Here is a 208,621-nt window from a genome sequence, read left to right on the forward strand (position 1 = left end):
GAGCCCGGTTTTCCCCACGTAGTGCGCATCAGAACGGACATTTTCCTTCGTCGTGGAAAATGTCCGGGATGCCGCGTGCGGTGGGGAGAAACCGGGCGAAGCACCTTCCGCCAAACCAACCTTCTCTTGGCCCGGGCGGCGCGGGGACCGGGAAGTTTTGCGCGGGGTGGCCGCGTCCCTGTCCGCCGCCGCACGCGGCGTTTCGGACACGCTGCCCTCGCACCGTGCAGCGTGTTCGCTCCGAGGTGCACTACGCGGCGGCAATGCCGCGGCTGGCTCGGCCTGCATCGTGCAACGGGCCGGGTAGAACAGGGGAGCGCGCCGCCTTGCCGCACTGGGCTGAGGCGGAGCCCGGTTTTCCCCACGTAGTGCGCATCAGAACGGACATTTTCCTTCGTCGTGGAAAATGTCCGAGATGCCGCGTGCGGTGGGGAGAAACCGGGCGAAGCACCTTCCGCCAAACCAACCTTCTCTTGGCCCGGGCGGCGCGGGGACCGGGAAGTTTTGCGCGGGGTGGTCGCGTCCCTGTCCGCCGCCGCACGCGGTGTTTCGGACACTTTGCCCTCAAGCCGGGCAAAGTGTTCGCTCCGAGGCGCACTACGCGGCGGCAGTGCCGCGTCGGGCCCGGCCGGCATCGGGCGGCATGCCAAGCAAAACAGGGCGAAAGCGCCGCCCTGCCTTGCCGCGCCGCCCTCCCCGCCCCGTTTTTTCGCCCGCATTTCCCCGGCCTGCCCCGGCCCCGCCCTGCTGCCCCCTGAGGCCCCCTTTGCACGCCGTGAGCAAAAAATAGGTAAAATCCGCCGTTTTTGTGATATTTCCGCCTTTGCCAATCGTATTTGTTTTTGATAAGATAAAGACAACACCGGTGCCCCGTTTTTTTCGGGGGTGGCGGCCTTTGGCCGCCGGAAAGGAGTCTTTATGTTCGAACCCATCCTCGTGCCCGAAGCCGCGGCCATCGCCGGCTGGCTCATCGCCCTGGCGCTGTTCGTCATTGTGGAGGCCGCCACCGTCAATCTGGTGAGCATCTGGTTCGCCGTGGGCGCGTTGGCCGGGCTCATCACAAGCCTGTTCACGGAGGATCTGCTCTATCAGCTGCTGGCCTTCGCGCTGGTCAGCGCCGCGGCGCTGGCCGTCACAAAGCCGCTGGTGGCCCGCATGCGCAGCCGCAAGCCCGCCGCCGCCCTGGGCCTTGAGCGCAACATCGGCCGCCGCGCGGTGGTGGTGCAGCCCGTGCGCCCCGGCGTGCCCGGCCGTGTGCGGCTGGACGGCGTGGACTGGACCGCCGTCTGCGACACCGCCCTGGACGAGGGCGGCGAGTGCGTCGTCACCGCCGTGGAGAGCACGACCCTGCGGGTGGAGCCCGCAAACCAGCCGGCCGCCGCCGGCGTGTGAACCCTGTCCCCCCTGTACATCTTACAAAAGGAGGAATCGTTTATGCCATTCATGCTGTTCATCATCATCCCGCTGGTGCTGCTGGCCGTCATCCTGCTCATCAGCTGCATCAGCCTCGTGCCTCAGGCCACCGCCTATGTGGTGGAGTGGCTGGGCGTCTACAACGCCACCTGGGAGGCCGGCCTTCACTTCAAGGTGCCCTTCCTGATGCGGGTGGCCAAGAAGGTCAGCCTCAAGGAGCAGGTGGTGGACTTCAAGCCCCAGCCCGTTATCACCCGCGACAACGTCACCATGCAGATCGACACGGTGGTCTTTTTCCAGGTCACCGACGCGAAACTTTTCACCTACGGTGTGGAGCGGCCCATGGCCGCCATCGAGAACCTCACCGCCACCACCCTGCGCAACATCATCGGTGAGATGGAGCTGGACCACACCCTCACCAGCCGCGACGTCATCAATACAAAAATCACCGCCATCCTGGACCAGGCCACCGACAAGTGGGGCATCAAGGTCAACCGGGTGGAGGTGAAGAACATCATCCCGCCCGCCGAGATCCAGGACGCCATGGAAAAGCAGATGAAAGCCGAGCGCCAGCGCCGCGAGGCCATCCTGCGGGCCGAGGGCGAAAAGCGCAGCGCCATCCTGGTGGCCGAGGGCGAAAAGGAGAGCGCCATCCTGCGGGCGGACGCGGTGCGCGAGCAGCGCATCCGCGAGGCCCAGGGCGAAGCCCAGGCCATCATGGAGGTGCAGAAGGCCCTGGCCGACTCCCTCAAGCTGCTGAACGAAGCCGCCCCCAGCGACCGGGTGCTGGCCCTGAAAGGGCTGGAAGCCCTGGAAAAGGTGGCCGACGGCAAAGCCACCAAGCTCATCATCCCCAGCGACATGCAGAACCTCGCCGGTCTCGTGACCTCGGTGAAGGAGATGCTCACCGACGTTCCCGCGGAAAAGAAATAAAAAATAAGGAGAGACCCCATGAACAACACCGAACTCAAAGGCCGCCTGATGCTCAAAGTGGTGGGCATCCTCTACATCATCTTCGCAGCCCTCAGCATCCTCACCGGCCTCATGGCCGTGGTGGGCGGCGCCGCGCTGGGCATCGCCGGCGGCGAGAGCCTGGCCCTGGGCCTGGGCGCCATCGCCATGGTGCTGGGCGTCGTCGCCATCCTCAGCAGCACGTTCAGTCTGGTGGTGGGCATCCTGGGCGTGAAGTGGTGCAACCGTCCCGACAAGGCCGGCGTCCTCTTTGTGCTGGGCATTGTGCTCATCGTGCTGGCGGCGCTGAGCCTGCTGTCCAGCTTCAGCAGCGACAGCAGCACCTCCGTGGTCAGCAGCGTGCTCGGTCTGGTGCTGCCGGTGCTCTACACCCTGGGCGCGTGGCAGAACAAGCAGAGCCTGCAGTGATGCCGCAAGCGGGCCGGGGCGCGGCCCCGGCCCGCTTTTTTCAAAAACTTATGATTTGAGGAGAAAACGCCATGAATGACACACAGCTTGCGGGCAGAACGATGCTCAAAGTGACCGGCATCGTCCTCATCATCCTATCGGCTCTGGGCCTGCTGGGCGGCCTGGCGCTCATCGGCGCGGGTTTAGCCATGGGCACCGACGACGGCCTGGGCTGGGGCCTGGCCACGGCGGTCATCGTCCTGGGGGTGCTGGCCATCCCCACCAGCATTTACAGTCTGGTGACGGCCATCCTGGGCGTCAAGTGGTGTGCCCGCCCCGACAAGGCCCGGGTGCTCTTTGTTCTGGGCGTGGTGTTCATCGTGCTGGCGGCGCTGAACCTGCTCGCCTCCTTCGGCGACGGCAACATCAGCGCCACGGCAGGCGCCGCCGTCCGGCTGGCGCTGGCGGCGTTCTACACCCTGGGCGCCTGGCGCAACAGGCAGGCCCCGCAATGATCGACCGGCGTCGGGCCGGGGCGGCGCGCCCCGGCCCGTTCTGCTGTGTGCTTTTTGTGCAAGTTTCGGGCACGTCCGGGGCAGAGTATCGTTAAAAACATAACGGTAAACGCCTTGCGAAATGCGCGCCGATTGATTATAATAAGGGCAGGTATGCAAATGCCCATGAGAACTTCAAAATCGAGAGGAGAAACAGACGATGGGTTTGGGTAAAAAGACCGTGGAAGAGATGGACGTGCGCGGCAAGCGGGTGCTTGTGCGCTGCGATTTCAACGTGCCGATGAAGGACGGCAAGATCACCAACGACAACCGCATCGTGGCCGCGCTGCCCACGATCAAGAAGCTGATCGAGAACGGCGGCAAGGTCATCCTGTGCAGCCACCTGGGCAAGCCCAAGAACGGCCCCGAGGAGAAGTTCAGCCTGGCCCCTGTGGCGGTGCGTCTCTCCGAGCTGCTGGGCAAGGAAGTCGTGTTCGCCAATGACGACACCGTCGTGGGCGAGAACGCCAAGGCCGCTGTTGCCGCCATGAAGGACGGCGACGTGGTGCTGCTGCAGAACACCCGCTTCCGCAAGGAGGAGACCAAGAACCTGCCTGAGTTCAGCCAGGATCTGGCCAGCATCGCCGACTGCTATGTGAACGACGCTTTCGGCAGCGCTCACCGCGCTCACTGCTCCACCGCCGGCGTGACCGACTACGTCAAGGACACCGCCGTGGGCTACCTGATGGAGAAAGAGATCCGCTACCTGGGCAGCGCCGTGAACGATCCCGTGCGTCCCTTCACCGCCATCCTGGGCGGCGCCAAGGTCGCCGACAAGCTGAACGTCATTGCGAACCTGCTGGAGAAGGTGGACACCCTGATCATCGGCGGCGGCATGGCCTACACCTTCCTGGTCGCCAAGGGCTACGGCGTGGGCACCAGCCTGGTGGACGAGGAGAAGGTGGAGTACTGCAAGGAGATGATGGCCAAGGCCGAGGCCAAGGGCGTCAAGCTGCTGCTGCCTGTGGACACCGTTATCACCGCTTCCTTCCCCGACCCCATCGACGGGCCTGTGGACGTGAAGGTCGTGCCTTCCGATTCCATCCCCGCCGACATGATGGGCCTGGACATCGGCCCCAAGACCCGCGAGCTGTTCGCCGAGGCCGTGAAGGCCAGCAAGACCGTCGTGTGGAACGGCCCCATGGGCGTGTTCGAGAACCCGACCCTGGCCGCCGGCACCCTGGCTGTTGCCAAGGCCATGGCCGAGGCTGACGCCACCACCGTTATCGGCGGCGGCGACTCCGCTGCTGCCGTGATGCAGCTGGGCTACGCCGACAAGATGACCCACATCTCCACCGGCGGCGGCGCTTCCCTGGAGTACCTGGAGGGCAAGGAGCTGCCCGGCATCGCCTGCATCCAGAACGCCTGATTTGTGAGCCCATGCGCCTCAGCCGCCAGCGGCGGCTGAGGCCTTTTGCGGCCCGCCGACAAACGAAAAAAGTGAGGTAACACACCATGGATAAAGCCAACCGCAAAGCCGTCATCGCCGGCAACTGGAAAATGAACAAGACCGCCACCGAGGCCGCCGCTCTCATCGACGAGCTCATCCCCGCCGTGAAGGACGCCGGCTGCGAAGTGGTCATCTGCACCCCCTTCACCAGCCTCGTCACCGCCGTGGAGAAGACCCGCGGAACCAACATCCATGTGGGCGCCGAGAACGTCCACTTTGAGAAGAGCGGCGCCTTCACCGGCGAGATCAGCGCCGACATGCTGGTGGACCTGGGCGTGGAGTACGTCATCACCGGCCACTCCGAGCGCCGCCAGTATTTCGCCGAGACCGACGAGACTGTGAACAAGCGCACCCTGGCGGGTCTGGCCGCCGGCCTGAAGGTCATCGTCTGCGTGGGCGAGAACCTGACCCAGCGGGAGCAGGGCGTCACCGAGGAACTGGTGCGCATGCAGACCAAGATCGCCCTGCAGGGCGTTGACGCCGAGGCCATGAAGAACATCATCATCGCCTACGAACCCGTGTGGGCCATCGGCACCGGCAAGACCGCCACCAGCGACCAGGCCCAGGAGGTCTGCGCCGCCATCCGCAAGGTCCTGGCCGAGCTCTACGGCGAGGCCGTGGCCAAGGCCACCACCATCCAGTACGGCGGCAGCATGAACGCCGGCAACGCCGACGAGCTGCTCTCCAAGCCCGACGTGGACGGCGGCCTGATCGGCGGCGCTTCCCTGAAGGCGGACGCTTTCGCGGCCATCGTCGCCGCCGCCGGCAAGTAAACACCACCGCGGCGCGCCGGCAGCCCCGGCGCGCCCTTTTGCCAAGAAGGAGAAATTTTTTATGTCGAAAAAACCCCTGCTGCTCTGCATCCTGGACGGCTTCGGCTGGGTGCCCGAGCAGAAAGACGGCAACGCCATCGTTGCCGCCAACACCCCGAATCTCGATAAGCTGTTCGCCACCTGCCCCTACACCACCATCGGCGCCTCCGGCATGGACGTGGGCCTGCCCGACGGCCAGATGGGCAACAGCGAAGTGGGCCACACCAACATCGGCGCGGGCCGCATCGTCTACCAGGAGCTCACCCGCATCACCAAGGCCATCCAGGACGGCTCCATCCGTGACAACGCCGCCATCCGCGGCTGCATGGAGGCCGCTGTGAAGAACGGCAAGGCCCTGCACCTGATGGGCCTGCTCTCCGCCGGCGGCGTCCACAGCCACATCCAGCACCTCTTCGGCCTGCTGGACATGGCCAAGGACCTGGGCGTGAAGGAGCTGTACGTCCACGCCATCATGGACGGCCGCGACGTGCCGCCCGACTCCGGCAAGGGCTACATCGCCCAGCTGCAGGACAAGCTGAACGAACTGGGCATCGGCAAGATCGCCACCGTCACCGGCCGCTACTACGCCATGGACCGCGACAACCGCTGGGACCGCGTGGAGAAGGCTTACGCCGCCTTCGTCTACGGCGAGGGCGTGAAGGGCGAGCCGCTCCAGGTGATGGAGAACAGCTACGCCGAGGGCGTGACCGACGAGTTCGTGGTGCCCGCCGTGACCTGCGAGGGCGGCCGCGTGTCCGAGGGCGACAGCGTCATCTTCTTCAACTTCCGCCCCGACCGCGCCCGTGAGATCACCCGCACCTTCGTGGACGACGCCTTCACCGGCTTCGAGCGCCGCAACGGCCGCTTCCCGGTGAACTATGTCTGCTTCACCCAGTACGACGCCACCATGCCCAACGTGGAGGTGGCCTTCAAGCCCCAGAGCCTGGAGAATGTGATGGGCGCCTACCTTGCCGCCTGCGGCAAGACCCAGCTGCGCATCGCCGAGACCGAGAAGTACGCCCATGTGACCTTCTTCTTCAACGGCGGCGTGGAGGCTCCCTTTGAGGGCGAGGACCGGGCTCTCATCCCCAGCCCCAAGGTGGCTACCTATGACCTGAAGCCCGAGATGAGCGCCTACGAAGTGGCCGACGAGTGCGTCAAGCGCATCGAGAGCGGCAAGTACGACGTTATCATCCTGAACTTCGCCAACTGCGACATGGTGGGCCACACCGGCGTGTTTGAGGCCGCCGTGAAGGCCGTGGAGGCCGTGGACGCCTGCGCCGGCAAGGTGATCGACGCCGCCCTGGCCGCCGGCGGCCAGGTGCTGCTCACCGCCGACCACGGCAACGCTGACCGCATGTACGATGTGGACGGCTCTCCCTTCACCGCCCACACCACCAACCCGGTGCCCTTCCTGGTGGCCGGTGCGGGGGATGTGAAGCTGCGGGAGGGCGGCGTCCTGGCGGACATCGCCCCCACCATGCTGAAGCTCCTGGGCCTTGACCAGCCCGCCGAGATGACCGGCAAGAGCATCATCGAGTAAGCCTTAAAAAACAGCAGCGGCCCCCTCCCGGAACCCGGGAGGGGGCCGCTACTGTTTTGTTCCTGTTCAGGCCTGCCGGCGCAGCAGCAGAAGGCGTTGGTCGGTGCCCTCCTCAAAACGGCTCTCGCCGGTGGGGCTGAACCCGTGGGCGGCGTAAAACCGCCGCGCGCCTGCGTTTGCTTCCAGCGCCCAGAGGCGGTCTGCCCCAAAGCGGGCCACGGCGAACTCCAGCAGTGCCGCACCCACGCCCCGGCCCTGAAAACAGGGGTCCACAAAGAGCTTCTCCACCTCCTGGCCGTGAACGCGCACAAAGCCCCGCAGCACCCCGTCGTCCCAGACGAAGGTGCGGGATAGGGCGTCCTGGTCCTCCGCGAGCCGCTGCGCCAGCGGCACCACCTGCATCTCACAGAAAGAATACGGTTCGTCTTTAAAGATGGGGAAGAAGTTCAGCCGGTTGTTGAATACCAATATTTCCGCGATGCGCCCGGCATCCTGGGCCGCCGCGGGACGGATGAAGGACGCGGATGCGCTGTGCTCCATGGAAGCCTCCATTTCAATAGAAAAGCCGGATGGGAAAAGCCTCGTCCGGCGGTATGATCGTGTCAGAATTTCGCCAGCAGCTGCGCGTTGTCCTCGCGGTCGAAGACCATGGCGCTGATGTGGTCCAGATAGATGAGGGCCAGGCGCTTGCCGGTATCCTCGCTGAAGCTCTCCTTCAGGTCCGGCATTTCCGCGAAGGCGGCGGCGTAGGCCTCGGCGCTGGTGTCGAAGTTCACCGTGCCGCGGATGCGCACCCACTCGTCCGACCCAAGGGCGGCGGTCAGCTCCAGGTTGGTGTTGTCCAGCAGCTGCTTGTAGGCCTCCTTGTGCTTGCCCATGGCGATGTAGAAGCGGTCGTTCCAGACCATGTAGTGGTTGATGGGCCGCACACGGGGCAGATAGCCCTCCACGGTGGCCAGATATAAGACCGGACGGCCTTCCAGTACCTTTTTCAGTTCTTCCATGTTCCCTCGCTCCTTACCCACTCAAATGTTCGCTGTGCCGGTGAAGGCGGTGCGGGCGGGGCCGGTCATCAGCACCCGCCAGTCGCTGCCCACCCGGATGGTGAGCGTGCCGCCCAACAGTTCCACCTGCACGTCCTCGCCGGGGCGGCACAAGCCCCCGGCCACGCAGGCCGCCACGCTGGCGCTGGCCCCGGTGCCGCAGGCCAGCGTCTCGCCGCTGCCCCGCTCCCACACCCGCATCTTCAGGCGGTTTGGGCCCAGCACCTGGATGAACTCGGTGTTCACCCCTTCGGGGAATGCCATGTGGTGTTCAAACCCCGGGCCGATCTTTCGCAGGTCCACCCCGGCCACGTCCGGCACCAGCGTCACGCAGTGGGGGTTGCCCACCGACACGCAGGTCACCGGCCAGGCCCGGCCGCCCACCATCAGCTCCTTGCCGATGGCCGGCCCGTCGCCAAAGCCCAGCGCGGGCAGGTCGGCGGGGGCAAAGCTGGCCTTGCCCATCTCCACCTGCCACATGCCATCGCCGCAGCGCTGAAGCGTCTTGATGCCCGCGCGGGTCTCCACCCGGGCCTCGTCCTTCACGAGGCCGTGCTCGAACAGCCACTGGGCCACGCATCGCACGCCGTTGCCGCACATGGAGCCCTCGCTGCCGTCGGCGTTGAACATGCGCATCTTCGCGTCGGCCACGTCGCTGTGGCAGATGCAGATGAGGCCGTCCGCCCCCACGGCAAAATGCCGGGGGCTCAGGGCCACCGCCGCGGCCGCGGGGTCAAAGGAGAGGCCGGCAAGGCAGTCCACATAGATGTAGTCGTTGCCGCAGCCCTCCATTTTGGTGAAATTCAAAACCACCGAGATCTCCCCCCTCCGGGGCGGAAAAGGGCGCATTTCGCCCGCCGCCCGCGCTTTGATTTTATTATAGCGTCAAACCCCGGCCAGCACAAGGAAAACCGCCAAAAAACTTGCTCCAGGCCCTTGACAACCCCTCATAGATAGGCTATAAAATGATATAGTATAAACACACCGCACCTGCGGAGCAACGAAAAGGGAGTTTTAACGATTATGGATACTTTCGAACGCATCCGTGAGCTCTTGGCCGAACAGCTGGACATCGACGAGGACAAGATCACCATGGACAGCGATATTCTTGAGGACTTCGAGGCCGACAGCCTGGACGTGGTGGACATGGTCATGACCCTGGAAGACGAGTTCGGCGTGGAAGTGCCCGACGAGCAGATCGAGAATTTCCACACCGTTGGGGACGTCGTGCGCTACGTCGAGGAGAACAGCTGAAAACACACATGCTGTGATCACGCCCCTGCCGCTGCGGGGGCGTGTTTTTTAATCAAACCGAACAGGAAGGAACGGCGCAAATGAGCGAACAGAAGAAGAAACTGGTGGAGGCCATCACCCCCATCAACGAGGATTTTGCCCAGTGGTACACCGACGTGTGCCTGAAGGCGGAGCTGGTGGACTACTCCAGCGTGAAGGGCTGCATGATCCTTCGCCCCTACGGCTACGCCATCTGGGAGAACATCACCCACATCCTGGACGGCATGTTCAAGGCCACCGGCCATGAGAACGTGGCCATGCCCATCTTCATCCCCGAGAGCCTGCTCCAGAAGGAGAAGGACCACGTGGAGGGCTTTGCCCCCGAGGTGGCCTGGGTCACCCACGGCGGCCTGGACCAGCTGGAAGAGCGCCTGTGCGTGCGCCCCACCAGTGAGACCCTGTTCTGCGACCACTTCGCCCATGTGCTGCACTCCTGGCGCGACCTGCCCATGAAGTATAACCAGTGGTGCAGTGTGGTGCGCTGGGAAAAGACCACCCGCCCCTTCCTGCGCAGCCGCGAGTTCTGGTGGCAGGAGGGCCACACCATCCACGAGACCGCCCAGGAGGCCATCGAGGAGACCGAGCAGCAGCTGAACACCTACGCCGAGCTGTGCGAGAAGTACCTGATGATCCCGGTGGTGAAGGGCAAGAAGACCGACAAGGAGAAGTTCGCCGGCGCGGAGGCCACCTACACCATCGAGGCCATGATGCACGACGGCAAGGCCCTGCAGAGCGGCACCAGCCACTACTTCGGCGACGGCTTCTCCCGCGCTTTTGACGTGCAGTTCACCGGCCGCGACAACCAGCTGCAGTATCCCCATCAGACCAGCTGGGGCGTGTCCACCCGTCTGGTGGGCGCCATCATCATGACCCACGGCGACGACGAGGGCCTCATCCTGCCCCCGGCCATCGCTCCCTTCCAGGTGGTCATCGTGCCGGTGGCCGCCCACAAGCCCGGCGTCACCGAGAAGGCCGAGGAGCTGGCGGAGCGCCTCTCCAAGTTCTGCCGCGTCAAGCTGGACAACTCCGACAACAGCCCCGGCTGGAAGTTCAGCCAGTGGGAGATGAAGGGCGTGCCCCTGCGCCTGGAGATCGGCCCCAAGGACATCGAGAAGAACCAGTGCGTGCTGGTGCGCCGCGACAACCGGGAAAAGACCTTCGTCTCCCTGGACGAGCTGGAGACCGCCATCCCCGCCCAGCTGGACGCTCTGGCCCAGAGCCTCTACGCCCGCGCGCTGGAGAACCGGGAGATGCGCACCTGGACCGCCACCACCATGGACGAGGTGAAGGCCCTGGCGGAAGCGAACAACGGCTACATCAAGACCATGTGGTGCGGCGACGTTGCCTGCGAGGAGAAGATGAAGGAGGAGGCTGGCCTGTCCAGCCGGTGCATGCCCTTTGAGCAGGAGCACCTCTCCGACGTCTGCCCCATCTGCGGCCGTCCCGCCAAGGTGATGGTCTACTGGGGCAAGGCCTACTGAGCAAGTGCCCCCCGGAACAAAACCGCAGCCCGGCCCCTCCGAGGGGTCGGGCTTTTTTGCGCCTGCCGTGCAAAAGGCCGCCGGGAAACTCGTGTTTCCCGGCGGCCTGTGGGTCTGGCTTTCTGCCGTGTCAGTCCAGCGGCACCACCTTCAAAAACACCGCCTGCACCTTGGGGCTGTAGTTCAGGTCTTTGTGATAGCGGCCGAACAGCCACTTTTTGTAGCGGGTGGTCTTCATGATCTGGTCGAAGAAGTTGTGCAGCCAGTTGGGCTGGCCCCGCATCAGCTGGGTGAACTCCAGGATCTGCAGCGGCGCGTCGTGGGTGAGGATGTAGTCCACTTCGCTGCCCGCGGCCTTCAGGTTCTCGGCGCAGTATTCCAGCTCGTCGCTGGTGGGCAGTTCCGCCCGCCACCAGTTGAGACCCTCCTCCCGGTCCTCTTTGTCCCAGCTCTCGGCGCCGCCGAAGCACAGCAGCTTTTTGCCCTCGATCTCCAGAATGCTGCCCCGCTGGATGTAATAGAGGTTGCCGCCGATGTGCCGCGCCCGGCCGCCCATGAAGTCCTCCACGGGGTAGTCCCGCAAAAGGTCAAAGTTCTCGTGGCAGCCGTCGATGAACAGGATGCGATAGCGGCGCTTGGTCAGCCACTTGAGATGCTTTTGCTCCGCCTTGTCGCCGGACCAGAGGAAGCCGAAATCCCCCAGCACGATGAGCGTGTCGCCTTTTTTCAGCTTTTTGATGGCTTTGTCGGCAAAACGCTCGATGTCGCCATGGAGATCGCCGGTCACATAAATCACGGGGGAACACACCTCTTTCACACAAAAAGCCTTTATAAGCGGCCTCAAAACTGCTATAATATATGAGATACCATCCGGGAGGGCCCGGCTCTCTGCCGCCCGCCCCGGCGGGGTCATCTGTGTTTTATTGTAACGCCTTTAAAGGGAAAAGTCTATATGAAAAAAACCATCGCCTTTCTGCTGACCCTTGCGGTCATGGCCGGGCTGCTGGCCCTGCCCGCCTCCGCCGCGGGCTTCACTCCGCCCTTTGATGTGGCGGCTCCCGGAGCCTATGTGGTCAACCTGGACACCAACATCATCGTTTACGAAAAGAACAGCGAGCAGGTGCTGCCCACCGCCAGCACCGCCAAGGTGATGACCGCCATCCTGCTGCTGGAGCAGTATCAGGACCAGCTGGACGCGGTCTCTGTCGCCATGCCCCGTTACATCCAGGACGAACTCTATGGCTCGGGCATGCAGGTGGCGGACATCCGCCCCGGCGAGACCCACACCCTGCGCAACCTGCTGAACGCCATGCTGGTGTACAGCGGCGCCGACGCGGCCATGATCATCGCCGACTATGTGGGCGGCGGCAGCCAGGAGAACTTCGTCTACATGATGAACGCTAAGGCGAAGGAGATCGGCTGCACCGACACCAACTTTGTGGACGCGGTGGGCATGAGCATCGAGAACGTCACCACCGCCCGGGACCTCTACCTGATGTTCCGCTACGCCCTCAGCTTCGACACCTTCAAGGAAGTCATCGCCACCCAGAAGTACGACATGGGCGAGATGCTGCCCCGCTACACGGCGGGCACCTACAACCTGTTCAACACCAACGTGATGATCCGCGAGGGCGCGGGCGCCGAGTTCTACCGCAGCTACTGCATGGGCGGCAAGACCGGCACCCTGGAGGACTGGTCCAATCTGGTGGCCTGGCACAACCAGGATGGCAAGAGCTACATCTCGGTGGTGCTCAACAGCCCCAACTCCTGCGACCAGATCGGCGTCAATTACCTGGACGCCAACGGCAACCCCAAGTATAACCCCGCCGCCTATGAGACGGGCCTGCTGATGGACTGGGTGTTCGAGAGCTTCGACATCCTGCCCGCGCTGGACAAAAACGAGCCCATCGAGCAGGTGCCGGTGAAATACTGCGCTGAGACCGACCGGCTGATGGTCTACCCGGCGGACGACCTGCTCACCATCCTGCCCGTGGGCGCGGACGAGAGCATCACCCAAAAGACCTTCCACCTGCCCGAGAGCGTGTCCGCCCCGGTGAAGCAGGGGGATGTGATCGGCACGGTGGACATCTCCCTCTCCGGCGAGGTCATCGGCACGGTGGAACTGCTGGCCGAGCGCGACCTGGACCGCAACATGGTGCTCTACACCCTGAGCAAGGTGGGCGAGTTCTTCTCCGGCCTCTACTTCAAGGTGCTGATGGTGCTCACCGGGGCCGCGGTGGCGGTGTATCTGGTGCTCTATTTCATCTCGCTGGCAAAGGGGCGCGGCTCCAAAAAGATCCGCCGCCGCTATTGATAAAAGGGAAATCGAGGGGGCTAAGGCTTATGCTGGATGTGAAACGCAATCTCACCACCATCATGGACTTCTATGAACTGACCATGGCGGCGGGCTATCTGGAAGAGGGCTTTGAGGACAAGATAAGCGTCTTCGACATGTTCTTCCGCAAGATCCCCGACGGCGGCGGCTACGCCATCATGGCCGGGCTGGACACCTTCATCGAGGCGGTGGAGAACCTCAAGTTCACCGACCAGGACATCGAGTATCTGGCCGCCACCGGCGTGTTCAACGAAAAGTTTTTGAACTATCTGCGCAACTTCACCCTGCACTGCAACATCTGGGCCATCCCCGAGGGCACGCCCATCTTCCCCCAGGAGCCCATCGTCACGGTGGAGGGCCCCTCCATCGAGTGCCAGCTGCTGGAAACGCTGCTGCTGGTCACCTTCAACCACCAGTGTCTGGTGGCCACCAAGTCCAACCGCATCGTGCGCAGCGCGCAGGGCCGCCCTGTGATGGAGTTCGGCGCCCGCCGCGCCCAGGGGTATGACGCCGCGGTCTACGGCGCCCGCGCCGCCTACATCGGCGGCTGTGCCTCCACCAGCTGCGTCATGGCCGCCCGGGACTTCGGCATCCCCGCCAGCGGCACCATGGCCCACAGCTGGGTGCAGATGTTTGACAGCGAGTACGAGGCCTTTGCCACCTACGCCCGGCTTTATCCCGACGGCTGCGTGCTGCTGGTGGATACTTACAACGTGACCAAGAGCGGCGTGCCCAACGCCATCAAGGTGTTCGACGAAGTCTTGAAGCCCCTGGGCAAGCGGCCCAAGGGAATCCGCATCGACTCCGGCGACATCGCTTATCTTTCCAAGAAGGCCCGCAAGATGCTGGACGAGGCCGGCTATGAGGACTGCCCCATCTGCGCTTCCAACAGCCTGGACGAGTACATCGTGCGGGACCTCATCCTGCAGGAGGCGAAGATCGACAGCTTCGGCATCGGCGAGAACCTCATCACCGCCAAGAGCGACCCGGTGTTCGGCGGGGTCTACAAGCTGGCCGCCGTGAAGGAAGGGGACAGCTATATCCCCAAGATCAAGGTCAGCGAGAGCGTGGAGAAGATCACCCTGCCCTGCCTCAAGAAGGTCTGGCGCATCTACGACAACTACACCCGCAAGGCCATGGCGGACTATGTGGCGGTGTACGACGAAGAGGTGGGCGAGCACGAGGAGCTCACCCTCTTCGACCCCAACCAGACCTGGAAGCAGCGCACCTACAAAAACTGCACGGTGAAGTGCCTTACCACTCCCATTTACAAGGAGGGCAAGCTGGTGTATGACCGGCCCACCGTGACCGAGATCCGCACCGCCTGCGCCGAGCAGGTGGAGAACCTGTGGGAGGAGATGCGCCGCTTCGAGTACCCCCACCGGTATTATGTGGACTATTCCCGCAAATTGTGGGAGTGCCGCCAGGAACTTCTCACCCAGATCTCCCGTATGGGCCAGTAAACTCACATAAAAACGCATCACCCGGGGAACACTGTTCCCCGGGTGATTTTATATGATAGAGAAAAGCGCGCTGTTTTGTCTGGGGGCGCTGGGCTACGGCTGCATCGAGCTGGCCTGGCGCGGGCGCACCCACTGGACCATGCTGCTGGCGGGAGGGCTTTGCATGCTGGCCCTCTGGGCGCTGAACGAGCGCCTGGGCCGCTGGCCGCTGCTGGCCCGCTGCGCCGCCGGCGCGCTGGTCATCACCGGCGTGGAGCTGGCCTTCGGCGTGGTCTGCAACCTGGCTTTGGGCTGGCGCGTGTGGGACTACTCCCTGCTCTGGGGCAATCTCTGGGGCCAGATATGCCCCCTCTACTCCAGCCTGTGGTTTTTGCTGTGCATCCCCATCTTCGGCAGCCTGAGCCTCTGCCGCGCCCGCCTGGACGCCCCTGCGGCCCCCGGCGGCGGTCAGAAAGGGTAAAGGCCTGCCCGTCCGCTTCGCCGCGCAGAGCGGCGCCAGGGCAGCGCTCCGGCCCGTCTCTCCCGGTCTGCGGTCCGCTGAAAGTCGAGAAAGCCGCGGCACTACGCGGCGGCGGGCAGGGACGCGGCCACCCCGCATCAAAACTACCCGGACCCCAGCGCCGCCCGAACAAAGAGGCGGCCAGCTTTCATCCAAGTGCTTCGCCCGGCCCATCCCCACCGCACGCGGCGTCCCGGACACTTTTCAGGACAAAGAAAAGTGTCCGTTCCGATGCGCACTACGTGGGGAGGACCGGGTTTCGCCTCGGCTCGGCGCGGCGGCGGGCAGGGACGCGGCCACCCCGCATCAAAACTACCCGGACCCCAGCGCCGCCCGGACAAAGAGACGGCCAGCTTTCATCCAAGCGCTTCGCCCGGTCCATCCCCACCGCACGCTGCGTCCCGGACACTTTTCAGGACAAAGAAAAGTGTCCGTTCCGATGCGCACTACGTGGGGAGGACCGGGTTCTGCCTCGGCTCGCTGCGGCGGCGGGCAGGGACGCGCGGCCACCCCGCACGAAACTGCCCGTGTCCCTTCGCCGCCCGGGCAATGGCAACAGCCCGCCGTCAGAAAAAACTTCGCCCGGCCCTTCCCCGGCGCACACTGCGCGGGGGAGGACCGGGCTTTGTTTCTGCGTTTCAGTTCTCTTATGCCAGCTCCACCACGGCCGCCTGCCAGGGGGCCAGGGTCAGGATGCCGCCCGCCAGACCGGGCGCGCCGTCCGAGCACAGCAGCACTTCCTTTGCCGCGCCGGGCAGTTCCACCTGCTGGGCTTCGCCGCTCAGGTTGGAGGCGATGAGCAGCCTGCGCCCGCCGCCGGCGCGCACGAAGGCCGCAAGGCCCGCCTGCTCCTGATGCACCGGCTCAAATCCCCCCCACACCAGTGCTTCTTTATACTTATCGTTTTTGCGAAGGCGAATCAACGATTTGTAAAACTCCAGCACCGAGCCTTCCACGCCCTGCTGGGCCGCCGCGTTCACCCGGGCATAGTTCGGGTTCACCGGCAGCCAGGGCGTTCCGGCGGTGAAGCCGGCGGCGTGTTCCGCCGACCACTGCACCGGGGTGCGGGCGTTGTCCCGGCTCCAGCGGGCGACCCGGGCCAGCGCCTCACCGGGGGCGAGGCCCGCCGCCAGCGCGGCGTCGTATTCGCCGTGGGTGTTCACGTCGTCCACCGCGTCGATGGAAGAGAACACCGTGTTGGTCATGCCGATCTCCTGCCCCTGATAGAGGAAGGGCAGGCCCGGCAGCAGCATCTGCACCGCTGCCAGCGCCTTCTGGGCCCTGGGGTCGTTTGCGGCCTCCTCGGGCAGGTAGCGGCTGGCGCCCCGGGGCTCGTCGTGGTTCTCGATGATGTTGCTCAAAAAGCCCACGCCCGCGGCCCGCAGGGCGCTGTCGAAACAGCAGTCCCGGTAGTTGTCCGGGCCGGGCTTTTTCGCGTCGTACCAGCCCTTGGGGCTGCCGCCCCAGCAGGCGGCGGCAAAGTCGAACATGCTGGAGAAAAAGCCTCCCTGCCCGATGAACAGGGCCAGTTCGGCGGGGTCGGTGTCGAACACCTCGCCCACGGTGAAGGCGTTGTGGGGGGCAAAGGCCTCGTCCCGCAGCTGGCCGAGATAGGCGTGCAGCCGCTGCCGGGAGACCGGGTCCGCCAGCATCTTGCGGCAGTCCGCCAGGCCGTCCGGCCGGTCGGGGGCGAAGTCCTCGAACCGCTCCGGCTTGCCGATGTTCACGATGGCGTCCACCCGGAAGCCCGCCACGCCCTTGTCCAGCCACCAGTTCACCATCTCCACCACCTCGCGGCGCACCACGGGGTTCTCCCAGTCCAGGTCGGGCTGCTTTTTGCAGAACAGGTGCAGGTAGTAAAGGTCCTCCCGGCCGGGCACCGGGCTCCACACACTGCCGCCGAAGTAGCCGCGCCAGTTGGTGGGCGGCGCGCCGTTTTTGCCCTTGCGGAAGTAGAAATACTTCCCGTAGGGGCCTTCCGGGTCGGCCAGCGCCTTTTGGAACCAGGGGTGCTCGTCGGAGCAGTGGTTCACCACCAGGTCCATCACCACATACATGCCCCGGCGCCTGGTCTCCGCCAGCAGGCGCTCCATGTCCTCCATGGTGCCGAAGCGGGGGTCGATGCCCCGGTAGTCGGCGATGTCGTAGCCCTCGTCCGCCAGCGGGTTTTTGTACACCGGCGAGAGCCAGAGGATGTCCGCCCCCAGCTCCTTGAGATAGTCCAGCCGGTCGATGATGCCGGGGATGTCTCCCACACCGTCGCCGTTTGAATCCTTGAAGCTTTTGGGCCAGATCTGATAGCAGACCTTGTCCTGCCACCACTGCCGTTCCATGGCTGTTCCTCCCTTGCGGATGATTTTTCCCGCCTCATTATAGCATTTCTGCGCCCGCTTTCAAGGGAATCGGGCGTTTCCGGGAAAAGGAGACAGAGGCCCTCCGGGCCGGTCCGGCGTTTTGCATACGGAACGCTGCCGGTTTTTCCTTGTCCGGGCGGCGCGGGGCGGGCGGTTTTGCGCAGGGCGGACCGCCTCCCGCCGCCGCACGCGGCGCATCGAACGTTGGCCCCAAGCCGGGCGGAGATTCGCCAGCGGGGCGGCAGTGCCGGGGATTGCCCGGTTTTCCGCAGGCAGACAGGCCGGGCAAAAAGCCATGCGCCCCGCCTCGCGCACAAAAAAAGCCGCCGCACCCGGGTGGGTGCGGCGGTTTTGCAGATGCTCAAAGTAAGGAAAGAACTTACTTCAGTTCCACCTTGGCGCCAGCCTCTTCCAGCTTCTTCTTCATCTCGTCGGCGTCGGCCTTGGAAGCAGCCTCCTTCAGGGTCTTGGGAGCGTTGTCGACCAGGTCCTTCGCTTCCTTCAGGCCCAGACCGGTGATCTCCTTCACGGTCTTGATAACGGCCATCTTGTTGGCGCCGACCTCAGCCAGCACAACGTCGAACTCGGTCTTCTCCTCAGCAGCGGGAGCAGCAGCAGCGGCAGCGGGAGCGGCAGCGGCCACGGCGGAAACGCCGAACTCCTCGCAGTAGGTGTCGATGAGCTCTTTCAGCTCCAGAACGCTCAGCTCTTTGACAGCGTCAATGATCTTGGTGATTTTCTCAGAAGCCATTGTATTTACCTCCAATGTAGTTTTATTTTTGTTGCGGGCTGCGCCTTATGCGCAGGCCCCGTAGGGTGCCGCGAAACGATCAGGCGGCGGGTTCTTCGCTCTTGTCCACATAAGCCTGCATGGCCACGGCCAGACCGCTGAGGGTGCTGGTGAGGGCGCCGGCGAACATGGAGAGCATGCCTTCCAGGCCGGGGAGCTTTGCGATCTCCTCCACGGAGGCCTTCTCCATCAGCTTGCCGTCCATATAACCGGCCTTGACGGAGAACTTGTCCTTGGAAGCGTCAGCAAACTTGCACAGGATGCGGGCGGCGGCGATGCGGTCCTCCTTGGCGATGGCCAGGGCGGTGGTGCCTTCCAGCACGTCGTTCATGCCTTCCAGCTCGGTGCCGCTGATGGCGAGACGCAGCATGGTGTTCTTCACAACGAAGTACTCCACGCCAGCCTCACGCAGCTCCTTGCGCAGCTTGGTGTCGTCGGCCACGTTGATGCCTTTGTAGTCCACGACCACGCCGGCAACGGAATTGGCGATCTTCTCTTTCAGCTCGGCAACATAGGCCTGCTTGGCAGTCAAAATCTTCTCACTGGGCATTTCGGTTTCACCTCGTTTCAAGCGATAACATTCTTTCGTTCGCGATAAAAAAGCCCTTTTCCCGCCATGGCGAGAAAAGGGCATAAACATGCACAGTTACAGTGTTATGCGCGTTTCTCGGCAGGCGGGCGAAAGCCCTTTACGCTATGCATTGAGCACCTGCTGTCTTAAAAACAGCATTATTATTATACCATGAGGCGGGGCGTTGTCAAGCTTATTTTTCAAAAAAGCCCAAAACGCCCGAAAAAGGCCGGGGCGAAAACGCCCCGGCACTTTGCAGCGGGTTTTAAGTTCAGCCGCCGAACTTGGCGCCGTTCAGCTTGATGCCGGGGCCCATGGTGGTGGCCACGGTGGCGCTCTTGATATACTGGCCCTTGGCAGCGGCGGGCTTGGCCTTCACGATGGCGTCCATCACAACGCGCAGGTTGTCGCCCAGCTTCTCGGGGCCAAAGCTGGCCTTGCCCACGGGAACATGGATGATGTTCTGCTTGTCCAGACGGTACTCGATCTTACCGGCCTTGGCTTCGGTAACAGCCTTGCCGATGTCGGGGGTCACGGTGCCGGCCTTGGGGTTGGGCATCAGGCCGCGGGGGCCCAGGATCTTACCCAGACGGCCGACCTGGCCCATCATGTCCGGGGTGGTGACCAGAACGTCGAAGTCGACAAAGCCTTCGTTCTGGATCTTGGCGATCAGGTCGGCGTCGCCCACCATCATCGCGCCCGCTTCCTCAGCGGCCTTGGCGGCGTCGCCCTTGCAGATGGCGATGACGCGCACGTTCTTGCCGGTGCCGTGAGGCAGCACAACGGCGCCGCGGACCTGCTGGTCGGCGTGGCGGCTGTCAACGCCCAGGCGCACATGCAGCTCAACGGTCTCGTCGAACTTGGCCTTGGCGGTCTGGCAGCAGAGGTTCAGGGCCTCGTCGGCCTCGTAGAGCTTGGTGCGGTCGATCAGCTTGGCGCTGTCGACGTAGTGTTTACCGTGTTTCATAACTTTATCCTCCTGTGTGGTCTATCGGATCAATTTCCTCCCACGAATTCAGCCGGGGCAGATCACTCGGTGACGGTGACGCCCATGCTGCGGCAGGTGCCGGCGATCATGCTGATCGCGCTCTCCAGGTTGGCGGCGTTCAGGTCGGGCATCTTGGTCTTGGCGATCTCTTCCAGCTGAGCCTTGGTGATGGTGGCCACCTTGGTCTTGTTGGGAACGCCGGAACCGCTCTCGATGCCGCAGGCCTTCTTGATCAGGACCGGAGCCGGAGGGGTCTTGGTGATAAAGCTGAAGGAACGGTCGGCATACACGGTGATGACCACCGGGATGATGTAGCCCATGTCCTTCTGGGTGCGCTCATTGAATTCCTTGGTGAACGCCATGATGTTCACGCCGTGCTGGCCAAGCGCGGGGCCGACAGGGGGGGCCGGAGTCGCTTTGCCGGCCGGGATCTGCAACTTGATGTAACCAGTTACTTTTTGCGCCATTTTAATGCACCTCCAAAATTTGTGGTAAGATAGCGGGCCGAAAACCTCGGCCCTCCCACGGGCGCGGAGAATGCCGCACCCTATAAAAACCGCACTTGGCGGCTCTTACCGATGTTTTGCCCGCCGCGCGGGCACGTTCGTTCTTACAGGGGTTTCGCCTGGCCCAGTTCCAGTTCGGCGGGAGTTTCGCGCCCGAACATGGAGACCTTGACCTTCACCTTCTGGGCCTGCAGGTCGATCTCGTCCACCACGCCCACGAAGCCCTCCAGAGGGCCCCCGGTGATCTGGACGTTGTCGCCCACCGCATAGTCCAGCGTGAGCTCGGCCTTGGTGTTCATGCCCAGCTTCTCCGCTTCCTCGTCGCTCAGGGGTTCAGGCTTGGACGAGGGGCCGACGAATCCGGTCACGCCGCGGCAGTTGCGCACGATGTACCAGCTCTCGTCGGTCATGACCATCTTCACCAGCACATAGCCGGGGAACAGTTTGCGCTCCACCAGCCGTTCCTTGCCGTCCTTCAGTTCGGGAACCATCTCCACCGGCACTTTGACCTCCTGGATGAGGTCCTGCAGGCGGCGGTTTTCCACGATGGTCTCAAGGTTGGTGGCCACTTTGTTTTCGTAGCCGGAATAGGTGTGCACCACATACCACAGTGCCTGTTCTGCCATTCGTGTTCGCTCCCCTCGTTTTGTGCTTGCGTGTTACAGGCCCCGGGCCAGCGCCAGCAGGGCGTCGCGGCCAAAGCCGAAGAGCAGGTCCAGAGCAAGCACCACGACGGCGGCGATGATGACCACCACGATGACCACGATGGTGTTGTTGATGATCTGCTTCTTGCCGGGCCACACGACCTTCTTCATCTCGCTCGCGGTGTCGCGGAAGAATTTGCCGATGCCCTTGAACCAGTTCTTGACCTTCGAGAAGAAGCCGGGTTTCTTGCTGCTAGTCTCAGCCATGATGCTCCGCCTTTCTTACTTGGTCTCGCGATGGACAGTATGCTTTCTGCAGAAACGGCAATACTTCTTCATCTCGAGGCGGTCGGGGCTGTTCTTCTTGTTCTTCTTGGTGTTGTAGTTGCGCTGTTTGCACTCCGTGCAGGCAAGGGTGATTTTCACTCGCATTTGTCTTCGGCACCTCCAATTAACGGTTTGTTTAGCCTCCCTGACAGTTGCAGGCCGCACCCGAAAAATGGGCACAAAAAAATAAACCTGCAAAAGAGGTGATACCATCATATCACACCGGGGCCTGCCCGTCAAGAGAAAAATCCCTTTAAAATGCGAAAAAAAGCGGCGGCGGGGCGGGTGCGGGCAGTAGCGCGCCGGGCATTTTTATGGTATTATTAGAATACTTATGGGCATATGCCCCAAAGGGGCCCATTTTGCCCGAAGAGAGAAGGATAAAAACGATGAAAAAACTGACTGTCGCGCTGCTGTTCGGCGGCGTTTCCAGCGAGCATGACGTGAGCTGCATGTCGGCAAAGACCTTTGCCGACGGCCTGGACGAGGCCCGCTACGATGTGTACAAGATCGGCATCACCAAGGACGGCCGCTGGTTTTACTATCCCGGCCCCTCCGACAAGATGCCCGAGGACCAGTGGCTGAACTGCCCGGGAAATATCCCCTGCCTCATCAGCCCGGACCGGGCCTGCCACGGCATGCTGCTCTTTGAGGAGGGCGGCGTGCGCACGGTGCGGCTGGACGCGGCCATCCCGGTGCTCCACGGCAAAAACGGCGAGGACGGCACCATCCAGGGCCTGTTCGAGCTGGCGGGCATCCCCTACGTGGGCTGCGGCGTGCTGGCCAGCGCCGCCTGCATGGACAAGGCGGTGGCCAACATCCTGTTCGACGCGGCGGGCGTGCCCCACTGCCGCTGGGACTGGAGCGACCGCGCCGGCTGCGACGACTTCGACGCGCTGGCCGACCGGCTGGAAAAGAAGCTGGGCTGGCCCATCTTCGTGAAACCCGCCAACGCGGGCAGCAGCGTGGGCATCAGCAAGGCGGAGGACCGGGCGGCTCTGAAAGCCGCTGTGGCCACCGCCCTGGCCGAGGACGACAAGGTGGTCTTTGAGCGCTTTGTGAAAGGCCAGGAGGTGGAGTGCGCGGTGATCGGCAACCGCTGCGCCGTGAGCACCCGCCCCGGCGAGATCCTGGCCAGCGAGGAGTTTTATACTTACGACGACAAGTACGTGCTGGGCACCAGCCGCACCCTCATCCCCGCCCGCCTGCCGGAGGAAAAGCTGGACGAGGTGCGCTCTCTGGCGGAAAAGGCCTACGCCGCTTTGGGCTGCGAGGGCCTGGCCCGGTGCGACTTCTTTGTGGAACAGGACGGCAACGTGCTCATCAACGAGATCAACACCATGCCCGGCTTCACCATCATCAGCATGTATCCCAAGCTGATGGAGGCGGCGGGCAAGCCCCTGGGCGCGCTGCTGGACGAACTGGTGGAGCTGGCGCTGGCGCGCGCGGAGGGCAAGTGAGCCATGGATGAGCGTGCCATCGGCGTGTTCGACTCCGGCGCGGGCGGCCTCACCGCGGTGCGGCAGCTGCGGCAGCTTCTGCCCGGCGAGAAGATCGTCTACTTCGGCGACACCGGCCGCGTGCCCTACGGCACCCGCAGCCCGTCGGCCATCTTTCAGTACGCGAAGCAGGACATCGCGTTCCTGCTCTCGAAAAACGTCAAGTTCCTGCTGGCGGCCTGCGGCACGGTGAGCAGCATCCTGCCCGCCGACTACACCGCCGCTCTGCCCGTGCCCTTTGCCGGCGTGGTGGACGCGGCCAGCGCCGCGGCGGCCGCCGCCACCAAAAACGGGCGCATCGGCGTCATCGGCACCAGCGCCACCATCCGCAGCGGCAGCTACGAGAAGCGGCTGCACAACGCCGACGGGGGCTTTCAGGTGTTTGCCAAGGCCTGCCCCATGTTCGTGCCGCTGGTGGAGAACGGCTATGTGGCCCCGGACGACCCCGTCACCGCCGCCATCGCGCGGCAGTATCTGGAACCGCTGCGCGGGGAAGGGGTGGACACCCTCATCCTGGGCTGCACCCACTACCCCCTCATCGCCCCGGCCATCGCCAAGGTGATGGGCCCGGAGGTGACCCTCATCGACGCGGGGCGGGAGGGCGCGCTGCTGGCCCGCCGCCGCCTTTCCGAGCTGGACCTGCTGGCCCCCGAGGGCAGCGAGGGGGGCGCGGAGTATTTCGTGAGCGACGAGCCCGCGGGCTTTGAGCCCTTCATCCGGCTGTTCGTGGGCGCAAACGACGGCCCCGTGACCCGGGTGGCCATCGACAACTACTGACCGGGGCCGCGGGCCCCGCATCCAAAGGAGGAGAAGCCCATGAACGAGGACTTCCTGATCCGCATCGACGGGCGCATGGAACAGGGCGACGAGTCGGACTCGGTGCAGCTGATGACCCGTGGCAGCTTTGTGCGCCGGGGCGGCAGCTTTTTCATCAGCTACAAGGAGTCGGAGACCACCGGCTACGAGGGCTGCACCACCACCGTGAAGGTGGCGAAGGACGAGAGCAAGGTCTCCATGACCCGCTTCGGCCCGGCGGCGGGGCAGCTGGTGGTGGAAAAAGGCATCCGCCACCTGTGCCACTACGACACCGGCTACGGCGCCATGACCCTGGGCGTGGCGGCGGACGAGATCCACAGCCGCCTCACCGACGAGGGGGGCGAGGTGGAGTTCAGCTACACCCTGGACGCCGACCAGAACACCATCCTCAGCCGCAATCTGGTGAAGATCAGCGTCAAGCGCACCGGGCCGCTGACCTGACCGCCTTATATATTGTAATTATAAAGGGCCCTGCCGGCGGCAGGGCCCCCTTTTTTGCCAAATTTTGCCGAAAGGGGTGTGCAAAGGCCGTTCCGTCTGATATAGTTAAGGTGTGAAGTATCCGACACGCCGAAAGAAACGGAGGACGGAACCATGAAAGCGCTGAAAGGTCTTGTGCCCTATTTCCTCATCGCCGCCCTGATGTGGGTGATGTGGCTGTGCAATATCAACGCCAACCGCCTGATCTTCATCAGCGACGGGCTCTATCTGGCCGCGTTTTACCTTGTCCCCCTGCTGCCGCTGCTCATGGGGGTCATCGCGGGGCGGTGTATGCGTCTGCCGGATCTCTACCCCGCGTGGCGCGCGGTGCTGGACGGGGCGCTGGCCCTCGTGATGTTCCTGCTGGGACACAGCGGGCTGACCGTCTACCTCTTCGGCCTGCCCAGCAAGCTGGGGATGATGGCGGCCTCTGTTGCCGACGGCGGCCTGCGGGTGCCGCTGATGCTGTTCAGCGGCCTTCTGCTGGGGCGGCTCACCCTGCTGCCCCGCCGCCGTGCGAAAGACACCGCGCCGGAATAACAGAAAAAGCGCCGCCTGCTCATCCAAGGGCAGGCGGCGCTTTATACACTCCAACATTTACATCATAGCACAAATTTCCGGCCCTTTCAAGGCAACAATCGAACAAATTTTGCACCATAAGTCTATGCACCATGTCAATATACAAACGATTTGGGGTATGATATAGTATAGACACACCAAGGAGAGAACACCAAGGTCTAGAAACCGGCGGGTAGGAAACGAAGAAACGTGGCCCCCGGGAAGGAAAGGAGCGCAGGACCATCATGGTAAAAGAAGAACCCAAGCAGTTTGGGCAGGGTGGGTCCTGCCGCTGACGATCCAGATCGCTCACAACACCAAAAGATGCTTTCTTTTCAAGAGGACCAGAGACAAGAGCGGTTTATCTGGCACACGATCGTTCAAATAGCGTACAGAGCCCACGACCTGCCGGCATGAATTTTTAGATAGATGAAGTAGTGAACAACGAATCGACGCGCTTAGAAAAGCGCAAAAAACATTCGAACTTCCAAAGCTTCCATCCGTTTAAAAACTCATTACCCGCGGGCGTTTTTTCTATATGAAAAGCGGCCTGCACGTCCAATTATAGACAGCCTTGAAACGTCCGCCGTGAAAGTGCGGATGTCTCATACACACACCGGTGTGAGAAGGGTCTGTAAAAAGACGCCAATTCAAAAACACGGAGGTTTCAACTCCAATGTACTAGCCATGAAAGGGAACGTCCCCTTTTGAAACGCACGAAGAACGAAAGCGGATACAACAGCGCGCGAAATGGCAAGATCGAGCCGCGAGCGTCCAGGTAAGGCAAAGCAGGAAGGTTTTCAATGGGGCCGATGGGCCGCGTGAGAACATGCTTTGAGGAATGGAACAGCAAGCGGCGGGAAACCAAGTTCCGAGTTTTGTTTTCAAACACCAAAAGATCGAAAGGCGCGGTTGACAGCAAGTTTTGATCCAATGGCATCCGAACAGGACCCCGATTTTATCCACAAGGCAAACTGATAAAACGCCTTTCGAAACAACGTTGCATCAAAACCCAAGAGAGGGATACCCCAATGTGGTAACATCGTTTGCTCCAAGCTGATGTGCAGGCGATGTGAAGCTACAAAGCCTGCATAAAAGAATTTCCAGATAGAAAGCGCGATGAACATGAAAAAGTTTCTGTTTGAACGTTTGAAATCCAGGAAATGAGAGGGCAGACCAATGTACTGAATCGTTTCCCGGGGCGCCGTGTCCGGCGCCCCGGTTTTTTTGTGCCCTTTTGAAGCGAGCCCCCTCAGTGCTCGTCCCCGTCCAGGAAAGGCTTCACCAGCCGCTCAAAAATGACGCTCTCCCGCATCAGCGCCAGCCCCTGCGTTTCATCCCCCAGCACCAGCAGCCGGTCGCCGGGGTCGATGCCGAAAATTTTGCGGGCCGCGGCGGGCAGAACGATCTGCCCTTTCTCCCCCACGGTGACCACCCCGAAGATATGCTTGCCCCGGGGCGGCGGGCTCAGGCCCTCCACCGTGCTCTCGTAATTCACCAGATCGTCCAGCGTCACCCCGAACACCTCCGCCAGGGCGGCGGCCCGCTCCAGGTCCGGCGCGGACTCGCCGGTTTCCCCAACTTAAAGAGATAAATGGTTAATTTGCGTTTTTACTCCACTTTGCCGATAAAACGGTAGTAGATTTCGATCTCCTGGGTGCGGGTGTTGCTTTCGTCTTTCACAGCTTCATGGACGACGATCTTCTCGATCAAGGCATTCAGCAGTTCGGCAGTCAGTTCCGTGGGATTTACGTACTGCTTGATCAGGTTCACCCATTTTTCGGCATCCACGGCGCTCTGCTGTTCTGCGGCAAGGTCAGCGTTCAGCCTTTCAATCTTTTCCGCCAGCTCCTGCTGCTCGGTCTGATACCGCTGGGACAGCATATTGAAGTTGTACTCGGTGATGCGCCCAGCGGCCCAATCTTCGTACATCTTGGCAAACAGGCGGTCCAGTTCGGCTTTGCGCTTCTCGGCCCTGTTCAGCTCCGCCGCCTGCTTTTTCTGGCTGGCCGTGCGTTCCCGGTCACCGGCTTTCAGCAGCTTTTGCAGCAGGCGTCCCTCATCCATCTGTGCCTGGTAAGACCAATATTGAATCCGTGCCAGAACGTAGGTGTAAAGGACATCGTAGCGGATATAGTGCATGGTGCAGTGACCGGTGCCCTGGCCGTAGTTGCTGCAATGGTAGTGTCCATAGGGCTTTTTGTTCTGCTTGTTCATGCCAAACGCCAGCGACCAGCCGCAGTCTGCACACTTCACCAGCCCGGAAAAGATTTGTGTCGTACCGTCTTTCTGCTTGCGGCGGCGCGTCTCAATCAGCTCCTGCACCCGGTCAAAGACGTCCTTACTGACAAGGGCTTCATGGGTATTTTCCACACGAACCCATTCCTCTTTCGGCTTGCGGACCTTTTTCTTGTTCTTATAGGAGATATTGGTCTGCTTGTTGTGGATGCTGTTGCCAATATAGGTTTCATCTTTCAGAATGCTTTTGACCTGCGCAATCGTCCAGGCATAGGCCTTTTCCTCCGGCGCACCCGCGTAAATGTTGGCGAAGGTGCCGTACCTCTTGTAGTTCAGCCAACCGGCGGTGGGCACTTTTTCCGCGATCAAAATGCGGGTGATCTTGGCTGCGCCAGCGCCATGAACGGCCAAATCGAAGATTTTCTCTACGATCCAGCGGGTTTCTTCGTCCGGTGTCAGCGTGTTCTTGATCTCCGGGTGGCGCTTGTAACCCAGCGGCGCATAGGCAAAAATGCGTTCTCCCTTTTCAAATTTCGCATGGAGTGCGCTCTTTACCTTGCGGCTGGTGTCCTTGGCAAACCACTCGTTGAACAGATTCTTGAACGGCACGAACTCAGACAGGCCCTTTTCGGTGTCCTCATTCTCGGCAATGGCGATATAGCGGACCTGTTTCTCCGGGAACACAAACTCCAGATAATAATCCATCATCACGTGTTCACGTCCAAACCGACTGAGGTCTTTGGTTACGATGCAGTTGACTTTTCCCGCTTCCACATCGCTCATCATCCGCTGGAAGCTGGGGCGGTCAAAATTGGTGCCGCTCCATCCGTCGTCCACGTACTCGCCATAGACGCGCAAGCCGTTCTCGGCGGCAAACTTTTGCAGGATGGTGCGTTGGGTCTCAATGCTGACGCTGTCGCCGAAATTTTCATCATCGCGGCTCAGGCGCATATACAAAGCGGTGCTGTAGATTTTGGTTTTCGTATTGTTCGGTTGTTTCACTGTAATATCCTCCTTTGCGTCGAAACAACCCACGCTTACAATACTTCTACGTCTATTATACTGTAAGCGCGGGCGCGATTCAACGATCAATCATTGCTCTTTGTCTGCTTAAACAGCATTCAAAAAGGCCGGGGCGCTGCTGTCCCGGCCCGCATGGTGGCGAACGGCGTCTTCCACCAGCTCGTCCATCTGCTTGCCTCCATCCGCAAAATGCTCAGAGATTTTGATGCAGAGATTCCCGCAGTAGAAATATTCCGTGCCATCCGGCCCCACGACATAAAACGATGTGTTTTCCAAGGTCGGTTTCGGCCCCTCATACTGCTTGCTCCATTCTTCCAGGAGTTCTGCCGGCGGCTCGAAAACTGGGTCAAAGCAGGATTCAATGTCGATATAGCCATAGTCGGGTTCATTCATAAAATCTTCGTGTTTTCTCATGCGGTTTCCTCCATCAATTAAAGTTCCATATCCTGCCCGCGGCGGCGGGAAGGCTGCTCATGCTGTCTTGTTTGCGGGGTGTGGGTCAAAATGGCCACAAGAAAAGCCCGCACCCTCTCCGGCGCGAGCTTCACGGCGTCCAGATAGGGCTGGACGCTCTTTTTTAGTTCCTGATATTTTTCGCTCAGCGATTCATACCGCTTTTTCCAAATTGCGGCGCTTTTTTGGGCGGAAGCCAGCCGCTCCTGCAACCTGCCGTTGTCCGCCTTGACGGTAATGCTATTGACAGCGTAGGATTTTAATGTGTCGCACTCCTGCGGCGTCAGCGAAATGTTTCCGGTAATGGGATTTTTCTTGCCCATTGTCTGAATTTCCTCTGTGGTCAGGGCGACCGTGCGCTGCTCTTTGGTCTGGCTTTGAAGGGATTTCAGCTCCTTCGCCTTTTTCTGCGCGGCCACCTCAGTGGCGCTCAGCGTTTGCTCCGCCTGGGCCACCTGGGCGGTCACAGCCTCCAACCGCTGCTGCTCCGCCTGTACCTTGAACTGGGTCACGGTCAGATGCTCTTCGGTGCTGCCACGCTCGCCGCGCTCCACATCAGTATACCCGGCGGCGCGCATGCAATGGAAGAAATCGTCTTGCAGCACACTGTAGGACTTTTTCAAGACGGGCTTTCCGTTTTTCTGCAAGACCGGGTTTCCATCGGCGTCGAGGGCGGGCTTGGACATCCATTTCTTGCTCCGGCTGACCTGCATGACGGTCTCCTTCACCGTGCCGACCAGAGACTTGTCCTTGCAGCGTTTGCTCCAGAGGATCTGTTTCTCCACCACCGGCACATAGACCACATGGAGGTGGTAGTGGTACACCTCCTGGCCCAGCGCCTCCGACATGGCCCGGTTGATCTCGTCGGCGTGCATCACAGCGGAGAGAATATACTGCTCCCCGCCCACGATCTTTACGGCGGCCTTGTAGGCATCGGCGTAAAACTGCCTGGCAAATTCATAGCCGCCGTGGTTGTGGAAGTAGGCGGAGTTCACATCAAAAATCAGCTCGCCAAAGTGGATGGCGTCTGGTTTCAGACCGCGGGTGGAGATGATTTTGTCCTGTTCCATCTGCCGGAACATCTCCGTGTAGCTGGCGGTGGGGGCTTTGAAGTGGATATTGAGCGGGGTGCGTTCCGGGAGAATATCGGGGTTGCGGTAGCTGTCTTTTTCCCGTTCGTTGTGTTTTTGGGTGTTGCCGATGTCCTTGTCCGGGACATCCACATTTCTGGCGCTGGTACGGTCGATTCCGTCGTTTCTTGCCATAAAATCAACTCCTTTCGTTGGGGCGTGGACGGTCGCGGGACGGGGGATGCACTTCCTGCGGGAAGTGTAATAACCCACTATAACACTTTCATCCCGGAGGGCTGCAAAGTGCCGTGGGCTCTCCGAGGGGGAGTTGCGTCCACTGCGGTGGCCGCCGCTGGATATGAAAAATCCACCCCCGCTGCTTTTACATATTCAGCACAAAGGGCTGCTCTCCTGTGCCGGAGCGCAGCCCTTTGGTGTCAGCGATCACGCGGAGGCCTTCGCTGACGGCCCATCACAAGCAGCGCGCTGCTTGCGATGGGGACGAGAGTCACGGTTTGGCGCGGCGCTGCCATACAATGTCGTACCCCAGGGCATCGGCCAGCTGCACAGTTCGGTGTAATTGGATACTGCAAGAGAATGGGGCGAACCGCTGCGTACGTACGTACAGCGGCTCAGCCCTGCAATCCTTCCGGCTTGTCCTTCGGTACGTACGTACGCAGCGAATCACCGGAAAACACCGACATATTCGGATGCACCAGCGCCTCGATCCCGAAAAATCCCCGCACCCGGCGACCGGCGGCGTTGGTCACATTGTTGCAGTATTCGAGATTGTACTTGCCTTGGCTGGCGATCACGGCATCGCTGAAGCTGCGGGGCTTTAGCGCAGTTAAGCCGTTTTCAGCGCAGAAAATTTGGTACACTTCATACAGTTCCTTGGAGCTGATGGTTGCATCCGCTTTCAGCCGGATATAGCCCTCGGATTCCAGAAAATCGAACACATTGTTGTTGTCCCGCTTGACGGATTCCCGGTTTTCTCTGGTGCGCTGGCTCTCGGTGAACTTGAAGTTGTTTGCCACCAGCCGCTGCAATCCGGCAAAGGCCCAGAGAAAGATGCCCTCGATCTCTGTTTTCATCTTCTCGGCAATGTCGGGGTCGTCCACACGATTTACCGGCTTCTCCTTCGTGGTTAGAACGAGCTGCCGCCGGTAAAAGCCGTCGCTGTGGTCAAAGAGGGCCTGCAAGTCGCCGTTGCTGAACGCCAGCAAGCGGGAAGACATCCACCCCTGGTAGCTCTGTTTGCCTTTGCGCTCCAAATCCATCTTGCCCTGTGCGGTGACGATGGATTTGACATAGTTTGTCTGGCGCAGCGCCTCCATTCGCATATCGTCATCGACACACAGCAGAATGTGTTCCAGGTCAGCGCGGGCGAAACGGTTTTCGGAGATTTTGCCGATGCTGCCGTCCTTCATGTTGCTGCCGAACAGGGCCGACAGCACCGCGCCGATCTGGCTCTTTCCTTCGCCGCCGCTGCCTTTGATGACCATCATCCGCTGACCTTTGTTGCTGGGGATCAGGCAGTAGCCGATATATTCCTGCAAAGTGGGAATGTCCTCCGGGTAAAGAAGTCCATCCAAAAAAGCCAGCCAGCGGGTCGGTGTGGTGGCTTCGGGATTGTAGGCTACTGGCAGGCGGTTGCGAACGATCTCCGGCTTGCCCTCTATGAAGTTGCCGTCAATGAACAGTGTCCCGTTCGCCAGATGGATGCGGTCTGTCTCCGGCGGAAAATCCTCCACCAGCGCCGCCAGCTTCATCAGCTCCACAATGTTGCTGATCTTACGCGGAATATTGCTCACCGCGCAGCAACGCAGTTCGTCAAAGATTTCGCTGCGCAGCGGCAAGTCGTTGGTCACTCGACCGTCAGGTGTGAAAAAAGCCCCGTTTGTGTAGATGATTTTGTGTCTGCTGAGGAAATCATCACAAAACAGGGCTTCGTTGATATGCTTGCCGTCAAACCAGATGGGCTGGTTGACCTCACGCGATTGCTCGTTCTTCATCACGGTGGCATACCTCCTTTTCCAGACATTTGAGCCGCTGTTCCAGCACGGTGATGTCGCCATCCTCCAGCAGCGTGTCCACCGCCTTCACACGTTGTTCTAATTCTGCATACATGAGAACGTCCAACAAGTGATTTACATACTCGATCATCTGACACGCCTCCACAAAGCGGTTGTCCAGGTCGTCCTCCGGTGATTGCGGGGCGTATTCGACCTTCCAGCGTTCCAACAGGCGCAGATAATCACACAGCACCCGCTGGCAGTACATTTCGTCATCCCGGAAGGCCCGCGCCAGCGGATAGGGCTTTTTCAGCGCCATCGCTGCCGGGGGCTTGTCCGGGTCGATGCCGAAGTCATAGGCCAACTTCTTTGCGGCCTCGTAGCTGCTCAGGCCAAACAGCCGCGCCACAAAGTCTATCACATCGCCGGTGGCCCCGCAGCCGAAGCAATAGAAGTAATCTCTGTTCAGCTTCATGCTGGGATGTCGGTCATCGTGGAAGGGGCAGCAGATCATATCGCCCCGGTTGACCTTGCAGCCGTAGTGTTTGGCGGCTTGCTTTATTGTAACGGATGCTTTTACAAGTTCAAACAGATCCATCTTGTTCTCCTCCTTATCGATTGTCCGGCCAATATGCCGCGTCAAAAAAGATGCCCTTCGTTTCTGCCATTGAACCTCTCTTTCTTGCGCCTTCGGCACAGACGTTGTATAATGTGAACAGTTCCGTTTTGTGTAACTGCTAGAGCGCACAGCTACTTGCGGTGAATTATCATGGCGCGGTTCCTCCTTTCTCTTGCCTGTCAGCAATTTTGTAACCCGTTTATTTATTGCTTGGGTTACTTCCTCTACTAATAGGAGAAAAAGTGGGTGCAAAGCGGAACCGTTTTCGCAGAAGAACAAAATTGTTTTTTGAGGGAGGCGAGGTCATGGCGCTGATACTGGACGATGACAGCCTGCTGGATGCGGCGGATGGCTTCGCCGGGTGGGACGATGCGCTGGCAGACGATACACTGGCGCAGGAGCTGGAACAGGAACGCGCCGTAGAGCTGGAAAGCGAACTGGAGCAAGACGAACACCACATCGACTACGACGCTGAACTGGAAAACGCGGAGGAAGAAGCCGCGCGCACCAGCGCAAAGCGGCTGAAACGGGAGCTGCGGGCCGAGGCGCTGCGCCGTTTGGAGGATGCCGCCCGGACAGCAGAAGACTTCGCCGTTGTGGTGGAGGAATGGAACAAGCTCGACCGCAACCGGGAGCGCCGGGAACGGGATCACGAAAACCTGCGCGGTGATGTGCCGCTGGAGTATCAAGCGGTGTCGGAGCCGAAGATCATACCGCGCTGGCTGAACAATCCGGCGGTACGGCAGCTGTCCAGCGGCAACTTTCTGGACATTCTCTTTGACTGCCCGTATGAGATGCACCAGCTGACCGCCAATGCGTTTCTGTCCCAGATGATCGAGGAACTGAGCGAGGATCACAAGGAGATTCTCTATTTTCTCTCGATTCGGTTGTACAGCACCGCCCAGCTGGCGCAGATGCGCGGCCAGTCTGACCGCAACATCCGCAAGGTGCGCAACACCATCCGAAAAAAACTGCAAAAGAAGCTGCATGCCCATCTATGCCAGATGCAGGACAAGGGCAAAAGCCTGACGCTGCGGGAGCGGCAGTTTCTGGAGGAATATGCCGCGCTGCTGGGTGCAAAAGGCAAAGACGCCGTGATACGCCGGGAAAACAAGACCAAACGGCGCAAGAAAAAAGCCGCCCTTGACGGCGGCAAAGACGGCTGATAGAATGGTAATATGGTTAATACAGATACGGGTTACATTGTATAGGGGTGAGGCCATGAAAAATCTGTTTGAGCAGTCGCACTCCCATTGGGTGCGATATGACCGCTATGAGCTGAAAACTGCCGCCGATGGGAAGCGGTACATCACACCGGCCAAAGGTGCGAAGCCCGATGTGTATAATCCCATGAACGAGATGCCCGGCATGGTGCTGGACGCCCTCAATGTCGGTATGTTGATGATGGGCCGCAGGACGGACGTTGACGTGGAAACGGAAATTTTGAATTTTGTCACAAAGTATGGCCTGCTGGGGTTGATGACGGCGCTGCCCACCACGCCGTCCTTCATGGACTATGAAGCGGTCTATCTGCCGAAGAACCACTTCATCAAGGCGGAGACGATGGAAACGGAGGATTACCTGGCGTTGTTCTATCCCTTTGACAAGCTGGATGTGGTGAAAAAGGGTGTGAAATCCGACTGGACGGTTTCCGGCGACCGCGCGATGATCGCGCTGACCATGACCTTTGCCGACGAGCCGATGGCGAAAACTATGAGCTTCCAGCGGGAGTACGCGGAACCCTATGACTGGGTGGCACAACAGTTCAAGGACTGGGCCTTCACGTTGACGACCTCCATTTTGTACTACCACGACTACGATTCCATCGACGAGGGAACCCGGAACCTGTACCGCAAGGCGATGGCGGTCTTTGGCGGGATCGCGCCCAGCTACCACATCGAGCTGCTGGAAAAGCCGACGATCTACTGGGACTTCCACTCACTTTTGCTGGGCATCCAGATGATGTTCAGCTTCATGTTGGTGGACGATGCAAGGCCGCTGCGGCTGTGCAAGCACTGTCAGAAAGTGTTTATGAGCAATCGAACGAACGCCGCGTTTTGCAGCGCACGGTGCAAGAACCAGTATAATGTCTATAAGAGCCGGGGAAAACATAAAGAACAGGACGGTGACGAAAATGCCTGAGAGCCAGAACACGGAATGGAAAAGCAGATGGAAAGACGAATATCTTGAATGGATTTGCGGCTACGCCAATGCGCAGGGCGGGAAAATTTATATCGGCTGCGATGACGAGGGAAACGTCGTTGGCTTGCCCAATGCCCGCAAGCTGCTGGAGGATATTCCCAATAAAATCCGGGACGCGATGGGTATTATTGTCGGCGTCAACCTGTTGGACAAGGATGGTAAGGAATATATCGAGATTGACGTACCGCCGTATCCTATCGGTATCTCCTGCAAAGGCGTCTACTACTACCGCAGCGGCAGCACCAGGCAGATTTTGACCGGCCCGGCGCTGGAAGCCTTTCTCATGCGCAAGCGGGGCGCGACCTGGGACAATTTACCGCTCCCGGCTTTTTCGATGAATGATGTGGACGATGAAGTTGTTGCCCACTTCAAGCAATGGGCCGCCAAAAAAGGACGCATTGACCAAAGCGTGTTGGATGAACCCAAAGATGCGCTGATGGAAAAGCTGCACCTGATGAACGGCCCGTACCTGACCAATGCGGCCATGCTGCTGTTCAGCAAAGACCCGGAGAAATGGCAACTGGGCGCATATGTGAAAATCGGCTACTTTGAAACGGACGCCGACTTGCTGTATCAGGATGAGATACACGGCTCTATTCTGGAACAGATCGACAAGATCGTAGAGCTGGTGTACCTCAAGTACATGAAGGGCAAAATCACGTATGAGGGGATGCAGCGGATCGAGCGCTACTTTGTGCCGGAGGAAGCCCTGCGGGAAGCCTTGCTGAACGCCCTGTGCCACAAGCAGTATCAATCCGGCGTGCCTATCCAGATCAGCGTGTATGAAGATAAGCTGTATATTGCAAACTGCGGATGCCTGCCGGAAAACTGGACGCTCGAAAACCTGATGAGCAAGCACGCTTCCAGCCCCTACAACCCCAACATTGCCCATGTGTTCTATCTGGCAGGCTTTATTGAGAGCTGGGGACGTGGCATTGAAAAAATCTGCTCTGCCTGTGAAAAGGACGGCGTGCCGCAGCCGGAATATACCATCAATCCCGGCGACATTATGATCAAATTCACCGCGCCGGAAGATCGGGTCATCCGTTCTGTTACCGGTAGGGTGACAGAAAAGGTAACAGATAAAGTGACAGATACCTTGGACGAAACATCGCTCAAAATCTTGAATCTTCTTGCAGTTGACCCGGCTTACACAACGACTTTTCTTTCTGAAAACCTGTCCTTGAGCCGGAAAACCGTATCGCTAAGATTGAAAATGCTCAAAGAGAACGGCTTAATCGAGCGTGTTGGTTCCGACCGCAAAGGATACTGGAAATTACTCAAATAAAACAAAGTGCCCTCGCGGCAGGCTGATAAGGCTTGCTGCGAGGGCATCGCTGATAATTCAATGGATATTTTTGCCGATTATTTGATTGTGTATGCCGTTGTGTGGTATACCTGTTTCGCTGGATCAGTAAGCGCTGGGCAATCTTTAGCTGAAACCGACCAGTTTTTTATGCGAAAGGCAATGATTCTTATTCGATGACTCCGTCCGTATCGAAGATGTGATCCAGCTCATCAGTATTGATCGCATGAGACACCTTGTCGCGGATCGCTGTCCGGTACATATCCAATCGTTTGAACTGGTTTCTTCCGGCTGAATCCTTGCTCATGCGGATAAGCTGGATTCTGCCGACACCCGGATTCTGTCTTGCGTATTCAGCAAAGCCCTTTGCTTTTCCGAGGTTATCCTTAAAGTCTGCGCTGTGTGGCTCAAGAATATCAATCACATAACCGAGGCGTTCGTCCTGACGAACTACGATAAAATCAGGATACGTCGGTTTGATTTCTCCATCAATTTCATATGGGATGCAAAGCGCCCACGACGCTCTGGAAGGATTACGAATCCAGCAGACAAAATCCGGTCGCTTTTCTTCCTCGGCAATCAGATCGGCCTCCCAGCCGTTTAGCTTCAGCTTTGCTGTTCCAGTGGTTTCGTTGACGAACAAATGGTCTCTGTATTCTTTGCCGCCAGCTTCATGTGGCACCTGAATTGTCTCAGGAAGGCGAAAATTGTGCTTACTTACCACATCGCCGTCGGACACAATGCTGTCGTAGTCACGGCGAATTTTTTCTGAGTCAATGGTGGCAATGTACCTGCGATAATCATCATTTAGTCCATGGAAACGTTTCTCCGCATAGGCATGAAGCCTATCCATACAATCTTCGTCAGCGACAAAAAGAATGACATCTACCTTAAAGGCTGTTGGGTCACTTAAGTCGCCATATTTATTGCCATACACCATGCCGATGCCTTCGCGCCCCAGTTTCACATCGGCAATCTGGAACTGACGCTCAATATCTGTATCGGTCGTCGTAAACATATCATGAACAGAATAGTTGTCCACGGTCTCACCGAAGACATCAAAAATTTGCGTGGACAGCTTGAACTGTTTTACCTGCTGCACAAGGTCATCGTACTTGTCCTTAGCTTTCAGATCTTCCACATAATCATGAATCATCTGGACAATCTCATTCTGTACCTCTCTGATTGCCTCACGGCGCAGCTTGGACATACTAAGCAGGTGTGCCATCCGATATAGCGATTTAAGATAATCGTTAATCCGGAGCGCTCTGACATTATAAGAAAGCAGACCGGCATCATTGATGAACTTCATAACTGCTTCACGGTCAAATAAATCCTCTGCTTTTTCTTGCTGACTATCCGGAATCGCAGTTTCAGATGCAACAGTTGCACTCGGCTGAGCATCTGCTGTCGGTGTAACATCTGGCTGAACGGTCTGTGCGCTCTCGGCGCTCATCCGTTGGAGTGTCGCAGCAGGCTGTGCTGATGTCGCTTCGGCTGCATCCGGAATTTGTGTTTGCTGCTGTAACGGAGCAGACTCACCCTGCGTATCTGTTATGGATGCCAAAGTCTGTGCCGCGTTATTTTGATTGGCAAACACATCCAAAGTCATCTGTCCCGGAATTGGCGTTTGCGTTTTCTTCTTCGGTTTGACAGTTAAGGTCTCGAAGCGCTTTTCAGATAATGACTCACCAAAAACGTCTGTCGGAATATCTCCACCCTCAGTGCTCTGCAATACCTCTACAACGTCTTTGACAGTTTCCTCGTTAAAGTACGGTAAATAGAGGTGCACATCATTCAGGACATCATCGACCTGAATATGCATCTGCATCGGGGTTCTGACCATGCGTCCGAGAAGTTGTGCGATATACGTGGCGTCATTTGCGCGTTTGAAGGACATCATGGTCTCTGCCCTTGGGCAATCCCAGCCTGTGGACAGATTTTCTTTAAAAAACACAATACGGATATTGCGATCATCTGCGATGCGGGAAGGCTCCTCATAGCGTACTTCAAGTCCATTTACCGTAAGAGAGGCAGTTGTTCCTCCGAAAGTGTGAACTACCTGACCGCTTTCCAGCTTGAAACCTGTCCGCTCTTCGATTTTTGCGATGCAATCATCCAAATTGCTATCGGTCAGTTTACCGCCGGTTCCATTCAAAACCTGAATGATTAAAATTGGATTCACATAGGCATAATGCTGCTCAAAACAATACTGCGTCCAGTGTTCCCACTTTTCCTTCCAATCGTCTGCTGCCGCCTGCAGGATAGCCATATCGTTGTTGACTGCGCTGGCCTCCGGGTAAGTGATAACAATGCGGTCTTTTAAAAGTCCGGACGCCCGCACCTCGTCCGCAGTGACAATGGCCTTATGTATAGTTGAAGATGTGCCCTCGACCAGAGCATTGAACCGTTGAGTCGTTGCGGACATACCGATCACCACAGGCATCGGCGGGATATGATCCTCGTCACTACCCTTGATGAACTTCTGCATGATTGTCGTGGCTTTGCTGGCTTCACGACCCTGCATACCACGATGTGCCTCATCGATAATGAAGTATAGGCGGTCACTCTTATCTCTGACGGTATTGGCCAGCGTTTCCCAAATGGTATAGGAACGGTTATCACCATTTTTGGTGAGCCTTGATGTAACAGATAGCTTCTGCGTATTTAAGAAATAGATATGCCCGTCCTCGAAAGTCTCCTTGTCAAAAGAGTCCTCCGTTACTGTCACACACTGCGAAAGGCGGATTTTATCGGCCTTAGAATCGATCTTCAGCTTGGACTGCTCGTTCAGCTGCGGAGAATCCGAAAGCCAGACAATGATTGCATTCGGTTGCTCTGCGTAGGAGTCATCGCCATATAGGATGCTTTCAATCAGCGCAGACATGATGATGGTCTTTCCAGCTCCGGTCGGAGCAGTAAAGGAAACCACCTGTGGCGCATGCGTTCTATGATAACTGCCCAATGCCTCCGCAGTCTTCATTCGGATGTCGCTGAGGGCTCTTTTCTGAAAAGGGAATAATTCTGTTGCGCGACACATAAAATCCAAGTTTGTCGTTAGTCTAATGAATTGGATTGAAGCCCCTGTAAACCCGCATTATAAGCCACTTTTTCACGAGTTCAAGCCATAAAATAGCGACACGCAAAATCAAAGTTTGTCGTTAGTCAGTAAACGACTAACGACAATACTCATTTTATTTGAAAAGCCTACAAAACGTGATTAATACACGGTTTGTAGGCTTTTTTAATAGTTGCTATTGATTATGCTACTAACGAAGGACTTACGACATTTTTGTAGCAAGGCATCTTATCACTATTCAGTTCCATGTGTATGGATTATTGTCGCAAGAGTTGTAGTGGCTTTCTGACAGCAGGCGCATGTTACAGAACTATATCTTTGTCCACCCCATACTGTTTTAAATAGACATTGTTCATAATCCGTATTTGCTGCTCAATAGCGGAAATTCGCTTTTCTGCCATATTCTTATACCTCAGAAAATGCCCGTAATCTTTTTTCCCATAATTTGAAATCGTAGAAGACTGAAACGCTAATTTCTCCATTTCGTCAACTACACTACACACAGTAGCCAAAAACTTGCTTTTGTTTTCCGGATCCACTTTGCTACAGGCCAACATACCAACGAGATAGTTAAGCGCAAGTACAGTATATTTAAGTTCATCCCCACTTCTTTCTTTCAGTAAAGAATCAATAATAACGCGAAGTTCTCCATACTTTGCTACGAATAATTCGTCCTCGTTGATTGATCCATCAACTATAGGGATGTTGGATTCAGGGAGCAGTGTTCCTACTCCATCGGACAACCATGATTCATCAACATTAAACCTATAGCACACCAGTTTTTGTAACAAAGCCGATGGTTTTTCTTTATCATTTTCAATACTTGATATATGGTTTTGTGATATTCCCAGTTCACTTGCAAAATCACGCTGGTTGTACCCTCTGGTTATTCGAACTTCCTTAAACCGCTCGCCTAAAGTAGACATAGTATCCTCCTAATTTATCTGTAAAAGATAAAAAACGAGTTGACTTTATCTGTCACAGATATTATACTTGAGTTGTACTCATAGTTAGTATAGCACACAGCACTCATTTTTCAACAAGGAGGTTTCTATATGACAAGCCGCTCAAAAGAAATATTCAAAAGCTTTCCCCTGCATGGAAAAACAATGATTCTGTTGCTCAGTTCACTGGGAAAGGATCAGACATGGCTTGCGGAACAGTGCGACGTTACCCCTTCTATGGTCAATCATGTGATTTCTGGCCGAGCAATCCCTTCCCTACCTGTAGCCCTGAGAATTAGCAAAGCGCTCGGAATTTCTGTTGATCTGCTCTTTAAAGAACTGGGCTAATCTTATAATCACAGAATGCCGGGAAGGGGGTGAAGACCTTTTGTCATTGCTAACCACACAAAAAGCCGCTGAACTATTAAATACAACATCGAGAACAATAGAGCGTCGTGCAGCACGTGGTCTATATAAATATGTATTTATAGAAGGCCTCGGGCGCGGCGGGCGTCAACTGCGTATTGTTTTAGAAAGTCTCCCACAAGCGGCGCAAGACCGCTACCACGGCATTGAAAAAGAGCGCCAGGAAGAAGAGCTGGCACAGTTTACGAACGCCCAGCTGCATGCAGCCAATGAGAAGATGGGCTGTGTGCTGGAATACAGGCGCAGCGGCTTATCTCCTGCCGAGTTTGTAGCCTGGCGTAATGCCCTCGGCTATTATGAGCCGATCACAGAGAACCAGCTATACGCATGGCAACGGATCATCAAGGACGGCGGCGATCTGCCGGAGCTGGTTGACAAACGCGGCGGCTTTTCGCGAAAAGGGACAAGCACCATCCCGCCCGACGCATGGGAATATTTCTATTCCCTCTATATGACACAGCAAAAGCGCACGGTGCAATGGTGCCACAAGCAGACAAAAAAGGTTTATCCCGATATCCCCTCGGTAAGAACCTTCCAGCGGCGCGTGAAAGAAATCCCGTTCTACGCGATCAAGCAATTCCGTGAAGGAGATACCGCATTCCGGGACGCGCTGCCATCCATGCAGCGTAGCCGCCAGGATATCGCATCCAATGATATTTGGTTCTCCGACCACCATCTGTTCGACGTCTTTGTTCGGAATAAGAAAGGAAAGGCCGTCCGGCCTTGGCTCACAGTATTCTTTGACGCCAGGTCTAACAAGGTCATGGGCGCTCTGATCCGCGACGCAGACCCGAATACAACAGCCATCAAACAATGTTTCCGGCTGGGCGTGGAGAAATACGGGTTGCCAAACGAGGTCTATTTTGACAACGGCAAGGACTATCGGTCTAAAGACTTCAACCGCGACTACCCCCACTCCCTGGTCAATCGGCTGGGTATCAATACCGTGTATGCTACACCATTCCACGGCCAGGCAAAAACGGTGGAACGCTTCTTCGGCACAATGGAAATTCAGTTTGGGCGGATGTGGCCTACCTACTGCGGGAAAGACGCGAAGCAGCGCCCGGAATGTATGCGTATACCCAATTCAAAAATCGCAGAGATCGCGCCTACGATAGAGGAATTTAATTCCGCTTTTCACGCATGGCTGGACGAGTACCACGATACCGCCAGCAGGGGCCAAGATATGAACGGGCAATCGCCAAACCAGGTATACATGGAGAATCTGGAACTGCGCCGGGTGGTAAGCGATCACGATGCTCTACGGCTCCTGTGCGGGAACACGGTGGAGCGAACCGTTCAGAAAAACGGTATCTGTATGTTCAACAACTTCTATTACAACGATATGCTTCTGCGGTATGTTGGGCAAAAGGTCATCGCCCTGTATGATCCGGCGAACATTGACGAGGTGGCTATATTCGACCAGGACAACAACGCCTTGTGTATGGCCTCCGCAAAACTGGTCTCCGGGTTCCGGCATACCACCGAAGAAGCCTACATTGAAGCTGCCAAGCAGAAACGCGCCGCTCGCAAGATCGTACAGGACTACGGCCCGACCCGGGAAATGAGCGTCCAGGAGATAATTGCCCGCAATCAGCTCCTGGAACGGTACGAGGAACAACGCGACGTCCCGGAAGTGGAGCAGCTGACCGCGCAGGCCAGCAAAAATGCATCCACTCTTAAGAGCAGCCGTCCCATCGCGCGGGAAGAAGAGAGCTTGACCGACGCCCTGACGGCTTACTATATGCAACAGGAGGTCACCCATGCATAACGTTGATACGGCTAGACAGGATTTGCTTCAGTTCATCCAGGACAGCGGCAAATCGCAGCAGCAGATTTCCAAGGAGACCGGCATTTCCGCAACCCGCATTTCCCAGTTTCTCAGCGGTACTTATCTGGGAGATTCTGACAAGACAGCGCAGGAAATACAGCAGTATCTTACCATGGCAAAAGCCCGTTTAAACACCGTTCAAACGAGCAGCTTCTATCCTGATCTGCGGAATACAAAAGACGTGCTTTTCGCCTGTGTGTATGCACATAAGCACAATGACGTCGCTCTGGTATGCGGTGACGCCGGAGCAGGTAAGACTACCGCGCTCAATTACTACGCTGCGAACAACGCCGGTGTCATTATGGTAACAGCCAACGCCTGCACACCCTCGGCCACCGCAATTTTGAAGATGATCTGTGCGGAACTTGGCAAGCCCGCCCCCGGACGCCGGGATGCATTGATGAAGCTTCTTGTGGAGCAGCTGCGAGGCACAAGCCGCTTGATCATCGTGGACGAAGCCGACCATCTTTCCTTCTCGGCATTGCAAGCCGTCCGTAATCTGAACGATTTGGCGGGCGTCGGAATCGTGTTTTCCGGGAATGACAAGATCTACCTGCAAATGACATCTCCGCGCAAAGGGTACGAGTTCGACCAGATCAGAACGCGCATCATTGTGCGAAAAAAGGTTCACAACGAGTACACCGTGGACGAGATCAAGGGCGTGTTCGGGTGCTCTGGAGAAGCAGAGCAAGCGTTTCTGCTGAAACTGGCAAGCGTTGAGAGCCTGCGTACTGCAAAGAAGATCTTCCAGCTCGCCGGGGAAGCGGCCACCGCTGCGCACACGCCGTTCAATGTTGGTCTGCTCCGTCGAACGCAACGCGAATTCCTCGGCATTGAAATATAAGGAGGGAGTGCTATGAGCAACGGAACGGAACCCGCTACCATCCAGCGATGGATCATGGAGCAGTGCCAGGCAATACAGGAAGAACTCCACGATCTTTTGCCGGAAACGGAGCCGCTGGACATTGAACCACAAATCACGGCAGCACTTGCGCTGCTCCGGCTGGATGCCCGAAAGCATTGCTTACAGCAAAGCGACCTGCTGCGATTGCTCTTTCTGTGGGGAATGACATACGGCATCAAAACAGGGACAGAACTTGCAGCCGACCAGCTGCGAAAGATACACAAATGAGGCGGCTGCTACCGCGAATAGCAGCCGCCCCGCAAAGCGACTTCTTCAACAACTCTCCGAAGTCACTTTTATCTTACCACACGCAAAGAAAAAGCACAACGCGCAGCGCCGCCACAAATGGCCCTGTTTTGCGTTTTTCGTTTCGGAATGTCAGCTTACTATAAATTCGCCCCGGACGTTTTTAAAGGGGTTTCCGGCGAAATTAAAGGGGTGTAAGCGCAGCAAGGAGGCAATTGGCCATGACAGATACAAAAATCACTGTTCGCGGGAACCATTTCGATGATGTAGACCACGACACCAAAAAGCTTGAATGGATAGGCGGCGCGGGGAAGCTGCAAGCTGCTCGTTCCCTCATGGATCAGCTCGAACCTTGCTTGCCCACGTGCCCGTTCTGTGGAGCGCCCACAGTTCTGGAAAGCCGTTGGGCTTACAGCAATCCCGCCGTCCAGGCGCTTTGTACAAAATGCCGCAGTTCATCACAGCTCCAGGTTGCGGGAATGAATCCATTTACCAGGAAGGAGGTGAGCCTTTCAGCCTGTATCATACGCGCGGCCAACCTCTGGAGGCGGCGGGCATCATAAAAGAAGGGGGGTGGTACAATGAATGATCTTCTGGAAAACGTGGAGCTGGATAACCTCACGGGAGAAACCCGCGAACTGGCCGAAACGATCGGCATTGATGCATTCCGGCGGCTGGTGGTTGCATACGGGGGAACAGGAAGGCTTTATATTCCCGTTCTCCACAACGTGGTTACACCTGTAAGGAATCGTCTGATCTACCAGGATTATACCGAGCACGGCATGACTGTTTCACAGCTCGCGGTCAAATACAGGCTTTCGGATGGAGCCATTCGCAAAATCATCAAAAACCAATCTGTAACCGGCAAGTAGGCGTAACAGCCTATTTGGAATAAAAAGAGCAGCGCCTTACCGGCGCAAAAAGAAAGGAAGGTGCCTATATGGCAGAACAGCCCACTATCGCATACGCTGAAAAATATTCGGAGATCATCGACGAACGCTTTCAGCAAGTATCCCTGACTGACGCTGCGGCGAACAACGAATACGATTTCGACGGCGTCAACAGTATCAGCATTCGCAGCATCGCAACCGTTCCCCTCAACGACTACGACATGGACGCCGCCTCCAATCGGTACGGTACTCCCCAGGAGATCGGCAGCTCTTTGCAGAACATGAAGCTTACCCAGGATAAAAGCTTCACCTTCACCATTGACCGGCGCAACAACACCGATACCATGATGACCCACAGTGCGGGAGCCGCGATGGATCGGGAGATCAAAGAAGTGATCGTTCCGTATGTTGACCGTTACCGCATCGCGGTTCTCGCAAAGAACGCCGCGACTATCCGGGTGGAAGATATCACCCCGGAGAACGCTTACACCTCTTTCCTCACGGCATCGCGAGAACTGTTTAACAAGAAGGTTCCTACCGAGGGCCGTATCGCTTTTGTCAGCCCTGATTACTATATGTGTATCAAGCTGGACAAGAACTTTACCAAGAATGGGGACAAAGGCCTGGATATCGCGATCAACGGCGCAGTGGGGAAGGTGGACAATACCGCTATTGTTGTGGTTCCCACGGAATATCTCCCGCTGGGAGTGAACTTCCTGATTACCCACCCTTGCGCCATGGTTGCCCCGAAAAAGATTGCTGACTACAAGCAACATGAGAACCCCCAGGGGATCAACGGTTGGCTGGTGGAAGGACGTATCTACTTCGACGCCTTTGTGCTGAAGAACAAGCGTTGGGCGATCTACCTTTCGAAGGCCAATACCTACGCCGCTACATTCACTGTGACCACCGGCGAAAGCACCCCCGTACAGGGAGTCGAGGTTTACGCGGGCGGGCGCTTTGCATCTACTGATGAAAGCGGACAGGCGATCATCCAGCTTGCCAACGGCAGCCACCACTATAACGTGCTGGCCGAAGGCTATGAGCCGGTGACCGGCGAACTTACCATCAGCGGTAAGGCGGCGTCGCAGGCAGTGAATTTGACCGAGAGCGAAGGAGGCGCTGGTTATGAAGCGTGAAGAACTGATCGAGATGGGCGTTCCCGAGGAATGCCTTGACGCTGTTCTGGGGATGCATGAGGCTGAGCTGAAAGCCGCCACGGACGAGGTGCACAGACAGCATGACGAAAACTTCTTCAATCACCTTCTTTCCGAAGAAATGACGCGAGCGAAGGCCTTTAACGAAAAAGCCGTAAGGGCATTGCTCGATGTTGAGGCGCTGAAAGGCAGTGAAGACCGACAGGGTGCGATCCGGCAGGCCATTGATGATCTGGTAAAAAAAGAGGGGTGGCTTTTCAAAAAGGAAGACCCCATCCCGCCGCCGTTTGCTACAGGGGACGGCTCCATGCCTATCATGTTTATTGATGAGAAGGAGGCCGCGTTCCGCGACGGGATCGGCGTTCAAAAAGGGGGCTACGATGGATGAATGAACGAGAGGCTGCCACAGCGGCGGCAGGCGCGGGATTTGCCGATTTGAATGGTCAGATTCTTCGGATGTGCAATCTTTTAACCCCTTCGCAACGCACTTTAAACGCCATTTGCGGCCTGTTTAAAAACAACTCCAGCTTTGCCTTTACGGAACAGCAGCTGCACCAAAGTATCACCTATTTGTGTGACAGCGGTTACCTCGCAATCGACCATCCTGATGGGCTGCGCTGCCTTGACAGCATGGGCGCAGGCAGTTTCGGGAACGTGAGGCTCCACATTCCGTCAAAGGGAACGCAGCTGCTCATGGGGGCCATTCAAGACCCCTGTGTGGAGAATTGATGATGTTCGGGCCGGTCACCCGCCGCAGGCGGAATGGTAAGATTGCTCGACTGCCCATGGCGCTGCGCGACAGTGTGGATAAAATGCTGCTCGCTGGCGCACCTTATCGCGAGATCGTGCAATTCCTTCGGGAAAACGATGTGGAACTGTCCCGCCAGGCCGTTTGCAATTACGCAAGGCAATTCCTCTGTACCACGCAGCAGCTTCGTATGGCGCAGGAAAATTACAAGCTGCTGCTGGATGAGATGGAGCGAACGCCAGAGATGGATACCTCCGAAGCAATCATCCGGGTAGTGAGTAACGCAATGCTCAACACCCTGGCAAGCGCCACCCCGGAAGAGTGGAAAGATATCAAGATGGCGACGCTGCTGCGGGAAGCAAATTCCCTTATCAAAGTCACAGCCCACAAGCAGCGCACGGACGCGCTCAATCGCACGGCAGAGGAAAGGGCGCTGGAGGGCGTGAGGGCCAGGATATTCTCCATGCTGCGCGACAAAGACCCGGAACTGTACAAGCAGCTTTCGGACGCGCTCAACGAGATCAAGCCCGATCTCCAGGATACCCAGTAACAAAAAACACCAGTCAGGCAAGCCGCCCGGCTGGTGTTTTTCATTTCAAGATTTGTATTTTTGTTTCAAGCCTTGTCTTTCGGCATCAAGGCGAAATCAGCCCTTTTCAGCGTTTGTCAAGGTTTGTCACTTTTATTTTATGTGTCGCTACTTAGATATTACGTGTCGCCTCACAAATTCTACTTTCATAGTTACCTCCCTGTGTTGATACGGAAATTGTCCAGATAATCCCGGTAAAGCTGATAGCAGGTTTTGCCATCATAGGCGCGGATCATTGACCGGTAAGCTATCTCTGAATCTGTCACGATAAAGACTGTCTGAATTTCTGGATGCTGGCTTAATTCCGCATCAAACTCGGAATAATATATTTCGTTTATCAGAACTGCCATTTTGTTCTGTGGCAGAATGAGCATCTCCGGAAGCTCGTCACTTTCGAGCGCCGGACATTTTCCAATGGCTCCGCCCTTCATCCAGAGCACCGGGAGCAGTTCTTTGAATTGCCGGCCAAGCGCCACGGATGTCTTGTCAAGAAAGCTCAGTTTGAAGAACACAGCATTGGTTTTGAATCCATCAGACATCTTCAAATCCGCTAATTCAGGATAAGTCGGTTCTTTTTCTTTTTTATATACTTTCCCTCGAATTTTTTTTCCAGTTTCGGGATTAACAATTTCCCCTTCAATCTCGGTATATTGTTCCACATTACATCCATAATTTCCATCGAGAGGTTTTCCATCAATATTGCATCCCTTAATGGAACAAACCGTTCGAGGCCATGTGACATACCTAGCAATACCGAGTCTGTCCCACTCCTTATCTCCTGGCCTATATCCTTTTTCATCTAATGCTTTTGCTTCATCCGCTGAAACTTCATTGTTGGTTACCATAATACACCGGCGATGACCATTGTCTATTGAATTTAACAGATTGACAGCGTGCATGGTTGTACCAGATCCAGCAAAAAAATCAATAACAAGAGCATTTTTCTTATTTGCAATGAAATACTTAAGTGTATCCATTACAGCATACACCGATTTGGGAAAAGTGAATTTACCGCTTCCGATTATTTCGCCAAGTACAGATGTTCCGTATTGTCCCGCATCATAACTTTTGTTTTGCCATACAGTTGTCGTTCTTGTAACCTTACCTTCTGTTTCGACAACTATTTTGGTTCCATCCTCGCGTAGACCTCGTACAGCCCATCGACCACTTTTAATTTTATCAACATAATTAGCACTTAAATATCTAAACACGTATGGTTGGTTTTTGCTTCCTGGAGAAACTCTTACAACACCTTCTTTACAAAGTTGCTGTAAAGAGTCGCCTGTTATTCCCCAGTTCATTTCAACTCCATCGTCTCTAACAGGGAATACAGGAGTAGCACCTTCAATAGCCGGGACATCAAATCTTGATTGCTCTGGTTTCAATGCCTCTCCTATAGCAACGATCTTCATTGTCTTATCATCGACATATATTGGATAAAATTGGGCCACCCCTCCTTTAACAGTCCCTCTTCTAGAGGCATAATCCGTTCTGCGTAAATACCACCATCTTACTTCTCGTTCATCGCCATTCCCTTTCGGGTGTACCACTTGTGCGTTACCAAAGAGAATAATATACGCATATTCATCAGAGCGCGAAAATAGATTATCTCGCTTTGCTCCAGAGGGATTAATGGTTATGCTAACCATTTGCATCGTCTCCCCAGAAAAAATCTCCTCAAGAAGGCAGCCAAGATGAAGATATTCTTTTTCATCAATGGTTACAATTAAAACCGAGTCTTCCGGATTTAATAATTTCTTCGCCAGCTTCAAACGCTTTTCCATCATGGACAACCATTTGCTATGGCGATAGGCATCCGTACTATCAACATAATCGTTATTATATTTCCAATCTTTAGCCCCCGTGTTATATGGGGGGTCAATATAGATGCAATCCGCCTTTTCTGCATATAGATATTCTAAAAGTTGGAGTGCGTGATAGTTATCTGCTTCAATCAATGTATGCCAAAGATCACTATCAGGCGCATTCTCTACATAATCCAAAGGTCTGAGCGTCGGATAAATTAGCTCTCCAAATTCTGCGATTGCCACAATTTCATCCATTTGGAAGGTAACCTGTTCATGGGTTTCCCGGCGATCACATAGAACAGCACTACCTTCTATTTTCAGAACAGTATAAATATCACTGACATATCCGATTTTTCGTGCAACTTTAGAGCCAACACGAACTGGCACGTCATAGAGCGGTGTGCATTCCGGCAGATGTTCCTCAAATACGAGCCCAAACTTTTTTTGCTTTATCAATTTATTGGTTTCCTGCAAAATCCTGTCCCGAAGTGTGGGATCGTCGATCTGCTGGATCAGATCTTGTAATAGTGCCACCGTTTCCACCTCATTCTTCTGTGATCGTCTTTTCTTTGATATGGTAATCAATGCCGTGCTCCTGGCAGAAAGTAATTACTTCTGTCGCGCATACATTGTAAAAGTGTTTATGTCTCCTGTAGGCGTTTGCCATCTTGCTGTAATTCGTTCTACCAAAAATGATACGGTCGGTAAACGCTACCGCCTCTAAGATTTTATTCAAATCCTGCTCAATCATGTTCGGCGTGGGATAAGGCTCGATGCTTACCCAAGTCCGGCAGCCTGCATCATGGAGCGCTCGCAAAGCAGCCAACCGCTCCGTATAAGAAGCTGCACCCGGCTCCATTTTTTCTCGGTATGTCTCATCCAAGGAAATGAGCGTGATACCGTACTCATTTTCCGGAGACAGCTGCGCCAGTTCTATAGGCAGCAGGCCTTTGGTAAGCGTTGTACATTTTATACCTGCCTCATTCAGCTTTCGCATAGCTGCTATGCTCATAGCTGATATTTCCGGATATCCTTGCATAAATGGGTCTGTCGTAAAACAAAGCTGAACAGATTGTATTTTGTCTCTGAGCCTTGGTATCTCCTTATCCAGCAGTTCAAGGGTATTAGACACCAGATATGGTTCCAGCCAACTATCGTAGTCTTTAATTTGCCCGAACCGTTTCTTCAACAGGAATGCGTAGCATGGATATTTGCATCCATGTGCACATCCCTGCACGTGATTCATCGTATAGTCACCATACTCAACACCCGTTTGGTAAAGCATGGATTTTCGCGTTATGGTTTTCAAGTTAACTCCATCCTCCGCCTACTTATTCTTTAATATGTGATCTGCTATCCGCAGAGCGAGTCGCTGCGCTTTCGGACTCTCACTCGAAATAGCAAAGCAGAATAAGAACATCGGCGAGTTCCGGCTGTTTCTGAAAATCCGTGGGTGCTTAGACACGCATGGGAATATCGTCCCTAGCCGAGAGATGATATAATCCTTAATATGATCTGTATTGGAATCTTTGACCTTTCTTGTGCCGTTGTTAGATGTCTCAGAGTCAGGGAGCAGGTCAAACAGTGACATTTGGGGGTCTTCCTTATAGAACTCGGTTTGCCAGCCATCATCTCCCAGCAACCTGTCTATGCAGTTTTCCCATGTTTCATACTTACCGTTTTTAGGCAGCATCCTATTCAGTGCCGAGAACGGGAACAGATACCAAACATCAATAGATTTTGTCCTTGCCACGGTCTCAAGCGTTGTCCAATTCACCTGTGTCGCGTAAGGATCTAAAAATAAGAGTCCTCGATTATACCGCCAATCTACATCACGAATAATCTGTGCGAGTTTGTCGTTTGCATCTCCACAGTATACAGTGACGATCCTCGACAAGTACGGAAACTCTGTGTTTACCACCTCCCGGAGCTCCGCTGCCTTTTTCTCGTCTCCTTCGATGAAGTAGTAACGGTCAAATTTTCTATCTGCGGCCAGTGCCCTTTTGGCAGAGCCTACAAGGTACTGCTCACCGTCGCTGGTCTCGATTTCTCCTGTCCCGGCGAAAGCGTCGATATATATCTTCTTGAACTTCTGGTTTTGCAACGCAATTAGGTATGCTTCCAGATAACTCGTGAAGATATTGAGCTTTTCCTCCGTCCATTTGCCGCCAAATTTTTGTGATGTTACCATTGTTATTTTTATCCTCGTCCACACTCTTTCTCACGAAGAGAATGAAATGACATATTCTTTCTTGTTTGTTTCGACTCGGACAATCTGTTCGATTTTTGCTCCGTAGTCGCTGATCAGCTCTTTCTTGATCTCGTTCCGATATCCTTCTGACGGAAAGATTGGATGGTCATCCAGCAAATCCCACAATTCTGTAAGTGGTACTAGATTGCGTCCTTTAAAATTATCCTGCAAATACTTTGCAATATCTCTTACATGGAAGCAGGAAGTATCCGTATCCAATGTGACAACCCCATCAAAGTCAAATCGCAGCTGCCCACTTTCTGTGGAGTGTTTGGTAGAAGACTGTGCTCCGAAAACTTTCCATGCACTTTTCTTATACAGCTTGAATCCTTCCTTATGGCTTGTACAATGTATCAGGTTATACATGTGCGAGTTGTTTGTGTTGTAGAAAGGAAACGCTGCAACGTAGTATCTGCGCGGTCCGTGCAAGAAAGAGATGATTTCCTCCACTCTTGCCTCATAGGCAGCCTTGTCACTTCCGAAGGGCACCAGCTTTTCAAAGTCTTCAAGGTAAGTATTCGCATACTTTTCCTTTGTCGTTTTCCGCTTGGCACGGGTTATCGCTCTGACCGGATCGGAGACCATGTGATTTATCATGACCTCGCCCCAATTGCGGAAGAACGGCAATAGTGCTTCCCAGTCAATCGAAGCATCATACGGATCATAAAGCAGGAAGTAATGCAAATGTCCTGTCTGGCATAACTGCGGCCCGATAGTCTTAAGAAGCTCATGTGCATCCAGCCTTGACGTCACAATCTGAAAATTGCGCTCATTCTGCGGCAAATGCTTCTCCAGTTCATCTACCCGCTTGGCGTCTTTGTCATTCAGATAGATATACACGGTTTTATCGGTATATGTTCTTGCAACCTCAAGCAATGCCTCCGATACCCTCACAGCCGTACCTTTTACAATTTCTCCAGCGTCATCTGTATAAATCCCGCTATTGCACATGCAATCTATAAAGATCAGGCCATTGCATGAGTTATTCAACATCAACTTCTGTGCCCAGGATTTGATGTATTCCTCTATCAGTTCAAATTTCTTGATTGTGTGAGAGCTGGCCTTGCTAATTACGCTTTTCTTTCTCGCTGGCATATCGTCACCCTTCACTTAATAACGTCTTTTTCGGTAGGAATCAACTCTACGATGTCTCCAATATCGCAATTCAACGTTTTGCATACCTTCATTAGCACTTCCATACTGACAGTTTCACCTTTAGACAGCTTGGTAACGGATGCCCAGCTGATACCGGCCTTCGCCTGCAAATCCTTTTTCTTCATATCTCTATCTATCAGGATTTTCCATAGTTTTTTGTAACTAACTTCCATAGCAGTCCCCTTGTCTTAGTTATCAAGCGCTTGAAGTGATACTTACATCAATAACAGGATACCACAAGCCCTCTCAAAGCACAAGATTGCTCTTCATGTTTACACGAATTTTCTTCTATTAATCTAGAAAAATCTAAGCAAGTATGGAGAAGCCAGAACAATCTCAAGCATACAACTGTTGTCTAACGAGAAAAGGGAGCCAATGACTACAGCCACCTATGCAAGAGCGAATCTCGGACTAGTGCAATGCCATTAACAAAACAAAGAAAACGTTCGGTTTCCCAGCCGACCGCCTGGTCCGGATGCAAGAAACCTTTGAGGATTTCAAAAATTTCAAAAAGGAAGCCCTAAGGTGGAAAAATCTTGGTTAAAAGTAAAAATCCAGCCCTGATGAGTTTCGGGGCTGGATCTTGAAAAAAGTATGATCTTTCGTCTCAGCGTAAGCGTATGATTATGAGTACAAAAGAAATATGTAAGCGTGGATTGTCCATGACAATCTCTTTAACTTTGGGAAACACCGCTCTCCCACTTGGAGAGGGTCTGGCGGGAGACGTTCACCTTTTCCGCCAGTTCCTCCTGCGAGAGACCGTTCAGTTTGCGCAGCTGGCAGAGGTTATCCCGAAACATGGCGTTTCTCCTTTCGCTTGCCCAAAACGCACCAGCGCAGCACCGGCGTTTTGGAGATGAGGGCGCTCAAACCATACCCGCCGCCGAAGGCAGCCGCTGCCGCCAGCAGATAGCAGACCCCGGCGGGCAGATGCAAAAAACGGTCCATGGCCCAGGCCGCGGCGGCCAGGGGCAGATAGTGAATCACATACAGCCCGAAACTGCGCTGCCCCAGCCAGGCGGCCAGAGGGCCCGTTCTGTCGCCCCAGCGCTTCATGGCGGCGAAGGCCGCCAGCACCGCCGCCCAGGCAAAGGCGATGGCCAGCGGGCAGTTCACCGCCGGCGGCGCGGCGTAGTTCTGCCCGAACCAGCGCAGGGCGTAGGCCGTGCCCAGCGCCAGCGCCGCGGCACAGAAGGGCAGGGGATGGGCGGCAAGACGCTCCATCACCTCTTCCTGGGCAAAGACAAAATAGCCCAGCAAAAAGGCAAACGCGTAGATGCCGAAGCGGTAGACCGCGATGTAAGGGGCGTTCAGCACCTGCGCCGCGGCCCAGAGGGGCAGGCCCAGCGCCGCCAGGGCGAGGGGGCCAAGCCGCCCGCAGACGCGATAGAGGCGGCCCTTTTCAAACCGGCGCAGCAGGACCAGCGCCATGGAAAAAAGCCAGAGCATCTGGGCAAACCACAAAACGCCGCAGCCGGACGCCGCCATGATGAGCCAGAGCACCGGAGCGGGCAGGGGCGGCAGGGTGTCGAAGGCCCCGGCCAGCGCCATATTGAAGCCGCCCAGCACCCACTGAAAGACCAGAAGTCCCAGGGTGGAGGGCACCAGCAGCTTTTCGGTGCGGCGGGCGGCAAAGGCTTTTGGCGGCTGCCGCTCCAGCGCAAGACGGGCGCTCGCGCCGGACACCACGAACAGCAGCACCATGAACCAGGGGTAGAGCAGGTACTGCACCGCATCCTGGGGCTGCACCGGGGCAAAAGGCCCCACCACTCCGGCGGTGATGACGCCGTTGTACATATAGATGACGTGATAGAAAACCACCAGCAGAACGGTGGCCCAGCGAAGATTGTCCAGATAGTGCCGGCGCATATATTTCCCGCCTTTGCAAAAGATTTTAACACATTCTATCACGGCCTTCCAGCCGCTTCCACCAACCAAACGCGGCACAAAAGCGGCCGCCGTGTTAAAAATCGTGGCGCACGGGCGGGCTTCGCGGTCCTGCCGGGTTTTGCTTGACTTTGACACCCCCGCCTTTATAATTAAAGGTGTGTACGCCCCGCCCGCTTTGCGGCGCGGGCGGCTGTTTTTGCGCGCCGCGCATGTCAAGCAACATCACCGCCCGCCGGGCGAAGAAGCATCAGAGAGGCAACGCCATGAACAAGACATCCGCCGCGCCCCACCCCGTGCTGGGGGTGCTGGGCGGCATCGGGCCGATGAGCACCGTCTATTTTTATGAGATGATCACCGCCCACACCAAGGCCGAAAAGGACCAGGACCACCTGGACATCGTCATCAGCAGCCGGGCCACCACCCCGGACCGCAGCGCCTACATCCTGGGCGAGAGCAACGACGACCCCTTCTCGGTGATGGAGCGGGACGCCGAAATGCTGGTGCGCTACGGCGCCACCGTGCTGGCCATCCCCTGCAACACCGCCCACTATTTCTATGACCGGCTGCAGCGCAGCCTGCCGGTGCCGGTGCTGAACATGATCCAGCTCACCGTGCGCACCGCCAAGGCGGGCGGCTGCCAAAAGCTGGGCATCCTTGCCACCAGCGGCACGGTGGCCAGCTGCTCCTACCAGCGCATGTGCGCGGCGGAGGGCATCGGCTGCGCCGTGCCAAGCGAGGCCGATCAGGCCGCGCTGATGAACACCATCATCTACGGCCAGATCAAGAGCGGCAAGCCGGTGGATTTGGAGCTGTTCGGCCGCATCGCCGACGGCCTCAAGGCCCAAGGCTGCCAGAAGGCGGTGCTGGGCTGCACCGAGCTCAGCCTCATCAAGCGGGACTACGGCCTGGACGATTTCTTCATCGACAGCACCGAGGTGCTGGCCAAAGCCACCATCGAGGCCTGCGGCAAGATTCCTGTGGGCTTTGATTTCTGAACCGGAGGGGAGGCACTCTCTGTGACCGAGCTGGAAAAGAACATGCAGCTGCTGCACACGGGCGATCTGTACGTCTGCAACTCGCCGGAGATGTTCCGGCTGCAGATGGAGTACCGCTCGCTCATCCAGCAGTACAACCAGATGGACCCCCGGGATATGGACGGCCACGCCGCCCTGCTGCCCTGCATCTTTGCCGAGGTGGGGGAGGGCTGCTTCATCGAGCCGCCCTTCAACGCCAACTGGGGGTGCTTTACCCACCTGGGCAGAAATGTCTACGCCAACTTCAACCTCACCCTCACCGACGACACCCACATCCACATCGGCGACGATGTGATGATCGGCCCCAACGTGACCATCACCGCGGCCACCCACCCGCTGCACCCGGCGCTGCGGCGCAAGGGCCTGCAATACAATAAGCCCGTCACCATCGGCGCGGGCGCGTGGATCGGCGCGGGCAGCATCATCCTGCCGGGGGTGACCATCGGGGAGAACGCCGTCATCGGCGCGGGCAGCATCGTCACCAAAGACGTCCCGGCGGGCGTGCTCGCCGTGGGCAGCCCCTGCCGCGTGGTGCGCCCCATCGGCGAGGAGGACCGCCTGGCCTACGACCACGGCCGGCCCGTCCCGCCCGAATTCTTGTGATTCCGCGGCCGTTTCATTCGCGGCCGCGTTATGAAAGGAAGTAAGACCCATGAACCAGAAAGACACCTTCTACATCACGACCCCCATCTACTACCCCAGCGACAAGCTGCACATCGGCCACAGCTATACCACCGTGGCCTGCGACGCGCTGGCCCGCTTCAAGCGGATGCAGGGCAAAAAGGTGATGTTCCTCACCGGCACCGACGAGCACGGCCAGAAGATCCAGGACAAGGCCGCCGCCGCGGGCGTGACCCCCAAGCAGTATGTGGACAACATCGTGGAGGGCGCGGGCGGCGTGAAGGACCTGTGGAAGCTGATGAACATCAGCTACGACCGGTTCATCCGCACCACCGACGACTACCACATCGCCAGCTGCCAGAAGATTTTCCAAAAGCTGTATGACCAGGGCGACATCTACAAGAGCGTCTACAAGGGCCATTACTGCAAGCCCTGCGAGAGCTTCTGGACCGACAGCCAGCTGAAGGACGGCAAGTGCCCCGACTGCGGCGGCGACGTCTACGAGGCCGAGGAGGAGGCTTACTTCTTCAAGACCAGCAAATACGCCGACCGGCTGCTGAAGTACTATGAGGACCACCCCGCCTTCATCCAGCCCGAGACCCGCAAGAACGAGATGATCGCCTTCATCAACCAGGGCCTGCAGGACACCTGCGTCTCCCGCACCTCGGTCTCCTGGGGCATCCCCGTTCCCTTCGACCCGAGGCACACCATGTACGTTTGGGTGGACGCGCTGAGCAACTACATCTCCGCGCTGGGCTACGGCAACGACAAGTACGGCGACTACGACGCCTTCTGGCCCGCCGACCTGCACATGGTGGGCAAGGAGATTTTGCGCTTCCACACCATCCTCTGGCCCGCCATGCTGATGGCGCTGGACCTGCCCCTGCCCGAGCGGGTGTTCGGCCACGGCTGGCTGCTGCTGGACGGCGGCAAGATGAGCAAGTCCAAGGGCAACGTGGTGGACCCGGCGGTGCTCTGCGAGCGTTACAGCGTGGACGCCATCCGCTACTTCCTGCTGCGGGAGATCCCCTTCGGCAACGACGGCGTGTTCTCCAACGAGGCCCTCATCGCCCGCATCAACTCTGACCTTGCCAACGACCTGGGCAACCTGCTCAGCCGCACGGTGGCCATGGCCGAGAAGTACTTCGGCGGCACCCTGCCCGCCGAGCGTGCTGCCGGCGAGTTCGACGACGACCTCGTCAAGACGGTGAGCGAGATGCCCGCCAAGGTGGCCGCCTGCATGGACGACCTGCTCATCCCCCAGGCCCTGCAGGAGGTGTTCAAGGCCATCCAGCGTGCCAACAAGTACATCGACGAGACCGCGCCCTGGGCCCTGGCCAAGGACGAGGCCAACCGTGACCGTCTGGCCATGGTGCTGTATAACCTGTGCGAGGTGCTGCGCTTTGCCACCGTGCTGCTGGCGCCCTTCCTGCCCGACACCGCCGACAAGATGGCCGTGCAGCTGGGCCTCTCCGACGCCGACCGCGCCTGGGGTGACCTGCGCTTTGGCGGCAAGGCGGACTACACCGTGCACAAGGGCGACGCCCTCTTCCCCCGCATCGACGCGGCGAAGGAGCTGGCGGAGCTGGCCGCGGCCCACGAGGCCAAGGCCGCCCAGGAGAAGGCTGCCGCCGCCGAGAAGGCCGCCGCGCCCGCCCCTGCCGCTGCCGAAGGCATCGAGCATCAGCCGGAAGTCTCCTTCGACGACTTCTGCAAGGTGGAGCTGCGGGTGGCCCAGGTGCTCACCTGCGAGAACCTGCCCGAGAGCAAGAAGCTGCTGAAGATGACCCTGTTCGACGGCGAGCGTGAGCGCACCATCCTCTCCGGCATCGCCAAGTGGTACAAGCCCGAGGACCTCATCGGCCGCAAGGTGGGCATCGTGGCCAACCTCGCCCCCCGCCCGATGATGAAGGGCAAGTATGTGAGCGAGGGCATGGTGATGGCCGCCGACATGCCGGACGGCGGCGCTTCGGTGGTCTTCTTCCCCGACGACGTGCTGCCCGGCAGCGCCATCCACTGATGGCCGGCCCCATCTTCGACAGCCACGCCCACTACCAGAGTCATCAGTTCGACGGCGACCGCGAGGCCCTTTTGCAGAGCCTGCCCGCCGCCGGGGTGGCGGGGGTGGTGGAGTGCGCCACCGATCTTGCCACCAGCAAGGGCGCGCTGGAACTGGCCGCCGCGTGGCCCTTCGTGTGGGCCGCGCTGGGCATCCACCCGGAGAGCCTCATCGAGGAGGACGCCTCCACCAACACCCGGTTTTCCGGCGACTGGAAGGCGGAACTGGCCGCCATCGCCCCGCTGCTGGCGGAAAAGAAAGCGGTGGCGGTGGGGGAGATAGGCCTGGACTATCACTGGCCCATCCCCAAGGACGCCCAGCTGGAACTGTTCGAGGCCCAGATACGCCTGGCGCTGGAGCTGGACAAGCCCGTCATCGTCCATGACCGGGAGGCCCACGCCGACACCTACGCGCTTTTAAAAAAATACCGCCCCAAAGGGGTGCTCCACTGCTTTTCCGGCTCGGCGGAGGACGCCGCTTGGCTCACCGCTCAGGGGCTGTACATCGGCTTTGGCGGCGCGGCCACCTTCAAGGGGGCCAAGCGGGCGGTGAAGGCCGCCGCCATCGTCCCCCCGGACAAGCTGCTGGTGGAGACCGACTGCCCCTACATGGCCCCCGAGCCCTGCCGGGGCCGCCGGTGCGACTCCTCCCTCATCGCTCACACCGCCGCCTTTTTGGCCGAAGTGCGGGGGGAGACGCCGGAGGAGCTGCTGGAAACTGCCTGCCAGAACGCCCGGGCCCTCTTCGGCCTCGGCTGAACCAAAACAAATTTTAAGGAGAGAATCACCCATGAAAGCACGTCTTCCCAAACGCCACGAGTATGTCATCAGCTTCCCCGAGGGCAGCGACGAGGCCCGCAACAACGAGGCCTGGGACAAGCTGAACCAGCTTCTGGAGGACTACAAGAAGGCCCACAACGGCAACAGCGTCTATGAGCCCACCTTCATCCAGGACACCGAGGAGCAGGTGAAGGCCCTGCAGGCGGAGTACGGCTTCGAGTACACCATCGAGGAAAAGTAAGTTCTGCAGCAAAAGCGCCCCTTTCCATTGCGGAAAGGGGCGCTTTTTTATGTAGGTTTTCAGTCGAACACGTCCGCCATCACATGGCCCTTCAAAAACGCGGCAAAGCGGCCGTATTCTTCTTCGGTGAGGGGGGCGGGGCTGCTCATGACCACCAGGTCGTGGCCCGCCGCGCCCCGGCGGTAGGGTGGATGCACATGGGCAAAGGGGTTGGCGGCAAAGCCGCAGCGCTCGTAAAAGCCCTTTCTGCGGCGGGAGACTTCGTCCCGGGGCGGGTCGATTTCCAGAATGACCGGCTTGCCCTTGGCCTGTAAAAGTTCCAGCGCACGGCTGCCGAAGCCCATGCCCCGCAGCTGGGGCAGAACGCAGAAGTGCTCCACATAGAAATAGTCCGGCTGCTCCCAGTAAAGGATGAGGCCCGCGAAGGCGCCCTCCGCCCACAGCAGGTCGAAGTGATAGGCTTCGTCGCCCAGGATGCGCCGCTGGGAGGCGTCCAGCCGCTGTTCGTGCACCGGGAAGCTGATGCCGTACAGCTCCATGGCGGGAGCGAACAGCGGGCTTGCGGGGTCGGTGAGGCGTTTCAGTTCCATGACCGGCACCTCACAGCAGCGTCTGGCCGTTCACTTCCAGCCGGAAGGAGAGCTGGAAATACTCCGCCGCCTTGCGGCACAAAAGCATCCGTTCCAGAAAGATCTCGAAATAATCCATCACCGGGCAGACGGTGGTGTCCAGCTGGATGCGCAGGGTCAGGGTCTTCTGCTCCTTGTCCAGGTCCAGGTCCGAGCGCTCCACCGCCCAGTTCACCCGGTCGTGGATGTCGAAGCGGATGGTGTCGCGGCCCCGCACCCGGCTGCGGCGCACGTCGGTCTTGTCCGCCAGGATGAGTGCCGCCGCCACCCCGTTCACCGGGAAGGCGGTGCCCTCGTCGTGGTTGCCGATGGCCGTCACCACCAGCGCCGTGTCGGCGGGGGGCATGCCCATCTTGTCCAGGATGCGGAAGGCCATCACCGCGCCGCTCTGGGCGTGGTCCACCCGGTTCACCAGATTGCCGATGTCGTGCATGTAGCCGGCGATGCGGGCCAGCTCCACCGTGCGCTCGTCCGCTCCCAGCTCTTCCAGCAGATGGCTGGCCACCGCCGCGCAGCGGGTCACGTGGGCAAAGGAGTGCTCGGTGAAGCCCAGGGCGATGAGCGAGGCGTCCGCCTGCTGGATGTAGGTGTTGATCTCGGCGCTGTGGCGCACCATTTCATAGGTCACGGGCAGACTGGACATGGGTCCCTCCGTTCATTGTTTGTTCTTACAGCGTGGGCTTGAAGGTGACGAACTGCCGCAGCGGGCTGCCGATCAGCGGGCGGCACCACTCCACAAAGGCGTCGGTGACGTCGCAGCCGTCGGCGCTGATGTATTCGTCGGGCATCTTGCGCTCGTAGAGCATCACCTGCTCCACGGGGATGAGGAAGGTCTCCACCTGATAGACGGGGCCGGGCACCCGGCGCAGGCCCACCATCACGCCGTTCTCGCCGGCCAGGGCTGCGCGGGCGGCCTCGCCGCCCACCAGCACCGCCTCGTCCCGGTCGGTCTCGGACTGGAAGGCGATGGAGGCGCGGTTGCTGATGCCGGGCTTTTCGCTGCGGGCCTTGATGCCCAGCTTTTTGATGACCAGATTGGCCAGATGGGCGCTCACGTCGCCGTAGTAGGTGGCGCGGCCCACCTGGAAGATGGGCTCCACGATGGGCTTGCCGTCCAGGCCGGTGAGGCCCTCGCTGGCCACCACGACCACGCCGCCCTTCTTGCGGTAGAGGTCGCCCACCTTCTCCAGAAACTCCTCTTCGTTGAAGGGGCGCTCAGGCAGGTAGATGAGGTCGGGGCCGTCGCCGTTTCCGGTGCGGGCCAGGGCGCTGGCGGCGGTGACCCAGCCGGCGTTGCGGCCCATGGCCTCGATGACCGACACATGGATGGGCAGGCTGCGCACGTCCTGGCTGATCTCGCTGGTGATGCCGGCGATGAACCGGGCGGCAGAGCCGAAGCCGGGGGCGTGGTCGGTCACGGCGATGTCGTTGTCCACCGTCTTGGGGATGCCCACCACCCGCACGTCCACGCCGGCGGCCACGCAGGCTTTGAACAGCTTGCCGCAGGCGTCCATGCTGCCGTTGCCGCCGTTGAACAGCACCCAGCGGATGTTGTGCTTGCGGCAGATCTCGGCCATGGCGGCGTAGTGCTCGGGCTCCAGCGCGTCGCGGCTGGTGCCGATGGCGGAGGCGGGGGTCTGCAGCAGCAGCTTCAGGCGCTCCTCCGGCACGGCGGACAGATCGCAGAAGTTCTCCTTCAGCATGCCGCCGGTGCCGCCCACCGCGCCCAGCACCTTTTCCACTTCCGGGTGCTTTTTGGCCTCGGTCACCGCGCCGTACAGCGAGGAGTTGATAACGGCGGTGGGCGCGCCGCCGTGAACGATCAGAAGGTTGCCTTGTTTCATGGTGGTCTTTCCTTTCTGTGTACCTTTTTATTATAGGCCCCGGCGAAGGGGATGTAAAACAAGAAGTTTGTAAAATCCGCGGCGAGCGTTGCGCATCCTGCCGGCGGCTGGTATAATATCTTTTACGCGGGCGACGCCCGCCAGAGCAACTTAGGATTTTAGGCTCGCCGCCCTTTTTGAAAAGGGGCGGTCACACCGCCGGGAACTGGCAGGGCCGGGCGGTCAAAATCTAACTGCCGGAGTGTGTAATCATGTCAACGCGAAAACTCGTCCGCTGCGGCCTCGTGGCCGCCCTCTACGTGGTGCTGTGCATGGCGCTGCAGCCCCTCTCCTTCGGCGCGGTGCAGATCCGCTTTGCCGAGGCGCTGGTGCTGCTGCCGGTGTTCGGCGCGGAGTACATCGCCGCCGCCGTGCTGGGGTGCTTTCTGTCAAACCTTTTGGGTTCGGTGCTGCCGGACGTCATCTTCGGCACCCTGGCCACCCTGCTGGCCTGCCTTGTGACTTATAAGCTGCGCAATTTCCGGGTGCGGGGCCTGGCCCTGCCCGCGGCGGTGCCGCCGGTTTTGTTCAACGCCCTCATCGTTGGGCCGGAAATTGCCATCTTCTTTTCCGACACGCCCGCCACTCTGCCGCTGATGGTCTGGAACGGGGTCACCGTGGCCCTGGGCGAAGTGGTGGCCTGCGGCGTGCTGGGCGTGGCGCTGGTGAAGCTCATCGAGTCGAACCCTGCCCTGCGCAAACTGTTCACCGAGTAAACACCCTTGCATCAAAGGAGGCCCGCTATGAAACCCCGCTGCGTCATCTGGGACTGGAACGGCACCCTGCTGGACGACCTTCAGCTGTGCCTTCGCTTGCTGAACGAGATGCTGGAGGAGGACGGCTGCCCCAACCGCTATGACCTTGCCGCCTACCGGGAGATCTTCGGGTTCCCGGTGGTGGATTACTACCGGCGGGCGGGCCTCGACTTTAAAAAGCGCAGCTTTGAAGAGATGGCGGCGGACTATGTGGCCCGCTACGACCCCGCGAGTTTTTCCTGCTCTTTGTGCCCCGGCGCGGCCGATGCTCTGGCCGCACTGAAATCCGCCGGGGTGCGGCAGGTCATCCTCTCGGCCAGCGAGCTGACGCTGCTGAAAGCCCAGACCGAGCATCTGGGCGTGGCAGGATACTTTGACGAGCTGCTGGGCCAGACTGACTACTACGCCCACGGCAAACTGGCGGTGGGCAAAGCGTGGATGGCCCGCCAGAACTTTGACCCGGCCCAGGCGGTGCTGGTGGGGGACACCCTCCACGACGCGGAGGTGGCGGCGGGTCTCGGCACAAAATGCGTGCTCTGCGCCGCCGGGCACCAGAGCCGGGCGCGGCTTTTGACGGCGGGCGTGCCGGTCATCGGCACGCTGGAGGAACTTCTGGCGCTGCTTGGCCTCTGAAAGCCCATTCTTATGATACCAGCCTTCAGGCAAGAAAAAAAGGTGGAAATTTCCTCATACGGAAATTCCACCTTTTTTGTTTGAACAAATTCAAAGCTCGATGCGGTACCGGCGGGTGACGCGGGGTCTGCCGTCGATGACGTCGTCCAGCTTGTCCAGCAGAACGCCGCCGTTCTTCTCTATGACCCGGGCGGAGCCGGTGTTGCCGTCGGCGCAGGTCAGCAGCACCCAGGAGAGGCCCAGCGTGCCGCGGGCGTAGTCCAGCGCGCCCGCCAGCAGCTTCGTGCCCAGCCCCTGCCCCCAGCGGCCTGCCCGCACGGCGTAGCCGATGTGGCCGCCAAAGCGCTCCAGCGCGGGGGTCAGCCGGTGGCGGATGGAAACTTCCGCCAGAAATTCGTCCCCGTCCACCAGCCACAGGCTGGTGCAGGGCACATAGCCCGCCGGCAGGTTTTGCCCGGCGCGGTAGTCCGCAAAGCGGGCGAACAGCCCGTCGGGGCAGCGCTCCGCGCCGCCGAAAAAGCAGGTGGGGGAAAGCCCCGCGCGGGCGTATTCCTCAATGGCCTGCCGGTAGGATGCCTCGCAGGCGGGGCCGGGAAGGATGAGTTCCATCGCGCATCACCTCACAGAACAGCCGTCTTTTAGGCCATTCTATCACCCGCGCCCCGCGCCCGCAAGCCCTTTCAGGCCACGAAGAAGAACACCGCGGCGAAGTGGCAGGCGCTGCCCGCCAGAATGAACAGATGGAACAGTTCGTGGAAGCCCCACCGCTCGCTCAGGTTGGGCCACTTGAGCATGTAGAGCACCGCCCCCAGCGAGTAGCACACGCCGCCGGCGGCCACAAGGCCCAGGCACCCCGCGGGCATGGCCGCGAAGGCGGGCAGGTCCACCACGATGGCCCAGCCCAGGGCCAGATAGAGCAGGGTGCCCAGCCAGCGGGGCGCGTCCAGCCACAAAAGTTTCAGCAGGATGCCCGCCGCCGCCATCGTCCACATGGCCCCCAAAAACACCGGCAGCTTGGCCGGGTCCATGAATTTGATGCACAGCGGGGTGTAGCTACCGGCGATGAGCACATAGATCATGGCGTGGTCCAGCTTGCGCAGCCGCCGCACCTTGGCCGCCGCCCCCAGGGCGTAGTGGTAGATGCTGCTGGCGGAATAGAGCGCCACCAGCGACAGGCCGAACAGCACCACCCCCGCCAGCACCGCGCCGCCCGCGCCGGTGTGCAGGCTGCGCGCCGCCAGCGCCAGCGTGCCGAAGGCGCTGGCCAGCGCCCCCCAGAAATGGGTGTAGCTGCTCACGGGCTCCCGCCCTTTTTCAAAATACCGGCTCATAACGCCACCTCCAAAACCATAACATATGGTTTTTGATATTACATGATATTATCATTATAGCCATATTGTTCCCCAAGAACAAGCCTTTGATGAAAATTCACAAAAAAGTTTCATTTGGCCTCCCCGCGCACCAAAGGGGCGGCCCGACGGGCGGTGAAATGCCGCCCGTTCGGCTCCACCAGCGGGTTTTCGACCCCTGGCGGCGTTGACAGGCCCCGGCTTTGTGATGTACTATATAAAATAGCGCACTGTGGGTTTTCGTGTGCAGATTACCGGGCAAAGGGCCGCTTTTGCGCCCGCCCGTTCAGATCGTGAGTGATACTATGTCTTTGATCGACAAACTGTTCGGCTCCTTCTCCGACAAGGAGCTCAAGCGCATCCGCCCCATCGCCGACGCCGTGGTGGCCATGGAGCCCGAGATGGCCGCAAAGACCGACGCCGAGCTGCAGGCCATGACCCCCGCTTTGAAGGAGCGGCTGGCCAAGGGCGAAAGCCTGGATGACATCCTGCCCACCGCCTTTGCCGTCTGCCGGGAGGCCAGCTGGCGCGTGCTGGGCATGAAACACTTCCCGGTGCAGATCATGGGCGGCATCGTGCTGCACCGCGCCTGCATCGCGGAGATGAGCACCGGCGAGGGCAAGACCCTGGTGGCCACCCTGCCGGTCTATCTGAACGCCCTCACCGGCAAGGGCGTGCACGTGGTCACCGTGAACGACTACCTGGCCCGCCGTGACTCCGAGTGGATGGGCAAGCTGTACCGCTGGCTGGGCCTGTCGGTAGGCCTCATCGTGCAGGGCATCACCAACGAGCAGCGCCACGCCGCCTACAACGCCGACATCACCTACGGCACCAACAACGAGTTCGGCTTCGACTACCTGCGGGACAACATGGTGGTCTACAAGGAGAACATGGTGCAGCGCGGGCATTACTATGCCATCGTGGACGAGGTGGACTCCATCCTCATCGACGAGGCCCGCACCCCCCTCATCATCAGCGGCAGGGGCGACGATTCCTCCAGCCTCTACCAGCAGGCGGACGCCTTCGCCCGCACCCTGAAGATGAGCAAGGTGGTGGAGCTGGACGAGAAAGAGGACCAGGACGCCCAGGTGGACGGCGACTATGTGGTGGACGAAAAGCACAAGACCGCCACCCTCACCGAGAGCGGCATCAAGAAGGCGGAGGCCTACTTCCATGTGGAGAACCTGGCCGACGGCGCCAACATGACCCTGGCCCACCACATCAACCAGGCCATCAAGGCCCGGGGCGTGATGAAGCGGGACATCGACTATGTGGTGCGTGACGGCGAGGTCATCATCGTGGACGAGTTCACCGGCCGCCTGATGATCGGCCGCCGCTACAACGAGGGCCTGCACCAGGCCATCGAGGCCAAAGAGGGCGTGCAGGTGGCCGCCGAGAGCAAGACCCTGGCCACCATCACCTTCCAGAACTACTTCCGCATGTACGAAAAGCTCTCCGGCATGACCGGTACCGCCAGCACCGAGGCGGACGAGTTCAGCGAAATTTACGGTCTGAACATCGTCACCGTGCCCACCAACAAGCCCTGCCAGCGGCAGGACCTGGCGGACAGCGTCTACAAGACCGTGGCCGGCAAGTACGACGCGGTGGTGCAGCAGGTGGTGGAATGCCACGCCAAGGGCCAGCCCGTGCTGGTGGGCACCGTGAGCATCGAAAAGAGCGAGACCCTGAGCAAGCTGCTCAGCCGCAAGGGCATCAAGCACAACGTGCTGAACGCCAAGAACCACGAGAAGGAAGCCGAGATCGTGGCCCAGGCCGGCAAGAAGAACGCCGTCACCATCGCCACCAACATGGCGGGCCGCGGCACCGACATCATGCTGGGCGGCAACGCCGACTTCATGGCCAAGGCCGACCTGCGCAAGGAGGGCTTTGCCGAGGAGCTCATCGCCGAGGCGGACGGCCACGCCGACACCGACAACGAGGAGATCTTGGCCATCCGCGCCCGCTACGAGGAGCTGCTGAAAAAGCACAAGGCGGAGATCAGCGCCGAGGCCGAGGAAGTGCGCGCCGCCGGCGGCCTGTTCATCATCGGCACCGAGCGCCACGAGAGCCGCCGTATCGACAACCAGCTGCGCGGCCGTGCCGGCCGTCAGGGCGACCCCGGCGCGTCCCGGTTCTTCCTCAGCCTGGAGGACGACCTGATGCGCCTGTTCGGCGGCGAGCGGGTGCAGAACCTGATGAACACCCTGGGCCTCGAGGACGACATGCCCATCGAGAACCGCATGCTCACCGGCACCATCGAGAGCGCCCAGAAGAAGCTGGAAGCCCAGAACTTCGGCATCCGCAAAAACGTGCTGCAGTTCGACGACGTGATGAACAAGCAGCGCGAGATCATCTACGGCCAGCGCCGCAAGGTGCTCAACGGCGAGGACCTGTCCGCCACCGTGCGCACCATGATGGACGAGAACATCAAGGCCAGCGTGGAGAGCTTCTGCGCCGGCGAGAATCCCGCCGACTGGGACTTCGCCGCCCTGCGCCGCCACTACCAGGGCTGGCTGACCCGCCCCACCGACTTCGTCTACCCCGAAGAGGAGCTGAAGGGCATCACCCGCGACAAGGTGGCCCAGGTGCTGCAGGAGCGGGGCGCTGCCATCCTGGACGCGAAGGAAAAGCAGTACGGCTCGCCGGTGATGCGCGAGCTGGAGCGTGTGTGCCTGCTGCGCAACGTGGACACCAAGTGGATGGAGCACATCGACAACATGGACCAGCTGCGCCAGGGCATCTACCTGCGCAGCTACGGCCAGCGGGACCCGGTGGTGGAATACCGCATCGAGGGCTTCGAGATGTTCGACGCCATGGTGGACAGCATCCGCGAGGACACCGTGCGCATGCTGCTGACGGTGCAGATCCGCACCGAGCAGCCGGTGCAGCGCACCCAGGTGGCCAAACCCACCGGCGACGCCGCCACCCCCGGCAAGGGCACCGTGAGCACCGGCAAGAACGGCCCGGTCAAGGCCGTGCGCATCGGCCGCAACGACCCCTGCCCCTGCGGCAGCGGCCTCAAGTGGAAAAAGTGCACCTGCAAAGAGTATCACCCCGACCTGTAACGCAACACGATAAAGGGCGGGCGCCGGCCATTGCCGGCGCCCGCCCTTTTGCTGTGTGTACATAAATCCCCCCGCGGCGGGAGAAACTGCAAACAGAATGTTTTTCGCGCAGCGGGAGGAGGACTCTGCTTTGAAGATAACGGTGGAACAATACGGCCGGCTGGTGGCGGGGGCCAGCCCCCACTCCAAATTGCTCAAGGACTGCCTGTGGGCCTTTTTCGTGGGCGGCGGCATCTGCCTTGCGGGCGAGGCGCTGCGCAAGGCGTATATGGCGGCGGGCTTTGTGCGCAGCGACGCGGGCTGCATGACCAGCATCACCCTCATCGTGATCTCCGCCGTCACCACCGCCCTGGGCTGGTATCACAAGCTGGCCACAAAGGCCGGGGCGGGCACGCTGGTGCCCATCACCGGCTTTGCCAACGCGGTGGTCAGCCAGGCCATCGAGGCCCGGTGCGAGGGCTACGTCACCGGCGTGGGGGCCAAGATGTTCCAGATCGCCGGCCCGGTCATCGTCTACGGCGTGCTGGCCAGCACCGCCTGGGGGGCGCTGTACTACTTCCTGCGCCCCTTCATCTAAAGGGGGCGGGCTGATGCGCAAAGGCGACACCATCCTCTTCGACGCGCCGCCGGTCATTCTGGCCCAGGGGGCCGTGGGCGGCAAAAAGGAGGGGGAGGGCCCGATGGCGGCCCAGTTTGACCTGCTCTTTCCCGAGAACAGCCTGGGCGAGCCCACCTGGGAGCAGGCGGAAAGCCGCCTGCAGCAGCACTGCCTGGAGCTGACACTGCAAAAGGCACGGCTGCCCTTGGGGCGGCTGAGCCTTGTGCTGGGGGGCGATCTGCAGAACCAGTGCACCGCCACCGCCTACCACATGAGCCGCACCGACGTGCCCTTTGCCGGGCTGTACGGGGCGTGCAGCACCATGGCCGAGGCGCTGGGGCTGGCGGCCTGCCTCGCGGCGGGGGGATGCGTGGAGGTGGCGGCGGCGCTGGCCAGCAGCCACTTCTGCGCGGCGGAGCGGCAGTTCCGCACCCCTCTGAGCTACGGCGGCAAGCGCACCCCCACCGCCCAGTGGACGGCCACCGCCGCGGGCTGCTGCCTTGTGGCGGCGCGGGGGGCGGGGCCCCGGGTGGCCTCGGTCACCTTCGGCCGGGTGCGGGACTATGCCGTCACCGACCTGACCAACATGGGCGGCGCCATGGCCCCCGCCGCCGCCGAGACCATCCTGCGCCACTGCGCGGATACCGGCCGCACCCCCGCCGACTTCGACGCGGTCTACACCGGCGACCTGGGTCTGGTGGGCAGCCGCCTGCTGGCCCAGCTGCTGGAGGCGGAGGGGCTGGAAATGAAAAATCACACCGACTGCGGCCTCGAAATTTACGACATCCACAAACAGGAGGTGCAGGCCGGGGGCAGCGGGGCGGGCTGTTCGGCGGCGGTGCTCTGCGCCCGGGTGCTGCCCGCTCTGCGCAAGGGCAAAATGCGCCGGGTGCTGTTCCTCTCCACCGGGGCGCTGATGAGCCAGATCACCAGCCAGCAGGGCATGAGCATCCCCGGCGTGGCCCATCTGGTGGAACTTGTGAGCGAGGAGGCGGAAACATGACCTATCTTTGGGCTTTCGTGGTGGGCGGCCTCATCTGCGTGGCGGGGCAGCTGCTCATCGACCTGACCAGCATCACCCCCGCCCGGGTGCTGGTGACCTATGTGGTGGCGGGTGTTGTGCTCAGCGCCCTGGGCCTCTACGACCCGCTGGCGGAGTTTGCCGGGGCGGGGGCCAGCGTGCCCCTGCTGGGCTTTGGGCACCTGCTGGCCCAGGGCGTGGTGGACGCGGTGGAAAAAAGCGGCCTTTTGGGCGCGCTCTGCGGCGGCTTTTCCGCCGCGGCCGCGGGGGTCACCGCCAGCCTTGTGTGCGGCGTGCTGGCCGCGGCCTTCAGCCACTCGAAAGACCAGAACTGAAAAAAGGCCAGCCGGGCAAACGGCTGACCGCGAAAACACAAGGTGCCGCACCACGAAAAAGAGGCTCCCCGCGCGGGGAGCCTCTTTCGTTATGCCTTGTTTCAGAACAGCCCGGTGATGCGGCCGTTCTCGTCCACGTCGATGTTCTCGGCGGCGGGCTTTTTGGGCAGGCCGGGCATGGTCATGATGCTGCCCATGATGACCACCACGAACCCCGCGCCGGCGCTAAGACGCACGTCCCGCACGGTCATGGTGAAGCCTTCCGGCGCGGCCAGCAGAGTCGCGTCGTCGCTGAAGGAGTACTGGGTCTTGGCGATGCACACCGGCAGCTTGCCGTAGCCCATGGCCTCGATCTCCGCCAGCGCCTTCTTGGCGGGGGCGCTCCAGCTCACCGCCGCGGCGCGGTAGATCTTCTTCGCCACCGCGTCCACCTTCTCGGCCAGCGGGGCCTCGTCGGGGTAGGTGAAGTTGAGGGTGGTCTCGGGCTGCAGGATGCTCAGCACCGCTTTGCCCAGTTCAAGGCCGCCCTTGCCGCCGTCGGCAAAGACGGTGGCCAGCTCGCAGGGCACGCCCAGGTCGGCGCAGATGTCCCGCAGGCACTCGTGCTCCTCGGCGCTGTCAGTGGGGAAGGCGTTGATGGCAACGCACACCGGCACGCCGAAGCCGCGCATGTTCTCCACGTGGCGGGCAAGGTTCGCCGCGCCCGCCTTCAGGTAGTCCACATTGGGCACGCCCAGCTGGTCCTTGGGGCAGCCGCCGTGATGCTTCAGCGCCCGCACGGTGGCCACCAGCACCACCGCGTTCGGGGCAAGGCCGGTCATGCGGCACTTGATGTCCAGAAATTTCTCCGCGCCCAGGTCCGCGCCGAAGCCCGCCTCGGTGACCACATAGTCCGCCAGAGAAAGGCTCAGCCGGGTGGCCATCACGCTGTTGCAGCCGTGGGCGATGTTGGCGAAGGGGCCGCCGTGGATGATGGCGGGGTTGTTCTCCAGCGTCTGGACGAGGTTTGGGTCAAAGGCGTCCTTCAGCAGGGCGGTCATCGCGCCCGCCGCGCCGATCTGGCCGGCGGTCACAGGCTGGCCCTCGTAGGTGTAGGCCACCACGATGCGAGACAGCCGCTCCTTCAAGTCTTTCAGGTCGGTGGCAAGGCAGAAGATGGCCATCACTTCGCTGGCCACCGTGATGTCAAAGCCGTCCTCCCGGGGGGTGCCGTTCACCTTGCCGCCCAACCCGTCGGTGACAAAGCGCAGCTGCCGGTCGTTCATGTCCACGCAGCGCTTCCAGGTCACCCGGCGGGGGTCGATGTGGTGGGGGTTGCCCTGGTAGATGCTGTTGTCCACCATGGCCGCCAGCAGGTTGTTGGCCGCGCCGATGGCGTGCAGGTCGCCGGTGAAGTGGAGGTTGATGTCCTCCATGGGCACCACCTGGGCGTAGCCGCCACCGGCCGCGCCGCCCTTGATGCCGAACACGGGCCCGAGGCTGGGCTCACGCAGGCAGAGCATGGTCTTTTTGCCCAGGGCGTTCAGCGCGTCCGCAAGGCCGCAGCTGATGGTGGTCTTGCCCTCGCCCGCCGGGGTGGGGCTGATGGCCGTGACCAAAATCAGCTTGCCCTGTTTCTGGGCCTTTTTGGCCAGCCGGTGGTCGATCTTCGCCTTGTATTTGCCGTAAAGGCTGATGTCATCCTCGCCAAGGCCCAGCCCCGCCGCGATCTCGGTGATGGGCTTCAAGGTCGCCTCCTGGGCGATCTGAATATCCGTTTTCATGCGCGCCACCCTTTCTGTTCTCATCCCGGGGGCCCTTCGCCCCCTGTTTCTTACAGTATCCATGGTAGCAGAACCGGCCGCCGGTTACAAGGCCCGCCGCAAAAGTAACACTTTCCGGCCCCGCCGCGGCCTTGTGCCCCCGGGCACAGTCGTGCTATAATATATTCTGTATCTTTATGACCCGCCGCCGGGCAGATGCAGAACACAACGGATAAAAACGGCGGACTATACTTATTGTAAAGGTCGGGAAGCTGCGATGATCGACAACGAAGCCCTGCACTATCTGGACAACGCCGCCACCACCCGGGTGGCCCCTGAGGTGGCCGACGCCATTTACAAGACCATGACGAACCACTGGGGCAACCCCTCCAGCCTCTACACCCCCGGTGTGGAGTCCAAGGAGCTGCTGGACAAGGCCCGGAACATCGTGGGCCGCACCCTGGGGGCCGAGCCGGGGCAGGTGTTCTTCACCGGCTGCGGCAGCGAGAGCAACAACATCGCCCTGCTGGGCGCGGCGCTGGCCCGGCGCAGCTGGGGCAAGAAGATCGTGGCCAGCGGCTTCGAACATCCCAGCGCGGCGCTGCCCCTGGCCCGCCTTGCCGAAGAGGGCTTCGAGGTGGACTTCGTCGCCCCCGGCGCGGACGGCCGTCTCGACGTGGACGCCCTGGCCGACCGGGTGGACAAGGGCACCATTCTCGTCACCTGCATGCAGGTGAACAACGAGACGGGTGCAAGGCAGGACGTGAAGAAGCTGGCTGCCCGGGTGAAGGCAGCCAACAGCCGCACCGCCGTGCATGTGGACGGCGTGCAGGCCTGGATGCGGGTGCCGGTGAGCCTGGAAAACATCGACAGCTACACCGTCAGCGGCCACAAAATTCACGCCCCCAAGGGCGTGGGCGCGCTTTATCTGCGCCGGGGCTACAACATCCAGCCGCCGTATCTGGGCGGCGGGCAGGAGAAGGGCCACGGCGGCGGCCAGGAGCAGGGCGTGCGCCCCGGCACCGAGAACCTGCCCTACGCGGTGGGGCTTGCCACCGCCGCCCGGCGGATGGAAAAGACCTTCGCGGCCCGCTCGGCCCGCGCGGCGGCGCTGAACGCCCGGCTGCGGGCGGGCCTTGCCACCCTGGACGTGGTGCTCAACAGCCCGGAGGACGCGGTGAGCGAGGTGCTGAACTTCAGCACCATGCGGGTGAAGAGCGAGACCATGCTCCATTATCTGGAGCAGACGAAGGTGTATGTGTCCAGCGGGTCGGCCTGCTCCCGGGGCGCCGCCAGCCACACGCTGGGGGCCATGGGTCTGGAGCCGCGGCGCATCGACACCGCCCTGCGGGTGAGCTTCTGCGCCGAGAACACCGAGGCGGACGTGGACGCTCTGCTGAATGGCCTGGAACAGGGCCTCAAAACGCTGGCGCAGCTGCGCTGAGCGCGACGTAAGGAGAAACGACGATGAAGGAAGTTATTCTTTGCTACCAGGGCGAGATGGCCCTGAAAGGCCTGAACAAGGCCACCTTTGAGGCGGCGCTGGCCAAGGCCCTGCGCTTCCGCGTGCGGGAGCTGGGCAAGTTCCAGGTCTACAAGGCCCAGAGCACCATGTACGTGGAGCCCCGGGACGAGGAGGCCGCCGCCAACTTCGACGAGGCCTTCAAGCGGGTGGGCCAGGTGTTCGGTCTGGCGGCCCTCAGCCGCGCGGCGGTGTGCGAAAAGGACTTTGAGGCCATCAAGGCCACCGCCGAAAGCTATCTGGGCGAGACCCTGCGGGGCCTGCGCACCTTCAAGGTGGAGGCCAAGCGCTCGGACAAGTCCTTCCCCATGAAGAGCCCGGAGATCAGCCGGGAGCTGGGCGGCTTTCTGCTCTCCAAGCACCCCCACCTGAAGGTGGACGTGCATCACCCGGACATCGTGGTCATGGTGGAGGTGCGGGACTACGGCGCCTACATCCACGGCCCCAAGGTGCCCGGCCCCGGCGGCCTGCCGGTGGGCACCAGCGGCCGCGCGGTGAACATGCTCTCCGGCGGCATCGACAGCCCGGTGGCCGCGTGGTACATGGCCCGCCGCGGCCTTGCGCTGCATCACATCCACTTCGCCAGCCCGCCCTACACCAGCGAGGCGGCCAAGCGCAAGGTGCAGACCCTGGCCCAGACCATCAGCGGCTACACCGGCAGCTGCGTTCTGTATGTGGTGCCTTACACCACCCCCCAGGAGTACATCCGGGACCACGCGCCCGACGTGCTGTTCACCGTGCTCATGCGCCGCAGCATGATGCGCATCGCCAACCGCATCGCCAAGGAGATCGACGCAAAGGCCCTGGTCACCGGCGAGAGCCTGGCCCAGGTGGCCAGCCAGACCTTGATGGCCCTGGCCTGCACCGACGCGGCCCAGGACCTGCCCATCCTGCGGCCCCTCATCGGCATGGACAAGACCGAGATCGTGGAGACGGCCCGCCGCATCGGCACCTTTGAAACCAGCATCCTGCCCTACGAGGACTGCTGCACCATCTTCACCCCGCCCCACCCCAAGACCAAACCCACCCTGGCCGAGGTGGAGGCCGCCGAGGCGGAGATGCCCGGTCTGGCGGCGCTGGAAGAGCGGGCGGCCAAGGATGTGGAGCGCATCCGCATCGACATGCGCAAGGCCGCCGGGGACGAGGACGACCTGCTGCTGTGAAATGGCACAAAGGGGGAGAGAAACTTGACCGCTGAGATCATCTGTGTGGGCACCGAGCTGCTGCTGGGTGACATTCTGAACACCAACGCCCGCTTTTTGTCCCGGGAGCTGGCGGCGCTGGGCATTGACGTGCTGCACCAGCAGGTGGTGGGCGACAACGCCGCCCGCCTGGAGGAAACGGTGCGCGCCGCCCTTGGCCGCAGCGACCTGCTGGTGTTCTCCGGGGGCCTTGGCCCCACGGCGGACGATCTGACCAAGGAGACGGTGGCCCGGTGCTTTGGCGACGAGATGCGCTTTGAGCCGAAAGTGCTGGAGGAGATCCGCGCCTTCTTCACCTCCACCGGCCGCACCACCCCCGCCAACAACGAAAAACAGGCCATGGTGCCCACCAGGGGCGGCTGGTTCGAAAACCCCAACGGCACCGCCCCGGCGGTGTGGTTCGAGGCAGACGGCAAACGGGCGGTGCTGCTGCCCGGCCCGCCCTCGGAGCTGGAGCCTCTGTGGAAAAACGCCGTGCGTCTCTTCCTGCAAAAGGGGCAGCAGCGCGTGCTGGAAAGCCTCGTGCTGCGCCTCACCGGCATCGGCGAGAGCCACGCCGAGGAGCTGCTGGGCCATCTCTTCAAAAACGAGAACCCCACCGCCGCGGTCTACGCCAAGACCTCGGAGCTGCTCATCCGCATCACCGCCGCCGCCCCCGATGAAGAAACGGCCCGGGCCATGTGCCGGGACTACGCCCGGAACTTCTACCGGCTGGCGGGGGAGTACATCTACGCCGAGGGCGAGGAGGGGCTGGAATACGCCCTGGTGAGCGCTCTGCGCCAGAAGGGCCTCACCCTCGCCACCGCCGAAAGCTGCACCGGCGGCCTTGTGAGCCAGCTGGTCACGAACGTGCCCGGCGCAAGCGAAGCGTTCGGCTTCGGCTTTGTGACCTACGCAAATGAAGCAAAACAGAAACTGCTGGGGGTCAGCGAAGAGGCGCTGGCAAAGCACGGCGCGGTGAGCCCCCAGGTGGCCGCCGCCATGGCGGCGGGCGCGGCAAAGGCTGCCGGCGCGGACGTGGCCGTCTCCCTCACCGGCATCGCCGGCCCCGGGGGCGGCACCCCCGAAAAGCCGGTGGGCCTTGTATACATGGGCGCGGCCCGGGGCGCGGATGTGTTCGTCAAGCGCCTGGACCTGGGCAGCCGGGACCGGGCCACCATCCGCCTGGCCGCCGCCAAAAACGCCCTGGACGCCGCCCGCCGGCTGGCCCTGGGGCTGCCCATCCCCGGCGCGGTGAACGCCCGGGACATCCCGGATTGAGAGGTGAACACCATGGAACAAAACTCCTGCTCACTGGTGCTGCGGCTGTTTGGCCCGCAGCTGGACCAGGTGACCCAGGTGCTGCGCACCGCCGCGGGCCAGGGCTGCCCGGGCCTGAACCTTCTGATGAAAAACGGCGAGTACGCCGTCTGCGTCACCGCCCGGGGCGGGGATGCCGCCTCGGTCTGCCGCCGCTGGCAGGACTACTTTGAGAGCCGCTTCGGCGACGCGGTGTTCTGCGTGGGCGAAGAGAGCCTCGCCAATGTGGCGGTGGACGCGCTGGCAAAGTCCGGCCGCCTGTTCGTTGCGGCGGACGCGGCCACCGGCAAGCTGCTGGACGCCGCCCTCGCCGGGTGCGACAAGGCGGGCAGCGTCTATGACTTCGGTGCCCAGAGCTACGCCCACCCCAAGCGGGGCGCGCGGGTGGCGCCCAACAAGCACCTTTTAAAGAAATATCCCCACTGCCCGGTGCAGCCCGCCGCCACCCGCGCCCACGCGGCGCTGCGGGTCTCCGGGGCGGACTGGGCCGCGGCCTACTGCCCTTCGGACGGGCAGCACCCGGCCTTCGTGCTCACCTGCAACGACAAATACGCCTGGGTGCGGCCCCTGCCCGCGGACGGCGACGAGCAGGCTCTGGCCGCCGGCTGGCTGCTGGACATGCTGCGCCGCATGGCCCAGGGCAAGGACATGGACTCCTTTGTGGAGCGGTTTAAGCTGGGCGGCCCCGCCCCGAAACTGGAACTGCCCGGTCAGGCGCTGGCGGGCCTCGCTTCCGCCCCCGCGCCGAAAGCGGCGGCCCCGGCGGCCCCCGCTCCGCAGGCGGTCTCTGCCCCCGCGGCGGCAAAAGCGGCCCCCGCCCCTGCGGCGGCCCCCAAGGCGGAGGCGGCCCAGCCCCCGCAGGCCCCGGCCCGGCCGGCCCCGAAAGCCGCCCCGGCCCAAAGCGCCCCTGCGCCCGCGGCCCCGGCCTTCACCGGCAAGGCGCCCCGGCCCGACGGCGCGCCCGCCGACCTTCTCAAGCCGGACGAGCAGCTCACCAGCGCGGCGCAGCTGCTGTTCAGCGACGAAGCCCCCGAACCCGCCCATGAAGGGCAGGAGCAAAAGCCCTCCGGCCCCCACTGGGGGCGGCTGATCGGCTGCGTCCTGCTGGTGGCGGCCATCGCCGGCGGCGTGGCGCTGTGGCTGTGGCAGGGAGGCAAGCTGCCCGGCGGCGGCAGCGTGCTGGGCGACGTGGGCTACGGCACCGCCGACTACGACGACGCGGCCCGGGACTATCTGCTGGCCCAGCAGGCCAAGGACGCGGGCGTGGCGGCCTATCTGGCCCTGCCCGAACTGGACGGCTCGCTGGTCTGGTCCGCCGACGCGGCGGCCCCCGGCGGCCGGCAGGGCGGCGTGGTGAACGCCGCCGAGGACACCTTGCCCCGGTTCACCGGCTCGGAGACCCTGGGCCAGAGCCAGAGCAACGTGCTCGTGCGCTGCCCCACCGCCTCCATGGAACAGCTCAGCGAGCTGGTGCAGGAGGAAGTGCTGAAGGAGAACAGCGGCTTCACCCTCTACACCGCCGACGGCGACTACCGCTACAAGGTGCTGGCGGTCTACGAGTGGGACCCCGCCGAGACGGGCGAGTCCGCCTTTGACCTCTACGGCCTGCAGGACCTGTCCAACTACGAGGACTACCTCACCTTTGTGCTGGGGGCCAAGGCCCGCAGCCTTTACGAGATGCCCGCCGACGTGCGGGACGGCGACGCCTTCGTCACCCTGGTGGCGGACAGCCCCTCCGCCAGCGGGCGGATGCTGGTCATCACCGGCCGCCAGCTGCGGGACAACGAGGCCGCCATCCTCTTCGGCAATCAGGTGCAGCCCGCCGAGCAGCCCCTGATGCCCATGGCGGTGTATGAGAGCGAGGGCGTTTCCGCCCCCAGCCTCACCACCCTCAGCCAGTATTGGCTGAACTGGTACAAGACCGGCGGCGCCACCTCCAGCGACGTGCAGGAGGAGGCCGGCATGCCCGATGAGGACCGGCCTCTGAGCGAGGTGGGCGGCGGCGAAACGGTGGAGCCGGGCGCTTCCCCCACGCCGGACGCTTCGGCCAGCCCGTCGGCCACGCCGGACGCATCCGCCAGCCCGAAGCCCAGCGCCACCCCCTCGGCCAGCACCCCGGCCACCGCCGAGCCCACCCCGGGCCCGACGCCCGCGCCCACCCCCGCGCCCACTCCCACCCCTCCGCCCTCTTCCGGCAGCACCATCACCGTCACCATGAACGGCGTGCGCCAGGAGATGGACCTGGTGGAGTGTCTGGCCATGATCGCCCGCAACGAGATGGGCGCAAACGCCCCTGTGGAGGCCTACAAGGCCCAGATGGTGGCGGCCCACAGCTGGATCCTCAGTCAGCGCGGCGCGCCCAGCGTGGCCGGCCTGGAGCCCAACGAGACCATCCGCGCCGCCGCCCGTGAGGTGGCCAACCAGATCCTCACCTACAACGGCAGCGTTGCCTTCACCCCCTACTTCGCCTCCGCGGCCTTCGGCACCAACTCCAGCCAGGAGGTGTGGGGCGGCGCACGGCCCTACCTCATCAATGTGGACAGCCCCTACGACAAGGACTATGCCTCCAACTGGCAGAGCACCCGGGTCTACTACACCAGCGAGGTGGCCGCCCGCGCCCAGGAGCGCCTGGGTGTTGACCTCTACGCTTACAGCTCCAACCCCGAGGACTGGTTCGGCGACATCGTCAAGAACTCCAGCGGCTACGTCACCAGCATCCGGGTGGGCACCGCCACCACCACCGGCCGCAACCTGCGGGAGAACGTGCTGAACAATGTCAACGGCAAGACCCTGCGCTCCGCCGCCTTCGACATCAGCTACGACGCGGGCAGCGAGGCCTTCACCTTCACCGTCTACGGCTACGGCCACGGCTGCGGCATGAGCCAGATGGGCGCCTGGGGCTACGCCGCCAACGGCTGGGGCTATGCGGACATCCTTGCCCATTACTACCCCGGCACCACCCTGGTCACCCAGTAAAAACGTCCTTCAAAAGCCCCTGTGCCGGCGGCACAGGGGCTTTTGTGCGCGAAAGGCGCACAAAAGCAATGTAAAAATATAGTAAAATGGCAGAAAAAGCGAACAGGGTTTTGTGGCAATGGGCGAAAATGGGCAAAAAGCCTCCATTTTTCGTAAAAGATGGAGTATAATTCCTCTGTAACTCTTTTGACATTTTTGGCCCGCGGGACCGGGCCGCAAAAAACTGAAAGCGAGGGAACGACCCTTTGAACAAGCCAAAGAACAAACGCAACGCCGTCAAGCTGGCGCTGATCGTGCTGGCGGTGGTGCTTCTGGCCGCCTGCGGCACGGTGTGGTATATGTACAGCCAGGTGGCGCCCGCCCTGGACGAGGGCGAGGCCGGCCAGCTGAATCAGGTGCAGGACCCGGACCTGGCGTCTGAGGGCGACCGCACCTACAACCTGCTGCTGCTGGGCATCGACTACGACACTGACCGGGACTACGCCGAAGGCAAGGGCATGACCGACGTCATCCTCTATGTCCAGATCGACCGGGACGCCGGCACCGTGAACGCCTTCCAGATCCCCCGCGACACCTACTACGGCGAGGACATGGGCGGCGGCAAAAAGGCCATCGAGGGCAAGATCAACGAGGTCTATGCCAACGGCCCCGACCAGGAGAACCTCATCAACAACATCGCCAACATGATCTACCAGCTGTACAAGCTGCCGGTGGACGATTATGTCACCATCGACATGAACGCCTTCAAGACCATGCTGAACAACATGGGCGGCATCGAGATGTATGTCCCCTGGGACATCGTCACCGTGGACAAGGACACCGGCAAGGAGGACCTGGTCTGCACCCAGGGCACCCACCTCATCAGCGGCGATACCGCCGAGCTGATCCTGCGCAACCGCAACTACGCCACCGCCGACTATAAACGGCTGGAGACCCAGCAGTACTTCTACGCCGCCCTGGTCAAGACCTTCCTGGAGGACTACACCCTGGCGGACTACTACACCACCTGCAAGCTCATCGCCCACTACATCAACACCAGCCTGGACATCACCGACATCTGGGGCCTGTACGACACCATGCTCAAGATCGAGCCGGAAAACATCTTCATCGTGCGCGCGCCCGGCGGCTCGGCCCACATCAACGGCCACACCTGGGTGTATTACACCGACCGGGAGAACTGCGCCCGCATTTTGAACGAGCACTTCCGCAGCCCGGACAAGCCCGTGCCCGCCGAGGACCTGGGCCTTGCCACCGGCTATGAGTACATCTCCGGCATGAATGTGGACGAAGGCCGCACCATGGGCAGCGTGATGGAGGCCGCCGAAGAGGGCCAGGAGGAGCTGGAAGCTTCCTCCGCCCCGGCCTCTTCCCCCTCCGCCAACTGACCACAAAACAGAAAAGCCGGCCCTGCGGGGCCGGCTTTTTGTCGCAAAAATGAAACAGGGAAGGGCCGCCGCCCTCCCGCGGAAAAAACAAAAGACCCGCCGAAACCGGCAGGTCTTTGTTTTCGTCTGGAAAAATCAGGCGTTGGCCTTGTTCGCGCGCTTCGCCATGCGGCTGATCTTGCGGGCAGCGGTGTTCTTGTGGACCACACCTTTGCTCTGCGCCTTGGCGATGGTGGAGACAGCCACCTTGACAACGGCGTCCTTGTCAGCGGCATTCGCGGCGATGGCAGCGTTTGCCTTCTTGACGACTGTTTTCAGGTTGGACTTGATCGCCTTGTTGTGAAGGGCTTCCTTCTTGGACTGGACCACGCGATCCTTCTGGGATTTGATGTTAGGCATTCGTACCACCTCCTTACTACCCATAACAGTGCAATTTATAATACCACATTTGAGCGGCGCATGCAAGCGTTTTTTAAACTTTTTTCCGGCGGTATGGCGCGGGCGCCGCCGGCCCACACTCCCATGGGGCCCCGCCGCGCGAAAAGGGCGCGGGCGGCGGCCACTTCATACCGCTGTGAGGTGCTTTTTCATGTCCGTTTACACCGACATCGCCGACGAAATTTACGGTCCCTCCAAAGGGCAGGTGCCCGGCGGGGTCAAGCTGTTCACCGCCCGCTCGGGGCCTGTCACCCTCACCCGGGTGCAGATCACCCGCACCGGTCTTGCCCGCCCGGCGGGGCGCTACTCCACCCTGGAGATGCCCAGCCTCGCCGTGGCGGATTCGAAAGACGAGCGCTACGTCAGCGCCGTGGCGGGGGAGCTGCGGGCCATGCTGCCCGAAACGGGCGCCGTGCTGGTGGTGGGGGTGGGCAACCGCCGGGTCACGGCGGACGCGCTGGGCCCCCGGGCGGCGGGGGGCGTGCTGGTGACGCGGGGCATCGCGCCGGACAGCCGCACCGCCGAGCTGGGCCTGCGGGAGGTGTGCTGTGTTTCCCCCGGCGCGTCGGGGGAGACGGGCATCCCCCTGGCCCAGGTGCTGGCGGGGCTGGTGCGGGCGGTGAAGCCCGCCGCCATCCTCTGCATCGACAGCCTGTGCACCTCCGACCCGGCCCGCATGGGCCGCACGGTGCAGATCAGCGACACCGGCCTGTGCCCCGCCCGGCCCTCCAGCGGCAAGTGCCTCACCCGGGCCATGCTGGGGGTGCCGGTGCTGGCGGTGGGCATCCCCACCATGATGGAGGCGGACGACCTTCTGGGCCGCCCGGGCTGCGTCGTCACCCCCCGCCAGCTGGACACGGTGGTAAAAAAGGGCGCGGAGCTGCTGGCCCTGGCGGTGAACAAGGCGCTGCAGCAGCGGCTGTCCATCGCGGAGCTGTGCTATCTGGCCAACTGATGGAATGAAGAACGCCCCCCGGCGCATATCCTTTCAGCAGGACTATGAAAAGGGGGGCGGAGCCGTTGGCACATTCCAAAACGCTGCGGCGGCTGGGCACGCTGGCGCTGGCGGCGGCGGTGGGCACGGCGGCCATGGGCGCGGGCCGCTATGCCGGCGTGCCGGACCTGGCGGGCAGCCTTGCGGTGGCAGGCAGCCTGCTGGCCAGCCCGGCGGCGGCGCTGGGCGCGGCGGACCGGATGTTCCGGCAGGAGGCGGTGGCTGCCGCCCAGACCGAAGTGGAGGACGCGGAGAGCCCGCCGGTGTTCACCACCCCCTCGCCCGAGGAGCTGCTGCCCGAGGCCACTCCCGCGCCCGAGAGCACCGAGCCGGCGGCCGAGCCCGCCGAGGACGCGGCGGCCGCCCCGGCCCCCACCCCCGGCCCGCCCCCCGAGGGGATGGGCGCCATCGTGAGCGCCCACTACCAGCAGGGCAGCGGCGACGCCTACATTCCCTGCACGGCGGGCACCATCAAAAACTGCACCAGCCTCTCCGCCGCCGAGGTGGCCGAGGCAGCCTCGGCCCCGCTGCCCTTCAACATTGAGGTGGGTTCGGATGAGCCCCAGGTGCTCATCATGCACACCCACGCCACCGAGAGCTATGAGCTGGAGGACCTGGGCTGGTTCGACCCGGAGTACACCTGCCGCCGCACCGACACCAGCCTCAACATGGTGGCGGTGGGGGCGGCCATCGCCGAGCAGCTGAACGCGGCGGGCATCGTGACCCTGCAGGACGCCACCCTCCACGACTACCCCAGCTACAACGGCAGCTATGAGCGCAGTAACGCCACGGTGCGCAGCTATCTGGAAAAATACCCCAGCATCAAGGTGGTGCTGGACGTCCACCGGGACGCCATCGAGACCGACGAGGGCCGGGTGAAGGCGGTGGCCGATGTGAACGGCAGGACCGCGGCCCAGGTGATGATCATCTGTGGAGCGGACAAAGGCGGCAACCTGCCCAACTTCAAACAGAATCTGGCCTTTGCGGCAAAGTGGGAGAGCGCCATGGAAAGCCGCTTCCCCGGCTTTACCCGCCCGGTGCTCTTCGACTACCGCTACTATAACCAGGACCTGACCACCGGCAGCCTGCTCATCGAGATCGGCAGCCACGGCAACACCCTGGAGGAGGCGGTCTACTCCGGCCAGCTGGTGGGCGAGGCGCTGGCGGGCCTCTTCACCACCGGGGAGTAAAAACAAAAACGGGCGGCGGCTCCTTCAAATGGGAGCCGCCGCCCGCCGCTGTCATTTCAGCTTCCAGGCAAGGTCGGAGAGGAACAGGTCGTGTTCCAGCCCCTCCACCGTGGTGCCTTTGCCGATGTGCACGAACTCGATGTCCATCATCCGGGCCCAGTCGGCCATCTGCTCGGCGGTCACGTCGTAGCTCAGCACCGTGTGGTGGGCGCCGCCGGCGGTGATCCAGCACTCGATGCCGGTGGCAAGGTCCGGCATCGCCTGCCACATCACCCGTGCCACCGGCAGGTTGGGCATGGGCAGGATGGGCTTGACACAGTGGATGTCCTGGCAGATGAGCCGCAGCCGGCCGCCCATGTCGATGAGGCTCACCACGATGGCGTCCCCCTCGTGGCCCTCAAACACAAGGCGGGCGGGGGGCTGGCGGTCTCCGATGCCCAGAGGATGCACCTCGATGCGGGGCCGCGCCGCCGCCACGCTGGGGCAGACCTCCAGCATGTGGGCCCCCAGGCTGTACTCATTGCCCGGCTCCAGATGGTAGGTGTAGTCCTCCATGAAGGCGGTGCCGCCGGTCTGGCCCTCGCTCATGGCCTTGAGGATGGCGGTCATGGCGGCCACCTTCCAGTCGCCCTCGCCGCCGTAGCCGTAGCCCTGGGCCATCAGGTGCTGGCTGGCAAGGCCCGGCAGCTGCTCCATGCCGTAGAGGTCCTGGAAGTTGTTGGAGAAGGCAAGGCAGCCCTCCGCGTCCAGCATCTTCTTCATGGCGATCTCCTCCCGGGCCTGATATCGCACGGTGGCCAAATCGTCGGTGGCGAAGTCATACTGGGCGCGGTACTCCTCCATCAGCGCGTCGATCTCGCTTTCCGTCACAGCGTCCATGGTTTCCACCAGCTGGCCCACCGGCCAGGTGTTCACCTGCCAGCCCAGCTTCATCTGAGCCTCCACCTTGTCGCCCTCGGTCACGGCCACCTCCCGCATGTTGTCGCCGAAGCGCATGACCTTCAGCTCCTTGCTGACGGCAACACCCACGGCGGCGCGCATCCAGCGGCCCAGCCGGTCCTGCACCGCCTCGTCCTGCCAGTAGCCGGCGATGACCTTGCGGGGCGCGCGCAGCCGGGCCCCGATGAAGCCGTGCTCCCGGTCGCCGTGGGCGGCCTGGTTCAGGTTCATGAAGTCCATGTCGATTTCTTCATTGGGGATGGTGCGGTTGTACTGGGTGGCAAAATGGCACCAGGGCTTTTGCAGGCTGGCAAGGCCGTTGATCCACATCTTCGAGGGGCTGAAGGTGTGGCACCAGGTCACGATGCCGGCGCAGGCGGGGTCGTGGTTTGCCTGGCGCACCACGTCGGAAATTTCCTTGTTGGTCTTGGCGGTGACCTTGTAGACCAGCTTGCAGGGCAGGCGGCCGGAGGCGTTCAGCGCCTCGGTCATTTCGGCGGCGCGGGCGGCCACCGTCTCCAAAACCTCCGGCCCGTAGAGGAACTGGCTGCCCACCACGAACCAGAATTCATATTGTTTCATGCTCATTGGTATAAACCTCCCGTCAGCGCAGCGCCTGCCCGGCGGCTTTTTCCACCGGGATGCAGGCGGCGTAATCTTTGATAAAGGCGGCAAATCCCGCCGCGTCGGTCTCGTCCGGGGCGATGGTGCTGCCTTCGACCCCGGCAAAGACGGCCTCCTCCAGCCAGTCTTCCAGGGCGGGCGCGCCGCCCTCCATGCAGCGCAGGCGGTAGAGGGCCAGCAGAGCCATGCCCCAGGGGCCGCCCTCGCCTGCCGAGGCCATCACCGACACCGGCACCCCCAGCGCCCCGGCCAGCAGCTTCTGGCCAACCACCGGGGTCTTGAAGAGGCCGCCGTGGCCCAAAAGGCGCTCCAGCTTCACCTGCTCCTTTTCAAAGAGCAGGTCCATGCCCAGCTTCAGGGCGGCCATGGTGGAATAGAGCTGAGCGCGGGCGAAGTTTTCCAGGGTGAGGTGCGCGTCCGGCCGCCGCGCAAAGAGGGGCCGCCCTTCGGCAAGGCCCAGCACCGGCTCGCCGGAGTAGCAGTTGAAGTTCACGAGGCCGCCGCAGTCCGGCGCGCCTTCCAGCGCCTTCTGATAGAACAGGTCGTAAAGGGCGGGCTTGGAGAGGGCAGCCCCGGCGGCCCCGGCCATCTGGCCCAGCAGGCGCACCCAGGCGTCCAGGTCGGAGGTGCAGGTGTTGCAGTGCACCATGGCCACCGGCCGCCCGGCGGGGGTGGTGACCATGTCTATTTCGGGGTAGACCCGGGAGAGGGGCTTTTCCAGCACCGCCATGGCGAACACCGATGTGCCCGCCGACACGTTGCCGGTGCGGGCGGCCACCGCGTTGGTGGCGGCCATGCCGGTGCCCGCGTCCCCCTCGGGCGGAGCCAGGGGCGCGCCGGGTTCCAGCACCCCGGCGGGGTCCAGCCAGCGCGCGCCCTCCGGGGTCAGGCAGCCCGCGTCCTCCCCGGCGGCCAGCACTTTGGGCAGCACCTGCCGCAGGGTGAAGGGCAGGCCCGCCTGGGCCAGCAGTTCGTCAAAGGAGGCCAGCATCCCCGCGTCCCAGTCGCAGGCGGCGCTGTCGATGGGGAACATGCCGGAGGCGTCCCCCACGCCCAGCACCTTGCGGCCGGTGAGCTGCCAGTGGACATAGCCCGCCAGCGTGGTGAGATAGGCCAGGTCCTTCACATGGGCTTCGCCCTTCAGCATGGCCTGGTAAAGATGGGCCACGCTCCACCGCTGGGGGATGTTGAAGCCGAAGCGCTGGGTGAGGGCCGCCGCGGCCTCGCCGGTGGCGGTGTTGCGCCAGGTGCGGAAGGGCGCAAGCTGCCGCCCGTCCTTATCAAAGGGCAGGTAGCCGTGCATCATGGCGGAAACGCCCAGGGCCCCCACCCGTGCAAGAGGCGCGCCGGTCCTGGCCTGCCAGTCCGCCGCCAGCGCGGCGAAGGCGGCGCGCACGCCCGCCTGCACCTCCTCCAGATGATAGGTCCACCAGCCGTCCTCCAGCCGGTTCTCCCAGTCGCAGGCGCCGCTGGCCAGCGGCGCGCCCGCGCCGTCCACCAGCACCGCCTTGATGCGGGTGGAGCCCAGTTCGATGCCGAGGATGGGCGGTGTGAGTTCATTCATAATGTGCCTCCCCATAGATGAAAGCGGAGTGCGGCGGAGCATGACCTGCCGCCGCACTCCGCAAAAAACAGAGCGTTGTTGTGTACGGCTCAAAGCCGCAATGAAATGAAAATCAGGCGGGCAGGGTGTATACTGCCGTGTTGATGAGGGTGATCAGTGTGCCAAAGATGACCGGCCCCAAATAGATGCTGGAGGTGGCATTGTAGACCTTGCGGTTGATGATGGTGCCTGCGATGGCGGACAGGATCATGTAGCACAGCATCATGTAGGCTTTCCAGTTGGAGAACGCACCGATGCCCACGCCGGTGGTGTAAAGAATGGTGTAATATACTGCCACCACCACGATGATGCCCAGCACGTTGCACAGAACGCACAAGAACAGGTTCAGGCCTTCGGACATGCCCTTGAAGCGGTTGCAGCCGTTCATGATAAGGGAGTTGATGCACCAATACAGAATGAAGAAAGGCACATACACCAGAGACGCTTTCAGGTGCGACCACTTCATCACGGAGACGGCCAGGTCTACCAGACGGAAGTCGACCTTGAAGAAGAAGTCGGCAAACCACACTACGCTGTGGCAGAGCACCACCACAACGACCCCCAGAAGGAGGATGCGGCCAACGTCCGGCAGGCTGACTTTCAGATGATAGTCAGACAGCTTAACGCCGTTTTTCTTGTGGATCAGGTTGTGGAAAAGCAGGAACATGGCCAGCAGGAACAGGCTGCTGAACATCATCCAGACCACTACGTTATTGGACACACCATAGACGAAAACGCTGCCGGTAGTGCCCTGCCCGGTCAGGGAGAAGATTTTGCTGGTCTGCTGAATGATGACCGGAGCCATGATGGGGGGCACGAAGCCGCCAATCAGCGAGGCCACGATGAAGATGGCCCAGTCCTTTTTGCTCTGCAGCCCGGTCACCGGTGCCTGGGCGGGGCGCCGCAGCCCGGCGAATACCGGCACCTGCAGCAGCAGAAGGGCCACTGGCACGGTGAGCGCCAGAACGGCAAGCAAGCCCAGCGCGGAGAAGGCCATCAAAATCTGATAGTTCTGGTTGGAGGGGTCGATGGGATTCGGTGCGCCCAACGTGTCGGAAAAGAAGGTGACGGTGTCGCGGATGAAGGCGCTGCTGATCATGCCGGAGCCGTGAGTGGAATCCTCGGGATTATAGATCACGCGGCCGTTGTTTTCCTCATAGCTGCCGTACACATGGCCGATCTCCACCTTTACGTTCGGGTCCAGCAGATCCTCTTCGGAGAAGGTGCCGGGCACCCCCAGATTGACCACTTCCTTCATCTCGGTTTTCACGCTCAGGTCGCCCGGCCAATAACCGGGAACGTCCTTGAAGCCCAGCCGGGAATAGGGGTCATACAGGCCGGCGCCAAAGCCCAGGTTGATGCCGGTGGCCAGGTCGTCCAAAGGCGAATAGGGAGGCGCCAGGATCAGCGCCGCGCTGACCTTCTTTTCATAGGTCTCGGGGGAATTGCGCTGTTCCTCGCCGTAGTCGGTCATTACACGAACTACGTTCCCGCCGCCCTTGGAATATCCGGCAATGCCGATGCGGGAGCTGTCGATGTAGGGCAGATTGTAGTAAACATAGTCAATGAGTTCCGCAAACCCATAGGTGGGCGAAGCACCCGTGGACTCGGACGAATGCCCGGCGGAGAGCAGGTCCAGCACATAGACTGCGAAGCCGCGCCGCGCAAGTTCCGAAGCGACCAGGCGCGCACTTTCCGCGGTGCTGTCGTTGCCGGGGCTGTAGACCACCGCGGGAACAGGGGACTCTGCCGTGGCATTTACGGGACGGTATTCCAGGAAACGCACGATGTCGCCGGTGTCGATCGCAATTTTCAGGTCGTTGACCTCCACTTTTCCGCCGTCGGTCATCATATAGCGCGTTCCTGCGATACTTGTCAGGCACAGAAGAAGACAGACGAGCAGGGCAATCAGGCTTTTTTTCGTGCTTGCTGTGGACATAAAACATTCCTCCTCTTTATATCCGGCAAACCGGGAATGGGGCGAAAATGCGTTTTGCACACTCCAAAATAAAAGTTATGCACAAAAAAGCATTTCACTGTGATATAAATATAGCATTGTCGACATAAATACGAAAGAATTTGTTTGCCTGCATATGGACATTTATTGACATTGCACTGTGTCTCTTTCATAATAGGATCAGAAAAACGCCAAAGGGGGCATGCCGGATGATCCAGCAGGAAAAGCGGGCCTTCGACGCGGGGGCCAAGGTGTGGGTGCAGCGTTACGAGAACCTGCGCAACCTGGCGCACTGGCATTTTGAGGACGAGCTGGTGGTCTGCCAGGGGGGCGAGGTGCGGCTGACGCTGAACGGCTGCATTTTTGATTTGACGGAAGGGGACTGCGCCTTTATCAGCCGCGAGAGCGTGCACAGCATCGCCGGCGCGCCGGGCAGCCGGGCGGCGGTGGCCCAGTTCGCGGGGCTGTTCGACGCGCCGCTGCGGCTGCGGGCGCCGGTCTTTGCCGACCGCTATCAGGCCGGGGCGCGGCTGGACGAGCTGGACCGGGAGTGCCGGGAAAAGCGCCCTTTTTACGCCGAGAAGATGAACGCCCTCATCACCTCGCTGATGGCGGATGTTTTCCGCGGCGAGCCGCTGGCGGAGCAGGCGGAAGCGGCCCAGCCCACCCTCGCCCGCTACAAGCAGCTGCTCCTCCTGCTGGAGCAGCAGGGCGGCGAGTGCACCTTTGAAGAGGCGGCGGACTTCATGCACATGTCCCCCGCCTACTTCTCCCGCTACTTTAAAAAGATGACGGGGCTCACCTTTTCCAGCTATCTGAACGTGCTGCGGGTGGACCGGGCGGTGGAACTGCTGGCCGGCGGGGAGGACATCACCATGGCCGACCTGATGGCCCGGTGCGGCTTCAACACCCTGCGCAACTTCAACCGGGTGTTCAAGGCCGTCACAGGCTACGCCCCCACCAGCCTGCCCGCCGGCTTCTCGCTGGACCGGCGGGTGCTGCTGAGCCAGGGCAGCACCTTCGACCCCACGCTGGACACCTCGGTGGTGCTGTGAGATGCGTTTGCCGCTGGACAGCGCCCTCAAAAGCTGGTATACTTACACCATTGCTTTAGTGTGATAAAATTGGGAGGGATCGAAATGGACCTTTTGACACAGCTCAACAGCCTGCCCATGTTCTTGATCGTGGGCGTGGTGGTGGCCTTCATCGCGGTGCTCTGCGTGGTGTTCCTGGTGCGCAGCTGGCGCGCCGGCGTGGCCATGGGGATGGACAAGGCAAAACTCCGCCGGGCCATCACCTCCAGCGCCACCTTCACCCTGCTGCCCAGCATCTCCATCCTGCTGGGGGTCATCGCGCTGTCCGGCTCTCTGGGCATCCCGCTGCCCTGGATCAGGCTCTCGGTGATCGGCGCGCTGCACTATGAGGGCAACGTGGCGGACATCGCCGCCCGCGCCGCGGGCATGAGCGGGGGCCTTGGCAGCGAGGAACTCACCGCGCCGGTGTTTCTGACCATCGCCCTGGTGATGACCGCGGGCATCCTGGCGGGGTGCTTCCTGTGCATCTTCTGCCTCAAGGCCTATATGAAAAAGGTGCGCAGCGCCGCCCAAAAGGAAAAGAGCGGCAAAAAGGGCTTCGGCGACCACATGTTCACCGCCATGTTCGTGGGTCTGGTCAGCGCCTACATCGGCTCCTACCTGGGCGAGTGGACCAGCACCGGCAACTATATGCCCCTGTTCGTGGCGGCGGTGAGCGCTGCGGCCATGGGCCTGTTCGAATATCTGGCCCGCAAAAGGGGCATGACCTGGCTGGACAACTTCTCCATGGCGGGCAGCATGCTGGTGGGTATGGCGGCGGCCGTGGCGCTGTTCGCCGTGGTGTGAGGAGGTGGCCGAGATGAACGAAGCGAAGAAGAACGAACTCTACGACCGCTACGAAAACTCCACCCACCTGCTGGGCCGGCTGGGCACGGCGGCGGCCATCCTGCTGCTGCTGGCGGTGCCCATGGCCATGGGCTGGGTGCTGAACGCCTCCCCCGACTGGAAGGCCTTCGGCGTGGGCTTTGCCCAGGCGGCGCTGATCTACTGGACCAGCGGCGTGGTGGAATTTCTGGTCTACGCGCCCATGCTGGGCTCGGGCGCCAGCTACCTCACCTTCATCACCGGCAACGCCGTCAACCTCAAGCTGCCCTGCGCGGTGAACGCCCGGGAGATCTGCGGCACCCAGGTGGGCACGCCGGAAAACGACATCGTCTCCACCCTGTCGGTGGCCACCAGCAGTCTGGTGACCACGCTGGTGCTGGCGGTGGGTGTGCTGTGCCTTGTGCCCCTGCGCCCGGTGCTGGAAAACCCGGCCCTGGCCCCCGCCTTCAACAACGTCATCCCCGCTTTGTTCGGGGCGCTGGCCTTCAAGTATTTCTCCAAGAGCCTCAAGCTGGCGGCGGCGCCGCTGGCCTTCATGTGCGTGCTGTTCGTGGCGGTGCCCAGCCTGATCGGAAGCGTCTCCTTCCTCATCCTGGTCAGCGGCGGCATGGCCATCGGCATCGCCTACTGGATGTTCCGCACGGGACGTCTGGGCTGAAAATTTTCTTGCAAAGGAGGGGCGCGGGATGGAAGTTCCGGCCCATGTGGAACAGCTGCTGGCCGCGCTGCGCGCCGGGGGCTTTGTGGCCTGCCCGGTGGGCGGCTGCGTGCGGGACAGCCTTTTGGGCCGCGCCCCCGGCGACTGGGACCTGTGCACCAGCGCCCGCCCGGAGCAGGTGAAAGCCTGCGCCGCGCCCCGCTGGCGCACCCTGGACACCGGCATCGCCCACGGCACCGTGACGGTGCTCACCGAGGGCGGCCCGGTGGAGGTGACCACCTTCCGGGTGGAGGGGGGCTATTCCGACCACCGCCGCCCCGACGGGGTGCGCTTCGTGGCGGACCTCGAAGAGGATTTGGCCCGGCGGGACTTCACCATCAACGCCATGGCCCTGGACGAGGGCGGCATCGTGGACCCCTTCGGGGGCCGGGCGGACCTGTCGGCGGGGTTCATCCGCTGCGTGGGCGAGCCCGCCCGCCGCTTTGAGGAGGACGCGCTGCGCATTTTGCGGGCGCTGCGCTTTGCCTCCTGCCTGGATTTTTCCATCGAGCCGGCCACCCTGGCCGCCGCCCGCGCCGCCGCGCCCACCCTGACCCGGGTGAGCGCCGAGCGGGTGTTCGCGGAGCTGGACAAACTGCTTTTGGGCCCCGGCGCGGGGCGGGTGCTGGCCCAGTGCGGCGACATCCTGGCCCATGCGGTGCCCGCCATCGGGCCCTGCCTCGGCTTTGACCTGCGCAGCCCCCGCCACGAGCTGGACCTCTGGGGGCACATCGCCCGGGCGGTGGGCCTTGCGCCGCCGCGGCGCAACGTGCGCTGGGCGCTGCTGCTCCACGACCTGGCAAAGCCGGACTGTTTCGTGCTGGACGGCCAGGGCTTCGGCCACGCCCCCGGCCACGCCGCCCGGGGCGCGGCGCTGGCAAAGGAGGTGCTGGCGCGGCTGAAGGCCCCCGGCCGCCTTGTGCAGGGGGTGCAGCCGCTGGTGCGCTGGCACGACACCCCCCTGCCTCAGGACACCCCCGGCGTGCGCCGGTGGCTGGGCCGCTGGGGTTGGCCCACGCTGGAGGACCTGATCGCCGTGAAGCGGGCGGACCTTCTGGCCCACGCCGACGGGCCGGTCATCCGCCGCCGTCTGCAAGAGACGGCCCGCTTTGAGAAGCTGGCTCGCCAGGCCCACCGCCGGGGCGACTGCGTGCGGGTGGACCAGCTGGCGGTGAGTGGGGCCGACCTGATGAATGCCGGCGTCTGCCGGGCGGGGCCCCGGATGGGGCGGCTGCTGGGCGCGGCGCTGAACGAGGTCATCGAGGGCCGGGTGGAAAACCACCCTGCGGCGCTGCTGGCCTGGGCCCGCAAACAGAAAAGATAAAATAAAAAAGGAGCGGACTTGGCATCCGCTCCTTTTTTCGTTTTGTCACTCCACCCACACGCGCCCGTCGATGTCGGTGGCGCCGTGGTTCACCACCCGCAGCTTCACCGTGCCGGGGGCAAGGTCGGCAAGGGAGAAGTACTGCACGCCGTCCGCGCCGCTGATGACCTCGGTATACACGGTCTCGCCGTTCTGGATGACCTCCAGATCCAGCCGTTCGCCCTCGCAGGTCACGTCCACCGCCAGCATGCGACCGGCGGGGTCGTCCAGGTCAAAGCGGCCGGAGGTGTGGTAGCCGTCGCTGGTCTTGTTCATGGAGAAGGTCCACACCCCGTCCCGGTGGCCCTCCACGTTCATGATGACCCAGCCGATGTTCACGTCCCCGGCGCTCTCGATGGGCAGGCCCGCCACGATGGCGGCACCCCCGGTGGTCACAAGGGGCGTGCTCCCGGCGGAGAAGGCGTAGACGAACATGCCCGCCAGCAGCCCCGCCATGCACACCACGCTGACAAGGCCGCAGGCGACGGCCGCCTTGCCCAGCGCGCCCAGTTTCGTTTTGGGGGCGGGCTCGCCGTAATGGCTGTTGGCCGCGCCGCAGGCGGAGCAGAAGCGGTCCGCCCGGGTGAGGGGCGCGCCGCAGCTCTCACAGGGCTCCAGCGCCTGCTTGCGGCCGAAGATGAAGTAGAGAAGCAGGGCGATGATGGGGCCGGCGAACACCGCCAGCAGCACCCACAGGGCGGGGGGCTGGCCGTGGAGGCGGCTGTCGCGGTAGAGCCAGACGCAGCTGAGCACGGTGAACGCCAGCCCCAGCAGGCCGGCCAGCATAAGGAAGCCGAAAATGAGGATAAGAGGCATGACTGCCATTCAGGACATCTCCTTTCTGCCCTTCGGGGGCAGTTCCAGTGTGAGTTGTTCTTTGAGGTCGGAGCATTTGAGGCCCACGAAGGTCATCACCACGCCGCCCACCGCCAGCCAGCCCAGGGCGAAGGCCGCCAGATGAGCCGCCAGGGGCATGATGGGCAGGGCAAAGATGAGGGCGGGCACCCCGCAGACAAAGAGGTTCGCGGTCATGGGCAGCCACCACAGCGACACCCGCCGGGCGGCGGGGCGGCTTTGCAGCTCCCGCTCCTTTTGATAAAGGCGCGCCTTCAGAACGGCGTTCAGCTCCGCGTCCGGCTCCTCGCCCCTTTGCAGGGCGGCGGCCAGCCGCCGGTCAAAGTTCTTTTCGTCCATAGCCTCTCGCCTCCATTTCCTTTTTCAGCAAGAGCCGCGCCTTGTGCAGCCGGCTTTTCACCGTGCCTTTGGGCAGCTTTTCGATGCGGGCCACCTCTTCCAGCGGAAGCTCGGCCCCGTAGGCCAGCAGCACCGCTGCCCGGTACTTGTCCGGCAGGCGCTCCACCGCAGCGGCCAGGGCGCGGTTTTCCGCCGCCGCCAGCGCCGCCGCCTCCGGCTCCTCGCCCCCGGCAAGGGGCGGCGGGTCGTCGCCGTCCAGCTCCACCGGCCGGGCGATGGCCGCCCGCCGGCCGCGCTTGCGCGCTTCGTTGCGCCACAGGCCGGTGGCCACGCTGTAGAGCAGCGCCCGGGGATTGCGGCCCTCGTCCGGGACCAGGTCCAGCTCCAGCAGCCGCAGAAAGGTCTGCTGATAGAGGTCCTCTCCGTCGGGGCCAAACCCGGCCAGCCGCCGGCAATAGCGGTAAAGTTCTGTTCCGTAGCTGCCCAGCAGCTGCTCCACCTGACATGCCTGCACGCGGCTCACCTCCTTGTTGGTCTTGATCCAGACGCCTGTTTCGCTTTGTATTCGTCGCCAAAGGGGCGGCGGTTCATTTTTTTTGCAAAAAAATCCGGGGCCCCGGCGGGGCCCCGGACGGGTCGCTTGAATTTCAGCCCAGCACCACCAGCTCCGGCGGCGCAAGGAAGCGGAAGGGCACTCCGCTCATGCCGATGCCCCGGCTGACATACAGCTGGGCCGCCCCCGGCCCCTGGGGCCGGTAGAGGCCATAGGGGTAGAACTTGCCCCCCGGCGGCAGGATGAGCCGGGTGAGCACCGGCAGCCGCACCTGACCGGCGTGGCTGTGGCCGCTGAGCATCAGGTCCGCCTTTTTCAGCGGCAGATAGCGGGCCTTGTCCGGCATGTGGCACAGACAGATGCGCCAGCCGTCGGCGGGCATGCGCCGCAGCACCCGCCCGTCGGAGTAGGGCGAAAGGCCGCAGAGGGTCACCCCCGGCGCGGGGCTGGCCAGCTGGTCCCACAGAACGGTGAAGCCGCCCGCCTCGAACAGCTGTTCAAAGAAGGGGCGCGCGCCCTCCCGCACGTCGTGGTTGCCCAGCACCGCGTACTTGCCTTTGGGGGCGCGGATGCGCCGCAGCTGCCGCGCCAGCTCGGGGAAGGGCAGGGCCCAGGCGTCCCGCAGGAATTTGGAGAAAAAGTCGCCGCCGAAGAGCACAAGGTCGGGCTTCAGGGCGTTGATGCGCTCCACCACCGCCTCCAGCCGCTCGGGCGCGCCGGCGCGACGGATGTGCAGGTCGCTGAAAAACACCACCCGCAGCGGCGGCTTTTTTTCCAGCGGCGGCCGGGTGACGGTCAGCCGCCGGGGCTCCAGCTTCGCGGCGTAGAAGGCGAGGCCCAGCCCCGCGGCGGTGAGGGCCGCTGCGCCGGCCAGCAGCGCGGCATCCCGCGCCCGGGTCTGCTTCATGGTCAGTACCCCACGATGATGCCGCCGGTCTCGGCGTAGAAGCTGGTCAGGCCGCTGCAGGGCAGCACCACCACTTTGGCGCCGGGCCATTTCTTTTCAATGCCGTTTTTCAGCATCAGGGCGGCCTTTTCGTTCTGGCAGTGGCTGATGACCACAGGCTCCAGCCCCTGGTAGCCCCGGTGGTCCATCTCTTCCAGCAGCAGGGCCAGCATGCGGGTTTCGCCGCGGGTCTTGTGCAGCATTTCCAGCTTGCCTTCCTCGCTGCCGCGGCCCACCGCCCGCATGCTCATCACGCCGGCCATAAAGCCTGCCAGGCGGCTCAAACGGCCGTTTTTCACCAGATTGTCAAAGCTGGCCAGGGCGAACAGCACCTGACGGCCCTGGAACCAGATCTCCCACTCCCGCACCACTTCGTCGAAGGGCAGGCCGGAGGCCACCAGATCGTTGGCCTTCCAGATGGCCAGGGTCATCTCGCCGCCGGTGGAAAGGCTGTCCAGCACATGGATGCGCTTTTCGGGGTGGCTTTCCAGCACCATCTCCCGGGCCACCATGGCGCTGTTGTAGCTGCCGGACAGGTTGCTGCTGATGGTGATGGCCAGAACGTTGTCCGCCTGCATGAACTTCTCCGCCCACTCTTCGGGGCTGGGGCAGGCGGTGGTGGAGGCCCCGTTGTAGTTGTGCATGGCGTCGATCATGGCGTCCACATCCAGGGCGGAATTGTCCACAAATTCCCGGTCGCCCACCCGGATCTTCAGAGGCACGGTGGCAAAGCTGAGATCGGGGGCGGGATTTTCCAGGCTGCGCAGTTCGCAGGAAGAGTCGCTGACGATGATCCAGGACATAGGGCATATCTCCTTTTGCAGAAAGCCGGTGTGCGGCCCATCTGGTATTTAAAACTACATCTCTCTCTTCATTGTAGCAGTGCAGGGGTGCCCCGTCAAGCGAAAACGAGCAAAATCCCGTGACAAACCGGCCCTTCTGCGTTACAATGATAAAGCATTGCGGCCCCGGCCCCCGAAAGGGGAGGCGGCGGGGGCCGAAGGGGGAGGAAACAGGGCATGAAAGGGCAAAAAAACGGGGTTTTTCTGGTGCTGGCCGCGGCGGTGCTGATGAGTTTCGGCGGGCTGATGATCAAGGCCATCCCCTGGAACGCCATGGCGGTGAACAGCGGGCGCAACCTGTTCGCGGCGCTGGTCACCTTCGGCTATATGAAGGCGATGGGCATGCCGGTGCGGGTCAACCGCACGGTGCTGGGGTGCGCTGTGTGCATCACCGCCTGCAACGTGGCCTACACCCTGGCCACCCGCCTCACCACCGCCGCCAACGCGGTGGTGCTGCAATACACCAGCCCCGTGTTCATCCTTTTATATCTGTGGGTGTTCTTCAGGCAGAAGCCCCGGCGGCTGGATCTGGCCGCCTGCGCCGTGGTGTTCGCGGGCATGGCCTGCTGCTTTGCGGGCAGCCTGGAGGCCGGCGGTATGGCGGGCAACGTGCTGGCGGTGGCCGCCGCCAGCTGCTACGCCGTGGTGTTCATGGTGAACATGTTCCCCGGGGCGGACAGCTTTTCCAGCTACTTTTTCAGCCAGGTGCTGGGCTTTGCCGTGGGGCTGCCCTGGCTGGTCACTGAGCCGAACCTCAGCGCCGCCAGCTGGGGCGCCATCGTTCTGATGGGCACGGTGCAGGTGGGCGCGGCCTACATCCTCATGGCCCGGGGCCTTGCCACCACCGGGCCGGTGGCGGCGAACCTGGTGTGCATGACCGAGCCGGTGCTGAACCCGGTGTGGGTGGCCCTGTTCTGGGGCGAGACGGTGGGCCCCATGAGCCTTCTGGGCATCGCCGTGGTGCTGGCCGGGCTTTTGTTCTACAATCTGGCCGGCGCGAAAAAACGGGAGGAGGCCCCCGGGGTGAAATAACCGGCCCCCGTCCGTTCGTATATAGAATATGGGCGGCGGGCGGCAGCATATTCTGCCCCTCCGCGGAAAATACTGATATTGGATAAGAGACTGTGAATTTTCTGTGGCCTTGCTTGCGCGGGGCCTGCCGCTGGGGTATAATACCCAGTGTATACCATTTGAACAAAGAGGGAGAGAAAATGGCTACCTACCGGGAATTCCGCGAGCAGGTGAAACGCCGCCGCCGGCGCAAATTCATCCTGCGTCTGTCGCTGCTGATCGTCGCTGCCGCCGCTGTGTGCGGGGTGGCGTTCTTCGCGCTGTACACCGTGCTCACCGGCGCGGGCTGGACCCCCGGCAACGGGCAGCTGGTGGCATCGGGCAGCACCTCCGCTTCCGAGCCCGCCTCCGCCCCCGAGAGCAGCTCTTCCTCCGAAGGCGGGCAGGGCGGCCAGTCCGCCGCCACCTGGAACACCTCCACCCCGGTGGAGCCCACCCTGGACCAGACCATCAACGGCGCGGACTACCGCATGCTGGCGGTGGGGGCCAACGCCGCCGTGGATTACAGCTTCTTTGACCGGGCCGCCATCCTGGGCGACAGCGTCAGCCAGGGCTGGAACATCTACGAATCTCCCATGAAGGCCCACGCCTTCGTCTGCGCCTACAAGAGCATCGGCCCCAGCGCGGTGGTGAACAAGGAGACCGCCAACCCGGGCCAGGGCTCCGGCCGCGGCGAGGAGAACATCTACGAGACCATCATCAACTCCAATCCCCTGCGCCTCTACATCCTGCTGGGCACCAACGCCCTGGTGCGGGACGGCGAGGCCACCGAGCAGTCCTTCCTGGCCTATTACGGCCAGATGCTGGACATGTTCAAGGCGGACCTGGGCGACGAGGTGGACATTTACGTCCAGTCCATCACCCCGGTGCGCCCCGGCGCAAGCCAGCCCGGCCTTTATAAGGAGCGCATCCAGCGGGTGAACACCCAGCTGGCGGTGCTGGCCCGGGAGAAGGGCTGCCATTTCGTGAACGTCTATGAGGTGCTGCAGGATGCCAACGGCGATTTGCGGGAGGACCTTGCCGCCGCCGACAAGGTGCATCTGAACCAGAACGCCTACCCCATCATGGCCGAGTATCTGGCCACCCACACCGCCTGAAACTTTAGAAGGAGGCCGGCATGGCCAGCTACCGTGAATTTAGAAGAGAGACCATCGCCCGCCGCCGGCGGCGTCAGACCCGGCGGGGCCTGACCCTTGTGCTGGCGGTGCTGGTGCTGCTGGGTCTGGCCTGGGTCATCACCTGGGCCATCGAGACCGTGAGCGGCAAAGGCGAGGGCGCCGACGCCGACAGCACCCTGGACCTGGGCGCCACCGGCCTTGCGGGCAGCGTGCTCGCGCCCCTGCCCATGGAAAACCCCGTCACCGAAACGGGCGGCGGGGTGCAGTTCGCCAGCATGGGCCCGGTGCAGCAGTCCGACGGCTGGAGCTACACCGGCATGACCTATGAAAAGATCTGCCTGCCCGCCTGCGGCCGGGTGGACAACACCTACTTCTCCACCGCCCTGTTTTTGGGCGACAGCGTCACCGAGGGCCTGGGCCTCTATGAGAACCCGGTGAAGGACGTGGCCACGGTGCGCGGCTACCGGGGCGCCACCCCCGGCGACGTGGTGAACCGGGTGGTGATGACCGACTACAACACCGGCGAGGAATCGGTGCCGCTGGACGTGGCGGCCCAGATGAACCCCAAGAGCATCTACCTGATGTTCGGCGCAAACGCCCTGGCTGCCCGGGACGACGAGGCCGTTGAGGACAGCTTCATCGCCTACTACGGCCAGATGATCGACCTGCTGCGCGAGGCGGCCCCCGAGGCGGACATCTACGTCCAGACCATGACCCCGGTGGCGGCGGATTATTCCAGCACCGGCATCTACAAGGAGCGCATCCAGCGGGTGAACCAGAAGCTGGCCAACATGGCGCTGGAAAAGGGCGTTTACTTCGTGGACGTCTACTCCGCCCTGGCGGATGAGAACGGCGACCTTGTGGCGGAGTACTCCTCCGACGGCCTGCACATGGTGGCCGCGGGCTACAAGGCCTGGGCGGACTGTCTGGCCGGGCACGTGGCCTACAGCGCGGATAACCCCTATGTGATGGGCAGCGAATACTACATCGCGGAATGACAAAAAGGCACGGGACGCGGTCCCGTGCCTTTTTTCGTTTATGCCTTTTTGCGAAGGAGCAGCAGCCCCAGCCCCGCCGCCGACAAAAGCGCCCCCAGCAGGAAGGCGGCGGTCAGGCTGCGCTGGCCCAGCGCCCCCAGCGCCAGATTCACGGCGATGGCAAAGCACTCCATCACCATGGCCTGCACGCTCAGCGCGCTGGCCCGGTCCTCTGTGTGCAGCCGCCGGTTGCGCTCCTCGTCGGTGAGGGGGGCCAGCAGGCTGGAGGAAGTGCGCAGGGCCAGCACCGAGGCCACCGCCGCCGGGGCGGAGGAGGCGACGGCCAGCACGCCGCAGGCCCCGAGGCAGGTGAGGGCGCAGAAGACCGCCGCGCCCCGCCGGCCCAGCCGCCGTGCCAGGGCGGGGGAGAAGGCCCCCGCAAGGCCCAGCAGCGAGGCGGCCACATAGGCGGCGCTCATGGCCTGCTGGCCCATGCCGCAGGCCTCGTATTTCAGCTGGTTCAAAAACACCGTGGCCACCTGGCAGACTTCCGCCAGCAGCGCGGCCCCCGCCAGCAGCGGCAGAACGCCGCCGCCCAGCGCCTCGCGCGCCGCCGCGGCAAAGCTGCCCCGGGCCGGGGCGGGCTCCGGGCCGCGCACCTCCCGCAGGCCCAGGGCGAAAAGCAGCGCCAGGGCGTAGCTGCCCGCGGTGAGCAGGGCGGCAAGGCGGTAGCTGCCGGCGGGCAGCAGGGCGAACACGCCCCCCGCCGCCACCAGCCCCGCCATGGTCAGAGCGTTATAAACCGAAAAGACCCGCAGGCTGTCCCGCCCTTTGCAGGAGAGGTAGAGAATGGCGCTGTCCACGCCGGAAAGCCCCGCCTGCACCACCGCCAGCAGGATGCGCTCGGTGAGGAAATCCCCGAAGGAATCCGCCTGCCAGAACACCAGCTTTGAAATGAAATAAAGCCCGCAGCACAGCACCATCGTGCGGCGGTAGCCCAGCCGGTCGGCCAGATACCCCCAGGGCACCTCCAGCGCCACGCACAGCGCCAGCGACACCGCCTCGATGAGGGAAATTTCGAACACCGACACCCCCGCCGCCCGGCGGTAGAGGGTGGCCACAGGGGCGTAAAACACCATGCCCTGCAAAAGGGCGATGGCGCACATGCAAAAAATATTCCGTTTCAGCATAAAAACAGACCCATCCTTGGATCAAACACACGGCAAACAAGGCGCCGGTGTGTTCCGGCGCCGCGGACGATGTGTTCGTTCATCAGATGGGTCTGTTCATTGCCTCTTCCTCAAAATGGGCGGTTCACTCCGCCTCGTCCTGTTCAGTCTCCCGCACGATGTACACCGGGCGGTGCTTCACTTCCATGTAGGTCTTGGCCAGATACTGCCCCAGCACCCCCATGCAGAACAGCTGCACGCCGCTGCACAGAAAGATGATGCACACAAGGCTGGGCCAGCCGCTGGTGGGGTCGCCGAAGAGCAGGGTGCGCACGATGATGAAAAGGATCATCACAAAGGCCAGCACGCAGAAGATGATGCCGATGAGGCTGGCCAGCGCCAGGGGCGCGGTGGTGAAGGCCACGATGCCCTCCAGCGAGTAGAGGAACAGCTTCCAGAAGCTCCACTTGGTCTCGCCGGCCACCCGCTCCACGTTCACATACTCCAGCCACTTGGTCTTGAAGCCCACCCAGCCGAAGATGCCCTTGGAAAAGCGGTTGTATTCCGGCAGGGCCAGGATGGCGTCCACCATCCGCCGGCGCATCAGGCGGTAGTCCCGCGCGCCGTCCACGATGTCGGCATCGCTGAGGCGGTTGATGATCTTGTAGAACATCCGGGCAAAAAAGCTGCGGATGGGCGGCTCGCCCTTGCGGTTGGTGCGGCGGGTGGCGGCGCAGTCGTAGTCCTCCTCCAGCAGCGCGTCCAGCATCTGGGGCAGAAGGGCGGGCGGGTCCTGCAGGTCCGCGTCCATCATGGCCACATAGTCGCCCTTTGCGGCTTCCAGCCCCGCCAGGATGCCCGCCTCCTTGCCGAAGTTGCGGGAAAAGCTGATGTAACGCACCCGCTCGTCCTGTTTGTGCAGCTCGCGGGCGATGGAGAGGGTCTTATCCTTGGAGCCGTCGTCCACAAAGATGAATTCAAAATCCGCCCCGTGGCTCGACTTCATCTCTTCGGCCACCCGGCAGATCTCTTTATAAAAGTAAGGCAGCGCCTCCTGCTCGTTGTAGCAGGGCACCACGATGGAAAGCAGCATTCCGCCACCGCCTTTGCGTTTTTCTTCATTCTATCACAAAGGCCGGGGCACGGCAAGCGGGCGGCGCAGGGGGCTAAATTGTAAAAAAACTGTGTCCAGTCCACAAAATGAATTGTTTTATCAACTGTTTTTTGGTATAATATTCAATCATGCGGCGGTATTGGCCGTGCTGAAAAAGGGGGCGTGCCGGGTGAAGGGCTGGATGAACGCGCTGCGGGAACTGGCCTGGCTCACGCAGCTTGGGTTTTCGCTGGTCACGCCGCCGTTTTTGTGCGCCTTCGCCGCCTGGTGGCTCATCGACGCCAAGGGCTGGCCCGCCTGGGTCATGGCGCCGGCGCTGGTTTTGGGCCTGGGCGCGGCAGGGGCGTCCTTCTGGGGGTTCTACCGCTATGTGCAGCGCAGGAACAAGCCGGATAAGAAGGGCCCCGCCGCATTCAACGACCACGTTTGAAAGAGAGGAACGTCCGGATGAAATTGCAGCCGGCTGTGAAAAAGGAGACCGCCCACATCGCCCTCGGCGTGGCGGTGGGGGTGGCGGTGATGCTCGCCGTGTTCGCCCTTTTGGGGCGTTTTGACTACACGGTGGCCCTGGGGGGCGTTTTGGGCGGCGCGGTGGCGGTGCTCAACTTTTTGCTTCTGGGCCTCACGGTGCAGAAGATCACCCGCGAGACGAACGAGGAACGGGGCCGCAAGCTCATGCAGTTTTCCTACAGCATGCGCATGCTGGTGATGGCCCTGTGGCTGATCCTGGCGGTCAGCATGCCCTTCCTCCACTGGGTGGCGGCGGCGCTGCCGCTGCTTTTCCCCCGTCTGACCATCGCGGTGATGCAGCTGACGGGCGTTTACAAAAAGGAACAAGACAACGAGGAAAAGGGGGAACAAGTCGACCATGAACGTTGAGATCACCGGCCCGAAGATCCTTTGGGAGTCCTCCTGGTCGGTGCCGCTGCTGGGCAAGTTCCAGATCACCGAGAGCCTGCTGAACGCCTGGATCATCCTGGCGGCCATCGCGCTGCTGTGCTGGTGGCTGGGCCGGGGCCTGACCGTGGACAAGATCAGCAAAAAGCAGGCGGTGGCAGAACTTCTGGTCACCACCTGCAAGAACTTCGTCATCGGCAACATGGGCCAGCGCTACGCCCACTTCGTGCCCTTCATCGGGGCGCTGTTCAGCTATTCGGCGCTGTGCAGCCTGTCCAGCCTGATCGGGCTGTACCCCGCCACCAGCGACCTGTCCACCGAGCTGTCCTGGGCGCTTTTGGTGTTCGTGATGATCACCTGCACCAAAATCAAGACCAGCGGCCTGAAGGGCTATCTCGTGGGTTTCACCACCCCCATCCCGGTGTTCACCCCCTTCAACATCATCAGCGAGCTGGCAACGCCCATCTCCATGGCCTTCCGTCACTTCGGCAACATCATGTCCGGCGGCGTTATCAGCACGCTGGTCTACGCCGCGCTGGCGGTGGCCAGCAACGCGATGCTGGGCCTTCTGCCCGGCGCGCTGGGCGAGGTCTTGAGCCTCATCCCCCTCTTCCAGCTGGGCATCCCGGCGGTGCTGTCCATCTACTTTGATCTGTTCAGCAGCTTCATGCAGGCCTTCATCTTCTGCATGCTCACCATGCTGTACATCGCCAACGCCGCCGAGGCGGACGGCTGACCCTTTTGACCCGACGCGGCCGCCGGCCGCGAGGAAAACGCCCCCCGAGGGGGGCGGCATAAACAAAGTACTTCATTTTAGGAGGAACTATCTATGATGGAAAAAGCAATCGTTCTGGCCGGCTGCGCCATCGGCGCGGGTCTCGCTCTGATCGCCGGCATCGGCCCCGGTATCGGCGAAGGTTACGCCGTGGGCCAGGCCTGCACGGCCATCGGCCGCCAGCCCGAGTGCAAGGGCGACGTGACCAGCACCATGCTGCTGGGCTGCGCCATCGCCGAGACCACCGGTATCTACGGCTTCGTCACCGGCCTGCTGCTGCTGTTCGTCGCGCCGGGCATGTTCATCGGCATGCTGGGCTGAAAACAGGCCCCGATAAGCCGCAGGAAAGGGGAATGACCATTGGAACAATTTAAAGATCTGGTCACCATAACGCCCTGGCACATGGTCATGATGCTGGGCAACCTGCTGATCCTCACGCTGATCGTCAAGAAGCTGCTGTTCGAGCGGGTGCAGAAGGTGCTGGACGAGCGCCAGGCCCGGGCCGACGCCATGCTGGACGACGCCCGCAAGGCCAAGGAGACCGCCGAGGCCGAAAAGGCCGAGTATGAGAGCCATCTGGCCACGGCCAAACAGGAAGTGGCCGACATGCTGGCCCAGGCGGACAAGACCGCCGCGGCCCGCAGCGAGGAGACCCTTGCCGCCGCCCGCGCCCAGGCCGCCCAGATGAAGCAGAAGGCCGAGGCGGAGATCGAGCAGGCCCGCAAGAAGGCTTTGAACGACGCCAAGGACGAGATCGGCGGCATGGCCATGGCCATTGCCAGCAAGGTGGTGGAGCGGGAGATCAGCGAGGCCGACCACAAGGCCCTGATCGACAGCTTCATCGAAAACGTGGGTGACGCGTCATGACCGCCGCGGGCGCCGAGTACGGCGGCGCTCTCTACGAGCTGGCCGCCGAGGAGGGGCTGGAGGAGGTCATCCTGGAGCAGCTGACGGAAGTGCGCCGGCTGCTGGCCGAGAACCCCGCCTATGAAAAACTGCTGGCGATGCCCAGCGTGCCCAAGGCCGAGCGCTGCGCTGCGCTGGACGAGGCCTTTGGCGGGCAGGCGGAGCCGTATCTTCTGAATTTTCTCAAGCTGCTTTGCGAAAAGGGCGCCATCCGCACCCTGCCGGACTGCCTCAAGGAATACCGGGCCCGTTACAACGCCGCCCACGGCATCCTGGAGGCCACGGCGGTGACCGCGGTGCCCATGAGCGAAGCGCAGACCGAAGCGCTGAAGAAAAAGCTGGAGGCGCTCACCGGCAAGACCATCGCCCTCACCGCCCGGGTGCAGCCCGGGTGCCTGGGCGGCGTGCGGCTGGAGGTGGAGGGCACCCAACTGGACGGCACGGTGAAGAACCGGCTGGATGAGGTGCGCCGCCTGCTGGCAGCCACATTGTAATCGGAGAAGGTGAAAGAATGCAATTGAAACCCGAAGAGATCACCCGGATCATCAAGGCGCAGATCAAGCACTACCAGAACGTCATCGAGCAGAGCGAGACCGGCACCGTGATCCTGGTGGGCGACGGCATCGCCCGGGCGGTGGGTCTGGAAAAATGCATGAGCGGCGAGCTGGTGGAGTTTGAAAACGGCGCCTACGGCATGGCCCAGAACCTGGAGGAGAACAGCGTCTCCATCGTGCTTTTGGGCGATGAGGAGGGCATCAAGGAGGGCAGCGTGGTCAAGCGCACCGGGCGCGTGGTCAGCGTGCCCGTGGGCGAGGCCATGATCGGCCGCGTGGTGAACGCCCTGGGCCAGCCCATCGACGGCAAGGGCCCCATCGAGGCCAAGGAGTACCGGCCCATCGAATCCCCCGCGCCGGGCATCATCGAGCGCCAGAGCGTTTCGGTGCCTCTGCAGACCGGCATCAAGGCCATCGACTCGATGATCCCCATCGGCCGCGGCCAGCGCGAGCTCATCATCGGCGACCGCCAGACCGGTAAGACGGTCATCGCCACCGACACCATCATCAACCAGAAGGGCACCGGCGTCATCTGCATCTATGTGGCCATCGGCCAGAAGCAGAGCACCGTGGCCCAGCTGGTGAACACGCTGGAGGAAAACGGCGCCATGGACTACACCATCGTGGTGTCCGCCTCCGCCAGCGAACTGTCGCCGTTGCAGTACATCGCCCCCTACGCGGGCTGTGCCATGGGCGAATACTTCATGGCTCAAGGGCGGGACGTGCTGGTCATTTACGACGACCTCTCCAAGCACGCCGTGGCTTACCGCGCCCTCAGCCTGCTCATCCGCCGTCCCCCGGGACGTGAGGCCTACCCCGGCGACGTGTTCTATCTGCACAGCCGCCTTTTGGAGCGCGCGGCCCGCATCGCCCCCGAGTACGGCGGCGGCAGCCTGACCGCCCTGCCCATCATCGAGACCCAGGCGGGCGACGTTTCCGCCTACATCCCCACCAACGTCATCTCCATCACCGACGGCCAGATCTTCCTGGAGAGCGAGCTGTTCCACAGCGGCGTCATGCCCGCGGTGAACCCGGGCATCTCGGTGTCCCGCGTGGGCGGCAACGCCCAGATCAAGGCGATGAAGAAGGTGGCGGGCAGCCTGAAGCTCATCTACAGCCAGTACCGCGAGCTGCAGAGCTTCGCCCAGTTCGGCTCCGACCTGGACGCCGACACCAAGGCGCGTCTGGCCCAGGGCGAGCGCATCGTGGCCGTGCTCAAGCAGGACCGCAACTCCCCCATCCCGGTGGAAAAGCAGGTCTGCATCCTCTACGCCGTCACCAAGGACTACCTGAAAGAGGTGGCCGTGGAGGACGTGAAGGAGTACGAGAAGGGCCTGTACGAGTACATGGACGCCCACGGCGCCGAGGTCCTTTCCGCCATCCGCACCACCGGCAAGCTGGAAGAGGACACCGAGAAGGCCCTCGCCGCGGCGCTGGACGATTACACCCGGCAGTTTTTGAACACCCGGGCGAAGTGAGGAGGCAGAGCGTATGGCAGGCGCGTCCATGAAGGACATCAAACTGCGCATCAAAAGCGTGGAAGGCACCATGCAGATCACCAAGGCCATGGAGCTGGTGGCCTCTTCCAAGCTGCGCCGCGCCAAGGAGCGGGTGGAACACAGCCGCCCCTACTTTGACGTGCTCCATGCGGCTCTGGATGACATCGCTTATTCCAACGACGAGTTCCGCTCGCCCTACATGGCCCAGCGCCCGGTGAAGAAGAGCTGCTATGTGGTCATCGCCGGCGACCGGGGCCTTGCCGGCGGCTACAACGCCAACATCCTCAAGGCGGTGGCCGCCCACGCCGAGGGCAAGGACTGGTGCGTTCTGCCCATCGGCAAGAAGGCGCTGGAACACTACCGCCGCCGGGGCGTGCCCGTGGTCACCGACCGCTACGCCGTGGCCGCGGATGTGGAGATGAGCGGCTGTTACGACATCGCCCGCACCCTGGCCAAGGGGTTCGTGAGCGGCGAATTTGACGAGATCATCCTGGCCTACACCAATTTCGTCTCCATGCTCAGCCAGCAGCCCGCCACCCTGAAGCTGCTGCCGCTGAACTACCGGCAGGCGGAACGGGGAACCGGCCCCCGCCAGACTACCCTCTACGAGCCGGACTGCGAGACGGTCTATAACGCCATCGTGCCGGAGTATCTGGCGGGCCTCATCTGGGGGGCTTTGTGCGAGTCGGTGGCCAGCGAGCTGGGCGCCCGCCGCACCGCCATGGACGCCGCCAGCAAGAACGCCGGCGAGATGATCGAGAACCTGAGCCTGCACTACAACCGGGCCCGGCAGGCGGCCATCACCCAGGAAATCACCGAGATCGTGGCGGGCGCCGAGGGCTGAAAAGCCCGTGGCACACGCCGAAAAAAGGAGAAATGTCCATGCCGAATCAATACGAGGGCACCGTGGTGCAGGTCATCGGCCCGGTGCTGGATATCAAATTCCCCGACGGTCAGCTGCCCAGCCTGCTCAACGCCATCCGGGTGGAGAACGGCGACAAGAGCCTGATCGTGGAGGTCTCGCAGCACATTGGCGACAATGTGGTGCGCTGCATCGCCATGAGCAGCACCGACGGCCTGGTGCGCGGCGCCAAAGCTGTGGACACCGGCGGCCCCATCAGCGTGCCTGTGGGCCGCGAGTGCCTGGGCCGCATCTTCAACCTGCTGGGCGAGCCGGTGGATAACCTGCCCGCCCCCGAGACCGCGGAGCGCTGGCCCATCCACCGCGATCCCCCCAGCTATGAGGAACAGCAGAACACCACCGAGATCCTGGAGACCGGCATCAAGGTCGTGGACCTGATCTGCCCCTACGCCAAGGGCGGCAAGATCGGCCTGTTCGGCGGCGCCGGCGTGGGCAAGACCGTGCTCATCATGGAGCTCATCAACAACGTTGCCAAGCAGCACGGCGGCCTGTCGGTGTTCACCGGCGTGGGCGAGCGCACCCGCGAGGGCAACGACCTTTACAACGAGATGAAGGAGTCGGGCGTTATCAACAAGACCGCCCTGGTCTACGGCCAGATGAACGAGCCGCCGGGAGCCCGTATGCGGGTGGGCCTGTCCGGCCTGACCATGGCCGAGTACTTCCGCGACAAGGAGCACCAGGACGTGCTGCTCTTCATCGACAACATCTTCCGCTTCACCCAGGCCGGCAGCGAGGTGTCGGCGCTGCTGGGCCGCATGCCCAGCGCCGTGGGCTATCAGCCCACCCTCGCCACCGAGATGGGCGCGCTGCAGGAGCGCATCACCTCTACCAAAGAGGGCTCCATCACCAGCGTGCAGGCGGTGTACGTGCCGGCGGACGACCTGACCGACCCCGCCCCCGCCACCACCTTCGCCCATCTGGACGCCACCACCGTTCTGTCCCGTGCCATCTCCAGCCTGGGCATCTACCCGGCTGTGGACCCGCTGGATTCCACCAGCCGCATCCTCTCCCCCGACGTGGTGGGCCAGGAGCACTATGAGGTGGCCCGCGGCGTGCAGCAGGTGCTGCAGCGCTACAAGGAGCTGCAGGACATCATCGCCATCATGGGCATGGACGAGCTGAGCGAAGAGGACAAGATCACCGTCAACCGCGCCCGCAAGATCCAGCGCTTCCTCAGCCAGCCCTTCACCGTGGCCGAGCAGTTCACCGGCATGGAGGGGCGGTATGTGCCTCTGAAGGAGACCATCCGCGGCTTCAAGGAGATCCTGGAAGGCAAACACGACGACCTGCCCGAGTCGGCGTTCCTGTTCAAGGGCACCATCGACGAGGTGGTCGCCCAGGCAAAGAAAGGTGAAACGGCATGACCAGTTTTCCGCTGCAGATCGTGACCCCCGGCGGCCAGGCCTATGACGGCATGGCCCAAAAGCTCTTCTGCCGCACCATCACCGGCGACGTGGCCATCCTGGCCCGCCACTGCGATTATCTCACCGCGGTGGGCATGGGCGAGGCCCGGGTCACCGCCGAGGACGGCACGGTGCGCCGCGCCGCCTGCATCGGCGGCATGCTGTCGGTGGCCGGGGGCAGGGTGCGCCTGATGGCCAACACCTTCGAGTGGGCCGAGGACATCGACGCCGCCCGGGCCGAAAAGTCCGAGGCGGACGCAAAGCGCCAGCTGGAGCAGGCGGACCTTTCCGCCCGCGACCGGGAGCTGGCCACCGCCAAGCTCAAGCGGGCGCAGGTGCGCCAGAGCGTGGCCGCCCGCCGCTGAGCGGCAAAGGAGGAACAGACCCATGGACCTGGAACGTCTCACCGCCCTGCTGGACGCTCTCACCGGCCGCTGGGCCCAGGTGCTGGCCGTCTTTGGCGGCGCGGCGCTGGCGGCGGGGGTGCTGGGCATGCTCACCCGCGCCCTGGGCGTCAAGGAGGACGACGGCCTCAAGGGCCTGCGCATCCGCAAGGACGAGCCTTCGGCCTGAACAAATCGGAATATTTTAAAAAAATATCCAAAAAGTAAAACCCCTGCCGTGTGGCAGGGGTTTTTTGTTTGCCGCGGATACGGCGCAAAGGAACACGCCGCGGGGAAAAAGCCTGCGGGCCGCCCGCCCGGCACGGGGCCAAAAGGTACAGCCCACGGACGGGCCGCCCGGTGCGAGGCCAAAAGGCACAGCCCACGGACGTGTCACCCGTCAAAAGTCACAGCAGGTGGAAAGGCCGCCCGGCGCAAGGGCGGAGGCCGCAGAGGGCAGAAGGACCGCCCGAGGCCCGGAAAAGTTACAGTTAGCGAAAAGGCCGCCCCGGCGCAGGGCCAAAGGTCACAGCCGGCGGCTCCAGCTGTGGCGGCTGAACAGCGCCAGCAGGGGGAAAATTTCCAGGCGGCCCAGCAGCATGTCCAGCGTCAGCACCAGCTTGGACAGGTCGCTGTAGCAGTCGTAGTTCACCATGGGGCCCACCGCGTCGAAGCCGGGGCCGATGTTGTTGAAGCAGGAGAACACGGCGGAGATGTTGCTCTCCAGGCTGAGCTCGTCCAGCGAGACGACCACGAAGCTGCCGAAGAGGATGAGCACATAGGCCACCAGATAGGCGCTCACGTTGTGGAGCACATCGTCCTCCACCACCTTGCCGTTCACCCGCACCAGCTGCACGCTGTTGGGGCGCAGGGTCCGGCGCATGGCGCGGCGCAGGCTTTTCAGCATGAGGGAAAGGCGGATCACCTTCAGGCCGCCGCCGGTGGACCCCGCGCAGGCGCCCACCGCCATCAGGCAGAGCAGGATGGCCTTGGAAAAGGCGGGCCAAACGTCAAAATCCACCGTGGAAAAGCCGGTGGTGGTCATGATGCTGCTCACCTGGAAATAGGCGTGGCGGATGCGCTCGGAAAAATCGGGGATGAGGTCCCGGATGTCCCAGGCGATGAGCGCGCCGGCGACCAGCAGGATGAGGAAATAAAGCCGCACCTCCTCGTCCTTCACCGCAAGGCCCACCTTGCGCAGAAGCAGCAGGTAATACACCGAGAAGTTCACCCCGAACAGGGCCATGAACACGGTGACCACCCATTGCAGATAGGGGCTGTAGCTTGCCATGCTGTCCGCCTTGATGCCAAAGCCGCCGGTGCCGGCGGTGCCGAAGGCGGTGCACAGGCTGTCGAACAGGGACATGCCCCCCGCCAGCAAAAACAGGATGCAGGCCAGGGTGAGCGCCAGATAGATGGCGTAGAGGATCTTGCTGGTCTGGCGCAGCCGGGGGGTGAGCTTGCTCACCGTGGGCCCCGGGCTCTCCGCCTGCATCAGGTGCAGCGCGCCGCCCTGCCGCGCGGGCAGGATGGCCAGCATGAACACCAGAATGCCCATGCCGCCCAGCCAGTGGGTGGCGCTGCGCCAGAACAGAAGGCCCCGGCTCATCTCGGCAGGGTCCGCCAGGATGGAGGCGCCGGTGGTGGTGAAGCCGCTCACCACCTCGAACAAAGCGTCGATGTAGCTGGGGATCTGGCCGCTGATGTAAAAGGGCAGGCAGCCCAGCAGCGACAGCACGATCCAGCACATGGCCACCGTCACAAAGCCCTCGGGGGCGAAGATGCTGCCCTTGGCCCGGCGGCCCACCAGCAGAAACAGCCCGGCGCACACGCCCATGATGAGCAGCGACGCGCCGAAGGCGAGGGCGGAGCGCCCGTCCCGGTCCACCCAGCACCACACAAGGCTGGGCAGCATGAAGGCCATCTCCAGAAGGATGATGGACCCGATGGTATGGTTGATCGCTCGAAAATTCAAGTCCGCACTTCCTCTTCACAAATTCCCGACGGCGGGCGCGCGCCCGTCACACGAACAGATCGTTCAGCTGCATCACGGGGGCGTCCAGCGTGCTCACCGCCACCACCGTGTCGCCCACGTCAAAGCTGGAGGTGCCGTCCGGGATGATGGTGTCGGCGCCCCGGCTGATGCAGGAGATAAGGATGCCCCGGCGCAGGGGCACGTCCTTCAGGGGCACGCCCCGGTGATGGGTGTGTTCATCCACCCGGAACTCCATGGCGGCGGCGTTGCCCTCGGCGATGAGGTGCAGCGCCAGGATCTTGCCGGTCTTGTTCTGCATGCCCCGCACATAGCGGGCGATGAGCGCGCTGCACAGGTCCTTGGGGCTCACGATGCTGCCGATGTCCAGCGCCTCGAACATCCGGTTGTACTCCAGGCGGTTGACCTTGGTCACCACCTTGGGCACCCCCTGGCTGTGGGCGTACATGCTCAGCACGATGTTCTCCTCGTCGATGCCCGTCAGGCTGACCAGGGCGTCGGCCTCGCCCAGGCCCTCGCTCTCCAGAAAGCTCTGGGAGGAGCCGTCCCCCAGCACCACCGCCGCGCCGGGCAGGTTCTCCGCCAGAAAGCGGGCGCGGGTGGGGTTCTGCTCGATGATCTTCACGCTCAGATGGGCGTCCAGCAGGCGCTGGGCCAGATAAAAGCTGATGTGGCCGCCGCCCACCAGCATCACCCGGCGGACCTTCTGTTTGGCGATGCCCAGGTTCTTGATGAGCTGGGCCAGGTTCACCGCCCGGGCGGTGACGAAGATGCGGTCGTCCTTTTTCAGCTCGAAGCTGCCGTCGGGGATGACCACCTGACCGGCGCGCAGCGCGGCGCAGACCAGCACCTTCACCTGGGCGATCTTGTAAAGCTGGTGCAGCGCCACGCCCTCCAGCCGGCTGCCCTCGTCCACCCGCAGGCCCACGATCTCCACCCGGCCCTTGGCAAAGCTGTCCCGGTGCAAAAAGCTGGGGAACTGCAGCAGATGGAAGATCTCCCGCGCCGCCGAAAGCTCCGGGTTGATGGTCATGGAAAGGCCCAGCTCCTCCCGCATGAAGAAGAGCTGTTCGGTGTAGTCCGGGTTGCGCACCCGGGCGATGGTGTGCAGGCGGCTGTTCATCTTTTTGGCCGTCAGGCAGCACAGCAGGTTGATCTCGTCGGCGCTGGTGGCCGCGATGAGCAGGTCCGCCTTTTCCACCTGCGCCTGGCGCAGCGCCTCCATGGTGGCGGCGTTTCCCTGCACCGCCATCACGTCGTACTGGTACATGTTGGCCTGCAGCACAACGGGGTTGGAATCCACGATGGTGACCTCGTGGCCCTCGTGCAGCAGCTGCCGCGTCAGGGCAAGGCCCACCTTGCCGTCGCCGGCAATAATGATCTTCATGGCACACACCTTTATTCTGGGTTTTGGTCTGTTTGCGGCCCGTGGGCGCAAAACTGATTATAGTATACGAGTTCAGCGGCAAATGTACAAGCGGTATTTTGCTTTTTGGCGCCGGACAGGGTCGAAACGCCCCCGCCGCGCGCCCGAACGCCTCTTTGCCGCGCTTGACAGTGCGCCCCAAAATGGGATACCATAAAGCCAAACACTGAACGCCGCTCCGGCCCCCGCAAAGGGCCCCGGGCGGCAGCGGGGGACGAGCGATATGCAGAACGCGAAGAACCTTTACATCCTCAGCGACACCAACGCCTTCACCCGGGGCGAGCTGGACAACGTGGCCCTCACCGAGGACGGCGTGTGCCTGGAGCAGGTGGCGGGCCGCCATGTGCTCTACGGGTGCTTCACCTCCCAGCCGGTGAACCTGCCCGCCTTTGACCGGCTGGTGATGAGCTGGAACGCCGACACACCGCCGGGCACCGTGGTGGAAGCCCAGGCCCGGGTGCGGGTGGGCGAAGAGTGGAGCGGCTGGCTCAGCTTCGGCAAGTGGAGCCCCTACATCAAGCGGGCCAGCGTCACCGGCAGCGAAGAGGACCCGGTGTTCATGTGGCACAACGTGCTGCACGTGGGCAAGGGCCGCGCCGTGCAGGCCCAGCTGCGCATCTATCTTTACACCGACGACGAGCGCCTCACCCCCCGGGTGTGGCTGCTGGCCGCCAGCGTGCGCCCGGTGGACGGACAGGCCGAGCCTCCCGCCCTCTACAGCCGGGCCCTGCACCTGCCCGCATACAGCCAGAAGCTGCGGGACCCCTCCCTGCGGGACGGCATGAGCACCCCCGTCACCCTGGCGGGCCTGCTGAACCGCTGGGGCCAGGACGTGCTGCCCGAGGAGCTGGGCCAGTCCATGATGGACCACGGCGACGCGGACATGGGCACCCGCAACTTTTCCTTTGCGGCGGCGCTGGCCGGCTGCTACGGCTACCGGGCGTATCTTGCCTATCTGGACCCGGAGCGGCTGTGGCAGTGCGTCAAGCAGGGCGACTCGGTGGGCGTGTTCATGCGCTACGCCGCCAGCGAGGAGCAGGCGGAGGCCACCGGCAAGGCGTACCTGCCCGGGGCCTTTGCCGACGTGGAGGCTCAGATGATGGCCCTGCGGGGCTTTGAGACCGGGACGGAGGGGGCCTTTGCGCTGGTGAACGACAGCCTCGCCCCCACCGACGCGGAGGCCGAGCGCTCCTACCCGCTGGACGCTTTCTGGAAGGCCTATCAGGGGCTGGCGCTGGTCATCACCGGGCGGCAGAAGGGCCGGGGCGAGGGCTGCCCCCACCGCCGCCACGCCCGGCTGCGGGCGCTGGAGCAGGTGGGCGCCTACATGTTCCAGGACGAGAACGGCGCGGACCTGCCCCTGCCGGAGGATTTTGCCGGCACGCTGGCCTGCGCCGTGGCGGACGGCGCCGTGCACGCCACCACCGCCCACAAGACCTTCCGCTTTTTGAAGCCCACGGCCCAGGGCGGCGTGCAGCTGCCGCCGGAATTGTTCGGCGGCAAGGGCCGCATCACCGTCTATGCCATCGACCCCAGCGGCTGCACCCTGGTGGGCGACGTGCATCTGCCGGGCTGAGGCCGGAACGGACACAGCATTTAAAGGGGGTAAGACCATGAAATACAGCGTCATCACCATCGGACGGGAATTCTGCACCGGCGGGCTGGACATCGCCCGCGAGGTGGCCCGGCGGCTGGGCGGGCCCATGTACGACAAGGAGCTCATCACCCTGGCCGCCAAGGAGAGCGGCCTGTCGGAACAGGCCATCGCCGCCGGCGAAAAGCGCCCCAGCGGCAGCCTGCTCTACAACCTCTACACCATGGGCAGCGACCTGCCCCTGAGCGACCAGGTGTTCGTGGTCCAGTCCCAGATCATCCGGGGCCTGGCGGACAAGGGCCCCTGCGTCATCGTGGGCCGATGCGGCGACTATGTGCTGCGGGGCCGCACCGACGTGCTGCGGGTCTTTCTCCACGCGCCGCTGGAGTTCCGCCGCCGCCGTGCCCAGGCGGAGGGGGCTGTGCCCGCCGACGCCGACGAGCGCACCGCGAACGCCCTGCTGGAAAAGGAGGACCGCCGCCGCGCCGCCTACTATAACTTTTACAGCGAATACCGCTGGGGCGAGGCCGGGCACTACGACCTGTGCCTCAACACCGCCTTGGGCGACGAGGTCTGCGCGGACCTTATCATGCGGGCGGCGCAAGGCTGAAACCACACCGTTCCCCGCCGCGAACGCGGCGGGGAATGATTTTATGAAAATGGGGGATGCACCGTGATAAAGACCGTGGGCGTGGTCAGTCTGTCCGCCGGCACGCTGGGGGAGGACTTTGTCCGCCATGAACTGGAGCTGGGGGTGCGCCGGCTGGAACACTATGGCCTCAAGGTCAGGTTCCTGCCCCACGCCCTGAAAGGCATCGACTATCTGAAGGCCCACCCGGAAGCGCGGGCCGCCGACCTGCTGGAGGCCTTCCGGGACCTGGAGATAGACCTCATCCTCTGCGCCATCGGCGGCGACGACACCTACCGGCTGCTGCCGTACCTCTTCGACGAAGGCCGGCTGGAAAATGCTGCTTGTGAAAAACCCTTTCTTGGCTTTTCCGACTCCACCGTCAACCACTTCATGCTGCACAAAGTCGGCCTGCCCACCTTTTACGGCCAGTCCTTTTTGTCGGACGTGTGCGAGATGGACAAAGAGATGCTGCCCTACACCCGGCGGTATTTTGAGGAGCTGCTGCGCACCGGGACCATCCGGCAGGTGGAGCCCAGCGAGGTGTGGTACGAGGGCCGCACCGATTACAGCCCCGCGTGCCTGGGCACTCCGCTGCCCGCCCACCCCGCCGAAGGCTGGAAGCTGCTGCAGGGGCCGCCGGTGTTCAGCGGCAAGATCCTGGGCGGCTGCCTGGACACCATCCACGACTTTTTCGACGGCGAACGCTACGCCGACATGCCCGCCCTCTGCCAAAAATACGGCCTGTTCCCCGGCGCGGCGGACTGGCAGGGCCGCATCCTGCTGCTGGAGACCAGCGAGGAGCAGATGAGCCCGGAAAAATTCAGCCGCGCCCTGGGCTTTTTGAAGCAGGCGGGGGTGTTCAAGGCGGTGAGCGGCATCCTGTTCGGCCGCCCCATGGACAACGTGCACCGGGAGGAATACCACCGGCGGCTGGCGGCGGCGGTGGACGACCCGTCCCTGCCCATCCTGGCGGATGTGAGCGTTGGCCACGCCCTGCCCCGGTGCATCCTGCCCTTCGGGGTGAACGCCCGGGTGGACGCGCAGGCCCAGACCATCACCTTCGATGCGCCGTGAGGCTCCAAAAACTCCCTGCTTGACAAAAGTATTACTTTGTGCTAATAATAAAAGGGATAAGGCAAAGCAAGTCCCCCCTGCCGGCGTCCGCTGGCAGAGGGGATTTTTCGTGCCCGCACAAGAAAGGGAACAGGAGGTCATTCACCATGTACGATCTCGTGATCGTTGGCGCCGGCCCCGCCGGCATTTTCACCGCGCTGGAGCTTCTGCGCAAAGGCAGAAAAGAGAAGATCGTCATCGTCGAAAAGGGCAAACCGGTGGAAAAACGCCACTGCCCCAAGGCGGAGACCGGCCGCTGCATGAACTGCAAGCCCTACTGCCACATCACCACCGGCTTTTCCGGCGCGGGCGCTTTTTCCGACGGCAAGCTGAGCCTGTGCTATGAGGTGGGCGGCGAACTGCCCACCCTCATCGGTGAGGAGTTTGCCCAGAGCCTCATCGACTACACCGACAGCATCTATCTGGAGTTCGGCGCCGACCCCCACGTGGAGGGCATCTACGACGGCGAGGAGATCCGCGAGATCCGCAAGAACGCCATCAAGGCGGGCCTCAAGCTGGTGGACTGCCCCATCCGCCACCTGGGCACCGAGAAGGCCCAGGACCTGTATCTGGCGCTGCAGAACCATCTGCTGGCCGAGGGCGTGGAGATGCGCTTTGACACCGAGTGCGTGGACCTGCTCATCGAGGGAGGCGTCTGCCGCGGCGTGAAGGTGCGCGCGGCAAAGGGCGGCGCGGAGGAAGAAATTCTGGCCCGCCGCACCGTGGTGGCCACCGGCCGCCGGGGCGCCGACTGGCTGGAGCGCCGCTGCGCCCAGCACGGCATCGCCCACAAGCCCGGCACCGTGGACATCGGCGTGCGGGTGGAGGTGCGGGGCGAGGTGATGGAAAAGGTGAACAAGGTGCTGTATGAGTCCAAGCTCATCGGCTACCCCAAGCCCTTCAAGAACAAGGTGCGCACCTTCTGCCAGAACCCCGGCGGCTTCGTCAGCCAGGAGAACTACGACAACGACCTGGCGGTGGTGAACGGCCACAGCTACAAGGAGAAAAAGAGCAACAACACCAACCTCGCCATCCTGTGCAGCCACAACTTCACCGAGCCCTTCAACCAGCCCATCGAGTACGCCCAGAAGGTGGGCGAGCTCACCAACATGCTGGGCGCGGGCCACATCATGGTGCAGCGCTACGGCGACATCCTGGACGGCAAGCGCACCTGGCAGAAGGAGCTGAGCCAGAGCAACGTGCGCCCCACCCTGGTGGACGCGGTGGCCGGCGACATCACCGCCGCCATGCCCTACCGGGCGATGACCAACATCATCGCCTTCATCCAGATGCTGGACCAGGTGGTGCCCGGCTTCGCCAGCGACGAGACCCTGCTCTACAGCCCTGAACTGAAGTTCTACTCCAACCGGGTGAAGATGGACGAAAATCTGGTCACCAACGTGGAGGGCCTGCACTGCCTGGGCGACTCCTGCGGCTGGACCCGCGGCCTGATGATGGCCAGCGTCATGGGCGTGCTCATGGGCCGCAAAATTGCCCAGTGGGACGCGGAATAAACAAAGCGCAAAATGCCCCGGAGCCGCCATGGCTCCGGGGCTTGTTCTTTACTCGATGGGCACGGCGCCCGCGTCCTCCAGGCTGATTTCGCCGCCGGTCTCGGCGGCCTCCCCGGTCAGGGGGGCGTTCGCCGCGGCGGTCTCGTCGGCGGCAGGGGCGGCGGTGGAGGCCGCGTCCTCGCCGAAGCCGGCGGCGGTCTCGGCGGCCTGCTCGTCGGTCAGGGGCGCGGCGGTGGCCGCGGCGCTCACAAGGCCGGTCACCTCGCCGCTGGGCGAAGCCAGCAGGTAAGCGCCCACCGGCTCCTCCTTATACACCAGCAGAACGCCGCTCACCTTGTTCTCGCCGGTGCTGCGCCCGGGGCACAGCACCACCCACTTTTCCACCGTCTTGTTCTTGTATTTCTCCAGCGACAGGCCGCTCTCCTTCACCACCGTGTTGAAGGCGGAAAAGCTCTCGTCCCAGCTTTTGGGAATTTTCACCTTATCCACCGTGGCGGTGGCCAGGTCCACCTCCAGCCCGAAGGCCTTGAAGAAGACCTGGATGTCGTCGGTGCCTTCGATTTTCATGGCGGTGGGGTCCGCCTGGGCGGTCTCGCCGTTCGCGGCGGCGGGGGCCGCGTCGTCCTCCATGAAAAAGCTGCCGACGGCGAACACCGCGCCCGCCAGCGCCACGCCGCACACCGCGACGGCGCCCAGCCGACGCAGGCCGTTTTTGCCGAATGTCAACACAAACATGTCTTGTACCCTCCTCGTTTGTCGTGGGAACTCCTGTTTATACCTATTCCGCCGTATGCCGCTTTATTCTTGCGCAAAGGCGGATGACGGGGTATACTGAAAACAAACAAGGACCCGGGAGGGAACAGAATGGTTCTTTTGGTGGATATGGGCAACACCCGGCTGAACATGGCCGGCTGGGAAGAGGGCAAGGCGGCCTTTTCGGCCGAAACGCCCACCGACCGCGGCTGGACCGCCGGCAGCTGCGCCGCCGCGCTGGCAAAGGTGCTGGCCCCCTTCGGCGTGGGGCGGTGGGAGGGGTGCGCGCTGTCCAGCGTTGTGCCCGCCCTCACCGACGCGGTGCGGCAGGCCCTCTTTTCCGTCACTGGCAAGGAGCCGGTGGTGCTGGGAACATCCAACATCAGCTTCAAGGTGCTCACGAAGGACCCGGTGGGCGCGGACATGCTGGCCGGGGCCGAGGGGGCGCTGGCCCGCGTTCCCATGCCCGCCATCGTGGCGGACCTGGGCACCGCCACCACCTTCTGCGCCCAGAACAAGGCGGGGGACGTGCTGGGGGTGGCCATCGCCCCGGGGGTTGCCCTGAGCCTGGACGCCCTGGTGGACCGGGCCAGCCACCTGCGCTCCATCGCCTTCGAGCCGCCGGGCCCCGCCATCGGCACCACCACCGCCGAGAGCATGCAGAGCGGCGTGATTTACGGCGCGGCCTGCCTTGTGGACGGCATGTTCCGCCGCATGGCCGCCGAGATGGATGCCGCCGAGGGCGCGCCCAGCCTCATCCTCACCGGCGGGCTGGCGGGCCTTGTGGCCCCCTATTGCGAGACAAAGCCCACCCTCGCCCCCGACCTGCTGCTGGAAGGGCTCTACCGCTGCTATCTCCGGGCAAAAGATGGAGAAAGGGGCGGCGGGCAATGAAACGGGAACTTGGCATCGCGCGGTGCGGGCTTGCCTGCTGCCTTTGCTCGGAGAACGTTCGATGCGCCGGCTGCGACGGCGGCGAGTGCCCCCAAAACGAATGGTGCGAGAACAAAAAATGTTCGGTCAGCAGGGGGCTGAGCCACTGCTATGAGTGCGAAAAAGATTGCAGGAAGGGCCTGCTTGGCAAGATCAAACCCTATGCGTTCACGCAGTTCATCAAACGTTTTGGAGAACAGGCGCTGCTCGACCGTTTGGAGGAAAACGAGAAAAACGGAGTGGTATACCACCGGGAAGGCGTGAACGGCGACTATGACGACTTTGAGGATGTGGAACAGCTGATGAGATTTATCCTGACGGGCCGCCGCCCGGACGGAAAGACCGGCTGCACATAAAAACGCCGCGGCCCGGGGGCTGCGGCGTTCCTTGTCATTCACATCAATAGCGGGCGGGCGGGGCATAATGCTCAAAGATGACCCCGTCGTACTCGCCGGTGAGGGCGGCGTGGTCCATGCCCGGGCGGGCGGTCCAGAACACCTTCATGGGGCCGAAGGCCTCGATGAGGCGCACCGCCGCGTTTTTGGGGTTCGGGCCCCAGGCGATGAACTGGGGCCGGGCCAAAAAGTTGCCCATGCACCGGCTCAGCACAAAGGAGCCGATGAGGCTGCTGCCGTCCTTGCGGAAGGAAGCGCAGCTGTCCGACAGCTGGCCCCGCAGGATGTCCGGCGCGTTGCGGCGGAACCACGCCACGATGGTGGGGTCAAAGCTCTCCACGCAGAAAGCGCCCTCGTAGCTTCGCAGCAGCGCCAGCGTTTTCCGGCACAGCTCCTTGTTCCGGGGGCCGCTTTTCAGCTCCACGATGAGGGGCGTGCGCCCGGCCACCGTGGCCAGCACCTCGGTAAAAAGCGGCATATGATGCCCGGTGCCGCACAGGGGCATCTCCTTCAATTCCGCCCAGTCAAAAGCGTCCACCCGGCCGGCCACCCCGGTCACCCGGTCCAGCGTGTCGTCGTGGAACACCACCACTTCGCCGTCCTTCGAGAGCTGCACGTCCAGCTCCATGCCGTAGCCCGCGTCGGCCGCGGCGGCAAAGGCGGCAAGGCTGTTTTCCGGCACCGACTTGTCCGGGCTGTGCAGCCCCCGATGGGCGTAGCACCAGCCGGAGAACGGCGCCTTTTTGGCAAAGGGCGCATGCCCCGGCAAAAGCAGAAACAGGGCCAGCAGCGCCAGCGCGGCGGCTGCCAGCAGGCATTCGATGATCATTTCCCACACACCCTCCTTTTCAGGGATGGCTTTATTGTACCGCCCCGGCGGGCCACCGTCAACGAAAAGCGGGGCTTTTTTACCGCCGTTTCACACTTTCGCCACATTCACCCGCTATGATGAAAGAGTAGAAAAAGACCGCAAGGGAGGCACAAAGCATGGCAAAAATTCTGATCGTGGACGACGAGCCCCGCATCCGGGACCTGATCCGGGCACATCTGGAGCATGAGGGCTTTTCCTGCGAGGAGGCGGGGGACGGCGGCGCCGCCCTGGCCGCCCTGTCCGGCGGGGACGTGGATCTGGTGATTTTGGACATCATGATGCCCTTTGTGGACGGCATGACCTGCCTCAAGGAGATGCGCAGCCGCAAGATCACCACCCCGGTCATCATGCTCACCGCCCGGGGCGAGGAATACGACAAGCTGGCGGGCCTTGAGGGCGGAGCGGACGACTATGTGGTCAAGCCCTTCAGCCCCCGGGAGCTGGTGGCCCGGGTGAAGGCGGTGCTGGGGCGCACCATGCCCCGGGCTGAGGCCGAGGGCGGCACCCACACCTTTGGCGGGCTGGTGATCGACCAGGCCAGCCACAGCGTGAAGGTGGACGGCCAGGAGGCCAGCCTCACCCCCAAGGAGTTCGACCTGCTGGTGTTTCTGGCCACCAACCGGGGCATCGCCCTCAGCCGCGAGCGCATCCTGCAAAAGGTGTGGAACTACGACTACTTCGGCGAGGACCGCACGGTGGACACCCACATCAAGATGCTCCGCAGCCACCTGGGCCGCTATCGGGACGCCATCGTCACCGTGTGGGGCATCGGCTACAAATTCGATCCGGACGCGGTGAAGTAAATGAACACAGCAAAGAAAGCGGCGGCCCGCGCCGGGCGCGGGGCCTTTTTCAGCCTGCGCTATCAGATGATGATCGTGTTCTGCGTTGTGGTGGCGCTGGTGCTGGGGCTGGTGTGGTTCATCTCCGCCCAGCTGCTGCAGCCGCTCTACAACCGGCACATCTACAATTACCTCAACACCCAGGTGGACCGGCTGGCGGCCATGATCGAAAGCTGCGACGCGCCGGTGAGCTACCGGGCCTTCGCCTTTTCCGATGCGGTGAAGAACGACGAGTTCTGGGCCAGCGTGGACGAGGCCGCGCGGGACGGGCGGCTCGACTTCCGCAACTGCTGCGTGGACATCGCCGATTCCACCCTGCGCCATGTGGCCAGCAGCGAGAACGTCTATCCCTGCCTGCTGCACGAGTCGGCGGGCGATCTGTTCGGCGGCAAGATCACCACCAAGCGGGACAGCGACACCATCACCGCCTTCCGCCAGGCGGTGATGGCGAACGGCTCGGTGCGCCAGATCGTGGGCACCTCCAGCGGCGCCCAGCAGATGGTGGTGGGCAAGCTGGCCAAAAACGGCGAGTGGGGCAGCTACTCGGTCATCATCTCCACCACCCTCACCCGCGTCAGCGAGGCGGCGGTGGTGCAGGGCCAGCTGATGCCCGCCATCTTCGTGTGCATGCTGGCGCTGGCGGTGGGCGTGTCCTGGCTGCTCAGCCGCTGGCTCACCCGGCCTTTGAGCGAACTGTCCGGTGCGGCCAAAAAGATGGCCGACGGCGACTATTCCGTGCGGGTGCGGGTGCCCCATTCCGACGAGATAGGCCGTCTGGCGGACGAGTTCAACCACATGGCGGACCAGGTCTCCCGCTCTGCCCAGCTCCAGCGGGAGCTGCTGGCCAACGTCAGCCACGACCTGCGCACGCCTCTTACCCTCATCAAGGGCTATGCCGAGACGGTGCGCGACCTCACCGGCGACGACGCGGCCAAGCGCACCGACCAGCTGAACGTCATCGTGGACGAGACCGACCGGCTGTCGGGCCTTGTGAACAGCGTGATGGAGCTGTCCAAGGTGTCCAGCGGCACCGAGCAGCCCCAGCGGGTGCGCTTTGACATGAGCCAGCTCTGCGAGGAGGTGGCCCAGCGCTACGAGGCGGTGTGCGCCCAGAACGGCTGCCGGCTCCAGCTGCAGGCGGACGAGCCCGCCATGGTCAGCGCCGACCCGGCCATGATGGAGCGGGTGCTCCACAACCTCCTGGGCAACGCCATGCACCACGTGGGCGAGGACGGCGTGTTCATCCTGCGGGTGGTGCCCAAAGAGGGCTGCGCCCGGGTGGAGGTGGAGGACCACGGCGCGGGCATCGCCCCCGAGGACCTGCCCTACATCTTCGACCGCTACTACCGCAGCCGCTCCGACGCGGGCAAGGTGGGCACCGGGCTGGGCCTGTCCATCACCAAGGCCATCCTGCGGGGCCACGGCTTCCGCTTCGGGGTGGACAGCACCGTGGGCAAAGGCACCACCTTCTGGTTTGAGGCCACCGACGAAGCCCCCGGCGACGCAAAGCACAAATAAACAACGGCAAAAGGCCGTCCTGTGAAAAAACAGGGCGGCCCTTTTTTGCTTTTTTCGCCCGCCTGTGCAATAATAGGCGGAGAAACAAAGTATACAGAACGGAAGGGGGCGCGGGGCATGAAGCTTGCGGCAGACAGAGTGCTCACGCCGGAAGAGGCGGTGGAGCACTACGGTCCGCTGGTGCTGCGCACGGCCTTTGGACTTGTGAAGAACATGCAGGACGCCGAGGACATCGCCCAGGAGGTGTTCTTGACCCTGCTCAAAAAAGACCCGGCCTTCGACGGCCCCGACCACCAGCAGGCCTGGCTGCTGCGCTGCACCATCAACCGCTGCAAAAGCCACTTCCGCAGCGTGTGGCAGAGCCGCACCGACGGCCTGGACGAGACCTTGAGCATCCCCTTCACCCCCGCCGAGAGCGAGGTGATGAAGGCGGTGGGGGACCTGCCCATGAAGTACCGGCAGGTCATCTACCTGCACTACATACAGGGCTATTCCACCGCCGAGATCGCAAAGCTGCTGGAGCTGAACCAGAACACCGTGCTCAGCCAGCTGGCCCGGGGCCGGGCGATGCTGAAAAAAACACTGAAAGGGGAGTTTTGACCATGCCCGACCACAAAGACTATCAGAGCGCCATGGACAAGGTCGCTCCCAGCGAGGACTGGAAGGCCGCCACCCTGCAAAAGATGGCCGCCGCCCGCGCCCAGCAGGAAAGACCCAAGGCCGCCCCCCGGCTGCGGGTGGCCAAAAAGGTGGGCGTTCCCCTGGCCGCGGCCGCCGCGGTGGCCCTGATGGCGGTGCCCGCGGCGCTGCGCAGCGGGCTGTTTGCCGCCTCCGGCGGCACCGCGCCCCAGACCGCTATGCTGTACAGCGCCGCCGCACAAGACGAAGCCGCCACCTCCGAGGCCGCCATGGCGGAGGAGAATATGCAGGACGGAATGCAGGCCAAGGGCGCGCCCGCCGCTCCCCGGGATTTTGATTTGGGCGAGTACGAGGGCCTGCCGGTGCTGGTGCTGGGGGATGACTCCGCCGGCATGGGCGGCGGGGTGACCTTCGTGGCCGAACGCCTGGACGACATCCGGGGAAATAACCCCACCTGGAACATCACAGCCAACCAGCTGCCCGCCACCCTGCCGGTGTGGCACGCCCAGAACGGCGAACACGCCGGCCCCCTCACCGGCCTGCTGGACCGCACCGCCGACGCGCTGGGCCTGCCCCTTGTGCTGGACGAGGAAGAGGAGGCCCCCACCGGCTACCCCAGCCCGGACCTCTGGCCTTACAGCGCCTTTGGCGACCTGATGGACCCGGAGCACTGGGACCCGGAACGCCCCCTCTATGAGCAGGAGGACCCCTCCAAGGCAAAGGTGTGGAGCGTTTCCGCGTCCGGCACCACGGTCAACGCCTTCCGGGACGGGGATGGAACGTTGGGCGACCCCCGGGCGGGGGACGAGGCGGCCCTGGCCCTGTTCGGGGAGCTGGCGGGCATTGAAACGCCCGGATACGAGCTGTGCACCGATGTCAACTATTACGGCGAGGAGAACTGTTTTCAGCACTTCTGCTTTGAGGCCGGAGGCGCCACGGTGACCGAACGCCTCCTCAATTACAGCTTCCGACGGGTGAAGGGGAATCTGGACGGTACCGGCGAACTGTGCCATTTCAACCTGACCTTCCCGCCCGAGAGCGAAACGGTGGGCGACTACCCCCTGCGCACCCCCGAGGAGGCAAAGGCCGCCCTGCAAACGGTGCTGGACGAGGAGCAGGCCAGCGGCATGCGGGAATACGACCTGTCGGTGGAGCAGGTGGAGGGCTGGCAGCTGGAGTACGCCCAGAGCAGCATGAATCCCTACATCCAGCCGGTCTACCGCTTCTGGCTGAAAACGGACCTGACCCCCGAAGATGCCTTTTATGAAAACGCCGAGGGCAATGTGTACGTGAGCTACACCGTCAGCGCCCTGCCCGAAGGATACTGCATCCCCTTTGAGGAAGCGTTCAACTGAAAAAACTCCCCCGCCCGGACCCCGGGCGGGGGAGTTCTCTTTTTCAGCTGTTATAGGGCGGTTCGGGCATGATGATGGCCGCCACGATGTAGGCGATCAGGCCGCTGCCCCACCAGATGGTCAGGGCCACGGCGGCAAGACGCACCAGCGTGGGGTCCAGGTTGAAGTACTCGGCGATGCCGCTGCACACGCCGCACAGCATCTTTTCACGCCCTTTGTAAAGCCGTTTCGGTTCCATTGTTTCCTCCTTGCTGCCGGGTCAGAACAGGCAGATGCCGGGGCCCCAGCCAAAGCGGTGGCGGGCGGCCACGCCGTCGGCCCAGTTTTCCACGCCGTCGGTCCAGCGGTCCACATCGTCCTCAAAGTCGTCGGCCCAGTCGTTCATGTCGTCCTCGAAATCATTGGCCCAATCGTCCATATCGTCTTCAAAGTCCTCGGCCCAGTGCTCCGCGTCATCGGCCCAGCCCAAAGCCCGCTCCAGCCAGCCGGGCACCCAGCCGTGGTAGTGGCGCTGGGAAAGATTGGTGTAGTTCATCGCCTGCCGCGCCGCATCCGGGCCGCCGGTGGCATAGCCCATCAGCATCAAAGTAAGGCCCAGCACCGCCACCGCGACGGCCACGGCAAAAACCTTCAGAATGCCTTTCATCCCTTAAGCCTCCTTTTTCCCGGTCAGGGCCCGCCAGGCCCGCTTTGCCAGCCGCCAGCACGCCGGCAGCAGCCAGGCCACCAGCCACACCGCCGCCGTGATGAGGGCGACGCCCAGCGCCAGCCCCAGCAGACACAGGCCCACCATGAACAGCCCTGTGGGCCAGCCGGCGGCAAAGGCGGCGGGGGTGTTGGCCACCAGCACCGTCACGATGCCGATAACGGTGCCCACGCCCCCGAAGAAGAAGCCGAAGGCCGCGCCCACGATGCCCATCAGCACGCCGAAAACGGCGCCCGCCAGGCCGATCCACAGCGGGAACAGCACCACCGCCAAAATGATGAGCAGGATGGTGCGGTCGCTCATGCCCTTGCGGGGCGGCGCAGGCTGCGCCGCGCCGGGCCGCGCATAGGGCGGCAGGGGAATGGAAGCCCCCGCCGCGGCGGAAGAAGCCGGCGGCGCGCCGGCGCCCGCGGGGCCCGCTGCTTGCGCTTCCTGCGCCGCGGGTCCCTGCTGCACCCGGCTGCCGGGCACGTTGGCCCGGATGATGGCCGCCACCTTTTCCGGACTGCCCAGTTCCGCCAGCACCTGAGCCTCCTGCTCCGGGCCGGCGTCATCCAGATATTCCTCGTAAAAACGGATGGCCTCGGCCCGCTCCTCATCCGTCACGTCGCTCAGCAGCTCGTTCAGCCGCCGCAAAAATTCTTCACGGGTCATTGTGCATCCCCCTCGTTCAATAGCATTGCGTCGATCGCCTGCCGGTATTCCACCCATTCCGTCCGCAGCTTTGCCAGCGTTTCGGCGCCGGAGGGCGTCAGCCGGTAATAGCGCCGGTTGCGCCCGGCGAACTCCTGGTCGTAGGTCTCCAGATGGCCTTCCTTCTGCAGCCGGCGCAGCACCGGGTAAAGGGTGCTCTCGCTGACCATCATGATCTGGCGCACCTGCTGGGTGATGCGGTAGCCGTAGGTGGGTTCCCGCTCGGCAGTGCTCAGCACCAGCGCGTCCAGCAGAGCTGCCCCTGTGTTGAACGCCATGCCATCGCCTCCTTTGTGATTATGGCAATATTATATCTGATATAATATTGGATGTCAATAGCATATTGCGAAAAATAAAACCCCCTCGCCGGGCGGCGGGGAAGGGGGCGGGAAAGCGGGCGGTGAGGGCGCGTGAGGGGCGGCAAAGCAAAAGATGCAAAAAGCGAGGGACGAGGGCCGGCGGGGCAAGGGCGCAAAAGCGGGGGCGGGCGCAAAAAATCCCTCCCCGCAGCCGGGGAGGGAAAAGGCGGGGCGTTAGCCGGGGTGCCGTAAGAAAACGGCGCCGGGAAAAGGGCGATTTTGCGGTATCGCGGCGTCAAAGCGCCTTGACAACCACCAAGGGTGCCGGGGCGGCAAAGCCGCGAAGGCCCCGGTGGGGCCTTCGACCGGCAGGGCGGTCCACAAAGCGGAGCGGGCGCACCCTCGTCGCGCCCGCAGCCCTGCGGCGCTTTTCCTTGCGCTCCCATCAAAATCGCCCATTTCCTGGTGCGGAGCAGTCCGGGTCCGCGAAGCGGCCAAGGCCCCGGCGGGGCCTTGGACCGGCTGGGCGGTCTGCAAAGCAGAGCGGGCGCATCTTTGTTGCGCCCGCAGCCCGCGCCCCAGGATTTTGGATGAAGAAAGCACGCAGAGCGGCCCCGCAAGCCTTGGTGGCTTGGGGGCCGCTCTGCGTGTTTTATGCGCCAAAATCCTCAGGCAAAACCGCCGTTTTCTTATGCCACCCCGGCTTTCAGCCCTTCTTTTTAAAGATGATGAGTTTGGAAAAAACGTAGTTCGCCACGATGACCATCACGTTGGAGAACACCTTCACGCCCAAGAACCAGAGATTCTGGCGCTCGGGGGCGATGAGCATCGGGCCCAGCAGGTCCGCGCCCAGCCACATCACCGCCACGTCCAGCACCAGGGTGCCCAGGCGGCAGGTGACGAAGGAAACGAACTCCCGCACCGCGGCCATGCCTTTGGCGCTGCTGCAGAACACCCACAGCCGGTTGGTGACATAGGCGAAGAGGATGCACAGGATGTTGTCCAGCACGGTGTTCACGGTGGTGGGCAGGCCCAAAAAGCGGAACACCATGGCCAGCACGATGTTGAGCAGGGTGGCAAGCCCGCCGAAGAACAGATAGGCGATGCCCTCGCGGTACTTCAAAAGCAGCGCCTTAGCCTTGGCGATCATTCCTCCACCACCCGCACGCTCTCCATCACCACAGGGGTGAGGGGACGGTCGTTGTAGTCGGTGGCAACTTGGGCGATGCGGTCCACCACGTCCATGCCGGCCACCACATGGCCGAAGGCGGCGTAGCCGCCGTCCAGGTGGGGCGCGTCCTCATGCATGATGAAGAACTGGCTGCCGGCGCTGTTGGGGTCCATGGCGCGGGCCATGCTGATGACGCCCCGGGTGTGCTTGATGGGGTTGGGCACGCCGTTGCGGGCAAACTCGCCCTTGATGTGCCAGCCGGGGCCGCCCATGCCGGTGCCGTCCGGGCAGCCGCCCTGGATCATGAAGCCGGGGATGATGCGGTGGAAGGTCAGCCCGTCATAAAAGCCGTCCTTGACCAGCTTGAGGAAATTCTCCACGGTGATGGGGGCGGCCTGCGCGTCCAGCTCCAGGTCGATGACGCCGCCGTCCTGCATGGTGATGCGAACCATATTTGTCACTCCGTTCCCGGGCGGCAGGGCCGCCCGCTTTGTATTTTTGGTATGTACCGTCAGTATACCACACCGGCGGGCCGGGGGCAATCAGTACTGGCTGATGGGCAGGTTTTCGTCGTCGGTGCCGGGGCGGATGCCGCGGATGGTCACCGGGTAGGAAACGTCGGCGTTCACCTGCACCGTCACCGTGTCGCCCACCTTGCGGCCGAAGATGGCCCGGCCCAGGGGCGACTGGCGGCTGATGTGGCCGCCGCCCGCGTCCACCCGCAGGGTGGTCACCAGATGCACCTCCATCTCCTCGTCGTCCTCGGGCAGATACAGGGTCACATAGTCGAACAGGCCCACCCGGCCCTCGGCGTGGTCGGTCTTCACCACCCGGGCGGTGCGTATCATCCGCTGCAGGTAGCGAATGCGGCTCTCGTTGCGGTTTTTCTGGCGCTTGGCCTCTTTGTATTCAAAGTTCTCGCTCAAATCGCCAAAGGCCCGGGCCTCCTGCACGTCCTTGATGTACTGGGGGCGCAGCACCAGAATGCGGTGGTCTATCTCCTCCTGCATCTTTTTGATGTCCACTTCGGTCAGCTCGTCGTACAAAACCGAACGCCTCCTTTGCCCTTTGTCTGCCCTTCACTATACCACATCCGCGCCGCCGGCGCAAAGCAAAAGCCGCAAAAGGGCCTTTCTGCAAGGGTCTCTTTGTGGTATAATACCCCTGTTGAACATAAAATAAAGGACCCCGCGGCCCGGCGCGCGGCTGGGGCGGGGCACAGAACGGAGAAAAACTATGCTGTACAAAGACCTCACCGGCGTGCGGCCGGAGATTTTGCAGGCGGTGGAGCGCATGGGCTTCACCGAGATGACCGAAGTGCAGGAAAAGACCATCCCCGTGATGATGGCGGGCCACGACGTCATTGCCAAGGCCCCCACCGGCACCGGCAAGACCTGCGCCTTCGGCATCCCCATCATCGAGCGCATCGACCCCTCCCGCCCGCTGCCCCAGGCGGTCATCCTGGCCCCCACCCGTGAGCTGGCCCAGCAGATCGCCGGAGACCTGGAGGACCTGACCCACTTTCTGCCCGACGTGCGCACCGTCTGCGTCTACGGCGGGGCGGACATGCAAAAGCAGGCCAACCGCCTGAAAAAGGGCTGCCAGATCGTGGTGGCCACCCCCGGCCGCCTGATGGACCACATGCGCCACAAGAGCATCGACGTGAGCGCCGTCACCAGCATCGTGCTGGACGAGGCGGACGAGATGCTGAACATGGGCTTTTACAAGGACGTGCGCAAAATCATCGACGCGATGAAGGCCCGCAAGAGCCTGTGCATGTTCAGCGCCACCATCAGCCGCGAGGTGATGGACATCGGCTGGCTCTACCAGCGGGACGCGGAAGAAATTATCGTCCAGCCGGTGCAGGCCAGCCAGCCCAAGATCACCCAGTACACCCTGTGCACCACCGGCCGCTCCAAGCTGGCGGACGTGGCCCAGATCATCATCTCCGGCGGCTACAAGCGGGTGATGGTGTTCTGCAACACCAAGTTCACCACCGCCACCCTCACCAACCAGCTGGCGCGCCTCCACTTCGTCACCGACTGCCTCCACGGCGACCTCTCCCAGGGCGAGCGCAACAAGATCATGGCCGCCTTCCGTGAGGGCAAGATCGCCGTGCTGGTGGCCACCGACGTGGCCGCCCGGGGCATCGACGTGGAGGACGTGGACGCGGTCATCAACTACGAGGTGCCCTCCTCCAACGAGTACTACACCCACCGCATCGGCCGCACCGGCCGCGCCAAGAAGGAGGGCGTGTCCTACCTGCTGTACGATGCCAGCGAGAAAAAGCGGGTGGACGAACTGCTGCGCCTGACCCGCAGCAAGGCCACCCCGGTGCACTGGGACGAGAGCCACACCACCCTCATCGAGGAAAAAGTGGACACTGGCGACAAGTTCCAGATCCGCAGCTATTTCTAAAACGAAAGGCGGGCCGCGGGCATGGGCGCATCCCCGCGCCCGGTCGGGCCCGCATTTTTTTGCAAAAAGGGATTGACCTTCCCCTTTGTGGATGGTTTACACTGAGGGCGAAAGGGGGAGAGAAAGGGTTGCGCATCAAGGAGGTGGAGGCCCGGGTGGGCCTTTCCGCCAAGAACATCCGCTTTTATGAAAAGGAGGGCCTTCTGGCCCCCCGGCGGCAGGCCGGCAACGGCTACCGCGACTACGACGAGGGCGAGCTTTCCACCCTGCGGCGCATCAAGCTTCTGCGCAAGCTGGACGTGCCGCTGGAGGAGATAAAGGCCATGCTGGCGGGCACGCTGACCCTGGACGAGGGGATGCGCCGCCATCTGGTCACGCTGGAGAGCCGCCAGAAAAATCTGGACACCGCCCGCCGCCTCTGCGCCGAACTGGCAAAAGCGCCCGGCCTGCTGGCCGCGCTGGACCCGGAGGCCGCGCTGGCGGAGGTGGCACGTCTGGAACAAAAGGGGGTCCGCTTTATCGACATTCAAAAGACCGACCGCAAAAAGAAAGCCCACGGAGCCTGGATTTCCGCCCTGGTGTTCATCGGCCTGATGGCCATGGTGGAGGGGCTGATGGTGTGGGCTCTCACCGTGGACCCGGTGCCCCTGCCGGTGGCGTTTCTGCTGGCGGGCTGGCCGCTGGTGTTCGTGGCGGGCGCGCTGCTGGCGCTGCGCCAGCGGCTGAAAGAAATCAGAAAGGGTGAAGAGGATGCTTATCGTAACTACTGAGAATACCCCCGGCCGCCGCTATGAGGTGCTGGGCGTTGTGAAGGGCAACGTGGTGCAGAGCAAGAACTTCGGCAAGGACTTCATGAGCGCCATGAAGACCCTGGTGGGCGGCGAGATCACCGCCTACACCGAGATGTTGGGCGAGGCGCGGCAGATCGCTTCCGGCCGCATGGCGGCGGAGGCCGAGGCCCTGGGGGCGGACGCCGTGGTGGCCATGCGCTACGCTTCTTCCAGCGGGATGCAAGGCGCGGCCGAGTGCATCGCCTACGGCACCGCCGTCAAGTTCATCGACTGAGCGAAGGGAGAAAAACGCCATGAGCTTTGTCTTTTCCGGCGTGCAGGTGGCCTCCTTCGCCGCGGCCGCCTTCTGCACCCTGGTGCTGCCGGTGGTGCTGCTCATCGTGCTGGCCGTGATGAAAAAGATACGCCTCGCGCCGCTGGCGCTGGGCTTTGTCAGCTTTTTCGTCAGCCAGATGGTGCTGCGCATCCCCCTTTTGCAGCTGCTCAGCGCCGCCGGCGCGCTGAACGACATCGCCGCCAACACCGTGCTCTATGCGGTGGTGGTGGGCGGGCTGTCCGCCGGCCTCTTTGAGGAGACCGCCCGCCTGGGCGGCGCGGCCATCCTGAAAAACTACCGCACCTGGAAGGACATGGTCAGCTTCGGCCTGGGCCACGGCCTGTGCGAGGTGATGCTCATCGTGGGCATGACCCACGTGAACAACCTGCTGCTGATGGCCGCTCTCTCCGACCCCGGCGGCCCCCTGGGCGTGCTGCTGGCCGGGGCGGACAGCGCCACCCTGGAACTGGTGGCCGGCCAGCTGGCGGCGGCCACGCCTGCGGTGGTGGCCCTGGGCCTGCTGGAGCGGGTGAGCGCGGTGCTCTTCCACCTCTTTGCCACGAGCCTTGTGTTCACCGCCGTCATCCGGCGCAAGTCCCTTTGGTACTTCGCGGCGGTGGCCGCCCACACCCTGTTCAACTCGCTGGCGGTGCTGCTGGCCGGGTTCGGCCTCCTCGCGGTGGAGCTGGTGCTCTTTGCGCTGGGCCTTGCCATGGGGGCCTGGGTGCTTGCGTCCCGCCGCCGGTGGCCCGCGTGACGTTTGCACTATCGTCCGCATCGACAGAAAGTGAAAAGTCATACTTTTGCGACGGCAAAGTTCCCGCAAACCCGCACGGCAGGCCGCTGTGCGGGTTTTCTCTTTGGGGCAGACGAACAAAAACCATTGTGCAAAAGGGGCGCGCGGTTGGCGAAAGCGCCGAAGTTGGCGAAATGTGTTGAAATCGTGAACGAGCCGGGCTAAAATGATAGTGTTCCGAACAGGGGTAAGTATTTCGGCTTACCCCGTTTCTTGTTTTCTTGCAACAATAAAAACAGGGGGAAACCGAACATGAAAAAGCTTCTCAGCATCCTGCTGGCCGGCGCCATGGTCCTGAGCCTCGCTGCCTGCGGCGGCGACACCGGCACCAGCACCAGCGAGCCCGCTTCCGCCTCCACCGGCACCAGCGAGTCCGCCTCCGCCACCGGCGGCATTCCCAAGGACGAGATCAAGGTGGGCGTCATCCACCTGTCCGACCCTGCCGAGGGCAGCGGCTACACCTACACCCACGACCAGGGCATCATCGGCATGCAGCAGAACCTGGGCCTCGCCGATGACCAGATCGTGCGCAAGATCTCTGTGGACGACACCGACGCCGCCGCCGTGGAGACCGCCATCACCGAGTGCGTGGAGGAAGGCTGCAACATCATCTTCGCCACCTCCTGGGGCTATATGGACACCTGCGAGGCTCTGGCCGAGGAGTTCCCCGACGTCATCTTCAGCCACGGCACCGGCTACAAGTCCAACGGCACCAACTTCAACAACTACTTCGGCCGCATCTATCAGGCCCGCTACCTGAGCGGCATCATCGCCGGCATGAAGACCGAGACCAACAAGATCGGCTACGTGGCCGCCATGGGCCAGGAGAACGGCGAGGTCACCAGCGGCTGCAACGCCTTTGCCATGGGCGTGGCCAGCGTGAACCCCGACGCTGAAGTTTACGTGAGCGTGACCAACAGCTGGTTCGATCCCGAAGGCGAGAAGCAGGCCGCCGAGCGCCTGATCGCCGAGGGCTGCGACGTCATCGGCCAGCACTGCGACACCCCCAACCCCCAGACCGCTGCCGAGGAGCACGGCGTTTGGGGCGTGGGCTACAACAGCGACATGACCAAGGACGCCCCCGGCGCCACCCTCACCAGCGTGATGTGGGACTGGAGCGTCTACTACACCAAGGCCGTGCAGAACGTCATCGACGGCACCTGGGTGGCCGGTGAGAAGGTGGACAACTACTTCGGCGACATGGCCGACGGCCTGGTGACCCTGGGCGAGTTCAACGCCGACCTGGTGACCGACGAGATGATCGCCAAGGTGGAGGAAGTCAAGGCCCAGATCATTTCCGGCGAGTGGGACGTGTTCGACGGCGCCACCGAGATCATGGACAACGAGGGCAACGCCCACACCCTGGAGGGCGCCGACTACGGCAGCTGCAACTGGTACTACGAGAACGTGAATGTTCTGTAAGGCCGGCTTTTACAAAGCTCAGAAAAGGGCGGTCTCTGACCGCCCTTTTTCCGGTTTTCCCCCTTCACATCACCCCGAGGAGGTAAAAGGACTTATGGCAGAAATGCAGTGCGCCATCCGGTGCAGCGGCATCACCAAGGCCTTCGGCTCCGTGGTGGCCAACGACGCCATCGACCTGGAGGTCAACTACGGCGAGGTGCTGGCGCTGCTGGGCGAGAACGGCAGCGGCAAGACCACATTGATGAACATGCTTTCGGGCATCTACCACCCGGACGCCGGCCAGATCTTCGTGAACGGCCAGCCGGTGTCCATCGCGTCCCCCGTGGACGCCCGGGCCCTGGGCATCGGCATGATCCACCAGCACTTCAAGCTGGTGGAGGTGTTCACCGCCATGGAGAACATCGTGCTGGGCATGCCCGGCAAAATGCCCTCCCGCAAGGCCCTGCGGGCCGAGGTGAAGGGCCTGTGCGAGGCCTACGGCCTGGAAATTGACCCGGAAAAGCCCGTCTGGGAGATGAGCGTCTCCGAAAAGCAGACGGTGGAGATCCTGAAGGTGCTCTACCGGGGCGCGAAGATCCTGATCCTGGACGAGCCCACCGCCGTGCTCACCCCCCAGGAGACCGAAAAGCTCTTCGACATTCTGCGGCAGATGAAAGCCAAGGGCTGCGCGGTCATCATCATCACCCACAAGCTGAACGAGGTGCTGGCCATCAGCGACCGGGTCACCATCCTGCGCAAGGGCAAAAGCGTGGACACCGTGGCCACCGCCGAAGTGGACACGAACCGCCTCACCGAGCTGATGGTGGGCCACGCGGTGAGCCTGGCCATCCGCCGCCCCGAGCCGAAAGACGTGCACACCATCCTGAAGGTGGTGGACCTGACGGTGGAAAAGCCGGACGGCAGCCTGGGCCTGGACGACGTGAGCTTCCACATCCACAGCGGCGAGATTTTGGGCGTGGCGGGCGTTGCCGGCAGCGGCCAGAAGGAGCTGTGCGAGTGCATCGCCGGCCTTGTGCCCGCCAAAAAGGGCGCGGTGCTCTATAAAAAAGAGAACATCCTGGGCAAGAGCCCCGAGGCCATCATCGATTTGGGCATCTCCATGAGCTTTGTGCCCGAGGACCGGCTGGGCATGGGCCTTGTGGCCAGCATGGGCATGACCGACAACATGCTGCTGAAAAGCTACCGCTCCGGCAAGGGCCCCTTCGTGGACCGGGCCCCCGCCCGGGCGCTGGCCAAAAAGCTGGTGGAAGAGCTGTCCATCGTCACGCCGGGCATCGAGACCCCGGTGCGGCTGATGAGCGGCGGCAACGTGCAGAAGGTGCTGCTGGGCCGGGAAATCGAATCCGACCCGAACCTTCTCATCACCGCCTACCCGGTGCGCGGCCTGGACATCAACTCCAGCTACCTCATCTACGACCTTTTGAACAAGCAGAAGGAGAAGGGCGTGGCGGTGATGTTCATCGGCGAGGACCTGGACGTGCTGCTGGAACTGTGCGACCGCATCCTGGTGCTCTGCCACGGCAAGGTCACCGGCGTGGTCAAGGCCGGTGAGGTCACCAAGGAGCAGATCGGTCTGATGATGACCGGCGAAATGAGCGAGGAAGAAAAGCGGAAGGAGGCGGCGGAGCGATGAGCACCCCTGCAACTGTCAAGACCCACTGTGAGCCGCTGCTGCACACGGTCAAGCACGCCGAGCGTTCGGGCCGCCAGACGGTGGCCCTGCGCCTTGCGGCGGTGGCCCTGAGCCTTGTGGCCGGCGGCATCTTCATCCTGGCCATCGGCCAGAACCCCTTTGCGGTCTACGCCACCATCGTCAAGGGCGCGTTCCGCAGCCCGCTGGCCATCCAGGCCACCATCAAGTACACCATCCCCCTGTGCATCTGCGCCCTGGGCGTGACCCTGGCCTTCAAGATGCGCTTTTGGAACATCGGCGGCGAGGGCCAGCTCATCATGGGCGGCGTGTTCGCCAGCTGGTTCGCCCTCTTCTGCACCGACTGGCCCCACCCGCTGCTGCTGGCGGTGATGTTCGTGGCGGGCGCCATCGGCGGCGGCCTGTGGGGCCTGCTGCCCGCGGTGTTCAAGAGCCGCTGGAACACCAACGAGACCCTGTTCACCCTGATGCTCAACTACATCGCGCTGCACATCGTCTCCTGGCTGCAGTCCGGCCCCTGGCGGGACGAAGGGGCCAACGGCTTCAACAAAATCGCCCGCTTTGACAAAAACGCCGGCCTGGACAAGGTGCTGGGCGTGCACTTCGGCTGGATCATCATGCTGGTGCTGGTGGTGCTGGTCTGGGTGTATCTGAAGTACACCAAGCAGGGCTACGAGATCAGCGTGGTGGGCGAAAGCCAGGACACCGCCCGCTACGCCGGCATCCATGTGAAAAAGGTGGTGCTGCGCACCATGTTCCTCTCCGGCGCCATCGCCGGCATCGCCGGCGTGTGCCAGGTGGGCGGCAGCGACATGACCCTCTCCATGGGCGTGGCCGGCGGCGTGGGCTTCACCGCCATCATCGTGGCCTGGCTGTGCCAGCTGAACCCCGGCATGATCTTGGTCGTTTCCTTCCTGTTCAGCGTGCTGGAAAAGGGCAGCGGCGTGGTGCAGAGCGAGTTCGGCCTCTCGGCCGACAGCGCCGACGTGCTGCAGGGCGTCATCCTCTTCTTCATTCTGGCCAGTGAGTTCTTCGTGCGCTACGGCTTCGCCTTGCGCAAAAAGCAGCCGAAAGGAGGCCAGTGAGTCATGGACCTGTTCATCAAATTCCTGGTGGCCGCCGTGGGCGCGGGCACCCCGCTGCTCTTCGGCACCGTGGGCGAAATTCTCAACGAAAAGGTGGGCCACCTGAACCTGGGCGTGGAGGGCATGATGGCCATCGGCGCCTGCGCCGGCTTCATGGCGGGCTACCTCACCGACAACTTCGCCCTGGCCCTGCTGGCGGCCTTTGCCGCGGGCGTGCTCAGCGCCCTCATCTACGCGGTGCTCACCGTCACTTTCCTGGCGAACCAGAACGTGGCCGGCCTGACCATGACCATCTTCGGGGTGGGCCTGTCCAACTTCATCGGCGTTTACATGCTGGACAAGAGCGGCGCCAGCACCCTCAAGCTGCCGGAGAACGTCACCGCCCAGATGCGCAGCGTAACCATCCCGGGCCTGAGCGACCTGCCGGTGGTGGGCGAGCTGCTGTTCAGCTACAACCCCTTCGTCTACATCGGCATCCTGGTGGCCGCCGTCTGCGGCTTCTACCTCTACCGCACCAAGACCGGCCTGAACGTGCAGGCCATCGGCGAGAACCCCGCCGCGGCGGACGCCGCCTCCATCCAGGTCACCCGCTGGAAGTACATCAACATCCTCTTGGGCGGCGGCATCTGCGGCATCGGCGGCGCCTACTGCTCCATGATCATCAACAGCGGCGTGTGGATCTCCAACAGCGTCAACGGCCTGGGCTGGATCGCCGTGGCCCTGGTCATCTTCGCCGCCTGGAAGCCCCATGTGGCCATCCTGGGCTCCTTCGTGTTCGGCGCGCTGCGGGTGCTGAAATACTACAAGATGGGCTTCATGGCCGGCTGGCCCGACGCCTTCTTCGACATGCTGCCCTTCCTCATCACTGCCCTCATCCTGGTCATCACCAGCATCCGGGGCAGCAAGGGCGCCCACATCCCCGCCAGCCTCGGCGTGAACTACTTCCGCGAGGAGCGGTAAAAAAAACACAGGCAAAAGCGCCCGGACCCATGGGTCCCGGGCGCTTTTTTTCGGCATTGCAACCGCCGGTTGACAAAAGGGCAGGCAAAGGGGGTAGCTTCGCAACCGCCCTTTCTGCTATGATGGGGGAGAAACGAAAGGAGGCGCTGACCCATGAACACAGCACAGCGGCTGCAGCAGCTGCGAAAGGAAAAGGGCATGTCCCAGGAGGAACTGGCCGAGCGGCTGGGGGTCTCCCGGCAGGCGGTGTCCAAATGGGAGAGCGGCCAGAGCTCGCCGGACGTGGAAAAGATCGTGGCCGCCAGCGAATTGTTCGGCGTGACCACCGACTGGCTTTTGAAGGGCGTTCGCCCGGCGGAGGAGCCCGCGCCCGCAAGGCGAAAGCTGGCGGGGCGCATCCTCTTTGCGGCTTCGCCCGCCCTGGTGGCCGCGGGGCTGTTCCTTGCCCACACAGGCCGGCAGGAATTGCGCCCCTTCGCTGCCTGTGCGGGTTTTGCCGCCCAGGCGGTGGGGCTGGCGCTCTACTTCATCGGGCAGACCCTGGCGGGGGAGAAGGGCCCCTTCTGGGCCGCCTGGCTGGACCTGGCGGGCGTCGTGCCGCTGCCGCTGTATTCTCTTACAGCGCGGGCGGCTATTGTCCTCCTGGACACGGAAATGCCCTGGGAGACCTTCAAAGCGCTGCGCGGCGCCGCCTTCTGGCTGGTGTATCTGGCTCTGCTGGCGGCCGGCTTTTTCCTGCTGCGAAAACGAAAATAACAAAGGGGCGGCCCCGCAAAAGCGGGGCCGCCCTTCCTGTTTTCTCTCACAGAGGCAGCCGGATGAGCAGCATGTACACCGCCGTGCCCCCGAAAATGCTCAAAAGGGTGTTGCGCCGCCACAGGTGCAGCGCCGCCGTCACCGCCAGCGCCCCCAGCTGAAAGGCGGCCTCCATGCCTCCGGCGGCGGGCAGGCCCTTCAGGCAGTAGACCACCAGAATGGCGATGATGGCCCCGGGCAGCACTCCGCCCAGATACCGCACCGCACCGGGCATGGCCCGCTTGCCGCCGAACACCGCGAAGGGCAGCGCCCGGGTGAACAGGGTCACCCCGGCGGCGATGAGCAGCACCCACAAGGGATACAGTTCCATTTCACGCCGCCTCCTTTTCTCTGTTCAGCACCGGCCGCGCCAGCAGCAGCACCGCCACCGTGGTGCAGAGCGCGGGCAGCAGGAAGTTGTCCGGCCCCAGCGCCAGCAGGAACACCGCGCCGCAGCCCAGGCCCAGCAGGGCGGGCAGGTGGCTTTTCGCCCCCCGCCACTGCTCCAGAAAAATCACAAGGAACAAAGCCGTCATGGAAAAGTCGATGCCGGTGAAGTCTAGCGGCAGGCCGCCGGCAAAGGTGCCCAGCAGGCTGCCCGCCACCCAGTAGAGCTGGTCCAGCAGGGCCACCAGGAACATGGCGCCGTTTTTGTCCACCCCGGCGGGCACCTCATCCATGCCGCAGAGCACGGAATAGGTCTCGTCGGTGAGGGAGAAGATCATGTAGGGGCGCTTTTTGCCCATGGAGCGGAAGCGCTCGATGAAGGAAAGCCCATAGAACAGATGCCGCGCGTTGATGAACAGGCTCATCAGCGCCACGGTGGGCAGAGCCGTGGGCGCGGCCAGAAAGCCCGCCAGCACGAACTGCAGGCTGCCCGCGTAGACAAGGCCGCTGAAGGCCAGGGACCACAGCGCCCCGAACCCCGCCTGCCGCAGCAGGATGCCGAAGGCCGTGCCCAGAAACACATAGCCGAACAGCACCCCCAGCGACTGGCGGAAGGCAAACCGGGCGGTCTGCCGCCAGTTCGTCTCCATGAACAACACCTCACACAAAAAAGATAGCGCCCCTCACGCCGCCAGCATGCCCAGCGTGCCGGCGCACAAAAGCCCGAGGCCCAGCGCCGCCCGGCGGCCCAGCCGCTCGCCCAGCACCAGCCGGGAGAAGGCCACCGTCACCAGGATGCTCAGTTTGTCGATGGGGGCCACCGCGCTGGCGGGGCCCAGCTGCAGCGCCCGGAAGTAGCACAGCCAGGAGCCGCCGGTGGCAAGGCCGGAAAGGGCGATGAACCAGCCCTCCCGGCCGCTCATGGCCCGCAGGCCTTTGGTCTTGCTGGTGGCCAGCGCCACCGCCCAGGCCATCACCAGCACCACCGCCGTGCGGATGGCGGTGCCCAGGTTCGAGTCGATGCCCGCCATGCCCAGCTTCGCCAGGATGGAGGTGAGGGCGGCGAAAAAGGCCGAGAGCAGGGCATAGAACAGCCAGCCGTGGCCCGACGCGGGCCGCGGGGCGTGTTCGCCGGGCTTCCAGGCCATCAGCCAGCTGCCCGCGCCGATGGCCGCCGTGCACACAAGGCGAAGGCCGCTGGGCTCCTCGCCCAGGAAAGCGAAGGCCAAAAGGATGGTAAGTACGGTGCTCAGCTTGTCCACCGGCACCACCCGGTTCACGTCTCCCAATTGCAGCGCCTTGAAGTAGCACAGCCAGGACGCGCCGGTGGCAAGGCCGGAGAGCACCAGAAAGGCCCACCCGGCGGGGGAGATGCCCGCAACGCCCGCCTGCGCCCCCGCCAGAAACACCACGGCCCAGGCCATGGCCAGTACCACTACGGTGCGCAGAGCGGTGGCCAGGGTGGAACCGGTGTGCTTCACGCCGCACTTGGCCAGCACCGAGGACAGCCCCGCGCACAGCGCCGAGCCGAACGCCCACAGCACCCACATGGAAAATAGCCTCCTTTTCAGCGCCCGCGGAAGGGGGCAGCCATCCGGGCGAACCACCCGGCGGGCACCTCAAAGCCCACCAGAATGGCCAGCACCATGGCCGCCGCCAGCTTCACGGTCTCAAAGCCGGTGAGGCTGGCCCCGGCCAGGTCTCCCTCCACCAGGGCGTAGGCCGTCTGGTAGATGCCAAGCCCCGGCACCAGCGGAAAGATGCCGGAGATGAGGAAGATGGTCACCGGGCAGCGCAGCTGCACCGAGGAAAAACGGCTGATGAGCACCACCGCCAGGGTGGCGAAGAAGGTGGCCGTTAAAGCGCCCAGGGGCCCGCGCAGGGCGATGAACACCAGCCACCCGGCGGCCCCGGTGAGGCCGCAGCGGGGATAGTAGCGGGCGGGCACATGGAAGATGAGGGAAAAGGCCATGGTGCCCAGGCCCGCGAAAAACACTTCGGAACAAAAACGCCACACGGTCATGCCAGCACACCTCCCAGCCCGGCCCAGAGGGCCATCACAAGCCCCACGCCAAAGGCCATGCACACCACCACCAGAAACACGTCCAGCATGCGCACCGCGCCGGAGATATAGTCCTCGTCGGCGATGTCGCGGATGGCGTTGGTGAAGGCCACGCCCGGCAGCAGGGGCACCAGCGAGCCCACCGTGACCATGCTCAGCTGGCTGCCGAGGCCCAGGCGGGTGAGCAGGATGGCCACCGCGCACACCAGCGCGCCGCCGGTGATGTTTGCGGCGATTTTGGAAAGCCGGCCCCGCACCGCCACCAGCAGATAGAGATAGAGCACCAGCCCCGCCACAAAGGCGGCGGCCCCGTCCGCCAGGGTGCCGCCGAAGATGTAGCAGAAGGACCCCGCGCCCACGCCGCTGGCCAGCACCTGCTGCCAGCGGGGCCGCCGGGGCATGTCCTGTATCTCCAGAAGGCGGGCATGGGCCTCTTCAGGGGTGTGCATCCCCTGGGCGATCTCCCGGCTGAGCTGGTTCACCGCGTCCACCTTGTCCAGCCGGCTGCCGGAGAGGGGGATGTGCCGCACCTTGGCAAGGCAGTGCTGGCGGCCGTCGCTGGCGGTCATCATGATGCCGTTGCTCAGCACAAAGGGCTCGAATCCCTCGCAGCCATAGGCCGCGGCGATGCGCTCCATCGTCTCGGTGACGCGGAAAATTTCCGCCCCGCTGGACACGAGGATCTCTCCCGCCAGCGCCACCGTTTCAAACACAAGTTCGCTCTGTTCGGCCCCCATGGCCCGACCTCCCTTTTCGGAAAGAGGATTTGCAAAGTCTGCATTTCTTCACTATAATAAAATAATCCGGGCCGGGATGCAAGAGGCGGCCCCATCCAAGGCAGAGAAAGGCGGCGCGGCGCGTGATACGGTTCAACTATCCCTATTATCCCCTTCAGTGGTACAAAAACGGCAACCCCGTCTCCGGCAACGCGGGCCAGTTCAACTACAAGACCCTGCGCCAGGGGGACGAGCTGCGGGCCTGGTGGTGGCTGGGCCCCTGGTGCCTGGAAAAGACCGAGCATGTGGAGACTGCCGTCTTCCCCTTCGGGCAGGAGGGCGTCGACGCGGCCAGGGCCTGGCTGGAGGAGGCCTTCAACGCCATCCCCCGGGACGCCATCGAGGCCAAAAGCGCCTTTCTGGACTCGGAGCCCTGGACGCCCCCGGCCCCCGAGGAGGAAAAGGACGAGGACGCCCCGCCCTTCTGAACAGACAAAAAACGCCTGCGGCAAAAACTGCCGCAGGCATTTTTTTATACCGTTTTGATGCTGCGCCACTTGCCCGCCTTCCAGCGGATGATGAACAGCACGGCGCGCAGGTTCTCGTCCAGGGCGAAGGCCATCCAGATGCCCACCAGGCCCCAGCCCAGGTAGATGCCGAACAGCCAGGCGATGCCCACGCCCACGATCCACTGGCTCAGAATGCCCAGCGCCACCGGGAACTTCACGTCGCCCACCGCCTGCAGGTTGCGCACCAGCACGATGTTGAAGGCGCGGCCTATCTCCAGCACCACCTCCACCCACATGGTGCGGCAGCCCAGCGCGATGACCCGCTCGTCGGTGGTGAACAGGCTGAACAGCGGCCTTGCGAAGATGGCCAGCAGCAGGGCGATGCCCATCGTCACCGGGGCGAAAAGGCGCAGCACCCGCCAGTTCTCCCGGTCGGCCCGGTCAAAATCTCTTGCGCCGATGCAGTAGCCGATGATGATGCCCGCGGCCTGGCTCACCGCGTTCACCAGCATGTAGCACACCTGGGCGAACATGTTCATGTACATGCGGGCGGTCACCGCGTAGGTGCCGATGGTGTTCACGAACACGAGGCTGGTGCTCTGGGACAGATTGTAGGAAAGGCCTTCGCCCCCGGCGGGCAGGCCGATGCTCAAAAGCCGGCGCAGCAGGTCGGTGGGGAAGGGCCGCAGCACCCTGGGGCTCAGGGTGGCCCCCTCCACGCTCTTGAAAAAGGCGAACAGCATCATCAGCATGCCCGCCGTGCGGCACAGGCTGGTGCTCAGCGCCGCGCCCGCCGCGCCCAGCCGGGGCAGGGGCCCCAGGCCGTAGATGAAGGCGGTGTTGCCCACGATGTTGATGAGGTTGATGGCGCCGGTGGAGCACATGATGACCAGCATGTGGGCGTGGGCCCGCAGGAAAGCGCTGAAGGTGAGCATCAGTGCCTGACAGGGCAGGCTGAGCGCCGCGATGAGCAGGTAGCTGCGGGCCTCCGGCACCGCCTCGGGCGGCACCTGCATGATGGCGAACAGACCGTCCGCCCCCAGCAGCAGCCCCACGGTGATGACAAGGCTCAGCACCAGATTCAGCCCCGCGGCCAGGGTGTAGATCTGGCGCACCTTGCCCAGCTGCCGCGCCCCCAGATACTGGCTCAGCAGGATGGTGGCCGCCAGACTGATGACCGTGAAGGTCAAGATCAGCGTGTTCATGATCTGGTTGGCGTTGCCCACCGCGGCCACCGCCGTCTCGTTGTAGTGGCTGAGCATGATCTGGTCGATGTTGCCCACCAGCATCTGCAAAAGCAGTTCGATAAAGACCGGCCAGGTCATCTTCAGAAGCGAAAACTGCATCTCGCCCGTGGCGGTGCGTTCCATATCCGTTCCTCCTTTGGGGCGCGGCCCCGCCTGGATTTCCTCGCACATTATACACCCCGCCGCGCCCCTTTGATAGAGGGAAAAATCGACGACGTTTACAAAATAGAAAATGAGGTTTTGTGCGATATGCGCAAAGCGGGCCGCCAAATCCGCCCGGGCGCTCCGCCGCCCGGCGGATTGCCTTTTGGCCCGTTTTGTGGTACGCTGTTTCTGTTATCAAAACCGAAAGGGGGAGCGGGCGGATGAGCGGTTCCAAAAAGCGCTGGGCCTGTGCGGCGATCGCCGTGGGCCTGCTGGGCGTTTCGGCGGCCTTCCTACTGCGCTTTTCCTATTCCACCAGTTTCCTCTGGCCGGGCTACTGCGGCTACGACTCCGCCATCTTCCAGACCATCGGCAAATACTGGGCCCAAGGCTCGGTGCCCTACCGGGACCTCTTTGACCACAAGGGCCCGCTCATCTTCTTCATCGACATGCTGGGCTACTGGCTCCACGGCCGGGCGGGCATCCTGGTGCCCCAGACGGTGAGCCTTGCCGCCACCCTCTTCTTCCTCTACAAGCTTGGCCGGGTGTATCTGCCCCGGCCGGGGGCGGTGCTGGCGGCGGGGGTGGCCCTGGTGTATCTGGCCCGCACCTTCGACGAGGGCAACATGACCGAGGAGTACGCCCTGCCCTTCATCGCCGCCAGCCTGTGGATGGCCGCGGGCTGGTGCGAGGGGCTGAAAAAGGACCCCGACACGCCCCACCCCTGGCGGTACGCGGCGGTCTACGGCCTCTCCTTCGGGGCCATCCTGCTGCTGCGGGTCACCAGCGCGGTGAGCATCTGCTGCTTTGTGCTGGTCATCACCCTTCACACCCTGTTTAAAAAGCAATGGGCGGCGCTGGGCAAAAACGCCGCCGCCTTCCTGGGCGGGTTTGCTGCCGTCACCGCGCCCTTCTGCGTCTACTTCGCTTTTTACGGCGCGCTGGGGCAGATGCTCTACGGCACCATCGGCTACAATTTGCTCTATGCCACCGAGTTTTCCCTCACCGATTACTACGGCGGCTCTCCCTGGGCCTCCGCCACCTTCCGGCGCACGGTGCTGGACTTCGGCGCGCCGGTGCTGCTGCTGGCGGTGCTGGCCCTTCTGTGCATCCTGCGCGCGCCCCGGCGGCCCCTGGGCTGGGCGGCGCTGCTCACCGCCGGGCTGAACATGTATCTGCTTTTCTCCAACCGGCCCTACCTGCACTACTTCATGATCGCCGCGCCGCTGGTGCCCCTGGCGCTGGGCATGGCGTGGAAGCTGTGGGCGGAGGACAAAGCCGCGGCAAAGCGTGCCGCCGGCTGGCTGGCGCTGGTGCTGGCGGGGGCCTATCTCGTCAGCCTTGCGGCGCGGCTGCCCGGCTGGCAGCGGGACAGCTTCATGGCCCGCTATCCAAACGAAACAGCGGACTACAACAACATCGCCCGCAGCATGGCGGCGGTCATCCCCGCCGGCGAGCGGGACTCGGTGCTGGCCTGGGAGGTGGACGCCCAGTGGTATCTTGCCACCGACATCCGCCCTTGCCAGAACTACTTCATCCACCAGGAGTGGCAGAGCGCCGCCGACCCGGAGATGGCCGCCGAGCAGGCCGCCCGTCTGGAAGCGGACCCGCCGGCCTGGCTGGTGGTGGGCAATGTGACCAACGCCGACGTGGCCGACCTCATCGCCCGGGAGTACACCGCCGTGAGCGGCCGGGCGGAATTCTATGAGTTCTCCGGCTACACCCTCTACCGGCACAACGGCTGAAAACAAAAAAGCGGCCCGCCCCGTGTTTTCCACGGGGCGGGCCGTTCTTTGTTCAAAACTGTCAGCGCAGCACCAGCTGGCCGTTCTCCACGTCCACCGTCAGGGTGTCGCCGGCGTTGTGGGCGCCGCCGATGATCTGACGGGCGATGAGGGTCTCCACCTTGCTCTGGATGAACCGCTTCAGCGGCCGCGCGCCATAGACGGGGTCGTAGCCCGCGTCGATGATGAAGGCCTTGGCCGCGTCGGTCACCGCGAGGCTCAGCTGCTTTTCGGCCAGACGCTGGCGCAGGTCGGCCAGCTGCAGCTCCACGATGCCGCCGATCTCCTCCCGGGTCAGGGGCTTGTAGAAGACGATTTCGTCCAGCCGGTTCAAGAACTCCGGCCGGAACTGGGTCTTGAGCAGGCCCTCCACCGCGGTGCGGGCCTCGGCGCTGATGGAGCCGTCCGGGCCGATGCCGTCCAGGATATACTGGCTGCCCAGGTTGCTGGTGAGGATGATAATGGTGTTCTTGAAGTCCACCACACGGCCCTGGCTGTCGGTGATGCGCCCGTCGTCCAGCACCTGCAACAGGATGTTGAACACGTCGGGGTGGGCCTTTTCCACCTCGTCGAACAGCACCACGCTGTAGGGATGGCGGCGCACCGCCTCGGTCAGCTGGCCGCCCTCCTCATAGCCCACGTATCCCGGAGGGGCGCCGATGAGGCGGCTGACGCTGAACTTCTCCATATACTCGGTCATGTCGATGCGGATCATGTTCTTCTCGTCATCGAACAGGGCCTGGGCCAGGGCCTTGGCCAGCTCGGTCTTGCCCACGCCGGTGGGGCCCAGGAACAAAAAGCTGCCGATGGGGCGGTTCGGGTCCGCAATGCCGGCCCGGCTGCGCAGGATGGCCTCGGTGACCTTCTGCACCGCCTCGTCCTGGCCGATGACCCGCTTGTGCAGGATGTCCTCCAGGCCCAGCAGCTTCTCGCGCTCGCCCTCCACCAGCTTCTCCACGGGAATGCCGGTCCAGCGGGCCACGATGCGGGCAATTTCCTCGTCGGTGACCCGGTCGCGCAGCAGGTTATCCTGCTTTTCGCCCGCGGCCTCCGCCTTCTTCTCCTGCTCCGCCAGCTGTTTCTTCAACTCCGGCAGCTTGCCGTACTTCAGTTCGGCGGCCTTGTTCAGGTCGTACTCCCGCTCGGCCTTCTCGATGGCCGCATTGGTCTTTTCGATTTCCTCACGCAGGCTCTGCACGCTGCCGATGCTGGACTTCTCGTTGTCCCACTGGGCCTTCATGGCGCTGAACTTCGCGCGCATCTCGGCCAGTTCCTTTTGCAGCGCCGCCAGCCGCTGGGCGCTCAGCGCGTCGGTCTCCTTTTTCAGGGCGGCCTCTTCAATTTCGTGCTGCATGATCTTGCGGCGCAGGTCGTCCAGTTCCGAGGGCATGGAGTCCATCTCGGTGCGGATCATGGCGCAGGCCTCGTCCACCAGGTCGATGGCCTTGTCCGGCAGGAAACGGTCGGTGATATAGCGGTTGGACAGGGTAGCCGCCGCGATGAGGGCGCTGTCCTGAATTTTCACGCCGTGGAACACCTCGTAGCGCTCCTTCAGGCCGCGCAGGATGGAGATGGTGTCCTCCACCGTGGGCTGGTCCACCTGCACCGGCTGGAACCGGCGCTCCAGGGCCGGGTCCTTCTCGATGTACTGGCGGTACTCGTCCAGGGTGGTGGCGCCGATGCAGTGCAGCTCGCCCCGGGCCAGCAGAGGCTTCAGCAGGTTGCCCGCGTCCATGGCGCCGTCGGATTTGCCCGCGCCCACGATGGTGTGAAGTTCATCGATGAACAGGATGATTTGTCCCTCGCTCTTCTTCACCTCGTTCAGAACGCTCTTGAGCCGTTCCTCAAACTCGCCCCGGTACTTTGCGCCCGCCACCAGCGCGCCCATGTCCAGACTGAAGATGGTGCGGTTTTTCAGGTTCTCCGGCACGTCGCCGCGCACGATACGCTGGGCCAGGCCCTCCGCGATGGCGGTCTTGCCCACGCCGGCCTCGCCGATGAGGCAGGGGTTGTTCTTGCGCTTGCGGGACAGAATACGGATGACGTTCCGAATTTCGGTGTCACGGCCGATGACCGGGTCCAGCTTCTGCTGGCGGGCCAGCTCCACCAGATCCTGGCCGTACTTCTTCAGCGCGTCGTAGGTCTCCTCCGGGTGGTCGCTGGTCACCCGCTGGCTGCCCCGCACGGTGGCAAGCTGCTCCAGAAAGCGGTTCTTGTCGATGCCGAAGCTGCGCAGCACCTGCCGCACCGCCTCGTTGGGCTGTTCGATCAGCGCCAGGAACAGATGCTCCACGCTGACGTATTCGTCCTTCATGCTTTCGGCGGTGTGCTCGGCGGCGGTGAGCACCTTGTCGGTGGCCGCTGAGATATAGATTTTGTCCGGCTCACGGCCCGAGCCCGTCACATGGGGCAGAGCCGCCACCTTCTGGGCGGCAGCCGCGGCAAAGTTGCCCGGCTCCACGCCCAGCTTCATCAGCAGCTGCGGGATGAGCCCGTCCTGCTGGCTGGCAGTCGCGGCCAGAAGGTGCTCAGGCTCCAGCGCCTGGTTCTGGTACTCGATGGCCAGCTGCTGGGCGCTTTGCAGCGCCTCCAGCGTTTTTTGCGTATATTTGTTTGTATTCATACAGTCCGTCCCCCCTTGAGAAAGCGGTCCAACTTGGAAAGATTCTTAGTTTTAGCACTCTCGTGCTTCGACTGCTAATATTGTATTCCTGCCCCTGGGGATTGTCAAGTGTTTTCACAAAAAATTTATAAACGGGCCGGGCGCGTTGCCAGCCGGGCGAAAAATGTGGTATCATCCCCATATAGTATAGTATTTAAAGAAGAGGGCCATGCGCCGCGGCCGCCAAAGCTTTTGGGGGCCGCCCGCCGCGCCCTTTGGGAGGTCATATAAATATGAAAGCACACATCGCCGCTCTGCCGCCTGCCGCCGCGCTCGCCTGGAAGGTGCCGCAAGGCAGCGGGCTGGAAAAAGTCTGCGCCGGGGCCGGGGTGCGCCTGCGCACCGTGGAAGAACAGGACCTGGGCCGCACGGTGGCCGACCTCTGCGGCCTGCCCGGGGCGGGGGAGGGCAGGGAGCCCCTTTCCCCGGCGGACCCCACCCCCGCGCTGGTGCTGTGGGGGCTGGACCGCAAGGCGCTGGATGCCTTTCTCGACGGGCTGAAGGCCGCGGGGGTGCGCATCCCCCTCAAGGCGGTGGTCACCGACACCAACCGCGCCTGGACCTTTGCCGCCCTGCTGGAAGAACTGCACGCCGAGCATCGGGCGGTGCAAAAGAATGACAAATAAGAAAAAATTCGCAGGATTGGAACCATTCTGTCATCTTTTACCCACCAATTGACATTGACAAACATATGTCACATAGGTATAATAGGGTTGCTGCCCGTAAAAGGGCAAAATGGATGTATATGTTCGTTTTTGAGAGGAGTAAGACAACATGAAAAAAGTTTTGGCTTTGGTCATGGTCCTGGCTCTGGCTCTGAGCTTCACCGCTTGCGGCGGCTCTGCCAAGAAGGTCAAGACCGGTATCGCCATCGTCTCCAGCCTGAGCGGCACCAACGCTTCCGCTGATGAGACCGGTCTGGCTCAGGTGGACAGCACTGTCGCCGCCGTGACCGTTGACGAGGACGGCAAGATCGTTTCCTGCAAGATCGACGTGGCTCAGAACAAGGTGCCCGTGAACGCTGACGGCAGCTTCGACACCTCCCTGACCTTCAAGTCCAAGCAGGAGCTGGGCACTGACTACGGCATGACCCCTGCCAGCCCCATCGGCAAGGAGTGGAACGAGCAGGCTGACGCCTTCGCTGCTTACGTTGTGGGCAAGACCGCCGCTGAGGTGGAGGCCATCGGCGTGACCGGCGAGCACAACGCCCCCGACGTGGCCGACCTGGCTGCTTCCTGCACCATGAACGTGGTGGACATCAAGGCCGCCATCGTGGAGGCTTGCAACAACGCTCAGGATCTGGGCGCCACCGCCGAGGATACCCTGGGCCTGGGCCTGTCCACCGAGATGAGCTCTTCCAAGCTGCCCACCGCTGACGAGGCTGGTCTGGTCCAGACCGACACCACCTACGCCGCTGTCACCTACGACAAGGACGGCAAGGTCACCAGCACCCTGCTGAACTGCACCCAGGCCAAGTTCGATGTCACCACCGAGGGCACCGTGACCCCGAAGAGCGAGACCATCGTTCCCAAGATGGAGCAGGGCGACGACTACGGCATGCGCGCTGCCAGCCCCATCGGCAAGGAGTGGAACGAGCAGGCCAACGCCTTCGCTGCTTACCTGACCGGCAAGACCGCCGCTGAGGTCAGCGCCATCGGCGTGACCGGCGAGCACAGCGCTCCCGACGTGGCCGACCTGGCTGCTTCCTGCACCATGAACGTGGTGGCCTTCATCGACGCGGTGGGCCGCGCCATGGCCTGATCGAAGGCAGCTGCCTGAGAACAGATAGAACCCCGGGGCTGGGCCGCAAGGCCCGGCCCCTTTTTTCCATCCGGCGGCGGAAAGCCGCCCTTTGAAAAAGGAGAAGCCATGGGCAAACGAGTTGTGAGTTTTGTGCTGGGCCTTGCGGTGTGCGCCGGGCTGCTGAGCGGCTGCGGCGGCGGGGGAGCGTCCTCCTCCGCGCCCCAGGACCCGGAACTGGCCGGGTACGAGCGCTACACCGTGAGCTGGTTCGACGTGTTCGACACCGTCACCACCGTCATCGGCTACGCCGAGAGCCAGGAGGAATGGGACCGCCAGATGGAGGCCCTCCACGCCGACCTTGTGGAGTATCACCAGCTGTATGACATCTACTATTCCTACTCCGGGGTGACCAACCTGCGGGACGTGAACGCCCAGGCGGGCCAGGGCCCCGTGACGGTGGACGCGCGCATCATGGGCCTTCTGACCGAGGCCAAAAGCATGCACGAGACCACCGGCGGCAAGATGAACGTGGCCTTCGGCACGGTGCTCAAGATCTGGCACAACTACCGGGAGGCCGCGCTGGACGACCCCGCCCAGGCCGCCGTGCCCTCCATGGAGGAGCTGGAGGCCGCCGCAGAGCATTGCAATATTGATGACCTCATCCTGGACGAGGAGGCCTCCACCGTCTATTTCGCCGACCCGGAGATGCAGCTGGACGTGGGCAGCGTGGGCAAGGGCTACGCCGCAGAGATGGTGGCCCGGGCCGCCGAGGAGCGGGGCCTCAAGAGCGCCCTCATCAGCGTGGGCGGCAACCTGCGCAGCATCGGCCACAAGCCCGATCGTTCCCGCTGGACCGGCGGCATCCAGAACCCCTGGACCACCACCGCCGACATCGTGCCCGCCGAGTCGGGCGGGTACGTGGCCGTGGTGGAGGTGGAGGACATGTCCCTGGTCACCAGCGGCAACTACCAGCGCTACTATGAGCTGGACGGCGTGCGCTACCACCACCTCATCGACCCGGACACCCTGATGCCCGCGAACTACTATTCGGCGGTGAGCGTGCTCGCCCCGGACTCCGGCCTTGCCGACTGCCTGTCCACCGGCCTTTACTGCATGCCGCTGGAAGAGGGGCAGGCCCTGGTGGAGAGCCTGGAGAACGTGGAGGCCATGTGGATGATGAACGAGGAGGACGAAGTGGTCTACTCCAGCGGCTTTGAAGCCCATCTGAAACAGGCTTCCTGAACCTTCCGTCAACAAAGAAGGCCCCCGGCCCGCGCGTTCAGCGCGGCCGGGGGCCTTTTTGCATTGTATGAGCGCCGGGGCGGTTCACTCCACGGTGGAGAGCAGGATGCGGTCGTTCTCCATGGCGCGGCCGGCGTTCTTGCTGAAGGCGGCCAGCAGGTCGTCCACCGTCATCTTCGCCCGCTCCTCACCCTTCACGTCCAGCACGATGCGGCCGTCGTCCATCATCAGGGTGCGGTTGCCCAGTTCCAGGGCGCTGTGCATGTTGTGGGTGATCATCAGGCAGGTGAGCTTCCGCTCCGCCACGATGGAGGTGGTCAGCGCCAGCACCTTTTCGGCGGTGGCCGGGTCCAGGGCGGCGGTGTGCTCGTCCAGCAGCAGCAGCTTCGGGGTCACCAGCGTGGCCATCAGAAGGGTCAGCGCCTGCCGCTGGCCGCCGCTGAGCAGCCCCACCGGCTGCTTCATCCGGTCCTCCAGGCCCAGGCCCAGCTGGGCCAGCCGCTCCCGGAACAGCGCGCGCTCCTTGGCGGAGATGCGGGAAAAGCCCGACCCCACCTTGGCCGCCCGCAGATAGGCCAGCGCCAGATTCTCCTCGATGGTCATGTGGGGGGCGGTGCCCCGCAGGGGGTCCTGGAACAGCCGGCCGATCTCGCGGCTGCGGCGGTGCTCCTTTTCAAAGGTGATGTCCCGCCCGTCCAGCAGGATGCGGCCGGTGTCGGTGAAGAAGTTGCCGGCGATGGCGTTGAACAGGGTGGACTTGCCCGCGCCGTTGGACCCAACGATGGCGGCAAAGTCCCCCGCGGCCAGGTGCAGGTCGATGCCCTGCAGGGCCTTTTTTTCGTTCAGGGTGCCGGGGTTGAAGGTCTTGGTGATGCCAGTGAGGGTGAGCATTTCAGCGCACCTCCTTTTCTTTGGCGGCCAGCTTGCGCCGGGTCAGCTTGATCCAGGCGGTGAGGGCGGGCCAGCTGATGGCCACCGCCACGATGACGGCGCTGATGAGCTTGAGGTTGGAGGGGTTGGCGCTGGTGCGCAGGGCGAACACCATCAGCACCCGGTAGACGATGGAGCCGATGACCGCGGCGGTCACCCCGCGCCACACGCCGCCCCGGCGGGTGAACATCTCGCCGATGATGAGGCTGGCCAGACCGATGACCACCACGCCGGTGCCCAGGCTCATGCTGCTGGACATCTGGTACTGGGCCAGCACGCCGCCGGAGAGGGCGGTGCAGCCGTTGGCGATGCACAGGCCCACGGTGATGGTGAAGGCCGGGTCGATGGAGGAGGCGGAGACCATGTCCCGGTTGTCGCCGGTGGCCCGGATGGACAGGCCGATCTGGGTCTTGAGGAAGAGGGCCATGGCCGCGGCGGCGGCGATGGTGATGGCGGCGCAGACGGCGAGCTTGCTCCACTCGCCGCCCAGCAGGGCCGCCGCCCGGGTGAACACCGTGTCCGCCTTGAGCAGGGGCAGGTCCGCCCGGTTGCCCATGGTCCACAGGTTGATGGTGTAAAGCCCGGTCATGGTGATGATGCCCGCCAGGATGGCCTGCACCTTCATGCGGGTGTGCAGGAAGGCGGTGACGAAGCCCGCCGCGCATCCGGCGAAGAAGGCCAGCACAAGGCCAAGCACCGGCCTGCCCGCGGCGGAAAACACGGCGGAAACGGCGCTGCCCAGCACAAAGGTGCCGTCGGTGGTCAGGTCTGCGATGTCCAGCACCCGGTAGGAGAGATACAGCGCCAGCGCCACCAGCGCGTAGATGAAGCCCTGCTCCACCGCGCTCTCCAAAAGCATTGCGGTCATGAAAAACGCTCCTTTAAGCAAAAATAGAAAACGCCGGCAAACAGGCGGACCCGCCCCCCGCACGCCGCGCATCCGGTGCGCGGGGGCGCTGGAGGGCGGAGCCCGCTGTGCTTTCGGTCACTCCACGGCGATGTAGCCTTCGCCGGTCAGGTCAAAAATTTCCGGGTCGATGCCAAGAGCCGCGGCGGTGGTGGTGTTCACGGTGGTGATGCCGTCGTTCAGCACCTGCACCGGGGTGGCGGCGGGGTCGGCCCCGTTCAGCACGTCCACCGCCATCTGGGCGGTCAGCTCGCCCAGCTTGGTGTAGTTCACGCCGGTGGTGGCAAGGCCGCCGTCCCGCACAAGGCTGTCCGCCGCGGTGTACACCGGCACCCCCGCCTCGATGGCGGTGGTGGCCAGCACGGCCATGCCGTCGGCCACGGTGTTGTCGATGGGCACGAAGATGGCCTCGGCACCCTGCGCCAGCAGGTTCTGGGCGGCCATCTGCACCTCGCCGGCGTTCGTCACGGTGCTCTCCACCGCGGTGATGCCCTTTTCTTCCAGAACGGGTTTCATGTTCTCGATGGTGGTCACGCTGTTGGTCTCGCCCAGGTTATAAATGAGGCCCAGGGTCTTGAGGTCCGGGTCGGCCGCCAGGGCCAGGTCCAGGATCTTGTTGGTGTCGATGTAGTCGCTGGTGCCGGTCATGTTCTGGCCGGGAGCGTCCATGCTGTCCGCCAGCTGAGCGCCCACGGGGTCGGTCACCGCGCTGTAGACCAGGGGGATGTCGGTGCCCTGCACTGCGGCGGCCGCGGCGGTGGCGGCGGGGGTGGCGATGGGGATGATGAGGTCCACGCCCTCGGAGACGAACAGCTTGCAGATGTCGTTCAGGGTGGCGGTGTCCGCCTGGCCGTTCTGCACCTCGAACTCGATGGCCGGGCCGCCGGCGGCACGGCTTTCCTCGGAGAGGGCGGTCAGCTCGCTTTGGATGGCGGTGCAGATCTCGTCCAGGCTGGAGTGGCTGGTGTACTGCACGATGCCCACCTTGAAGCTCTCGCCGTCGGCGCTGCCGGAGACGGAAGTGCCGGTGGAGGCGGTGGAAGCGGGCGCGGAGCCGCAGGCGGCCAGCGACAGGGCCAGGGCGGCGGCGGTGACGGCGGCGAAAAGGCGATTCTTTTTCATGGTATGTACCTCGTTTCTTTCTTGCTCAAAGGTCGGATGGCGGTCAGCTGAAAGGTCGCCATCGGCGCCATCGTGTGGAGAAACGGTTGCGGGGTCTGAGTTTTGCCATGTCCGGCGCCTCCCTTCGAAAAAGAAATAAAAAAGACCTGTCCTTGCATTGCTACAAGGACAGGTCTTTAGAAAAACCTGCGGTGCCACCTTGTTTGCCCGGCTTTTGAAAGCGGGCCTCTCGTGAGGGCGCCAACACGCCCTGCGCCCTGTAACGGGAGCCTCCCGGCGCAGCTACTGAGGGCCTTGCCCCGTTCACCTTGCTCTCGGCGGTCCATTTGTCTGCCCCGCTTTCCGCCCGTTTCCAGCATCCGGGCTCTCTGGTAGGCGCGCTGTGCAGTTTTATCTCCGCCTCATTGATTTACTGTCATTAAACCACAGCCCGCGGCATTTGTCAAGCACAAATTTTTTACCAGATTAAAGCGGCAAAGCAGAGGGCGGGGATGGCGGAAGAAAAAGACCCTTTCGCCCCTCGCGCGGCAGGGGAAATGCCGCCGGCAGGCGGGGGGGGGACAGCCGGCAGGGGCCGCGCGCCGGGGAAGGCCCACGAAAAAAAGCGGGTCTGCCGCTCTCTGCGCCGCGCTTCGCGGGCCGGGCAAAGGGCCAAAGCGGCGGGCGGTGAAAACAGGGCCGCGCCCCGAAAAGGCAGGGGCCGCCCCGAGCGCTCACCGCGCCGCCAGATAGGCCGCCGGGCCGCTCTCGTAAAGGTCGCCGCCCACGGGGTCCAGCACTACGGTGAGGGGCATGTCCTCCACCACCAGCCGCCGCACCGCCTCGCAGCCCAGGTCCGGCCAGGCGATGACCTCCAATTCCTTCACGCAGGCGGCCATCAGCGCGCCCGCGCCGCCCAGGGCCGCCAGATACACGCCGCCCTCTTTTTGCAGGGCCTCCTTCACGGCCTTGTCCCGGGCGCCCTTGCCGATCATCACCCGCTGGCCCAGCGCGATGAGCCGGGGGGAGTAGGGGTCCATCCGCCCGCTGGTGGTGGGGCCCGCCGAACCGATGACCCGCCCGGGCTGTTCCGGCGTGGGGCCCACATAGTAGACCGCGCTGCCCTCCAGGGGGAAGGGGAGCGGCTCGCCCTTGTCCAGGTATTCCATCATCCGCTTGTGGGCCGCGTCCCGGGCGGTGTACACAACGCCGGAAAGAAGCACCGTGTCTCCCGCACGCAGGGCGGCCAGCGCCTCGCGGGTGCAGGGAGTGGTCAATCTGTGTTCCATCTTCGCGCCCTCCCTCTCACAATTCCGCGCTGGCCCGCCGGGTGGCGTGGCAGCTCACGTTCACCGCCACCGGCAGCCCCGCCACATGGGTGGGGGCGGTCTCGATGGCAAGGCCCAGGGCGGTGGTCTTGCCGCCAAAGCCCTGGGGCCCGATGCCCAGTTCGTTCACTGCCGCCAGCAGCTTTTTCTCCAAAGCGGCGTAGTATCCGTCCGGGTTGGGTTTGTCCAGCGGGCGCAGCAGCGCCTGCTTTGCCAGCAGGGCCACCCCGTCGAAGCTGCCGCCGATGCCAACGCCCAGCACCATGGGCGGGCAGGGGTTCGGGCCCGCCAGCCGCACCGTTTCCAGCACGAAGCGCTCCACCCCTTCCACCCCGTCGGCGGGGCGCAGCATGGCAAGGCGGCTCATGTTCTCGCTGCCGAAGCCCTTGGGGGCCACCGTCAGCCGCAGCTTGTCGCCGGGCACAAGGCGCAGGTGCAAAGCGGCGGGGGTGTTGTCGCCGGTGTTGACCCGGCGCAGGGGGTCGCCCACGATGCTCTTGCGCAGGTACCCCTCGCCGTAGCCCCGGCGCACCCCCTCGTTCACCGCGGCCTCAAAATCGCCGTCGATGTGCACCTCCTGGCCCACTTCCGCGAACACCACAGCCATGCCGGTGTCCTGGCAGATGGGCAGGGCGCAGGCGTTTGCCATCTCCAGGTTCTTTTCCAGAAGGCCCAGGGTGTGCTTTGCCAGCGGCCAGGGCTCGGCGGCCCGGGCGGCGGCCAGGGCGGCTTCCACGTCCGCGGGCAGGTGGGCGTTGGCCTCGATGCACAGGGCGGCCACCGCTTCGGCGATGGCCGCGGCCTTGATCTCTCTCACAGCCGGGCCACCCCGCTTTCTTTGGCGGCGGCGGCCACCGCGGCGGCCACGGCCGGGGCCACCCGGTCGTCAAAGGCGCCGGGGATGATATAGTCCTCGTTCAGCTCATCGCCGCCGATGAGCCCGGCGATGGCCTTCGCCGCCGCCACCTTCATCGCGTCGTTGATGCACTTCGCCCGCACCGACAGCGCCCCCTTGAACACGCCAGGGAAGGCCAGCACGTTGTTGATCTGGTTGGGGTAGTCGCTGCGGCCGGTGCCCATCACCCGCACGCCGGCGGCCTTCGCCTCGTCGGGCAGAATTTCCGGGTTGGGGTTGGCCATGGCGAACACCACCGCGTCTTTGGCCATGGAGGCGGCCATCTCTTTTTTCAGCGCGCCGGGCACCGACACGCCGATGAACACGTCCGCGTCCTTCACCGCCTCGGCCAGCCCGCCGGTGAGATGACGGGGGTTGGTGACGGTGGCAAGCCAGGCTTTGTGGTCGGCCAGGCCCGCCGGCCGGCCCTCATACAGGATGCCGTGCTCGTCCACGGCGGTCACGTCCGTCGCGCCCGCCGCCAGCAGCATCTTGATGATGGCGGTGCCCGCCGCGCCGGGGCCGCTGAGCACGATGCGCACCTCTTCCAGCCGCTTGCCCACCAGCTTCAGGGCGTTCAGCAGCGCCGCCGTCACCACGATGGCGGTGCCGTGCTGGTCGTCGTGGAAGACGGGGATGTCCAGCTTTTCCTGCAAAATGCGCTCGATCTCAAAGCACTCGGGGCTGCGGATGTCCTCCAGGTTCACGCCGCCAAAGCCCGGCGCGATGAGCTCCACCGCCCGCACCACCTCGGCGGGGTCCTTGGTGTCCAGGCAGATGGGGAAGGCGTCCACCCCGGCGAAGGCCTTGAACAGCAGCGCCTTGCCCTCCATCACCGGCAGGCCCGCCTTGGGGCCGATGTCCCCCAGGCCCAGCACCGCCGTGCCGTTGGTCACCACCGCCACCATGTTGCCCTTGCAGGTGTAGTCATACACCGCGTCCGGGTCCCTGGCGATGGCGCGGCAGGGCTCCGCCACGCCGGGGGTGTAGGCCAGGGAAAGGTCGTCCCGGTTTTTCACCGGCACCTTGCCCACCACTTCCAGCTTGCCTTTGTGCGCTTTGTGCAGCGCCAGCGATTCCTTGTTGTAATCCATCCTGTGCCCCTCTTTCCTTTTGTTCACGGCCCGGCGGGCCGGTTTTTGCCGTCAGATGTTGCGCTCCATCTCATCGGTGGGCTCGTAGCTCACCTTCCAGTCAAGCCAGGAGCCCAGTGTGCCGCAGCCGGTGCAGCGGTTGCCGATGTACACCCACTTCACACTGCCGTTTTCCCGGCGGGCAAAGCCCACCCGCAGGTTGTACTCCCTGCAGCTTTTGCACACCGGGCACTTGCGCAGCCGCAGCCGCGCGTGCGCCCGGTAGTCCTCGCCGTCCAGCAATATTTTCTTCGCGCCGCACGCCGTGCACTCCACCTGGATGACCCCTTCGTCCCGGTCCAGCCGCAGCAGGAACCCGTCGCCCCCGCAGGCGCGGCACACCACCGGCTTGATGTCCAGCGTTTCGTTCGGCACATACAGCCGCAGCCACTCGTCGATGTCCGCGGCGCAGTCTCCCGTCCAGTACTTTTTGCTTGTGTCGATCATGGCTTTGCCTCCGGGCGTTTTTCGGCTCACGTTCAAATTTTATTATACTGCATTTGCCCCTGCAATCCAAACGAAAACAGGTATAAAACAAAGCACAATTTACAAATAGTAGAAAATAGAATACGAAATTATGAATTTTTGGCCCAAAGCCCTCGACGGTTTGACTTTGCGTGCTATAATAAAAACCGACACTGCGCGGCCAAAAGGCCGCCATATTACAGGAGGGAATACCACCTTGAAGAGCAAGATGATCCGCCTGGGCGCTGCCGCCCTGGCGCTTACCATGACCGCCGCGCTGGCGGGCTGCGGTTCCACTGGCAACTCCGCCTCCACTTCCGGCTCTGCCGCGTCCGAGGACGTGCCCGAGATGGTGGAGATCGACTACAGCAAATACATCGACGAGAACGGCTTCTGGAAGGACATCCACGCGCTGGACTACGTCACCCTGCCCGAGTACAAGGGCGTGGAGATCCCCGCCGAGGAGATCGAGCCCACCGAGGAGGAGATCGAGAGCAACCGCCAGAGCCTGCTGAGCCAGTGGGCCTACTACGATGAGGTCACCGACCGCGCCGTGGAAGACGGCGACACCGTGAACATCGACTATGTGGGCAGCGTGGACGGCGTGGAGTTCACCGGCGGCAACACGGGTGGCGCCGGCACCACCGTGACCATCGGCGTGACCAGCTACATCGACGATTTCCTGGAGCAGCTGATTGGCCACAAGCCCGGCGAGACCTTTGACGTGAACGTCACCTTCCCCGACGACTACAACGACTCCACCGACGCCGACGGCAACACCGTGGTGCTGGCCGGCAAGGACGCGGTGTTCACCACCACCATCAACTACATCCAGGGCGACGAACTGCTCTACCCTGAGATGGACGACGCCTTCGTGGCCGAGAACATGCAGTCCACCTACGGCTGGACCACCGCCGCCGAGGCCAACGAGGGCATCACCAACGCCATCCGCAACTCCAAGAAGTACAACTACATGCTGGACTACCTGGAGGAGAACGCCGAGATCACCGAAGTGCCCGAAGCCATCTCCGAGTACATGCGTGAGGCTCAGCTGGCGGCTGTCAACAACCAGGCGGCCAGCTACGGCATCTCTGTGGACACCCTGATGATGCTCTCCGGCTACGGCAGCGAGGAGGATTACCTGGCCCTGCTGGAGGAGCAGCTGCCCGAGGCGGCCAAGTTCAGCCTGCTGCGTCAGGCCATTGCCGAGCAGGAAGGCATGACCGTGACCGAGGAGGACATCCAGGAGCAGCTGGGCGACAGCTACGACAGCTACGTGGAGACCTACGGCCTGAACTACATCAAGCAGGACATGCTCATCGGCATGGTGGACCAGCTCCTGCTGGACGAGAACTGAGCGTTGAACGCGCAAAGCGCCGGGGCGGCAAAAGCCGTCCCGGCGCTTTTTTCTCTTTTCAGCCCAGCGTTTCCAGGGTGGTGCCGGGGTAGTAGTGGGCCAGAATTTCAGCGCAGGTGCTGCCGGTGAGGGCCATGGCGCTGGCGCCGTACTGGCTCAGGCCCACCCCGTGGCCGTAGCCTTTTGTGGTCACCGAGAACACCCCGTCGGCGTACTGGATGTCAAAGCAGGCGCTGCGCAGCCCCAGGGCCGTGCGCAGGTCGGTGCCCCGCATGAACACCCCCGCGCACTGGATCTCGGCCACATAGCCGGCGGCGGTGCGGCTGGCCTCGCCGAACCAGCTCTCCGGTTTGCCCTGCTCCGGCTCGGCCCCCGGCACCCCCAGCACGATGGCGTCGTACATCTGCTGGGTGGTGTAGGTCACCGTCTGCTCGTAGCCCTCGGCGGTCAGGTCCAGGGTGGAGTCCACCCCGGCAAGATAGGGCAGCGCCTCGTTCCACACGTTCTCGCTGGCCTCGGTCTGCCCGTTGCTGATGGCGTGGTAGCAGGCGGCGGCGGGCGCGCCCTCAAAGGTGAGCACTTGGTGCAGGATGGGGGCAAACAGGCTCTCCAGCCGGGCCCAGTTTTCCTCAAAGGCCTCGCCCCAGTAGCTTTGCAGCACCTCGCGGGTCATGTAGCCCTGCCGCCGGGCCGGGTCGGCGGAGAACCACGCCCCCTCCAGCTTGTCCGCCGAGGCGTGGTCCCGCTGGTAGAGGGCGTAGCTGTGGCTGGCGACGGCCTGGGCCTTCAGTGCCTCGTCCGGCCAGATGACGGGCATCTCGCTGGCCGCCGCCCCGATGAGGTATTCCAGCAGCGGCACCTCCAGCACCTGCTGGCTGCCCGCATCCCACAGGCGGATGACCTCGCTGTCGGCGGCGCTGCCCGCCGGCTGCTGCTCCTCCTGCCCGGAGGCGGCGGGCGCAAGAAACTGGGCGGCGGGGCTCTGGCCCTCCTCGCCGCCGGCCTCTTCGGCGGCGGGGGCGCTTTGGCCGGCGCCGCCGTCGGCCAGCACCGGCACCAGAAGGCTCACCAGCGGCAGGCAGTAGGTGAGCAGGGCGAACAGAGCGATGGGAAGCAGCGCGCGTTTCATAACGTCCTCCTTTTTTGCCGCCCTTGCAATTTAAGGGCAAAGCGTGTAATATGAAAAACATATATAAATAGGGATGAACGGCCGCGGGACGCGGCGCAAAAAAGGGAAAGTATCAAACAGAGAAAGGGGAAAACGCCATGGCGGTGGAAAAGGCGCGGCTTGCGCCCCAGACCATGAAATATCTATGCAGAGAGTATCTGGAAAATAACTACATCGACCCCGAGACCAGCGAGCGGCTGGGGGTCAAGCGGGGCCTGCGCAACCCCGACGGCACCGGCGTGCTGGCGGGGCTCACCAACGTCTGCGACGTTGTGGGCTACGACAAGACCGAGGACGGCACGGTGGTGCCCATCCCCGGCAAGCTCATCTACCGGGGCATCAACGTGGAGCAGCTGGCGGAGGAGGCCTATCAGAAGGACCGCTTTGTGTTCGAAGGGGTCATCTGGCTGCTGCTCTTCGGCACCCTGCCCACCTCGGCGGAACTGAAGGAGTTCGGCCAGATCCTGGACAGCCACCGCGCCCTGCCCGACGGCTTTGCCGAGGACATGATCATGAAGGCCCCCAGCCCCAACATCATGAACAAGCTGGCCCGTGGCGTGCTGGCCATGTACAGTTACGACGAGAACCCCGAGGACCTGAGCCTGGAGAATCTGCTGGAGCAGTCCATCAGCCTTATCGCCGGCCTGCCCACCATCATGGTGAACGCCTGGCAGATCAAGCGGCGCATCTACGACCACCAGAGCATGTTCTTCCACATGCCCATCCCCGGCCAGAGCACCGCCGAGCACATCCTGGCCACCTACCGGGCGGACCAGAAGTTCACCCATGAGGAGGCCAAGCTGCTGGATCTGTGCCTCGTGCTCCACGCGGACCACGGCGGCGGCAACAACTCCGCTTTCACCTGCCGGGTGCTGTCCTCTTCGGGCACCGACACCTACTCCGCCATCGCGGCGGCCATCGGCAGCCTGAAAGGCCCCAAGCACGGCGGCGCGAACCTCAAGGTGATGGAGCAGCTGGAGCACATCCGCGCCGGAGTGGAGAACCACACCGACGAGGACGAGGTGCGGGAGTTTTTGCGCAAGATCATCCGCCGCCAGGAGGGCGACGGCAGCGGCCTGATCTACGGCATGGGCCACGCGGTCTACACCCTCAGCGACCCCCGTGCCATCATCCTGCGCCAGCACGCCAAAGACCTGGCCTTTGAAAAGGGCTTCGAGGACGAGTTTAACCTGCTGTGCCTGGTGGAAAAACTGGGCCCGCAGGTGTTCGCCGAGGAGAAGGGCAACAAGACCGTGTGCGCCAACGTGGACCTTTACAGCGGCCTGATCTACAAGATGCTGGGCATCGAGCCGGACCTGTACACCCCGCTGTTCGCCATCAGCCGCATCCCCGGCTGGTGCGCCCACCGCATCGAAGAAGTGATGTTCGCCAACCGCATCATCCGCCCGGCCTACAAGTATCTGGGCGTGCGGCAGAAATACAAGACCCTTGAGGAACGCTGATGAAACGCTTTGCTGCCTTTTTGCTTTTGCTGGTGTCGGCCCTGGCGGGCGCTGCCCGCTGGCTGGACGTGGTGAATTACACCGACCTTGACACCGGCTTCGTCACCTGGGGCCCCGCCTGGGCGCGCTACGCCATCGCGGGGGGCATCCTTGTGCTGCTGGCGCTGGGCGCGCTGCTGGCGCCCCGCCGCCCCGCCGCCCTCTGCGGCCAGAGCACGGCCCAGGGCGTGATGTGCTTTCTGACCGGGTTCGGCTTTGCCGCCCTGGGCGGCGCCAAGCTGGCCGGCTGGGCGGGCCTGGACGCCTTCGGCAAGGCGGGGGCGGTGCTGTATCTGGTCAGCGCCGTCTGGATGCTCTTGCTGGGCCGCAGCCGGTTCACCCCCGAGTTTGAAGCCCCCACCCGCAGCGCGCTGATGGGCGTGGCGGGCACCCTCTCGCTCTATCTGCTCACCATCAGCCGTTTCGGCTTTGCCCCCACCGGCATGGCCCGGGTGGACGCCAACTTCGCCGCCCTGGCGGCGCTGGCGGCGCTGCTGTTCACCACCGCCCAGGCCAAGGTGGCCTATGTGCCCGGCGGGCGCAGCGGCGGCTGGGTGTTCTTCACCGGCAGCGCGGCGTTTCTTATGTGCACCTGCCTTGCCTTCCCCGGCGCGCTGGCCCGCTTCATGGTGGGCGCCAACAGCGCCGCGGACCTGGCGGAGGCCGGCGCCCTGGCCCTGGTGGGCCTTTGCGGCGCGGCGTATGCCTTCGGTTCTGTGGGCGAGGCCGCCCCGGAAGAGAAGCCCGCGCCCCAAATGTAAAAAGTTTGTAAAGAGGCAGGCGGCGCGATTGACGCGCCGCCCGCTTCGGCCTATAATTAAAATGTTGAAAAGGGAGTAGTGTAGGCGGCTTTTTCTGGCCGCCCTGCCGCACCGCCAACAAGCCGGCCCCTCGGGCCTGGCGGCGCGGGCCCTGTGTTTTGTGGTCACAAGACTTTTCAGCAGCCGTTTTGCTGTGGCTGCCGGGGGGTCTTTTCTTTTTGCCCGGCCGCCGTTCAAAGGCGGCCGGGCATTTTGCGTGCCCATAAAAAACCACGGGAGGCAGAAAAGATGAAAAACTGGTACGAAAAAACCGCGCAGCAGGCCTTGGACGAACTCTCCGTTTCCGCGCAGGGCCTGACCGTCGAAGAGGCGGCCCGCCGGCTGGAACAGCACGGCGAGAACAAACTCACCGAGGGCAGGAAAAAGAGCGCTTTGCAGGTGTTCGCCGAGCAGTTCAAGGACCTGCTGGTCATCATCCTGGTGGCGGCGGCCCTCATCTCCCTGGCCAGCGGCCAGAGCGAGAGCACCCTGGTCATCTTCGCGGTGCTGCTGCTCAACGCGGTGCTGGGCACCGTGCAGTACCTCAAGGCGGAAAAGAGCCTTGAAAGCCTGAAGGCCATGTCCGCACCCACCGCCAAGGTGCTGCGGGGCGGCGAGACGGTGGCCCTGCCCTCGGCCCAGGTGGTGCCCGGCGACGTGGTGCTGCTGGAGGCCGGCGACATGGTGGTGGCCGACGGCCGGCTTTTGAACAGCTGGTCGCTGAAGATCAACGAGAGCAGCCTCACCGGCGAGAGCGAGCCGGTGGAAAAGGTCGACGGCGCGCTGGAAGGGGAGAACATCCCCCTGGGCGACCGCAGGAACATGGCCTATTCCGGGTCTCTCGTCACCTACGGCCGGGGCCTGATGGTGGTCACCGAGACCGGCATGGACACCGAGATCGGCCACATCGCCGCCCTGATGAACCGCACCCAGCAGCGCAAGACCCCCCTGCAGCAGAGCCTGGACGCCTTCAGCGGCAAGCTGGCGGCGGTCATCATGGCCATCTGCGGCGTGGTGTTCCTGCTTTCCGTCTTCCGCAGCGGCATGCCCGTGCTGGACTCCCTGATGTTCGCCGTGGCCCTGGCGGTGGCCGCCATCCCCGAGGCCCTCAGCTCCATCGTCACCATCGTGCTGGCCATGGGCACCCAGAAGATGGCCCGGCAGAACGCCGTCATCAAGGACCTGAAGGCGGTGGAGAGCCTGGGCGCGGTGTCGGTCATCTGCTCCGACAAGACCGGTACCCTCACCCAGAACCGCATGCAGGTGCAGAAGGCCTGGGTGGCCGGCGAAGAGCTGGAAGCGGCGGACATGACCGCGGCCGACCCGGCCCAGACCCTGCTGGGGGAGATGGGCCTGCTGGCCAGCGACGCCACCATGAGCGAGGAGGGCGCGGTGGGCGACCCCACCGAGATCGCCTTAGTGCAGCTGGGCCGGGGCATGGGCATGAACGAGCACGCGCTGCGCGGCGAATGCCCCCGCCTGGGCGAGCTGGCCTTTGACTCCGACCGCAAGCTGATGAGCACCCTCCACCGGGTGGACGGCGAGCGCACGCTCTACACCAAAGGCGCCATGGACGAACTGCTGGCCCGCTCGGCGCGCATCCTCACCCCGGACGGCGAGCGCCCCCTCACCGAGGAGGACAAAGCCCTGCTGGTGGGCGTGAACGAGAGCTGGTCCCGCCAGGGGCTGCGGGTGCTGGGCTTCGCCCGCCGGCGGCTGGACGAGAGCGAGCCTCTGACCATGGACAGCGAGCGGGACTTCACCTTCGTGGGTCTTGTGGCTATGGTGGACCCGCCCCGCCCCGAATCCATCCAGGCGGTGGCGGACGCCCGCCGCGCCGGCATCCGCACCATCATGATCACCGGCGACCACAAGGTCACCGCCAGCGCCATCGCCGCCCAGATCGGCATCATGCAGCCGGGGGACCAGGCGCTGGACGGCGCGACGCTGCAAAGCATGACCGACGAGCAGCTGGACGAGGTGCTGCCCAAGGTGTCGGTCTACGCCCGCGTCTCGCCGGAGCATAAGATCCGCATCGTGGAGGCCTGGCAGCGCCGGGGCAGCATCGTGTCCATGACCGGCGACGGCGTGAACGACGCGCCCGCCCTCAAGCGGGCGGACATCGGCGTGGCCATGGGCATCACCGGCACCGAGGTCAGCAAGGACGCCGCCTCCATGATCCTCACCGACGACAACTTCGCCACCATCGTGCGTGCGGTGGTGAACGGCCGCGGCGTCTACGCCAACATCAAAAACGCCATCCAGTTCCTGCTTTCCGGCAACACGGCGGGCATCCTGTGCGTGCTGTGGGCCTCGCTGGCGGGGCTGCCGGTGCCCTTCCAGGCGGTGCACCTGCTGTTCATCAACCTGCTCACCGACAGCCTGCCCGCCATCGCCATCGGCATGGAGCCCGCGGGCGACGACCTGCTGGACCAGCCGCCCCGCGACCCCAAGCAGCCCCTGCTGGACAAGGGCCTGCTGGGCGCCATCGGCGCCCAGGGCGCGCTCATCGGCGCGGCCACCATGACTGCCTTCTACCTGGGCCTTTTTGCCGGCGGCGCGGCGCTGGCCAGCACCATGGCCTTCGCCACCCTCACCCTGGCCCGCCTGTTCCACGGCTTCAACTGCCGCGGCCGGGCCTCCATCTTCAAGCTGGGCTTTGCCGGCAACTGGTACAGCCTGGGCGCCTTCGTGCTGGGCGTGGTGCTGCTGGCCGCGGTGCTCTTCGTGCCGGGCCTCTCCGGCCTCTTCGCTGTGAGCGCCCTCTCCGCCGCGCAGCTGGGCCAGATCGCCCTGCTGGCCGTGGCCCCCACCGTGGTCATCCAGATCTATAAGCTCATCAAGCGCTGAGTGCGCAGAAAGGCCCCCGCCGGGAACTTCCCGGCGGGGGCCTTTTGTATGTTTATGTAAGGCTGTCGCTGCGCTCGCCCCGCAGGTTCTCGCCCATTTTCTCCTTCACGGCAGAGGCGTCCAGCCCCTTGCTGAACAGGTAGTAGAGCTTGGCAACGGCGGCTTCGGTGGTCATGTCGCCGCCGCTCACCGCGCCCGCCGCCGTCAGCGCCGCGCTGGCGGCGTATTCGCCCAGCAGCACGCCGCCCTCAAAGCACTGGCTGCACACCGTGAGCACCGCGCCGTTCTGCCACGCCTTCTGGATGAGGGGCGGCAGCGCGCCCTGCTCGTCGGGGATGTTGCCCGCGCCGAAGGTCTCCAGCACGATGCCCCGCAGCCGCCGGGTCATGATGGGCTCGAACAGGTCGAACTGGATGCCCGGGAACACCTTCAGCACCCCGATGGGCACATTGTCGAAGGGGGCCAGCGCCGCCGGGCCCCGGGGCGCGGGGCGGCGCAAGGCCGCCGCGTCGTAGCGGATGTTCACCCCCGCCAGCGCCAGCGGCGGGTAGTTGGGGCTGAAAAAGGCCTGCAGCCCGTCCGCCGAGCGCTTCACCGCCCGGCAGCCCCGCAGCAGCTTGCCGCCGAAATAAAGGCACACTTCGGCGGCCCGGCCCTGGGCCGCGATGAGCAGGCTGGTGATGAGGTTCTCCCGCCCGTCGCTGCGCAGGCGGCACAGGGGGATCTGGCTGCCGGTGAGCACCACCGGCTTTTGCAGGTTTTCCAGCATGAAGCTCAGCGCCCCGGCGGTGTAGGCCATGGTGTCGGTGCCGTGTAGCACCACAAAGCCGTCGTAGTCGTCGTAGCGCTCAAAAATGGCCCGCCCGATGGCGTTCCATTCGCCCACGGCGATGTTGGAGGAGTCCAGAAGGGGGTCCATCTCCACCAGGTCCCAGGCGGGGGCCTCGGGGCCGGTCAGCTCCGGCATGGCCGCCAGCAGCGGGCCCAGATACCCTGGCCGGGGCGCGTAGCCCCTGGGGGTGGGCACCATGCCGATGGTGCCGCCGGTGTAGAGGATGCAAATTCGCTTTTCCATGTCCTGCCTCCCGAAAAATCGTGCACATCCATTATAATATAGCCGCTTTCGCGGGTCAATCGGGCAGCACGCACCGGGGCGACAGCTGCACATACACCGGGCTGTACCGGTCGGCCAGCAGGGCGGCGGCGTGGGGCGGGCGGGGCAGCCTTGCCACCGGGCACAGCGGCAGCGACAGCGCCGCCGCCACCCCCTTGCCCGGGCGGCTCTCCAGCGTGAAGGCCCCGCCGTAGCGGGCCGCGAAGGCGGCGGCCAGGGGCAGCCCCAGCCCAAGCCCCGGCAGGCTGCCCGCCCCGGCAAAGGGGGTCAGGGCCAGCCGCTGGCGGTGGGGCGGGATGCCCGGCCCCCAGTCCCGCAAAAGCAGCACCGCCCGGCTGCCCTGGCGCAGACAGCGCACGCTCACCGCCGGCTTTGCCCCGCCATAAAGCAGGCTGTTGCACAGAAGATTCAAAAGCACCGCCCCGAAGGCCGGCTCGGCGGCAGCCACCGGCAGCGGCTGGCCGCAGGCGGAAAAACGCAGCAGGGAAGGGGGCATGGGACACACCTCCCGGGCGGCCTCCACCAGCGCCCGGGCGCTGGCCGAAAGGTCCATCACCCGCGGCGGCAGCCCTGTGCCCGTCAGCTGGGCCCACATCTCCAGATTCTGCGCCGCCCGCAAAATGCGGTAGGCGGCGGCGCGCTGGGCCGCGCCCTCCGCCGCCAGCACCTCGGCGCACTCGGCGCGCAGCAGCGCCGCCGTGCGGCGGGCGCACTCCCATCGCAGGTCCATGGCCGTCGTTCCCCCTTTGCCCGGTATTCTCCCCTTAGTGTGGCGGAGCGGGAGCGGTTCATGCGCGCTTTGTACCTTCCAAAGTTTTCTTTTGCATTTTTGTGTTAAATCATTCACAACCACTTGTGCTTTGAAAAAAATTGCGATACAATAAGACCAGCCGCGAAATGTTCCGCCCGCAAGGGCGTGACGCGAATCATAAGGAGGATTTTACAATGGCAGTGAAAGTTGCAATCAATGGTTTCGGCCGCATCGGCCGTCTGGCCTTCCGTCAGATGTTTGGCGCGGAGGGCTACGAAGTGGTGGCCATCAACGACCTGACCAGCCCCGAGATGCTGGCCCATCTGCTGAAGTACGATACCGCCCAGGGCCGTTACGACGGCCACACCGTGGTGGCCGGTGAGGACTCCATCACCGTGGACGGCAAGAAGATCACCATCTACAAGAACCCCAACCCCGCCGAGCTGCCCTGGGGCGAGCTGGGTGTGGACGTGGTGCTGGAGTGCACCGGTTTCTTCACCAAGAAGGACAAGGCCATGGCTCACATCGAAGCCGGCGCCAAGAAGGTCGTCATCTCTGCCCCCGCCGGCAACGACCTGAAGACCATCGTTTACAGCGTGAACGAGAACACCCTGACCGCCGATGACCAGATCATCAGCGCCGCTTCCTGCACCACCAACTGCCTGGCTCCCATGGCGAAGGTCCTGAACGACACCTATCCCATCCAGAGCGGCATCATGACCACCGTGCACGCCTACACCGGCGACCAGATGATCCTGGACGGCCCCCATCGCAAGGGCGACCTGCGTCGTGCCCGTGCCGGCGCCGCCAACATCGTTCCCAACAGCACCGGCGCTGCCAAGGCCATCGGCCTGGTCATCCCCGAGCTGAACGGCAAGCTGATCGGCTCTGCCCAGCGCGTGCCTGTTCCCACCGGCTCCACCACCATCCTGGTGGCCGTCGTCAAGGGCAAGGACGTGACCAAGGAGAGCATCAACGCCGCCATGAAGGCCGCCGCTTCTGACAGCTACGGCTACAACGAGGATCCCATCGTGTCCAGCGACGTCATTGGCATGACCTACGGCAGCCTGTTCGACGCCACCCAGACCATGGTCACCAAGATCGACGACGACACCTATCAGGTGCAGGTCGTGTCCTGGTACGACAACGAGAACAGCTACACCAGCCAGATGGTCCGCACCATCAAGTACTTCGCTGAGCTGTAATCGCAAAGCAAACCAAAAGGGCCCCCGGCAAACGCCGGGGGCCCTTTTTTGCAAAGGAAGGCCGCGGCGCATGTTGCGCCGCGGCCTTCCTCTCTGATGAAAAAATATTCAGGACTGGGTGCTCTCGCCGCTGCCGTCGCCCAGGCCCAGCAGGCCGGGGATGGCGCCCAGCGCAGCCAGGCCCACCAGTGTGAAGATGATGCGGCTGATGGTGCTGGCGGAACCGCCGAACAGCCAGCCCACCAGGTTGAAGCTGAACAGGCCGATGAGGCCCCAGTTCAGGCCGCCCACGATGAGCAAAGCAACGCAAATTTTGTAAAACATCCGCATGGGGTCGTCTCCTCCCTTCCTGGCAGTAGTCTGCCCGGGGGCGGGGCGTTTATGCAAAAAGGGGAGGTGCGGGCGAAAAACGCCCGCCCCTCCCGCTGCGTGCAAAAGGGGAAACCGGCTCACCGGGCCGCGCCCAGCGCCTTGATGTCGTCGTTGTCGGCAAAGGCCGCCGCGGCAAAGCCCTGGGTCTCCAGCTGGCCGAACTGCTTGCCCAGCTTCTTGGCCTGGGGCAGAACGGTCACGGTGTACTGGCTGCGCAGGTCGGCGGCCTTTTTCAGCACCTGGGCAAAGTCCGCGTCCGGCAGATAGAGCAGCGCCAGCCGGGCCTTCTCGGCGGGCACGGCAAAGCCCTGCTGGGCCAGGATGGCGCAGATGCGCTCGAAGCCGATGGAAAAACCCACCGCGGGCACCGTCTGGCCCAGGAACTTGCCCACCATGTTGTCGTAGCGGCCGCCGCCCGCCACCGCGCCGGCGAAGGCCGGGCAGGTGACCTCGAACACGATGCCGGTGTAGTAGCCCTGGCCGCGCACAAGGCTGGGGCAGTAGGCGATGGAGAACTTGCCGTCGGCCAAAGCCTCCACCGCGGCGATGACCCGTTTCAGGTCCGCCGCAAGGGCTGCGTCGTCGCACAGAGCGCTCACCGCGTCCAGGTCGGTGCGGCCCGCGGCCAAAAATTCGCCCAGCGCCGCCACCGCTTCGGCGGGGCAGCCCTTTTCGGTCAGCTCGGCGGTCACGCCCTCGGCGCCGATCTTGTCCAGCTTGTCAAAGGTGATGCACACGCTGTCCAGGCTGTCGGGGGCAAAGCCCATGCCGGTGAGCATCCCCCGCAGGATGCGCCGGTCGTTGATGTTCACGGTGAAGTCCTTGAAGCCGATGTCCAGAAGGGCCCGGGCGGTCACGTCGATCAGCTCGATCTCCGCGTTGGTGCTGCCGTCGCCCAGGATGTCGATGTCGCACTGCACGAACTCCCGCATGCGGCCCTTCTGCGGCCGCTCGGCCCGGAACACCCGGTCGGTCTGGATGACCTTGAAGGGGGTGGGCAGCTTGTCCTTGTTGGCGGCGTAGTAGCGGCTCAGGGGCAGCGTCAGGTCATAGCGCAGGCCCATGTCCGACAGGTCCTTCTCCTGCCCGGAAGCCAGCGCGGCGGCCAGCTTGTCGCCCCGCTTGAGCACCTTGAAGATGAGGTTCAGGTTGTCGCCGCCCTCGCTCTTGTCCAGGTTCTCCATGTCCTCCAGCATGGGGGTGGAGATGCGCTGGAAACCGCTGGCCCGGTAGGTGGCCAGGATGCGCCCCTGCACATAGTCCCGCAGGCGCTGTTCGTCGGGCAGATAGTCCTTCATGCCCTTGAGCGGATTGATCTTCATGGCTGTTCCCCCTGTTATTACGTGTTTGACTTATATCATAGCCCTGCGCGCCCGCATTTGTCAATCGGAAAGGGCCATACTAACCCAAAGACAAAGGCAAAGGGGGAGAGCCGATGCAGGCCTTTTTGAAAAAACACCACTGGACCATCCTTGCGGCGGGGGCCGCCATCCAGATATTGACCGGGGTGCCCGCCGCCTGGGGCGTGTTCCAGGGGCCGGTGCGGGCGGAATACGGCTTTGACGAGGGGGCGGCCAGCTTTGTGCTCAGCCTCACCATCGGGGCCTTCGGCCTCGGGTGCGTGCTGGGGGGCTTTTTGCAGGACAAAGCGGGCCCCCGCATCGCGGGCTTTGCGGGCACGGCGCTGCTGGCGGCGGGCTTTTTTGCCGTGGGCTTCGTGCCGGCGGGGCGGCCGGGCCTGTTCTATCTGGCCTTCTCGCTGCCGGTGGGGCTGGGCAGTGCCTTCCTCTATCCGGCGGTGATGGGCTGCGCCCAGAAGTGGTACGCCGAGAAAAAGGGCCTCGCCACCGGCGTCATCGGCGGGGCGGTGGGTCTCTCCGGCGCGGCGCTCACCCTCCTGGTACGCTTTTTGAGCGGGCGGTGGGGCATCCGGGTCTGCTTCTGGGTGCTGGGCGGCCTGATGCTGGCGGTGTGCGCGGCGGGCAGCGCCCTGCTGGAAAACCCCGAAAACGCCCCGGCCCCGGCGAAACGCGCCGGGCGGGACTTCACCCCCGTGCAGATGCTCAAAACCCGGCAGTACCGGCTTTTGTTCCTGGCCACCGCCCTGGCCAGCCCGGCGGTGCTGCTGTTCAGCCCCGTCATCGTGGAGCTGGGGCAGGAGCGGGGCCTCTCGGAGAGCGCCGCCCATCTGGCGGTGGCCGTCGGCTCCGTCGGCTCGGCGGCGGGGCGGCTGGCCATGCCGGCCCTCAGCGACCGCATCGGCCGCCGGGCGGCGGACCTCATTCTGTTCGCCGGCCTCTGCGGCCTGTCGGCGGCCTTCGCCTTCGCCGGGGGCTGGTGGGTCATCGCCGTCTACACCGCCCTCACCTTCTGTTATTCCGGCGAGGCGGCGGTGCTGCCCAGCTTGTGCACCGACCTGTTCGGCCTGGAGCACACCGGCGTGAATTACGGCTTCCTCGCCCTGGGCATGAGCGCGGGCAGCATCGGCTTCCCCCTGGCGGCCCGGGCGCTGGGCCTTGCCGCGGGCCGCCACTGGCTGGCGGCGGGGGCCGCTGCGGCGGGCTTTGCCTGCCTCGCGGCGCTGCGCCCCACGAAGGGCGGAAGGCTGTGAGGCCTGCCGCCGCAGGTGCAAAAACGTCTCTTTTTGGTGCACGATCATGGAATTGCATACAAAATGCCTGTTAATCTCTTGACATTTATCCGCGGACGGTGTTATTTTTATAACGGCTAAAGGGGGGCGGACCCTCTGGACCCGGGAACTGAATACCCGCTGCCATGCAGCCCGGCCGGCGCGAGCTGGTCCTGACTTGTGTGACAACATCGAAAAACCGCGTGAGGGAAAGCGCCGGGGCTTCGGTGTTTTTTTTGCGGGCAGGCGGTTTTGGCGGGGAGCCAAACCTGTGAAAAGGAGTCATTATCATGGAAAACACCCAAACGAAAGGCGGCCTGAACAAAAGTCTGAAGCTGATTTTTGTTTACACCGTCGCCACCGGTTCCATCTTCACCTTCGTGAACTATTGGGACTCGGTCTTCTACGGCTACTGCGGCAGCGGCACCTTCCTGGCCTTCGGCCTGATGACCATCGCCATCCTTCCTGTCGCCCTGGTCTACAGTGAGCTGGCCTCTCTGTTCCACACCTCCGGCGGCGAACTGATCTACAACACCGTCGGCATCAACAAGCATGTTGGCTTCCTGGCTTCCTGGCTGATCATGGCCGCCTGGATCTCTGTTCCCCCGGCAGTTGTCATGGCCATCATGACCTGGGTGAACAAGACCTTCAACCTGGGCCTGGGCACCTGGCCCATGGTCGCCTGCGCCGCCGTGCTGCTGGTGCTCTACTTCCTGATGAGCATCCAGAACGTGCAGATCCTGGTCAAGGCTCAGGCTGTGATGCTGTTCTGCAACATCACCGTCACCATCCTGACCGGCTTCATCCTGCTGTTCAGCGGCCACTGGCACCTGTCCAACTTCGGCAACATCTTCAGCACCACTCTTGACTCCGTTTACGGCATCCCCGGCTGGGTCATCGGCATGGCTCTGCTGATCACCCCCTACTTCGGATTTGAGACCGTTCCCCAGATGGTTGAGGAAGGCGACTTCCCCATCAAGAACTCCAAGAAGGCCATCTGCGGCTCCATCCTCACCTGCGGCAGCATCTACGTGTTCTACTACTTCTGCGTGGCTGGTCTGGACGGCCTGCAGGATGTCTACACCAACTTCGCTCAGGACGGCTTTTTGACCATCTCCACCATGCAGAACGTGCTCGGCTGGACCTTCTGGCCCATCGTTGTTGGCCTGCTGTCCTGCCTGCTGGGCATGGGCGCCTCCCTGCTGGGCTTCTGGATGTCCACCGTTCGTATGCTCTACTCCATGGCCAACAAGAACTTCCTGCCCAAGGTGTTCGCGAAGGTCAACAAGAACCAGCAGCCCCTGCTGCCCAACGTGTTCCTGCTGGTGCTGAGCCTGGTGTTCATCGTTCTGCAGAACTCCTCTGACTTCATGAGCGCTTTCTTCAACCTGATGAGCTTCGGCTGCGCCTGCGCCTATGCTCTGACCATGATCAGCGCCGTGTGCATCCACCACAAGTACCCCAACTGGAAGAGCTCCAACGCCGTCAAGGGCGGCGACGCCTTCCGCATCCTGGCCATGCTGATCGCTGTGGCCATCGCCTTCTTCTGCACCCTGGGCCAGGGCATCGACTCCTGGATCTGCTTCGGCGTGTACCTGGGCGTGGGCGTTGTCATCTGGCTGTGGATGGTCTGCGTCAACTGGAAGAAGCACCCCGTGGAGATCGAAACTCCCGACGGTGTCAAGACGTTCTAAGCTCCGTTTTCTGAGCGCGAGACAAAAAGACGGAGTGATATAGAATGCCTGAACAGAACAATGTGGAGACCCAGCCTACCGGGCTGAAGAAGAGCCTGCGCCTGATCTACGTTTACGCCATCGCTGCGGGCGCCATCTTCACCTTCATCGGCTACTGGGACACCATCTTCTACGAGTACTGCGGCGCGGGCACCTTCCTGGGCTTTGCGCTGATGACCCTTCTGATCCTGCCCATTGCCATGGTCTACTGTGAGCTGGCGCCCCTCTTCCCCAAGGCGGGCGGCGAGCTCATCTACAACACCGTGGGCATCAACAAGCATGTGGGCTTTTTCTCCTCGTGGCTGATCATGGCCGCCTGGATCGCGGTGCCGCCTTCTGCGGTCATGGCCATCGTGCAGTGGCTGTTCCATGTGCTGCACGTGCCCACCAGCTTCATGCTGATCGAGGTGGTGGCCCTGGTGAGCCTGGTGGGCTACTGCATCCTGAGCCTGCAGAATGTGGAGATCGCCGGCAAGATCCAGCTGTACATGCTGATGTTCGCCATCGGCGGCTGCCTGGTCGCCACCGTCGCCTTCCTGTTCTCCGGCGTGTGGAGCTGGGACAACTTCCAGAACTTCTTCTACACCCAGGTGGAAGGCCACTTCGGCATCCCCGGTTGGATCATCGGCATGGCGCTGCTGATCACCCCCTTCTTCGGGTTTGAAACGGTGCCCCAGATGGTGGAGGAAGGCGACTTCCCCATCAAGGAATCCAACAAGGCCATCCTGGGCTCCATCGTCACCTGCGGCGTCATCTACGCGCTGTTCTTCTTCGGCCTGGGCGGCATGCCTGTGCAGCCCCTGGTGGAGGAAGGCGGCGCCGCGGTGGGCGGCTTCCTGGCGATCACCATGATGGAGCAGCTGGGCGGCGGCTGGGGCGTTTTCGCGGTGGTGTTCGGCGTGGCGGCCATCCTGTGCGCCATCGGCACCTGCCTGCTGGGCTTCTGGCTTTCCACCGTGCGGCTGCTGTACGCCATGGGCGAGAACAACTTCCTGCCCAAGGTGTTCACCAAGGTCAACCGCCACCAGCAGCCCATCCTGCCCAACATCCTGCTGCTGGCCATCTCGCTGGTGTTCCTGCTTTTACAGAACGCCACCACCTTCATGAACGACTTCTTCAACCTGATGAGCTTCGGCTGCGCCTGCGCTTACGCCATCACCATGATCAGCGCCATGCGCATCCACAAGAACCACCCCGAGCTGGTGTCTCCCTACAAACTCAAGGGCGGCAGCTTCACCCGGGTGCTGGCGCTCATCATCTCCGTGGCCATCGCCTTCTTCTGCACCCTGGGCCAGAGTGCCGGCTCCTGGAAGAGCTTCGGCATCTACATCGGCATCGGCGCTTTGCTGTGGCTGTGGATGGTGCTGGTGAACTGGAAGAAGCACAAGGTCACCATCGAAACGGTGGCCGGCACCAAAGAATATTGATCCCATCGTAACCGGGCGGCTCTTGCAGCCGCATGGCTTATACAACAGAAAAGGAGAGACTTAAAAATGGCTAAATTGGATGGTAAAGTTGCACTGATCACCGGCGCTGCCGTGGGTCTGGGCGAGGGTATCGCCACCGCTTATGCCAAGTACGGCGCCAAACTGATCATGGTGGACCTGGATCCCCGTGTGGAAGAGACCGCTGAGAAGCTGCGCAAGGAGTACGGCAGCGAGATCGTGACCGTTGTGGCCAACGTTGCTGACCGCGAGCAGATGGACGCCGCCGCCAAGAAGGGCGTTGACACCTTCGGCGAGATCAACGTTGCCTGCTGCAACGCCGGTGTCTGCCGCCTGGCTCCCTTCGAGGAGATGGACGACAAGACCCGCGATTTCCACATCGACGTGAACATCAAGGGCGTTTGGAACACCTGCAAGGCCGTTGTTCCTTACATGCTGAAGCAGGGCGGCGGCAACATCGTCATCGCCTCCTCCGTCACCGGTGACATCGTGGCCGACGCCGGCGAGGCCGCTTACGCCATGACCAAGGCTGCTCTGGTCGGTCTGACCAAGTGCCTGGCTGTGGAATATGCCGCCCGCAACATCCGCGTGAACTGCTCTCAGCTGGGCTATGCCCGCACCCCGATGGTCGAGAAGATGGCCATGGAGTCCAACCCCAACGATCCCGAGAGCGCCATCAACGACATCGCCGTGGGCGTGCCCATGAAGCGTCTGGCGAAGCCCATCGAGGTCGGCGAGCTGTTCGCCTTCCTGGGCAGCGACGAGTCCAGCTACCTGACTGGTTCTCAGATCGTCATCGACGGCGGCAGCACCCTGCCCGAGACCATGTCCATCGGCACCAACTAAGTTATCTTCTTCTAAACGGACATACACAAAAAGGCCGCCGGCAACAGTCGGCGGCCTTTTTGTATCCATCGGGCTGGCCATCGCCGCCGGAAGGGTGTATACTGGAACGAGGAAAAAGGGGGAGGAAGGATAAAATGAAAGACTCATTCACCGTTGCGCTGATCGGCCTGGGCAACCGGGGCAAGGACGCCTATCTGCCGGAATTCTTGAAATACGGCGATAATGTGCGCGTCACCGCCATCGCCGAGCCGGTGGACGAAAAGAGGAACGAGGTGGCAAAGCTGCTGGGCCTTGCCCCGGAGCAGTGCTTCAGGACCGGGGAGGAGCTGCTGGCCGGGCCCCGGCTGGCGGACGCCGCGGTCATCGCCACCATGGACCGGCAGCACGTGCCCCAGGCCGTGCCCGCGCTGCAAAAGGGCTACGACCTGCTGCTGGAAAAGCCGGTCTCCCCCAGTCTGGAGGAGTGCGACCTGCTGGCCCGCGTTGCCCGCGAGACCGGCCGCCGGGTGGTGGTGTGCCACGTGCTGCGCTACACCGCCTTTTATAAAAAGGTAAAGGAACTGCTGGACGGCGGCGCCGTGGGGCAGGTGATGACCGTGCAGGCCATCGAGAACGTGGGCTACTGGCACCAGTCCCACAGCTTTGTGCGGGGCAACTGGCGCCGCACCGACGAGAGCAGCCCCATGCTGCTGCAAAAGTGCTGCCACGACCTGGACCTCTACCTCTGGCTGGCGGGCAAGAGCGCGAAGCGGGTGAGCTCCTTCGGCTCCAATTCCTTCTTCAACGCCGCCCATGCCCCGAAGGGCGCGGCGGCCCGGTGCCTGGACGGCTGCGCCGCCAAGGCGGACTGCCCCTTCGACGCGGAGAAAATTTACCTCACCAATGCCGCCACCGGCATCGACGCGGGCAACGACGGCTGGCCCTGCGAGGTGCTGGCCGCCCACCCCGCCCACGACTCGGTGCTGGATGCCATCCGCACCGGCCCCTACGGCCGCTGCGTGTTCGCCTGCGACAACGACGTGGTGGATCATCAGGTGGTGAACGTGGAGATGACCGACGGCAGCACCTTCGGCTTCACCATGACCGGCTTCACCGAGCACAACACCCGCTTTGCCCGCTTCCTTGGCACGGCGGGGGAGCTCTCCGCCGACCTTTTGAGCGGCGACATCACCCTCACGCCCTTCGGAAAGCCGGCGCAGGTGTTCCACATCGATGCGGCCGAGGGCCACAGCGGCGGCGACGCCGGCCTTGTGAAGGCCTTCGTGGAGCTGATGCTGGGGGGCGAGCCGGGACCCGGCCTCACCAGCCTGGACGTCTCGCTGGAGAGCCACCGCATCGCCCTGGCCGCCGAAAAAAGCCGCCTTGCGGGCGGCGCGGCGGTGGAGCTGCAATAAAAAACAAAAAGGCGGCGGGCCAAACGGCCCGCCGCTTTTTGTGCGTTTTCCGCGCGTTTTTTACTTCTCGCCGAACAGGTTGAAACGGAACAGCCGGCTCTCGTCCTCAGGGTCGGTGCACTCGAACTGGGCCGAGGCGATCTGGCCGCCCTTGATCAGGCTGGTGAAGCCCAGGATCTGGCACAGCTTGCTCTTCAGGTTCAGCCGGTCGCCCTCGGGGGTGACCATGTAGACATCGCCCTTGCAGGAGGCCAGGACCTCGCTGAAAGCGCTCACGTCAAAATTGTTCACATTGATGCGATCCATAGTAAATGACCTCTCTTTCTTGTTTGTGGGGGGCCCGGGGCCCCGCGGCCTTTTGCCGCCATACTTTCCCGGAAAGCGGCGCTCCCGCCTGCTTTCCTCGCCCCATACTATATCACAGCCTTTGTGGAAATGCAACAATTAAATTCCAAAAATTTTGTAGAAATGACCAAACAAGTTGCACGATTGGCGGCCCACCCAAAAACCGCCGCGAACGGGGGGCAAAATTTGTGGCGCACGGCGGCAAAAGCCTGGCAAAACGCCTTGAAAAAGGGGCGTTTTTTGCCTATAATGGATACTGCGGAACATTGTGCAAACAATCACAATATAGCCTGCAGTACGAAGAGCAAAGGAGAGAACGAACATGACCTATTCGCATGAAGTAGAGCGTATGTGTCCTCTGACCAAAGGGCCCCATCACGGTCCCGCCCCCATCCCTGAGGAGGGCAACTGGGTCAAGGCCTACGAGATCAAGGACATTTCCGGTCTGACCCACGGCGTGGGCTGGTGCGCCCCCCAGCAGGGCACCTGCAAGCTGACCCTGAACGTGAAGCAGGGCGTCATTGAGGAGGCTCTGGTGGAGACCATCGGCTGCTCCGGCATGACCCACTCCGCCGCCATGGCCGGCGAGATCCTGCCCGGCAAGACCATTCTGGAGGCTCTGAACACCGACCTGGTGTGCGACGCCATCAACGTGGCCATGCGTGAGCTGTTCCTGCAGATCGTCTATGGCCGCAGCCAGACCGCGTTCAGCGAGGACGGCCTGCCCATCGGCGCCGGCCTGGAGGACCTGGGCAAGGGCCTGCGCAGCATGACCGGCACCATCTTCTCCACCAAGGCCAAGGGCGTTCGCTACCTGGAGCTCACCGAGGGCTATATCCTGAAGCTGGCTCTGGACGAGAACAACGAGGTCACCGGTTACCAGTTCGTGCGTCTGGGCAAGATGCTGGAGGCGATCCGCCACGGCGAGGACCCCAAGACCGCTTACGAGAAGAACATCGGCACCTACGGCCGGTTCGATGGCGCTGCGAAGTACATCGACCCGCGGGAAGAGTAAGAGGGGAGGAGTTACACAATGGCTACTTTTGAATCTATGGACCGCCGCATGCCCAAGATCGAGGCGTGTCTGAAGGCCAACGGCCTGGAGAGCCTGGACGCCTGCCGCGATATGCTGCTGGCCAAGGGCATCGACTGCGACGCCATCGTCAAGGGCGTGCAGCCCATCTGCTTTGAGAACGCCGTGTGGGCCTACACCCTGGGCACCGCCATCGCTGTGAAGCGCGGCCTGAAGAACGCCGCCGACTGCGCCGCCGCCATCGGCGAGGGCCTTGAGGCCTTCACCATCCCCGGCTCGGTGGCCGAGCAGCGCCAGGTGGGCCTGGGCCACGGCAACCTGGGCGCCATGCTGCTGCGCGATGAGACCAAGTGCTTCGCCTTCCTGGCCGGCCACGAGTCCTTCGCCGCCGCCGAGGGCGCCATCGGCATCGCCCGCACCGCCAACAAGGCCCGCAAGACCCCGCTGCGCGTCATCCTGAACGGCCTGGGCAAGGACGCCGCCTATATCATCAGCCGCATCAACGGCTTCACCTACGTGGAGACCGACTACGACTTCAAGACCGGCGAGCTGAAGGTCGTGCGCGAGAAGGCCTTCTCCGACGGCGAGCGCGCCGCCGTGAAGTGCTACGGCGCCAACGACGTGCTGGAGGGCGTTGCCATCATGAAGAAGGAGGCTGTTGAGGTCTCCATCACCGGCAACTCCACCAACCCCACCCGCTTCCAGCATCTGGTGGCCGGCACCTACAAGAAGTGGGCCATCGAGAACGGCAAGAAGTACTTCTCCGTCGCTTCCGGCGGCGGCACCGGCCGTACCCTGCATCCCGACAACGTGGCCGCCGGTCCTGCCAGCTACGGCCTGACCGACTCCATGGGCCGCATGCACGGCGACGCTCAGTTCGCCGGCTCCAGCTCCGTGCCCGCCCACGTTGAGATGATGGGCCTGATCGGCATGGGCAACAACCCCATGGTGGGCGCCACCGTGGCCTGCGCCGTGGCTGCCAGCCAGGTGTGAGCTTCGCGCTTCACCGCTGAATAACGGCAAAAGCCGGTATGACCTTCGGGTCATACCGGCTTTTTCTGTGCCCGCCTGGGTCATTCGGTGTGAATGACCTGCGCCGGGCAGTTTTCGGCGGCGTCGCGGGCGGCCTGCTCCACTGCGGGCACAGGCTGAACAGCCACCTTTGCCAGGCCGTCGGCGTCCATCTCGAAAACCGCCGGGCAGGTGGAGGCGCACAGGCCGCAGCCGATGCAGCCGGGTTCAATGAAAACATGCATGGTCCATCTCTCCTTGCTTTTTTTGGCGGAGCCGGGCGGCTCCGCACCAAAAGTATGGGCGGCGGCTCCGCCTGCGATTCACCCGCCCTTTGTTTTGCCGCCGGATTGTGGTACAATAGAAAAAAGCGCCGAAAGGGGCGGTGTGCCGTGTACGAGATGGCCCAGATGCAGTTGACGGTGTATGACTTCGTGCAGCCCTTCGGGGGCGCGCTGGATGAGGACAACCGCTGGGTGCGCCTTGCCAAAAAGATCGACTGGCTGAAGCTGGAAAAGCAGTATGCCGTCCATTTCGGCAAGGGCGGCGCGGTGGCCCTGCCCTTGCGCATGGCCTTCGGCAGTCTGGTCATCCGGGCGGCGCTGGGCCTCTCCGACCGGCAGACGGTGGAACTCATCCGGGAGGACCCCTATCTGCAATACTTCATCGGCCTGCCCGCCTTTACCACCGAAGCGCCCTTCTCCGCCCGCAGCATGGCCGCCTTCCGACGGCGCATCCCCCAGAGCCAGGTGACGAAGGCGGTGCGGCTGTTCAAAAAGATCTCCCGCGAGTGACCTGTTGAAGGGCCGCCGCATATCCTGAGCAAAGGGGGCGAGCGCCATGCCGCCAGAAAAACATGTGTTCCGGGCAGGTGACGCGCCCTCCGGGGGCGAACTGCGCCAGCAGGGCGGCAAGACCGTCTTCCGCGCCGGGGGCGCAAAGGCGGAAAAGCGGGGCAAAAAGCCCGCCGCACCCGCCGCCTCTGCCGCGCCCCGGCAGGAGGCCCCCGCGCAGCAGGAAGTCCCCAAGCGGCAGGAAGCCCCGTCCCGGCCCGTGAAGCTGCGGCGGAACGCCGCGGCCCCGGCCCCGGCTCCCGCCGGCGAAAAGACGGGCGGCACGGCTCCGAAAGCTGCCCCGGCGGCATCCACCGGTGAAAAGACGGGCGGCGCGGCCCCGAAAGCGGCCCCCCGCCCGGCCCCGGCTGCCGCCCCAAAATCGGCCGCCTCCTGGTCCCGTCGGCGGCGCGGCTCCCGCACGCCCCTCATCGTGCTGGGCAGTTTGCTGGCGCTGCTGGTGGTGTGCCTTGCCGGCTGGGCGCTGGATGTGCCTGCCCGGCTGGAAGGGCTGACGCTGCCCGGCGGCTCGTCCTCTTCCGCTACTGTGAAGGAGGGGCAGGACTGGCCCGCCATGGTGGGCGACCGGATGGTGAGCGAAAAACCGGAAAAAGTGGTGAGCCTCTCGCCCATGATCACCGAGGCGCTGCTGAGCCTGCCGGGGCATGAGGCCCTCTGCGCCGTCACCGAATACTGCGATGCCCGCTCCACCGGCCTTGCCACCGTGGGCACGCCGCTGCTGCCCCGCACCGAGGACATCATCGCCCTCGCGCCGGACTACGTCCTCTGCCAGACCCCCCTCGCCGGCCCGGTGCAGACCGAGCTGGAGGAAGCGGGGGTGGAGGTCATCCAGATGGACACCCCGGCGGACCTTGCCGCCCTGCGGGAATTCTACGGCCAGCTGGGGGCGCTGCTGGGGGGCAACGAGACCGGCCGCGCTTTGGGCTATGGCGTGATCGACCGGCTGGAGAGCACCCTCGCCGCCTACGACGCCGCCCTGCCTGAAAAGGCCTCTGCTCTGCTGCTGCCGGACCTGTCCGGCCTTGCCGCCACGGCGGACACCGCCGAGTGGACGCTGCTGGGGCAGGTGTTCCGCCATCCGCTGCCCGACGCCGCCGACTGGCTGGCAGGGGCCGAGTGCCTCACCGATGAGGACGCCGGGAACGACCTGGACCAGATCCGCGCCGCCGACCCGGACGTGCTGCTGGTGGCCGACACCGTCTCCCCCGAGGACCTCTCCGCCGCCCTGGGCGACCTGCGGGCGGTGCAAAACGGCGCGGTGGTCTATGTGGACATCCGCCTCACCGAGACCCTCTCGCCCCGGCTGGTGTTCGCCATCGCGGACGCCGCCGCCCTGGCCTATCCGGAGTTTGCGCCTGCCTCTTGACTTTTGTTCCGGGCGGGTGTAAGATAGAAACACAAACAAGAATGATTCCTACAAACTGCGACAAATTCACTGAACAAAATCGGAGGTAATGACCATGCAACTGAAAGGTTCCAAGACTGAAGCCAATCTGATGACCGCCTTTGCCGGCGAGAGCCAAGCTTACACCAAGTACGGCTACTATTCCTCCAAGGCCAAGAAGGAAGGCTACAACGAGCTGGCCGCCGTGTTCGCCGAGACCGCGGGCAACGAGAAGGAGCACGCCAAGATCTGGTTCAAGCTGCTGCACGACGGCATGCCCGACACCCTGACCAATCTGGCGGACGCCGCCGCCGGCGAGAACTACGAGTGGACCGACATGTACGCCGGTTTTGCCGCCACCGCCGAGGAAGAGGGCTTTGAGCGCATCGCCCAGCTGTTCCGCATGGTGGGCGCCATCGAGAAGGAGCATGAGCAGCGCTACCGCGAGGTGAAGAAGCTGCTGGAAGAGGGCCGTCTGTTCGCCCGCGAGACCGAGCAGGTGTGGATCTGCACCAACTGCGGCCACATCCACATCGGCACCCATGCCCCCGAGAAGTGCCCTGTGTGCGACCATCCCCAGGCCTACTTCGTGCTGCGCGCCGAGAACCACTGAGCAGCCCGACGAACCCGAGCCACGGCGGCCCCCGTTTTCCGACGGGGGCCGCTTTTTGCCCTTTTGCGGGGCGCGGCGGCAAAAAAGTGCCCCTTTTCTTCAAAAAAGCGCCCCAAAATGGGGGTGGGGGGCCTTGCGGCGGCGGCGGGGCGCAGGGTATACTGTTGCATGTTCGAAAAAAACCGGGGCGCTGCCCCATGAAAAGAAACGGAGACCCCTCTTGATCCAACATGTTCTGCTCCACGCGCTGGAGGACAGCGCGAAAATGCTTCCCTTCCTCTTCGCCGCCTATCTGCTCATCGAGTTCATCGAGCGCCGCCAGGGCGAGCGCATCGAGCGGGCGCTGGCCGGCGGCGGGCGCTGGGGCTTTGCGGTGGGCGCGCTGCTGGGCTGTGCGCCTCAGTGCGGCTTTTCTGCCATGGCCGCCAACTTCTACGGCAGCCGGGTCATCAGCCTGGGCGCGCTGATGGCGGTGTTCATCGCCACCAGCGACGAGGCGGTGCCGCTGCTGATGGCGGTGCCCGAGCGCTGGGGCGACCTGGCGGTGCTGCTGGCCTTCAAGGTGGTGCTGGGCGCCGCGGTGGGCGCGGCGCTGGACCTTGCGCTCCGTCGGCGGCTGCCCGCCTCCATGCGGGGCGGCTACACCGGCCACGCCGACGAGGTGGACTGCCACGAGCACCACGAGGAAAAGCAGAGCCTTGTGTGGGCGGCGGCGGTGCACACCGTGAACATCTTCCTGTGGGTGCTGGCCCTGAGCGTGGTCATCGGTCTTGTGATCGAGGGCGTGGGCGAGGAGAACTTCACCGGCTTCCTCACCGGGCTGGGTCTGGCCCAGCCCCTCTTCGCGGCGCTGCTGGGCCTTGTGCCCAACTGCGCCTCCAGCGTGCTGCTCACCCAGCTGTATCTCTCCGGGGCCATCGGCTTTTCGTCGGTGACGGCGGGCCTTTGCGCCAACGCGGGCGTGGGCCTGCTGGTGCTGTTCCGGGCAAACCCCAGCCTCAAGCAGAACCTGTTCATCACCGGCCTGCTCTGGGCGGTGGGCGCGGGCTGCGGCATGCTGCTGATGCTGCTGGGCTTTTGAAAAACAAATTTGAATCAGCTGTGTTCAAAAGAGCCGACGAGTGTCGGCTCTTTTGATTTTAATATATTCAAAAATATACAAAAATAGAAATTAAAATCATTAAATCTAATTATTGAAAGAATGATAAAACAATGATACACTTTGCTCAAGGAGGTGAGGAGATGAATTCCTCGAACATTCGTTTTTGCCCGGTTTGCGGAGAAAGACTTAGAATTAAAAAGCTGGCCTGCCCGGGATGCCAGGTTGAGTTTCCGGTGGACAGACAACTTTCGGCGTATGAGCAGTTGACTGATGAGAACGCCTTGTTTTTGCAAACGTTCCTACTGAGCAGAGGGAACATGAAAGAAGTTCAGGAACGACTGAGAATATCTTACCCAACGGCAAAGAAGCGCCTGGATGAATTGTTGACTGCGTTGGGTTTAAAAGAAGAACAGGAAATAAAGACGGAGGTCACGATGGATATGCGAAAGTACATGGATGGCACCAGTACAAAAGCATCGGACATCATCCGAAATAAGCTTTACGAAAATGGGGGACAGGCAACAGTTCGATCAAAACGCGGAAAAACATACGTTATCAAGGCTGTACAAGATGGGGTGTCCTTTTACTGCAAAGAACTTCCGATCGAACCTCCTTACAAGTTCCAGGTGTTCGACGTAATGGTGGACCTGATGATCGAAAAAGGCGGGAGAGCACTGAAAGGTAATGGGCGAAACTATCGCCTTGGTTTTGGAGGATGCACAGAAGATACACTTGTGGGTGCAATCGGGAAACGATATGCGGGCAAAGAAAACGGTGATTCGGTCTACGACCCTGTTTTTGTTCTTGCTGCTGTGCTGGAATGGGCAGGGGTCGCCCGTAATGGGCACGGCTTCCTGGAACTGACACCGGAATATTTGCACGCACTTCGATGAGCAGTACCTCTACCAGGAAATAAGAGGTTTTGGACGTAAAACTGCACAAAATTTGCACGATCAGCTTTTTGCGTTTTAGCGAATTGTGCGCCGCGTCCGGGCGCTGTATAATCAAGTCAAGAACAAGGATTTTGGGCGGATGCGCGCCCTTGAACGCGGAAAGGAGAACTTCCCATGATCATCAAAAACGGACAGGTCTTTAATTCCAACGGCCGGTTCATCCCCGCCGATGTGGAGCTGGCGGGCGACCGCATCGTGAAGGTGGCCCCCGCGGGCACCCTGCACGGCGACGAGGAGCTGGACGCCGCCGGCAAATACGTTACCCCCGGCTTTGTGGACATCCACATCCACGGCGCGGCCGGTTCCGACTTCTGCGACGGCATGGACGGCAGCGACAAATACGTGCGCGCCATGCAGAAGTATCTGGGCAGCCAGGGCGTGACCAGCTTTTTGGGCACCACCATGGCCTTCAGCGAGGAGATCTTGGACCGCATCTTTGATACCGCCCGGCCCATCTTCGGCCAGGAGGGCTACGGCGCGGTTCTGCGGGGCGTGAACATGGAAGGCCCCTTCTTCAACAAGGCCAAGAAGGGCGCCCAGGCCGAGGAGTACATCATCGACCCCGACTGGGAGATGTTCCAGCGCCTGTGGGAGCGCAGCGGCCACAACATCCGTCTGGTGGACGTGGCCCCCGAACTGCCCGGCGCGCTGGAGTTCGCCCAGAAGGCCAGCAAGCTGTGCACTGTGTCCATCGCCCACACCTGCGCCACCTATGAGGAGGCCACCGCGGCCTTCGCCAACGGCTTCACCCACACCACCCATCTGTTCAACGCCATGCCCGCCTTCACCCATCGGGCTCCCGGCGTGGTGGGCGCCGCCAGCGACTTTGCCGAGCACATCGAGATGATCTGCGACGGCATCCACCTGAATCCCTCGGTGGTGCGCGCGGTGTTCAACATGTTCGGGCCGGACCGGGTGTGCATCATCAGCGACGCCATGCAGGCCTGCGGCATGCCCAACGGCGAATACAGCCTGGGCGGCCAGAAGGTGTTCATGACCGACGGCCTGGCCACCCTGGCCGACGGCACCATCGCCGGCAGCGCCACCTGCCAGGCCGAGGGCTTCCGCCGCGCCGTGAAGTTCGGCGTGCCGCTGGAGAGCGCCCTCAAGGCCGCCACCATCAACCCGGCCAAGGCCGCCGGCCTCTACGACGAGGTGGGCAGCATCGCCGTGGGCAAGCGGGCGGACGTGCTGGTGCTGGGCGCCGACCTGCATCCCGAGCACATCTTCATCGGCGGCAAAGAGCTGTGAGGAGCAGAGCATGACCACCTTCCTGTGCTACGATAAATGCTCCACCTGCCAGAAGGCGCGAAAATGGCTGGACGAGCAGGGTGCGGCGTACACCGTCCGCCCCATCAAGGAGCAGAACCCCACCGCCGCCGAGCTGGAGGGCTGGCTGGCCCAAAGCGGGCTGCCGGTCAAGCGGTTCGTGAACACCAGCGGCCTGCTTTACAAGTCCATGGGCCTCAAGGACAAGCTGCCCGCCATGACCGACAGCGAGGTCTGCGCCCTCTTGGCCACCGACGGCATGCTGGTCAAGCGCCCGGTGCTCATCACCGACAAGGGCGTCTGCCCCGGCTTCAAGCCCGAGGAATGGGCAAAGCTGCTGTAAAAAAAACACAAAAAGACCGGGCCGCGCGAGACAATCGCGCGGCCCGGCTTTTTCGTTTTAAATTCAGAAGGGCAGAAGGGGCAGCAGCCGCTCCACCAGGAACACGGTGGCGCAGGCGCAGGCCGCCACCGTCACCAGCCCCTTGCCGGCCAGGGCCACCCCCAGCGCCACCACCAGCGCGGCCGCGGCGCTCACCGGGCTCTCGGTGGCCGAGAGGATGGCCGGGAAGGTCATGGCCGAAAGGCAGGCGTAGGGCACATAATATAAAAAGGACTGCAGCCGCCGGTTGCGTATCTTTTTCTGCAACAGGGTCAAAGGCAGCATGCGGATGAGGTAGGTCACGCCCGCCATCACCAGAAGATACCAGAACAGGCTCATCGTGCCGCCTCCTTTTCCTCATCGGCCTCGGGCGAAACGTCCATGGGGAACAGCCAGGCCCCCAGCGCGGCCGCAACCAGCGTGCTGATGACGATGGCAAAGCCGCTGCCCACCGCCTGGGAGAGGGGCGTCCAGGCAAAAACGCAGCTCACGATGACCGCCGCGGCCACCACCGCCTGCACCGGCTTTGAATGGCGCATGGGCGGCACCACGATGGCGATGAACATGCTGTAAAGGGCGACCCCCAGCGCGCTGCGCACGGCGGGGGAGAGCACTGCGCCCGCCACCGCGCCCACCACAGTGCCCCCCGTCCAGCCCAGGATGGGCAGAGCGGCCAGACCGTACATGTAGGCGGGGGTCAGGGGAGCGGTGCGGCCCATGGCCACCGCGAAGATCTCGTCGGTGTTGGCAAAGGCCACCAGCATCCGCCGCCGGGTGGTGAATTCCGGGCCCAGGCGCTGGCTCAGCGAAAGGCTCATCAGAGCATAGCGCAGGTTGATGACCAGCTGGGTCAGGGCCAGCTCCACCAGCGAGCCGTGGGCCAGAATGACCGTCAGCCCGGCAAACTGCCCGGCGCTGGTCATGTTGGTCAGGCTGATGAGCCCCGCTACCAGCGGCGACAGCCCGCCGTTCACCGCCAGGATGCCGAACGTAAAGCTCACCGAAAAATATCCCACGCCAATGGCCAGTCCGTCCCGCAGGCCGGACGTGTATTCGCCTTTCATTCCTTCGCCTCCGCTCGATGATATGTCACCGGGCTTCATTATACTACCAATATCGCGGCAAAGCAACAAAAGCCGGCGGCGGTCAGGTTCGGCCTTGTGCCGGCGGGGCAAACTGTCTATAATAGGAATAAGGGCCGCCCTGCAAGCCGGCGGCCCCACCCCAAAAAGGAGACATATTTTCCATGCCTTACAAAGCGATCATTCTGGATGTGGACGGCACGCTGGTGGCCCACGGCGAACCCTCGGCCCGCCCGGCGGTGGCCGAGATGGTGCGCCGTGTGCAGGCCCTCGGCGTGAAGGTGGTCATCGCCACCGGCCGCACCTATTACGCCATGAACACCTCCATCCTGGGCGGCATCAAGCCGGACTACGCCGTCTGCGCCAACGGCGCCCAGGTGCTGGACGACGCGGGCCGCCTGCTGGCCAGCGGCGACTTCACCCCCGAGGAGATGTACGCCCTGGTGGACTACTTCGAGGACTTTGACTATCCGCTGGCCTTCGCCTTTTCCGACAGCTACTACGTCTACGTGGAGTTTGAGAAGATGCGGGAATTCTACAAGGCGGTCACCGGCCACAGCGAGTTCGTGCTGGACGGCGAGGACCAGGAGCGCCACCTGCAGGACATGCCCTTCGGGGCCTTCGGCATCCTGCCGCCCGAGGCGGTGGAGGGCTTCGGGGCCCGCTACGGCCATCTGGGGCTGCAGTTCGTGCCCTACCATCCCGGTTATTACGACATCAACCGCGCCGGCGTCAACAAAGCGGTGGGGGTGAAAAAGCTGATGGAGCTCACCGGCTGGAAAGCCGAAGAACTTTTGAGCATGGGCGACAACGAGAACGACATCCCCCTGATGCAGCTGGTGGGCCGCTCTTACTGCATGGCCAACGGCACCGAGGCGGCCAAAGCTGCCGCCAGCGCCATCGCGCCGCCGGTCACTGAGGCGGGCGTGGCCGCCGCGCTGCAAAAGGAGTTCTTCCCCCATGAGCTTTGAGCCGGTGTTCGGCCCGGCCAGCCGGGCGCTCATCCTGGGCAGCTGGCCCAGCCCCGAGAGCTGGCGCCAGGGCTTTTACTACGGCCATCCCCGCAACCGGTTCTGGCCGCTGCTGGCGCGGCTGTGCGGTGCCGAAACGCCCCAAACGGTGGAGCAAAAGCGGGCGCTGATCCTGCAAAACGGCCTCGCCCTCTGGGACGTGCTGGAAAGTTGCACCGTCACCGGCGCGTCGGACGCATCCATCAAGGACCCGGTGCCGGTGGACCTGGCCGCCCTTTTGAAAAAAGCGCCTGTGGAGGCGGTGTTCTGCAACGGGGCAGCGGCCTTCCGCCTTTACGAAAAGATGCTGCGTCCGGTGAGCGGCATCGTCGCCGTGCGCCTGCCCAGCACCAGCCCCGCCAACGCCGCCTTCGGCATGGAAAAGCTGGCCGCCGCCTGGGGCGCGGCGCTGGGACCCTGGCTTTCGTGTCCGCATTGATTTAGCTGCTTCACTATGGTAAAATAATCACAAACCGCGGGCGCACCCGTCCGCACAGGAGAAGCAAAGCATGAGCAAGATCATAGAGATAAAAAAGAAGCCCGCCGCCCCCTGGTACATCGCCGGGGCGGTGTGGGTGGTGGGGGCGCTGGCGCTGCCCATCTATGAGCTGTGGGCGCTGGGCCTCACCGCCGTCGTTTCGGTGGCTGCGCTGGCCGCGGCCTTCAGGCTCTGCCCACCGGTCATCGTGAAAAAAGAGGTGCCCTGGCTCACCGGCCGGGAGGACGCGGACGAGATGCTCGGCCGCATCGACGCGGACCGTAAACGCCTGCTGGAACTGGACGAGCGCATCCCCGACGACGCCCTCAGCGCCGCCATTCGCCGCATGGCCGCCGCCTGCGCCGGCATCCTCGCCCAGCTGGAAAAGGACCCGGACAAGGCCTCCCAGGTGCGGCGCTTTGCCAACCACTATCTGCCGGACGCGGTGAAGATCCTCACCCTCTACGCGGAGATGGAGGAGACAGGCGTTTCCGGCGAGAACGCCGAGGAGGTGCGCCGGCAGGTGGAGGCGAACGCGGCGGTCATCGCCACCGCCTTCGAAAACCAGCTGGACAGCCTCTATTCCGCCGCGGCGCTGGACCTGGACGCCGACCTGGAAGTACTCAAAGGCATGCTGAAAGGGCAGGGCCTTGTGGAATAATTTTCAAAAGTGAAAGGAACGAACGACCATGGACGAAAACAATATGAGCCCCGAGCTGACCCTGGACGCCGTGCCCACCCTCACCCTTGACCCCGCCGCCGACGAGGCCGCTGCCGCGGCTGCCGCCGAGGAGGAGAAAAAGGTCGAGCCGGTGATGATCGAAGAGACCCGCCTTTCCCCCGAAGAGCAGAAGATGGTGGACGATTTTGCCGAAAAGATCGACGTGACCAACAGCCAGATGGTGCTGCAGTACGGCGCGGCCACCCAGAAGAAGATCGGCGATTTCAGCGAGACCGCTCTGGACAAGGTGCGCACCAAGGACCTGGGCGAGACCGGCGAGATGATCGCCAGCCTGGTCACCGAGCTGAAGGGCTTCGACGCCCAGGAGGAGAGCAAAGGCATCTTCGGCTTCTTCAAGAAGGCCGGCAGCGGCATCGAGGCCATGAAGGCCAAGTACGCCAAGACCGAGGCCAACGTGGAGAAAATTGAGGCCGTGCTGGAGGGCCATCAGGTCCAGCTGCTCAAGGACGTGGCCATGCTGGACAAGATGTACCAGATGAACATGCTCTACTTCAAGGAGCTCACCATGTACATCCTGGCGGGCAAGAAGAAGCTCAGGCAGGTGCGGGAGGGCGAGCTGCAGGCCGCCATGGACAAGGCCAGGGCCAGCGGCCTGCCCGAGGACGCCCAGGCCGCCCGCGACCTTGCCGACATGTGCGACCGCTTTGAGAAAAAGCTCTATGACCTGGAGCTCACCCGCAACGTGTCCATCCAGATGGGCCCCCAGATCCGCCTCATCCAGAACAACGACACCATGATGGCGGAAAAGATCCAGACCAGCATCGTGAACACCATCCCCCTGTGGAAGAGCCAGATGGTGCTGGCCCTGGGCCTTGCCCACAGCCAGCAGGCCATCGAGGCCCAGCGGGCGGTGAGCGACATGACCAACGAGCTGCTGAAAAAGAACGCCGCCGCCCTCAAGCAGGGCACCATCGACGCGGCCAAGGAGTCCGAGCGGGGCATCGTGGACATCGAGACCCTGCAGGCCACCAACAAGAGCCTCATCGAGACCCTGGACGAACTGAACAAGATCCAGTCGGAGGGCCGCGCCAAGCGCGCCGCCGCCGAGGTGGAGCTGGGCCGCATCGAGGGCGAACTGAAACAGAAACTGATGGAGCTGCATAACTGATGAAAGGTCCGTGTAAACTGGAACAGATCCTGCCCGCGCCCATGAAGAACCGGGCGGTGGCGGCAGCCGCCGCCTGCCTTCTGGCCGCCGGCTCGGTCTTCGGCATCGGCGGGGCAAAGCTGGCCGCCTGCGCAAACAGCACCGCCGCCGCCTTTTCCGACGGGATGTATTCCATCGCCGCCGACCTGGACGCCCGCCTCAACTCGGCGGCAAACCTGGTCACGGTGGCCGAAAAGGTCAGCGGGGTCAGCGCCGGGTCCGTCGAGGCGGTGCGCAGCGCCGTGGACGCGGTGAACGCCGCCGAAGGCCCCGCCGCCAAGGCCGCCGCCGACGCCGCGCTGGACAGCGCGGTGAACGCCCTCTACGACGAGGCCGCGGCCCTGGCGGACACGAACCAGTATGACCTGCTGGCCGGGGAGCTTGCCGAGTTCAACAGCAGGGGAAATACCATCCGAAACAACGACTATAATTCCCGGGCGCAGGAGTTTAACGACACCCTGGCCGGCCAGCCCGCAAAGCTGATCGGGGCGCTCTGGGGCATCGAGGAGGCGGAATATTACCGATGAAACAGGTAAGACGCACCCTCGCCGGCCTGGCGCTGGCGGCGGCTCTGCTCACCGGCAGCGTCTTTGCGGCGGTGCCCGCCGCCCCCGAGGGCAGTTGTGTGCTGGACGAGGCGAACGTACTCAGCGAGCGCACCGAACAGGCGGTGAACGATTTGACCATCGCCCTGGACGAAGCCTGCGGGGCCCAGATGGCGGTGCTCACGGTGGATTTCACCGGCGCCTCCTCCACCGCTGACTACGCCGTTGAGGCGCTGAACAGCTGGGGCGTGGGCGACAAGGACAAAAACAACGGTGTTCTTCTTCTGCTGGTGATCGGCGCCGAGGACTACTACTGCACCGTGGGCACCGGCCTGGAAAAGGACCTGCCGCCCCAGAAGATCGACGACCTGCTCTGGAACAACCTGGAGGAGGGCTTTGCCAAGGGCGATTATGACGCGGGCGTCACCGCCTTCGCCAATGCCATGTACGACGAACTGTGCGACATCTACGGCGTGCAGCCCGACCAGAGCACCGGCGGCTCCGTGGCTCCCGCGCCGGAGCGGCCCTCCTTCCTGGCGCGCATCGGCGGCTTCCTCACGATGGTGATCGTGCTTTTGGTGCTTATCGCGTTGGTGGTGCTGGGCAGCATCCTGCACCCGGTGCGCTATGTGCGTACCCGCTGGTTCGGCTACAGCTACCCGCCCATCCCGCCCCGGCGGCACTTCTACGGCGGCTGGTCCCGCCGCCCGCCGCCCCCGCCCCGTCCGCCCCGCCCGCCCTGTGGCGGCGGCCCCGGCCCCGGCGGCTTCGGAGGCTTTGGCGGCGGTTCTTCCCGGCCGTCCTCGTCCTCCCGCCCCAAGAGCTTCGGCGGCTTTGGCGGCGGCAGCGGCCGCGGTTCCGGCGCGGGCCGGCGCAGCGGCGGCTCTTCCCGTCCCGGCGGCTCCCGTTCCGGCGGCGGCGCAGGCCGGCGCAAATAACGTCACAGAAAAAAGATGCCTTCCCCGGCGGGGAAGGCATCTTTTTTTGCGCGTTCAGTTCAGCAGGCCGTAGACCCGGTAGGTCTCCAGCATCTGGCCCAGGGTCAGCTTCTGGCCCATCAGTTGGCGGTAGGTGGCGGTGCGGGTCTTGTCCTGCGCTTTCAGCTTCTCCATGCGGGCCGCCGTGTTGGCGTACTGGGCCTGCAGGTCCGCCAGCATCTTCTCAAACTGTTCCAGCCGGTCCATCGGGGGCTTCCTCCTTTGCAGCGCGCCGGGCGCTGAACTCACAGCCGCAGTAGTCCTGGCGGTAAAGGCCGTATTCGGCCGAGAGCTCCAGACTGCGCTTGTAACCGTTCTTTTTCTTGAAGTCGTTGGGCAGATGGCGCACGCCGTACTGCTTTTCCAGCTCCTGCCCGATGGCGTTGATGCGCGCCGCGTCCTTGTGGGGGCTGATGGACAGGGTGGTGCAGAACCAGTCGAAGCCGTGGGCGGCGGCGTAGCGGGCGGCTTCTTCCATCCGCATCCGATAGCACACGGTGCACCGCCCGCCCCGCTCCGGCTCGGCCTCCAGGCCCGCCACGGCCTCGTAATAGCGGCCGGTGTCGTACTCGCCCTCCACCACCTGCACCGCGGGGGCAAAGGCGGCGGCGAAGCGCTCCAGTTCATCCCCCCGGCGGCGGTACTCGGCTGCGGGCCAGATGTTGGGATTGTAATAAAGGATGGTCACCTCAAAGTGGGCCAGCAGCTGTTCCAGCACCGCGCTGGAGCAGGGCCCGCAGCAGGCGTGGAGCAAAAGCCGGGGCTTTTGGCCCCCCTGCGGGGCCAGCCGGGCCAGCACGGCCTCCATCTCGCGGGCGTAGTTCGGCGGGTTCGCCATGAAAAAGCCCCCTTTCATTTTTTCAAAGCCATTATACCACGGCGGGCAAGGGGGAAAAAAGAGCGCCCGGTCACAGACTGTTTGTAACGATTTTGCAATTTGTTTATAAGCTTATCACGGTTTTTCCACAAAGTGGGGGTATTCTATAATCACAGCCCGGGGGGAACAAAAGATTCCCCAAAGTGAAAACCGGCCACGGCGAAAAAGCCGTGTATACTGGCCGCCGCCCATGCGACGGGCGGGCCCGCAAGCCCCGCCTGTGGACGGCCCAGACAACCGACCCGCCTTCCCCTTCGTGAGAAGGTTCATATAGATATCCGCTTTTTCATGAGATTCCTCTTCAATTTGTGCAAAGGCAGTCTGCTCCTTCACTCCTCGGAGCAGACTGTTTTTGCGTTTTGGCCTTGTTTCTGCTATAATAAGCGAAAAGCGCGCCGCGCCCGCGGCCGAAAGGGGAACGACCCATGGAACAGCAAAAACTTGACCGCATCAGCGAACTGGCCCGCAAAAGCCGCACCGCCGAAGGCCTCACCGACGCGGAACGCGCTGAACAGATGGCCCTGCGCCAGGAATACATTGAAAGCATGAAGCGCAGCCTGCGCGCCCAGCTGGACAACATCGACGTCATCGACGAGACCGGCGCCCACCCGCTGAGGCGCAGATCCTGACGGGGCAAAAGGCCCCATCCCACAACATCCGAGGTGCTTTTTTGTGACTGAAACGCTCGTGCGGCTGTTTGTGAAGAACAGCCGCGACACCACCGACCCCGCCGTGCGCACCGCCTACGGCAATCTGGCGAGCTGGGTGGGCATCTTCTGCAACCTGCTGCTCTGCGCCGGCAAATTTCTGGCCGGCACCCTCTCGGGCAGCATCTCCATCGCCGCCGACGCGGTGAACAACCTGTCCGACGCGTCCTCCAGCGTGGTGAGCCTCATCGGCTTCAAGCTGGGGGCCCGCCCCGCCGACGACGAACACCCCTACGGCCACGCCCGCTTTGAGTATCTTGCCGGGCTGGCGGTGGCGGTGATGGTGCTGGTCATCGGCGTGGAACTGCTGAAAAGCAGCGTGGACAAAATCCTTCATCCCGCCGCCGTAACCTTCAGCTGGGTGGCCATGGCGGTGCTGGCGGCGTCCATCGCCGTCAAGCTGTGGATGGCGCTGTTCAACCGCACGCTGGGCAAGCGCATCAATTCCGGCTCCCTCATCGCCACCGCGGCGGACAGCCGCAACGACGTGCTCACCACCAGCGCGGTGCTCGTCGCCAGCCTCATCAGCCACTTTGCGAATGTGGAATTGGACGGCTGGATGGGCGCGGCGGTGGCCCTGTTCATCCTTTACAGCGGCGTGGGCCTCATCAAAGACACCATCGACCCCCTGCTGGGCCTTGCTCCCGACCCGGAGCTGGTGCAGCACATCCACGACAAGATCATGAGTTACCCCGGCGTGCTGGGCACCCACGACCTGATGGTCCACGACTACGGCCCCGGCCGGCAGTTCGCCAGCGTCCATGTGGAGCTGGCCGCCGAGGACGACGTGATGGCCAGCCATGAGCTCATCGACGACATCGAGCGGGACTTTTTGAAAAACGACCGCCTGCCGGTGGTCATCCACTTCGACCCCATCGTCACCTCCGACGCCCAGGTGGGGGACATGCGCCGCTGGCTGGCCGGGGCGGTCAAGACCATCGACCCCTCCCTGTCCATCCACGATCTGCGCATGGTGCCGGGCGTGAACCACACCAACGTCATCTTCGACTGCGTCACCCCGCCGGACTTTGCCATGGGCAGCGCCCGCCTCAAGGACGCCATCGCCCGGCTGGTGAGAGAAAAGGACCCGAGTTACCGCTGCGTCATCACCGTGGAAACAAGTTTTGCCGCCGTGCCCCGCACGGGCGAGACGGTGCAGTAAGGAGGAAAAAGCATGGAGTTCCGTTATTCCGACAAGGTGCTGGGCATGCGCCCCAGCATCATCCGCGAGCTGCTCAAACAGATGAGCGACCCCAGCCTCATCAGCTTTGCCGGCGGCAACCCCGCGGCGGACAGCTTCCCCGTGGCGGACATCCGCGCCTTCAGCGACAAGCTGCTGGAGACCGACCCGGTGGGCATGCTGCAGTACTCCGTCACCGAGGGCTACGGCCCTCTTCGCCAGGCCTGCCGCGACTTTGCCAACCGCAAATGGCCGGTGGTGAAAAAGAGCGATGAAGTCATCATCACCAGCGGCAGCCAGCAGGTCATCGAGTTCATGGCAAAGCTGCTGTGCAACGAGGGCGACGTGGTGGCGGTGGAGGAGCCGGCCTTTTTGGGGGCTTACAAATCCATGCGCAGCTTCGGCGCGGTCCTTCGGGGCGTGCCCCTGCAGCCGGACGGCGTGGACCTGGAGGCCCTGGAAGCGGCCTTTGCCGCCGAGCCGAAGCCCAAATTCTTCTACTGCATCCCCAACTTCCAGAACCCCACCGGCTACACCACCAGCGCCGCAAAGCGCAAGGCCATCTATGAGCTGGCGGTGAAGTACGGCGTGCCGGTGCTGGAGGACGACCCCTACGGCGCGCTGCGCATCAGCGGCGAGGACGTGCCCCCCATCAAACACTTTGACGAGACGGGCGCGGTGGTCTACGCCGGGTCGTTCAGCAAGATCCTCTGCCCCGGCATGCGCCTTGCCTATTGCGCTGGCCAGCCGGAGTTCATCACCAAGATGGTCACCGCCAAGCAGGGCAGCGACGTGCACACCAACGTCTGGGCCCAGCGGGTGTGCGAGCGGATGCTCCGCGAGACCGACATGAACGCCCACATCGCCCGGCTGCAGGCCATCTACCGGGAGAAGGCGAACCACATGATGGCGCAGCTGGATGAAAAGCTCTCCGGCGCGGTGAGCTATGTGCGGCCGGAGGGCGGCATGTTCATCTGGGCCAAGCTGCCCGACGAGGTGCCCGCGGGGGAATTTGCCCGGCGGTGCCTGGAAAAGAAGCTGGCGGTGGTGCCGGGCAGCGCCTTCTACACCGACAGCGCGGTGGACCAGCCCTTTGTGCGGCTGAATTTCTCCACCCCCACCAAGGAGCAGATCGACCGGGGCGTGGCCGTGATGGCCGAAGTTCTGGCTGAAATGACGAAGTGACCGCAAAAACGAGAGGAGAGAGGCACCCATGGAAAAAATCAAGATGACCACCCCCCTTGTGGAGATGGACGGCGACGAGATGACCCGCATTTTGTGGCAGATGATCAAGGACGAACTCATCCTGCCCTTTGTGGACCTCAAGAGCGAATACTACGACCTGGGGCTGCCCAACCGGGACGCCACCGGCGACCAGGTCACCATGGACGCGGCGCTGGCCAACAAGAAGTACGGCGTGTCGGTGAAGTGCGCCACCATCACCCCCAACGCCCAGCGCATGACCGAGTATGACCTGCACGAGATGTGGAAGAGCCCCAACGGCACCATCCGCGCCGTGCTGGACGGAACGGTGTTCCGCGCGCCCATCCTCATCAACTGCATCAAGCCGGTGGTGAAGAACTGGAAAAAGCCCATCACCATCGCCCGCCACGCCTACGGCGACGTGTACAAGGGCACCGAGTTCCGCATCCCCGGCCCCGGCAAGGCGGAACTGGTGTTCACCGGCGAGGACGGCACCGAGATGCGCCAGACGGTGTATGACTTCGAGTGCCCGGGCGTGCTCCAGGGCCAGTACAACAAGGACACCAGCATCGCCAGCTTCGCCCGCAGCTGCTTCAACTACGCCCTCTCCACCAAACAGGACCTGTGGTTCGCCACCAAGGACACCATCAGCAAAAAATACGACCACACCTTTAAGGACATCTTTGCCGAGATCTACGAGGCGGAGTACAAGGAGAAGTTCGAGGCCGCGGGCATCGAGTACTTCTACACCCTCATCGACGACGCGGTGGCCCGGGTCATCCGCAGCGAGGGCGGCTTCATCTGGGCCTGCAAGAACTACGACGGCGACGTGATGAGCGACATGGTCTCCACCGCCTTCGGCAGCCTTGCCATGATGACCAGCGTGCTGGTGAGCCCCGACGGCTGCTACGAGTACGAGGCCGCCCACGGCACCGTCACCCGCCACTACTACCGCTACCTGAAGGGCGAGGTGACCAGCACCAACCCCATGGCCACCATCTTCGCCTGGACCGGCGCGCTGGCAAAGCGGGGCGAGCTGGACGGCATCCCGGCGCTGGAGGACTTCGCCAAGAAGCTGGAAGCCGCCTGCATCGACACCCTGGAGAGCGGCGTGATGACCAAGGACCTGTGCGGCCTGGCGGAGGGCATCACCCCCACGCCGGTGTCCAGCGAGGAGTTCATCAAGGCCATCCGCAAGAACCTGGAAGAAAAGCTGGGCGCGTAAACGCGGCAGAAGCCGAACGGCGCAGGCCCGGCCCTGTGCACGGCACGCGCCCCAAAACAAATGGCGGCACTCCCTGCACGGAAAACACAGAAAACAGCGGCCCCCACGGGAACTTCCCGCGGGGGCCGCTGTGCGTTTATTCCTGCATTTTCCGCCTTTGTGCCAGCTTGTGCCGCCGCAGCGCCAGGGGCAGCGCCCCCAGGCAGATGAGCGCGCCCAGAGCGACGTTGACCCAGGCGAAGGAGAAGCCCTGGGTCATGTTGGTGCCGCCCAAAAACAGGTTCACGCCGCCAATCACATAACACACGGTGAGCACCCGGTCCATGTGGCGGAGGATGGAATCCGTGTCGCTGAACAGTTCAAAGGGGGTGCCGTCGTTTTCACGCCGCAGATAGACCCAGCTGAACAGCCTGCCCACCACCTGGATGCCGGTGTCCTCCAGAAAGGCGATATAGTCCGGGTCGTTCTTTTGCAGCATTTCCAGCTGGTACTGCCAGCGGCCCGGTTCGCCCTGCTCAAACTCATAGCGGCACCAGCCCACCCGGCACAGCTACCAGCCCTGGCGGCTCATCTCGTTGAGCCACGCGGCCTCCTTCTCCCAGTCCCACAAAGGGAACGCCTTGTGTACCACCTTGCTCATGCCTGACCCTCCTTTGTCACGGCCCGGCCGTTTCTCACCAGTTCCTCCAGCCGGGCAAGTTCCGTTTCCACCGCCGCCTTGCCCGCGGCAGTGATGCGGTATTCCTTTTTGCGGCTGCCGGCTTGTACCGGCAGCGCCTCGATCCAGCCTTTTTCCAAAAGGGCGTTCAGCGCGCCGTACAGCGTGCCCGCCGCCAGCCGCACCCGCCCGCCGGAAAACTCCGCCGCCTTCTGCATGATGCCGTAGCCGTGCAGCGGCTGGTATAAAGAAAGAAGGATATAGTAAAACGCCTCGGTCAAAGCAGCCCCCTCCGCCACAAGCCCACCTCCCGCTATGTAAGATTCCGTTATATCGTGCTTCGATATAATTATATCAGCGCCCGATATAATTGTCAAGGGGCAAAGGCGCGGATCGCTGGCCTTGCAATAATTTTAGCACTTAAATATAAAGAGTGCTAAAATTAACAATTTGTTCATAAAAAGGACAAACAAAACGCGAAAAGAAGGGGTATAGTAATAATCGTCAGGAGGGAAGAGGACCGGGGGCAAGACCCCGGGGCCCGAAGCCCCCGGCAAAGCGGCGCAGCGCCCGCGCAAACACAGCGCCGCCAAGAAAAAATCTTTTCGTGCGCGGAGAATAGGAGTACATTATGTTTGGCATGATCCCGTTCACCCGTGAGGAAAATAGTCTGTGGAACTATCTGGACAACATGGAAAAGAGCCTGTTCACCGGCTTTGGCGACATGAGCCAGTTCCGGTGCGACATTCAGGACAAAGGCGACCACTACCTGCTGGAGGCGGAACTGCCCGGCTTCCAGAAAGAGGACATCAGCCTTGACCTGAACGGCGACACCATGGTCATCACCGCCCGCCACAACAGCGAGAAGGAAGACAAGGGCGAGGGCAACTACCTGCGCCGCGAGCGCAAGTACGGCTCTTACAGCCGCAGCTTCAATGTCAGCGGCATCAACACCGAGGGCATCAAGGCCGCTTACAACAACGGCATCCTGGAAGTCACGCTGCCCAAGCAGGCGGAAGTCGCACCCGCGACCCGCACCATCCAGATTGAGGGCTGATGTTCCACAACACCCCATGGCAAGCAAAGGGGCGCCCGGCCGATTCGGCCGGGCGCCCCTTTTTGCGTTTACGGAATATTGAAAAGGAAAGTAAATTGTCGATTCGTATAAGCGTGCGCCTCAAATCCGGTCCTTTGCCCGGGTAAACGAAGCGTCGGTTGACCACAGTGCCTTTCGTGGGATAGGATAGACGCGGGAGGCGAAGAGGATGGACGCAAAAACATTGGGAGATTTCATCGCCGGGCGGCGCAGGGAGCTGGGGCTGACCCAGGCCCAGCTGGCCGCGCGGCTGCACCTCACCGACAAGGCGGTGAGCCGCTGGGAGCGGGGCGTGGGCCTGCCGGACCTGGCCACGCTGGAACCGCTGGCGGCGGCGCTGGAGGTGAGCCTTGCCGAGCTGATGACCGCCCGCCGCCAGCCGAGGCCCCTGCCGGAAGCGGAGGAGGCGGCGGCCCAGACGCTGGCACTGGCGCGCCAGAGCCGCAGCGCCGGGCAAAGGGCGCTGTGGTGGGCGTGCGCCGCCTGTCTGGGGCTTTTTGGGGCGGTGGCGGTGTTCCTGGTGTGGGTGCTGGCGGTGAGCGGCCCGGTCGCGGCCGCCTCGGTGGCGAGCCTGCTGCTGGGGCTGGGGGCATGGAGCGTGCCCCTGGTGCAGCTGGCCCGGCGGCGATGCACCCCGGCGGGCTGCATTTTCAGTCTGGGACTGGCCCTGGCGGCTCTCGCGGCCCAGTTTGCCGACATCCTCACCCAGGTGCGGGAAAGAGACTGGTCCGCCCTGATGGACACCATCGGCCCGCTGGTGGCGGTGGTGGTGTTCTTCTGCGCCGTCACCCTGGCACTGAACCTGCTGGCGGCGGCGCTGGGCCAAAAGCAAAAATAAAAAAGAGCCGTGCGGAGCTTTCGGGACTCCGCGCGGCTCTTTTGCTTATTCTTTTTCCCGGCGGCGTTTCAGCTCCGCTTTGCGGGCCATCACCCGGGCCAGATTCTCGGCGGCCCGCGCCTCGCTGCCCTGGTCGGTGGGCAGGTAGTAGCGGCGGCCGGCGAGGTTTTCCGGCAGGCATTCCAGGTCCGCCACCTTCTCTTCGGTGTCGTGGGCGTAGACGTAGCCCTTGCCGTAGTCCAGCTCCTTCATCAGCCGGGTGGGCGCGTTGCGGATGGCCAGGGGCACCGGCTCGTCCAGCATCTTCTCCGCGTCCGCCTTTGCGTGCTCATAGGCCTTGTACACCGCGTTGGAGCGGGGGGCCAGCGAGAGGTAGATGACCGCCTGGGCCAGATTCACGCTGCACTCCGGCATGCCGTTGAAGTGGCAGGCCTGATAGGCCGCCACCGCAATTTCCAGCGCCCGGTTGTCGGCAAGGCCGATGTCCTCGCTGGCGAAGCGGATGAGCCGACGCGCCACATACAAGGGGTCCTCGCCCGCCTCCAGCATCCGGGCCAGCCAGTAGACCGCCGCGTCCGGGTCGGAGTTGCGCATGGACTTGTGCAGTGCGCTGATGAGGTTATAATGCTCCTCGCCCTTTTTGTCGTAGAGCAGGCTCTTCTTGCTGGTGCACTGCTCCAGCAATGGCCGGTCCACCACCAGCTTGCTATCCTGCTCTTCGGCGTTCAGCACCGCCATCTCCAGGGTGTTCAGGGCGGTGCGGGCGTCGCCGCTCGCAAAGTTGGCGATGAGGTCCAGGGCCTCCGGCTCCATCTCGATGGTTTTGTCCCCAAAGCCCCGGGGGTCGGTGAGGGCCCGGCGCAAAAGCCCCGTCAGGTCCTCGGGGGTGAGGGCTTTCAGCACGAACACCTTGCACCGGCTCAAAAGCGCGGCGTTTATCTCAAAGCTGGGGTTCTCGGTGGTGGCCCCGATGAGCACGATGCTCCCTTTTTCCACAAAGGGGAGAAAGGCGTCCTGCTGGGCCTTGTTGAAGCGGTGTATCTCGTCCACAAACAGGATGGTGCGCTGGCCCAGCCGCAGGCGGGCCTCCGCGTCCTGCATCACGGCCTTTATCTCCTTCACGCCGCTGGTCACCGCGCTGAAGTTCACGAACTCCGCCTGGGTGCGCCGGGCGATGATCTGGGCCAGGGTGGTCTTGCCCACGCCCGGCGGGCCCCAGAAGATCATGCTGTTCACCCGGTCGCTCTCGATGAGCCGTCGCAGCACCTTGCCCTCGCCCAGCAGATGCTGCTGCCCGGCAAACTCGTCCAGGTCCCGCGGGCGCATCCGGCTTGCCAGCGGCCGGTCCTGCGGGCGGTCAAACAGGGTGGTCTGTTCCATTTCGCGCTCCTCCTTTCTGCCCGATGGAAAAGCAGCCCGGCTTTAGGCCGGGCTGTTGTAGTCGATGGGAAGGGTGGCCAGGCCGTTGAGGGTCAGGTCCGCCACATTGCCCGCCGTGAGCTCATAGAACCCCTGGGCGGCCACCATGGCCCCGTTGTCGCCGCAAAACTGCATCTCGGGCAGATAGAGCTTTGCCCCCAGTTTCTGCGCGCCCTCGTTCACAAGGCAGCGCAGCAGGCTGTTGGCCGCAACGCCCCCCGCCAGGGCGATGGCGGATGCGCCGGTGTCCTGCGCCGCCGCCAGCAGTTTCTCCGCCAGAATTTCGTCGATGCGGTGCTCAAAGCTGGCGGCCATGTCCGCCACGTTCACCGTTTCGCCCTTCATTTCCGCCTGGTTCACCGCGTTCAGCACCGCCGTTTTCAGGCCCGAAAAACTCACGTTGTAGGGGCCTTCCACGTGGGGCACCGGCAGCTTGTAGGCTTTGGGGTCGCCGCTGCGGGCGGCCTTGCTGATGGCCGGGCCGCCGGGGTAGCCAAGACCCAGGGTGCGGGCCACCTTGTCAAAGGCCTCGCCCGCCGCGTCGTCCACCGTGCGGCCCAGCACATGGTAGTGGGTGTAGTCCTCGACCTGCACGATGTGGCTGTGGCCGCCGCTGGCCACAAGGCAGAGGAAGGGCGGCTTCAGGTCCGGGTGGGTGAGGTAGAGGGCCGCGATGTGCCCCCGAAGGTGGTGCACCGGCACCAGGGGCTTTTTTGCCGCGTAGGCCAGGCCCTTGGCGAAGTTCACCCCCACCAGCACCGCGCCGATGAGCCCCGGCGCAAAGGAGACGGCGATGCCGTCCAGGTCCGCGGGGGAGAGGTGCGCCTCGTCCAGCGCAGCCTGCACCGTGGCGCTGATGTACTCGATGTGGCGGCGGCTGGCGATCTCCGGCACAACGCCGCCGTAGAGCGCCTGCTCCGCCACGCTGGTGGCCACCACATTGCTCACGAGCCTGCGCCCGTCCTCCACCACCGCGGCGGCGGTCTCGTCGCAGGTGCTCTCGATTCCTAAAATATACATATCGTATAAAACTCCAATCGATATACAAAAATCGACCTTACAGGGTCAGGGTCATCACCACCGCGTCGTCGGGCGGGTCGCGGTAAAAGCCCCGGCGCACCCCGGCGGCGGCAAAGCCCAGCCGCCGGTAGAGGGCGATGGCGGGGGCGTTGGCCGCCCGTACCTCCAAAAAGCACTGGTCTGCGCCCTCGGCCTTCAGAGCCGCGAGGGCCCCGGCCAGCAGGGCCGCGCCCACCCCTTTGCGGCGGGCGGCGGGGTCCACGTTGAGGGCATAGAGGCTGGCCTCGCCCGCCGCCAGCTGGAACACGGCAAAGCCCAGCACGCCCTCGCCCTCGGCCGTGAACAGCCGGGCGGCGGGGCTTTGCAGTTCGCTCAAAAGCTGGCTTTCGGTCCAGGGCTCGGCGTCGGCGGCGGCGATGGCGGCGCAGACCGCCGTGTCGGCGGCGGCCATGGGGCGCACGGAAAGTTCCATATCAGTGGGCCTCCAGCCAGGTGTCGCCGCTGCTCACGTCGGCGGTGAGGGGAACGGTGAAGTTCACCGCGCCCTCCATCTCTTCCTTCAAAATGCGGCTGACCTGCCGCACCTCGGCGGCGGGGGCCTCCACGATGAGCTCGTCGTGCACCTGCAAAATCAGCCGGGCCGCAAGGCCCTCGTCCCGCAGGCGGCGCCACACCCGCACCATCGCCAGCTTGATGACGTCGGCGGCGGTGCCCTGGATGGGGGTGTTCATGGCCATCCGCTCGCCCAGCGAGCGCAGGTTGAAGTTCTTGCTGGTCAGTTCCGGCAATGCGCGCCGGCGGCCGAAGAGGGTGGTCACATAGCCCTTCTCCCGCCCGGCGGCGATGGTGGAATCCATGTACTCCTTCACGCCGGGGAAGGTGGCCAGATAGTTCTTGATGAAGTCGTCCGCTTCCTTCACGGTCACGCCGATGTCCCGTGCCAGGCTGAAGGCCCCGATGCCGTAGACGATGCCGAAGTTCACCGCCTTGGCGGAAGAGCGCAGCTGGGGGGTGACCATCTCCAGGGGCAGGCCGTAAATTTTGGCGGCGGTGCTGCGGTGGATGTCCTGCCCGGTGAGGAAGGCGTTTTTCATCGTCTCGTCGCCGGAGATGTGGGCCAGGATGCGCAGTTCGATCTGGCTGTAGTCCGCGTCCACCAGCTTGCAGCCGGGGCCGGCGATGAAGAACTGGCGCAGGCGGCTGCCCAGCTTTGTGCGGATGGGGATGTTCTGCAGGTTCGGCTCGCTGGAGGAGAGCCGCCCGGTGCGGGCCTCGGTCTGGTTGAAGGTGGAGTGCATCCGCCCGTCCGGCCCGATGACCTTCAAAAGCCCCTCCACATAGGTACTGTTCAGCTTCTGGTAGGTGCGGTACTGCAGAATGTCCTCCACCACCGGGCTGTAGCTGCGCAGGCTTTCCAGGGTCTCTGCGTCGGTGGAGTAGCCGCTCTTGGTCTTTTTGCGGGGCGGCAGGCCCATCCTGTCAAACAGGGCCTCCGCCAGCTGTTTGGGGCTGTTCAGGTTGAAGGTGTAGCCCACCGCCTCGTAGATGGAGGCGAGGGTCTTGTCCAGCTCCGCTTTCAGCAGGGTGCCAAAGGCCTCCAGGCCGTCCTTGTCCACCGGCATGCCGATGCGTTCCATGTCCGCCAGCACCCGGGCCAGGGGCAGCTCGATATCCTGCAACAGGCCGGTCATGCCCTGCTCTTCCACCTTGGCGGCCAGTGCGTCGTAAAGGCCCTCCAGCGCGCCGGCGGCGGGCAGGTCGGGGCAGGCGAAGCGGGGCGCGGGGGCGTATTCCGCCTCCAGCTGCTGGGCCTGATAGTCGCTGGCCGCCGGGTTCAAGAGATAGGCCGCCAGCTTTGCGTCAAAGCGGATGGCCTTGCCCTCGCCGCCCGCCTCCAGGGCGATGCGGTAAAGGGGCTTTGCGTCAAACACCCAAAGCTCCGCTTCGCCTTCCAGCAAGGCGGGCAGGGCGGCATCCTCCACCGTCCAGACATTGCCGCCCTGCACGGCGAACCAGCCGTTTTCCCCCTTTGCCATGCACAGCCGGCCGGAAAGGGCGGCGGGCAGGGGGGCGGGCTTCACTTCCGGCAGGTCGGCCGCGGCGGCAGGGGCGGCGGCAGCCTGGTCCAGGCCCAGCCGGTCGGCCATGGAGTGCATCTCCAGCTCCGCCAAAAGGGCGGCGGCCGCCGCGGGGTCGCCGGCGGTGCGCTTGTAGGCTCCCGCCTCGGTGGGGATGGGGGCGGTGCAGCAAATTTCCGCCAGCTCCCGGCTCATCCGGGCGCTGGGCTCATTGGCCGAAAGCTTTGCCCGCACGCCGGGCTTGATGGCCTTGTCGTCGATGTGCTCGTACACCCCGTCCAGGCTCTCGAAGCGGCGGATGAGGTCCAGGGCGGTCTTTTCGCCCACGCCGGGCACGCCGGGGATGTTGTCAGAGGTGTCGCCCATCAGGCTCTTCACCTCGATGAGCTGCCTGGGCTTCACGCCGTATTTTTCCTCCACGGCGGCCTCGTCCATCACCACCGTCTCGCTGCGGCCCATCCGGGTGGCGGCCAGGAGCACCGTCACGTGCTCGTTCACCAGCTGCAGGCTGTCCCGGTCGCCGGTGGCGATGAGGCAGTCGTCCCCCCGGGCCGCCGCGGCGGCGGAGAGGGTGCCCAGCAGATCGTCCGCTTCGTAGCCTTCCAGGCTGACCATGGCAAAGCCCAGGTCCGCCAGCAGCTCTTTCAGCACCGGCATCTGGTCCGCCAGCTCCTGGGGCATGCCGTGGCGGGTGGCCTTGTAGCCGTCGAACATCTTGTGGCGGAAGGTGGGGGCCTTCAGGTCAAAGGCCACCGCCACCTCGTCGGGGTCGTTGTCCCGCAGAAGGTTCAGCAGAATGTTCATGAAGCCGTATATGGCGTTGGTGTAGCGCCCATCTTTTGTGGTGAGCAGCTTAATGCCGTAAAAGGCGCGGTTGGCAATGCTGTTGCCGTCCAGTACCAGCAGTTTCATTGAAAAAGACCCTCCTGAATTGGGTGTTATGGTCGCTTCAAGTATACCACAAACCGGCGGTTTGTGATACAATAGAAAACAAGTTTGCACAAGCGAGGTACTCTATGCAGTTTGGTTCCCTTTCCATCGGCCCCGGGGCGGCCCTCGCCCCCATGGCCGGGTTCACAGATACCGCCTGCCGCGCCATGGCCGCCCGCCACGGCGCGGCGTATACCGTCAGCGAGATGGTCAGCGCCAAGGCCCTCACCTTTGGGGATAAAAAAAGCGCCCGGCTCATCGCGGGCGGCGGGGGCGAGGCCCCCTATGGAGTGCAGCTCTTCGGCGCGGAGCCCGAGACCATGGGCGAGGCCGCCGGGCTCATCCGGAAATACCAGTTTGACTTCATCGACATCAACATGGGCTGCCCCGCACCCAAGATAACCTCCTCCGGCGCGGGCAGCCGCCTGATGCTGGACCCGGACCTCTGCGGCCGCATCACCGAAGCGGTGGTGAAGAACAGCGGCGGCCACCCGGTGACGGTGAAGCTGCGCGCCGGCTGGGACGCGGAGCACGTCACCGCCGTGGCGGCGGCAAAGGCCTGCGAAGCGGCGGGGGCGGCGGCCATCGCCGTCCACGGCCGCACCCGGGAGCAGATGTACACCCCCGGCACGGTGGACTGGAACGTCATCGCCGCGGTGAAGGCGGCGGTGAAGGTGCCTGTGCTCGGCAACGGGGACATCGCCAGCGCCGCCGACGCTCTGGCCATGATGCAGGCCACGGGGTGCGACGGGGTGATGGTGGGCCGGGCAGCCCTGGGCGACCCCTGGCTCTTCGGGGAGATAAAGGCCGCCCTGGCGGGGGAGCCGGTTCCCGCCCGGCCGGGCCTTGCCGACCGCATGGCGGCCATGCGCCGGCAGATTTACGAGATGTGCGAGGAAAAGGGTGAGTGGGCGGCCATGCCCCAGGCCCGCAGCCAGGCCCTTTATTATATGAAAGGCCTCAAAGGGGCGGCGGGCCTGCGCCGGGCCTGCTGCGAATTGCAGCATTTCCCCGATGTGGACCGCCTCATCGACAGGGTCTACGCCGCGGGCAACCTGTAAGGCTCAGTCCTCTTCGGCGCGGGTGAGTTCGTCCAGGTTCTGGGCGTAGCAGGGCAGCATGTGCTCGAGGAAATAGTCCGCCTCCGGGCAGTGCATGGCGGTGATGGCCGCTTTCTGCTGGGCCAGCGCCGAGGCGAATTCCCGGTTGCCCGCCTGCATCTCCTCGGTGCACTTGATGAGGGCGGAAAGGCGGTCCGCCGCCTTCAAAATGCGCTTTTCCGCGTCGGAAAGGCAGCGCCCGGTGAGGTAGCCGGTCATCTCCGGCCGCAGCGCCGGGGGAAGAAGCTGGGCCATCTGGCGGGCGCTCTCCTCCTCCAGCGCCTTGTAGGCCGAGCGCAGCCGCTCGTTTTTGTACTTCACCGGGGTGGGCATGTCGCCGGTCATAATTTCCGGCGCGTCGTGATAGAGCGCCGCCACCGCCACCGTCTCCGGGCGCACCGGGGTGCCGGTGACCTCCCGGGCGATGAGGCAGAGGGTGTGGGCCAGGATGGCCGTCTCGGCGGTGTGCTCGCTGAGGGTCTCGGGCCGCGCGGCGTGCATCAGGCTCCACCGGCGGATGTACTTCATACGGCTCACCAGCGCGTTGAACGGGTAGGTCTTCACGGAAAAACGCCTCCTTGCGGGCAGTTTCTGCCACAAACATTTCACAAACACAGTGTAGTATCATCATAGCACATTTTGCCCTTTGCGGGGTGGGATTTTTCAAAACGGGAAGGGAAGGAACGGCATGCAGCCCCTCACAAGACCCCAGAACAAATACTGGCTCACCTTCGGCCTGTGCGCGTTGGCGGCGGCGCTGGTGTTTTTGCCTTTTTACATCGTGGACGGCGGCATCTTTCTCTACGCCGGCGACTTCAACAGCCAGCAAATTCCCTTCTACTACTACGCCAACGAGTTCATAAAGTCCGGCGGCGGCACCTTCAGCTGGGCCACCGACCTGGGCAGCGATTTCTGGAACAGCTATTCCTTCTATCTGGCGGGCAGCCCCTTCTTCTGGCTCACCCTGCTCTTCCCGGCGGCGTGGCAGCCCTTTCTGATGGCCCCCATGCTGGTGCTCAAGTTCGCGGTGGCGGGCGGCGGCGCGTATCTGTGGACCCGCCGCTGGGTCAAGGATCCCAACATGGCCGTGCTGGCGGGCTGCCTCTACGCCTTCTCGGGTTTTACTGTCTACAACGTGTTCTTCAACCACTTTGTGGACGTGGTGGCCCTGTTCCCCTATCTGCTCTGGACGCTGGACGAGGCGGTGATGCAAGGGCGCCGGGGCCCCTTCGCGGTGCTGGTGGCGCTGAACCTGCTCAACAACTACTTCTTCTTCGCCGGGCAGGTGGTCTTTCTCATCCTGTATTTCGTCTGCATGACCGCCAGCGGGGTCTACCGCTGGAACGGCAGGACCTTCGGTGCGCTGGCGGCGGAGAGCATTTTAGGCTGCGGCATGGGCTGTGTGCTGGCCTGGCCGGCCCTCTTGAGCCTTGCCGAGAACCCCCGCACGGTGGACCCCTTCAGCGGCTTTGGCTACATCTTCTACTCCAAGGCCCAGCAGTACGGGGCCATCCTCTACAGCCTCTTCTTCCCGCCGGACTGCCCCTACATGCCGGTGATTTTTGACGAAGGGGTCATCAAATGGACCAGCATGAGCGCCTATCTGCCCCTGATGGGCATGGCGGGGGTCATCGCCTACCTGCGCTGCACCCAGAAGACCGCCTTCCGGCGCATCCTGTTCACCAGCCTCGTGATGGCGCTGGTGCCCGCCCTCAACTCCGCCTTCTACGCCATGAACTCCAGCTATTACGCCCGCTGGTGGTACATGCCCATCCTGGTGATGTGCGCCGCCAGCGTGCAGGCCCTGGAGGACGAGCGCATCGACCTCGCAAAGGGCGTGCGGCCTACGGTGGCGGTGCTGCTGGCCTTCTGCGTGTTCGCCTTCCTGCCGGTGGAGGAGGACGGCGAGTGGAGCCTCGGCGTCATCGAATACCCCGAAAAATTCTGGCTCAATCTGGGCCTCGCCCTCTTCGGCGTGGCGGTGTTCTGGTTCATCTGGGTGCAGTACCGCCGCCGCCCGCTGCTGGCCCGGCGGCTCACCGCGGCGGTGCTTGCTTTCGGCTGCCTTTACAGCATCACCCACATCTCCATCGGCAAATTCGCCCAGTGGACCAACGACGCCGATTGGCGCACCCAGCAGTACGAGGACGCCCGCGCTTTGGGCGAAAAGCTGCCGGAAGGGGCCTACCGCACCGACGACTACGAGTGCTACGACAACGTGGGCCTCTGGATGGGCAAGAGCTGTCTGCAGTTCTTCAACTCCACCGTGTCCCCCTCCATCATGGAGTTCTATCCCCAGTTCGGCGTCAAGCGGGACGTGCGCAGCGAGCCGGGTGTGGAGGACTACGCCCTGCGGGGCCTGCTGGCCGTGAAGTACACCGTGACCCCGGTGGCCGACGCCGCTGACTTTGAGGAAAAGGCCGGGGACGACTGGGTCTATTGGGGCGCGGAGGGCAGCCTCGCGGTCTACGAGAACAAATACGCCCTGCCCATGGCCTACGGCTATGAATACTACGTCACCGAAGAGCAGTTCGAGGGCGTGCCGGAAAATCAGCGGGCGAACCTTCTGCTGCGGGCCGTGGTGCTGAGCGAGGAGCAGATTTCCGCCTGGGGCGACGTGCTCGAGCCCCTGCCGGAGGACCTGCTCACCGGCTTTTCCAAAGAGGCCTACCATCAGGACGTGGCCAGCCGCCAGGCCCAGGGCGCGGCCGAGATCAGCCTGGACAGCCGCGGCCTTTCCGCCCGCTTTGATTTGCAGGAGGAGACGGTGGTGCTGCTGGCCGTGCCCTATGACCCGTGCTTTACCGTCACCGTGAACGGCGAAGAAACGCCGGTGGAAAAGGTGGACGGGGGCCTGTGCGCCGTGCGCATCCCCGCGGGGGAGGTGGACCTGCGCCTGGACCACTTCACCTTCGGCCTGGGCCAGAGCCTCGCCGCCGCGGCGTTGAGCGTGGCGCTCTTCGCCGGGTATCTCGTCTGGCACCGCCGCCGCAAGGCAAAACGCGCCTGGGCAAAGCCCGCGCCCGAAAAAACCATCTATCGCAAGGAGAACTGAAATGGACTACGCAAAACGACTGGCCGCGGAGCTCTCCGCCCCGGAAACCCGTGTGGCCGCCGCCATCGCGCTCATCGACGAGGGCAACACCATCCCCTTCATCGCCCGCTACCGCAAAGAGGCCACCGGCGCGATGGACGACCAGCTGCTGCGCACCCTGGCGGACCGGCTGGAATACCTGCGCGGGCTGGACAAGCGCAAGGAGGAAGTGCGCACCGCCATCGAGGCCCAGGGCTCTCTCACCGAGGAGCTTTCCGCCAAGCTGGAAAGCGCCGCCACCCTGGCGGAGGTGGAGGACCTCTACCGCCCCTACAAACCCAAGCGCAAGACCCGGGCCAGCGTTGCCCGGGCCCGTGGCCTGGAACCTCTGGCCGAGGCCCTGCTGGCCCAGGATGCAAAGCTGGACGTTGTCGCCGCCGCCGAAGGCTACATCAATGAGGAAGTGCCCGACGCCGAGGCCGCCCTGGCCGGCGCGCGGGACATCATCGCCGAGCAGGTGAGCGACGACGCCCGCCTGCGCTCGGAACTGCGCCGCTTCTACGGCGCTTTCGGCGTGGTGAAGAGCGAGGCCGCCAAGGAAGAGGACAGCGTCTACGCCCAGTATTACGACTTCTCCCAGCCGGTGAGCAAAATCGCCGGCCACCGGGTGCTGGCCCTGGACCGGGGCGAGCGGGAGGAGTTTTTGAAGGTATCGGTGGAGGTGGACGCCGAGCGGGCCGCCGCCCTCTGCTGCAAGATGTTCGTCAGGGGCCGCAGCGCCGCCGCCGAACAGGTGGAGGCCGCCGTGCGGGACGCCTACGCCCGCCTCATCCACCCCAGCCTGGAGCGGGAGGTGCGCGCCGCCCTCACCGAGCAGGCGGCGGAAGGGGCCATCAAGGTCTTTGGCGAAAACCTGCGCCAGCTGCTGCTGGCCCCGCCCATCAAGGGCAAGGTGGCCATGGGCCTGGACCCCGGCTACCGCATAGGCTGCAAGGTGGCGGTGGTGGACGCCACCGGCAAGGTGCTGGACACCGCCGTGGTCTACCCGGTGCCCCAGTTCAAGCGGGTGGAGCAGGCCAAGAGCACCATCAAGGCTCTCATCAAAAAGCACGGGGTGCAGATCATCGCCATCGGCAACGGCACCGCCGGCAAGGAGACGGAGATTTTTGCCGCCGACGTCATCCGCGAGCTGGGCGGCGGCGTGCAGTACATGGTGGTCAGCGAGGCGGGGGCCAGCGTCTACTCCGCCAGCGAGCTGGCCGCGAAGGAGTTCCCCCAGTTCGACGTGAACCTGCGCAGCGCGGTGTCCATCGCCCGCCGCTTGCAGGACCCCCTGGCGGAATTGGTGAAGATCGACCCCAAGGCCGTGGGCGTGGGCCAGTATCAGCACGACATGCCCGCCAAGCGCCTTGCCGCGGCGCTGGACGGCGTGGTGGAGGACTGCGTGAACACCGTGGGCGTGGACCTGAACACCGCCAGCGCGCCCCTTTTGAGCCGGGTGGCGGGCCTTTCCGCCGCCACCGCCAAGAACGTGGTGGCCTGGCGGGAGGAGAACGGCGCCTTTGCCAGCCGCGCCCAGCTGAAGAAGGTGAAGGGACTGGGGCCCAAGGCCTTTGAGCAGTGCGCGGGCTTTCTGCGGGTGCCGGGGGCCGAGGAGCCGCTGGACGCCACCGCCGTCCACCCCGAAAGCTACGCCGCGGCGCGGGCGCTTTTGAAGCTGTGCGACTTCACCGAGGCGGACATCGGCACCGAGGCCATCGCCGCCCTGCCCAAGCGGGCCAAAGTCATCGGTTTTGAGCGCCTTTGCGCCGAGACCGGCGCGGGCAAAGAGACCCTGGAAGACATCATCGCGGAGCTGCTGCGCCCCGGCCGGGACATGCGTGACGAGCTGCCCCCGCCGCTGCTGCGCACCGACGTGATGGGCATGGAGGACTTAAAGCCCGGCATGGAGCTCACCGGCACCGTGCGCAACGTCATCGACTTCGGCGCCTTTGTGGACATCGGCGTGCATCAGGACGGCCTTGTGCACATCAGCCAGCTGAGCGACAAGTTCATCCGCCACCCCGGCGAGGCGGTGAAGGTGGGCCAGGTGGTGAAAGTGAAGGTATTGGATGTTGACCTCAAGAAAAAGCGCATCAGCCTGACCATGAAGGGCCTGAACAACTGAAAACGCGCAAAAAAAGCCGCCCCGGCAAGGCCGGGATGGCATAAGAAAACGGCGGTTCTGCCGTAGGATTTTGGCGCATAAAGCACGCAGAGCGGCCTCCCAAGCCACCAAGGCTTGTGGGGCCGCTCTTTGCGTTTTCTTCATCCAAAATCCTGGGGCGTGGGCTGCGGGCGCAACAAAGATGCGCCCGCTCTGCTTTGCAGACCGCCCAGCCGGTCCAAGGCCCCACCGGGGCCTTGGCCGCTTCGCGGACCCGGACTGCAC

At 63.1% G+C, this 208,621-nt stretch carries 211 protein-coding genes, 1 riboswitch and 1 other annotated feature; of the genes, 123 read left to right on the forward strand and 88 right to left on the reverse strand.

Features of this window, described 5'->3' with window-relative positions:
• The first annotated feature begins 918 nt into the window (after positions 1-918).
• The 7 genes from ACMI1Q_RS00850 to gpmI all read left to right on the forward strand — a co-directional run bounded on the left by ACMI1Q_RS00850 (position 919) and on the right by gpmI (position 7,131).
• Positions 919-1,392, forward strand: coding sequence for an NfeD family protein (locus ACMI1Q_RS00850; protein ID WP_419502477.1), 474 nt, complete (start codon positions 919-921; stop codon positions 1,390-1,392).
• 51 nt (positions 1,393-1,443) lie between these two features.
• Positions 1,444-2,346 carry an SPFH domain-containing protein gene (locus tag ACMI1Q_RS00855; RefSeq protein ID WP_177521430.1) on the forward strand — a complete coding sequence of 301 codons (903 nt, stop codon included), beginning with the start codon at positions 1,444-1,446 and terminating at the stop codon, positions 2,344-2,346.
• Positions 2,347-2,364: 18 nt separating this feature from the next.
• A complete protein-coding gene (locus ACMI1Q_RS00860) occupies positions 2,365-2,793 on the forward strand; it encodes a hypothetical protein (protein ID WP_419502478.1) in 429 nt (142 codons plus the stop codon).
• Between the two features lie 71 nt (positions 2,794-2,864).
• Positions 2,865-3,287 carry a hypothetical protein gene (locus ACMI1Q_RS00865; protein ID WP_419502479.1) on the forward strand — a complete coding sequence of 141 codons (423 nt, stop codon included), beginning with the start codon at positions 2,865-2,867 and terminating at the stop codon, positions 3,285-3,287.
• 199 nt (positions 3,288-3,486) lie between these two features.
• Entirely contained in the window at positions 3,487-4,695 is a 1,209-nt protein-coding gene (locus ACMI1Q_RS00870; RefSeq protein ID WP_419502480.1) for a phosphoglycerate kinase, read from the forward strand.
• 86 nt (positions 4,696-4,781) lie between these two features.
• Complete coding sequence (gene tpiA / locus ACMI1Q_RS00875) at positions 4,782-5,549, forward strand: triose-phosphate isomerase (RefSeq protein ID WP_419502481.1); 768 nt, start codon at positions 4,782-4,784, stop codon at positions 5,547-5,549.
• A 61-nt stretch (positions 5,550-5,610) separates the two neighbouring features.
• Entirely contained in the window at positions 5,611-7,131 is a 1,521-nt protein-coding gene (gene gpmI, locus ACMI1Q_RS00880) for a 2,3-bisphosphoglycerate-independent phosphoglycerate mutase (protein WP_419502482.1), read from the forward strand.
• Between the two features lie 66 nt (positions 7,132-7,197).
• Here the strand turns inward: gpmI and ACMI1Q_RS00885 are convergent, their stop codons facing one another.
• The 3 genes from ACMI1Q_RS00885 to dapF form a co-directional block, all read right to left on the reverse strand.
• The gene (locus ACMI1Q_RS00885; RefSeq protein ID WP_419502483.1) at positions 7,198-7,671 is read right to left on the reverse strand and encodes a GNAT family N-acetyltransferase; all 474 of its coding nucleotides are present in this window, start codon (positions 7,669-7,671) and stop codon (positions 7,198-7,200) included.
• 62 nt (positions 7,672-7,733) lie between these two features.
• The gene (locus ACMI1Q_RS00890) at positions 7,734-8,135 is read right to left on the reverse strand and encodes a pyridoxamine 5'-phosphate oxidase family protein (RefSeq protein ID WP_417025860.1); all 402 of its coding nucleotides are present in this window, start codon (positions 8,133-8,135) and stop codon (positions 7,734-7,736) included.
• A gap of 21 nt (positions 8,136-8,156) precedes the next feature.
• The gene (gene dapF / locus ACMI1Q_RS00895; protein ID WP_419502484.1) at positions 8,157-8,987 is read right to left on the reverse strand and encodes a diaminopimelate epimerase; all 831 of its coding nucleotides are present in this window, start codon (positions 8,985-8,987) and stop codon (positions 8,157-8,159) included.
• A gap of 210 nt (positions 8,988-9,197) precedes the next feature.
• On the opposite strand from dapF, the gene acpP reads away from it, so the two are divergent.
• Entirely contained in the window at positions 9,198-9,428 is a 231-nt protein-coding gene (acpP, locus tag ACMI1Q_RS00900; RefSeq protein ID WP_177522187.1) for an acyl carrier protein, read from the forward strand.
• Positions 9,429-9,508: 80 nt separating this feature from the next.
• Positions 9,509-10,948, forward strand: coding sequence for a proline--tRNA ligase (gene proS, locus ACMI1Q_RS00905; RefSeq protein ID WP_419502485.1), 1,440 nt, complete (start codon positions 9,509-9,511; stop codon positions 10,946-10,948).
• Between the two features lie 130 nt (positions 10,949-11,078).
• On the opposite strand, the gene ACMI1Q_RS00910 is transcribed toward proS, so the two are convergent.
• Positions 11,079-11,735, reverse strand: coding sequence for a metallophosphoesterase (locus ACMI1Q_RS00910; protein WP_419502486.1), 657 nt, complete (start codon positions 11,733-11,735; stop codon positions 11,079-11,081).
• A gap of 165 nt (positions 11,736-11,900) precedes the next feature.
• Between ACMI1Q_RS00910 and ACMI1Q_RS00915 the strand changes: the two genes are divergently transcribed.
• Genes ACMI1Q_RS00915 through ACMI1Q_RS00925 form a run of 3 tightly spaced genes read left to right on the forward strand, consistent with a single transcriptional unit; the run spans position 11,901 to position 15,206 of the window.
• Complete coding sequence (locus ACMI1Q_RS00915) at positions 11,901-13,262, forward strand: D-alanyl-D-alanine carboxypeptidase family protein (RefSeq protein ID WP_419502487.1); 1,362 nt, start codon at positions 11,901-11,903, stop codon at positions 13,260-13,262.
• A gap of 29 nt (positions 13,263-13,291) precedes the next feature.
• Positions 13,292-14,746 carry a nicotinate phosphoribosyltransferase gene (locus tag ACMI1Q_RS00920; RefSeq protein WP_330058672.1) on the forward strand — a complete coding sequence of 485 codons (1,455 nt, stop codon included), beginning with the start codon at positions 13,292-13,294 and terminating at the stop codon, positions 14,744-14,746.
• Between the two features lie 52 nt (positions 14,747-14,798).
• Positions 14,799-15,206, forward strand: a complete 408-nt coding sequence (locus tag ACMI1Q_RS00925; RefSeq protein ID WP_419502488.1) for a putative ABC transporter permease — start codon at positions 14,799-14,801, stop codon at positions 15,204-15,206.
• A 686-nt stretch (positions 15,207-15,892) separates the two neighbouring features.
• Here the strand turns inward: ACMI1Q_RS00925 and ACMI1Q_RS00930 are convergent.
• The 8 genes from ACMI1Q_RS00930 to rpmG all read right to left on the reverse strand — a co-directional run bounded on the left by ACMI1Q_RS00930 (position 15,893) and on the right by rpmG (position 21,530).
• Positions 15,893-17,578, reverse strand: coding sequence for an alpha-glucosidase (locus tag ACMI1Q_RS00930; RefSeq protein WP_419502489.1), 1,686 nt, complete (start codon positions 17,576-17,578; stop codon positions 15,893-15,895).
• A 400-nt stretch (positions 17,579-17,978) separates the two neighbouring features.
• On the reverse strand, positions 17,979-18,350 hold the full coding sequence (gene rplL / locus ACMI1Q_RS00935; protein ID WP_330058675.1) for a 50S ribosomal protein L7/L12: 372 nt from the start codon (positions 18,348-18,350) through the stop codon (positions 17,979-17,981).
• A gap of 79 nt (positions 18,351-18,429) precedes the next feature.
• Positions 18,430-18,939, reverse strand: coding sequence for a 50S ribosomal protein L10 (gene rplJ, locus ACMI1Q_RS00940; RefSeq protein WP_330058676.1), 510 nt, complete (start codon positions 18,937-18,939; stop codon positions 18,430-18,432).
• 37 nt (positions 18,940-18,976) lie between these two features.
• Positions 18,977-19,129: a sequence feature (ribosomal protein L10 leader region), on the reverse strand.
• 102 nt (positions 19,130-19,231) lie between these two features.
• The gene (gene rplA, locus ACMI1Q_RS00945; protein ID WP_418441368.1) at positions 19,232-19,927 is read right to left on the reverse strand and encodes a 50S ribosomal protein L1; all 696 of its coding nucleotides are present in this window, start codon (positions 19,925-19,927) and stop codon (positions 19,232-19,234) included.
• A 62-nt stretch (positions 19,928-19,989) separates the two neighbouring features.
• The gene (rplK, locus tag ACMI1Q_RS00950) at positions 19,990-20,415 is read right to left on the reverse strand and encodes a 50S ribosomal protein L11 (protein WP_177522311.1); all 426 of its coding nucleotides are present in this window, start codon (positions 20,413-20,415) and stop codon (positions 19,990-19,992) included.
• Positions 20,416-20,558: 143 nt separating this feature from the next.
• Entirely contained in the window at positions 20,559-21,080 is a 522-nt protein-coding gene (gene nusG, locus ACMI1Q_RS00955) for a transcription termination/antitermination protein NusG (RefSeq protein ID WP_330058947.1), read from the reverse strand.
• 33 nt (positions 21,081-21,113) lie between these two features.
• Complete coding sequence (gene secE, locus ACMI1Q_RS00960) at positions 21,114-21,365, reverse strand: preprotein translocase subunit SecE (protein WP_419502490.1); 252 nt, start codon at positions 21,363-21,365, stop codon at positions 21,114-21,116.
• 15 nt (positions 21,366-21,380) lie between these two features.
• The gene (gene rpmG / locus ACMI1Q_RS00965; RefSeq protein ID WP_177522308.1) at positions 21,381-21,530 is read right to left on the reverse strand and encodes a 50S ribosomal protein L33; all 150 of its coding nucleotides are present in this window, start codon (positions 21,528-21,530) and stop codon (positions 21,381-21,383) included.
• Between the two features lie 284 nt (positions 21,531-21,814).
• On the opposite strand from rpmG, the gene ACMI1Q_RS00970 reads away from it, so the two are divergent.
• From ACMI1Q_RS00970 to ACMI1Q_RS00985, 4 genes are all read left to right on the forward strand, one after another.
• Positions 21,815-22,885: a D-alanine--D-alanine ligase family protein gene (locus ACMI1Q_RS00970; RefSeq protein ID WP_419502491.1), complete on the forward strand. Its 1,071-nt coding sequence runs from the start codon at positions 21,815-21,817 to the stop codon at positions 22,883-22,885.
• Between the two features lie 3 nt (positions 22,886-22,888).
• Positions 22,889-23,701: a glutamate racemase gene (gene murI, locus ACMI1Q_RS00975; protein ID WP_419502492.1), complete on the forward strand. Its 813-nt coding sequence runs from the start codon at positions 22,889-22,891 to the stop codon at positions 23,699-23,701.
• Between the two features lie 39 nt (positions 23,702-23,740).
• Positions 23,741-24,181 carry a DUF1934 domain-containing protein gene (locus ACMI1Q_RS00980; protein ID WP_177522305.1) on the forward strand — a complete coding sequence of 147 codons (441 nt, stop codon included), beginning with the start codon at positions 23,741-23,743 and terminating at the stop codon, positions 24,179-24,181.
• Between the two features lie 153 nt (positions 24,182-24,334).
• Positions 24,335-24,760, forward strand: coding sequence for a hypothetical protein (locus ACMI1Q_RS00985; RefSeq protein WP_419502493.1), 426 nt, complete (start codon positions 24,335-24,337; stop codon positions 24,758-24,760).
• 902 nt (positions 24,761-25,662) lie between these two features.
• On the opposite strand, the gene ACMI1Q_RS00990 is transcribed toward ACMI1Q_RS00985, so the two are convergent.
• The 7 genes from ACMI1Q_RS00990 to ACMI1Q_RS01020 all read right to left on the reverse strand — a co-directional run bounded on the left by ACMI1Q_RS00990 (position 25,663) and on the right by ACMI1Q_RS01020 (position 32,175).
• Positions 25,663-25,905, reverse strand: a complete 243-nt coding sequence (locus tag ACMI1Q_RS00990; protein WP_419502494.1) for a hypothetical protein — start codon at positions 25,903-25,905, stop codon at positions 25,663-25,665.
• Between the two features lie 125 nt (positions 25,906-26,030).
• Positions 26,031-26,294 carry an AbrB/MazE/SpoVT family DNA-binding domain-containing protein gene (locus ACMI1Q_RS00995; RefSeq protein WP_419502495.1) on the reverse strand — a complete coding sequence of 88 codons (264 nt, stop codon included), beginning with the start codon at positions 26,292-26,294 and terminating at the stop codon, positions 26,031-26,033.
• 95 nt (positions 26,295-26,389) lie between these two features.
• Positions 26,390-27,967: a DUF4368 domain-containing protein gene (locus tag ACMI1Q_RS01000; protein ID WP_419502612.1), complete on the reverse strand. Its 1,578-nt coding sequence runs from the start codon at positions 27,965-27,967 to the stop codon at positions 26,390-26,392.
• A 159-nt stretch (positions 27,968-28,126) separates the two neighbouring features.
• Positions 28,127-28,453: a hypothetical protein gene (locus ACMI1Q_RS01005; protein WP_419502496.1), complete on the reverse strand. Its 327-nt coding sequence runs from the start codon at positions 28,451-28,453 to the stop codon at positions 28,127-28,129.
• A 17-nt stretch (positions 28,454-28,470) separates the two neighbouring features.
• On the reverse strand, positions 28,471-29,757 hold the full coding sequence (locus ACMI1Q_RS01010; protein WP_418856085.1) for a plasmid recombination protein: 1,287 nt from the start codon (positions 29,755-29,757) through the stop codon (positions 28,471-28,473).
• Positions 29,758-30,194: 437 nt separating this feature from the next.
• On the reverse strand, positions 30,195-31,577 hold the full coding sequence (locus ACMI1Q_RS01015; RefSeq protein WP_418856093.1) for a DNA primase family protein: 1,383 nt from the start codon (positions 31,575-31,577) through the stop codon (positions 30,195-30,197).
• Positions 31,555-32,175 carry a CHC2 zinc finger domain-containing protein gene (locus tag ACMI1Q_RS01020; protein WP_418856087.1) on the reverse strand — a complete coding sequence of 207 codons (621 nt, stop codon included), beginning with the start codon at positions 32,173-32,175 and terminating at the stop codon, positions 31,555-31,557. Before ACMI1Q_RS01020 ends, ACMI1Q_RS01015 begins: the two co-directional genes overlap by 23 nt.
• Positions 32,176-32,501: 326 nt before the next feature.
• Between ACMI1Q_RS01020 and ACMI1Q_RS01025 the strand changes: the two genes are divergently transcribed.
• The 3 genes from ACMI1Q_RS01025 to ACMI1Q_RS01035 are packed head-to-tail and all read left to right on the forward strand — an operon-like array spanning position 32,502 to position 35,686.
• A complete protein-coding gene (locus ACMI1Q_RS01025) occupies positions 32,502-33,362 on the forward strand; it encodes a sigma-70 family RNA polymerase sigma factor (RefSeq protein WP_418856089.1) in 861 nt (286 codons plus the stop codon).
• A 55-nt stretch (positions 33,363-33,417) separates the two neighbouring features.
• A complete protein-coding gene (locus tag ACMI1Q_RS01030; protein ID WP_195560518.1) occupies positions 33,418-34,338 on the forward strand; it encodes a hypothetical protein in 921 nt (306 codons plus the stop codon).
• Positions 34,331-35,686 carry an ATP-binding protein gene (locus tag ACMI1Q_RS01035; protein WP_195560519.1) on the forward strand — a complete coding sequence of 452 codons (1,356 nt, stop codon included), beginning with the start codon at positions 34,331-34,333 and terminating at the stop codon, positions 35,684-35,686. Before ACMI1Q_RS01030 ends, ACMI1Q_RS01035 begins: the two co-directional genes overlap by 8 nt.
• Before the next feature lie 187 nt (positions 35,687-35,873).
• Here the strand turns inward: ACMI1Q_RS01035 and ACMI1Q_RS01040 are convergent, their stop codons facing one another.
• Both ACMI1Q_RS01040 and ACMI1Q_RS01045 read right to left on the reverse strand, forming a co-directional pair.
• On the reverse strand, positions 35,874-38,687 hold the full coding sequence (locus tag ACMI1Q_RS01040) for a DEAD/DEAH box helicase (RefSeq protein ID WP_419502497.1): 2,814 nt from the start codon (positions 38,685-38,687) through the stop codon (positions 35,874-35,876).
• Positions 38,688-39,085: 398 nt separating this feature from the next.
• Positions 39,086-39,709: a helix-turn-helix domain-containing protein gene (locus ACMI1Q_RS01045; RefSeq protein WP_419502498.1), complete on the reverse strand. Its 624-nt coding sequence runs from the start codon at positions 39,707-39,709 to the stop codon at positions 39,086-39,088.
• Positions 39,710-39,838: 129 nt separating this feature from the next.
• On the opposite strand from ACMI1Q_RS01045, the gene ACMI1Q_RS01050 reads away from it, so the two are divergent.
• The 9 genes from ACMI1Q_RS01050 (at position 39,839) to ACMI1Q_RS01090 (ending at position 46,479) form a co-directional block, all read left to right on the forward strand.
• Positions 39,839-40,075 carry a helix-turn-helix transcriptional regulator gene (locus tag ACMI1Q_RS01050; protein WP_419502499.1) on the forward strand — a complete coding sequence of 79 codons (237 nt, stop codon included), beginning with the start codon at positions 39,839-39,841 and terminating at the stop codon, positions 40,073-40,075.
• 40 nt (positions 40,076-40,115) lie between these two features.
• Positions 40,116-41,924: a Mu transposase C-terminal domain-containing protein gene (locus tag ACMI1Q_RS01055; RefSeq protein WP_419502500.1), complete on the forward strand. Its 1,809-nt coding sequence runs from the start codon at positions 40,116-40,118 to the stop codon at positions 41,922-41,924.
• Entirely contained in the window at positions 41,917-42,828 is a 912-nt protein-coding gene (locus ACMI1Q_RS01060; RefSeq protein ID WP_419502501.1) for an AAA family ATPase, read from the forward strand. Before ACMI1Q_RS01055 ends, ACMI1Q_RS01060 begins: the two co-directional genes overlap by 8 nt.
• Positions 42,829-42,840: 12 nt before the next feature.
• On the forward strand, positions 42,841-43,116 hold the full coding sequence (locus tag ACMI1Q_RS01065; protein WP_419502502.1) for a hypothetical protein: 276 nt from the start codon (positions 42,841-42,843) through the stop codon (positions 43,114-43,116).
• A 599-nt stretch (positions 43,117-43,715) separates the two neighbouring features.
• Positions 43,716-44,006, forward strand: coding sequence for a Mor transcription activator family protein (locus ACMI1Q_RS01070; RefSeq protein WP_419502503.1), 291 nt, complete (start codon positions 43,716-43,718; stop codon positions 44,004-44,006).
• Positions 44,007-44,074: 68 nt separating this feature from the next.
• A complete protein-coding gene (locus tag ACMI1Q_RS01075) occupies positions 44,075-45,163 on the forward strand; it encodes a N4-gp56 family major capsid protein (RefSeq protein ID WP_419502504.1) in 1,089 nt (362 codons plus the stop codon).
• Entirely contained in the window at positions 45,153-45,569 is a 417-nt protein-coding gene (locus ACMI1Q_RS01080; protein WP_419502505.1) for a phage scaffolding protein, read from the forward strand. The genes ACMI1Q_RS01075 and ACMI1Q_RS01080 overlap by 11 nt, the downstream gene beginning before the upstream one ends.
• Complete coding sequence (locus ACMI1Q_RS01085; protein ID WP_419502506.1) at positions 45,566-45,910, forward strand: hypothetical protein; 345 nt, start codon at positions 45,566-45,568, stop codon at positions 45,908-45,910. Before ACMI1Q_RS01080 ends, ACMI1Q_RS01085 begins: the two co-directional genes overlap by 4 nt.
• Positions 45,911-45,912: 2 nt before the next feature.
• Positions 45,913-46,479 carry a phage protein Gp27 family protein gene (locus ACMI1Q_RS01090; RefSeq protein ID WP_419502507.1) on the forward strand — a complete coding sequence of 189 codons (567 nt, stop codon included), beginning with the start codon at positions 45,913-45,915 and terminating at the stop codon, positions 46,477-46,479.
• 191 nt (positions 46,480-46,670) lie between these two features.
• Here ACMI1Q_RS01090 and ACMI1Q_RS01095 read toward each other — a convergent pair whose 3' ends face one another.
• The 7 genes from ACMI1Q_RS01095 to ACMI1Q_RS01125 form a co-directional block, all read right to left on the reverse strand.
• Positions 46,671-48,869, reverse strand: coding sequence for a site-specific DNA-methyltransferase (locus ACMI1Q_RS01095; RefSeq protein WP_419502508.1), 2,199 nt, complete (start codon positions 48,867-48,869; stop codon positions 46,671-46,673).
• Between the two features lies 1 nt (position 48,870).
• Positions 48,871-49,572, reverse strand: a complete 702-nt coding sequence (locus tag ACMI1Q_RS01100) for a radical SAM protein (RefSeq protein ID WP_419502509.1) — start codon at positions 49,570-49,572, stop codon at positions 48,871-48,873.
• 81 nt (positions 49,573-49,653) lie between these two features.
• On the reverse strand, positions 49,654-50,517 hold the full coding sequence (locus ACMI1Q_RS01105) for a three-Cys-motif partner protein TcmP (protein WP_419502510.1): 864 nt from the start codon (positions 50,515-50,517) through the stop codon (positions 49,654-49,656).
• A gap of 30 nt (positions 50,518-50,547) precedes the next feature.
• A complete protein-coding gene (gene tcmP / locus ACMI1Q_RS01110) occupies positions 50,548-51,687 on the reverse strand; it encodes a three-Cys-motif partner protein TcmP (protein WP_419502511.1) in 1,140 nt (379 codons plus the stop codon).
• Positions 51,684-51,905 carry a helix-turn-helix transcriptional regulator gene (locus tag ACMI1Q_RS01115; protein ID WP_317399274.1) on the reverse strand — a complete coding sequence of 74 codons (222 nt, stop codon included), beginning with the start codon at positions 51,903-51,905 and terminating at the stop codon, positions 51,684-51,686. Before ACMI1Q_RS01115 ends, tcmP begins: the two co-directional genes overlap by 4 nt.
• 501 nt (positions 51,906-52,406) lie before the next feature.
• Complete coding sequence (locus ACMI1Q_RS01120) at positions 52,407-52,532, reverse strand: helix-turn-helix transcriptional regulator (RefSeq protein ID WP_419502512.1); 126 nt, start codon at positions 52,530-52,532, stop codon at positions 52,407-52,409.
• On the reverse strand, positions 52,519-53,601 hold the full coding sequence (locus ACMI1Q_RS01125; RefSeq protein ID WP_419502513.1) for an acyltransferase family protein: 1,083 nt from the start codon (positions 53,599-53,601) through the stop codon (positions 52,519-52,521). Before ACMI1Q_RS01125 ends, ACMI1Q_RS01120 begins: the two co-directional genes overlap by 14 nt.
• Positions 53,602-53,831: 230 nt before the next feature.
• On the opposite strand from ACMI1Q_RS01125, the gene ACMI1Q_RS01130 reads away from it, so the two are divergent.
• From ACMI1Q_RS01130 to ACMI1Q_RS01150, 5 genes are read left to right on the forward strand one after another with little or no spacing between them, the layout of a single operon-like run.
• Complete coding sequence (locus ACMI1Q_RS01130) at positions 53,832-54,617, forward strand: aspartate/glutamate racemase family protein (RefSeq protein WP_419502514.1); 786 nt, start codon at positions 53,832-53,834, stop codon at positions 54,615-54,617.
• Positions 54,618-54,638: 21 nt separating this feature from the next.
• A complete protein-coding gene (locus tag ACMI1Q_RS01135) occupies positions 54,639-55,259 on the forward strand; it encodes a sugar O-acetyltransferase (RefSeq protein ID WP_419502515.1) in 621 nt (206 codons plus the stop codon).
• A gap of 49 nt (positions 55,260-55,308) precedes the next feature.
• Complete coding sequence (metG, locus tag ACMI1Q_RS01140; protein ID WP_419502516.1) at positions 55,309-57,297, forward strand: methionine--tRNA ligase; 1,989 nt, start codon at positions 55,309-55,311, stop codon at positions 57,295-57,297.
• On the forward strand, positions 57,297-58,094 hold the full coding sequence (locus tag ACMI1Q_RS01145) for a TatD family hydrolase (protein WP_419502517.1): 798 nt from the start codon (positions 57,297-57,299) through the stop codon (positions 58,092-58,094). The genes metG and ACMI1Q_RS01145 overlap by 1 nt, the downstream gene beginning before the upstream one ends.
• A 31-nt stretch (positions 58,095-58,125) precedes the next feature.
• Positions 58,126-58,356 carry a methylenetetrahydrofolate dehydrogenase gene (locus ACMI1Q_RS01150; RefSeq protein ID WP_419069091.1) on the forward strand — a complete coding sequence of 77 codons (231 nt, stop codon included), beginning with the start codon at positions 58,126-58,128 and terminating at the stop codon, positions 58,354-58,356.
• Positions 58,357-58,415: 59 nt separating this feature from the next.
• On the opposite strand, the gene ACMI1Q_RS01155 is transcribed toward ACMI1Q_RS01150, so the two are convergent.
• From ACMI1Q_RS01155 to ACMI1Q_RS01165, 3 genes are read right to left on the reverse strand one after another with little or no spacing between them, the layout of a single operon-like run.
• Positions 58,416-58,946, reverse strand: a complete 531-nt coding sequence (locus ACMI1Q_RS01155; RefSeq protein WP_417025389.1) for a GNAT family N-acetyltransferase — start codon at positions 58,944-58,946, stop codon at positions 58,416-58,418.
• Between the two features lie 10 nt (positions 58,947-58,956).
• Positions 58,957-59,628 carry an HD domain-containing protein gene (locus tag ACMI1Q_RS01160; protein ID WP_330058933.1) on the reverse strand — a complete coding sequence of 224 codons (672 nt, stop codon included), beginning with the start codon at positions 59,626-59,628 and terminating at the stop codon, positions 58,957-58,959.
• A gap of 25 nt (positions 59,629-59,653) precedes the next feature.
• Positions 59,654-60,829 carry a diphosphate--fructose-6-phosphate 1-phosphotransferase gene (locus ACMI1Q_RS01165; protein ID WP_177521713.1) on the reverse strand — a complete coding sequence of 392 codons (1,176 nt, stop codon included), beginning with the start codon at positions 60,827-60,829 and terminating at the stop codon, positions 59,654-59,656.
• 143 nt (positions 60,830-60,972) lie between these two features.
• Positions 60,973-61,071: riboswitch (PreQ1-III riboswitch) on the forward strand.
• A gap of 9 nt (positions 61,072-61,080) precedes the next feature.
• On the opposite strand from ACMI1Q_RS01165, the gene ACMI1Q_RS01170 reads away from it, so the two are divergent.
• Together ACMI1Q_RS01170 and ACMI1Q_RS01175 are read left to right on the forward strand one after the other, a co-directional pair.
• Positions 61,081-61,584 (forward strand): QueT transporter family protein, encoded by a 504-nt coding sequence (locus ACMI1Q_RS01170; RefSeq protein WP_394977725.1) that lies wholly within the window; start codon positions 61,081-61,083, stop codon positions 61,582-61,584.
• Between the two features lie 27 nt (positions 61,585-61,611).
• Positions 61,612-62,256, forward strand: a complete 645-nt coding sequence (locus tag ACMI1Q_RS01175) for an HAD family hydrolase (protein ID WP_419502518.1) — start codon at positions 61,612-61,614, stop codon at positions 62,254-62,256.
• 90 nt (positions 62,257-62,346) lie between these two features.
• Here the strand turns inward: ACMI1Q_RS01175 and ACMI1Q_RS01180 are convergent, their stop codons facing one another.
• A complete protein-coding gene (locus ACMI1Q_RS01180; RefSeq protein ID WP_417025384.1) occupies positions 62,347-62,865 on the reverse strand; it encodes a GNAT family N-acetyltransferase in 519 nt (172 codons plus the stop codon).
• A gap of 71 nt (positions 62,866-62,936) precedes the next feature.
• On the reverse strand, positions 62,937-63,587 hold the full coding sequence (trhA, locus tag ACMI1Q_RS01185) for a PAQR family membrane homeostasis protein TrhA (protein WP_177521717.1): 651 nt from the start codon (positions 63,585-63,587) through the stop codon (positions 62,937-62,939).
• 323 nt (positions 63,588-63,910) lie between these two features.
• Between trhA and secA the strand changes: the two genes are divergently transcribed.
• From secA to spoVAE, 4 genes are all read left to right on the forward strand, one after another.
• Positions 63,911-66,670, forward strand: a complete 2,760-nt coding sequence (gene secA, locus ACMI1Q_RS01190) for a preprotein translocase subunit SecA (RefSeq protein ID WP_394979821.1) — start codon at positions 63,911-63,913, stop codon at positions 66,668-66,670.
• Positions 66,671-66,767: 97 nt separating this feature from the next.
• On the forward strand, positions 66,768-67,247 hold the full coding sequence (locus ACMI1Q_RS01195; protein WP_419069104.1) for a SpoVA/SpoVAEb family sporulation membrane protein: 480 nt from the start codon (positions 66,768-66,770) through the stop codon (positions 67,245-67,247).
• A gap of 13 nt (positions 67,248-67,260) precedes the next feature.
• Entirely contained in the window at positions 67,261-68,271 is a 1,011-nt protein-coding gene (locus ACMI1Q_RS01200) for a stage V sporulation protein AD (RefSeq protein ID WP_330056146.1), read from the forward strand.
• Positions 68,268-68,624, forward strand: coding sequence for a stage V sporulation protein AE (gene spoVAE / locus ACMI1Q_RS01205; protein WP_330056144.1), 357 nt, complete (start codon positions 68,268-68,270; stop codon positions 68,622-68,624). The genes ACMI1Q_RS01200 and spoVAE overlap by 4 nt, the downstream gene beginning before the upstream one ends.
• A 101-nt stretch (positions 68,625-68,725) precedes the next feature.
• Here spoVAE and ACMI1Q_RS01210 read toward each other — a convergent pair whose 3' ends face one another.
• The gene (locus ACMI1Q_RS01210) at positions 68,726-70,387 is read right to left on the reverse strand and encodes a formate--tetrahydrofolate ligase (protein WP_417025380.1); all 1,662 of its coding nucleotides are present in this window, start codon (positions 70,385-70,387) and stop codon (positions 68,726-68,728) included.
• A 256-nt stretch (positions 70,388-70,643) separates the two neighbouring features.
• On the opposite strand from ACMI1Q_RS01210, the gene ACMI1Q_RS01215 reads away from it, so the two are divergent.
• The 5 genes from ACMI1Q_RS01215 to ACMI1Q_RS01235 all read left to right on the forward strand — a co-directional run bounded on the left by ACMI1Q_RS01215 (position 70,644) and on the right by ACMI1Q_RS01235 (position 78,750).
• On the forward strand, positions 70,644-71,810 hold the full coding sequence (locus tag ACMI1Q_RS01215; RefSeq protein WP_419502519.1) for a cysteine desulfurase family protein: 1,167 nt from the start codon (positions 70,644-70,646) through the stop codon (positions 71,808-71,810).
• 23 nt (positions 71,811-71,833) lie between these two features.
• A complete protein-coding gene (gene thiI, locus ACMI1Q_RS01220) occupies positions 71,834-73,051 on the forward strand; it encodes a tRNA uracil 4-sulfurtransferase ThiI (protein ID WP_419502520.1) in 1,218 nt (405 codons plus the stop codon).
• Between the two features lie 24 nt (positions 73,052-73,075).
• The gene (locus ACMI1Q_RS01225) at positions 73,076-74,350 is read left to right on the forward strand and encodes a competence/damage-inducible protein A (protein ID WP_419502521.1); all 1,275 of its coding nucleotides are present in this window, start codon (positions 73,076-73,078) and stop codon (positions 74,348-74,350) included.
• A gap of 12 nt (positions 74,351-74,362) precedes the next feature.
• Positions 74,363-77,365, forward strand: a complete 3,003-nt coding sequence (locus ACMI1Q_RS01230; RefSeq protein WP_419502522.1) for a SpoIID/LytB domain-containing protein — start codon at positions 74,363-74,365, stop codon at positions 77,363-77,365.
• Between the two features lie 245 nt (positions 77,366-77,610).
• Positions 77,611-78,750, forward strand: a complete 1,140-nt coding sequence (locus tag ACMI1Q_RS01235) for an LCP family protein (protein WP_419502523.1) — start codon at positions 77,611-77,613, stop codon at positions 78,748-78,750.
• 135 nt (positions 78,751-78,885) lie between these two features.
• Here the strand turns inward: ACMI1Q_RS01235 and rpsT are convergent, their stop codons facing one another.
• Positions 78,886-79,149 (reverse strand): 30S ribosomal protein S20, encoded by a 264-nt coding sequence (gene rpsT, locus ACMI1Q_RS01240; RefSeq protein WP_177522751.1) that lies wholly within the window; start codon positions 79,147-79,149, stop codon positions 78,886-78,888.
• A gap of 190 nt (positions 79,150-79,339) precedes the next feature.
• Here rpsT and gpr point away from each other — a divergent pair, with 190 nt between their 5' ends.
• Both gpr and spoIIP read left to right on the forward strand, forming a co-directional pair.
• Complete coding sequence (gene gpr, locus ACMI1Q_RS01245; RefSeq protein ID WP_394979812.1) at positions 79,340-80,143, forward strand: GPR endopeptidase; 804 nt, start codon at positions 79,340-79,342, stop codon at positions 80,141-80,143.
• A 65-nt stretch (positions 80,144-80,208) separates the two neighbouring features.
• On the forward strand, positions 80,209-81,372 hold the full coding sequence (gene spoIIP / locus ACMI1Q_RS01250; protein WP_419502524.1) for a stage II sporulation protein P: 1,164 nt from the start codon (positions 80,209-80,211) through the stop codon (positions 81,370-81,372).
• Between the two features lie 51 nt (positions 81,373-81,423).
• On the opposite strand, the gene araA is transcribed toward spoIIP, so the two are convergent.
• The 3 genes from araA to ACMI1Q_RS01265 all read right to left on the reverse strand — a co-directional run bounded on the left by araA (position 81,424) and on the right by ACMI1Q_RS01265 (position 86,477).
• Entirely contained in the window at positions 81,424-82,899 is a 1,476-nt protein-coding gene (gene araA, locus ACMI1Q_RS01255; protein WP_419502525.1) for an L-arabinose isomerase, read from the reverse strand.
• A 16-nt stretch (positions 82,900-82,915) separates the two neighbouring features.
• Positions 82,916-84,499: a xylulokinase gene (locus tag ACMI1Q_RS01260; protein ID WP_419502526.1), complete on the reverse strand. Its 1,584-nt coding sequence runs from the start codon at positions 84,497-84,499 to the stop codon at positions 82,916-82,918.
• 112 nt (positions 84,500-84,611) lie between these two features.
• Complete coding sequence (locus tag ACMI1Q_RS01265) at positions 84,612-86,477, reverse strand: alpha/beta fold hydrolase (protein ID WP_419502527.1); 1,866 nt, start codon at positions 86,475-86,477, stop codon at positions 84,612-84,614.
• 227 nt (positions 86,478-86,704) lie between these two features.
• Between ACMI1Q_RS01265 and ACMI1Q_RS01270 the strand changes: the two genes are divergently transcribed.
• The 4 genes from ACMI1Q_RS01270 (at position 86,705) to ACMI1Q_RS01285 (ending at position 90,435) form a co-directional block, all read left to right on the forward strand.
• Positions 86,705-87,550, forward strand: coding sequence for an AraC family transcriptional regulator (locus tag ACMI1Q_RS01270; protein WP_419067212.1), 846 nt, complete (start codon positions 86,705-86,707; stop codon positions 87,548-87,550).
• Between the two features lie 84 nt (positions 87,551-87,634).
• Positions 87,635-88,375, forward strand: a complete 741-nt coding sequence (locus ACMI1Q_RS01275) for a DUF5058 family protein (protein WP_394979800.1) — start codon at positions 87,635-87,637, stop codon at positions 88,373-88,375.
• Positions 88,376-88,388: 13 nt separating this feature from the next.
• Entirely contained in the window at positions 88,389-89,072 is a 684-nt protein-coding gene (locus ACMI1Q_RS01280) for a hypothetical protein (protein ID WP_419502528.1), read from the forward strand.
• A 28-nt stretch (positions 89,073-89,100) separates the two neighbouring features.
• Positions 89,101-90,435, forward strand: a complete 1,335-nt coding sequence (locus ACMI1Q_RS01285; RefSeq protein ID WP_419502529.1) for a CCA tRNA nucleotidyltransferase — start codon at positions 89,101-89,103, stop codon at positions 90,433-90,435.
• Between the two features lie 45 nt (positions 90,436-90,480).
• On the opposite strand, the gene ACMI1Q_RS01290 is transcribed toward ACMI1Q_RS01285, so the two are convergent.
• From ACMI1Q_RS01290 to ACMI1Q_RS01310, 5 genes are all read right to left on the reverse strand, one after another.
• Positions 90,481-91,299, reverse strand: coding sequence for a hypothetical protein (locus tag ACMI1Q_RS01290; RefSeq protein ID WP_419502530.1), 819 nt, complete (start codon positions 91,297-91,299; stop codon positions 90,481-90,483).
• Entirely contained in the window at positions 91,300-91,668 is a 369-nt protein-coding gene (locus ACMI1Q_RS01295) for a hypothetical protein (RefSeq protein WP_419502531.1), read from the reverse strand.
• Positions 91,649-92,182, reverse strand: a complete 534-nt coding sequence (locus ACMI1Q_RS01300; RefSeq protein ID WP_419502532.1) for an RNA polymerase sigma factor — start codon at positions 92,180-92,182, stop codon at positions 91,649-91,651. Before ACMI1Q_RS01300 ends, ACMI1Q_RS01295 begins: the two co-directional genes overlap by 20 nt.
• Before the next feature lie 133 nt (positions 92,183-92,315).
• On the reverse strand, positions 92,316-93,128 hold the full coding sequence (locus ACMI1Q_RS01305) for a metallophosphoesterase (protein WP_330056110.1): 813 nt from the start codon (positions 93,126-93,128) through the stop codon (positions 92,316-92,318).
• 2 nt (positions 93,129-93,130) lie between these two features.
• On the reverse strand, positions 93,131-93,970 hold the full coding sequence (locus ACMI1Q_RS01310; protein ID WP_419502533.1) for a DegV family protein: 840 nt from the start codon (positions 93,968-93,970) through the stop codon (positions 93,131-93,133).
• 216 nt (positions 93,971-94,186) lie between these two features.
• Between ACMI1Q_RS01310 and ACMI1Q_RS01315 the strand changes: the two genes are divergently transcribed.
• From ACMI1Q_RS01315 to ACMI1Q_RS01325, 3 genes are all read left to right on the forward strand, one after another.
• Positions 94,187-95,041, forward strand: coding sequence for a DMT family transporter (locus tag ACMI1Q_RS01315; protein WP_419502534.1), 855 nt, complete (start codon positions 94,187-94,189; stop codon positions 95,039-95,041).
• A 179-nt stretch (positions 95,042-95,220) separates the two neighbouring features.
• Positions 95,221-96,177, forward strand: a complete 957-nt coding sequence (locus ACMI1Q_RS01320; protein WP_394979782.1) for an SGNH/GDSL hydrolase family protein — start codon at positions 95,221-95,223, stop codon at positions 96,175-96,177.
• A gap of 20 nt (positions 96,178-96,197) precedes the next feature.
• Complete coding sequence (locus ACMI1Q_RS01325; protein ID WP_419502535.1) at positions 96,198-97,196, forward strand: SGNH/GDSL hydrolase family protein; 999 nt, start codon at positions 96,198-96,200, stop codon at positions 97,194-97,196.
• A gap of 38 nt (positions 97,197-97,234) precedes the next feature.
• On the opposite strand, the gene ACMI1Q_RS01330 is transcribed toward ACMI1Q_RS01325, so the two are convergent.
• Positions 97,235-98,365, reverse strand: coding sequence for an MFS transporter (locus ACMI1Q_RS01330; protein WP_419502536.1), 1,131 nt, complete (start codon positions 98,363-98,365; stop codon positions 97,235-97,237).
• 124 nt (positions 98,366-98,489) lie between these two features.
• Positions 98,490-99,437: a glycosyltransferase family 2 protein gene (locus tag ACMI1Q_RS01335; protein WP_417025697.1), complete on the reverse strand. Its 948-nt coding sequence runs from the start codon at positions 99,435-99,437 to the stop codon at positions 98,490-98,492.
• Positions 99,438-99,597: 160 nt separating this feature from the next.
• On the opposite strand from ACMI1Q_RS01335, the gene ACMI1Q_RS01340 reads away from it, so the two are divergent.
• The 11 genes from ACMI1Q_RS01340 (at position 99,598) to ACMI1Q_RS01390 (ending at position 106,987) form a co-directional block, all read left to right on the forward strand.
• Complete coding sequence (locus ACMI1Q_RS01340) at positions 99,598-99,888, forward strand: AtpZ/AtpI family protein (protein ID WP_419502537.1); 291 nt, start codon at positions 99,598-99,600, stop codon at positions 99,886-99,888.
• A 17-nt stretch (positions 99,889-99,905) separates the two neighbouring features.
• Positions 99,906-100,337, forward strand: coding sequence for an ATP synthase subunit I (locus tag ACMI1Q_RS01345; protein WP_177522695.1), 432 nt, complete (start codon positions 99,906-99,908; stop codon positions 100,335-100,337).
• Positions 100,327-101,091, forward strand: a complete 765-nt coding sequence (locus ACMI1Q_RS01350; RefSeq protein WP_419502538.1) for a F0F1 ATP synthase subunit A — start codon at positions 100,327-100,329, stop codon at positions 101,089-101,091. Before ACMI1Q_RS01345 ends, ACMI1Q_RS01350 begins: the two co-directional genes overlap by 11 nt.
• A 93-nt stretch (positions 101,092-101,184) precedes the next feature.
• Complete coding sequence (atpE, locus tag ACMI1Q_RS01355; protein WP_177522697.1) at positions 101,185-101,451, forward strand: ATP synthase F0 subunit C; 267 nt, start codon at positions 101,185-101,187, stop codon at positions 101,449-101,451.
• Positions 101,452-101,490: 39 nt separating this feature from the next.
• Entirely contained in the window at positions 101,491-101,997 is a 507-nt protein-coding gene (gene atpF / locus ACMI1Q_RS01360) for a F0F1 ATP synthase subunit B (protein WP_394979771.1), read from the forward strand.
• The gene (gene atpH / locus ACMI1Q_RS01365; RefSeq protein ID WP_418441313.1) at positions 101,994-102,530 is read left to right on the forward strand and encodes an ATP synthase F1 subunit delta; all 537 of its coding nucleotides are present in this window, start codon (positions 101,994-101,996) and stop codon (positions 102,528-102,530) included. The genes atpF and atpH overlap by 4 nt, the downstream gene beginning before the upstream one ends.
• A 17-nt stretch (positions 102,531-102,547) precedes the next feature.
• On the forward strand, positions 102,548-104,068 hold the full coding sequence (atpA, locus tag ACMI1Q_RS01370; protein WP_419502539.1) for a F0F1 ATP synthase subunit alpha: 1,521 nt from the start codon (positions 102,548-102,550) through the stop codon (positions 104,066-104,068).
• Between the two features lie 13 nt (positions 104,069-104,081).
• Positions 104,082-104,933 (forward strand): ATP synthase F1 subunit gamma, encoded by an 852-nt coding sequence (gene atpG, locus ACMI1Q_RS01375; protein ID WP_177522701.1) that lies wholly within the window; start codon positions 104,082-104,084, stop codon positions 104,931-104,933.
• A gap of 38 nt (positions 104,934-104,971) precedes the next feature.
• Entirely contained in the window at positions 104,972-106,375 is a 1,404-nt protein-coding gene (gene atpD / locus ACMI1Q_RS01380; RefSeq protein ID WP_394979766.1) for a F0F1 ATP synthase subunit beta, read from the forward strand.
• Positions 106,372-106,779: an ATP synthase F1 subunit epsilon gene (gene atpC / locus ACMI1Q_RS01385; protein WP_330057723.1), complete on the forward strand. Its 408-nt coding sequence runs from the start codon at positions 106,372-106,374 to the stop codon at positions 106,777-106,779. The genes atpD and atpC overlap by 4 nt, the downstream gene beginning before the upstream one ends.
• Before the next feature lie 22 nt (positions 106,780-106,801).
• Positions 106,802-106,987, forward strand: a complete 186-nt coding sequence (locus tag ACMI1Q_RS01390; RefSeq protein WP_419502540.1) for a hypothetical protein — start codon at positions 106,802-106,804, stop codon at positions 106,985-106,987.
• 336 nt (positions 106,988-107,323) lie between these two features.
• Here ACMI1Q_RS01390 and ACMI1Q_RS01395 read toward each other — a convergent pair whose 3' ends face one another.
• Both ACMI1Q_RS01395 and trkA read right to left on the reverse strand, forming a co-directional pair.
• Positions 107,324-108,772 carry a TrkH family potassium uptake protein gene (locus ACMI1Q_RS01395; protein WP_419502541.1) on the reverse strand — a complete coding sequence of 483 codons (1,449 nt, stop codon included), beginning with the start codon at positions 108,770-108,772 and terminating at the stop codon, positions 107,324-107,326.
• A 46-nt stretch (positions 108,773-108,818) separates the two neighbouring features.
• Positions 108,819-110,177 (reverse strand): Trk system potassium transporter TrkA, encoded by a 1,359-nt coding sequence (gene trkA, locus ACMI1Q_RS01400; protein WP_419502542.1) that lies wholly within the window; start codon positions 110,175-110,177, stop codon positions 108,819-108,821.
• Positions 110,178-110,439: 262 nt separating this feature from the next.
• Here trkA and ACMI1Q_RS01405 point away from each other — a divergent pair, with 262 nt between their 5' ends.
• The 4 genes from ACMI1Q_RS01405 to ACMI1Q_RS01420 all read left to right on the forward strand — a co-directional run bounded on the left by ACMI1Q_RS01405 (position 110,440) and on the right by ACMI1Q_RS01420 (position 115,068).
• The gene (locus ACMI1Q_RS01405) at positions 110,440-111,792 is read left to right on the forward strand and encodes a hypothetical protein (protein ID WP_419502543.1); all 1,353 of its coding nucleotides are present in this window, start codon (positions 110,440-110,442) and stop codon (positions 111,790-111,792) included.
• 37 nt (positions 111,793-111,829) lie between these two features.
• A complete protein-coding gene (locus ACMI1Q_RS01410; RefSeq protein ID WP_419502544.1) occupies positions 111,830-112,420 on the forward strand; it encodes an AAA family ATPase in 591 nt (196 codons plus the stop codon).
• A 63-nt stretch (positions 112,421-112,483) separates the two neighbouring features.
• Entirely contained in the window at positions 112,484-113,515 is a 1,032-nt protein-coding gene (locus ACMI1Q_RS01415; RefSeq protein WP_419502545.1) for a S66 family peptidase, read from the forward strand.
• Positions 113,516-113,661: 146 nt separating this feature from the next.
• Positions 113,662-115,068: an NAD(P)/FAD-dependent oxidoreductase gene (locus ACMI1Q_RS01420; RefSeq protein ID WP_419502546.1), complete on the forward strand. Its 1,407-nt coding sequence runs from the start codon at positions 113,662-113,664 to the stop codon at positions 115,066-115,068.
• A 48-nt stretch (positions 115,069-115,116) separates the two neighbouring features.
• Here ACMI1Q_RS01420 and ACMI1Q_RS01425 read toward each other — a convergent pair whose 3' ends face one another.
• Positions 115,117-115,803, reverse strand: a complete 687-nt coding sequence (locus tag ACMI1Q_RS01425; RefSeq protein ID WP_419502547.1) for a DUF4830 domain-containing protein — start codon at positions 115,801-115,803, stop codon at positions 115,117-115,119.
• A 129-nt stretch (positions 115,804-115,932) separates the two neighbouring features.
• Here ACMI1Q_RS01425 and ACMI1Q_RS01430 point away from each other — a divergent pair, with 129 nt between their 5' ends.
• Together ACMI1Q_RS01430 and ACMI1Q_RS01435 are read left to right on the forward strand one after the other, a co-directional pair.
• Entirely contained in the window at positions 115,933-116,715 is a 783-nt protein-coding gene (locus ACMI1Q_RS01430; RefSeq protein ID WP_330057739.1) for a type III pantothenate kinase, read from the forward strand.
• On the forward strand, positions 116,712-117,110 hold the full coding sequence (locus tag ACMI1Q_RS01435) for a DUF3795 domain-containing protein (RefSeq protein WP_330057741.1): 399 nt from the start codon (positions 116,712-116,714) through the stop codon (positions 117,108-117,110). Before ACMI1Q_RS01430 ends, ACMI1Q_RS01435 begins: the two co-directional genes overlap by 4 nt.
• A 43-nt stretch (positions 117,111-117,153) precedes the next feature.
• Here ACMI1Q_RS01435 and ACMI1Q_RS01440 read toward each other — a convergent pair whose 3' ends face one another.
• Entirely contained in the window at positions 117,154-117,978 is an 825-nt protein-coding gene (locus tag ACMI1Q_RS01440) for a glycerophosphodiester phosphodiesterase family protein (RefSeq protein WP_419502548.1), read from the reverse strand.
• Between the two features lie 158 nt (positions 117,979-118,136).
• On the opposite strand from ACMI1Q_RS01440, the gene ACMI1Q_RS01445 reads away from it, so the two are divergent.
• The 4 genes from ACMI1Q_RS01445 (at position 118,137) to ACMI1Q_RS01460 (ending at position 122,374) form a co-directional block, all read left to right on the forward strand.
• On the forward strand, positions 118,137-118,823 hold the full coding sequence (locus ACMI1Q_RS01445) for a response regulator transcription factor (RefSeq protein WP_177522402.1): 687 nt from the start codon (positions 118,137-118,139) through the stop codon (positions 118,821-118,823).
• Positions 118,824-120,380 carry a HAMP domain-containing sensor histidine kinase gene (locus ACMI1Q_RS01450; protein WP_419502549.1) on the forward strand — a complete coding sequence of 519 codons (1,557 nt, stop codon included), beginning with the start codon at positions 118,824-118,826 and terminating at the stop codon, positions 120,378-120,380.
• 117 nt (positions 120,381-120,497) lie between these two features.
• Entirely contained in the window at positions 120,498-120,980 is a 483-nt protein-coding gene (locus ACMI1Q_RS01455; protein WP_177522404.1) for a sigma-70 family RNA polymerase sigma factor, read from the forward strand.
• Between the two features lie 2 nt (positions 120,981-120,982).
• Positions 120,983-122,374 carry a hypothetical protein gene (locus ACMI1Q_RS01460; RefSeq protein ID WP_419502550.1) on the forward strand — a complete coding sequence of 464 codons (1,392 nt, stop codon included), beginning with the start codon at positions 120,983-120,985 and terminating at the stop codon, positions 122,372-122,374.
• 43 nt (positions 122,375-122,417) lie between these two features.
• Here ACMI1Q_RS01460 and ACMI1Q_RS01465 read toward each other — a convergent pair whose 3' ends face one another.
• From ACMI1Q_RS01465 to ACMI1Q_RS01495, 7 genes are all read right to left on the reverse strand, one after another.
• Positions 122,418-122,612: a PspC domain-containing protein gene (locus ACMI1Q_RS01465; protein WP_419502551.1), complete on the reverse strand. Its 195-nt coding sequence runs from the start codon at positions 122,610-122,612 to the stop codon at positions 122,418-122,420.
• Positions 122,613-122,633: 21 nt separating this feature from the next.
• A complete protein-coding gene (locus ACMI1Q_RS01470; protein ID WP_419502552.1) occupies positions 122,634-123,020 on the reverse strand; it encodes a hypothetical protein in 387 nt (128 codons plus the stop codon).
• Positions 123,021-123,023: 3 nt separating this feature from the next.
• Positions 123,024-123,734 carry a DUF1700 domain-containing protein gene (locus tag ACMI1Q_RS01475; RefSeq protein ID WP_419502553.1) on the reverse strand — a complete coding sequence of 237 codons (711 nt, stop codon included), beginning with the start codon at positions 123,732-123,734 and terminating at the stop codon, positions 123,024-123,026.
• Positions 123,731-124,051, reverse strand: coding sequence for a PadR family transcriptional regulator (locus ACMI1Q_RS01480; protein WP_394979731.1), 321 nt, complete (start codon positions 124,049-124,051; stop codon positions 123,731-123,733). Before ACMI1Q_RS01480 ends, ACMI1Q_RS01475 begins: the two co-directional genes overlap by 4 nt.
• Positions 124,052-124,778: 727 nt before the next feature.
• The gene (locus ACMI1Q_RS01485) at positions 124,779-125,222 is read right to left on the reverse strand and encodes a GtrA family protein (protein WP_419502554.1); all 444 of its coding nucleotides are present in this window, start codon (positions 125,220-125,222) and stop codon (positions 124,779-124,781) included.
• Positions 125,219-125,695 (reverse strand): peptidylprolyl isomerase, encoded by a 477-nt coding sequence (locus ACMI1Q_RS01490; RefSeq protein WP_419067290.1) that lies wholly within the window; start codon positions 125,693-125,695, stop codon positions 125,219-125,221. Before ACMI1Q_RS01490 ends, ACMI1Q_RS01485 begins: the two co-directional genes overlap by 4 nt.
• 90 nt (positions 125,696-125,785) lie before the next feature.
• Positions 125,786-126,289, reverse strand: coding sequence for a GreA/GreB family elongation factor (locus tag ACMI1Q_RS01495; RefSeq protein ID WP_177522024.1), 504 nt, complete (start codon positions 126,287-126,289; stop codon positions 125,786-125,788).
• Positions 126,290-126,479: 190 nt separating this feature from the next.
• Between ACMI1Q_RS01495 and ACMI1Q_RS01500 the strand changes: the two genes are divergently transcribed.
• From ACMI1Q_RS01500 to ACMI1Q_RS01540, 9 genes are all read left to right on the forward strand, one after another.
• Entirely contained in the window at positions 126,480-127,661 is a 1,182-nt protein-coding gene (locus tag ACMI1Q_RS01500) for a DEAD/DEAH box helicase (RefSeq protein ID WP_177522023.1), read from the forward strand.
• A gap of 128 nt (positions 127,662-127,789) precedes the next feature.
• Complete coding sequence (locus ACMI1Q_RS01505) at positions 127,790-128,431, forward strand: MerR family transcriptional regulator (RefSeq protein ID WP_419502555.1); 642 nt, start codon at positions 127,790-127,792, stop codon at positions 128,429-128,431.
• On the forward strand, positions 128,412-128,726 hold the full coding sequence (locus ACMI1Q_RS01510; RefSeq protein WP_419502556.1) for a heavy metal-binding domain-containing protein: 315 nt from the start codon (positions 128,412-128,414) through the stop codon (positions 128,724-128,726). The genes ACMI1Q_RS01505 and ACMI1Q_RS01510 overlap by 20 nt, the downstream gene beginning before the upstream one ends.
• A 19-nt stretch (positions 128,727-128,745) precedes the next feature.
• Positions 128,746-129,525 carry a YhfC family glutamic-type intramembrane protease gene (locus tag ACMI1Q_RS01515; protein ID WP_419502557.1) on the forward strand — a complete coding sequence of 260 codons (780 nt, stop codon included), beginning with the start codon at positions 128,746-128,748 and terminating at the stop codon, positions 129,523-129,525.
• A 291-nt stretch (positions 129,526-129,816) separates the two neighbouring features.
• Positions 129,817-130,986, forward strand: coding sequence for a BMP family ABC transporter substrate-binding protein (locus ACMI1Q_RS01520; protein WP_419502558.1), 1,170 nt, complete (start codon positions 129,817-129,819; stop codon positions 130,984-130,986).
• 94 nt (positions 130,987-131,080) lie between these two features.
• A complete protein-coding gene (locus ACMI1Q_RS01525; protein ID WP_419502559.1) occupies positions 131,081-132,619 on the forward strand; it encodes an ABC transporter ATP-binding protein in 1,539 nt (512 codons plus the stop codon).
• Complete coding sequence (locus tag ACMI1Q_RS01530) at positions 132,616-133,722, forward strand: ABC transporter permease (RefSeq protein WP_419502560.1); 1,107 nt, start codon at positions 132,616-132,618, stop codon at positions 133,720-133,722. The genes ACMI1Q_RS01525 and ACMI1Q_RS01530 overlap by 4 nt, the downstream gene beginning before the upstream one ends.
• A gap of 3 nt (positions 133,723-133,725) precedes the next feature.
• Positions 133,726-134,682 carry an ABC transporter permease gene (locus ACMI1Q_RS01535; protein WP_330056685.1) on the forward strand — a complete coding sequence of 319 codons (957 nt, stop codon included), beginning with the start codon at positions 133,726-133,728 and terminating at the stop codon, positions 134,680-134,682.
• Between the two features lie 153 nt (positions 134,683-134,835).
• A complete protein-coding gene (locus ACMI1Q_RS01540) occupies positions 134,836-135,438 on the forward strand; it encodes a helix-turn-helix domain-containing protein (protein ID WP_419502561.1) in 603 nt (200 codons plus the stop codon).
• Between the two features lie 46 nt (positions 135,439-135,484).
• Here the strand turns inward: ACMI1Q_RS01540 and ACMI1Q_RS01545 are convergent, their stop codons facing one another.
• The 5 genes from ACMI1Q_RS01545 to ACMI1Q_RS01565 are packed head-to-tail and all read right to left on the reverse strand — an operon-like array spanning position 135,485 to position 138,663.
• On the reverse strand, positions 135,485-135,808 hold the full coding sequence (locus ACMI1Q_RS01545) for a branched-chain amino acid transporter permease (RefSeq protein ID WP_177521989.1): 324 nt from the start codon (positions 135,806-135,808) through the stop codon (positions 135,485-135,487).
• Position 135,809: 1 nt separating this feature from the next.
• Positions 135,810-136,514: an AzlC family ABC transporter permease gene (locus tag ACMI1Q_RS01550; protein ID WP_177521990.1), complete on the reverse strand. Its 705-nt coding sequence runs from the start codon at positions 136,512-136,514 to the stop codon at positions 135,810-135,812.
• Positions 136,515-136,547: 33 nt separating this feature from the next.
• Entirely contained in the window at positions 136,548-137,414 is an 867-nt protein-coding gene (locus ACMI1Q_RS01555) for an EamA family transporter (RefSeq protein WP_419502562.1), read from the reverse strand.
• Positions 137,415-137,431: 17 nt separating this feature from the next.
• Positions 137,432-137,887 (reverse strand): threonine/serine exporter family protein, encoded by a 456-nt coding sequence (locus ACMI1Q_RS01560; RefSeq protein ID WP_419067529.1) that lies wholly within the window; start codon positions 137,885-137,887, stop codon positions 137,432-137,434.
• A complete protein-coding gene (locus ACMI1Q_RS01565; RefSeq protein WP_177521993.1) occupies positions 137,884-138,663 on the reverse strand; it encodes a threonine/serine exporter family protein in 780 nt (259 codons plus the stop codon). Before ACMI1Q_RS01565 ends, ACMI1Q_RS01560 begins: the two co-directional genes overlap by 4 nt.
• 122 nt (positions 138,664-138,785) lie before the next feature.
• Between ACMI1Q_RS01565 and ACMI1Q_RS01570 the strand changes: the two genes are divergently transcribed.
• The gene (locus ACMI1Q_RS01570; RefSeq protein WP_419502563.1) at positions 138,786-139,130 is read left to right on the forward strand and encodes a hypothetical protein; all 345 of its coding nucleotides are present in this window, start codon (positions 138,786-138,788) and stop codon (positions 139,128-139,130) included.
• 44 nt (positions 139,131-139,174) lie between these two features.
• On the opposite strand, the gene ACMI1Q_RS01575 is transcribed toward ACMI1Q_RS01570, so the two are convergent.
• A complete protein-coding gene (locus tag ACMI1Q_RS01575; protein ID WP_419502564.1) occupies positions 139,175-140,521 on the reverse strand; it encodes an MATE family efflux transporter in 1,347 nt (448 codons plus the stop codon).
• A gap of 242 nt (positions 140,522-140,763) precedes the next feature.
• Here ACMI1Q_RS01575 and ACMI1Q_RS01580 point away from each other — a divergent pair, with 242 nt between their 5' ends.
• Positions 140,764-142,287: a hypothetical protein gene (locus ACMI1Q_RS01580; RefSeq protein ID WP_419502565.1), complete on the forward strand. Its 1,524-nt coding sequence runs from the start codon at positions 140,764-140,766 to the stop codon at positions 142,285-142,287.
• 61 nt (positions 142,288-142,348) lie between these two features.
• Here the strand turns inward: ACMI1Q_RS01580 and clpB are convergent, their stop codons facing one another.
• The gene (gene clpB / locus ACMI1Q_RS01585; protein ID WP_417026676.1) at positions 142,349-144,949 is read right to left on the reverse strand and encodes an ATP-dependent chaperone ClpB; all 2,601 of its coding nucleotides are present in this window, start codon (positions 144,947-144,949) and stop codon (positions 142,349-142,351) included.
• A gap of 272 nt (positions 144,950-145,221) precedes the next feature.
• Between clpB and ACMI1Q_RS01590 the strand changes: the two genes are divergently transcribed.
• The 3 genes from ACMI1Q_RS01590 (at position 145,222) to ACMI1Q_RS01600 (ending at position 147,973) form a co-directional block, all read left to right on the forward strand.
• A complete protein-coding gene (locus tag ACMI1Q_RS01590; protein WP_394981193.1) occupies positions 145,222-145,614 on the forward strand; it encodes a DUF3783 domain-containing protein in 393 nt (130 codons plus the stop codon).
• Positions 145,615-145,762: 148 nt separating this feature from the next.
• Entirely contained in the window at positions 145,763-146,749 is a 987-nt protein-coding gene (locus tag ACMI1Q_RS01595; RefSeq protein WP_419502566.1) for a hypothetical protein, read from the forward strand.
• Positions 146,750-146,857: 108 nt separating this feature from the next.
• The gene (locus ACMI1Q_RS01600; protein ID WP_419502567.1) at positions 146,858-147,973 is read left to right on the forward strand and encodes an FAD:protein FMN transferase; all 1,116 of its coding nucleotides are present in this window, start codon (positions 146,858-146,860) and stop codon (positions 147,971-147,973) included.
• 84 nt (positions 147,974-148,057) lie between these two features.
• Here the strand turns inward: ACMI1Q_RS01600 and ACMI1Q_RS01605 are convergent, their stop codons facing one another.
• From ACMI1Q_RS01605 to ACMI1Q_RS01635, 7 genes are all read right to left on the reverse strand, one after another.
• Complete coding sequence (locus tag ACMI1Q_RS01605) at positions 148,058-148,864, reverse strand: ABC transporter ATP-binding protein (RefSeq protein ID WP_419502568.1); 807 nt, start codon at positions 148,862-148,864, stop codon at positions 148,058-148,060.
• A 1-nt stretch (position 148,865) separates the two neighbouring features.
• Positions 148,866-149,771 carry an ABC transporter permease gene (locus ACMI1Q_RS01610; protein WP_419502569.1) on the reverse strand — a complete coding sequence of 302 codons (906 nt, stop codon included), beginning with the start codon at positions 149,769-149,771 and terminating at the stop codon, positions 148,866-148,868.
• Positions 149,772-149,888: 117 nt separating this feature from the next.
• Positions 149,889-150,932 (reverse strand): ABC transporter substrate-binding protein, encoded by a 1,044-nt coding sequence (locus tag ACMI1Q_RS01615; protein ID WP_419502570.1) that lies wholly within the window; start codon positions 150,930-150,932, stop codon positions 149,889-149,891.
• 713 nt (positions 150,933-151,645) lie between these two features.
• Positions 151,646-152,200 (reverse strand): Fe-S-containing hydro-lyase, encoded by a 555-nt coding sequence (locus ACMI1Q_RS01620; RefSeq protein ID WP_419502571.1) that lies wholly within the window; start codon positions 152,198-152,200, stop codon positions 151,646-151,648.
• A 16-nt stretch (positions 152,201-152,216) separates the two neighbouring features.
• Complete coding sequence (locus ACMI1Q_RS01625) at positions 152,217-153,056, reverse strand: fumarate hydratase (RefSeq protein ID WP_419502572.1); 840 nt, start codon at positions 153,054-153,056, stop codon at positions 152,217-152,219.
• Positions 153,053-154,228, reverse strand: a complete 1,176-nt coding sequence (locus ACMI1Q_RS01630) for an NAD(P)-dependent malic enzyme (protein WP_419502573.1) — start codon at positions 154,226-154,228, stop codon at positions 153,053-153,055. Before ACMI1Q_RS01630 ends, ACMI1Q_RS01625 begins: the two co-directional genes overlap by 4 nt.
• A 51-nt stretch (positions 154,229-154,279) precedes the next feature.
• On the reverse strand, positions 154,280-154,714 hold the full coding sequence (locus tag ACMI1Q_RS01635) for a hypothetical protein (protein ID WP_419502574.1): 435 nt from the start codon (positions 154,712-154,714) through the stop codon (positions 154,280-154,282).
• 235 nt (positions 154,715-154,949) lie between these two features.
• Between ACMI1Q_RS01635 and ACMI1Q_RS01640 the strand changes: the two genes are divergently transcribed.
• A complete protein-coding gene (locus ACMI1Q_RS01640) occupies positions 154,950-156,089 on the forward strand; it encodes an FKBP-type peptidyl-prolyl cis-trans isomerase (RefSeq protein ID WP_419502575.1) in 1,140 nt (379 codons plus the stop codon).
• A gap of 58 nt (positions 156,090-156,147) precedes the next feature.
• Here the strand turns inward: ACMI1Q_RS01640 and spoIID are convergent, their stop codons facing one another.
• Entirely contained in the window at positions 156,148-157,218 is a 1,071-nt protein-coding gene (gene spoIID, locus ACMI1Q_RS01645; protein ID WP_419502576.1) for a stage II sporulation protein D, read from the reverse strand.
• 137 nt (positions 157,219-157,355) lie between these two features.
• On the opposite strand from spoIID, the gene ACMI1Q_RS01650 reads away from it, so the two are divergent.
• The 3 genes from ACMI1Q_RS01650 to ACMI1Q_RS01660 all read left to right on the forward strand — a co-directional run bounded on the left by ACMI1Q_RS01650 (position 157,356) and on the right by ACMI1Q_RS01660 (position 162,409).
• Positions 157,356-158,720, forward strand: coding sequence for a citrate synthase (locus tag ACMI1Q_RS01650; RefSeq protein WP_419502577.1), 1,365 nt, complete (start codon positions 157,356-157,358; stop codon positions 158,718-158,720).
• A complete protein-coding gene (locus ACMI1Q_RS01655; protein ID WP_419502578.1) occupies positions 158,720-159,520 on the forward strand; it encodes a hypothetical protein in 801 nt (266 codons plus the stop codon). The genes ACMI1Q_RS01650 and ACMI1Q_RS01655 overlap by 1 nt, the downstream gene beginning before the upstream one ends.
• Before the next feature lie 288 nt (positions 159,521-159,808).
• Positions 159,809-162,409, forward strand: a complete 2,601-nt coding sequence (locus ACMI1Q_RS01660) for a cation-translocating P-type ATPase (protein WP_419502579.1) — start codon at positions 159,809-159,811, stop codon at positions 162,407-162,409.
• A 52-nt stretch (positions 162,410-162,461) separates the two neighbouring features.
• Here the strand turns inward: ACMI1Q_RS01660 and ACMI1Q_RS01665 are convergent, their stop codons facing one another.
• Positions 162,462-163,484 carry a type I asparaginase gene (locus tag ACMI1Q_RS01665; RefSeq protein WP_419502580.1) on the reverse strand — a complete coding sequence of 341 codons (1,023 nt, stop codon included), beginning with the start codon at positions 163,482-163,484 and terminating at the stop codon, positions 162,462-162,464.
• A 55-nt stretch (positions 163,485-163,539) separates the two neighbouring features.
• Positions 163,540-164,253: an ATP-binding protein gene (locus ACMI1Q_RS01670; protein ID WP_330058166.1), complete on the reverse strand. Its 714-nt coding sequence runs from the start codon at positions 164,251-164,253 to the stop codon at positions 163,540-163,542.
• Positions 164,254-164,468: 215 nt separating this feature from the next.
• Here ACMI1Q_RS01670 and gap point away from each other — a divergent pair, with 215 nt between their 5' ends.
• Positions 164,469-165,479 (forward strand): type I glyceraldehyde-3-phosphate dehydrogenase, encoded by a 1,011-nt coding sequence (gene gap, locus ACMI1Q_RS01675; RefSeq protein WP_418718849.1) that lies wholly within the window; start codon positions 164,469-164,471, stop codon positions 165,477-165,479.
• 108 nt (positions 165,480-165,587) lie between these two features.
• Here gap and ACMI1Q_RS01680 read toward each other — a convergent pair whose 3' ends face one another.
• Together ACMI1Q_RS01680 and hisS are read right to left on the reverse strand one after the other, a co-directional pair.
• Positions 165,588-165,809, reverse strand: a complete 222-nt coding sequence (locus ACMI1Q_RS01680; RefSeq protein WP_394981297.1) for a DUF378 domain-containing protein — start codon at positions 165,807-165,809, stop codon at positions 165,588-165,590.
• 119 nt (positions 165,810-165,928) lie between these two features.
• Entirely contained in the window at positions 165,929-167,173 is a 1,245-nt protein-coding gene (gene hisS, locus ACMI1Q_RS01685) for a histidine--tRNA ligase (protein WP_419502581.1), read from the reverse strand.
• Between the two features lie 113 nt (positions 167,174-167,286).
• Between hisS and ACMI1Q_RS01690 the strand changes: the two genes are divergently transcribed.
• The 5 genes from ACMI1Q_RS01690 to ACMI1Q_RS01710 all read left to right on the forward strand — a co-directional run bounded on the left by ACMI1Q_RS01690 (position 167,287) and on the right by ACMI1Q_RS01710 (position 173,898).
• Positions 167,287-168,462 (forward strand): MFS transporter, encoded by a 1,176-nt coding sequence (locus ACMI1Q_RS01690; RefSeq protein ID WP_419502582.1) that lies wholly within the window; start codon positions 167,287-167,289, stop codon positions 168,460-168,462.
• A 308-nt stretch (positions 168,463-168,770) separates the two neighbouring features.
• Positions 168,771-170,174, forward strand: a complete 1,404-nt coding sequence (locus ACMI1Q_RS01695) for an APC family permease (protein WP_330058895.1) — start codon at positions 168,771-168,773, stop codon at positions 170,172-170,174.
• A 44-nt stretch (positions 170,175-170,218) separates the two neighbouring features.
• Complete coding sequence (locus ACMI1Q_RS01700) at positions 170,219-171,640, forward strand: APC family permease (RefSeq protein WP_419068155.1); 1,422 nt, start codon at positions 170,219-170,221, stop codon at positions 171,638-171,640.
• A gap of 66 nt (positions 171,641-171,706) precedes the next feature.
• Complete coding sequence (gene ucpA, locus ACMI1Q_RS01705; RefSeq protein ID WP_330058893.1) at positions 171,707-172,504, forward strand: SDR family oxidoreductase UcpA; 798 nt, start codon at positions 171,707-171,709, stop codon at positions 172,502-172,504.
• 134 nt (positions 172,505-172,638) lie between these two features.
• Positions 172,639-173,898 carry a Gfo/Idh/MocA family protein gene (locus ACMI1Q_RS01710; RefSeq protein ID WP_419502583.1) on the forward strand — a complete coding sequence of 420 codons (1,260 nt, stop codon included), beginning with the start codon at positions 172,639-172,641 and terminating at the stop codon, positions 173,896-173,898.
• 60 nt (positions 173,899-173,958) lie between these two features.
• On the opposite strand, the gene ACMI1Q_RS01715 is transcribed toward ACMI1Q_RS01710, so the two are convergent.
• Positions 173,959-174,204 carry a hypothetical protein gene (locus ACMI1Q_RS01715; protein ID WP_330058891.1) on the reverse strand — a complete coding sequence of 82 codons (246 nt, stop codon included), beginning with the start codon at positions 174,202-174,204 and terminating at the stop codon, positions 173,959-173,961.
• 123 nt (positions 174,205-174,327) lie between these two features.
• Here ACMI1Q_RS01715 and ACMI1Q_RS01720 point away from each other — a divergent pair, with 123 nt between their 5' ends.
• The 3 genes from ACMI1Q_RS01720 to ACMI1Q_RS01730 are packed head-to-tail and all read left to right on the forward strand — an operon-like array spanning position 174,328 to position 176,269.
• Positions 174,328-174,582 carry a hypothetical protein gene (locus ACMI1Q_RS01720; protein WP_419502584.1) on the forward strand — a complete coding sequence of 85 codons (255 nt, stop codon included), beginning with the start codon at positions 174,328-174,330 and terminating at the stop codon, positions 174,580-174,582.
• Positions 174,566-175,258, forward strand: coding sequence for an iron-sulfur cluster assembly scaffold protein (locus ACMI1Q_RS01725; protein WP_177521490.1), 693 nt, complete (start codon positions 174,566-174,568; stop codon positions 175,256-175,258). The genes ACMI1Q_RS01720 and ACMI1Q_RS01725 overlap by 17 nt, the downstream gene beginning before the upstream one ends.
• An 18-nt stretch (positions 175,259-175,276) precedes the next feature.
• The gene (locus ACMI1Q_RS01730) at positions 175,277-176,269 is read left to right on the forward strand and encodes a GGGtGRT protein (RefSeq protein ID WP_177521489.1); all 993 of its coding nucleotides are present in this window, start codon (positions 175,277-175,279) and stop codon (positions 176,267-176,269) included.
• 80 nt (positions 176,270-176,349) lie between these two features.
• Here the strand turns inward: ACMI1Q_RS01730 and ACMI1Q_RS01735 are convergent, their stop codons facing one another.
• Complete coding sequence (locus tag ACMI1Q_RS01735; protein WP_419502585.1) at positions 176,350-176,532, reverse strand: ferredoxin; 183 nt, start codon at positions 176,530-176,532, stop codon at positions 176,350-176,352.
• A 156-nt stretch (positions 176,533-176,688) separates the two neighbouring features.
• On the opposite strand from ACMI1Q_RS01735, the gene ACMI1Q_RS01740 reads away from it, so the two are divergent.
• The 7 genes from ACMI1Q_RS01740 (at position 176,689) to ACMI1Q_RS01770 (ending at position 182,805) form a co-directional block, all read left to right on the forward strand.
• Positions 176,689-177,081 (forward strand): transposase, encoded by a 393-nt coding sequence (locus ACMI1Q_RS01740; RefSeq protein WP_330057190.1) that lies wholly within the window; start codon positions 176,689-176,691, stop codon positions 177,079-177,081.
• A gap of 46 nt (positions 177,082-177,127) precedes the next feature.
• Complete coding sequence (locus tag ACMI1Q_RS01745; protein ID WP_419502586.1) at positions 177,128-178,507, forward strand: ABC transporter substrate-binding protein; 1,380 nt, start codon at positions 177,128-177,130, stop codon at positions 178,505-178,507.
• Between the two features lie 94 nt (positions 178,508-178,601).
• A complete protein-coding gene (gene rbr / locus ACMI1Q_RS01750; RefSeq protein WP_177522757.1) occupies positions 178,602-179,138 on the forward strand; it encodes a rubrerythrin in 537 nt (178 codons plus the stop codon).
• 220 nt (positions 179,139-179,358) lie between these two features.
• Positions 179,359-180,219 (forward strand): putative manganese transporter, encoded by an 861-nt coding sequence (locus ACMI1Q_RS01755; RefSeq protein WP_419502587.1) that lies wholly within the window; start codon positions 179,359-179,361, stop codon positions 180,217-180,219.
• A gap of 161 nt (positions 180,220-180,380) precedes the next feature.
• Complete coding sequence (locus ACMI1Q_RS01760; RefSeq protein ID WP_419502588.1) at positions 180,381-181,133, forward strand: DUF2089 family protein; 753 nt, start codon at positions 180,381-180,383, stop codon at positions 181,131-181,133.
• A 174-nt stretch (positions 181,134-181,307) separates the two neighbouring features.
• Positions 181,308-182,444, forward strand: a complete 1,137-nt coding sequence (gene nagA / locus ACMI1Q_RS01765; RefSeq protein ID WP_417026637.1) for an N-acetylglucosamine-6-phosphate deacetylase — start codon at positions 181,308-181,310, stop codon at positions 182,442-182,444.
• A 10-nt stretch (positions 182,445-182,454) separates the two neighbouring features.
• A complete protein-coding gene (locus ACMI1Q_RS01770) occupies positions 182,455-182,805 on the forward strand; it encodes an arsenate reductase family protein (protein ID WP_419502589.1) in 351 nt (116 codons plus the stop codon).
• A 63-nt stretch (positions 182,806-182,868) separates the two neighbouring features.
• Here the strand turns inward: ACMI1Q_RS01770 and ACMI1Q_RS01775 are convergent, their stop codons facing one another.
• Entirely contained in the window at positions 182,869-183,183 is a 315-nt protein-coding gene (locus ACMI1Q_RS01775; protein WP_394980732.1) for an AzlD domain-containing protein, read from the reverse strand.
• Positions 183,180-183,908, reverse strand: coding sequence for an AzlC family ABC transporter permease (locus ACMI1Q_RS01780; RefSeq protein WP_177522335.1), 729 nt, complete (start codon positions 183,906-183,908; stop codon positions 183,180-183,182). Before ACMI1Q_RS01780 ends, ACMI1Q_RS01775 begins: the two co-directional genes overlap by 4 nt.
• Before the next feature lie 182 nt (positions 183,909-184,090).
• On the opposite strand from ACMI1Q_RS01780, the gene ACMI1Q_RS01785 reads away from it, so the two are divergent.
• The 6 genes from ACMI1Q_RS01785 to ACMI1Q_RS01810 all read left to right on the forward strand — a co-directional run bounded on the left by ACMI1Q_RS01785 (position 184,091) and on the right by ACMI1Q_RS01810 (position 188,786).
• On the forward strand, positions 184,091-184,897 hold the full coding sequence (locus ACMI1Q_RS01785; RefSeq protein ID WP_419502590.1) for an HAD-IIB family hydrolase: 807 nt from the start codon (positions 184,091-184,093) through the stop codon (positions 184,895-184,897).
• Positions 184,887-185,375, forward strand: a complete 489-nt coding sequence (locus ACMI1Q_RS01790; RefSeq protein WP_419502591.1) for a DNA-deoxyinosine glycosylase — start codon at positions 184,887-184,889, stop codon at positions 185,373-185,375. The genes ACMI1Q_RS01785 and ACMI1Q_RS01790 overlap by 11 nt, the downstream gene beginning before the upstream one ends.
• Positions 185,376-185,445: 70 nt before the next feature.
• A complete protein-coding gene (locus ACMI1Q_RS01795; protein WP_419502592.1) occupies positions 185,446-186,075 on the forward strand; it encodes a 5-bromo-4-chloroindolyl phosphate hydrolysis family protein in 630 nt (209 codons plus the stop codon).
• 28 nt (positions 186,076-186,103) lie between these two features.
• Entirely contained in the window at positions 186,104-187,264 is a 1,161-nt protein-coding gene (locus ACMI1Q_RS01800) for a toxic anion resistance protein (RefSeq protein WP_419502593.1), read from the forward strand.
• Complete coding sequence (locus ACMI1Q_RS01805; protein WP_419502594.1) at positions 187,264-187,830, forward strand: LemA family protein; 567 nt, start codon at positions 187,264-187,266, stop codon at positions 187,828-187,830. Before ACMI1Q_RS01800 ends, ACMI1Q_RS01805 begins: the two co-directional genes overlap by 1 nt.
• Complete coding sequence (locus tag ACMI1Q_RS01810; protein WP_419502595.1) at positions 187,827-188,786, forward strand: TPM domain-containing protein; 960 nt, start codon at positions 187,827-187,829, stop codon at positions 188,784-188,786. The genes ACMI1Q_RS01805 and ACMI1Q_RS01810 overlap by 4 nt, the downstream gene beginning before the upstream one ends.
• Before the next feature lie 54 nt (positions 188,787-188,840).
• On the opposite strand, the gene ACMI1Q_RS01815 is transcribed toward ACMI1Q_RS01810, so the two are convergent.
• Positions 188,841-189,032, reverse strand: a complete 192-nt coding sequence (locus ACMI1Q_RS01815) for a hypothetical protein (RefSeq protein WP_419502596.1) — start codon at positions 189,030-189,032, stop codon at positions 188,841-188,843.
• Complete coding sequence (locus tag ACMI1Q_RS01820) at positions 189,010-189,663, reverse strand: epoxyqueuosine reductase QueH (RefSeq protein ID WP_419502597.1); 654 nt, start codon at positions 189,661-189,663, stop codon at positions 189,010-189,012. The genes ACMI1Q_RS01815 and ACMI1Q_RS01820 overlap by 23 nt, the downstream gene beginning before the upstream one ends.
• A gap of 464 nt (positions 189,664-190,127) precedes the next feature.
• Here ACMI1Q_RS01820 and ACMI1Q_RS01825 point away from each other — a divergent pair, with 464 nt between their 5' ends.
• Genes ACMI1Q_RS01825 through ACMI1Q_RS01840 form a run of 4 tightly spaced genes read left to right on the forward strand, consistent with a single transcriptional unit; the run spans position 190,128 to position 194,017 of the window.
• A complete protein-coding gene (locus ACMI1Q_RS01825) occupies positions 190,128-190,331 on the forward strand; it encodes a DUF896 domain-containing protein (RefSeq protein ID WP_394980715.1) in 204 nt (67 codons plus the stop codon).
• Between the two features lie 43 nt (positions 190,332-190,374).
• Complete coding sequence (locus ACMI1Q_RS01830) at positions 190,375-191,571, forward strand: cation diffusion facilitator family transporter (RefSeq protein WP_419502598.1); 1,197 nt, start codon at positions 190,375-190,377, stop codon at positions 191,569-191,571.
• A gap of 12 nt (positions 191,572-191,583) precedes the next feature.
• Positions 191,584-192,774, forward strand: a complete 1,191-nt coding sequence (locus ACMI1Q_RS01835) for a PLP-dependent aminotransferase family protein (RefSeq protein WP_419502599.1) — start codon at positions 191,584-191,586, stop codon at positions 192,772-192,774.
• A 28-nt stretch (positions 192,775-192,802) separates the two neighbouring features.
• Entirely contained in the window at positions 192,803-194,017 is a 1,215-nt protein-coding gene (locus ACMI1Q_RS01840) for an NADP-dependent isocitrate dehydrogenase (RefSeq protein ID WP_419502600.1), read from the forward strand.
• Positions 194,018-194,153: 136 nt separating this feature from the next.
• Here ACMI1Q_RS01840 and ACMI1Q_RS01845 read toward each other — a convergent pair whose 3' ends face one another.
• Together ACMI1Q_RS01845 and ACMI1Q_RS01850 are read right to left on the reverse strand one after the other, a co-directional pair.
• On the reverse strand, positions 194,154-194,558 hold the full coding sequence (locus tag ACMI1Q_RS01845) for a DUF2812 domain-containing protein (protein WP_419502601.1): 405 nt from the start codon (positions 194,556-194,558) through the stop codon (positions 194,154-194,156).
• Between the two features lie 95 nt (positions 194,559-194,653).
• Positions 194,654-194,956, reverse strand: coding sequence for a PadR family transcriptional regulator (locus ACMI1Q_RS01850; RefSeq protein WP_419502602.1), 303 nt, complete (start codon positions 194,954-194,956; stop codon positions 194,654-194,656).
• Between the two features lie 350 nt (positions 194,957-195,306).
• Between ACMI1Q_RS01850 and ACMI1Q_RS01855 the strand changes: the two genes are divergently transcribed.
• On the forward strand, positions 195,307-195,732 hold the full coding sequence (locus ACMI1Q_RS01855; RefSeq protein ID WP_419502603.1) for an Hsp20/alpha crystallin family protein: 426 nt from the start codon (positions 195,307-195,309) through the stop codon (positions 195,730-195,732).
• 208 nt (positions 195,733-195,940) lie between these two features.
• The gene (locus ACMI1Q_RS01860; RefSeq protein WP_419502604.1) at positions 195,941-196,609 is read left to right on the forward strand and encodes a helix-turn-helix domain-containing protein; all 669 of its coding nucleotides are present in this window, start codon (positions 195,941-195,943) and stop codon (positions 196,607-196,609) included.
• A gap of 45 nt (positions 196,610-196,654) precedes the next feature.
• Here ACMI1Q_RS01860 and ACMI1Q_RS01865 read toward each other — a convergent pair whose 3' ends face one another.
• Genes ACMI1Q_RS01865 through ACMI1Q_RS01880 form a run of 4 tightly spaced genes read right to left on the reverse strand, consistent with a single transcriptional unit; the run spans position 196,655 to position 202,038 of the window.
• A complete protein-coding gene (locus ACMI1Q_RS01865) occupies positions 196,655-197,989 on the reverse strand; it encodes a replication-associated recombination protein A (RefSeq protein ID WP_419502605.1) in 1,335 nt (444 codons plus the stop codon).
• Positions 197,990-198,031: 42 nt separating this feature from the next.
• Positions 198,032-199,048, reverse strand: a complete 1,017-nt coding sequence (tsaD, locus tag ACMI1Q_RS01870) for a tRNA (adenosine(37)-N6)-threonylcarbamoyltransferase complex transferase subunit TsaD (RefSeq protein ID WP_419502606.1) — start codon at positions 199,046-199,048, stop codon at positions 198,032-198,034.
• 37 nt (positions 199,049-199,085) lie between these two features.
• Entirely contained in the window at positions 199,086-199,520 is a 435-nt protein-coding gene (gene rimI, locus ACMI1Q_RS01875) for a ribosomal protein S18-alanine N-acetyltransferase (RefSeq protein WP_330058760.1), read from the reverse strand.
• Position 199,521: 1 nt separating this feature from the next.
• The gene (locus ACMI1Q_RS01880; RefSeq protein ID WP_419502607.1) at positions 199,522-202,038 is read right to left on the reverse strand and encodes a DNA polymerase I; all 2,517 of its coding nucleotides are present in this window, start codon (positions 202,036-202,038) and stop codon (positions 199,522-199,524) included.
• A gap of 104 nt (positions 202,039-202,142) precedes the next feature.
• On the opposite strand from ACMI1Q_RS01880, the gene dusB reads away from it, so the two are divergent.
• On the forward strand, positions 202,143-203,117 hold the full coding sequence (gene dusB, locus ACMI1Q_RS01885) for a tRNA dihydrouridine synthase DusB (protein WP_419502608.1): 975 nt from the start codon (positions 202,143-202,145) through the stop codon (positions 203,115-203,117).
• 3 nt (positions 203,118-203,120) lie between these two features.
• On the opposite strand, the gene yfbR is transcribed toward dusB, so the two are convergent.
• On the reverse strand, positions 203,121-203,720 hold the full coding sequence (gene yfbR / locus ACMI1Q_RS01890; RefSeq protein ID WP_419502609.1) for a 5'-deoxynucleotidase: 600 nt from the start codon (positions 203,718-203,720) through the stop codon (positions 203,121-203,123).
• Positions 203,721-203,844: 124 nt separating this feature from the next.
• On the opposite strand from yfbR, the gene ACMI1Q_RS01895 reads away from it, so the two are divergent.
• Entirely contained in the window at positions 203,845-206,211 is a 2,367-nt protein-coding gene (locus ACMI1Q_RS01895; protein ID WP_419502610.1) for a YfhO family protein, read from the forward strand.
• A gap of 1 nt (position 206,212) precedes the next feature.
• A complete protein-coding gene (locus tag ACMI1Q_RS01900) occupies positions 206,213-208,357 on the forward strand; it encodes a Tex family protein (protein WP_419502611.1) in 2,145 nt (714 codons plus the stop codon).
• The last annotated feature ends 264 nt before the right edge of the window (positions 208,358-208,621 follow it).

The sequence above is a fragment of the Candidatus Allofournierella excrementavium genome, from assembly GCF_048526665.1.
In the GTDB taxonomy this organism is placed as follows: domain Bacteria; phylum Bacillota; class Clostridia; order Oscillospirales; family Ruminococcaceae; genus Allofournierella_A; species Allofournierella_A excrementavium.

What these genes read in the sequence shown, in the direction of transcription:
- ACMI1Q_RS01085 (WP_419502506.1), top strand. Translation starts at nt 45,566, where the DNA reads ATGAATGAACGAGAGGCTGCCACAGCGGCGGCAGGCGCGGGATTTGCC.
- ACMI1Q_RS01025 (WP_418856089.1), top strand. Translation starts at nt 32,502, where the DNA reads ATGGCGCTGATACTGGACGATGACAGCCTGCTGGATGCGGCGGATGGC.
- ACMI1Q_RS01485 (WP_419502554.1), bottom strand. Translation starts at nt 125,222, where the DNA reads ATGATCGCCAAGGCTAAGGCGCTGCTTTTGAAGTACCGCGAGGGCATC.
- ACMI1Q_RS01465 (WP_419502551.1), bottom strand. Translation starts at nt 122,612, where the DNA reads ATGGAACCGAAACGGCTTTACAAAGGGCGTGAAAAGATGCTGTGCGGC.
- ACMI1Q_RS01490 (WP_419067290.1), bottom strand. Translation starts at nt 125,695, where the DNA reads ATGGTTCGCATCACCATGCAGGACGGCGGCGTCATCGACCTGGAGCTG.
- hisS (WP_419502581.1), bottom strand. Translation starts at nt 167,173, where the DNA reads ATGAAGATCAATCCGCTCAAGGGCATGAAGGACTATCTGCCCGACGAA.
- ACMI1Q_RS00990 (WP_419502494.1), bottom strand. Translation starts at nt 25,905, where the DNA reads ATGTTCATCGCGCTTTCTATCTGGAAATTCTTTTATGCAGGCTTTGTA.
- ACMI1Q_RS01115 (WP_317399274.1), bottom strand. Translation starts at nt 51,905, where the DNA reads ATGGAAGTTAGTTACAAAAAACTATGGAAAATCCTGATAGATAGAGAT.
- ACMI1Q_RS01670 (WP_330058166.1), bottom strand. Translation starts at nt 164,253, where the DNA reads ATGGACCTGCGATGGGAGTGCGCCCGCCGCACGGCGGCGCTGCTGCGC.
- ACMI1Q_RS01125 (WP_419502513.1), bottom strand. Translation starts at nt 53,601, where the DNA reads ATGCGCCGGCACTATCTGGACAATCTTCGCTGGGCCACCGTTCTGCTG.
- ACMI1Q_RS01525 (WP_419502559.1), top strand. Translation starts at nt 131,081, where the DNA reads ATGGCAGAAATGCAGTGCGCCATCCGGTGCAGCGGCATCACCAAGGCC.
- ACMI1Q_RS01430 (WP_330057739.1), top strand. Translation starts at nt 115,933, where the DNA reads ATGGTTCTTTTGGTGGATATGGGCAACACCCGGCTGAACATGGCCGGC.
- ACMI1Q_RS01520 (WP_419502558.1), top strand. Translation starts at nt 129,817, where the DNA reads ATGAAAAAGCTTCTCAGCATCCTGCTGGCCGGCGCCATGGTCCTGAGC.
- ACMI1Q_RS01160 (WP_330058933.1), bottom strand. Translation starts at nt 59,628, where the DNA reads ATGTCCAGTCTGCCCGTGACCTATGAAATGGTGCGCCACAGCGCCGAG.
- secA (WP_394979821.1), top strand. Translation starts at nt 63,911, where the DNA reads ATGTCTTTGATCGACAAACTGTTCGGCTCCTTCTCCGACAAGGAGCTC.
- ACMI1Q_RS01760 (WP_419502588.1), top strand. Translation starts at nt 180,381, where the DNA reads ATGAATTCCTCGAACATTCGTTTTTGCCCGGTTTGCGGAGAAAGACTT.
- ACMI1Q_RS01215 (WP_419502519.1), top strand. Translation starts at nt 70,644, where the DNA reads ATGATCGACAACGAAGCCCTGCACTATCTGGACAACGCCGCCACCACC.
- ACMI1Q_RS01855 (WP_419502603.1), top strand. Translation starts at nt 195,307, where the DNA reads ATGTTTGGCATGATCCCGTTCACCCGTGAGGAAAATAGTCTGTGGAAC.
- ACMI1Q_RS01620 (WP_419502571.1), bottom strand. Translation starts at nt 152,200, where the DNA reads ATGGAACACAGATTGACCACTCCCTGCACCCGCGAGGCGCTGGCCGCC.
- ACMI1Q_RS01655 (WP_419502578.1), top strand. Translation starts at nt 158,720, where the DNA reads ATGAAACGCTTTGCTGCCTTTTTGCTTTTGCTGGTGTCGGCCCTGGCG.
- ACMI1Q_RS01595 (WP_419502566.1), top strand. Translation starts at nt 145,763, where the DNA reads ATGAAAAAAGTTTTGGCTTTGGTCATGGTCCTGGCTCTGGCTCTGAGC.
- ACMI1Q_RS01310 (WP_419502533.1), bottom strand. Translation starts at nt 93,970, where the DNA reads ATGTCCTGGATCATCGTCAGCGACTCTTCCTGCGAACTGCGCAGCCTG.
- ACMI1Q_RS01315 (WP_419502534.1), top strand. Translation starts at nt 94,187, where the DNA reads ATGAAAGGGCAAAAAAACGGGGTTTTTCTGGTGCTGGCCGCGGCGGTG.
- ACMI1Q_RS01010 (WP_418856085.1), bottom strand. Translation starts at nt 29,757, where the DNA reads ATGGCAAGAAACGACGGAATCGACCGTACCAGCGCCAGAAATGTGGAT.
- ACMI1Q_RS01065 (WP_419502502.1), top strand. Translation starts at nt 42,841, where the DNA reads ATGAGCAACGGAACGGAACCCGCTACCATCCAGCGATGGATCATGGAG.
- ACMI1Q_RS01560 (WP_419067529.1), bottom strand. Translation starts at nt 137,887, where the DNA reads ATGACCGTGTGGCGTTTTTGTTCCGAAGTGTTTTTCGCGGGCCTGGGC.
- rimI (WP_330058760.1), bottom strand. Translation starts at nt 199,520, where the DNA reads ATGGAACTTTCCGTGCGCCCCATGGCCGCCGCCGACACGGCGGTCTGC.
- ACMI1Q_RS01305 (WP_330056110.1), bottom strand. Translation starts at nt 93,128, where the DNA reads ATGAAGCAGACCCGGGCGCGGGATGCCGCGCTGCTGGCCGGCGCAGCG.
- ACMI1Q_RS01735 (WP_419502585.1), bottom strand. Translation starts at nt 176,532, where the DNA reads ATGCATGTTTTCATTGAACCCGGCTGCATCGGCTGCGGCCTGTGCGCC.
- ACMI1Q_RS01425 (WP_419502547.1), bottom strand. Translation starts at nt 115,803, where the DNA reads ATGTTTGTGTTGACATTCGGCAAAAACGGCCTGCGTCGGCTGGGCGCC.
- ACMI1Q_RS01405 (WP_419502543.1), top strand. Translation starts at nt 110,440, where the DNA reads ATGCAGAACGCGAAGAACCTTTACATCCTCAGCGACACCAACGCCTTC.
- ACMI1Q_RS01100 (WP_419502509.1), bottom strand. Translation starts at nt 49,572, where the DNA reads ATGAATCACGTGCAGGGATGTGCACATGGATGCAAATATCCATGCTAC.
- ACMI1Q_RS01420 (WP_419502546.1), top strand. Translation starts at nt 113,662, where the DNA reads ATGTACGATCTCGTGATCGTTGGCGCCGGCCCCGCCGGCATTTTCACC.
- atpH (WP_418441313.1), top strand. Translation starts at nt 101,994, where the DNA reads ATGACCGCCGCGGGCGCCGAGTACGGCGGCGCTCTCTACGAGCTGGCC.
- ACMI1Q_RS00980 (WP_177522305.1), top strand. Translation starts at nt 23,741, where the DNA reads ATGAACGAGGACTTCCTGATCCGCATCGACGGGCGCATGGAACAGGGC.
- atpD (WP_394979766.1), top strand. Translation starts at nt 104,972, where the DNA reads ATGCCGAATCAATACGAGGGCACCGTGGTGCAGGTCATCGGCCCGGTG.
- rbr (WP_177522757.1), top strand. Translation starts at nt 178,602, where the DNA reads ATGCAACTGAAAGGTTCCAAGACTGAAGCCAATCTGATGACCGCCTTT.
- trhA (WP_177521717.1), bottom strand. Translation starts at nt 63,587, where the DNA reads ATGAGCCGGTATTTTGAAAAAGGGCGGGAGCCCGTGAGCAGCTACACC.
- ACMI1Q_RS01455 (WP_177522404.1), top strand. Translation starts at nt 120,498, where the DNA reads ATGAAGCTTGCGGCAGACAGAGTGCTCACGCCGGAAGAGGCGGTGGAG.
- ACMI1Q_RS01515 (WP_419502557.1), top strand. Translation starts at nt 128,746, where the DNA reads ATGAGCTTTGTCTTTTCCGGCGTGCAGGTGGCCTCCTTCGCCGCGGCC.
- ACMI1Q_RS01180 (WP_417025384.1), bottom strand. Translation starts at nt 62,865, where the DNA reads ATGGAACTCATCCTTCCCGGCCCCGCCTGCGAGGCATCCTACCGGCAG.
- ACMI1Q_RS00915 (WP_419502487.1), top strand. Translation starts at nt 11,901, where the DNA reads ATGAAAAAAACCATCGCCTTTCTGCTGACCCTTGCGGTCATGGCCGGG.
- rplL (WP_330058675.1), bottom strand. Translation starts at nt 18,350, where the DNA reads ATGGCTTCTGAGAAAATCACCAAGATCATTGACGCTGTCAAAGAGCTG.
- ACMI1Q_RS00850 (WP_419502477.1), top strand. Translation starts at nt 919, where the DNA reads ATGTTCGAACCCATCCTCGTGCCCGAAGCCGCGGCCATCGCCGGCTGG.
- ACMI1Q_RS00860 (WP_419502478.1), top strand. Translation starts at nt 2,365, where the DNA reads ATGAACAACACCGAACTCAAAGGCCGCCTGATGCTCAAAGTGGTGGGC.
- ACMI1Q_RS01665 (WP_419502580.1), bottom strand. Translation starts at nt 163,484, where the DNA reads ATGGAAAAGCGAATTTGCATCCTCTACACCGGCGGCACCATCGGCATG.
- ACMI1Q_RS01815 (WP_419502596.1), bottom strand. Translation starts at nt 189,032, where the DNA reads ATGGACCGGCTGGAACAGTTTGAGAAGATGCTGGCGGACCTGCAGGCC.
- ACMI1Q_RS01785 (WP_419502590.1), top strand. Translation starts at nt 184,091, where the DNA reads ATGCCTTACAAAGCGATCATTCTGGATGTGGACGGCACGCTGGTGGCC.
- ACMI1Q_RS01900 (WP_419502611.1), top strand. Translation starts at nt 206,213, where the DNA reads ATGGACTACGCAAAACGACTGGCCGCGGAGCTCTCCGCCCCGGAAACC.
- ACMI1Q_RS01460 (WP_419502550.1), top strand. Translation starts at nt 120,983, where the DNA reads ATGCCCGACCACAAAGACTATCAGAGCGCCATGGACAAGGTCGCTCCC.
- ACMI1Q_RS01290 (WP_419502530.1), bottom strand. Translation starts at nt 91,299, where the DNA reads ATGGCAGTCATGCCTCTTATCCTCATTTTCGGCTTCCTTATGCTGGCC.
- ACMI1Q_RS00855 (WP_177521430.1), top strand. Translation starts at nt 1,444, where the DNA reads ATGCTGTTCATCATCATCCCGCTGGTGCTGCTGGCCGTCATCCTGCTC.
- ACMI1Q_RS01730 (WP_177521489.1), top strand. Translation starts at nt 175,277, where the DNA reads ATGGCTACTTTTGAATCTATGGACCGCCGCATGCCCAAGATCGAGGCG.
- spoVAE (WP_330056144.1), top strand. Translation starts at nt 68,268, where the DNA reads ATGACCTATCTTTGGGCTTTCGTGGTGGGCGGCCTCATCTGCGTGGCG.
- ACMI1Q_RS01410 (WP_419502544.1), top strand. Translation starts at nt 111,830, where the DNA reads ATGAAATACAGCGTCATCACCATCGGACGGGAATTCTGCACCGGCGGG.
- ACMI1Q_RS01710 (WP_419502583.1), top strand. Translation starts at nt 172,639, where the DNA reads ATGAAAGACTCATTCACCGTTGCGCTGATCGGCCTGGGCAACCGGGGC.
- ACMI1Q_RS01345 (WP_177522695.1), top strand. Translation starts at nt 99,906, where the DNA reads ATGAAATTGCAGCCGGCTGTGAAAAAGGAGACCGCCCACATCGCCCTC.
- ACMI1Q_RS01005 (WP_419502496.1), bottom strand. Translation starts at nt 28,453, where the DNA reads ATGAGAAAACACGAAGATTTTATGAATGAACCCGACTATGGCTATATC.
- ACMI1Q_RS00970 (WP_419502491.1), top strand. Translation starts at nt 21,815, where the DNA reads ATGAAAAAACTGACTGTCGCGCTGCTGTTCGGCGGCGTTTCCAGCGAG.
- ACMI1Q_RS01000 (WP_419502612.1), bottom strand. Translation starts at nt 27,967, where the DNA reads ATGCGCCTGAGCCGCGATGATGAAAATTTCGGCGACAGCGTCAGCATT.
- ACMI1Q_RS01015 (WP_418856093.1), bottom strand. Translation starts at nt 31,577, where the DNA reads ATGAAGAACGAGCAATCGCGTGAGGTCAACCAGCCCATCTGGTTTGAC.
- atpE (WP_177522697.1), top strand. Translation starts at nt 101,185, where the DNA reads ATGATGGAAAAAGCAATCGTTCTGGCCGGCTGCGCCATCGGCGCGGGT.
- ACMI1Q_RS01440 (WP_419502548.1), bottom strand. Translation starts at nt 117,978, where the DNA reads ATGATCATCGAATGCCTGCTGGCAGCCGCCGCGCTGGCGCTGCTGGCC.
- ACMI1Q_RS00865 (WP_419502479.1), top strand. Translation starts at nt 2,865, where the DNA reads ATGAATGACACACAGCTTGCGGGCAGAACGATGCTCAAAGTGACCGGC.
- ACMI1Q_RS01600 (WP_419502567.1), top strand. Translation starts at nt 146,858, where the DNA reads ATGGGCAAACGAGTTGTGAGTTTTGTGCTGGGCCTTGCGGTGTGCGCC.
- ACMI1Q_RS01545 (WP_177521989.1), bottom strand. Translation starts at nt 135,808, where the DNA reads ATGGAACTGTATCCCTTGTGGGTGCTGCTCATCGCCGCCGGGGTGACC.
- ACMI1Q_RS01050 (WP_419502499.1), top strand. Translation starts at nt 39,839, where the DNA reads ATGACAAGCCGCTCAAAAGAAATATTCAAAAGCTTTCCCCTGCATGGA.
- ACMI1Q_RS01335 (WP_417025697.1), bottom strand. Translation starts at nt 99,437, where the DNA reads ATGCTGCTTTCCATCGTGGTGCCCTGCTACAACGAGCAGGAGGCGCTG.
- ACMI1Q_RS00925 (WP_419502488.1), top strand. Translation starts at nt 14,799, where the DNA reads ATGATAGAGAAAAGCGCGCTGTTTTGTCTGGGGGCGCTGGGCTACGGC.
- ACMI1Q_RS01145 (WP_419502517.1), top strand. Translation starts at nt 57,297, where the DNA reads ATGGCCGGCCCCATCTTCGACAGCCACGCCCACTACCAGAGTCATCAG.
- ACMI1Q_RS01035 (WP_195560519.1), top strand. Translation starts at nt 34,331, where the DNA reads ATGCCTGAGAGCCAGAACACGGAATGGAAAAGCAGATGGAAAGACGAA.
- ACMI1Q_RS01715 (WP_330058891.1), bottom strand. Translation starts at nt 174,204, where the DNA reads ATGGATCGCATCAATGTGAACAATTTTGACGTGAGCGCTTTCAGCGAG.
- ACMI1Q_RS01605 (WP_419502568.1), bottom strand. Translation starts at nt 148,864, where the DNA reads ATGCTCACCCTCACTGGCATCACCAAGACCTTCAACCCCGGCACCCTG.
- ACMI1Q_RS01040 (WP_419502497.1), bottom strand. Translation starts at nt 38,687, where the DNA reads ATGAAGACTGCGGAGGCATTGGGCAGTTATCATAGAACGCATGCGCCA.
- nagA (WP_417026637.1), top strand. Translation starts at nt 181,308, where the DNA reads ATGATCATCAAAAACGGACAGGTCTTTAATTCCAACGGCCGGTTCATC.
- ACMI1Q_RS01280 (WP_419502528.1), top strand. Translation starts at nt 88,389, where the DNA reads ATGAACGAAGCGAAGAAGAACGAACTCTACGACCGCTACGAAAACTCC.
- ACMI1Q_RS01130 (WP_419502514.1), top strand. Translation starts at nt 53,832, where the DNA reads ATGTCAAGCAACATCACCGCCCGCCGGGCGAAGAAGCATCAGAGAGGC.
- ACMI1Q_RS01325 (WP_419502535.1), top strand. Translation starts at nt 96,198, where the DNA reads ATGGCCAGCTACCGTGAATTTAGAAGAGAGACCATCGCCCGCCGCCGG.
- ACMI1Q_RS01795 (WP_419502592.1), top strand. Translation starts at nt 185,446, where the DNA reads ATGAGCAAGATCATAGAGATAAAAAAGAAGCCCGCCGCCCCCTGGTAC.
- ACMI1Q_RS00985 (WP_419502493.1), top strand. Translation starts at nt 24,335, where the DNA reads ATGAAAGCGCTGAAAGGTCTTGTGCCCTATTTCCTCATCGCCGCCCTG.
- ACMI1Q_RS01275 (WP_394979800.1), top strand. Translation starts at nt 87,635, where the DNA reads ATGGACCTTTTGACACAGCTCAACAGCCTGCCCATGTTCTTGATCGTG.
- ACMI1Q_RS01535 (WP_330056685.1), top strand. Translation starts at nt 133,726, where the DNA reads ATGGACCTGTTCATCAAATTCCTGGTGGCCGCCGTGGGCGCGGGCACC.
- ACMI1Q_RS01060 (WP_419502501.1), top strand. Translation starts at nt 41,917, where the DNA reads ATGCATAACGTTGATACGGCTAGACAGGATTTGCTTCAGTTCATCCAG.
- gpmI (WP_419502482.1), top strand. Translation starts at nt 5,611, where the DNA reads ATGTCGAAAAAACCCCTGCTGCTCTGCATCCTGGACGGCTTCGGCTGG.
- ACMI1Q_RS01590 (WP_394981193.1), top strand. Translation starts at nt 145,222, where the DNA reads ATGAAAGCACACATCGCCGCTCTGCCGCCTGCCGCCGCGCTCGCCTGG.
- murI (WP_419502492.1), top strand. Translation starts at nt 22,889, where the DNA reads ATGGATGAGCGTGCCATCGGCGTGTTCGACTCCGGCGCGGGCGGCCTC.
- ACMI1Q_RS01555 (WP_419502562.1), bottom strand. Translation starts at nt 137,414, where the DNA reads ATGTGGGTGCTGTGGGCGTTCGGCTCGGCGCTGTGCGCGGGGCTGTCC.
- ACMI1Q_RS01615 (WP_419502570.1), bottom strand. Translation starts at nt 150,932, where the DNA reads ATGAAAAAGAATCGCCTTTTCGCCGCCGTCACCGCCGCCGCCCTGGCC.
- ACMI1Q_RS01880 (WP_419502607.1), bottom strand. Translation starts at nt 202,038, where the DNA reads ATGAAACTGCTGGTACTGGACGGCAACAGCATTGCCAACCGCGCCTTT.
- ACMI1Q_RS01480 (WP_394979731.1), bottom strand. Translation starts at nt 124,051, where the DNA reads ATGGCGTTCAACACAGGGGCAGCTCTGCTGGACGCGCTGGTGCTGAGC.
- ucpA (WP_330058893.1), top strand. Translation starts at nt 171,707, where the DNA reads ATGGCTAAATTGGATGGTAAAGTTGCACTGATCACCGGCGCTGCCGTG.
- gap (WP_418718849.1), top strand. Translation starts at nt 164,469, where the DNA reads ATGGCAGTGAAAGTTGCAATCAATGGTTTCGGCCGCATCGGCCGTCTG.
- ACMI1Q_RS01150 (WP_419069091.1), top strand. Translation starts at nt 58,126, where the DNA reads ATGAAAGCACGTCTTCCCAAACGCCACGAGTATGTCATCAGCTTCCCC.
- acpP (WP_177522187.1), top strand. Translation starts at nt 9,198, where the DNA reads ATGGATACTTTCGAACGCATCCGTGAGCTCTTGGCCGAACAGCTGGAC.
- ACMI1Q_RS01810 (WP_419502595.1), top strand. Translation starts at nt 187,827, where the DNA reads ATGAAACAGGTAAGACGCACCCTCGCCGGCCTGGCGCTGGCGGCGGCT.
- ACMI1Q_RS01835 (WP_419502599.1), top strand. Translation starts at nt 191,584, where the DNA reads ATGGAGTTCCGTTATTCCGACAAGGTGCTGGGCATGCGCCCCAGCATC.
- ACMI1Q_RS01745 (WP_419502586.1), top strand. Translation starts at nt 177,128, where the DNA reads ATGCCGCCAGAAAAACATGTGTTCCGGGCAGGTGACGCGCCCTCCGGG.
- ACMI1Q_RS01740 (WP_330057190.1), top strand. Translation starts at nt 176,689, where the DNA reads ATGGCCCAGATGCAGTTGACGGTGTATGACTTCGTGCAGCCCTTCGGG.
- proS (WP_419502485.1), top strand. Translation starts at nt 9,509, where the DNA reads ATGAGCGAACAGAAGAAGAAACTGGTGGAGGCCATCACCCCCATCAAC.
- ACMI1Q_RS00890 (WP_417025860.1), bottom strand. Translation starts at nt 8,135, where the DNA reads ATGGAAGAACTGAAAAAGGTACTGGAAGGCCGTCCGGTCTTATATCTG.
- atpG (WP_177522701.1), top strand. Translation starts at nt 104,082, where the DNA reads ATGGCAGGCGCGTCCATGAAGGACATCAAACTGCGCATCAAAAGCGTG.
- ACMI1Q_RS01575 (WP_419502564.1), bottom strand. Translation starts at nt 140,521, where the DNA reads ATGGAACGCACCGCCACGGGCGAGATGCAGTTTTCGCTTCTGAAGATG.
- ACMI1Q_RS01630 (WP_419502573.1), bottom strand. Translation starts at nt 154,228, where the DNA reads ATGGATTACAACAAGGAATCGCTGGCGCTGCACAAAGCGCACAAAGGC.
- ACMI1Q_RS01540 (WP_419502561.1), top strand. Translation starts at nt 134,836, where the DNA reads ATGAACACAGCACAGCGGCTGCAGCAGCTGCGAAAGGAAAAGGGCATG.
- ACMI1Q_RS01200 (WP_330056146.1), top strand. Translation starts at nt 67,261, where the DNA reads ATGCGCAAAGGCGACACCATCCTCTTCGACGCGCCGCCGGTCATTCTG.
- ACMI1Q_RS01175 (WP_419502518.1), top strand. Translation starts at nt 61,612, where the DNA reads ATGAAACCCCGCTGCGTCATCTGGGACTGGAACGGCACCCTGCTGGAC.
- ACMI1Q_RS01390 (WP_419502540.1), top strand. Translation starts at nt 106,802, where the DNA reads ATGGACCTGGAACGTCTCACCGCCCTGCTGGACGCTCTCACCGGCCGC.
- ACMI1Q_RS01070 (WP_419502503.1), top strand. Translation starts at nt 43,716, where the DNA reads ATGAATGATCTTCTGGAAAACGTGGAGCTGGATAACCTCACGGGAGAA.
- rpmG (WP_177522308.1), bottom strand. Translation starts at nt 21,530, where the DNA reads ATGCGAGTGAAAATCACCCTTGCCTGCACGGAGTGCAAACAGCGCAAC.
- ACMI1Q_RS01445 (WP_177522402.1), top strand. Translation starts at nt 118,137, where the DNA reads ATGGCAAAAATTCTGATCGTGGACGACGAGCCCCGCATCCGGGACCTG.
- ACMI1Q_RS00870 (WP_419502480.1), top strand. Translation starts at nt 3,487, where the DNA reads ATGGGTTTGGGTAAAAAGACCGTGGAAGAGATGGACGTGCGCGGCAAG.
- ACMI1Q_RS01155 (WP_417025389.1), bottom strand. Translation starts at nt 58,946, where the DNA reads ATGGAACTGAAACGCCTCACCGACCCCGCAAGCCCGCTGTTCGCTCCC.
- ACMI1Q_RS01895 (WP_419502610.1), top strand. Translation starts at nt 203,845, where the DNA reads ATGCAGCCCCTCACAAGACCCCAGAACAAATACTGGCTCACCTTCGGC.
- ACMI1Q_RS01450 (WP_419502549.1), top strand. Translation starts at nt 118,824, where the DNA reads ATGAACACAGCAAAGAAAGCGGCGGCCCGCGCCGGGCGCGGGGCCTTT.
- ACMI1Q_RS00930 (WP_419502489.1), bottom strand. Translation starts at nt 17,578, where the DNA reads ATGGAACGGCAGTGGTGGCAGGACAAGGTCTGCTATCAGATCTGGCCC.
- ACMI1Q_RS01270 (WP_419067212.1), top strand. Translation starts at nt 86,705, where the DNA reads ATGATCCAGCAGGAAAAGCGGGCCTTCGACGCGGGGGCCAAGGTGTGG.
- ACMI1Q_RS01700 (WP_419068155.1), top strand. Translation starts at nt 170,219, where the DNA reads ATGCCTGAACAGAACAATGTGGAGACCCAGCCTACCGGGCTGAAGAAG.
- ACMI1Q_RS01260 (WP_419502526.1), bottom strand. Translation starts at nt 84,499, where the DNA reads ATGAATGAACTCACACCGCCCATCCTCGGCATCGAACTGGGCTCCACC.
- ACMI1Q_RS00920 (WP_330058672.1), top strand. Translation starts at nt 13,292, where the DNA reads ATGCTGGATGTGAAACGCAATCTCACCACCATCATGGACTTCTATGAA.
- ACMI1Q_RS01550 (WP_177521990.1), bottom strand. Translation starts at nt 136,514, where the DNA reads ATGGAGACGAACTGGCGGCAGACCGCCCGGTTTGCCTTCCGCCAGTCG.
- ACMI1Q_RS01725 (WP_177521490.1), top strand. Translation starts at nt 174,566, where the DNA reads ATGACCTATTCGCATGAAGTAGAGCGTATGTGTCCTCTGACCAAAGGG.
- gpr (WP_394979812.1), top strand. Translation starts at nt 79,340, where the DNA reads ATGTCCGTTTACACCGACATCGCCGACGAAATTTACGGTCCCTCCAAA.
- spoIID (WP_419502576.1), bottom strand. Translation starts at nt 157,218, where the DNA reads ATGAAACGCGCGCTGCTTCCCATCGCTCTGTTCGCCCTGCTCACCTAC.
- dusB (WP_419502608.1), top strand. Translation starts at nt 202,143, where the DNA reads ATGCAGTTTGGTTCCCTTTCCATCGGCCCCGGGGCGGCCCTCGCCCCC.
- atpC (WP_330057723.1), top strand. Translation starts at nt 106,372, where the DNA reads ATGACCAGTTTTCCGCTGCAGATCGTGACCCCCGGCGGCCAGGCCTAT.
- ACMI1Q_RS01530 (WP_419502560.1), top strand. Translation starts at nt 132,616, where the DNA reads ATGAGCACCCCTGCAACTGTCAAGACCCACTGTGAGCCGCTGCTGCAC.
- ACMI1Q_RS01090 (WP_419502507.1), top strand. Translation starts at nt 45,913, where the DNA reads ATGTTCGGGCCGGTCACCCGCCGCAGGCGGAATGGTAAGATTGCTCGA.
- ACMI1Q_RS01020 (WP_418856087.1), bottom strand. Translation starts at nt 32,175, where the DNA reads ATGGATCTGTTTGAACTTGTAAAAGCATCCGTTACAATAAAGCAAGCC.
- ACMI1Q_RS01330 (WP_419502536.1), bottom strand. Translation starts at nt 98,365, where the DNA reads ATGCTGAAACGGAATATTTTTTGCATGTGCGCCATCGCCCTTTTGCAG.
- ACMI1Q_RS01680 (WP_394981297.1), bottom strand. Translation starts at nt 165,809, where the DNA reads ATGCGGATGTTTTACAAAATTTGCGTTGCTTTGCTCATCGTGGGCGGC.
- rplJ (WP_330058676.1), bottom strand. Translation starts at nt 18,939, where the DNA reads ATGCCCAGTGAGAAGATTTTGACTGCCAAGCAGGCCTATGTTGCCGAG.
- ACMI1Q_RS01475 (WP_419502553.1), bottom strand. Translation starts at nt 123,734, where the DNA reads ATGACCCGTGAAGAATTTTTGCGGCGGCTGAACGAGCTGCTGAGCGAC.
- ACMI1Q_RS01320 (WP_394979782.1), top strand. Translation starts at nt 95,221, where the DNA reads ATGGCTACCTACCGGGAATTCCGCGAGCAGGTGAAACGCCGCCGCCGG.
- ACMI1Q_RS01295 (WP_419502531.1), bottom strand. Translation starts at nt 91,668, where the DNA reads ATGGACGAAAAGAACTTTGACCGGCGGCTGGCCGCCGCCCTGCAAAGG.
- ACMI1Q_RS01285 (WP_419502529.1), top strand. Translation starts at nt 89,101, where the DNA reads ATGGAAGTTCCGGCCCATGTGGAACAGCTGCTGGCCGCGCTGCGCGCC.
- ACMI1Q_RS01805 (WP_419502594.1), top strand. Translation starts at nt 187,264, where the DNA reads ATGAAAGGTCCGTGTAAACTGGAACAGATCCTGCCCGCGCCCATGAAG.
- atpA (WP_419502539.1), top strand. Translation starts at nt 102,548, where the DNA reads ATGCAATTGAAACCCGAAGAGATCACCCGGATCATCAAGGCGCAGATC.
- ACMI1Q_RS01580 (WP_419502565.1), top strand. Translation starts at nt 140,764, where the DNA reads ATGAGCGGTTCCAAAAAGCGCTGGGCCTGTGCGGCGATCGCCGTGGGC.
- ACMI1Q_RS01350 (WP_419502538.1), top strand. Translation starts at nt 100,327, where the DNA reads ATGAACGTTGAGATCACCGGCCCGAAGATCCTTTGGGAGTCCTCCTGG.
- clpB (WP_417026676.1), bottom strand. Translation starts at nt 144,949, where the DNA reads ATGAATACAAACAAATATACGCAAAAAACGCTGGAGGCGCTGCAAAGC.
- ACMI1Q_RS00885 (WP_419502483.1), bottom strand. Translation starts at nt 7,671, where the DNA reads ATGGAGCACAGCGCATCCGCGTCCTTCATCCGTCCCGCGGCGGCCCAG.
- ACMI1Q_RS01470 (WP_419502552.1), bottom strand. Translation starts at nt 123,020, where the DNA reads ATGAAAGGCATTCTGAAGGTTTTTGCCGTGGCCGTCGCGGTGGCGGTG.
- ACMI1Q_RS01105 (WP_419502510.1), bottom strand. Translation starts at nt 50,517, where the DNA reads ATGGTAACATCACAAAAATTTGGCGGCAAATGGACGGAGGAAAAGCTC.
- secE (WP_419502490.1), bottom strand. Translation starts at nt 21,365, where the DNA reads ATGGCTGAGACTAGCAGCAAGAAACCCGGCTTCTTCTCGAAGGTCAAG.
- ACMI1Q_RS01690 (WP_419502582.1), top strand. Translation starts at nt 167,287, where the DNA reads ATGCAGGCCTTTTTGAAAAAACACCACTGGACCATCCTTGCGGCGGGG.
- ACMI1Q_RS01510 (WP_419502556.1), top strand. Translation starts at nt 128,412, where the DNA reads ATGCTTATCGTAACTACTGAGAATACCCCCGGCCGCCGCTATGAGGTG.
- ACMI1Q_RS01075 (WP_419502504.1), top strand. Translation starts at nt 44,075, where the DNA reads ATGGCAGAACAGCCCACTATCGCATACGCTGAAAAATATTCGGAGATC.
- ACMI1Q_RS01500 (WP_177522023.1), top strand. Translation starts at nt 126,480, where the DNA reads ATGCTGTACAAAGACCTCACCGGCGTGCGGCCGGAGATTTTGCAGGCG.
- ACMI1Q_RS01045 (WP_419502498.1), bottom strand. Translation starts at nt 39,709, where the DNA reads ATGTCTACTTTAGGCGAGCGGTTTAAGGAAGTTCGAATAACCAGAGGG.
- ACMI1Q_RS01080 (WP_419502505.1), top strand. Translation starts at nt 45,153, where the DNA reads ATGAAGCGTGAAGAACTGATCGAGATGGGCGTTCCCGAGGAATGCCTT.
- ACMI1Q_RS01165 (WP_177521713.1), bottom strand. Translation starts at nt 60,829, where the DNA reads ATGAAACAAGGCAACCTTCTGATCGTTCACGGCGGCGCGCCCACCGCC.
- ACMI1Q_RS01775 (WP_394980732.1), bottom strand. Translation starts at nt 183,183, where the DNA reads ATGAGCCTGTTCTGGTATCTTCTGGTGATGGCGGGCGTGACCTACCTC.
- nusG (WP_330058947.1), bottom strand. Translation starts at nt 21,080, where the DNA reads ATGGCAGAACAGGCACTGTGGTATGTGGTGCACACCTATTCCGGCTAC.
- ACMI1Q_RS01435 (WP_330057741.1), top strand. Translation starts at nt 116,712, where the DNA reads ATGAAACGGGAACTTGGCATCGCGCGGTGCGGGCTTGCCTGCTGCCTT.
- ACMI1Q_RS01820 (WP_419502597.1), bottom strand. Translation starts at nt 189,663, where the DNA reads ATGGCGAACCCGCCGAACTACGCCCGCGAGATGGAGGCCGTGCTGGCC.
- ACMI1Q_RS01230 (WP_419502522.1), top strand. Translation starts at nt 74,363, where the DNA reads ATGGAACAAAACTCCTGCTCACTGGTGCTGCGGCTGTTTGGCCCGCAG.
- ACMI1Q_RS01800 (WP_419502593.1), top strand. Translation starts at nt 186,104, where the DNA reads ATGGACGAAAACAATATGAGCCCCGAGCTGACCCTGGACGCCGTGCCC.
- rpsT (WP_177522751.1), bottom strand. Translation starts at nt 79,149, where the DNA reads ATGCCTAACATCAAATCCCAGAAGGATCGCGTGGTCCAGTCCAAGAAG.
- rplA (WP_418441368.1), bottom strand. Translation starts at nt 19,927, where the DNA reads ATGAAACACGGTAAACACTACGTCGACAGCGCCAAGCTGATCGACCGC.
- ACMI1Q_RS01610 (WP_419502569.1), bottom strand. Translation starts at nt 149,771, where the DNA reads ATGACCGCAATGCTTTTGGAGAGCGCGGTGGAGCAGGGCTTCATCTAC.
- ACMI1Q_RS01265 (WP_419502527.1), bottom strand. Translation starts at nt 86,477, where the DNA reads ATGTCCACAGCAAGCACGAAAAAAAGCCTGATTGCCCTGCTCGTCTGT.
- tpiA (WP_419502481.1), top strand. Translation starts at nt 4,782, where the DNA reads ATGGATAAAGCCAACCGCAAAGCCGTCATCGCCGGCAACTGGAAAATG.
- trkA (WP_419502542.1), bottom strand. Translation starts at nt 110,177, where the DNA reads ATGAAGATCATTATTGCCGGCGACGGCAAGGTGGGCCTTGCCCTGACG.
- ACMI1Q_RS01660 (WP_419502579.1), top strand. Translation starts at nt 159,809, where the DNA reads ATGAAAAACTGGTACGAAAAAACCGCGCAGCAGGCCTTGGACGAACTC.
- ACMI1Q_RS01840 (WP_419502600.1), top strand. Translation starts at nt 192,803, where the DNA reads ATGGAAAAAATCAAGATGACCACCCCCCTTGTGGAGATGGACGGCGAC.
- ACMI1Q_RS01170 (WP_394977725.1), top strand. Translation starts at nt 61,081, where the DNA reads ATGTCAACGCGAAAACTCGTCCGCTGCGGCCTCGTGGCCGCCCTCTAC.
- ACMI1Q_RS01860 (WP_419502604.1), top strand. Translation starts at nt 195,941, where the DNA reads ATGGACGCAAAAACATTGGGAGATTTCATCGCCGGGCGGCGCAGGGAG.
- ACMI1Q_RS01770 (WP_419502589.1), top strand. Translation starts at nt 182,455, where the DNA reads ATGACCACCTTCCTGTGCTACGATAAATGCTCCACCTGCCAGAAGGCG.
- ACMI1Q_RS01635 (WP_419502574.1), bottom strand. Translation starts at nt 154,714, where the DNA reads ATGATCGACACAAGCAAAAAGTACTGGACGGGAGACTGCGCCGCGGAC.
- ACMI1Q_RS01695 (WP_330058895.1), top strand. Translation starts at nt 168,771, where the DNA reads ATGGAAAACACCCAAACGAAAGGCGGCCTGAACAAAAGTCTGAAGCTG.
- rplK (WP_177522311.1), bottom strand. Translation starts at nt 20,415, where the DNA reads ATGGCGCAAAAAGTAACTGGTTACATCAAGTTGCAGATCCCGGCCGGC.
- tsaD (WP_419502606.1), bottom strand. Translation starts at nt 199,048, where the DNA reads ATGTATATTTTAGGAATCGAGAGCACCTGCGACGAGACCGCCGCCGCG.
- ACMI1Q_RS01210 (WP_417025380.1), bottom strand. Translation starts at nt 70,387, where the DNA reads ATGAAAACGGATATTCAGATCGCCCAGGAGGCGACCTTGAAGCCCATC.
- araA (WP_419502525.1), bottom strand. Translation starts at nt 82,899, where the DNA reads ATGAGCATGAAACAATATGAATTCTGGTTCGTGGTGGGCAGCCAGTTC.
- ACMI1Q_RS01865 (WP_419502605.1), bottom strand. Translation starts at nt 197,989, where the DNA reads ATGGAACAGACCACCCTGTTTGACCGCCCGCAGGACCGGCCGCTGGCA.
- metG (WP_419502516.1), top strand. Translation starts at nt 55,309, where the DNA reads ATGAACCAGAAAGACACCTTCTACATCACGACCCCCATCTACTACCCC.
- ACMI1Q_RS01790 (WP_419502591.1), top strand. Translation starts at nt 184,887, where the DNA reads ATGAGCTTTGAGCCGGTGTTCGGCCCGGCCAGCCGGGCGCTCATCCTG.
- ACMI1Q_RS01195 (WP_419069104.1), top strand. Translation starts at nt 66,768, where the DNA reads ATGTTTTTCGCGCAGCGGGAGGAGGACTCTGCTTTGAAGATAACGGTG.
- thiI (WP_419502520.1), top strand. Translation starts at nt 71,834, where the DNA reads ATGAAGGAAGTTATTCTTTGCTACCAGGGCGAGATGGCCCTGAAAGGC.
- ACMI1Q_RS01120 (WP_419502512.1), bottom strand. Translation starts at nt 52,532, where the DNA reads ATGTTTCGGGATAACCTCTGCCAGCTGCGCAAACTGAACGGTCTCTCG.
- ACMI1Q_RS01780 (WP_177522335.1), bottom strand. Translation starts at nt 183,908, where the DNA reads ATGAAAGGCGAATACACGTCCGGCCTGCGGGACGGACTGGCCATTGGC.
- ACMI1Q_RS01565 (WP_177521993.1), bottom strand. Translation starts at nt 138,663, where the DNA reads ATGGGGGCCGAACAGAGCGAACTTGTGTTTGAAACGGTGGCGCTGGCG.
- ACMI1Q_RS01650 (WP_419502577.1), top strand. Translation starts at nt 157,356, where the DNA reads ATGGCGGTGGAAAAGGCGCGGCTTGCGCCCCAGACCATGAAATATCTA.
- ACMI1Q_RS01030 (WP_195560518.1), top strand. Translation starts at nt 33,418, where the DNA reads ATGAAAAATCTGTTTGAGCAGTCGCACTCCCATTGGGTGCGATATGAC.
- ACMI1Q_RS01825 (WP_394980715.1), top strand. Translation starts at nt 190,128, where the DNA reads ATGGAACAGCAAAAACTTGACCGCATCAGCGAACTGGCCCGCAAAAGC.